Source organism: Candidatus Thiothrix putei (genome assembly GCA_029972225.1).
Taxonomy (GTDB): Bacteria; Pseudomonadota; Gammaproteobacteria; order Thiotrichales; family Thiotrichaceae; genus Thiothrix; species Thiothrix putei.
Map to the genome: position 1 here is coordinate 2,741,646 of CP124756.1, position 229,155 is coordinate 2,970,800.

Sequence of the window (229,155 nt, forward strand, 5' to 3'; positions counted from 1 at the left end):
CCAGCAAACGTAACGACTGGTGACGGGCAGGCATCACGCCCAATAAGGCTTGGTCAATCGTGCCAATACCCACATCAGCCAACAATGCTTTTTTACGGTTGTCTGCTAACCAGCGATTACACTGAGCCGTAATATTTTCTTCATCGGCATAGTTCTGTTCTGCCCGCTGTGCAGCCAACAGTGATTCCTGAAACTTTTCCGATAAGTGCCGTGCGCTATGGCTAAGGATTAAACTGGGCTGACTACCTTCTGCATAAAAGCGCAGGTAAGCATCAGTCATACGCTCATACATCGCGTTCGCCGTTGCCATCGTCGGCAACCCTACATAGACACCTTCAGCTTGCCCAGCCTCCATCAAACGCTGTGCCAACATCAGGGCAGCTTCTGTTTTACCTGCGCCCGTCACATCTTCGAGGATGAACAGTTGTGACTCAGCACTGATCGGTACGGTCGAGCAGTATGCTTGCAAGGGAGTCGGGTCTTGGATAAAGGGGAATAGGCTTTGCAAGTTTTGATGATCAACCCTTGGTTTGGGCAACAAACCCGCTGCTCTGATGGCCGTCTCTGCCGCTGGCAATGCCACATTTTGCCAATACCGAGGCAAATCCATGTGTTCATCGTGGTAAGTAAACAAAGCATAGTTAGAACCCAACCAGTCACACAACACCGCAAGACCTGCCAGTATCCAACTCACTTTGGCTTGCTGCTTTACCCAGTCAGAGTCAGCACCAGCATTGACTACGCATTCAATATCCGGGCTTATCAGTTGTTGCCAATCATTGAAATACGCTAACGCTGCGGCTTGATCAAAGTCAGTGAAGTGATTTTTGAGGGGTTCGTGTTTATCAGGAGGCCAACCGTGATGACCGAACACAGGCTGCAACCAATATTTGATGGCATCTGCAAGGAAATCTTCACATTCAGAGGCTTGTTCTAGCCATTCATCTTTCAAAAATCGCTGCCAAAGCATTTCGCCCAAACTATCATGACGAACACTGTAGTTTTTCTTTTTGATGATGGTATCAGGCCAAAATTGCTGGCGCAAATCCGGGCGCAACTGCTGGAAACTTTCGGCAAATTTCCCAAGGTCATGAATACCCAATAAAAATACGCACCATGACATGGCATCTGCTTCGGGCAATTGCATCAACTCTGCTAAGCGTTTACGCAAGAAAGCATGTTGTTGTAGCAAAACCTGCCCCACCGCCGCCACATCCAGAGAATGATACGGCAACAAATGCCATTGCGCCCCCGCCTCATCCAGCCCCGGCCTCGCCTTGCCCCAATACTTAAAATACGGCAATCCAGCACCCCTTCACAGCCCCAATTAATAATAGAAATATGTCCAATGAATGGATTATTCACCTTAAATACCGCACATTCAATAAAAATTAACCATGTGTCACCGTATAGCCAAAAATCTGTAACCCTCCCTGCCAACCCTGTATACACTCACTCCCAATACAACAGGAAGCCGCCATGCAAACCGATGCCACGTCAGTCACCAAACCCCGCAAACCGCTATTAGCCGTGCTCATGTCCGCCCTCCTGCCGGGTTTAGGGCAACTTTATAACGGCGAATTCCACAAAGCCGTCTGGTTGTTCCTAGGGTTCGCGTTGCTAACCGTACCGGCGATTGCCGTCGTTGCTTTGTACTTGCCAGTGAGTTGGACATCACCCACCCTGTTTATTGGTCTGGTTTTACTGATTGCTCTCTGGATTTATGGCGTAATAAATGCGTGGCGTCGCGCTCGCCAACAACCCGATTACGTACCGAAAAACTGGCAAAGTGGTGGTATTTATCTCTTGGTATTTTTGGTGTGCAGTGTCATTGCACTGCCGCTATTGAGTGCGCAAATTCGGCAACACGCCGTAGAGAGCATGTTAGTCCCCTCCTCCAGCATGGAACCGAATGTGCTGAAACTTGATATGATTTTCGTCGACAAGCGTTATAACCGTATCGGTGCAACGCAAGGGATCAAGCGTGGTGACATTGCCGTATTCATTTACCCTAACGCCCGCAACACCTATTACATCAAGCGCATCATCGGTTTGCCGGGGGAAAAGGTCAGCATCAAAGGCGCGGAAGTCTTTATCAATGGTAAACCGTTGCGTTTACGCACCCAACCCACCACCGATGGTTTATTGGTAACAGAAACCGATGGAACAACAAGCTGGCAGGTCTTCTGGAACAATAAGAAACAGCAATTACCGCAGACAGAATTGCACATCCCACCGGGGCAAGTATTTGTATTGGGAGATAACCGTACCGATAGCAACGATTCACGCTTTTTTGGTACAGTCCCCTTGCAAGATGTGGTCGGTAAAGCCCGCCAAGTCTGGTTCTCTGCGCAAGGCAATCAAGTACGTTGGGAACGCCTCGGCAAACTGTTACATTAGAATGGCATGAATGACTTAAACATTTTCATGAAGGGGCTAACCGTTGAAGCGGCCTCCCCCATAGGAGCAGCGGCCTGAGCCAACGTACCAACTTTTTGATTCATTTGTGCCACATTGCCACTCATGTACGCGACGTTATTATTCATGTAATACATCGACTGATTCATCGCCTGAGTGCTTTGCGCCATCGCTTGGGTATCGGTTGCCATCGTGCCAATGTGCCCGTTCATGGTGTTGATATTACCCGACATGGTGATCATGGAAGCTTGCATACTGCTCATGATGTACATCATGTAACCACCTGCCGCTCCCGCCAACACGATCACCGGAAACAACCACAAACGTTGCTTGAGTTTCGCCACTGCCAGCGTTTGCTGCACCTGTTGCAACTCATTCATCTTCGCTTCAAGTTTTTGCTCGCGCTCATTGAATTCCTGATGCAAACGCTTGAATGCATGTTCCAGCCGTTCACTCACGCCGTCCACTGTTGGCTGATGTTCTACCGATTTGTTAGCCGCTTGCACCCACCATGGAATCAAACGCTCCAACAAATTCGGTGTCACCGTGACTAAGGCTTGGGAAGTGGACTTTTTTACCCGCGTTGCTGCACGCACGCGTTTAGGACTAGGCTTCAGCACCATGTCATGACGTTTGACAATACGCATGGCGATGGCTTTGCCCGTTCCCTCCACCTGTGCGGATTTTATTTCAGGGATGGCATTGCCGAAGACATCCAGCCCAACATTCACTTGGTGAGCTTGTTTGCTCTTGGTGTTAGTATGTTTCATATCGCCAGTATATAAGCGGATTCTGATACACACAAGCAACAGAGCGGGCAAATTTAGCCCACTCTGTCGGCCCGTTGGTTAATCCAACAAGTAAGAAACCACACCATCCGCCAGTTTCGGCTCAAACCAGGTGGATTTCGGTGGCATCACATCGTTGTTATCCGCCACCGCCATCAGGTCTTGCATACTGGTCGCAAACAGCGAAAAAGCCACTGCCATTTCACCGCTATCCACCCGTTTTTCCAAACCCGCCAAACCACGAATCCCACCCACAAAATCAATCCTGTCATCACGGCGCGGGTCGCTAATCCCCAAGATGGGTTCAATCAAATAACGCGCCAAACGGCTGACATCCAAACGTGCTACTGGGTCATCATTGGGCATCAATTCAGGATTTAGCGTCAGTTTAAACCACTGCTTATCCATGTACATGCCAAAGACACCGGGGGCGTCTGGTTTCACCGGCATAGCGGAAGGTTCCAGCGCAAAATGTTCTTCAATAGCAGCAAGGAACTGGGTGGGGTCTAAACCATTTAAATCCTTAATCACGCGGTTGTAGTCAAAGATTTTCATCTCGTGTGCAGGGAATATTACCGATAAGAAATAATCCGACCCTTGCTGATTATTACGCATCTTCGCAATCCGCGAAGCTGCTGCCGAACGGTGATGCCCATCAGCAATGTACAGCGCGTGCATGGCATTAAAGGCAGCCGTCAGTTGCGTAATACTGTCAGCTTCATCAATGACCCACAGGGTATGTTGAATACCGTCATCTGCGGTGACATCCAATGCAGGCTCAGCTTGCGCAGCCGCTGCAAGAATCGCATCGACCGCTGGTGCATTCGGGTAAACCAGCAACACCGGACCGGTTTGCGCATTCACCGCATCAATCTGGCACACCCGATCGTCTTCCTTCACCGGGCGGGTGAATTCGTGCTTGCGAATCCGGTTGGTGTCGTAATCAGCCACCGATGCACCCGCCACCAAACCGGTTTGCGTATGCCCATTCATAATCAGGCGATAGGCGTAATAACACGGCTGCTCATCCCGCACCAGCAATCCCGCCTCAACAGTACGCGCTAAGTTTTCCGCTGCTTTGGCATACACAGCAGCGCTGTACGGGTCAGTATCCTCAGGCAGATCAATCTCTGGCTTGGAAATATGCAAAAAGCTCCACGGCTTACCGGCGGCTTGCTGCCGTGCTTCAGCGGAGTTCAATACATCATACGGTGGCGCAATAACTTCGGCAGCCCGACCCGGAGCAGGGCGTAAACCTTTGAATGGCGAAATCAGATTCATGCTGGAAATCTTCCCACAACGCTAAAAATCGCTGCATTATAACTGCCATTGGCAACGACGGCTATGCAATCGCACCGTTACCGTCGGGCAAAACCGTTAACCATTCAGCTCATGAACAAGGCTTGTACCGTTTTCTGCCCGTAAACGTTTATAATCCCCAATATGAATAGATATATCACCCTACCCCTGTTGCTTGCGATTCTGCTATCCGCCTCCGCGCTGGCAGCACCGCAGGATGTCCGCACCATCCCCATGACCAACGCCCAACAACCCTTCGAGCTTGCCGCCAAGTTGCAATGGAACCCGCACGACAAAGCGTGGGACAAAGTGCTGGTACTCTACAACGGCAACCCCAGCCCCCCACCCACCCACCCGGTGTGGACGTATCTCGACAGTATGCAAATCCCCGCCCACGCCGCGACCAAAGCCGGGGAAAACCTTTACTACAAAGCCTTCCACAGCAACGCCTTTTGCGACGGCAACACCCCGCTCACCTCCGGCAAACCGCTACGCATCACTTTCGACCAGAACACCCCCGGCAATTACACCGAAAAGGACTACTTCCGCGACTGGAACTGCCCCGGCTGGAGCATGGGCTTAAACAACGTCAGCATCGTCGGCAAACAAGAAGCCCGCAACGCCCAAGGCCAAGCCTTACGCCTCCACATTCCCAAAGGCACATCCGGCTGCATCAACGAAAAAGACTGCGCCAACTGGAAACCGCACATCGGTGCACAACTCGACAGCCTGTATTACTCGTACTGGGTAAAATTTCCCGACAATTTCGACTTCGTGCGCGGCGGAAAACTCCCCGGCATTGGCAGTTTTGAACCCCGCGTCGGCGGCGTAAAACCCAATGGCAACGACGGTTGGAGCGTGCGCGTGATGTGGGATAAAGACGGCAAACTAGGGCAATACGTCTACCACCCCGACCAACCCAAAAATTTCGGCGACTTCTTCGTGTGGGATATGCCGCCCGTGGAAAAAGGCAAGTGGTATCAAATCAAAACCCTGGTGCGCCTCAACACCCCCGGCAAACGCGACGGCATTATCACGACTTGGCTGAATGGCAAACAGGTGCTGGATAAACGCGACCTACACTTCCGTAACAGCAACAACCTTCAGATCGAACGCTTCCTCTTCGCCGTCTTCTTCGGCGGCACAGGGGCAGAATGGGCACCGCAGCGTGATATGCTGCTCTACCTTGATGATTTCACGCTCTCAACCACGCCACACTGATCATGAACAACTTGCTTATTATGTTTGCACACCTCTGGCGTTATTTGCTCCTGCTAACCCTGCTGGCCTTACCGCTACCGGCTAACGCTGATGAGTTTGCTGCTGAACGTTTAGATGCACTCAGCGCCCAACTGAGTGTCGCTGAAACCGCGTTTCGGCAACAAACCCGCCAAGACATCAGCAAACTCGACAACCTGACCACCACCGCCGCCAATTTGGAACAAAGCGCCAAAACCTGCATCACCCAACAGGAACAACAGCAAACCCAAACCCAACAAGCGATGGATAGCTTGGGTGAAGCCACCACCGACGAAGATGCCGACGTTAAACGCAAACGCAAAGAACTGACCGAGCAAAAGCAGCAAATTGAAAAAACCTTATCCCAATGCCGCTTGATCAGCCTCCGCGCCACTACCTTATTAATCGAAACACGCCAAGCCCGACAAACATTGCTCAAACAACAACTGTTTGCGCACAGTGCTTCGGTGTTTGACTATGCACAGGTCATTCTGCTGGAGCCGGGAATCTGGAAAACAGAAATTAATGGCATGTTGCACACTTTCGGTAATCTGCCCCTACACCGCAATAATGTGTGGATGGCACTGCTGTATGGTGTAGCAGGGCTGGTTGCTGGCATGTTCTGGAGTATTCAGAAACGACGGCAATACCGCGAAACCTTACCCCCGATTCATGCTACTAGCCCTACCCTAGCAGCAGTGTGGATTAGCTTGTTACGCTTTCTGCCGTATACCTTGTTTACGGGATTAACCTCGCTATCGTTATACTTTTCGCCACCAGGTGTGCCGATTATTTTGCAGTTGATGCAAATGTTACTGTTATTTAGTTTGAGCTACGGTGTCATGCATTCGTTACTACGCCGTGCCGTACAGGTCGAAGGAGTGGTTCCCCCCAACCAACGCACCGGACACAAACTGTACTTTTGGGCGCGTCTGCTGATTATCACAACGCTAATTGGGACTATTTTTCATTCACCCTTACTCGACTCTGCCACACAAGCCAGTACCGACCCCAGTCATTTAGTCGGGTTGATACGCATCGCCATTGGCACGGTTGTTGGATTTTCACTGGCTCGCCTGATTTGGCTGATGTCTGATCATTTTTTGTTTATCCAGCGTATCCGCTTGCATTGGCTGGCAGCCGGAACATTGGTCATTGCCGTGCTTAGCCTGTACGCGGGTTATCGCAATTTTGCGGTGTTCTTGTTTAGCGGGGTGTTTGGCACGTTGTTTTTGTTATTAGCCGCCTGGTTATTGCTCAAAATTCCCACCGAAATATTTGACGGTTTGGATGCAGGCGCAACACCTTGGCAACAACGCTTACGCCAACAACTAGGGCTAAGAAACAACCAGCTTGTACCGGGGTTATTATGGGTACGGCTGACCAATACCTTAGTGGTTTCCGGGGTCGCCTTGATTCTGTCACTGCGCCTGTGGGGGATGCCGGAACAAAACTTCACACTGTTGCTCACGCAACTGGCTAACGGCATCCAGCTAGGTGGTTTCACCTTAGAACCGCTACGCATTGTGAGTGGTTTGCTGATCTTAGCCTTGTTAGTCAGCCTCACCCATGTATTCAAAAAGAATCTGGCAGAAAGCTGGCTGCGGCGCACTACCCTGAGCCGGGGAGCGCGGGAAGCCATTACGACGGTTTCGGGTTACGCGGGTATTTTATTCGCCATTTTGATTGGCTTGTCGGTAGCAGGCATCCAGTTTGAAAATCTGGCGATTATTGCGGGAGCATTATCGGTCGGTATCGGTTTTGGCTTGCAAAACATCGTCAATAATTTCGTATCTGGGTTGATTTTGCTGTTTGAACGCCCGATCCGGCGCGGTGATTGGATCAGCGTAGGCACAGCGGAAGGCTATGTGCGGGATATTAGCATTCGCTCCACCACCATCCAAACCTTTGATCGTTCTGACATTATTGTACCAAACTCGCAAATCATTTCCGGGCAAGTCACCAATATGATGCTGAATGATAATTTCGGCAGGGTGATTATTCCCGTCAATGTGGCTTACGGTGCTGACACCGAACGTGTCATGGCGGTATTGCAAGAAGCGGCTAATGCACACCCGTTGGTATTGAAAGATCGTAGTGATATGAAAATCAACGTATTCTTTCGGTCATTTGGCGATCATGCGCTACAGTTTCAATTACGCTGCTTTATTCGTGACATTGAAACCAAAGCCAGAGTCACCAGCGACTTGAACTTAACGATTGATAAAGCGCTACGTCAACAAGAAATACCCATGCCATTTACCCGCAGCGAACCGTATACATGGTCAGGAAAAACTGTCAAATCGCAGGATTTAAGCTAGAATACGCGCTTCTCGCCGTTTGGCCCCATAGTTTAATGGATAAAACGGCCCCCTCCTAAGGGGCAGCTACAGGTTCGATTCCTGTTGGGGCCGCCAATAGATTGTTTCAGCATGTTTCAGACCGTCTCAAAAACCCTTACAGGCCGCATTCTGTAAGGGTTTTTACGTCTCAGGGTGTTGCATACCGTGTCAGGTTATCTCACGTCATTGGCTGCATTATTGTCTGCATACTCCACAATCGTCATAAAGGATGCAGCCAAAATGGAAAGAAAGCTAAGAGATTCAAAGGTTAAGAACGCAAAAACCAAATCAGATGGACAACCTAACATTCTTACTGATGGGGGAGGGCTTTACTTGTACGTCACGCCAAAAGGTAAACACTGGCGTTTCTCGTACCGTTACGATAACAAACGCCAAACCCTATCCATCGGCAGTTATCCTGAAATCAGCTTAGAACAAGCCCGCGAACTGCACCGGCAAGCACGGGCGCAACTGGCTAGGGGAATCAAACCTAACAACCACAGGCATACCTCAAGCAAGGTAAACACTTTCCAAGCCATCACCGCAGAATGGTTAAACCGTGGTAAATCAGGCTGGTCAGATGGTTATGTTGAACGCATGGAAAGCTGGTTTAGACGTGATGTTTTCCCAGCCATAGGCGCAATGGACATCAGCGAGGTTAACCCAAGCGACATTATTAGAATTCTCCAAAAGATAGAAGCAAGGGGAGCTGGCGATAGCGCCCGACGGGTGAAACAGTCCATTAACCAAGTATTTCGGTACGCCGTCACATTGGGACTTAGCAACCGTAACCCGGCTACTGACATAGATACCCGCATAATCCTAAAACCACTGGTTAGCAAACACTTTGCTGCGATCACGGAGCCGCTCAAGGTCGGGCAACTGTTGCGGGATATGGCGAATTATCAAGGCTCGTTTGTGGTGCGGTGTGCTTTGCAACTTTCAGCCCTGGTGATGTTAAGACCGGGGGAATTACGGGCGGCGGAATGGGAGGAAATCGACCTTGAAGCTGCTATATGGACAATCGAAGTTAGGCGCATGAAAGCCCCCACCCACATTAAGCAGGCTAACCAGTCAAAGCACGTTATCCCGCTATCCATGCAGGCGGTAGCGATCTTGCAAGAATTGCAACCACTGACAGGGCGGTTTAAATACGTGTTCCCCAGTGCCAGAGGTGCAAGCCGCTGTATGAGTGAAAACGCAGTACGAGCAGCCTTACGAACCATGGGATACGACAACGACACCATGACCGCGCACGGATTCAGGGGCATGGCATCCAGCTTGCTAAACGAACTAGGGTTTAACCCTGATGCGATTGAACGCCAACTGGCACACAAGGAAACCAACAAAATCAGGGCGGCATACAACCGGGCGCAATACATGGAAGAACGAACCAGAATGATGCAGGCGTGGGCAGACTACCTAGATCAACTGAGGACGGGTGGGCAGGTGATACCCTTTAAAACCAAGGTAAAATAGGCTGATACCGTCACAGTAACGTAACCAAGCCGGGTAAGTTCCCGGCTTTTTTGTGCCTGTTCTTAGAAAAAGAAAAATATCCCAACTTTCCCAACTTTTAAAAAATGTATATATAAGTATATGTATTATATAGATATTCAGAGTTGGGATTTATCCCAACTTTTCCCAACTTATCCCAACTCATTGAAAATAAAGCGCTTTATCTCATGGTTTTCTATTCCGGTGCTTGCCCCGTCAACCCCGAAGTGAAAAGCGCAGCGCAAAAGCGTAGCTTTTTTTCACGTAGCCCGCAGGGTTGGGTTGTTACCACCCCACGTTCCCCGCAACCAACGGGCGCGGCGGTAGCACCTCAATACGGCTGATGAAAGAAACAAGCTATTGGCAGGGGTGCAGACGTATTCCGGCTGCACCCCTTGCCCCATGGCGAATGTGGGGTTTGGGGCAAAGCCCCAAGGGTCTTACTCCTTTAGTTGACGGTTGTTTTCTTTATGGAAAACTTCACTATAATGGAAGCGACCAACACGGAAAGGAGAAACCCGAATGACCACCGCCACACTACGCACCGTCGGTAATTCCGTCGCTGTGGTAATCCCCAAACAATGGTTAACCCTGCTAGGGCTGGAAGCAGGTGCAAAAGTAGAACTGAGTCTCGACGACGGCAAGCTCACGCTACAGCCAAAAACGGCGGCTAGACGTAAAAAGTACAAACTAGCGGACTTGTTAGCCAAGTGTGACCCATCCGCGCCTATCCCAACAGCCGTAACCGAATGGGACAACATGCCAGCGGTAGGGAATGAAGTATGGTAAAGCGTAGCGGATTTGAGCGCGGTGACATTGTGAGGGTAAGTTTTAACCCGACAGTGGGGCGGGAAATGCAGGGCGATATGCGACCCGCGTTAGTGCTTTCAACCCGTGAGTTCAATAACACCGTTGGTACTGCTTTGGTAGCGCCGATCACCCAAGGCGGCAATCTTGCACGGGTAGCGGGTTTCGCTGTGCCATTGATGGGCAGTGGAACGGAAACACAGGGCGTTATTTTGGTTAGTGCGGTGCGTACCCTTGACCTCGTGGGCAGAGGGGCAAGGTGCATAGAAACGGCACCTGATAGCATTGTTGATGAAGTGCTTGAAATACTCGCTGGCATTATTGAGTAACGTAAGGTGTAGACATCCCCATGACGCTTGATTTACTGGTTCTGCGGTGCAGAGATATTGAAAAAACCAGAGCCTTCTATGCTCAGCTTGGCTTGATATTTGAGCGTGAGCAGCATGGCAATAGCCCTGTTCACTACTCTGCTCATATTGGCAGTATGTTACTGGAACTTTATCCGGCAACCGGTGAGCCGGATAACGTGCGCTTAGGTTTTGTCGTTTCGTCAACGATATTGGCGCATTTTGGCGTGAGCCATCATGGCGTTATTCGTGACCCTGATGGCAGAGGTGTCGAGCTTTCCATGGCTGGTTAGTGCTTTTTCTGGCGGTTGGTGAGTTTTGGCGGTCGCCCACCTAAACCTCTGGTAGGGTGGTGATTCCAGTCACCGCGCAAATGCGGCTCCCAGTCGGGCCATTTGCCCAACGCATCCGCTACTGCCCGACAAGTACGCCAGTAGTCGTAACGGGTAGCGTTGGCTAAGCTGCTGGTTTGGGTTTCCAGATACCATCTTAGGTGCTTAGCTTGCCACTGGTAGGGCGTTTTGCAAGGGTAGTGTGCATGGATAGCCTGTGCTAACTGCGTCGCTCGCTTGAGGTGAGCATTTAGTGTGGATTTCGCACCGGGCACTGAGCGTTCCAGCAAACTTTTTATGTTCATGATCTACCGCCAATGTAGGCGGATACCACATCAATCCGCCCATGCCCCAATTCTTCGGTGAGTATTTCCCGTGCCTCTCTGTCGCTTTCCCTAGAGGCGCTCATTCCATCACCCAGCACGGGTGCAAGATGCCCGGTCAATTGTTCGTAGCGCTCGCAAGCGTAAGCGGCGCGTAACTCATGGTATTTTCCTATTCCCGCTTCCTTGAGGTGTTCCCGCGCTTTATTCAGCTCCCCATGGACAAAGCTGATGTAGATTTCATGGGTTGCCAGCAAGTTGCGGGAACCTTCCGGGCTGGCGGCGATTGCCCGTTCAAGTGTTTGCAAACCAGTTTGGCTAACCGGAACCCAGCGATCCACCTCATGACCACGACCGCCTTTTGTGCCTTCCGTTACGTTGATTGCGCCTTTTTCTTTTGCTTCTTGGTGCCAGCGCTCCAAATTGCCAAGAATCGCCTCCCGCTCTCTCAAACCAAATTCCCTTGCGAGTTCAGTGACGGCAGCGGCGCGTTCTAGCCCTGCATGTCTCATGTTTTCGCTGGCAGTCCGTACCTCTGTCCGATCAAGGCCATCGGGTGCGACCGTGCGGACATGGGAGCGTTCGCCGACCATCCCGGAAGGGCTGACGCTAATGGACTCGTCCCCACGCAGGCAAGCCAGTGTGGTATTGACACTGGAAAGCAAATTTTGAGCGTAGGAAACCGCCATTTCGCCAGCAGCAACCTTTTCGTTTAATTGTTGCCCGTACCGTTCCACGGCGTCTTGGGTGATGTCTTTCGCATCGCGTATGCCTTCCTCTGTTTTTAAGTAATCCGCGAATTGGCTAAAACGTGACTGATGCGCCGCAACAGCGTTGAAGTGCCCCTCACCGTAATGCTCTTTGAGTGCTTGGCTGGCAGCGTAGGACATGCTTTTACCGTAGCCAAAATTTCTACCTGACGTGAATTTACCCATTATTTACCCCACAGAAAACCTTAAATCTTATTGCTTGTATTAAGTTGACCAGTGAGCAGACCACAATAACTACCCTTTATTTTTTGGTGAGTGAAAAAGAGGATTAAGCGCCTCCCGCGCCTGTGGTTTGCCCATCCGGGTCGGTTACATGCTTGTTTTTACCGGCGGCATGTTGCCGGTGCTTTGCTTGTGTATTGTCTGATTCCCCCCCATCGCGTCTCCGGTTATCCGGCGGTAGTGGATGGTTGCCGCGTTGCCTGCGGCAGGGAAGCTCAGCTAAATCCTGTGGCTGATGGTCGAGACAAGGCAAGGTGGAGTTGCTGACAAGTGGTTAAAATCTTGTCGCCCCGTCATCATCCAATAGGTTTTAGTGCAGGTATTTGCGCTGCGGCAGATACCTTATTGCTGTTGTAGATCAATTGGTTGTAGCAGGTTTCCGGCGTCTGTCTCTTTTGACAAAGAGACAGACGCAGACCGTGCCACCCCATCCGCTTGGCTGTGCTCCCGTTGGTCGCCTGTAGCGGACGGGTGGCACAGCAGCCTGCTCCCGCTGATCGCGGGTAGCAGGCTATGCCGTGCCAGAAAGCTTGGCGGGTAGCTATCGCTACTTGCCAAGGCATTTCCGGCACGCTGGCTTGAGGCGCACTTCGGGTGCGCTCAAGCGTGAGTCCAGACTGATGCAGGTATTTGCCCCTTGCTGGTAAGCCCTGTACGGGACAGTAGTCCATGACGAACGCAGACCTCACAATCCCAACGGTTAAATGGTTGGTCTTGGTAAGTTACCCAATTTTTCCCGTCTTTTTCGGTCGGTGTCAGGGTAATGCGCTTGCCGTTTTCCAGCAGCATCAAAAACTGACTGTAACGTAAGCCGTCATCAGGGTGATGGCAGACCGTAGAGTTAAGCCACTGAACACGGATGCTCGTCTGATGCTGGATTTCACCATCAGCAGAATCACGGAACAGATGGACAATGACCGCTTTCTCCCCAAAGAGGAGGGTCTTGGTACGTTTGTACAAACTTAAAGACGCAGGCTCAGGTTTTAACTTTGCCCGTTTTGGTGGTGTTGCGGTGAGCCGCACAGTTTTGACTTTGCCAGTTTTCCTGACAGCTTTGATAGCAACAAAGATCAGGATCGCAAACAAAAGGATAGTTGTCATGATGAGTCTCCGGGGTGATAACCGAGTAGACGCATCTTTCCCGTGGGAGTGTGTCTCCCAGTAGGGTGGATTGAAAATAGCCTAGTGCTTAGGCGAGGTGAAATACAAAAAAGTAGAATATAGCCACCAGATCACCCGAAGGTGAGCCGCATCCAGCAATGGCATAGGATGCTTTAAGGGGTTGTACATTTAGTCCTGTTACGGACGGCTCCCGCCAAAATGGCTGTACAGGGAGCGAAGGGCGTGTTGAGAATGCAACACCACACAAGAAAACTTCATCTTGCTTTTTTTAGTCTGGGCAAGACACTTCATGGAAATTATAAATCATTTATCTTACTGTTCAAGAATAACTATTATTGATGGGCAAGAATAAGTGCCTGCTAATTTGATACGGGCGATGATGAAACAGGAATCCGGCGGTGATCCCAATGCCACCAGCAACAAAGGTGCGGGCGGCTTAATGCAGCTTATGCCGGACACCGCAGCAGGCGTGGCAAAGCAACTGGGAATGAGCAACTTCGACCGATATGACCCACGTGACAACATTATGTTGGGAACTGCCTACATCAAGGAGCAACTGGACAGGTACGACGGGAATATCAGCCTAGCATTGGCTGCCTATAATGCCGGTCCCGGCAGAGTTGACCAAGCTAACGGGATTCCTAACATCAAAGAAACTCAGAACTATGTGGCAAAGATCAGTAAAACCTACCGGAAATTAGAGGGGTAAGACCCTTGGGGCTTTGCCCCAAACCCCACATTCGCCATGGGGCAAGGGGTGCAGCCGGAATACGTCTGCACCCCTGCCAATAGCTTGTTTCTTTCATCAGCCGTATTGAGGTGCTACCGCCGCGCCCGTTGGTTGCGGGGAACGTGGGGTGGTAACAACCCAACCCTGCGGGCTACGTGAAAAAAAGCTACGCTTTTGCGCTGCGCTTTTCACTTCGGGGTTGACGGGGCAAGCACCGGAATCATTCCATGTGCCAGTCTGTTTTGCCATTGTGTGGGTTATGGCCATGCGTCCATTCGTAATCATCCTGCTTGATTCCTGCCCGATTCATTGCCCAACGGAGCAGCAGGATTACCCCAAAAACAAAAAACATTTCCATGATGCTATTCCCTTCTTCTCTCTGGTTACTATTTGCCCGCTGATTCCAGTGGAATCAGTGGTTTCTTTTTAGTCACTGATTCCTAGGGAATCACCGGCTGGTTTTTAGTCACGCAATTCTTATACAGTGCGTCAGTGCTTAATAACTCTGCGTTTTGGGTGCATTCAGACGGTAGCGGCTGAATAATCGCCTTGATCGTGCCGGATATATCCTATGGTGCTGGTCTGAGCCACGCATAAAGGAAAGCACTTGCCCAAATGCCCAAGACGAGTAATGCCACTACTGTAACCCTGTGTTCCCAGAAGCTATTGATGGATGGATTGAACATGGATAACCCCGTGTTATTGTTGATTTTGCAAGGTTCCATTCTGGCAGACATCGGCTGGTCTGCAAAGTGTTGGACTAGCCCAGTACCTTCATTCGACTGATTCAGGCCAGAAATTTACATCCATCACTTGCTCAAATGTCCACGGGCTTTCTTGGGGGAAGTGAGAAGCACTGATGCCCGTTTCGGATTCAGCATCATCTATTGCGAAGTTATAGGCGCGTTCCATTGATGCAGGAACTTCAGGCTTCAAGCTGGGGTTGTCCTTCATCAGGTAAAAGATTTCCTTACGCTGCACCTTGATGGTACGTTCCCAACTTGAACGGCCTGCATAATTGGGCTGGTACTGCCATTTCAGCAGGTGCATGAGGAGGACGCGGAGGCGGTTTACCAGTTCCTTGCGTTCGCGTAACCCCATGCTTTCCACTTCCTCTATCAGGTGTTCCCAATCAATCTCGTTTACTTTACGCGCCTTCATCAAATTGCTTTGTTCTTGCGTCCAGCCGTAGTAATCCTGTTCGTAAGCTATAGCACCCATTGTCAGTGCCTCCTGTGTTTCGATAGTTTGAGTGTAGTAATACAGCCCTTTCTTTTCACCCTTTGCCAACCCTTTGGGTTAGCTTGCTCCCTTAATCGCCCTTTATTTCGCTCTATTGGTTATCGTCAGGGATGGTAATACCGGCTTTAGCAAATTGTTCTTTTACAATCTCAATAGCGATAGTTCTCACTAAATTATTCAAAGAGTTCTCATATTTAACTTCGGTAGCTCTCGGTTTTTTAAGATTTTTTTTACATGGATTTTCTAATAGCACGGGGTAATAAGCTTCATCATCTGGAAGGTCTAGTTGTTCATACTCGAATATGGCTTCGTTTTCTTCTTGTTCTCTGTCCGCTTCAAGAGATTTTTCCAGTCGCCATGCGATTTCCTTGCCTATTGTCCATCCATGGGTATCTGCATTGGCTTTTAATCTTATGCGCATATCAGGACTAAGGTTTGTGAAGGAGTCTTGAATAGCGATGCCAAGGGCTTCTTTCAAACTCTCCCCCAACCTCATCAAAATTTCCGCATGTAAGGAACGTCCAACCATGCGGGCGGAGTCTTCTAGTTTTTGGCGCATTTCAGGGGGAAGACGCACTGAATATGGCTGTGGCTGCTGGTGTGTATTGCTCATGTATTCATTTTGAATCACATGCGGGCTGTCACGCAATTCTTTTTAAAGTATTTTTATTGACTACTAAGTAATTATATAGAATACTATGAGTTCAGGTAGTTATTATGAATACAGCAGGCAAAGATGACATGAAGGAAAAAAAATTACCCCGTTCGATTCGGTTGGATCCGGAAATGGAGAAGTGGGTGATAGATAAAGCGAAAGCTGAAGATCGTAGCTTTAATGCCCAAATAAATCGGTTTGTTAAAAAGATGAAGGAGTTGGAAGAGCAACAGAAACAAGGATTCGCCTAGAAATCGCCCTACCACACGGATTAGGCCCCGTGAGGCAGGACTTCACAACACAATTAAACAGGAATTGAGTTATGCAACGCGAAAGCATACACGATGCGCGTGTTTCCGTGCGCGAAAAAACGGATGAAATCACCTATCCAGCAACCTTTGAGGCATTGTTAGAGTATTACCAAGCCGAGCGGGAACCCTCCCCCGACACGTTGCGGGATTATCGCGCAGTGGTACGTCAGTTTGTGGGTTATACGCAATCCAACCGGCTGGAATCCATCACCCGCGATCAAATTGCCGCATGGCGCACCTATCTACGGGACACGCGCCAGCTTGCACCGGCTTCCATTAACTCTTACTTGCGTCATCTTCGCGCCTTATTGCGGTTTGCCGATTTGTACGGTTATCACTCGGACATCGTGCTTAATGGCATTAAAACTGTGCAAACAGTCAAGCCGACCAAGAAAACACTAGAGCGGGTAGCCATCCGTGAGGTGCTGCAATGGTTACAAGACCCGGCTCAGAGCAACCTACCCGGCTGGTTTTGGGAGGCCGTAGTTAAAACGTTTTACTACACCGGTATGCGGCGTAGGCAGCTTGTTGGCCTGACTTGGGGCGACATTGACACCAAGCAGCAGACCATCCTGCTACGAGGCGAACACAGCAAAACCAAAAGGGAATGGAAAATCCCCCTGCCCTCGCAACTCATTCCGGTACTGGCAGATTTGCGAAAACTCGCGGAAAACAAGTTGGAGCGCTCATGTCGTCGTGCTGATCAAGTTTTTAATGCGACTTTGTTCCGTGCTGCATACAAAGGCAACCGGATGACCGTTGAGCAGCTCTCAGAGGCGCTCAAGCGCATTAGTCGTGGGTCAGGGGTTTTGATTAGCTCCCACCGGTTCCGGCACACCTTTGCAACACAGCTTGCAAAAGAAGGCAATTTGCGTGACCTGCAAAAGATGCTATACCTTACAGCGTCAAGACCTGAACATTTTTAAAGGTTTGAAAATTTGTTGTCATCAACTGGGTCAGTTCTTTCTTGTGATCGGTATCCAGCTTGTCGAGACAGTTGGTGATGGCCGCCTTGAAAGCGGGAAACTTATCATAGTATTTCGAGTACAAGCATTTTTTCTTGACGAACTTCCACAACCGTTCAATCAGATTGAGGTTGGGTGAATAGGTCGGTAAAAATAATAGTTCAATATTGAGCCTTTTCGCACAGGCAAACACGGCTTCACAGCGTTGATACTTGGCATTATCCAAGACCAAAGTGATCGGTATTTTGAGTGCTAACGCTGCAATTTTTTCCAATAATTCACACACGCTGTTAGCGTTGATATAGGAGTCGTTAGTGATCGTGATGAGTTGTAGCGTTATCGCATTGAGTGCGCCCAATACGTTGTAGCGTTGTCGACCACAGGGGGCTTTGATGAATACGCGGGAAAATGACCACAAAAACCCCAGAAACGGTGCTAACACGAAGTGGGCGGCATCGACAAAAAAAGGGCGCGTTTGCCCTCCTTAGCCTCCTGAATGCGCGGTTTTAGTTCATTTTCCAGGAACTTTTCTTGTGCTTCCACATCAGCTTTGGCGGGTATCATCCCCACTTTATGGATGTCCATCCCTATTTTCTTCATAAAGACACGTACCCTGTCCTCACTGCGTTTGATGCCTGTCAGCTCCTCAATCTTAGCGGCTGCCGCCTTGCTGGTTGCGGGGGGATATTCACGAAAATAGGCTTCAATCTTGTCTTTATATGCCATCAAATCACTCTGTGGTTTATTGAATCGTATTTCTTTAAGAGCTTCTAAACCGTTAGGTTGTAGGTAGGCGTTTAGGTAGGCAAGCAGCGTGGCTTCTGTAATCCTTTCCAATCGTTTGATTTCCTTATGCGTCAACTGTTGGGATTTCAGGTACAGCACGGACATTTTCTTACGGACTCTGGGATGAGGATGGCGCTCCTTCCAGTAGAACAGCTCCGCTATCTCATCCTCAGTGAAAGTGATTTTTAATGTCATACATTACTCATGGCTGCTTTTGTTACCAGTCATCTAACCATATTTCCCTGATCAAAAAAACTATTTTATGGCACGGACTGGTATAGGTCACACCAATCTCAGCACCACCATGGAGTATGTTGAGCCATCTGTTAACCAAATGCGCACCATGCTGGGGGCAATCCATGAACTCTAATAACCACGACCTAAACACCCTACTTCGTGAAATCTATGCCCGTGCCGACAGTCTGGCGATATTCGCGCAAGCGGCTAATGAAACCCTGTTACCCAGTGACAGAGAGCAGCAGCCAGTAATGCTTGAAAACGTCCTGTACAGCTTAGCAGTACTGGAACAACTCCATGCAGAACTTAAGCAGGCAATGGAGGTGCAACCGTGAGCAAATACGCACCTCTCATCCTTCGCACCATTGCAGCAATCACAAGTGCCACCAGTGCAGCAGCAGCGTACCCAGCGGCAGCTAACCTGTTCGGCATGTTCCCCGGTGGTGTGATGGTTGCCAGCAGTGCAGCGGCAATTTATGCAGGCTGGCACATCGTCGCCACCTCAGAGAATACCGATTACCGCATTGTATCCGGTGTTACAGCGGCGCTATTCGCTGGCGTTATGACCGTGGGCATTCATAGCAGCGGTCAACTGAAAACCGCAACACAAGCCACTAGCGCGGCGGAACAAGCCGACATCCTGTATGCAAATCAGGAATCAACCCGTATGGCGACACTGGCAACCGTAGCGGCTGAATTGCGGGCGACACAGAAAAGCAAATACCCGGCGGAATATGCCGCGTTACAAGCGCAAGTCGATAAGCTATCAAGACCTACCCCACGGGTAGAAACCGCTACCCAAGCAGCAACCCCAACAACTAACGGCCTCTACCCGTGGGTAGTGGCGGGATTGCTCGAAGTGGTTAGCCCTGCTTTGTTGCTCTTGGCTGGCATGTTCACCCGGCGTGAAACATTGGACACGCCACGGACACGCGCAGGACACGCTACCGAAAAGCCGGACACGCTACCGGACACGAAAACCCTGAAAGCAAGCTGCGAAGCCGTGGACACGCTACCGGACACGCTGGACACGGGCGAAAATGGCAGTGAAACGTACCGCTATGCAGAACCCTACGAAACTGCTTTAACAGGTATCCGTAATCGTAGCGTGTCCACTACAGACGCGGGCAATGTTACGCGGCAAGCGGTACAGGATTACGCCAAATGCACAAAGCAAGACGCAATGTATGCAATGGGGCTGGCTGTACAGGAAGGCTATTTAGAGAAATCAGGCGATGGCGCTAACACCCGCTACCGCTACGCAAAACAAACACTGAGGGCTGTGAAATGAGCTTAATTCGTGCAACAAACAGCAGTATGCCCAATCTCGTTGGGTTGAGCTTATTGGTCGGTGGCGGCGCGTCTGCTTTGTCGGTCATGGTCGGCGGCGCTCCCATCCTGAACTTTCCGGGTAGAGAAGTGGCTGACTTTGCCTTCGGTGCAGCCGCCTCTGTTACCGGCTTTTTTGTATTGAAGGAAGGTTCAGCGGTGGCGGCATGGCTGGCGGGTATTTTGGTAGTGGGTGCAATGGTCTATGCAGGACTGAGCATTGACGCGGATCAGGCGGGGCGGATGACTAAAGCCGCCATCAATGCCGCCAAAACCGGCGCAACCACGGCTGCCGACGGCGTGGCTAATGACACTCCCATCAGCCAATACCGTGCAATTCGCCAACTACACCCGGCGGAAAACGCGGAATGTGAAGAAGTGGCAGTGCTTGAGGCAAGCGTGGCGGATACCGGCAAAGGCGTAACCCTGCCCAAACGCCTTGAATGGACACAATCCAAACAAGGAAAACTCAACTGCTCGATTGCTTCAGACGGTAAACGTTGGGTGTGGAGCGCGAACTAATGAGCCTAGCCACTTACTTTAGCCCTGTTGCAACGTGGTCGGTTTCCATCGCCTTGGGCGTGGTAATCCTGCCACCACTGTATCAGGGCTTTGTGTTTGGTGGCGGCGCTAACCTGATGGAACAGGCCAGCCAAGAGCTTGCCACCATTTTTTCATGGACTGCACCCCGCTCGATCCGCAAACCCTTAGACGGTGATGCGGTAGTGACATCAGGGTACGGGATGCGCAAACACCCAAAAACAGGACTGCAAGCCATGCACTACGGCAAGGATTACCGTTGCACCATCGGGCAACCCGTGGGCGCTATTGCTGGCGGCGTGGTGAGTCATGCAGGCACGGCGGGCAATGCGGGCTTGCTGGTAGCCATCGACCATGCAGAGGGTATGCAATCGCTCTACATGCACTTATCCGCAACAACCATGCAACCGGGCAATCAGGTAAACGCGGGCGATGTTATAGGCGCGTGTGGCAATACCGGGCGATCCACTGCATCACACCTGCACTTAGGCATAAAACAAAACTGGCAATTCATCGACCCGACCACCAAGGGATTATGAACATGGAAACTGAAGTAGCACTTGAACGCATTGATGCACGTCTTGAACGTATCGAAAAACTCACCCGCAAGACCTACCGCCAAACCCTGCCAGAAATGCCGTGGCTATTCGCGGCAATCGCAGGCGTAGCAGTGGTTAGCCTAGGCTATGTGGCTTACCCGCAACTGCCTGCTGAAATCAAAGACGTAATCGAACCGCGTGTCGACGTGGCACAAAACAAGCTTTTCACCATTGGGCAAGCGTTCGCGGACTACACCGGCAACGTTGACCGTTCATACACCTTACCCAGTGGGACATTAACGCTCGTTGGTTTGTCGCCCTTGCAGTCATGCCGGTGGCGTTCAGCCATGCTTATGCGCGAATCCAGCGGCAACTATCAACACCCCGGCAACCAGTATGGCTATTTTTCAGGTTACGCGATGGGCGCGGAATCACTGGCAATCGTCGGCTTAGTGAAACAAGAGGCGTTTGATGATGCACCCCGGCATGTTCGTAACGGCACGGATCAAACGTAAGCGACCATTTCAGCACGTCTAGCCCTCGCGATTTCCACGTCCTAAACTGGTTTCCAACCTGAACAACCGAAGGAAACCTCAATGAAACGCCCTCACCGCCGCGCCAGCGAATGGCAAACCCTCATTAGCCAATGGCAAGCCAGCGGCTTATCCGCCCCGGCATTTTGTGAACAGCACAGTATCGGTTACGCCAGTTTTTGCCAATGGCGGCAGCGTCTACGCTCCGCAGATGGCGTGGAGGAACCAGCCGTTCCCGCCAATACCTTCATCGACTTGGGAGCATTATCGGCGGGTCATGCCGCGCTGGGGCAAGGCTGGCACATTGTGCTGAGTTTGGGGAATGGTGTTGAACTACGCCTGAGCCAACGCTGATGTTTGCCCCCGCAGCCACCGCCCGCATCTGGCTATGCACCCAAGCCACCGACATGCGCAAAAGCTTTACGGGGCTGACCGCTTTGGTGAAAAACCAGTTAGGGCAAAATCCCCTGAGTGGGCATTATTTCGTGTTTGTGAACCTACGTAAAACCCAGATGAAGATCCTCTATTTTGAACCCAGCGGCTATTGCTTATGGAGCCAACGCCTGGAGCAGGGCCAATACCGGGTGCAGCCGACAACCAGCGGGCAGCGCGAACTGACCCGGACGGATTTGCAGTTGATTTTGGCGGGCATTGAGGTGCAAAAATCCAGACAATTCAAGCGTTACCAGTATCCTGTGCAGCCACATTCTGGTACAATAAGCCCATGATTTTAAAGCCATCCACCCCGTCTGACACCAGCGTTCCCATGCCGCCGATTGTGGCGGAAATGCTGGCGTTGCGTGAGGAAAATGCTGCCCTGAAACAGGATATAGCTGAATTGAAACGCCAATTGGCGTGGTTCAGGCAACATGTCTTTGGCAGCAAATCGGAAAAGCGTCCGGTTGAGATACCGGTGGCGCAGTTGCCGTTGTTTGCCCCCGCCGCCGCCCCGGTTGCCGCACCCGAGGGTGAAAGCATTACCGTCACCTACCAACGCGGTAAAGCCCCCAAGCTGCGCCCGGATGACTGCGTGAATGACAGCGGGTTACGCTTTACCGCCGATGTCCCGGTCAAGGTGATTCACCTCACCCCGCCGGAACTTCAGGGGGAAGAGGCTGACCAGTATGAGGTGATCGGCACCCAGGTGACCCATCGGGTGGCGCAACGCCCTGCCAGCTACCTCATCCTGCAATACGAGCGCCCGGTCATCAAACGTAAGGGCAGTGCTTCGGCTTCGCTCAGCAACCCACCACTTCCCAGCCCTGCACCCGCCAACGTGCTGGAACGTAGTGTCACCGATGTCAGCTTTTTGGTGGGGATGTTGGTGGACAAGTTCCAGTACCACCTGCCGTTGTACCGCCAGCACCAACGCCTGACCCAAGCGGGGATCACCCTCAGCCGCACGACGCTGACCAATGCGGTGAAACGTGCCATCGACCTGCTCAAACCCATTGCCGAAGCGCAACTCGCCAGTGTACTGCAAAGCAAGCTGCTGGCGATGGACGAAACCCCCATCAAAGCCAGCCCCGCAGGCAACGGCAAGATGAAGCAAGGCTACTTCTGGCCGCTGTACGGGGATCAGGACGAAATCGTCTTCACCTTCTCCGCCAGCCGTGGGCGGCAACACATTGAAAAGACTCTTCGCCAACAGTTCAGCGGCACACTGCTCAGCGACGGTTACCGTGCTTATGCCAGTTACGTCAACGCCAATGACAAGATTACCCATGCCCAATGCTGGGTACACAGCCGTCGCACCTTCATTGCCGCCGAAACCGCTGAACCACAAGCAGTACGCCAAGCCCTTGACACTATCGCGGCACTCTATCAGCACGAAGCCCAGATTAACGAGAAAAAACTCGACGGGGAAGCCAAACGTACCTACCGCCTCACCCACAGCAAGCCGTTGGTCGACCAGTTCTTTGAATGGTGCCAAACCCAATTACAACGTACCGATTTAATCCCCTCCAACCCGCTGACCAAAGCCCTTGGTTATGTCATCCGCCGCGAACACGAACTGCGCGTGTTTCTGGAAGATCCCGACGTGCCAATGGATACCAACCACATCGAACGCGCCCTGCGGCCCATCCCCATGGGCAGGAAAAACTGGTTGTTCTGCTGGACAGAACTCGGCGCGGAACACGTGGGCATCATCCAAAGCCTGATCACCACCTGCCGCCTGCATGACATTAACCCGTATGTCTATCTGATGGATGTTCTGTTGCGCGTTAGTGAGCATCCCGCTTCTCAGGTGCAAGACCTTACGCCAAGATGTTGGAAACAACGGTTTGCGGATAAGCCATTGCGCTCGGATTTGTTTGCGGATATCAACGACGGGCTAGAATGACCGTTTACGGATCAAACCGCATTCCTCAACAACCCGAATAACTGGCGCTTGAACGGCGGCAAACAAGCCTTCTTGCATGACAACCTCCTCCAAGACCGTGCCGTAACCGTCTTGGCAAACGCCAACATTGCCGATGGATTCAAGAGCCGCGTCCTCCTCGAATCGCAACAAGAGAAGATTGCAGGATTCGCAGCAGCGGCGCATCTGAAGGGCTTAACAGCGGCAATTAGCTGGTACGCAAGGGGGAAAGATTCCCATGATGCATTCGGTACAAACACCTCAGACTATGCCGCGATGGGTGAAGCATCCATTAATAAGCGCTCGAATTTATGCGCAGAAAATACCAGAGAAGTGCCTTCATGGCTGAAGTGGCTCGAAGTGAAGAATTGACGGGCGTCCCCCCCGCTTTTCCCGTAATTTTCTAACGGACAGCTAAAGGACACCTAACGGACAGCGAAAAAGGTTAAAAAATGAACACTGAAACACTTGACGATATGCAATCAGAATTACTTGAAGCACTCAGTAAAGACGAAATGCTTAACAAAAAAGGTCTATCCGCAATAGCCAAGCTGATTAAAACCGATGATGCGCGGGCGGTAATTCGCCATGCTATCAAGTCCAGCAATAGCGACAAGGCGCAATACGTTGAAGGGATGAAGCGCATCCTTTGCCAATACAACACAAGCGCGGCTATCTCCATGCGTAGCTTGTGCGACGAAGCCGCTACCAGCGATATGTCGGGAAAGTCTATTGAGAGAAACATCATCCCGTTATTGATTGAGCTGGGCATCATCATCAGGACTGGTGAACGGTCAAGTTACTGGCAGGCATACGACAAGATCGGACACAGGCCCGGTTTGCTGGATACGGTGCTATCCAGCTTTGCAGCAACACCCGAAAAGCTGGCAGCAAAAGCGGAATCAGAACGCGCCTACGCTGAAAAGTGCAAGCTCGATACTGCAAAGAAGGCTGAAGCATTCGCCCAACGTCGCAAGGAATCGTTAATGCGTACCGTAAATGCCACCCAAGAGGCGGAAAAGCTCACGGCAAGCCTACCGGCGCAACCCGCTACCCTTGGGGATAAGGTCAAAGCAAATCCAGCGGCGGCGCTCTTGGCTGGATTGCTGGCGGTGGGCGTTATCGCCTCAGTGTTGACCGCAGAACCACAGCCACAACTGAATACCCCGTTGCTTGCCGATGTAAACGGCTCACCCACACTCGACCCGCGCATTCTGGAAGGAGAATAAGCCATGAGAATCGGAACATTTGACTTAGATCAATTTTACCCTGAAACCAACTTACAGACAGTGACAGCCGCAACCCTGTTGACCGTGCCGACATTGGCGACGGGTAGCTTTGTGGCTGGCGTTAGTGCGTTAGGGCTGGCATGGGTAGCACGGCAAGCACTGAGCGCGTGGAAGCGCGATAACTGCTTATTAGGTAGCGACCTTGATGCAGTGGATACCCACGAAGTGGTAAACAGCGAGATTACCGACACGCTGGCAGATTACGGCTTACCTGATGCGCGGCTGTATCAATCCCTGAACGGTCACGTCCTAACCCGGCATCTGGTGCGTATCCCGCGTGGCACGAAGTTGGGGAAATTACCAGAGGATGACATTGCGCGGGATTTGGGCGTACCGGCTGTGACCATCGGCGCGAATGCAGGGCGTGGGCTTATCTCTGTTGACGTACCGCGTGACGACCGTCAAACCGTAGTGTTCGCTGATTTGCTGCAATCACCACAATGGGCGGATCGTACCGGCGCGTTACCCTGCATGACAGGCGTTGATGTTGTTGGTAATCCGGTTATTTTCGACTTGGAGCAAGCACCTCACCTTATTGTCGGTGGCACAACCGGACAAGGTAAAAGTGTGTGGATGAATGCCTTGATTCTGAGTCTGATGCAGTCAGGGGCAGACTTTCGCTTAATGATAGGCGACGGCAAGGGCGAAGATTTAGCGCCTTTCTACGGCAATTCTAAGCACCTGTTAAAGCATACCGAAGTAACCGCGATTGAAACCGAAGTAGAAGGAATTGCGCATCAAGTCAAATGGCTTGCTGGCGAAATGGATAGACGTTTTAAAGAATCGGACAAGCCTTATTCCATCGTGCTAGTAATTGATGAATTAGCGGATTTGGTTATGCAGGACGATAAAGAGCAAACCATCGTTAAATCACTGGCGCGAATTGCTCAAAAGGGACGTAGCGCGAAAATCCATTTAGGAACTGTCCCGAAATAACTTCCCGAAATCAGGGGGACTGAGGGGTAGCGGTGTAGTTCCATTTTGGCAGGAAATCATCGAACTGGATGGTCATGTTATCCTTAAACGCTTGGGTATACTTGCGCCCGGTTTCAAAAACTTTACTGATGATGCGGACAGCGACCTTCAAGCCAGTGGTGGTTTCCGTTTTTGCCATGTAGACAAGCTGGATACCGATCACAAGAAAGAACTGACCCAGTTGATGACAACAAATTTTCAAACCTTTAAAAATGTTCAGGTCTTGACGCTGTAAGGTATAGCAGAAAAGAGGGAAGTTATTTCGGGACAGTTCCTTAGTAATCGGCACTCAATACCCAAGTTCAAACATTCTGCCCGACCTGTTGCGTATGAATATTCCAAGCCGTGCCGGGTTAACCGTAGCGAAGGATTATGAATCGAAGGTGGTATTAGGTGAAACCGGCTGTGAAAAATTACTGAGTAAAGGCGATTGCCTGTTAAAGCTGATCGGTACGCAACCCCAACGGATGCACGGCGCATTGATCGAAGAGGCTGACATTCAGCGGTTAAACGCGAATTAGCAGAAAAACAGCCTCAAATGTGAACCCGATACGAAATGAGTGCCTTGATCGAATGGCAGCGGAGGGAATTCTGAAGCCTAACACTGATTATATTGAAGGTAGCACTTACCCACGTTACAAAAGAGCCTATTAATTAACCCAACAGGGCAGGGGATTAATAACCCTCTGCTCACTTTTAACACTCACTGGAATATTTAACATGCAAAGACCTGCCAACATAATGAACTTTGACTTTAACCAAATGAAACGCAAGATCAAAGAAAGACTCGCAGCAGCGGAGTTTACAGACAGACTAATAAGCCGTGCCGATCTTTGTAACAAGTTGGGCGTAGACCGATCAACAACCTACCGGTGGGAGTCAGCTAACTTTTTACCCAAACCAGTATTAAAGCGTGGTAAAACTATTCGCTGGTCAGAAAACGAAATTGATGTATGGTTAGCAACCACAAAAAAGAATGATTTATGAGCATCAAACAAAAAGGGTAATTTATGGAAAGCGCACAAAGAAAAGCCCCTAGCGCTACCAACACTAGAGGCCATACAAATATCAACGATTCGAGAGCTGATTATAAAACATCAGGCGCAAAACCGCTATTAAGTCATCTCCTTATACACAAATCAGTCCATTCCCAACTCACTAGCCATCTGAATGCCATAAATGCAGTCCAGCACGCGTGAGTAGCCTAACCAGATACTTTTAGCCCCCGGTTCGCCGTCGGATTTTCTGCCCAGAAAGCCCCCCAGTTCTGCGAGATTGCGGATCACTTGATTGAGGGTAGGTATGCCATCGGGTAGTGCTTTTTTGCCGAGTCGGAAGGAGACTTTCCATTCCAAGGGGTCAAACACCAGATCAGCAGGAAGTTCTGGACAGGTACGCCCCAACCGCATCAGAAACATAATCCGCCAGGCCACCATGATGTAGAGCGCGAGGGCTTTTTCGATGCGCTCTTTGGTGTCCAGTTGCAGTTTTTCGACGCGACAACCGACTTTCAGAACATCAAAAAACATCTCGATTTCCCAACGCGCCCGATACCAGTCGATGAGTTCACAGGCGGCATCGGCGGTCTCTACACAACGGTTGGTGACTAAACGCCAAATGAGGGGCGATTTTCCGGCGGGTGGGTTGATTTCTTTGGCTTGCACCAAGGTCAATAGCATCGGATGCTTACTCTTGGGACGCAAGGTATAACGTAACACCTTGATTTCTTGTACCACTTTACGGGGCTTTTCACCCTGCTTGCGCGGTTTGGTAAAAGTGATACGAGTCAACGCTTTTTGTTGATCAATGGCATCCCACAGTTTGAGGTCATCCCCCAAAGCCCGGTTATGTTGCGCCCGTATCAGCAGGTCAGCCGGGTAATCCAAGGCTTGCGCCCGTTTGAGTAAGTCATAAAAGTCGCTTTCACGGTCGCCAGTATAGATGAGGCGGTGTTCAGGGCAGCGTGCCGCCAGTTCAGCTACCCGTTCATACCCTTCAATCCAGCGGCGGCTTTCTTTGATGCTGGGGTTGGCTTGGTCGGCAGCTTTGCTCAATCCCCGTGACCACATCCACGTATCGGTGATGCCCAACGGCAAACGTTCTGGGGTAATACACAAGGTCGGATGCAGGTACATCCCGCGTTGCTTGTCGTAGGATAACCGCCCTAAACCCTCGGTTTCTTGTCCATTGAAGTCCAGTTCGGTCGTATCTTGAATACACAGGATAATCCGCGAATCTTGTTGACGAATTCGGCACTCTGTCGCTTCAAAGTGGGATGCCATCAAAGCATCATGGCTCACCGCTTCATTCCAGAAGAAACGGTACGTCGCCAAGGTGCTTGACCAACTTTGGCAAGCCTTAGGGATGCTGGACTGGGGGGCTTTCAGCATGGCTTTGAGGATATGGGCGGCTCGTGTTTCGAGACGCTTGTCTCCCAAATCAAGATCGGTGAGTTCGGTAGATGACCAGTTCATGAGTGAAAATTGCTTATCTTACATCAGCTTGGGAACTTGTCTATAAGGAGATGCTATTAAGTACCGCTGATATTCTTGATAATTTCAGGCAAGCGCTAATAGAGAATATTGGTCATGCCCCTAATACGATTGAATGCAGCGGCAAATTAGAACGCTTTTCTAGCAATGGCAAAAGTGACGATAAAGCGGGCTGGTATGTGTGTCATGAACACACCCTGATGATTGATCAAGCCTATCAGTGGGGCATTGTTTGCATTTTCGGCAACTGGCGTGAAGGTTCTACCCACACGTGGAACAGCTTTAGCACGTTTTTTCGGTTGAGCCGTGAAGCCAAGCAACAACTTGAACGCAAACAACAAGAGCAAGTCGCCCAACAACAAGCGGAACGTGCCGCCAAAGCGGAACAAGCCCGCCGTCAAGGCGTAGCAATGTGGGAATCTGCCCAACCTGCCAACCCCTCACACCCTTACCTGATGCGCAAGCGGGTAGGGACATACAACATCCGGCAAGCGGGCAACCTGTTGCTGATTCCCCTCTGTGACCTTGACGGCACGTTACACGGCTTGCAAACCATTGCCCCCACAGGTGAGAAACGCTTTTTGACCGGTACACCCAAGCGCGGCAAGTTCCACCTCATAGGCGACAATCTCACGCACTCCCAAGGTGTGTACGTCTGCGAAGGCTACGCGACCGGCGCAAGCCTGTATGAAACCTATGGCTTACCGGTACTGGTAGCCTTTGACGCGGGCAACCTGCTACCTGTTACCCAAAACTACCACAACCGCTTTCCGCACATTCCCCTGACTGTATGCGCGGATAACGACCGCAAAACCCCCGACAACCCCGGCTTAAGCAAAGCGCGTGCCGTGGTTGCCTGCTTACCCAAGGTCGGTTTGATCGTGCCGGAATTCCCCGACACTACCCCCTTGCACCTTTCCGATTTCAACGATTTAACGGCATTGCTGAGAAGCAACGCCCACAAGGACACTACCCCATGACTAACACGACACCCCACAACGCTACCAGCGGCAAACCTAACCTGTCAGTAGTGACTAATTTTGTACGCACGGAAAAGCCCACCCACAAACCAACCGAACCGGAACAGGCGAAACCGCACACGCTTGACCTGTTGAAGCACCTCCCTGACGGTGATTTTAAGCGGTACGTGGGCGACGTAGCGCGGATGTGCAACATCTATCCGTCAACTAGCTTACTGGTAGCGCTAGGCATTGTTTCATCTGTAGCGTGTCGTTCTGTTGCGGTCGCTTATCAGGATGGAAGTTTGTTACCCGTTGGGGAATACATCATCTGTGGCGGTATTCCGGGTGATGCGAAAAGCCGAATGCTAAAAGCCTTCCAGCGCCCAATATTTGAGGCACAAAAGGAAGCTGATAAAGCGTGGAAGCAACGTAAAGAAGCACACGAAGATTCGGGAACCGAAGGCAAATTTGATGAACCCAGACCGCCCCGTATTTTTATTACTGACTCAACAGTAGAGGCACTTGAATCAGTATTGGCAGAATCAGGTGGTTATTTTGCCCTTGCAAGCGCGGAACAAGCCGTGGTGAACACCTTAACCGGCGCAGCCTACGGCGGCAAAGACAAAAAGAACAATGGAGACTTACCCCTAAAGGGCTTTAACGCTGAATATCATGCAGGTGCGCGGGCGGCAAAAGAACGAACCACTTACACCGGAATTGTAGTAGGGGCTATTACTTGCTTTGCGCAACCAGCAGCGATTGAAACCATATTGGCAAAATCTGAAGGTTCTGGGATGGCGGAACGCTTCATGCTGGCACGAGAGCCTACACAACAAGGCACACGCGACCACACGCGCCAATATTACCCGCACGAGTATAGCCAGAATGTTTACAACCGCATTGTGAAAGATATAGCGGCGCAAGCGCTAACACTGGCGCAGGATTTTGACGACTTGCCAGCGTACCGAATCAACAAGGAAGACTGGTATAAAATCCAACTGTTTAGAAATGAGATGGAGCCACATCTAATAGAGGGCGGGAAGTACAGCACCGCTACCATGTGCGGCATTGTCTCAAAAGTAGACATGCACATCATGAAAATTGCCACTCTATTAGCAATCTTGGATGAAAAGCCAGTGGGTGAAGTAGGGCGGGAATACGTGGAAGCAAGCATAAACATCATGCGCGATATGCTGGAATACATACTAAGCCTGTTGATCGACTTAGAGGTTATCGGCTTCAACGCTTTTGAAAATTCGATCATTGCCTACCTTGGCAAACAGCAGAACGCCACCCGCAAGCTGATACGCACCAACAAATGCGAAGGCAAACCATGGTCGGAAATCCCGCGTAGCAGCCTAACCAACAAGATCAACGAAACCGTTGACGAACTTATCAGAAAGGGCGTGGTTGTGGAGGAGGAAACCTTCTACCCCAACGGCTGGAGCCAAGGCAAATACCTAAGACTGATTGCTTGATTATCTTGTAAATTTGCCACCATCAAGCCGCGTCTATCGCGGCTTTTTATTGTAAAAAATAAATATAAATCTAAAAACAGCAATAAATATTTCATCGGCACTTGTGATTAATTTTTAATCAAACCTCAAATTTACCCAAAAAACTCCAACTTTACCCCCAAAAAGTTGGGATAAGTTGGGAAAAGTTGGGATTTTTCCCAATCTCACAAACCTTTTATATACAATAACTTATAGGCTTTTTAAAAAAGCCATCCCAACTGACTTTTTCGTTTAAATACAATAACTTACGTGAAAAGTTGGGAAAAGTTGGGATTTTTGGGAAAACCCACCCCCACACCCCACCCATACCGCCCCAAAACCCACCAAGATGAAAAACCAATATTATTCATTTTATTATTCATAATTTATTCTTTATGCTATTTATTATTTACGTGCTTACCACGCAACAACCACACAAGGAAAAACCATGTTTAATGATGACTTCATTACCGTTAACGGCCTGTATGCATGGGCGCGTTTCATGCTGGCTTGTATCAGCCTGTTCTACATGCTGGAACACGCGATCAGGGGGGAATGGTTCCCGGCGGGTTTGCTACTAGTAGCGGCGGGCTTGTTCATCCAATGGCACGGGCTAGGCAAACCACAACCACGGAAAGGGCAGGTAATCGCGGGCGGGCTGGTGTTGTTGGTGGTGGGTGTTTTTGCTTAAGTAAAGATGGTTGGCTGCATATTTGGCTGTATAGCCAGCAAAGTAATTTCGGGAAATTGTTCTATATTAACGGCTTGCAGATGTTTTGCAGTTGTTGTTGGGGCCGCCATTAACGGCAGTCTACCGTAGGGTAAACCACCGTTAAACTCGGAGTGGCTTATTTCTTCTCAGCCACAGGTGCTGCGGCTTCCCCAATAGCTGGGGTTGCTTCGATTTTCACTTTCTCAGCAGCACCGTCACAATAGCTCCACGTCGCTTCCCAGCGTGAAGGGAAACTCTTGTCGATAAATTTGATCTGGTAACGCCCCCAATAACGGGTCATTTCACCAAAAATACCGGGGCGTTCGGTAGTGCATTCCACCTTAGCTTTCTTTTTTGCCCAATAACCATCATACGTCCCACGGTTTTGGTAAACCTTTGCTAAGCCCAAAATGTATACCACACCCGGATCTTCCGCAGGCCCATAAGCAAATACGGCGGTCGGCCCGATTTCATCAGCGTACACAATACGCCCGACGTTGCTGTTCCACACTTCATCTGCCAGCGCATTGCTGCCCGTGGTAATCAGTGCAGCTAACCCTAGTGCTTTCAATACCTTCAATTTCATTCCATGCCCTCTCTATCATTGATGAATGGTCGCCACATCATACCAGACTCTTGCTTACGATTTCATACACATCCCCCGACAAACCCGCATGTGCCTGAATACGCTCTAACTGCGTTTTCATTAAGCCACTACGGGTCGCTTCGTAATGCCGCCAGTTCATCAATGGACGCACCATACGTGACGCAATTTGCGGGTTCATCGCATCCAGCTCCAACACGCAATCCGTGAGGAAGGTATAACCACGACCATCCTGCGCGTGGAAATGCAGTGGGTTGCGCATTGCAAAGCTACCCACCAACGCACGGACTTTATTGGGGTTGCGCATATCGAATAACGGATGCTGCATTAAAGCCTGCACTTGTTGCAGCGTTTCCGGCAATGAGGACGTGGCTTGCAAAGCAAACCATTTATCCATCACCAAGGAATCGTATTGCCAACGGTCATGGAAATGCTGCAACGCTGCTTCACGTTGCGGGCATTCAATCCGGCTCAATACCGACAATGCCGCCAGCGCATCCGTCATATTGCCTGCCGTGAGGTATTGTTGCAGGCAAGTTTCATGGATACCCGCATCCTGAATCCGCCCCAAATACGCCAAGCAAACGTTTTTCAGACTGCGCCGCCCAATGCTGGCTGCATCGGGGGAATATGCTCCCTGCCCCTGCGCGAGCAATTCGGTGTACAGCGCTTCCAAATCCAAACGTAAGGCTTTTGCCAAGGTCGCGTGAATAAATTCGCGTACCGTGTGAATCGCCTCAGGGTCAGAAGGCCGCGCCCGTTCTGCAATATCTGCCTCAGACGGCAGAGTCAAAGCTTCGGCACGTAAGGCGTGATCCAAGCCACTATCCGTCAGAATCGCTTGGTAAGCACTGATGAAATCGTGTTCCAACCCGAACGCTTCTTGCCGTTGCTGTGCTTCCAACAACGAGAGGATAGTACGCATTGCTAAACGTTGCCCCGCATCCCAACGGTTAAACGCATCGCTGTCGTGCTTCATCAGAAACACCAAATCGGCTTCGCTGTACGGGTAGCCAAGTTTTACTGGCGATGAAAAACCGCGCAACAACGACGGTATCGGTTGTTCAACCACATTGCTAAAGCTGAATGATTGCGTGGCTTCCGTCAGACGCAACACTTGCGTACCGAGCATGTCTTGTCCACGGCTATCCAGCAAACCGATTTCGACCGGAATCAAAAACGGCAGTTTTACCGCTGCTTCTGGCGTAGCGGGACACGATTGGGTGAAATGCAGCGTACAGGTTTGCGCCGCTGCGTCATAATCCATGCTGACCGCTACTTCCGGCGTACCGGCCTGATCATACCAACGCTGAAACTGGCTTAAATCAACTTCATTGGCATCCGCCATCGCCGCAAGGAAATTTTCAGTGGAAACGGCTTGCCCATCGTGGCGGTGGAAATACAGATCAATACCCTTGCGGAACCCTTCACGCCCCAGCAACGTTTGGTACATACGCACCACTTCCGCACCCTTCTCGTAAACCGTTACCGTGTAGAAGTTATTGATTTCCATATAGGAAGATGGGCGAATCGGGTGTGCCATCGGGCTGGCATCTTCCGCAAACTGATGGGTGCGCAACATCCGCACGTCTTCAATGCGTTTCACCGCACGTGAATGTAAGTCAGAGGTGAATTCCTGATCACGAAATACCGTCAAGCCCTCTTTCAGTGATAACTGAAACCAATCGCGGCAGGTCACGCGATTGCCCGTCCAGTTATGGAAGTACTCGTGCCCAATCACGGCTTCAATGCTGACATAATCCATATCCGTTGCCGTTTCAGGGCTGGCAAACACTAACTTGGAGTTGAATACGTTCAAGCCCTTGTTTTCCATCGCCCCCATGTTGAAATCATCGACCGCGACGATCATGTAAATGTCAAGATCGTATTCCAAACCGAAACGCTGCTCATCCCACCGCATCGCCCGTTTCAGTGACTGCATCGCGTGATCACATTTGTCGATATTGTGTGCTTCGGTATAAATGCGTAACGTTACCTCACGCCCCGAACGTGTGGTGAAATGGTCTTCCACATGCTGCAAATCGCCTGCCACCAATGCGAATAAATACGCAGGCTTGTGGAACGGGTCTTCCCAACGCGCCCAATGCCTGCCATCTGGCAAATCACCGCTGCCCGTAAGATTGCCATTGGACAGCAATACCGGATATTTTTGTTTATCTGCCAAAATTTGCGTCGTGAACACCGTCATCACATCGGGGCGGTCGGGATAATAAGTAATTTTGCGAAACCCTTGCGCCTCGCATTGCGTGCAAAAATTGCCGCTGGACTGGTACAAACCTTCCAGCGAGGTATTTTTCTGCGGGTAGATTCGGGTGACGATTTCCAGCGTACACAATGCCGACACATTGGGGATACTCATGCCTGTACTGGTAAGCTGATAATCACCCGTTTGGAGCGGTAAACCATTCAAACGTATTTCCAGTAACTCCAGCTCTTCACCGTACAATTCCAGAGGCGTATTCGCTGCAACCCCAGCCTCACGCCGGTAATTCGCCACACTGGTCACACGCGTCGCGTCTTCACCCAATTCAAAAACTAACGACAATGCATCCACCCGGTAACTGGGTGCTACATAATCTTGTAAATAAACCGTTTTAGGTTGGCCTTCTTTCATTTTTTTGTCTCTTTTACATTACCAGCAATATACAGACTGTTGAGGATAGCTGCATGTTCAGGATGTTGCGGTGAAATCATTCCCATGCGCAATAAAAGATCAATATTCACCAGATTACAATTGTCTTTGAAGGCTTCGGTGGTTTCCGTCAACCGGGCAATTTCCGCTAATGGCATCCGCTCAAACGCAATCACTTCACCATCGGTATTTTCGGGCACAAAATCTTCCGGCAACCACAAGTCATACACATAAATCGTGGAATTATCCAAACCGCGCCAGCCTTCTTGCCGGTATGGAATCGTGCCGATAGCCTGCGCTTGTTGGGCTAACTCGGCGGGAATATTGGCTTCTTCCTGCGACTCTTTGATGACATTTTCCAGCAAACCTAAGCCCACGGGCTGACCACCTGCGACCATTTGATCAAGCTTACCCGGCCAGAACGGTTTATCCAGCGAACGTGTACCCACCCACACTTCAATACCCTTAGCGGTTTTAACCAAACCGTTAACGTGAATACCAAACGTTTTCACCCCGAAAAAATTGGTAGCAGCACGTTCAATTTCCAATTCGGCATGACCACCAAAGCGATGCGTGACGGGGTAAGCCTCAGCTACCCACGTATCAATTACCCCCTGCTCATGCAAAGCACGTAACACCGGCGCCACGCTTTCAGTGCGGCTGGCATAATCGGGCAAGTGCGGATTTAAGGCAACGTGCGTAGCCGTTACCGCAAATACCTCTCCCCAGTTTGCCAAATGTTCAGCAAAAGCAGGTTGTACCTGCCCATACACCTGATCAGCGATCAGCAATTCACGGTAATGGGTAGACTCAAAATTGTTGCAAGCACGAATGCGGTCAAGGTAACTCATGTTTATGTATCAGCGGTTGTTGTTGGGCGAATTTCGTCATACTGGTGTTTAACATCCAGCCTAGCCAGAGTACAACCAGCATGGTTAATACCGCAACTATACCTTACAGCGTCAAGACCTGAACATTTTTAAAGGTTTGAAAATTTGTTGTCATCAACTGGGTCAGTTCTTTCTTGTGATCGGTATCCAGCTTGTCGAGACAGTTGGTGATGGCCGCCTTGAAAGCGGGAAACTTATCATAGTATTTCGAGTACAAGCATTTTTTCTTGACGAACTTCCACAACCGTTCAATCAGATTGAGGTTGGGTGAATAGGTCGGTAAAAATAATAGTTCAATATTGAGCCTTTTCGCACAGGCAAACACGGCTTCACAGCGTTGATACTTGGCATTATCCAAGACCAAAGTGATCGGTATTTTGAGTGCTAACGCTGCAATTTTTTCCAATAATTCACACACGCTGTTAGCGTTGATATAGGAGTCGTTAGTGATCGTGATGAGTTGTAGCGTTATCGCATTGAGTGCGCCCAATACGTTGTAGCGTTGTCGACCACAGGGGGCTTTGATGAATACGCGGGAAAATGACCACAAAAACCCCAGAAACGGTGCTAACACGAAGTGGGCGGCATCGACAAAAAAAGGGCGCGTTTGCCCTCCTTAGCCTCCTGAATGCGCGGTTTTAGTTCATTTTCCAGGAACTTTTCTTGTGCTTCCACATCAGCTTTGGCGGGTATCATCCCCACTTTATGGATGTCCATCCCTATTTTCTTCATAAAGACACGTACCCTGTCCTCACTGCGTTTGATGCCTGTCAGCTCCTCAATCTTAGCGGCTGCCGCCTTGCTGGTTGCGGGGGGATATTCACGAAAATAGGCTTCAATCTTGTCTTTATATGCCATCAAATCACTCTGTGGTTTATTGAATCGTATTTCTTTAAGAGCTTCTAAACCGTTAGGTTGTAGGTAGGCGTTTAGGTAGGCAAGCAGCGTGGCTTCTGTAATCCTTTCCAATCGTTTGATTTCCTTATGCGTCAACTGTTGGGATTTCAGGTACAGCACGGACATTTTCTTACGGACTCTGGGATGAGGATGGCGCTCCTTCCAGTAGAACAGCTCCGCTATCTCATCCTCAGTGAAAGTGATTTTTAATGTCATACATTACTCATGGCTGCTTTTGTTACCAGTCATCTAACCATATTTCCCTGATCAAAAAAACTATTTTATGGCACGGACTGGTATATCCGCCATGTTCGACGCGACAAACCGGACATACGTTCACAGTACTGCATATCAAGGTACATTTCGCGTTCAACGTACCCCTGTAACTGGTTGAATTCGCTAAAGTCGATAGTGAATGTATCCCCTTCATGATGCAGCAACAGTTCATTCACCAACGGAATTTCCCGCGCATAGATGGAACGTACTGACTCAATCGCCCCTGATTTATCGAGCGTAGTTACACCATTCACTTTACGCAAACGCCCATCGGCAGCATCTAACAATTGCCAAACGATTGAGCCTTTTTCAGGGGAAACAGCGTTGCGACTAACGGATTGGATGGTATACGTTTTTTTCATTATTATGCGCCAACTAGCGAGTTAATTGACGCAAGTTTACCACACTGATAATCGGCTTAGCTTAGATCAGATAATCGGCTTAGCTTAGATCACGATGAGCTGCATCACAGAACGGTGCATTTTTAGTGTGTTTGCAAGCGCATAACCCGTACTTCTTGCTTTCCGGCACGGTAAATTCCATTGGGGTGAAATCCGTCCCCTTGTGTGAACCGTCGCAAAACGGCTGATTGGCGGAACGTCCGCAGCTACACCACCAATAGCTTTCGTCAGCTTCCAGCTCCACTACACACGGTTTTTTCTGCGCAATAACGGGGTCACTCATGGCTTACTCCTCATGATCGGAATGAATTTTTCGGGCAATTTGCTGGGCAACAGGGTTGGTGCCCAGGCGTGACCATACACCACTTCGTAGGTGGCGGGATAAAGCCCATCTTCCTGACGAAAGTATTCGTAAGCCTGCAAAAAAGCCTGTAGATGTGCTTTGCCGGTCAAGCCGTGATTGCGCCCGTGCGTGGCATTGTTTGCGCCAATGCCTTTCAGATCCCGCAATAAACCACGCACATCGGCGTAGGTCAGCGTGATGGTTTCCATATCCACCACCGGATCGCGGAAACCGGCTTGTAACAGTGCATCGCCCACGTCGTGCATATCCACAAATTGGCTGGCGTGGGTGAAGCCATCCACCCTGCCCCAACTGGCGCGTAATTCTTTCAAGGTATCCGGGCCGAAGGTGGCAAACATCAGCAAACCATTCGGCTTCAGCACTTGCACCCATTCGCCAAATACGGCGGGCAAGTCGTTGCACCATTGCAGCATCAGGTTAGACAGCAACATATCCGCGCATTGCGGCTGGAATGGCAGGTGATTGGCATCGGCACACACGCCTTGTGGCTTGCGAAACCAACCGCCGCGTTGCCGGGTTTTTTGCACCATATTGACGGCAAGATCGACCCCGATAATGCGGGCTTTTTTGTAACGCTTCAGCAAGTGTTCGCTGATCATGCCCGTGCCGCAACCGAGGTCGAGGACGATTTCCGGCTGCATTTTGATGAAATCCAAACGTTCCAACAGACGCTCGCCGATTTCACGCTGCAACACCGCGTTAGCATCGTAAGTGTGCGCGGCGCGTTCAAAGCCTTGGCGGGTTTTACGTTTATCCAGCAAGTAGGGGTTGGCAGTGTCAGAGCGCATTCAGAAATGCCCCGCAATGTTCCATGAAAAGCTCCGGGTGGGTAACGAAGGGTACATGTGCCGCTTGTTCCAGCACCGCAATGTGCTTATACCCCATTTCCGGCAGCGCGTCAGCCAGAGACGCGGGAATCAGCTTGTCGAGCTTACCCAGCATCCACAGCGTCGGCTGTTTCACTGGCGCTTGGGAGAAATCGGCGGTTTGCAAGATGTTCAGCCCATCTTCCAGCGCAGGGACACTTGCTGGGTGTTCCATAATACGGTCACGCAAGGCATTCACCACGCGGGTATCAGTTTTGGTGCTGAGGAATTGCAGCGCGAAAAAGCGTTTTACCGTGCCAAGGTAATCAGTTTGCAAACTTCTGCCAAACAGGGCGAGCAAGTCGGGGGAAACACCGTGTGACCAGTCACCTTCCGCGACGAATTTGGGGGTGCTGGCAATCAGGATCAGCGCGGCAATCCGGTCAGGTAACGCGTGCGCCAGACCTTGCGCAATCAGACCGCCGAGTGACCAGCCCATAATAATGGCATCTTGCGGAATGTGCGGGGCAAGTTGTTCCACCGCTTCCGCCAATGTTCCCAGCGGCAAATGGCTGTTTGCGCCATGCCCCGGCAGGTCGATGCAAATAACTTGGGCATGTTGTGCCAAGCTCGGCAACAAGGGTTGCCAGACGTGGCTGTTCATGCCCCAGCCGTGGAGCAGGACTAACGGTTTGCCCTGCCCCGAATACTTAATTTGCTGAATGTGCTCAAAAGTCGCCTCAATGTCCCCCGATAACTGCTGCATCACAAGCTGCTGCTGTGCCGCTTGCTGGCGGGTCTCTTCCTGAATCTGTTCCAACGTCATATCCAAAGCGTTTTCAGCCTTGTTAGGCATATCGGTTGTGGGGCTATCCGCTATTTTCTGTTGATCACTCATTTCTCTTTCCCCCTGCGCAAATCGTCTGGTATTAAAAGTTGGCTACTTTAGCATAAGCATAGATAGGCAACGAGACAATCAGGAGGAAACACGGCGGATGCTGACTGTATGCCCCCCTGCTTATCTGATAGCATTGCGACTTTACATAACAACGTTACACGGGTCTTCACCATGGTCTATCTGCTGATTGCACTGGCTTACCTGCTCGGTTCCATTTCTGCCGCCATCATCACTTGCAAGCTGATGGGGCTACCCGACCCGCGCACGGTGGGTTCCAATAACCCCGGCGCAACCAATGTGTTACGCCACGGCGGTAAAAAAGCCGCTGCGATTACCTTGCTCGGCGATGGTTTAAAAGGCTTGATTCCGGTCTTAATCGGCAAAGCCTTGGGCGTGGAGGAGACGGGGTTAATCTTGATCGGTATCGCCGCGTTTCTGGGGCATTTATACCCGGTATTCTATGGTTTCAAAGGCGGCAAAGGGGTTGCCACCGCTATCGGCGTATTCCTTGGTGTGAATCTGTGGGGCGGCATCGCCTTCGTCGCCACTTGGCTAGTCATGGCGAAAGGTTTCAAAATTTCATCACTCGCCGCGCTGATTGCCACCGCACTATCGCCGGTTTACTTTTGGGTATTGAGTGATGGCAATGGCTGGCTAACCTTGGGTGTGTTGTTCATGGCTATCATGATTTTCTGGCGGCACGAATCCAATATCCGCAACCTGCTATCGGGCAAAGAAGACAAGATTCAGTCCAAAGAAGGCGCAGAATCGGTGACAGACGAGGAGTAAATATTACATCTCTTCCATAAAGAATTTTTCGTCAAACATCTCAATAAAACGCTTTGCCTGCGGGGTGAAAAACTTGCCCCGCCGTACAATCAAGCCATAGCTGCGTGCAGGAAAGTAATCACTGAGCGGAATTGCCACGATTTTCTCATGCCCAGTCAAACAGACTTCGGTAACAATCGAAACACCCAAGCCCATTTCCACATACTTTTTGACAATTTCCCACCCACCGGCTTCCATTGCCACCGAATAGGGCACTTCATTTTGGCGGAATACGGTATCCACCATGCGCCAGGTACTCATATTACGCGGCGGTAAAATTAAGCCATACGGCCCAATATCTTCCAACGTAATCTTGCGTTTTAATCCGGCTAACGGGTGATCTTCAGGCGTGATCAGAATAGATCCAAATGAGGCAAACGGTTTATACACGATCGTATCAGGAATCTGTAATAACGGCCCAACCGCCAAATCCACTTGGTCTTCAAGCAGCTTTTTCATGCCGCTCTGACCTTCAACATTATGCAAATTGATGCGAATACCGGGATAAGCGGCACAAAAATGTTCTAAGTATCTAGGCAATACATACAACGCGGTAGACTGCCCTACCGCAATATTTAGCTCCCCCTGTTCCATTTTACCGAGGCTCGCCGCAAAGGTTTCCTTGAGAGAATCAATCCCCGCAGCAATCGGCTGCACCAATTGGTAGAGAATGCGGCCTTCTGGGGTTAAACGTACACTAGGCCCACGACGCTCCAGCAACTTTTCGCCCATTTCACGCTCAAGTGCCTGAATTTGTAAGGAAACTGTCGGCTGGCTGATATGCAACTGATCGGCTGCATGGGTGATGTTTTCCTTTTGCGCCACCACGCAAAAAGTTCGCAATAATTTGTAGCGCGTCTGCTTGTAGTAGTGCATTGCCAAGGTTATTTACCCTCCTCAATTATCTCATTATTGTGCAATACAATGGTAATAATTGAAACAATTGATTTTTTACAATGCATTATTTTCGGTATCTTACGCGGCAGCTAAGCACCCATTACGAGTGCTTATCTATGCTAACAGTGGTGCTTGCGGCGTTCGCTGAAGAACGCCGCTCTTTTTATCCCCCACCCCTTATGAAACAATAACCTAAACTACACCCAAATAAAGATCCAGAAATTCCAAACTCGACTGACGGAGATCGCGCAATGGCAGATTACATTCTTTGGTTCGACCAATTGGGGATGCACGATGTTAACATCGTCGGCGGCAAAAACGCCTCCCTTGGGGAAATGATCAGCAACTTGGCAAACGTGGGCGTTAGCGTCCCCAACGGTTTTGCCACCACCACACACGCTTACCAAGATTTTATCCGCGCTGACGGTCTGGCTGACCGCATCAACGCGCTCCTGAACTCCCTTGACGTAGACGACATCCACGCTCTCACCGATGCCGGTAAAACCATCCGTGGCTGGGTGATGGATACGCCATTGCCCGAAAAATTGCTGGAAACCGTGCGCGAAGCCTATGACACACTGGCGGCTGGTTCAGGCGACACCGCTTCTTTCGCAGTGCGTTCTTCCGCCACGGCTGAAGACTTACCGGATGCGTCTTTCGCCGGTCAGCAAGAGACCTTTCTCAACGTGCGTGGGCTAGATAATGTTATCGCCGCCATCAAGGAAGTGTTTGCTTCGTTGTACAATGACCGGGCGATTGCCTACCGCGTCCACCAGCATTTTGAACATGACAAAGTGTTCCTGTCCGCTGGTGTGCAAAAAATGGTACGCAGCGACATCGGTGCAAGCGGCGTATTGTTCACCCTCGATACCGAATCCGGTTTCCGCGATGCGGTATTTGTCACAGGCGCGTATGGCTTGGGCGAAACTGTGGTGCAAGGCGCGGTCAACCCCGACGAATTCTACGTCTACAAACCCAATATCGAAGCGGGTCGCCCTGCAATCCTGTCACGCCGTTTAGGTACAAAAGCGATTGAAATGGTCTACGCTGCCACCGTAGGTGACGCACACAACAAAGCAACCCTGACCCGCGAAGTGGACGCTGCTCGCCGTGAACGTTTCTGCCTGAGCGAAGCGCAAGTCGAATCCCTCGCCCGCCAAGCCATGATCATCGAAAAGCACTACCAGCGTCCGATGGACATTGAATGGGCACTCGATGGCGGCGATGGCAAGCTTTACATTGTGCAAGCCCGCCCTGAAACCGTCGAAAGCCGCGCTTCTGCCACCATTATCGAACGCTACCAGCTCAAAGAAAAAGGCACGGTGGTTGCCGAAGGTCGCGCCATCGGTCAAAAAATCGGTCAAGGCCCTGCTCGCATCATTATGAGCATCAGCCAGATGAACGAGGTAAAAGAAGGCGACGTACTCGTTACCGACATGACCGATCCCGACTGGGAACCGATCATGAAACGCGCTTCCGCCATCGTCACCAATCGCGGCGGACGTACCTGCCACGCGGCAATCATTGCGCGTGAAATGGGCATTCCCGCCGTCGTCGGCTGTGGCGATGCGACCCAACGCATCAATGCTGGCGACGAAATCACCGTGTCTTGCGCAGAAGGCGACACCGGTTTCATCTACAGCGGCTTGCTGCCGTTTGAAGTACGCACTGCTGACACCGGCAACCTGCCCGACCTTTCCGTGAAAATCATGATGAACGTGGGTAATCCATCCCGCGCCTTCGCCTTCTCACGCCTGCCGAATGCCGGTGTGGGCTTGGCACGCTTGGAATTCATCATCAACAACACCATCGGCATCCACCCGAAAGCCTTGCTAGAATTCGATAACCTGCCTGCGGATCTGAAAGCCAAAATCGGCGCGAAGATTGCCGGATACGCCAGCCCGGTCGATTTCTACGTGGAAAAACTGGTCGAAGGCATCGCCACCCTCGCGGCTGCTTACGCGCCTAACAAGGTCATCGTGCGCATGTCCGACTTTAAGTCGAACGAATACGCCAATCTGATGGCAGGCGACCGTTACGAACCGCACGAAGAAAACCCGATGATCGGCTACCGTGGCGTTTCGCGCTATTTGTCTGCCAATTTCCGCGATTGCTTTGAGTTAGAATGCCGTGCGTTGCGCAAAGTCCGCAATGACATGGGCTTAACCAACGTCGAAATCATGATTCCGTTCTGCCGTACCTTGGAAGAAGCGCAACAAGTCACCGAATTGCTGGCAACCCAAGGCATCCAACGTGGCGAAAACGGTTTGCGCCTGATCATGATGTGCGAAATTCCTTCCAACGCGGTGCTGGCGGAAGAATTCCTCGAATACTTCGACGGTTTCTCCATCGGCTCTAACGACATGACGCAGTTGACGCTGGGTCTGGATCGCGATTCCGGCTTGATTGCGCACCTGTTTGATGAGCGTAATCCTGCGGTGAAAAAGCTGCTGAAAATGGCGATTGACGCTTGCCACAAGCAAGGTAAATACATCGGCATTTGCGGGCAAGGGCCTTCCGATTACCCTGATTTCGCGGTGTGGTTGCATGAGCAAGGCATTAGCAGCTTGTCATTGAACCCGGATACCGTGGTGGATACTTGGCTGCACTTGGCTAGTTTAGATGGAAAATAACCCCACCAGACAGCGGCGGACAGTGTTTTATCTGTCTGACCGCACGGGGATTACCGTCGAAACGCTGGGTCACAGTTTGCTGACCCAGTTCGACGGCATCCAATGGCGTAAAGTTAGCATCCCGTTTCTCGATTCCGAGGCAAAAGCACGGGAAACCGCTGAACAAATCAACCTGATGGCGCAATTGGATGGTTGTCGCCCGCTGGTGTTTAGCACCCTGATCAACCCTGATATGCGTCAGCATATCGAAACCGCCGATTGCGCGATTTACGACTTTTTTGACAACTTTATCGGCTCGATGGAAAAAGAACTGGGGCAATCCTCTTCCCATGCGATCGGGCGTTCGCACGGCTTGCACAACAATGCGTCGTATTCCAAACGCATTTCCGCGATTAATTTTGCGCAAGCCAATGACGATGGCATCAGTGCCAAAAGCTTTGCCGAAGCTGACATTATTCTGATCGGGGTATCGCGCTCCGGCAAAACCCCGACGTGCTTATATCTGGCGATGCAATACGGCATTTACGCGGCGAACTACCCGCTCACCGAAGAAGATATGGATGTGTCGGGCTTGCCTAAAATCCTGCATCCTTTCCGCAATAAGCTGTTTGGCCTGACGATTACCGCGCAGCAATTGCAACGTATTCGCCAAGAGCGCAAACCCAACAGCCGTTACGCATCCTTGAGCCAATGCCAGCAGGAACTGCAATGGCAGGAAAGTTTGTATCGGCGGGAGAAAATCCCCTTCATTGAGACAACGGCAACTTCGATTGAGGAAATTGCCACGACTATCCTGAATCGCAGTGGCTTGAAACGGCAGTTGTACGGGGAGTGAGTCCAATGCGACAATACGCGCTTTTCCCAGCCTCGCAGGAATGCCATGACAGCCCAGATCATTGATGGAAAGAAAATCGCCGCCGAAGTCCGCACCGAAGTCAAACAAGGTGTGGATGCCCGCCTGCAACACGGCAAACGTCGTCCCGGTTTGGCGGTCATTCTGATTGGTTCTGACCCTGCGTCGCAAGTGTACGTCAGCCACAAACGCAAAGCCTGCGATGAAGTGGGCATTATGTCACGTTCTTACGACCTGCCCCCACAAACTACCCAGCACGAATTGGTCGAGTTAATTAACGAGCTGAACCACGACCCGTTGATTGACGGTATTCTGGTACAACTGCCATTACCTGCGCATTTGGATGCCTCGCTGATCATTGAGCAAATCAACCCCAGTAAAGACGTGGATGGTTTCCACCCTACCAACGTCGGCAGATTAACCTTACGCATTCCCAGCCTGCGCCCTTGCACCCCGTATGGCGTAATGCGTTTGCTGGATAGCACGGGCGAAGTCTACAAAGGACGTCATGCCGTGATCGTCGGCGCATCCAACATCGTTGGTCGCCCAATGGCGCTGGAATTATTGTTGGCGGGTGCTACCGTCACCGTTACTCACCGTTTCAGTGGTGGTATGACGCCTGAACTGGTGCGCCAAGCCGACATCGTGGTGGCAGCCGCAGGCAAACCGGGGCTGGTTAAAGGTGATTGGATCAAACCGGGCGCAACCGTGATTGATGTGGGCATTAACCGGCTGGAAAATGGCAAACTAGCAGGCGATGTGGAATTTGCAGCAGCGGCTGAACGTGCAGCGTGGATTACGCCTGTGCCGGGTGGCGTGGGGCCAATGACGGTTGCCATGCTGATGAAAAACACGCTGGAAGCTTGCGAAAAGCATTCGTTTTAAGATCCCCCCATCCCCACCCCTTCCCCCGCAAGGGGTGAAGGGAGTAAGAAGCACAACGTTATTTTTTGTCGGCTTGTTCTAGGAGCTTTTTGACGGTTTCGGCATCCAATGCACCGGATTCTTGCAAGCGACGAATCACAGGGGCTGGCAAGCAAACCACTTCAGACTCTTTGAAATCCACACCACCGGATACACCGCCGCATTTCTGGCGTTTTGCATCACCAGCTTTAGTACGTGCTTCGTCGTAGGTCATTTTAGCTGCATCAATCCAACCGTTTTGGCCTGCCCAACGTACCCGCTCCAGCGCAAATGCACCGGCTTCTGCCCGTTGCCCCAGCTTCACGATATTGGTAGCGTTATGGGGAAGCTCCACCGCAATGGCATTATCACCGTGATCCACATACATCATCAGGCTTTCACCCGCTGACAAATCCTGCACCGCATAAACCGGAATGGATTTGAACAAACCACCCTTTGCCGCTTCTGGGTAACCACAACATTCTTTATCTTGTACAGCGGGATCAACCAAGCACTGGCGACGGGCATTCGCAGCTTCGGTCGCTTTAGGGTCTTCCTCTAGCGCATCGGATAATACCCAGCCGGTTTGATCATCCCAGCTCACCTTTTCCCACACCTTATCGCCGATGGTCATTTGCGCATTACGCCGCGCAATCCAAGTCGCATTGTGAGGCAAATTCACGACAACCTCTTTGCCCGGTTCTTTGTACATTTTCAACACATTACCCGCATCCAAACCTTGCACACGGTAAACCAACGAAGTATCCGCTGGCATGGGCAGTGCTGCCATACCCACTAGCGGCACGGCTAAAAGTATGAAGCCTCCCAGCAATGGCACGGACGTTTTTTTAAAGACACTCTTTTTGTTCATAATCACTCTCCGACACATCCCGACTGACAACGGGGCGTCATCTCACAAGTTAAATAGCCCAGCAGAGGTTGGGGATAAAACAAACTGCCAGCCTGATCTAAAATCAATCAAAAATAGATTTGATTAATCCTTGATAAACATAGATTTAGCTTAGGTGATTATGATCTTACAGTTACCGACAAGTCACAACCTTGATGGACGAAATAGCTATTTATTCTGTCTATAGGTTATAAACATGGCGTCGCCGTAACTAAAGAAGCGATATTCCCGATGAACGGCATATTGGTAGGCTTGCTTGATGTTTTCATACCCAGCAAACGCTGAAACCAACATCAACAACGTAGATTCGGGCAGGTGGAAATTGGTAATCATGACATCCACTACACGGAATTCATAACCCGGTGTAATGAACAAACGTGTATCACCCTGAAACGGTTTTAATGTGCCATCACGGGCAGCACTTTCAAGGCTGCGCACCGACGTTGTGCCGACTGCCACCACACGCCCACCACGTTCACGGCAAGCCGCTACCGCGTCACACACGTCATGGGAAACATCGGCGTATTCAGCATGCATGACGTGCTGTGATAAATCCTGCACCCGCACCGGCTGGAACGTACCCGCCCCCACGTGCAACGTAACCGCAGCAGTTTGCACCCCTTTTTGCCGCAATGCCTCCAATAACGGCTGATCAAAATGCAAACCAGCGGTCGGTGCTGCCACCGCTCCCGGTTGTTGCGCAAATACCGTTTGATAACGTTCCCGGTCGTCTGGCGTATCCGCACGCTCGATGTAAGGCGGCAAAGGAATATGCCCGTACTGCTCCAGCAAACTCAACGCCGAATCCGTGTGCAAGAACTGCACCTCAAACAAATCGTCTTGCCGCCCGGTTACTTGCGCATCAATCACCTGTTCCAAACGCAAGCGCGTACCGGGTTTGGGCGCTTTGCTGGCACGAATGTGAGCCAATGCGGTATGTTCGCCGGTAATGCGTTCCACCAGCACTTCAACCTTGCCGCCCGTGGCTTTTTCGCCATGCAAGCGGGCAGGAATCACGCGCGTATTGTTGAATACCAGCAAGTCTTCAGGCTGGATCAAATCGAGCACATCGGTAAACTGACCGTCACGGCATTCACCGCTGTCACCGTTCAAAATCAGTAGCCGACTGGCTGTCCGTTCCGTTAAAGGTTCGGAAGCAATCAGCGCTGGAGGAAGGTCATAATGGAAGTCACTTAATTTCATGGCTGCGGAGTCTAACATTTTGTAAAAAATGTTTCGACAAATCGAAAAGCTTATGTATAATCACCGCCTTCACACTCTTAGCCGGGATGGCGGAATCGGTAGACGCAGCGGATTCAAAATCCGCCGATGGTGACATTGTGCGAGTTCGAGTCTCGCTCCCGGCACCACTTGTTGTGAACCAATCACCAAGTGAAAATATCTAACCCGCCAGTAGCGGGTTTTTTTGTGCCCGTCTCCCGCACATTCCACAAGGGGCTAACAATATGTCACACCACGCTAAAGACCTGCTTACCCTTGCCAAAGCGGTCATCGATACTGAAATCGCCGCCCTCGCCGCCCTGCCCTCGCGTTTAGACGCTGACTTCCTCCACGCTTGCGAAGCCATTCTCGCTTGCAAAGGGCGCGTTATTGTTACGGGTATGGGCAAATCCGGGCATATCGGTAACAAAATTGCCGCCACCCTCGCCAGCACCGGCACACCCGCATTTTTCCTGCATCCCGGCGAAGCCAGCCATGGCGACCTCGGCATGATCGTCAGCGGCGATGTCATCATTGCGCTTTCTAATTCCGGTACCAGCGCCGAAATTCTTGCAATTCTGCCGGTCATCCGTCGTCTTGACGTGCGCATTATCGCCATGACCGGCAACCCGCAGTCGCCAATGGCAGAGGCCGCCGATTTCCACATCCATATCGGGGTCGACAAAGAAGCTTGTCCTTTGGGTCTTGCGCCCACCTCCAGCACCACCGCCACCTTGGTCATGGGCGATGCGCTCGCGGTAGCCTTACTGGAAGCACGTGGATTTACTGCCAATGATTTCGCCCGTTCCCACCCCGGCGGACGTTTAGGCAAGCGCTTGCTGGTGCATGTGCGTGACATTATGCATACTGGCGCGGACATTCCCCAAGTCCGCCCCGATGCGAGCTTGCAACAAGCAATTCTGGAAATGACGCGCAAAAAACTCGGCATGACCGCCATCACCACTGAGACGGGAAAATTACAGGGTATTTTTACTGACGGCGATTTACGCCGCTCTTTCGAGAAAGGGCAAAGCTTACACGAACAACCCATCTCCGCTTTGATGACCATCTCATTTCGCAGTATCGACGCACACAGTCTTGCTGTTGAGGCTCTCAATCTGATGCAGGAATACGCCATCACGGTACTACCCGTTATTCAGGATGGCAGTGTTATCGGTATTATTCATATGCATGATCTATTACGCGCTGGTATTGCCTAAGGAACTGTCCCGAAATAACTTCCCGAAATCAGGGGGACTGAGGGGTAGCGGTGTAGTTCCATTTTGGCAGGAAATCATCGAACTGGATGGTCATGTTATCCTTAAACGCTTGGGTATACTTGCGCCCGGTTTCAAAAACTTTACTGATGATGCGGACAGCGACCTTCAAGCCAGTGGTGGTTTCCGTTTTTGCCATGTAGTGTTTGGCGGTTTCGACCGTTTCCAACGGCACACCCCGGCAGGCACGGGTCACATGGGGGAACAGTCGGTGTTCAATCGGGTTGTATTTGGAGCAATAGGGCGGGTAGTGGGCGATGCGTATTGTCAGGTTCAGGCTGTCCGCCAATGCCTGCAAGTCTTGCTTGAACAGGTACGCAGAGGAACTGTTGCTGCCACCACCGTCACATAAGACCAACAGCTCGTCAGCTTCGGGGTAGTTGGGTTTCCCTTGCTCACGCCACCATAAGCCAAGGCTTTCGCAGGCAAACTCGGTGGTGTCGTGGCTGGTGTTCAGGTGCAGTGCCGCTTCGTTGCGGGCAAGGTCGTAGATGCCGTGGGGGATCACCTGACCATTGCCATAGCTGGGGAAGTCATGGTCATTGACCTCCGTGGGTTCGACGGCATCCGTTACCCCTTCACGGTAAAAGTTGCCCAGCAGTTCCTTCTTTTTGGTGTCAATGCTGATCACGGGTTTGCCTGCTTGCAGGTAGGTTTGTTTGAGTTGGGCAATCTTTTCAAACTGGGCATTACGGTCAGCGTGTTGCCCCATGGTGCGTTTCTTCTGGGGCTTGCGGCGGCGGTAGCCGTGCTCCCGTAATAGGCGCGACACCACGTTTTTCCCAGCCGATGTCCCCAATGCCTGCATCCGCCGGGCAATCTGCCGACGTGACAGGTTCGTCCATTTCACCGCCTCCCGCATGGGGTCGCCTGCCGTATGATCCTTTAAAACTTGGCGAAAATGCTCATCCAATTGCAGGTGCGTAGCGTTCAGCCGTTTGCGCCCGCCCCTTTTTTTCGCTGCCTTACGGTGGGCAAGCCATCTTCCGATTCCAACTCCGTCAACCCGTGGCGGATGGTTTTGGGGTCACAGTCCAATAACCGGGAAATGTAGTCCTGCCCCCCGTGCCCAAGCCGGACGGCTTCCACGGCGGCGTAGCGGCGGCGGTCACGCTCATTGAGCGATTGGTAGAACCGCTGCATTTGTTTTTCTATGGCTGATGGGTAAACATCCATTGGCTCATCCTCGGTGTTGATTGGCATTACAAGGGGCTATCTTCCCCCTTTCGCTGTTAGCAGAAAAGAGGGAAGTTATTTCGGGACAGTTCCTAAGGAAAAAGGTTTGACCTGAGTCAAGGCCGCTCACCTATCCATTCCTCTACCCTCCTAGCAGTAACACTATTACGGAGGGATTCACACCATGCAGGAAGTTTTCACCAAAAGCATGGCGAGAAATATTTACTATGGCGGCTCAGCGTTTTTCCTGCTGCTCTTTCTTGCCCTGACATTCGACACGCATCAGGCTTGGCCTGCGCGTGACAACCATCAAAACCTCACCGAACAGGTTGCCGCAGGCAAACGCTTGTGGGAACGCAATAACTGCATCGGCTGCCACACCTTGCTGGGCGAAGGCGCGTATTTCGCCCCCGAACTCGGCAATGTCTACAAGCGTTTCGGCGAAAACTAAGGACGCGATCAAAGCCTTCATCAAGAGCCGACCCGTGGATGGCATCCCCGGTCGCCGCAGTATGCCGCAATTCAATTTTACCGATGCGGAACTGGACGAGATTGTTGAATTCCTGAAATACACCAGTGAAATCAATACCGAAAACTGGCCACCTAACATTCAGGGTTAAGGAGGACATATCATGCAATATCAATCTCAGTCAGTTGCAAAACTGTATTTTATGGCTGCCATCGCACTGTTTGTCGCGCAAGTCCTGTTTGGCTTGATTATGGGCTTACAGTACGTGATGGGTGATTTTCTGTTCCCGGAAATTCCGTTTAACGTAGCGCGGATGGTGCACACCAACTCGCTGATCGTGTGGCTGTTGATGGGTTTCATGGGCGCGGCTTACTACCTCGTGCCGGAAGAATCGCAACGTGAACTCTATTCCCCGAAACTCGCGGTGCTGATGTTTTGGGTGTTTCTGGTAGCTGCGGCGTTAACCGTGGTCGGCTACTTGTCTGTGCCTTACGCAACCTTGGCGCAAATTACCGGCAATGATTTGCTGCCGACGATGGGGCGCGAGTTCCTCGAACAGCCGACCATTACCAAAATCGGCATTGTCGTGGTCGCGCTGGCGTTCCTCTTCAATATCGGCATGACGGTGCTGACCGGGCGTAAAACCGTGGTCACGATCGTGTTGCTGACCGGCTTGCTCGGCTTGGCGGTGTTCTTCCTGTTCTCGTTCTATAACCCTGACAATCTGGTGAAGGACAAATACTACTGGTGGTTTGTGGTGCATCTGTGGGTTGAGGGCGTGTGGGAACTGATTTTGGCCTCTATCCTCGCGTTCGTGCTGATCAAGATTACCGGCGTTGACCGCGAAGTGATTGAAAAATGGTTGTATGTGATCATTGCGATGGCGTTGGTTGTGGGCAATGGGGACGGCGGTATTGGCATTCCTAGGTGCAGGCGTTTGGGGTTTCATGCACACACTTGCACCCGTCAACTATTACACCCACGGCTCGCAAATCACCGCCGCACATGGGCATCTGGCATTCTTCGGCGCGTATGTGTTGGTGGTACTGACGATTATTTCGTTCGCATGGCCGCTCATGCACGGGCAGCAAGCCAAAAGCAATGGCAAGCAAGTGATGGAAATGTGGTCGTTCTGGCTCATGTCGGTGTCAATGGTATTCATCACCCTGTTCCTGACGGGCGCAGGCATTTTGCAAACTTACCTTCAACGTTACACCGATGCGCCGCAAGCGTTTATGGTGGTGCAAGAGAAGGTTAACCTGTTCTACTGGATGCGCGAAGTGTCTGGCGTGGTGTTTCTGGTCGGGGTAATCCTGTTTTTCTGTTGATGGTACAAGCCCATTTGCCTATGCCGCGCTTACCAGAAAGCATGACTAAAGCAATGGTTGATGTGCTGAACACTTTGCCGCTAGGTGCCGCGCATGGTCGATAATCCGGTTATCTTGCTGGCGGATGCGGGGCCGTTGATCACGTTGGCGTATGCCGATGCGCTAGATGTGTTGCTGTTACCCGGCTGGACGGTGCAAATGGTCGATAGGGTGTTGCACGAAGTGACCCGCAATCAAACGCCTACCAGCCAGAAAATTACCGCTTGGGTAGCGAAACACCAATTGCAGATTCGCGAAACCACGCTCCTGCGGCGTTACACACAAGCTTTAGCAAGCGGTGAAACACCCCGCAAAGCCAATTTGGGTGAACTGGCGGTGCAAGAAGTGATGACTGACTTTGCGCTGTTGACTGAACCGCCTACGGGTGTTTTTCTGTTTGAAGATCACAAGGTTGCGCGTGCCAGTTTTTTGCTGCCCGAACATTGCCACAAAATCAGTACCCGCGCTTTCCTGCAATTTCTGGAGCAACAAGGTTTGCTGGCTTCAGCCGCTGACATTGAGCGTAACGCTGTGCAAGCGGGGCGGGCGTTTTCGCAACTACGTTTTCCGCCCGCCTAATCTCCGCAATCTACTTGACCTGAATCAATGTCCCCTACGCCCCTATGCCCTACCCTTGCGCCATGCTTGACTTCAATGGGTATAACAATGGCTTACACTGAACCTTACGCTGCGAATTGGGAGGCGTTGCCGAATGTGGCAATGCCGTTTATGAACACCGTGCATGACGATGAATTGGCGCTGGTTTCACGCTTGCTGGCAGATCTTGAAAACGCCGCCGAACCTGCCAGCATTGACGCGCAAATTGCCGCCTGGGTGGAACACACTAGGGCGCATTTTTCCCGCGAAGAACGTTTGATGCACGAATACGATTTCTTCGCCACGCCCTGCCATCAGGGTGAACACGAGACGGCCTTGCTGCAATTGCTGGGTGTACAACAGCAATGGTTACGCGAGCGCGATATCGCGATGTTGCAGGATTACATCCAGTATTGGCGCGAATGGCTGCAACAACACATCGGCACGATGGATTTTGTGACGGCGCAATTCCTCAGCCAGTTGAATGTGCAGGTCGAGCTGTAAGCAAGGCGGCGGATTGGCGCATACCGTGAAGCGGGACATCTGCGTATAATGGCGCGTTTGCTACCCAGCCTTCACACCATAAAGATACCCGAATGAGCCAAACCGCCAATAACCTCGCCGCCTACTGCTGGTCAATCGCTGACCTGCTGCGCGGTGATTTCAAATAGTCCCAATACGGGCGCATTATCCTGCCGTTCACCGTTATTTCAAACCTACCCAAATCTACTTATAGCTAACTAAAAGTAGTCATGGTGTTGAATTCCTGCTTCACGGGGGCTGGTTTCGTCTTCGGCTTGCGCCCAAGACCAGAGCCTTCCCCTCCACAGGCAGACACCGTGTAACTCACGGCGTATTCTTCTAAATTCTTGGCGGCATTTACGTCACGGTCATGGACTGCACCGCAAACGGGGCAAGTCCATTCACGTACCGACAGTGGCAGCTTCTCCACTTTATGCTCACAGCCAGCAGCAGAACACGTCTTGCTCGAAGCAAAAAACCGATCAGCCACCACGACCACCGCACCCCGCATTTCCGCCTTGTATTCCAGTTGCCGCCGGAACTCGAAGAATCCCATGTCACTGATGGCACGGGATAAATGACGGTTTTTCACCATGCCCGATACGTTCAAATCTTCAATGCCGATGGTGTGGAATCGGCGGGTCAAATCCGTGGTGAGTTGGTGCAAACTGTCTTGGCGAATGTTGGCAATACGTGCGTGAAGTTTTGCCAGCTTCTGCTTCGCCTTGTGGCGGTTGGCACTGCTTTTGACCTTGCGGGACAGGCTGCGCGAGAGCCGTTTTAGGCGGGAAAGCAAGGCTTTATGCGGCTTTGCCCCAACCACTTTTTCCCCCGTTGATAGGGTTGCCAGTGCAGATACGCCCAAATCCACCCCTACCGTGCCTTGGTTTTTGGCAGGCGGGAGGTGGTTTGAGGTGGTGTCCACGGTGATGCTGGCGAACCACTGGTCAGCGGTGCGGGAAATCGTGGCAGAGAGGATTTTGCCGGAAAAGCGTAACGTTTCCCGCATCCGCACTAACCCAAGGTTGGGAATGCGGATGCGGCAACCGTCAAGGCTGAACTGGTCGTTGGTGAGGGTGAAACTGTCGCGGCTTTTGCCTTTCTTTTTGAATTGCGGGTACTGGGTGCGTCCCGCAAAGAAGTTTTTGAAGGCTGCACCGAGTTGGATAATCGCCATTTGCGGGGCGTTTTTGGTGACTTCCAGCATCCAGGGGAATTGTTCGCGTTTGATGGCGTTCAATTGGCGGCGCAAGCCCATTTGGTTGGGTTTTGGCTGGGTGTTGTCGTCTTTCCATGCTGCGTATTGGGTTTGCCATTCTGCCAACGCCCAGTTGTAGGCGAACCGTGCTGTACCAGCGGCTTTCGCCAAGTACGTCGCTTGCTTATGGTTGGGGTCAAGGCGGATTTTGTGGCTGATGATCATGGCAAACAGAATGCAGCACGGTGTGATAGTTGTCTAGTCATCCGTGCTTTTGCTGCTATCTTTTACGGATAAACGGCACTACGCTTTTATAAACCTAACCAAAATGATAAAGTTTGAATAGATTTATATAGATTTTATGGTAACTGTTTCAAACCCCTCACAGCCGGTCGATGTGCTGGTTGATGTCTATTTCCGGCGCGAAGTGTTGCCGCACGTTGTGGATGCGTGGATTGATGGCAGCAAGCGCGATCCCAAGGATAACGAAGTTGGTTTGGTTGGTTATGAAATTCCGTTTAACCGGCATTTCTACGTCTATCAGCCGCCGCGTGACCTTGCTGAGATTGACGCTGATTTGGATGCGGTTTCGGCAGAGATTATGGCGTTGTTGCGGGAGGTGCATTCATGAGGTTGATGCATGAAGACCCTCACCCCAACCCCTCTCCCAGAGGTAGAGGGGCTAAAAAAACTGATTTCCGCCGAGGTTCATTTACAAGAATTCGAGTTATGGCTATTCTATAGCTATAGAGTGAACCAAGGGGATAATGATGGAACTGACTACGATTGCTGAGGCAAAAAATAACTTGCCGCGTCTGATCCATGCGGCTGAAGCAGGGGATGACATTCATATTAGCCGTTTCGGTAAACCTGTTGCGGTGCTGATTTCTGAGGAACGTTACCAACAATTGTTCAATATGGGCAAAACGGTGTTTCAGGCGATGTTGCAATGGCGGGAACAGTATGGCGATCTTGATCTTGCGGATGAAGAAGTGGCTAGTTGGCGTGACCGCACCCCTGCACGGGAGTTTTCATGGGACTGAAATACTTGTTGGATGCCAATATTCTGTCCGAACCTACTAAAAAACAACCTAATGCCAATGTCATGCACAAACTGGGTATACATGCGGGTGAATACGGCACGGCAGTCACTGTTTGGCATGAAATGCACTATGGCGTGGAGCGGTTGGAGGATTCGCGGCGCAAAGCCAGCCTTGTGGCATATTTGGAAGCCTTGGGGCGGAGCGGATTGCCGGTGTTGCCTTACGAAAAAAACGCAGGATTATGGTTAGCGCAAGAGCGTGGCAGGCTTGCCCGACGTGGGATTACTATCCCGTTCGCTGATGGGGAAATCGCTGCTATTGCTTGTGCCAATCAGCTTATTCTCGTGACGCGCAACGTAGACGACTTCAACATGTACGAATCGCTACCAATCGAAAACTGGTTTGCACCAGAAAATCAGGAGTGATTTGGGTGACAACAACCTACAAACCCTACCCCGAATACAAAGACTCCGGCACTATTGGTCTAGGATTAATACCTATTGGATGGGAACCAAAAAAGATTAAATTTTTATTTTAGACATTATCTATAAAAAACTGAAATATATAAATAATAATTATCAATGGCAAGATACACAGCCAGAGTGTAAATTCCTGACAGTAATAATAGCCTAGAGTAGGGACTAACGGCATGGCGGAGTACAGTTTTAACGCATTGAAATCCAATGAAAAGGCATTTGTTGCCATGACCAGTCTCAATGTTAAGGAGTTTTTGGGTTTGCTCGAACGGTTCAGTGCAGCTTACCAAACTGACCTACACGCACGGGGCAAACGTGTTGATGAGACGCGGGGTCGTTCTGATGGGAAACTGGCATTAATAGAAGACAAACTGTTTTTCATTCTGTTTTACCTGAAGACCTATCCTTTACAAGAAGTGCTGGCGTATTCATTTGAGCGACTTGCAAAATCCGACAAACTGAGTTGCTCAATTTTCAGCATTGACCGAACGCCGCATATTCAGCCGATTTTTTACTCAATTTGACCAACGAAACCTGGGCTTTTTCAGTTTTACCGTAACTTTTGCTAAATTTCACCCATACCAATGCGACTGCTCCTGTTTTTCAGTCAGTCTTCCCGTGTTTTTTCAAAACCAGTCGCCTTATAACAAGACACGCATCAGTTGATCAGCACTCAACACCAAAATCCCAAACATCAGGTGGCTGTAAACTTTTTGTGCGCCTTGCACCCACACATTCCGACCACCAAATTCATCCTTCAGGCGGGCATTGGTTCGTTCTACGGTGCTGCGAATTTTGTAACGCTCGGCATCAGCAGGTTCAAACGCTTCTTTCTGTCCGCCGCGAGGATTGTGATCAATCAGAGGGACATGCCCCAGATGACGGCTGTATTCGTGCAAATCAGCACTGCAATAGGCTGCATCCATCAGGTCGTAGAGACTGGTGACACGTTGGGCACTGATTTGAGAGAGTGGGATGGCTGCCCCGCTGTCGTGAAAGGAGGCGGAAGACAGAATGGCTGCTATCGGGACACCACAATCGGCGGTATCGATATGCAGTTTGTAGCCGTTCCAACTGTGCTTGTTGCCTTGGGCATTCTTCTTCGTCCCCCGGTTACACTGAACCGGTATCTCATCGAGTGCTTGCTGAAGTGACTGTTCCCGTTGGCGCTGAATCCGTGTTTGCCCTTGTTTTTTCTTTGGCTTTTCCTCGGCAACAGGCCGTTCACGTGCCTCAATGGCTGTTGAATCCCGACACAGGTGGCCGATCAGCGCATCGCCCAAATACGTTTTCACCAACGTTTCATGCACACGTTCCGCTAAACGCTGTTCAGCAAATTCAGCGAAGGCACGTGAAAAGGTGGATTCGGAAGGCAGTTTCTTGGTCAGGGGAAACCCGCAGATGCGTCGCAGGGAGCGATCGTTTTGCAGCCGGTCAATGAGTGCTCGCGTATTGACAATATTGAGCACGCTTTTGGCGACAAAAGCATCGGCAAACCAAGATCGCTCCGTCGCTGGCCGTCCAGACCCATCACGAAAAGAGCGCACAAAATCTTCAATGCGCGTCAGCTCCAGTACGTGAATGAGTTTTTCAAGCTTGGGGGTCAATGTGCCAAAGGCATCATTGAAGCAAGGTAGTATTTCAATTTGCAGCAAACTCCAGCGTTGTGCAATCAGGGCGCGTTCGGTAGAATTCATAGCGTGGGCTTAATGGTTGTTTTGACGCTTCTATTATCGCCGAAAACGGCAGCCCACACTTCTTTTTTCCTTCAGATGAAGGAAGGTTCACGCTGAAAATGTAATTTTGCAAGTGGCTCATTTGATCTTCCCCAAAGTGTGGCAAACCACTGGATACACCGCTTGTGTCCCGTATTACAAAGTGCATTGGATAACATGGGACATAAGCCCATTCGACTATCCTCAGAATTAATGGAACGGCTAGCAGAAGAAGGGCAACAGGAATTGATTATTGACGGAACAGAGCGGAGAATCCAGCGCCCTGTGGATAATGATGTTCAGCGTGAATACTATAGTGGGGCGAATTCGTATCATAAGTGCATAGCCTGTTAATCAAGACGGGATGCGATTTTCCTTATCAGGTCAGAGGCAAAATGTGGTAAAAAGCATCCCGAAAAACCACTGACAGGAGAGCTTCATGGCTTACACACACCTTACCTCTGAGGAGAGGCATTATATCGAAACCCGGCACAAGATGAAGGAATCGACGGCAACAATCGCGTTAACCTTGGGGCGCAGTCAATCGACGATCAGTCGTGAACTGACCCGCAACCGAGGGCAACGCGGCTATCGGCACAAGCAAGCGCACACCAAAGCGCAACAACGCCATGCGGACAAGCCCAAAGCGGTCAAGTTGACCCCGGAACTGGCGGTCAGCATTGATACGCTGCTGGAACAACAATGGAGTCCTGAGCAGATCAGCGGTCGACTGAAAGCGGAAGGCAAAACGACTATTTGCCATGAAGCCATCTACCAGCATGTACTCAGGGACAAGCGTGCGGGCGGCAAGCTGTACCTGAACCTGCGCCGCCATACGAAGAAATACCGCCAGCGTTACGGCAGTAAAACGGGCAGCGTCAAAGGCATCCCCAACCGAGTGGACATTGACGAACGCCCAGCGGTAGCCAACCAGCGTGAACGGCTCGGTGACTGGGAAGCCGACACCATGATCGGCAAGGGACACCAAGGCGCACTGGTGACACTGGATGAACGCAAATCCAAGCTACGCCTAGCTTTTCCAGTGGCAAACAAGACCGCAGAAGCCGTAACCAGCAGCATTATCACCTTGCTGGACAGCTTCAAGGATTGGGTGCACACGCTCACCTTCGACAACGGCAAAGAGTTTGCCAAACATGAGCAAGTTGCCCAAGCCATTGGGTGCGAAACGTATTTCGCCAAGCCCTACCATTCGTGGGAGCGTGGGCAAAATGAGAACGCCAATGGGCTGTTACGCCAATACTTCCCTAAAGCAATGGGGCTATTGGACGTGACCACCCGACAGGTACTGGAGGCTGTACATAAACTCAACAACAGACCAAGGAAGTGTCTGGGGTTCAAGACACCTTACGAGGTGTTCCGAGAACTATCCGGCATAGAGGCCGAAAAGTTGGTGGGTTATGCACTTATTACTTGAATTCACCTAAATTCCTGACAGTAATAATAGCCTAGAGTAGGGACTAACGGCATGGCGGAGTACAGCTTTAACGCATTGAAATCCAATGAAAAGGCATTTGTTGCCATGACCAGTCTCAACGTTAAGGAGTTTTTGGGTTTGCTCGAACGGTTCAGTGCAGCTTACCAAACTGACCTACACGCACGGGGCAAACGTGTTGATGAGACGCGGGGTCGTTCTGATGGGAAACTGGCATTAATAGAAGACAAACTGTTTTTCATTCTGTTTTACCTGAAGACCTATCCTTTACAAGAAGTGCTGGCGTATTCATTTGATCTTCCCCAAAGTGTGGCAAACCACTGGATACACCGCTTGTGTCCCGTATTACAAAGTGCATTGGATAACATGGGACATAAGCCCATTCGACTATCCTCAGAATTAATGGAACGGCTAGCAGAAGAAGGGCAACAGGAATTGATTATTGACGGAACAGAGCGGAGAATCCAGCGCCCCGTGGATAATGATGTCCAGCGCGAATACTATAGTGGTAAAAAAAAAGCCCATACGGTTAAAAACAATGTCATCGTTGGCTGTGCTGACAGACATATCAAATACTTAGGGGAGCCACTTGCAAAATTACATTTTCAGCGTGAACCTTCCTTCATCTGAAGGAAAAAAGAAGTGTGGGCTGCCGTTTTCGGCGATAATAGAAGCATCAAAACAACCATTAAGCCCACGCTATGAATTCTACCGAACGCGCCCTGATTGCACAACGCTGGAGTTTGCTGCAAATTGAAATACTGCCTTGCTTCAATGATGCCTTTGGCACATTGACCCCCAAGCTTGAAAAGCTCATTCACGTACTGGAGCTGACGCGCATTGAAGATTTTGTGCGCTCTTTTCGTGATGGGTCTGGACGGCCAGCGACGGAGCGATCTTGGTTTGCCAATGCTTTTGTCGCCAAAAGCGTGCTCAATATTGTCAATACGCGAGCACTCATTGACCGGCTGCAAAACGATCGCTCCCTGCGACGCATCTGCGGGTTTCCCCTGACCAAGAAACTGCCTTCCGAATCCACCTTTTCACGTGCCTTCGCTGAATTTGCTGAACAGCGTTTAGCGGAACGTGTGCATGAAACGTTGGTGAAAACGTATTTGGGCGATGCGCTGATCGGCCACCTGTGTCGGGATTCAACAGCCATTGAGGCACGTGAACGGCCTGTTGCCGAGGAAAAGCCAAAGAAAAAACAAGGGCAAACACGGATTCAGCGCCAACGGGAACAGTCACTTCAGCAAGCACTCGATGAGATACCGGTTCAGTGTAACCGGGGGACGAAGAAGAATGCCCAAGGCTACAAGCACAGTTGGAACGGCTACAAACTGCATATCGATACCGCCGATTGTGGTGTCCCGATAGCAGCCATTCTGTCTTCCGCCTCCTTTCACGACAGCGGGGCAGCCATCCCACTCTCTCAAATCAGTGCCCAACGTGTCACCAGTCTCTACGACCTGATGGATGCGGCCTATTGCAGTGCTGATTTGCACGAATACAGCCGTCATCTGGGGCATGTCCCTCTGATTGATCACAATCCTCGCGGCGGACAGAAAGAAGCGTTTGAACCTGCTGATGCCGAGCGTTACAAAATTCGCAGCACCGTAGAACGAACCAATGCCCGCCTGAAGGATGAATTTGGTGGTCGGAATGTGTGGGTGCAAGGTGCGCAAAAAGTTTACAGCCACTTGATGTTTGGGATTTTGGTGTTGAGTGCTGATCAACTGATGCGTGTCTTGTTATAAAGCGACTGGGTTTGAAAAAACACGGGAAGACTGACTGAAAAACAGGAGCAGTCGCATCGGTATGGGTGAAATTTAGCAAAAGTTACGGTAAAACTGAAAAAGCTCAGGTTTCGTTGGTCAAATTGAGTAAAAAATCGGCTGAATATGCGGCGTTCGGTCAATGCTGAAAATTGAGCAACTCAGTTTGTCGGATTTTGCAAGTCGCTCAGGGGATACTCACTCAGGCAAGAAGCATGACAAGAAAATTGCCGATGAGGAGCAGACCCAATTACCGGAGGGTTCTGTGATTTTACGTGATTTAGGCTTCAAGGGGGCTGACATGGGAAAAGGTGTCACCGTCATTGAGCCAAAAAAGAAGCCACGGAATAAATGTCTGACCCCACAAGAAAAAGAAGAAAACCGTCAAATTTCTGCCCGCAGGGTAGTCGTTGAACATATCATCAGTGGTATTAAACGCTGCCGATGCCTGAAAGATGTGTACCGTAATTTAAAAGATGACTTTGATGACCAGATTATGGAAATTGCTTGCGGACTACACAACCTGAGAAACTCCATGCGAAATCCAATCTATTGAAAGTTTTAAAAACTTTTCGATAATTATTATTTATAGATAATGTCTATTATTATACTTCAACCGCCCATAATTGCAGATTCCTCAAAGGTCTGAAAGTTGAGAGTCAGCAAGGAGTCCAAGGCTTTTTTATGCGTAGTGTGGGTTTGTGCCAAACAGGCATCAATGGCCTGCGCAAACGCGGTAAAGTTTTCATGGTAACGTGAATACAGGCATTCCTTCTTCACAAACTTCCAGAGGCGCTCAATCAGGTTCAGGTTGGGGGAATAAGCGGGTAGGAACAACAGTTCGATCCCGAGTGTTTGGGCGAATGTTTGTACCAGGCTACAGCGCTGGTAACGGGCATTGTCCATCACCAAGGTCACCGGGACATCCAGGGCCAATGCCTTGATTTGCCGAAGCAACTGACAAACACTTTGGGAGTTGATGTAACTGTCATTGGTCACGGTGACCAGTTCATGGGTGACTGCATTCAACGCACCGAGGACATTGTAGCGCTGGCGTCCGGCAGGGGCGCGGATGAACAGCCGGGTGAAACACCACAGGAACCCCAGAAACGGGGCCAGGACAAAATGGGCGGCGTCGACAAAGAAAACGGCGCGTTTTCCGGCCTTGGCCTCCTCAAGACGCGGCTCCAGCTCTTTTTTTAAAAGTCTCCTGGGCAGCAGGGTCGGCTTTCGCCGGTATCATCCCCACCTTCCTGACGGACAAACCCAAGTCATGCAGGAATAGCCGCACGGCTTCCCGCTTGAGTTCAAGGCCGGTTAAGCGCTGTATATCAGCGATCGCCTGACTGATCCGGGTCGGTGGATGCTTCTCAAAATGTTTCTTCAGGGGCTCACGGAAAGGTTCCAACCGGCGGGTTGGGCGACGGAAATCCAGTTGTTCCAAGGCAGCGATCCCACCTTGTTGGTAACGTTTCAAATAACGGGTGACCGTCGTTGAACTCACCTGTGCCAGCCGTTCAATGTCCCCATGCGCCATTCCCTGGCTTTTTAGCCACAACACTTCCATCCGTTGGCGGACGCGAGGGTGGGCATGGCGGTAACGCCCCTCATTCAAGGCGGTTTGATCGGATTCGCTGAAGTCTATCTGGATCATGGAAAGGACGACCGGTTGCCAATAACAGCCGTACTTTGCTTGAGGGCTTCTCATTATTCAACAGCTATTCACGGGCAAAGTATAGTACACTTGTCAAATGACTGAACCTTGCACCCCCGACTTTCTACAGCAACCTGTCACCGCCCTGCGTGGGGTCGGTGATGCGGTTGCGGAAAAACTGGTGCGGCTGGGTATCTTGCGCGTGGCCGATTTGCTGTTTCACCTGCCGCTACGCTATCAGGATCGCACCCGTATTTACCCCATCGCCAGCCTCAAAGTTGGGCAAGAAGTGCTGGTCGAAGGCGAAATCGAGTACACCGAAGTGGTGCAACGCGGGCGCACCATGTTGCTGTGCTACCTCAACGACGGCAGCGGCACCTTGATCTTACGCTTTTTCCACTTCACCTCCGCCCAGAAATACAGCTTACGCAAAGGCGTGTTGCTGCGCTGTTTTGGCGAAGTGCGCCAATCTGGGATGAAGCTGGAAATGGCGCATCCCGAATGCCATTACCTCAAAGCCGATGACCCCGAACCGATTGCCAACACGCTCACGCCGACATATCCAACGACCGAAGGTTTGCAGCAACGTAGCTTGCGCCGCCTGATTGATTTAGCGCTGGAGCATGTGGAGGAATTGCCGGATTTGTTGCCGGAAAGCGTGGTCAGGCAACACCATTTTCCGCCACTGGCAAACGAATTACGCAAGCTGCATACACCGCCGTCGGGTTCAACGGTGGAAGGAATGCGTCCGTACCGGCTGATTTTCGAGGAATTGCTGGCGCATCAACTTGGCGTGCAGCAAGCGCGGCACGAACTCAAGCAAGTGCAAGCGCACGTCATGCCAGAAACCAATCACTATTGGCGGCAATTGTTGCGCACCCTGCCCTTTGCCCCCACGGGCGCACAAAATCGCGTGATTGCGGAAATTACCACCGATTTGCAACAAACCGTGCCGATGAATCGCTTGGTGCAAGGCGATGTCGGTTCAGGCAAAACCTTGGTCGCCGTTGCCGCAGCGTTACACGCCATTGCCAACGGTTTCCAAGTCGCCATGATGGCTCCGACCGAATTGCTGGCGGAACAGCATTACCAGAATCTGGTACGCTGGCTGGAACCGCTGGGTATCGAGACAGTGTACATTTCCGGCAATCAAACCCCACGCCAACGCCGCCGCAAGGTGGAAAATTTGTTGCTGGGCATCGGGCATATCGCGGTGGGGACACACGCCCTGTTCCAACGCACGGTGGAATTCCTGCAACTGGGGCTGATCATTATCGACGAACAGCACCGCTTCGGCGTGTATCAGCGCATGGCCTTGCGCGAAAAAGGCAAGCAGGGCGACCATTACCCGCACCAGTTGGTGATGACGGCGACGCCGATTCCGCGCACCTTGGCAATGACCGCTTACGGCGATCTGGATTATTCGGTGATTGATGAATTACCGCCGGGGCGCACGCCGATCACTACCGTTGCCCTGAATAATGAGCGGCGTGATGAGGTGATTGAGCGCATTTCAGCCGCGTGTCGCGAAGGTCGGCAGGTGTACTGGGTTTGCACCCTGATCGAAGAATCGGAAGCCTTGCAATGTGAAGCGGCAGAAGTGACCGCTGCGATGTTGCACGAACGTTTGCCACACGTTGCGGTGGGGCTGGTACATGGGCGGCTGCACGGTTCGGAAAAGGAAAGCATTATGCGCCAGTTTAAGCTGGGGGAAATTCAGCTTTTGGTGGCAACAACGGTGATTGAAGTCGGGGTGGATGTGCCGAATGCGTCCTTGATGGTGATCGAAAATGCTGAACGCATGGGTTTGTCGCAATTGCACCAGTTGCGTGGACGGGTTGGGCGCGGCAGTGTGGCGAGTAGTTGCGTGCTGCTTTACCAGCATCCACTGGGCAAAACGGCGCGGAAACGGCTGGATGCGATGCGCACCACCACGGATGGTTTCATGATTGCGGATATTGATCTGGAATTGCGCGGCCCCGGCGAGGTACTGGGAACGCGCCAGACAGGGGATGTGCGGCTGCGGATTGCGAGTTTGCTGCGCGATCAACATTTGCTGCCAGCGGTACAAATGGCGGCGCGGGAAGTGGTGGCGCATTACCCAGAGCGGGTGGAAACGTTGACGCAACGTTGGTTGCAGCAGCCGGATGGCGAAACGGCTACGCAGTTTTTCCAGAGTTGAGACATCCTCACTTTCTGCTGTGCTAACATCAGCATGATATAAGCGGGTTAAGCACAAAGAAGGAGCATGACAATGGGTGCAGCAAAAAAATTACAGGGACACTTTACCTACGCCGATTACGCCAAATGGCCGGAAGATGAACGTTGGGAACTGATTGATGGGGTCGCGTATGCAATGGCTGCTCCGTCACGCATACATCAAAAATACATCTTGGAGATGAGTGTGCAAATTGCCACTTATTTACGGGGTAAACCCTGCGAAGTTTATCCCGCCCCGTTTGATATACGTCTGCCTAACCACAACGAAGCCGACAACGATGTAGACACCACTGTGCAGCCCGATCTTGCCGTGATCTGCGACAAAAATAAGCTGGATGACAAAGGCTGCCGGGGTGCGCCGGACTGGATTATCGAAGTGTTATCTCCCTCCACCGCGCTCAAGGATATGGATAAAAAACGCTGGTTATATGAACGGCATGGGGTGCAAGAATATTGGATTATCCACCCCGTTGACCGTTGGGTGATGGTGTATACGCTGAAAGATGACGGGCAATACGGCTTGCCGCTGATGTTTGGGATGGATGAGCCGACTGCGGTGGAGTTGTTTCCTGAATTGCTGATTGATTGGGCGTTTATGCAGGAAACAGCCCTCTAACATGCCCACCAACCTCCCCCGCTTCGGCGAATTCGTCGCCCTCATCGCCATGCTCAGCTCGCTAACCGCGCTGGCGATTGATGCCATGCTGCCCGCACTCGTCACCATTGGGCGCGAGCTGGGTACACAACACGACAACGACGCGCAATTAATCCTCACCACCTTGTTTCTGGGTTTGGCGTTGGGGCAAGTATTTTTCGGCCCCTTATCCGATGCAACCGGGCGCAAACCGCTGATGTACGTGGGCTTGGGTATCTTTATGCTTGGCAGTTCGCTCTCAATGTTGGCGCAAGACTTTTCACACATGCTGATCGGGCGATTTTTGCAAGGGGTCGGCGCATCAGCCCCGCGTGTATTAACGATGGCACTGGTGCGCGATTGCTATTCCGGGCGGGCAATGGCACGGGTTATGTCATTCACCATGAGTATTTTTATCCTTGTGCCGATGATTGCGCCATCATTAGGGCAAGGTATTTTGCTGGTGTCCGGCTGGCGCAGTATTTTCACGCTGTTTTGTGTGCTGGCGCTCAGTGTGGCGGTATGGTTTTGGTGGCGAATGCCGGAAACCCTCCCCACCACCAAACGCCGCACTTTCCGTTTCGGTGAGTTTTGGGAGGGGCTGAAAGAAGTCGTCAGCAACCGTACCAGCATGACCTACACCCTCACGACGGGGATTGTGTTTGGTGCATTTCTCGGTTATTTGAGTTCAGCACAACAAATCCTGCAAATCCAATACGACTTGGGGGAACGGTTCCCGCTGTATTTCGCATTGCTGGCGCTGGCGATTGGCGGCGCTTCGTTACTGAATGCCAAGCTGGTAATGCACTACGGAATGCATTGGATCTCAAGACGGGCATTGCTGCTGTTCACACTGCTATCGGGTGCTTTTTGGCTCGTCACTTATAGCAGTGCCGGACACCCCGCATTGCCAGTGTTGATGGCGTATTTCATGCTGGCATTTTTGGCATTAGGCATGTTATTTGGCAATCTGAATGCGCTGGCGATGGAACCGCTGGGACATATTGCCGGAATCGGTGCATCGGTCATTGGCTCACTCTCAACCTTACTCGCAGTACCGCTAGGGACATTTGTTGGACAAGCCTACGACGGCACGGTATTGCCCCTGATCAGCAGCTTCTTTATTTTCGGCTTAGCCGCCACCGTAGCCTTATTTTCACAGCGAAAACCCGCATGACAACTACCCTGACATTTCTACGCCACGCCACTGCGGAAGATCACAACCTGCTCATTCCTGATGAAGCACGTCGCCTCACGCCCAAAGGTCACAAGCAAGTGCAACGGGTTGCCGACTTTTGCCAGCGTCACGCCTTACTGCCCACCCACCTGCTATGCAGCCCACTGGTCAGGGCGTTAGAAACCGCGCAAGGTTTACGTAAACACTTAGCCAATTGCCCCAAAGCCGTCATTGTGCCGTGGTTAGCACATGGCACAGATACCCAAACCACGCTGCAAGCACTGGCAGCCTTAGCCGCAAACGGTGACAACAATATTTGGCTGGTGGGTCATGAGCCGGAATTTTCAACCTTAATCGCCCACTTGCTAGGCAGCCCTAACAGCCGTATTAAAGTCAAAAAAGCCGGGTTGATACGCCTAGAGGTCGATATGACGAGCGGCGTTGGGGAACTCCAATGGAACATCCCCAACGCGCTGATGAAGTAGTAGCGGGGAATCCCTTACACGTTAAACAAGAAATTCAACACATCGCCATCCTTCACGATGTACTCCTTGCCTTCCGCCCGCATTTTCCCGGCTTCTTTCGCGCCCTGCTCACCCTTGTAAGCAATGAAATCTTCAAAAGCGATGGTTTGTGCACGAATAAAGCCGCGCTCAAAGTCGGTATGAATCACGCCAGCCGCTTGTGGCGCAGTCGCATTTTTGGGGATCGTCCATGCACGAACTTCTTTCACACCTGCGGTGAAATAGGTCTGCAAGCCCAGCAAATCGTAACCCGCTCGAATCACGCGATTCAAACCCGGTTCGTCCAGCCCCATACCGGCTAAAAACTCGTCGCGTTCTGCATCATCCAACTGGGAAAGTTCCGACTCCATTTCTGCACACACCGGCACTACCACCGCATTTTCACGCTTGGCAATCTCGCGCACTTGCTCCAAATACGGGTTATTCTCAAAACCGTCTTCGTTAACATTGGCGATAAACATCAAAGGTTTGATGCTAATCAGGTGAAACTCACGAATAGCCAACGCGCGTTCTTCGGGGGTCATAGCCATTGAACGTGCCGAATGCCCTTCAGACAAATGCGCAAACAAACGCTCTGCCAACACTTTTTGCGCCACCAAATCCTTACTACCGGATTTAGCCGAACGGGTCAAACGGTTCACTGCTTTTTCCGCCGTATCCAGATCCGCCAGTGCCAACTCGGTATTGATGGTTTCAATGTCAGAGGCGGGGTCAATCTTGCCCGCAACGTGAATGATGTCGTCGTTGTCGAAACAGCGCACCACCTGCGCAATCGCATCGGTTTCGCGGATGTGCGCGAGGAATTTGTTGCCCAAACCTTCGCCCTGTGACGCACCTGCAACCAAACCTGCAATGTCGACGAATTCCATCGTCGTGGGTAAAATCTTGATTGGTTTAACGATTGCCGCTAGTGCATCCAGACGTGGATCTGGCATGGGCACGATCCCCACATTCGGCTCAATCGTACAGAAAGGGTAATTCGCTGCCTGAATGCCCGCCTTGGTCAACGCATTAAACAGGGTGGATTTACCCACGTTTGGCAAACCAACAATTCCGCACTTGAATCCCATGATGTCTTACCTTTATTTGGTGTGCAGCGCGTTCATCGCTTTCTGCATATCACCGGCTAAAATCAATTCAATTTGGTCGGCTGCTTTGTCAATCGCCCGTGAGATGACGATTTCATCATCCAGTGAGGGGCGTGATAAAACATAATCGACCACTTTGTTACGGTCGCCGGGGTGTCCGACACCCAAACGCAACCGCCAATAATCCGCGCCCAAATGGGCATGGCAATCACGCAAACCGTTATGCCCACCGTGACCACCCGCTTGTTTCAAACGCACGTCACCGGGTGCAATGTCCAGCTCATCGTGCGCCACTAAAATTTGTTCCACCGGAATTTGGTAGAAACTGGCTAACTGCTTGACTGCTAGCCCGCTACGGTTCATGAAGGTCATGGGCTTGAGTAGCCATACCACCGCACTGCCGACTTGCAGTTTACAGACTTCGCCGGAAAAACGCTTCTCGATGGCAAACTTGCCGGAGTAACGCCTTGCCAGTTCGTCAACAAACCAAAACCCGGCATTGTGCCGGGTTTTGTCGTACTGGCTACCGGGGTTGCCCAAGCCTGCAATGAGGCGGATAGGGTTTCCCATCGGTATAGACCTTAGTGAATCGCCGCGATGGCGTTGTCGTGGTCTTCGCCCAGAGCCAAAGCTGGCAGGCTGACACCTTCTGGCAATTTCAGGTCAGACAAGTGCACAATCTGGCCTTTTTCGACGTTGATCATGTCAACCTCGATGAATTCAGGCAGGTTCTTAGGCAAGCAAGAAACTTCAACTTCAGAAATCATGTGGCTAACAGTACCACCTTGCTCTTTTACGCCTTTTGCCACGTCATCATTGAGGAAGTGCAGCGCCACGTGGACGTTGATTTCTTCGTCATCACGGATGCGCTGTAAGTCAGCGTGCATAATGATTGGCTTGGCTGGGTGACGTTGCAGGTCACGCAGGATCACTTGCTCTTTACGATCGCCGAAATCCACCGTAATGATTTGCGAGTAGAAACCTTCTTCCTGCAAGTTACGCAGCATTTCATTGTGACGCAAGGAAATGGATTGTGCTTCACCGCCTGCACCGTAAATAACGGCAGGAACCATACCGGTGTTACGCAGGCGGCGGCTCGCACCCTTACCCTGCAATTCACGTGCCTGCGCTTGCAGAACGTATTGTTTTGACATGTTACTTCTCCAACAGAATCGTTACCGAACGCGACCGGACGGCAACTAAAAAACCCGCGAACGGGGACTAAAACTTATATACCATCAAACAGGGAACTCACTGAGTCATCCTGATTAATGCGTAAAATGGTTTTCGCTAACACACCGGCTACCGAAAGCTGGCGAATCTTAGCACAGTTTTTAGCGGCGTCGCTTAATGGAATGGTATCGGTGATAACCACTTCATCAAGTTGAGAATTCTCGATATTGCTCACGGCTTTGCCGGAAAACACCGCATGAGTTGCATACGCCCGCACACTTAATGCACCATGCTGCTTTAACGCAGTAGCGGCATTGCACAACGTACCGCCAGTATCGATCAAATCGTCGATCAAAATGCAGTTACGCCCTTCCACATTCCCGATGATATTCATGATCTCGGATTTATTCGGCTCAGGGCGGCGCTTGTCGATAATCGCCAGCTCGACATCACCCAAACCTTTAGCCAAAGCACGGGCACGGACTACACCGCCAACATCCGGTGAAACCACCATGATATTATCCAGCCCACACGCCAACACATCCTTAATCAACACACCCGATGCGTAAACATTGTCTACTGGTAAGTCGAAAAAGCCTTGTACTTGGTCTGAATGCAAATCAATAGTCAGCACACGGTCAACATGACCTGTCGCGATCATATCTGCCACCAATTTGGCAGAAATCGGTACGCGCCGTGAACGCACCCGGCGATCTTGCCGCGCATAACCGTAATACGGAATAACAGCCGTGATTCGCCCTGCGGAAGCACGATACAACGCATCAGCGATAATCAGCAATTCCATCAGGTTATCGTTAGTGGGCGCACAGGTAGATTGTACGATGAAAACATCACGACCACGCACGTTTTCCAAAATCTCGACGTGCACTTCACCATCGCTGAAGCGTTCTGCTTTGATTTTACCGGAGGGAATTCCGAGGTGATCGACGATTTTGTCGGTGAGTTCAGGATTAGCGTTACCTGTAAACACCATCATTTTATCGTCAGCCATGACATATCCGCATAGATTGGGGGAAGAAAATGGCAGGGCCGCCAGGATTCGAACCTGGGAATGCTGGAATCAAAATCCAGTGCCTTACCGCTTGGCGACGGCCCTTCTGAAACTAATTGTAAAGCGTTGACAATGTTACTAGCTTTTGCTGCAAAGGCGAAATAGTCATGCCTTTTGCGACAAATCCGAACCATTCAGCAGGTAGGTTTTGTAGGATTATTTCACCTTCTTGCCTACTGTTTACTGATCCGAACAGACAACTGCCTGAACCTGTTAACGTTGCATTTGAGTATCCAGAGAGCCAGTTTATCGCTTTAGCTACTTCAGGATAACGCTTTTCTACGACTGGCTGGAAGACGTTGATGCCTGCCCCGTCGTGGAAGGTCGCTAATGTAATCGCAGGGCAGTTGCGTGTCAAGTCTGACGCTGAAAAAAGTTCTGCCGTCGGAACATGAACCTGCGGGTGGATCACTACATACCAAGACTCAGGCAAATCAACCGGTGTTAATTGCTCACCGACCCCTTCCGCCCATGCTGCATGACCCTGTACAAACACCGGTACATCCGCGCCTAAACGTAGCCCTAACGCAGCCAACTCATCATTACTCAAACCGCATTGCCACAGGTAATTTAACCCGTGTAACACCGTCGCTGCATCCGAACTGCCGCCCCCCAAACCGCCGCCCATCGGGATACGTTTTAACACCTGAATATCCGCACCGAGACGCCCCCTCGTTGCCTGTTGCAGCAATCGCGCTGCCCGCACCGTTAAATCAGCGTCTGCGGGTACGTTCTCGGCCCCCTGCGGTCGACAAATTTCACCATCACCGCGCACGGTCAGCGTAATCTCATCCACAAAATCAAGGAATACAAACAGGGTTTGCAACAAATGGTAGCCATCTGCCCGCCTGCCCGTAATGTGCAGAAACAGATTGAGTTTAGCGGGCGCTGGAAGTGTTAACGTTTGCATGGAAACTTAGTAACGGGTTTGCCAGTCTTTCGCGATTACCTTGACCTTGGTGTTATCAGGCACACGGCTCAAATTAATCTTTTCAGGCAATGCTTTCCAATCGTTGCCTTGCCAACCCGCATATTCGATCAACCAGCCGGATTGTTGTAACGATTCGGGGCGGCCTTGCGCATCCAATTTAACTTGCTGTACGGATGAGTCAGGTGAAGGTATGCCACGCACCCAATATTTCATTCCATCCAATGGCAATGACACGCCTAATTGTCCTTGCAACAAACGCTCAGCATTCGCATCCTTGTAAGTCTTGCCGTTGGCTTGCAACGTCACTTCGGAACGGTCGCCCTTGAGGTAAGCCATAACCGAACCCGTCAGCGGATTCTTAATGTTCATTTCATACTGGTCTTTTCCCGTCTGGAGCCAGGATAGATTAAACGAAGCACTTTGCTCCTGAAACTGCATTCCCACCTTACCTTGTAAGCGCCAGCTACTCATGCGGGCAAAATTAGCCTGCCGTTGTTGCCATGCACTTTGAGCGTTTACCGGTTTAGTTGATGCATCTGCATCTTGGGAAGGGCTTTTTGTCTGCGTCGCACACCCACCAAGCGTCAACGCGCAACAAGCCACCACCAGCATCCATTGTTTCATAATTCGTTATCCTTAAGTAATGAAAAGGTTACAAGCCAACTAGCTTTTCCTTAACCTTCAGCAACAAATTGTCATCAGGGAATTTGCTGAGCATGGTATCGAGAATGGCCTGAGCCTCCGCCTTATTGCCACGTACTGCTAACACTTCAATCAAGTGACTGGCCACTTCGGGGTCTTGTAATTGAGTATAGGCTTTGCGTAACCAAGTTTCTGCATCTTCCGGTTTGCCCGTGAGATATAACACCCAGCCCATGCTATCCATAATCGCGGGGTCATCTGGGCGGCCAGCCAAGGCTTTCGTAATGAGTCCGCTGGCTTCCGAATAACGTTGCGTATTCACCGCCAGCATATACCCCAATGCATTTAATACCGTCGTATTATCAGGCTGTGACTTAAGCACTTCTTGTAAATCAGCCTCAGCCTTGCTGAAATCACCCAGCTTTTCAGCACTCAGGGCACGAGAATACAACACATCAGGGTCATTTGCTTTTACATCCAGCGCCTTGCCAAAGCTGTTGATAGCCTCAGCGTATTGTCCCTGATCATGCAACAGTTGCCCGTCTAATTGTAGCAATAGCCCCTTACGTTCATTATCAGCGGCTATCTTAACTTGTTCTGCCACCCATTCACGCGCGCTGGCTAAATTGCTTGTTTCCACTAACAAACGTGCCACACGCACCGTCGCTTCACGGTCGTATTTCCCCCCAACAGCCTTTTTATAAACCTCGATGGCTGGTTTGGGACGCTGCAATCCTTCATGAATTTGCCCCATGAAATAATTAGCCTCCGCAGCACGGTCTGGCACTGTCAGCAACTTACTGATTAACGGCTCTGCCGCTGTGAAAGATTTTTGTTCCAGATGCAATAAACCCAAGGTATAGAGAATATCAGGGTTATCGGGGAAGCTGGTGTAAAGCTGTTGGTAAATCGGTGTCGCTTCCGTGCGGCGATCTGCCAAAATTAGCAAACGTCCATAATCCAGCTTTAGTTCGGTATCCTTAGTGTTTTTATTGACAGCTTCTAACGCCGTAATCGCGTCAGGTAATTTATCCAACCCCACTAATGCCTTAGCAGCCCAGCGAGCAGCTTGCACTTTTTCAGCCGCATTACCCTTTTGTTGCGCCACTTGACTCGCCTGTAACGCTGCCTCAAATTGATCCGCATTCAATGCCAGTGAAGCCAGCGCTAATTGTGCACGGGGTGAACTATCCACGCTATTCACATAACGTTTGAAGGTTTCGTAGGATTTAGTAGCATCAGGCTCTAAAGCCAACAACGACACAATGAAAGCAAAACCGTGTTCATTTTCTTTATCCGCTCTATCACGGATTTTCACCAAATCTTTCACCGCCTCATCGTACTTTTCGGTGCGTAAATTTGCCAATGCCTGATATTGAACGGCTTCGGAAGAATCCGGTGATAAAGTAATCCAACGCTCCAAAGCCCGCCCTGCTAAAGACGTATCTTCAGCGCTCATTGCCAACTCTACTGCACGCTGTGCAATCGCAGGATCATTAGTTTGCTGAGCAGCGGCGACATAATGCAAGGCAGCCTGAGACACATTACCCTGTTTAACAAACATTTCCCCCGCGAGGATATTGTAAACCTGATAACTCAAGGGACTGCTAAAAGTCGCTACATTACTGACCGACTGATCCGCCAACGGGGTATTCCCCAAAGTGCAACCACCAATCAATAAAGCCAAGGAAAGGCTCACAAAACGGCGCGGCAAACGAGTGCTGGGCATGACTTTCTCCGGTCTACCACAATCCCCGATTGTGATTGATCGCGTTATGTTGCAAGAGGATTTAAGGATATATTCAACGAATTACCTTGTAATAAGCCATAACGTATCAGAAAATTCGCGGTTCCGAAAGTTAACTACCTCGTTCTGAAAAGGTGCAAAGGCTGAAATGTATCCGTTGGTGAAATACTGAATGTCCATCCTGATCGTTGGAGTCAATCATAAAACCGCCCCAGTCTCCATCCGGGAAAAGGTTTCGTTCTCACCTGACAGCCTGCCATTGGCATTGCACGCTGCCCATCAGGTTGTGCCTGAAAACCTGATACTCTCGACCTGCAACCGTACCGAAATTTACGCTGCGGCTCATCCGCAGCAATCCGTGGAAGCCTTGGTCGAGTGGCTGGCAAGCTGGCATAAAATGCCCGCAACACAATTACAACCCTACTTGTATATCTACCAACAAGACGAAGCAGTGCGTCACGCCTTGCGCGTAGCCTGTGGGTTAGACTCACTGGTACTCGGTGAACCCCAAATCCTTGGGCAACTGAAAACTGCCCTACAAGCTGCCAGCGACCAGGCCACCACCGGCAATCAATTAAACCGCCTGATGCAACATGCGTTTTCCACCGCTAAAAAAGTCCGTACCCAAACCAGCATTGGTGCCAATCCCGTCTCTGTTGCTTTTGCTGCGGTGAGTCTCGCCAAACAAATTTTCAGCAAACTCGAAAAACAAACCGCACTGCTGATTGGTGCAGGTGAAACCATCGAACTCGTCGGCAAACACCTTGCCACCAACCACATTGGTAAAATCATAGTCGCCAACCGCAGCATCGACAAAGCCCAAAAACTCGCCGCAGAATACGGCGGCAAGGGCATCGGCTTGCCAGACTTAGCCGATCATTTACCCCAGGCGGACATCATTATTTCTTCCACTGCCTCTCCCGTTCCCATTCTCGGTAAAGGCGCGGTAGAACGTGCCCTAAAAATTCGTAAACACCGCCCCATGTTCATGGTAGACATTGCCGTGCCACGAGATATTGAACAAGAAGTTGCCAACCTAGATGATGTCTACCTCTACACTGTTGACGACCTACACTCAGTGATTGAAGAAAACCTCCAATCACGGCGGGCTGCTGCCGAGCAAGCTGAAGGCATGGTGCTAGAAGAAGTCACTAACTTCATGGCATGGCTACGTGCACAAGACCACATGAATACCATTCGTGCCTACCGTGCACGCACCGACACTATTCGTCAGGAAGTCTTCGATAAAGCCAGTGCCTTATTACAAAATGGCAAAAGCCCCGCAGAAGCCCTACAATTTCTGGCACACACGCTGGCGAACAAACTGTCTCACGACGCCACCCAAGCCATGCACCACGCTGCACGCAACGGCGACCATCAATTGCTGGAACACGCCCGGACCCTGTTTAACCTTTCCACTGACGATAACGGCTAAAAATCTGTGAAAGCATCTATCCTACAAAAACTCGAAGCCCTGAGCGAACGTTACGCCGAAATTGCAGCACTGTTAGGTGAGGCTGACGTGATCAGCGACCAACAACAATTTCGCAAACTCTCGATCGAATACAGCCAACTTGAACCCGTGTCGCAAGGCTTTCACGCCTACCAACAAACCGCCGCCGATATAGAAGCTGCCCAAGAAATGTTGTCAGACCCCGAAATGCGTGACATGGCCCAAGAGGAAATCGAAGCCGCCAAAGCTCGCCGCGCTACGCTCGAACTCGACCTGCAAAAACTGTTGTTACCGCAAGACCCGCACGATAACAGCAACGTGTTCCTCGAAATCCGGGCAGGCACGGGCGGGGATGAAGCCGCGATTTTTGCGGGGGATTTATTCCGCATGTACGCCCGTTACGCCGAAAGCCGCCGCTGGCAGATTGAAATCATCAGCCAAAACGAAGGTGAACACGGCGGTTTCAAAGAAATCATTTCCCGCGTGATTGGGCAAGGCGCGTATTCACGGCTCAAGTTTGAATCCGGTGCTCACCGGGTACAGCGCGTTCCTGCCACCGAATCCCAAGGGCGCATTCACACCTCCGCCGCCACCGTTGCGGTCATGCCGGAATTGGATGAGGTCGAAGCAGTTGATATTAATCCAGCCGACTTAAAGATCGACACCTATCGCTCCTCTGGTGCGGGTGGGCAGCACATCAACAAAACCGAATCCGCGATTCGCATTACCCACCTGCCCACCGGCATTGTAGTGGAGTGTCAGGAAGAACGCTCGCAGCACAAAAACCGCGCCAAAGCGATGGGGCTATTGCAATCACGCATCTTTGAGGGTGAACGCCAAAAACAAGCCGCCGAGCAAGCTGAAACCCGCAAAAACCTCGTTGGCTCTGGCGACCGCTCGGAACGCATCCGTACTTACAACTTCCCGCAAGGGCGCGTCACCGATCACCGCATCAATCTGACGTTGTATAAACTGGACGAAATCATGGCGGGTAGCGTTGATCAAGTAATCGAACCACTCATCAACGAATACCAAGCGGATCAGTTGGCGGCATTGGCGGGTGAATAACCAAAACTTACTGGCTGAGGCGATTCAACAACTGCAATCCCATTCAGATTCAGCACAGGCAGATGCCGAAATATTGCTAACACATTGCCTTCAAAAGTCCCGAACGTATTTATACACCTGGCCTGAAAAAACCGTAGACAGTGTGACAGAAGCCACCTTCCGGCAGTTGTTGGCAGAACGCTTGCGCGGTGTGCCGATTGCCTATCTAACTGGCCAACGCGAATTCTGGACACTCAATCTGAAAGTCACTCCCGACACCCTAATCCCCCGTCCTGAAACCGAACTCTTGGTGGAAACTGCCCTCTCTTTACTACCAACATACCCAGCAAACATCCTTGATCTTGGCACTGGCACTGGCGCAATTGCTTTGAGCCTCGCCAGCGAACGCCCTGACATTAGCATCACCGCTTGCGACTTTTCTACCGCAGCTTTAGCCGTTGCGATCGAAAACGCCCACAACCATCAGATACGGAATGTAAACTTCCTCCACTCAGACTGGTTTGCTGCCCTGCCCTCCCAACGGTTTGATGTGATTGTTTCCAACCCACCTTACATCGAAACCAATGACCCACACCTGACCCAAGGCGATGTACGCTTTGAACCCATCACCGCCCTCACTGCCGGTCACGATGGGCTGGATGACATTCGCCACATCGTACAAAACGCACCGCCTTGGCTAGTCAACGGTGGCTGGTTATTACTCGAACACGGTTATAACCAAGGTACTGCGGTCATGGCTTTGCTGCAAACGGCGGGGTTCCAACAAGTACGTTGCCTACCGGATTTGGCAGGCAACGACCGTGTTACCCTAGGGCAATGGCAGGCGACTTAGTCCGTCACATTGTGATCTAACCAGAACATGCGCGGTAACACATCGGTCAAATCGACACTGCCGGTTACACCACCCACACCTGTACCCTGCTCATCATTACTCGCATCCAGAATCGGCATTTCCAACTTGCCAACCCGAATTTCCACGGTTTGCTGACAATCACCTTCCACACACGCACCACCATCCGCTGCGCTGGGCAAACGGAAGATGATCTTGGCGGCATCCAAAATTTCATTGAACCCCGCGACCACAAAATCATCTTTGCCGCTTGTCCCAGTACCCGCATCGCGGTCAAGATTGGCGACTGCTTTACCGGTGAACAGATCCAGCACATACGCACGTGCACTGTTTGGTGGCACTTCGCACGGGTCAGGCGATGGCCCTTGTCCATCTTTATCCACCGGTGCGAACGTGGTGAACACCACTTTATTGAGGAACGTCACCGCAGGTGCAAGTACCTTTTCCCCGCTATGGCTAAAGTCGTAATACCAACCTTTGTAGGTGGTATCGGCAGGAGGGGTGAGTAGATTGTCATTCACACCAGTGAAGCCGGTTTTAGCATTCACCAAATCCGCATTGTTGAGTGCCACAAAACCCGCTGGCGGCTCATTGTAAACATTCGGATCCATCAAGACATAGAAACGGTCTTCCGTATTCGTATTCAAGGGGTGAGTGCGGTAGCCGCTGCCCAAGGAAATGGTCATGTGAACCTTGCCATTATTTTGAATCAAGGCAATATCCGGTTCATAGAAGAACTTGCGCGTATCCGTTCCATTGTCACCATTGGTTCCCAAATCGGCTATTTTGGTGAGAATCGCCTCATCGTAGTTGTACATATCCAGGTCACTGTCACGCAGATCGTGATCCATATCGACCCGCCACACATTCCCCCCCGTATCAGAAAAATACAGACGGTCGAGTGCGCCGTTACGATCCATATCCATGACACGAATATCACCCGGAATGCTGTGTTTGACTGGGTTATCAGCCGCGACGTTATTATACAAATCGCGCTGTAATGACCAGTGAATTTCGCCGCTGAGTGCATCCACAATCATGACATCCCGCCCTAAAGTATCGGCTAAGCGATCGCTCACCGTTTCCACGTCTTTGTTGGGGTCGTACCCTGCCCCAAAGACGACAACATCACGCAATGTATTGGAGGTTCTGCTACCAACACGCATCTTGGCAAGCGTGGGTTTTGACCAAGTTTCACCCAAGGAATCTAATACGCCGTCATCAACGTCGGGAGCGTTTTCTTTTTTCCACAAAATAACGGGGCTATCGGGTTCGGTAATATCCAGCGCGTAATAGGCGTTGCCACCACGGCGCAAACCAAAAAACAATATGCGCTTATCTTGATCGGCTGTTTCAATGTCACCGTCCAGATTTTTGTCGTAATTCCACAAGGTTAACGGGCCATCAATCCCGTAAACATGGTCTTTAGTCGGTAAGTTTTCCATGAACGTTTTGATATTGGGTAACAAGCCTTTCGGCATGAATGCCCATTGCTCCTCACCGTTACCCGTATCAATCGAATGCAGGAAACCTTCGTTAGTCGCCGCGAAGATACGTTCCTCACCATCACCGTAGTCCACCACTAAAGGCTTGCTATTCAGTATATCCCCCATTTGTTTGCGCACAGTTCCGTCAGGATTTTTACCTCTGATAAAATCAATCAATTGATTTTTCAGTGTGGTGCACTCGCTTCTGCTGTTAGCATCAGGGTTATCGGGATCGCAACCGTTAGGGTTATCGCCATGACCACTATTACCGTCATTATCTTGGTAAACACTTGCAATCGGTAAATTAGCATTAGAGCCTTTTAGTGCATTCTCTGCTGCGGTCAGATCACTATTAGCACTCACATCGGTGTAAAGATTGCGGCTGTCAGGTACTGGCAATTGGCTGGCAGCTCCCCCACTGGTGACATCTGCACCACTGATCGGCCCCCACAAATCATCAGCCGTTTCCAGAAACTCACCCTTGTCATTCACCACAGCTTTTCCACTGATCACTTTATTAGTCACTGGATCACGTACCAGCGGCTCACCGACAATTTTACCGTCGACCGTGCGGGCAAATTTTTTCACATTACCCGACCACATGGCGGTGGTACTGCGGTCAAACATCGGGATGTAAACTTCATCGCTGTGTGCCAGCATATTGTTGGTGTCGATGGCATAGGTAGGAGAACTGAACGAAGAAGAAGCCTTACTGATGGAATTCAGAATGGCCTTGAAAGCTCCTGCTAACTGTTCCGCATTATCCGCAGTAAATGCACCGTCTTCTTTCGTCGCCAAATCTTTCAAATAAGCCGTGCCGGTTGGCTCATCACCCAAGGCAAACGCGACGGTATACGTATCAATCCCCTGTTTGCCTTTCAACGCATCGTTATGGTCGGTATCTGCCAACCAGCGAGTAAGTTCAGGGCCACAACGACCACTGTTGTAACCGCGCGGTGCGGCAGCAGTCGTGCCACAATTGTTGGCGGCAGCCCCCAGGTAATCCTGCAATGGCGGCGCTACTTTGATTTGGCTGTTATTGGTGGCAATCAGGCCGGTGAAGTAAGCCGTCCAATCAGGCGCGGGCATGGGGTTGAAATCGCTCATCGCTAGATTTTTCACGGAAGGCGGGTAATAGCGCGTGCCGTCCGTATCCCCCAAGCCGGGAAAATAGGGGTATTCGGGCTTGCCATCCGACATTAGTACTAGGTAATTGGCTTGGCAACTGTATTGAATCGGGGACTTGTAGGTGGGATCCCCCTCTACCTCATCGCAAATCGTATGTTGGCACTTCTCAATGACCGTCGAACAGGTGTAATCATCATTTTTGCAAGAGCCAGAGCCATCGCCCCCGGTCGGAATCCATACACAACACTGGTTGTGACTGGTTGAAGCACAACTGCCCGGTACAATATTGGTGTTGCATTGCCCCCAACTCTTCACGCAGGGTTCAGGATGAGAAGTCTTACAGGTCGGTGCATTGTCATACGTCAGGGGATGCGCGGCCCAACCAATCGTGGGTACATCCATACCCCATTCAACCGTGTCACCGCGAAAATAACGTGCCGCTTCATACAGTGAGTCCACAATCGGTGTGTAACCATTGGCTTCCCAATCGTGCACAATGTCAGCGAGAAATTTGCGCACCACCGTGCCAACAGCAGGATTCGGTAAATTATCATCACCTAGCGGCGGCACTTCTGCATCAATCGGGGAGATTGGGAAGTTCGTTCCTTTAATAGAACTCCACCAATAGTCATTACCCAAGCCATGGTTAGCATAATGCATCAATCCCACATTCAAGTTGCTCGGCGCTGTGTTCATCACTTCCTGAAAGGAATCTTTCAAAACCTGCATTCGCGTGCGTTTGGGATTTTGGGTATCCGTTGTCACCACTTGCTTCATGCTGCCTGAGGCATCAATAACAAACAAGACGTTGGGCGCAACAGTGCCGCTTTTGTCTGCAAAATAGATTTCGGTTTCATCCGCCATGACGACTGAAACAAGCGATAACGCTACTGTCAGCAGTAACCAACCCATCAAGTGATGCTTATTTTTCATGCTTATTACATCGCTAGTAAAATTATTTTATTAACCATTCGCCAATACTAATACGAAAGACCATCCTCGCGCCAGAAAGTCCGAGGCAGAATATCGGTCAAATCTACACTCCCTGCCACGCCCGCACCCACTGCATTATTCTTATCCATCACCGGCAGCAGCATCTTACCCACCCGGATTTCCACGGTTTGCTGGCAATCACCTTCCGTACACGCATCCACCCCATTGCCACCCACAGGGTCAAGGAACACAATCTGCGCACCACCGAGGATTTCATTCACACCCGCCACGACCGACTTATCCTTAGTGGCATCGACCGTACCATCGCGATCCAAGTCTGCAACTGCCTGCCCGTTAAACAAGTCGAGCACGTAAGCACGCGCGATATTCGCAGGCGCATTACAAGGGTCATCGCTAGTGCCATCGCCAACCGCAAACGTGGTGAACAGCACTTTATTGAGGAAAGATACCGCTGGGGCGAGCACTTTCTCAGCGTTATTCGGCAGGTCGTAATACCAACCCGCATAACCCGCATCCAATATAGACTTGCCTGTAGCCGCCAACGCATCCGCTTCGGTCAAATCAGCATCCGTCAAGGCCGTGAACGTTTCAGGTGCAGGCGCATACACATGCTCATCTTTCAATACGTAAAAACGGTCTTGAATAGCAGCACTCTGCGGATGCGAGCGATAGCCGCTGCCAATCGTCAATGTCATGACCGTTTGACCTTGATGCTGCATCAGCGCTATATCCGGCTCGTAATAGAACTTGCGCTTATCTGTTCCACTACCGCCCAGATTGGCTAAGTTGGTTAAACGGGCATCAGCATAATCGTACATACTGGCATCGGCATCACGTAAATCCATGTCCATATCCACGCGCCACACCTTGCCCCCCGTATCGGCGAAGTACAGGCGATCGAGTGCGCCGTTACGATCCATATCCAGCACCCGAATATCGCCGGGAATACTGTGTGTCAGCAACGCATCAGCACCCAGCACATCCGCACGTAATGACCACAGCTTGTTACCCGATAAAGCATCGACGATGAACACATCACGCCCCATCGCATCCGCTACCCGACTTGCTGGGTTCTCTTCCTCTAACGCAGGGTCGAAGCCCCCCCCAAACACCAGCACATCTTTCAATTCCACCGGGTCAGCGACGGCTTCCTGTACACGCATTTTAGCCAAAGCTGGTTTTGACCAACTTTCGCCCAATTCGGCAAAATCCGTCTGGCTGCTGCTGAGCGTCCACGCCACGCTTGGGGCGGAAATGTCGGTCACATCCAGCGCGTAATACGCCTGCCCACCGCGCCGCAGCCCAAAGAACAAGTAGGCTTTTTCACCTTTGCTGGCATCAACTTTGCCATCACCATTCTTATCCAGCAGCCACGGCACCAATTGCCCATCGACACCGTAGAAATGGGTTTTGGGTTGGTTGTTGTCGTAAAAATGACGGATGTTTTTCAACAAGGATTGGGGCATGAATGCCCATTTTTCTGCGCCAGCATCGGTATCAAAGGCGTGCAGAAACCCTTCATTAGTCCCCACCAGCACATAACTTTTGCCATCAATGTAATCCAGTACGGCGGGTTTACTGTTCATGATGTCGCCCATGTGGTGACGTGGCGTCGTGCCATCTTTGTCATAGCCGCGTGCAAAAGCCAACAGGCTGGCGTGCAAGGCATCGTCCATCCCCGCATCACCCAGCAATGTTTTGGTAATGGCCGTATTGGCGACACCAAGATTACCCATCGCGCCACCCGCATCGGTGTACAACGTGCGGCTGGCAGGGTTCAGCAATGCCGCAGCCCCACCTGCCTGTACTTGATTGCCATCCGCAGCGGCTGAAGTTGACCATTCATCCCAAGCATCATTGGCAAACTGCCCCTTGTCATCCACCGCAGGCTTGTTATTTTTAGTGCTGTAAATCTGGCCTTTTTGAATATCAACGACCCCATCACTATCGCTATCAATGGGCGATTTCGCCACCTTGAATTTTTTCAGATTACCTGACCACAACGGCAACAGGCTGCGCTCAAACACCGGGATATACACATTGTCACCGTGCGCCAACAGATTGCTCTTGTCGATACTGTAAGCCGGAGCGCTGAACGAGGCAGATGCCGCATCAATTTTATCCAGAATACTGTTGAAACTCTTGGTCAGGTCATCCAAGTTACTGGCAGTAAACGCACCACTCCCCACCGCCGCCAGATTTCCCCAGTAACGCAGCGGATTCAACAGCTCCCGCAAACCAGAACGGACGTCTGCCATCGCCACGCCAGCACCCAGTACCCCAAAGACTTGCTGATACACATTCCGGGGTTGTTGCGCTAAGGCCAGCGGCTTGGTAACGGTATAATCCTGCGCTTGATACGCCACACTGGCAGCGGCGATTTGCCCGCCCTCGATGCGGTTAACCTTGCGGATCACTTGATCAAAGGCCAGTTTCAAGCTGGCACTGTCGTTGGCGGCCAATGCCCCATCGGTCATATTGGCAAGGCTGGCAAGGTAGTCAGTGCCCGCCTTATCTTCCACGCCAAACGCGACGGTGAACGTACCAATCGCTTGTTTGCCGTCAATACTGCTGGCTTGATCGCTATTCGCCTGAAAATGGGTTAACTCAGGGCCACAGGTTCCGCTTTTATAACCATTTGGCGCGTCATTGCCACAATTCTCACCCTTGCCTGTCAGGGTTTGCACGTCATTTTTGCGTAACGGGTATTGGTTAATCCCGCCGCCGCTGCTGGCACTGCCTGCGTATTCGGGGCGACCATCCGACATCAGCACCACGTAATTGGCTTGGCATTCGTGTTCAATCGGTGAAATATAGCGCTTTGCACCACCACAAACGGTTTGCTGCTGCTGACAAATTTCTTCCTCAATCACCTCTTCTTCTGCACAAACCGTCTGGGTATTGGTGGTCGGGGTAGAACAAGAGAAACCACCGATACACTTCTGCACATCTTTGGTACAAGCCACATCGGTACATTGCTGCACATCTTTCATGCAAGCGACATCGGTACATTGCTGCACATCCTTCATGCACGCAACATCTTTGCAACTGTTGATCGGCTTACCGGACTCATCGTAACCACTGACCGTGCATACTTGGCAGGTACTCGCTTGTTGTACTGTTTTGCAATCCTGGCACATGCCCGGTTGTTTGACGGTTTTGCAATCTTGGCAGGTACTGGCTTCCTTAACGGTTTCCCAGCCGCAACATTGATTCGTTAACGAAGAAGTCACTGTCTCGGTTTTGTAGGTTTTACAGACTGTGTGCGTTTGGGGTTTGCAATCCGTGATCGGCAACTCGGCATTGCATTGTTTTGCCGTGTTATTGCACGACCATTGATTGGTTTGGCAGTTTAAGGTCGTATCGTTGACGTAAGTGGCAGGGTGCGCGGCGCGTACTTGATCCGGTGCGAGATTTCCGAAATCGACCGCATCACCACGGTAGTAACGGCTGGCTTCGTATAACGCATCAACGATGGGCGTATTCCCGCCCGCTTGCCAACTGTTAGCAACGTCTTGCAAGAACGTCCGCACCGGCTGCTTAGCACCCGTAGGATTGGGTAAATTGTCTTGCCCCAACGGAATGCTGGCTTCGATAATGGCTTTAGCACTGCCGTTGCCATCCTTATCCAAATCAATGGGTTTGACAGGAAAGCTCACGCCGTTGGCTTGATTTTCGCCGTGCCCGCCGTAGCGCATCAACCCGATATTCAGATTGCTGGGTGCAGAGGTTAATACCGCGCTGACCGCTTCCTGCATCACCTGCATCCGCGTTTTGCCGCCGCTATCGGGTACGGTGTTTTTATTGACGCACGTTGTGTCTGGTTTGTCGTACAGCCCGTTGCTATCTGCTTGGCATTCCATACTGAGTGAGGTATCCAACACAAATAAGATGTTGGGGTTCACACTCACACCTTGCGAGTAGTAGATTTCCGCATCATCCGCCATCAACACAGCAGAAAATAGCAGCGGAATCGCGGGCAATAAGCGACTAAACAGACGTTTCATATTGTACCTTCTTATTCTTGATTACCAACAGACCGTGGAGGCAGCATCGCTGCTATCTTTGGCTGCTTTAACGCCACGATTATTCAGCGTTAATACTTTGCAAGGGGCATCGTGCGCCTGCGGTTTACCCGTGGCTGCGGTCGCGGTCGCAGTAAAAGCGGTAGCGCTAGCAGTGATGGATAGTGTGTAATGACCATCCGGGCTGCTAGTGCCGTAGCCCAACGCAGTCGTGTCGCCATAACTGCGGTTACGCAAGAAATAGCTCTCTTCACGCTGGGCGATTTCCATCAAAGCTACTTTAGCATCTGCCCGGCGGCTCTTCTGCACGCTCGCGGTATAGATTGGGTAAGCAATCGCTGCCAGAATGCCGACAATCGCCACGGTGATCATAAGTTCAATCAGGGTGAAGCCTTGGTTGCGGTCTTTTATTGTTATCATTGTTGGTATCTCTTGGCTAACTTAGTTGATTTTAGGAACAGGTTTCAGCACACCTTCAGAATGTTTACTCTTTGCCCCTGTGCCTGTCAGGGAAGCATTGGCGTTCGTCGTAAAGATACGGCAGGCAATTCCTCCGGCATCCGGTGTCATTTCAGTGGTCATCGCGATCCCTTTGAGGGGTGGGCAGCCTTCTTCCTCGCTCATCGCCGCCTCCCCTGTTACCGTCACGTTGCTGGCGGCATCATTGAATATCCCCGTCCCCACCCCTGACTCACTCAAAGAACTGTTCGTCGTACCCACGTTTTTCAACTCACGGGTTTTAACCTTATTTTTATCGTAAGCACCCACTGTAGGTGTCGTACCCGTGGAGGCTGTCATCATGATCTGGTACAAGTTGGTGGATTTATTCAGCATCGAATCCGCCCCTTGGAACGTCAGCATGTACATCATCTGGTTGCCCGCAATGCGGCTATCCACCGTTGCCATCCGCGTGGCAGCAATACCAATCACGGTCATGGTCATCAAAATAACCAACCCCCACACCAATACTGCACCGCGTTGCTGTTTGCCTGCTGTTCTCATGCTAATTCTCCCTTAGCCATCAACCACATTACGTAAATGGATCACGGCGGAATACACCGCCCGCTGGTAACGGTCATTACGAGTCAACGACACCCCCAACACATTGTAAGTTTTCGATTCTGCGGTGGGTAACACGGGTTCCAGTGACCTGACCAGTATGCCCGCCTTGATGCTGATGACCTGTTGCCAACCTCCGGCGGCGGTAACGTCATTTGCATCCATATACTGATCCACCGCCCCATTAGCATCCGCATCCACACCGTAGAGAAATTGGATATTTTCAATCCCATTCACAATCGGCTTTTTGGACTGATTCGCATTAGAACCCGCTCCATACAGGATCGGGATCAATACACCCAACGAATCTTTGGTGGAACCATCAGTAGCCACGTGAAAAGCGTTATAAACTAACGAGCTTTCTAGGTTGGGCGTGCCACCAAAGCAAGCTGCATTAAGATTGCTTGATAGCACATCTGAAGACAATGTTGCGTCACCAATAAAGCGAATGCTAACGGAGTCACCATAAACAGTACTGAATCCTTCTTGCGTCGCACTACCCTTGATTGCATTGGATAACGTAGTGCTACATCCCACCTTCGGATCGGTAGCACCACTCACATAGAAATACCCCCCCACGCTATCCATCGGTAATTTATTCGCGGTTGCATATCCCGCGTGTTCCAGATGTTTGGTCAACGTAGTCAAGGCCACACGGGCACTTTCATCCATCAGCGATAGCTGATCACGCGCTTGGTAATTGCGCTTACTGCTCATGTAAACCGTGCTTATCCCCGCCACCAACACCAAGCTGACCAGCATGGCAATCATCAACTCGATGAGGGAAAGCCCCCTCTGCCTATTATTTTTCATCGTTTTCCCCTACAGAATGGCATTCAGGTTGATAGTGAAAGATTCCACGCCATCCGTGCCGCCATCAAAATCAGCCTGACGGGTAGCATTGCGCTCATCCCATTGCAGGCTAACGCTCAAACCTTGATTGCAATCGGCGGGCGGATCAACAGAGGGGCTACCCGCAGGAGGTGGGTCAAAACACGCCACGGTCAGTGCACCATTGATCAAGGTATTGCTGATACTGGTGTTCGTCGCACACAGGTCATAAGCCGCCAAGTTAGCAGGCGTACAGACTCCACTCCCACAAGCAAGCAGAGCCGCCGCCGCCGGGCAAACAGTCGTAGGCGTAACATTGTAGTTTCCGGCCAAAGCAGCCGCGCGGTTAGCACGCATGTGTTCCAATAAATCATGCACGATCCAAGTGGCTTGCTGCATCTGGTAAGAATTGTGCGTGGTTTTCATACCAGCAATTTGTAAGCCAGCCAGACCCAGTAATCCGGTCGATAGCACAACGGTTGCGACCAGCACTTCTATCAAGCTCAAACCGGCTTGTTGACGAGGAAACGATGAACGTATCGGCATAGAGCCACCTATTACTATTATGATTGGGGCGTATTAAGTGAAGCTATTATACTGCAAACCGAACTCTATGCATGAAAAATACAACTTATACCGACAAGCTGTACTATTCAGGGAATCAATGGTAATTGCACATTGATTAAACAGCCCATAAAAAAACCCCAGTTACCTAGGGCTATAAACTCTCAACTCATGACTCTGACACTGTTGTGCTATTCTAGCAGTCGCTACATCTGTCTCATCGGTTCATGTGTTTGTCTCATGTTTTTAGTGAAGTCTTAGTGAAAAAGTAGGATCTAAACTTGACCTAACTCCACCTTCACGTAGCAAGCGCTCTAATTGCTTCCCTAAATCACCCAAATCCTGGCGATAAAGAACTAAACCATCTAACAAAAGCTGAGCGGTACTCCGCTGCCTTACACTATCCCTAGCCAAAAGTCTTCTATTCATCTACCAGCTCCCCGGCTTTGACCACTAGTACTAACCCTCAGCTTAACTATAGTGCAAAAATAATTTGGCTCAATATGCGTTTCAGGGTCTTATCCCAACAGCAGCGAAAGCAAGGACTGTAAGGCAGCTTGCCCCCGTTTCCTGATGTTGTGAAGAGACTCGAAGAATGCAAGGTAACACGGTAGCTTTTCTTGTGAGATCCCCCGATGAGGTCGTAACCATGAGCGTAACAGTGACCAAAAACCTTCCATCGTATTGACGTGGACTTCATGGAAACCGTCACCATCTTCGTCACGGGCATATTCGCCTGCGCCATGGTTGACGGTTTTGTGGGCATAGCCCCATTCTTCCAATCGGCTGTAAATGTTGTACTCATCGGTGTAGACCAGCGTGCCTGCTGCCACCGTTTCCACAATCAACGGCTTGATCGTCGTCTGTTTCACATTCGCCAGCATACGGATCACGACCTCCCCGGAACGCTGGATCATGCCGAAAATGGGTGGTTTGTCCTTTTCCAGTGTCCCACGCCCCGGCGCACCTTTCAGGGCGCGGCGGCGACCTTCACGCCCAGCATCCGCGACGGCTTCGGGGTTTCCCTTGTGTCCAGCCTTGACATAAACCTCATCAAATTCAACATTCCCAAACAGGTTTACTGGCGTTTTTTTCTCGACACCACGCCGTAACTGTTCCGTCATCGCCTGAACATCATCCTTGTTCAACCCCAATTCGCGGGCGATTTGTTGGTTGGACAGGTTCAACGACATCAGGTACAGGCACAACACCCACACCTTCAGCGGCTGGTGGTGGCCTTCAAACACCGTGCCCGTCAGGTCATCAAAACGCTTTTGGCAATCCTTACACTGGTAACGCTGGCGTTCCTGCTGGGTGTCATCCTTGCCTCGACGGATAGTGTCCTGTGAACCGCAGTGCGGACAAATCACCCCATTAGGCCAACGCACGGAACGGACTTGCTCGAAACAGGCGGCATCACTGGTCAGGCTGGAAATACTGATGAGCGAGGTCATAAAGCCTCTCCTTGGCTATCGGAAATGACTAACTTTACCGCTATCCATCACGTTTGCAATGCCGGGGAAAACAAGACCCTGAAACGCATATTGAGCCATAATTTTTTGGTGTTGTCTTTCCACTAAGTTTGGGGATAATACAAGAAATTTAGTATATTACCTGTTACTGATTGAGCATAATGATGACCGAAACGCTTACCTATGAATCACGCACCGTATTCGTTGACGAACTAAGCCCTCAACAAATTAAACAGTTACAATTAGAAACAGCCAAGGCTCATGGCTTGTCAGCGCATTTCCACGATACCTTGCAAGCCGGTATCAATGGCCCTGAATTAGCGGTCATCCCCACCGGGCGCTTTGAAATGGGTTCAGAACCTAGTGAATTAGGTCATCAGCGCGATGAAGCCCCACGCCACCTCACCATGATCCGAAAACCATTCGCTATCGGCATCTACCCGATTACCGGCGAAGAATTCCGGCTGTTTCGCCAAGAAACCGAATGGTTTTTACGTCCAGAACTCATCTGGCACGAAGGCCGTTACCCCGCTATTAATATCCGTATGGAAGATGTCAAATTGTTTCTGGCATGGCTGAGTATGCAAACCGGTCAAACTTATCGACTCCCGACTGAAGCAGAATGGGAATACGCCGCACGTGCTGGCACCACTACTCCGTTTCATCATGGCGAAGACGTGAGTTGCCGGGAAGTGCATTTCAACCCCTTCTTTCCTTACCGAGAACAACCTGAAAAGCGCTCATGGTTCATACCACGTTGCTTCCCTAGCCCTAAAGCCAGTGAGGTTGGCTTGCAAGCTCCAAATGCATGGGGGTTGCATGACATGCATGGTAATGTTTGGGAATTTACACAAGATCATTGGACAAGCTCACACCTTAATGCTAATCGTGATGGCAGCTCATCAGTAGCCGCCAACCCCTACTGGTATGTCACCAAAGGTGGGTCATGGTTCGATCCCGCCGCACGTGCCAGAAGTGCAGCCCGCAAGAAACGCTACATGGATGAAATGGATACGAACCTCGGCTTTCGGGTAGTACGCGAACTTTAGCGATCAAATTCCAGCGCCATACCTGTTGGCACGACATCCAGCAACTTGCTGTCCTTCCAGACCAACTGTCCGTTCACAAGGGTAGCGGCAATGCTTGAGCGGAATTCATAACCATCAAACGGTGTCCACCCGCACTTCGACAAGCTGTTAGCGTGCGTCGAGGTGAATGGCTGTTCCAAATCAACCAACACCAAATCTGCCCAATAACCTTCACGGATATACCCACGTTCTTTGATATTGAACATCTCAGCAACCGCATGACTGGTTTTCTCGACAATGAATTCCAATGTAAAAATGCCATCCTGATAATGCTCTAACACCAGAGGAAGTGCGTGTTGCACCAAGGGCAAACCTGAAGGAGCTTTGAAATAGCTAGGGTTGTGTTTTTCTTCCCAGGTATGCGGCGCATGGTCAGTGCCGATCACATCCAATCGCCCATCCAGCAATGCCTGAATAATACCCGCCCGATCTTCAGCGGTTTTAATCGCAGGGTTGCACTTGATTAACGCGCCTTTGCTGGCGTAATCTTCATCCGCAAAATGCAGGAAATGCACACAAGCCTCTGCGGTAATACGTTTATCTTTCAAGTCAATATCAGCAAACATCTCCGCTTCTTTCGCGGTCGAAATATGCAGAATATGCAAGCGTGTGCCACAACGTTTTGCCAGTTCCATCGCCATTGACGACGATTTATAACAAGCCGCCTCACTGCGAATAATAGGATGCAAACTAAACGGAATATTGTCACCGTAGATACTGCGGTAACTTTCCTCGTTTTCCATAATCGTCGGCGTATCTTCGCAATGTGCCGCAATCAGTGTAGGAGCATGTGTAAAGATTTGCTCCAATACATCAGGGTCATCAACCAACATATTGCCGGTTGACGCCCCCATGAATACTTTTATCCCACAAGCATCCTTAGGGTTTAAGGCTTTAATCGCCTCAAGGTTATCGTTGGAAGCGCCAAGGTAGAAAGCATAATTCCCCACCGACCGACCAGAAGCCAACTGCTTTTTCTCATTGAGAATCGCAGAAGTCAGGGTGTTAGGCACAGTATTCGGCATATCCATAAAACTGGTAATGCCCCCCGCTACCGCTGCACGGCTTTCTGTTGCCATATCGGCTTTGTGAGTCATGCCCGGTTCACGGAAGTGTACCTGATCATCAATCATGCCCGGCAACAAATGGCGTCCAGCAGCATCCAGCACTTCAATCCCAGGTGCTGACAATTGCTGACCGATAGCCTCGATACGCCCATTACGGACTAATACATCGGCTTCAAGAATCTGCCCTTCATTAACCACATTAGCATTGACAATCAACAGTGAACTCATGGGGAAGAGTCTCCTTGGGATCAGGATTCCCGTTCAAGAATCAGGAAAGAATAAGGATAAGGGTTTTTAGCGTCGGCAGAATGATTAACCTGCTCTACGGTACGCCATTGGTGATGATTATAGTCGGGAAAAAAAGTATCACCTGCAAAATCAGCATCAATCAGAGTTAAATACAGACGATCGGCATGCGCCAGAAAGTGCTGGTAGATTTGCGCCCCACCCACAATCATCACTTCGGGGGCAGCCCCGACAGCCTCCCAAGCCGCATCCGGTGAAGCAAAGCGCTCTGCACCACAGGGCTGGAAGGTTACATCACGTGAAATCACCAGATTACGTCGCCCCGGCAAAGCACGCCCTATCGAGTCCCAAGTTTTGCGCCCCATAATAACGGGCTTACCCACGGTATTTTGTTTGAACCAAGCAAGATCAGCGGGTAAGTGCCAAGGCATATTACCGTCACACCCAATCACCCGCTGGTGTGCCATCACTGCAATTAAAGACAGCATGGGGTTTACTTCACCACTCGTAAGAAGGAAGGGCGTGAGGTTGGTTTCTGTGGCGGTGGCGGTTCATCGTCATCATCCACTGCATCTGACACATCCGTTTCACCACTCGTATCACTGTCACTCGTCGTTGCATCCGGCACGCTCGCCAACGTAGGGCGTGGTGTCGCTGTCTCTGCTGTTGCTAACGCCATGCTTTCGGCGTATTCCTCCAGCGGAAAATTCAAACCATCGTGTGTTTCACGCGAATAAATTGCCATGATTGACCACATGGGCAGCCAAATCGACATGGCTTTACCACTGAAACGCGCACTGAAAGTGACTTGATCGTTATCCATCAGCAGATTATTAGCTGCGGTCATGCTGATATTAAGCACGATGTTGCCATCTTTGACGAATTGACGCGGCACTTTCACTTTAGGCGAACGTGCATCGACCATAATGTGTGGCGTCATGCCGTTATCCACGATCCATTCATAAAACGCCCGTAATAGATAAGGGCGCTTCGGCGTGGCAATAAATTCAGGAGGATTCGGCTGACTCATGGGCGGATCGACTTTTCAACCTTGCTTAATGATTGCTGGAACGCATCCCGTGAAAAGACCCGCTCCATGTACTTCAAAATAGGCTTGCCCTGTTTCTCTGGCACATCAATGCCGTATTTCGGTAAACGCCATAAAACCGGCGCAATCGTGCAATCCACCAAGGAAAAATCGTCACTGAGGAAATACGGTTTAACCGCAAAGACTTCAGCGGCTGACAACACACTTTCACGCAAGATTTTGCGTGCTTGTGATGCCGTTGCTTCATCGCCGTGTTCAATATCATGCACCAGTGAGAACCAGTCTTTTTCGATGCGGAACAAGGCCAAACGGGAATGCGCACGCGTCACAGGGTCAACCGGCATCAGTGGTGGATGCGGGAAACGCTCATCCAAGTATTCCATGATAATACGGGCGTCATACAACACTAAATCACGATCCAACAAGGTCGGTGTAGTGTTATAAGGATTCAACTCCGCGAGATCTTCGGGTTTGTTATCGGGGTTGATGTTGAGAATATCGACGGTAATATCTTTTTCCGCCAGCACAATACGCACCCGATGACTGTCTGCGCAGTCGGGGGCGGAAAATAATGTCATCACAGATCTTCGGCTGGAAAGCGAAGCCATATAAGCGGGACTCCCTGTACTGAAAACAAAAAAGCCACTCTATAGTACACTAGAGTGGCTTCAAGGTGTTATACCGATGAAAGATTAATGAACATCCTTCCAATATTCCTTCTTAAGGAAATACGCAACCACAGCGAACAATACCAAGAACAGCAACGTAAAGATGCCGTAAGTAGTACGGTGCAGCTTGGCTGGCTCACCCACATACGTTAGAAAGTTAGTAATATCACGCACGGTTTGATCATACTCAACCGGGGTCATACTACCTGCCTTAGTGAGTTTTAACTCACAATGTTCGGTCGCGTGTTCACCTTCACCCTTGGTGCAATGCTTCTCCTGCCAACCTTGCAATTCCCACAAAACGTGAGGCATACCGGCATTGGGGAAAACCACGTTGTTCGCACCGAGCGGACGGGTCGGATCAACATAGAACGCTTTCAGGTAACTGTAAATCCAGTCAGAACCGCGTGAACGCCCCACCAGAGACAAATCCGGTGGTGGTGCGCCGAACCATTCAGCAGACTGTTTCTGGGACATGCCGTTTTTCATCAACGCGCCCGGTTTTTCCAACTCACCATCGGCATCACGGGTAAAGATCAGGTTTTTAGCCACCTGCTCTTCGGTCAGACCCAAGTCAGCAGCTACACGGTTGTAACGGCTGAAATTCAAGGAGTGACAACCCATACAATAGTTAACGTAATACTTAGCACCACGTTGCAAGCTAGGCTGGTTGTGAATATCGACTTTCGCATCTTCCAGTTCAACACCACCACTCGCCATCGCAGTAGTGGTCATCAAGGACGCGGACAGTGCGAACATTACACTGACAATAAATTTTTTCATGTTGCTACACCTCAACCTGTCACACGGTCTGGAACGGGCTTTTCCGCATTGCAACTTGCTTTGAAAGCAGGTAACAACAACGTCAACGCCAAGTAAGCCACGGGCCAAATGAACTGGATCAGCATTTGGTTAGTTGCTTCTGCATCACCGGGGATATAGCGGAACATAATGTCATATGCCACAACTGCTGCCAGCAAAATCCCAAACCACATCACATACTTCGCTTTCGCCGGAGTGCTGTGAATCCACAGAACCACAAAGAAGATGAAGTAGATTTGTGTCATCCGTGTACCCAGTTCTTTGAACGCTGGCGTAACGGCTTCAACACCCATCCAGCCCAACACAATGAATACCGCTGCGAATAAGAGCAAGTTGATCTTGTGAGCGCTGTTACGATAACGCCAAGATTTAACCGGGTTACGGTCAATCCACGGCAGCACGAACAGTACCGCAATCGCACCAAACATCGCCAAGGTTCCCAAGAACGGGTCAGGAATTGCCCGCAATACGGTGTAGAACGGTGTGAAATACCAAACCGGTGCAATGTGCTCAGGTGTTTTCAAGGCATTTGCAGGCTCAAAGTTAGGCGCCTCAATGAAGTAGCCGCCGCCTTCTGGTGCGAAGAACAAAATGGCAAAGAAACCAATCAGGAATACCACCACACCCAAGATGTCTTTCACCGAGTAGTAAGGGTGGAACGGAATACCATCAGCCGGAGCCGTTTCGCTCCAACGGTTGCCTTTAGGGCCTTGCTTGATTTCAACGCCATCAGGGTTGTTAGAACCCACTGCGTGCAATGCCACAATGTGAACAAACACCAAAGCAGGCAAAATCAGTGAGGGCAGGAAGAAGTGCAGCGCAAAGAAGCGGTTCAAGGTTGCATCGCCTAATACGAAGTCACCACGAATCCACGTAGACAAACCTTCGCCGATGTACGGGATGGTGTTAAACAAGTTAATGATAACCTGCGCACCCCAGTATGACATCTGACCCCAAGGCAGCAAGTACCCCATGAACGCGGTTGCCATCAATACCAGATAAATCGCCATACCGATCAACCAAATCAGCTCACGCTTACCTTTGTAAGACCCGTAAATCAGGGCGCGGAACATGTGCAAATACACCACGATAAAGAATGCTGACGCGCCTGTGGAGTGCATGTAGCGGATAAACCAACCACCTGGCACATCCCGCATAATGTATTCAACCGACGCAAACGCCAGCGCCGCATCCGGCTTGTAATGTAATGCCAAGAACAGGCCAGAGAAAATCTGGATAACCAGCACCAGCATCGCCAGTGAACCGAAGAAATACCAGAAATTGAAGTTTTTAGGCGCATAGTAACCAGCCAAATGCGCTTGCCACGTTTCCATTAGCGGGAAGCGGTCTTCGACCCACCCCAAGAAACCGGTATAATTATGTGCAGGACGTTCAGCCATTATGCAGTGCCTCCGTTTTCACCAATGACGATGGTGTTATCATCTTTGAAATAGTAAGGGGGAACTTCAAGGTTTGATCCGGCTGGAACATTCTTGTAAACCCGACCTGCCAAGTCAAAACGTGAACCGTGGCATGGGCAATACCAACCACCTTTCCAGTCCGCACCCAAATCTGCCGGAGCCACTTCCGGGCGATAAGTCGGTGAACAACCCAAATGGGTACAAATCCCCACCAACACCAGATACTGCTCTTTGCCTTCACGGGTACGTGCCAAGTTTTTGGCATATTCCGGCTGCTGCTTCACATTCTCAGAATTCGGGTCTTTCAATGCCTCAGCCAACCCTTCCAAGGTAGCGAGCATTTCTGCGGTGCGGTTTACCAGCCAAACCGGTTTACCGCGCCAAATGACACGAATTTGTTGTCCTGGCTCGGCCTTAGTCACCGAAATCTCCACCGGTGCACCAGCGGCAAGCGCCCGCGCACTAGGATTCCAGGAATTAAGGAACGGAGCCGCAACCGCTGCCACACCTGCTGCCCCAACCACGGATGTGGCGGCAATCAGGACGCGGCGGCGGCCTTTATCTACTCCAGAATTTGCCATCGTTAGCACTCTCCCAAATGTTCAAAACGTAATCTGTTGCACACCTGCAAACACACCGTCATGATGTTTGCAGTCGCACTAAATATCTGAGCCATTAACTTAGGTATAGCTATATTAGCATATACTAAAAGACTACGTAGGATGTCCGAACTCACACGTAAAATCAAGCGGAAATCCGTGTCTTAATGGGTAAAACGCAAAGGTTTTGATTTAGATCATTTACGGCTGACCCATCAGCAAGGCGCGGCAATAGTAGCATAAAAACAAACAAAATAACCTGACTTATGCCGGGTTATTGATGTCCAGAAAATAATGTTCCAGCCCGAATTGGGCTGCCAAATGGTTTCCTAGCGCCTGAATGCCGTAACGCTCGGTCGCGTGATGCCCTGCTGCAAGATAATGAATGCCGTTTTCTCGCGCAAAATGCACCGTGTGTTCGGAAATTTCACCGCTCAAATACGCATCCGCCCCCAGCTCAAAAGCTTGCTGGATATAACCTTGCGCCCCGCCAGTACACCAAGCAATGCGTTGGATGGGATGCTCACCGCCTGTAATCAGCAAGGGTTCGCGCCCTAACACTGCCGCAACGTGTTGCCCAAATGCATCCAAACTCACGGGTTCAGCCAGCGAACCGACATTGCCCACGCCTTGCAGTTCACGTTCATCCATTACGCCTTCGGTGCGAATGCCCAGCCGTGCCGCCAGTTGTGCGTTATTGCCTAACGTCGGATGCGCGTCCAAGGGCAAGTGATAACCCAACAAACTGATGTCATGCTGAAGCAAAGTCGCAATCCGGCGTTTTTTCATGCCGCGAATCACCTGAGATTCACCTTTCCAGAAATAACCGTGATGCACCAAAATCGCATCAGCATTGCATTCCACCGCAGCATCCAGCAACGCTTGCGAAGCGGTTACGCCCGTGACAATGCGTTTCACTTCCGCCCTGCCCTCGACTTGTAAGCCATTCGGCGCGTAATCGCGGAATTTGCCGACATTCAGCAAGGTATTAATGTGAGTTTCGAGTGCGTAGAGGTTCATAGCTCTGCCAATACGCTCAGGAAGGTTGCCATTTCCTCATCCGTACCGATGGTAATCCGCAAATACTCGTTAATGCGCGGCTTATTGAAGTAACGCACCAACACACCGCGCTGCTTCAAAGCCAAATACAAGCTTTCTGCATTACCCGCCGGTGGACGCGCAAACACGAAATTCGCCGCTGACGGCAATACGCTGAAACCCATCTCCGTCAAGCTTTGCACAGTCATCTCACGGGTAGTGATGATTTTCTGGCAAGTATCCTCGAAATACACCTTATCACGCATCGCCGCCGCTGCTCCCGCAATCGCCATGCGCCCCAAGGGGTAAGAGTTGAAGGAATTTTTCACCCGCTCCAGCGCATTGATCAAATCAGGATGCCCCACCGCAAACCCAACCCGCAAACCCGCCAGCGAACGCGACTTGGAGAACGTTTGCACCACCAACAAATTTGGGTACTTGTCGATCAGCGGAATCGCGGTTTGTGCCCCAAAATCGACGTAAGCTTCATCCACAACCACCACGGATTCCGCATGAGTTTGCAATAAGGCTTCGATAGCATCCAACCCCAATGCCATGCTGGTGGGCGCATTCGGATTGGGGAAAATAATTCCACCGTTATCCACCGCATAATCGCCCAAGCACACCCGAAAATCCTCACGTAACGGGATTTGTTGCGCATTAATCTGATAAAGATTGGCGTAAACGGGGTAAAAACTGTAGCTAATATCGGGGTATAACAACGGCGCGTCGTGCTTGAGCAAGCCTTGGAAAACGTGCGCCAACACCTCATCCGAACCGTTACCGACGAAAATATTGGCGCGTTGCACGTCGTAATAGTCGGCAATCGCATCCTTCAGCTCGTCCGCATTCGGGTCGGGGTACAGCCGCAACCGCTCATCCGCCGCCGCGTGAATCGCCGCGAGTGCATTCGGCGAGGGCGGGTACGGGCATTCGTTGGTATTCAGCTTGATGTAACGCTGGTCTTTCGGCTGTTCACCCGGTACATACGGGTCGAGATTGTGTACCAGTTTACTCCAGTATTGGCTCATGCGTGCTTCCGGTGGCGAATAGAAACGTGTGATGATATAGGGATGAAACGAATCCAGCAATCGACCTTTCGCCCCGCATGGTGGTTACGCTCACCCCACCTGCAAACCCTCTGGCCAGTATTCTTACGCCGCCGCGTACAACTGCCCCTGCAAGCCGAACGGGTGGAACTCAGCGACGGTGATTTCATCGACCTTGCTTGGTATCCGCGCCCAGATACGCCGCTGGTGTTGGTGATTCACGGGCTGGAAGGTTCGTTGCAATCGCACTACGCGCAAACGCTGATGAAAGCGTTGCATCAAGCAGGTTTTGCTAGTATTTTCATGCATTTGCGCGACTGTAGCGGCACACACAATCGCTTGCCGAGCAGTTACCATTCCGGGCGCACGGCTGACATTGCGGAAGTGCTGGTGTATTTGCAGCAAACCCAACGAATGCCCAACGCCGCCATCGGTTTCTCACTCGGTGGCAACCTGATTTTGAAACACCTCGGCGAAATGGGTGCGAACCGCTGGTTTGCAAGCGGCAATTGCGGTTTCCGTGCCATTCCAATTGCAGGAATGCGCTTGCAAGCTGGAACGGGGTTTCTCTGTCGTCTACGGACGTTATCTGGTCAACAAACTCAAGGCATCCTATCGTAGAAAATTCAGCCAAATGACCAGTCCGTTAGCGGTCGATTTGAATACACTCAAGACGCTGTTTGCTTTCGACGATCAAATGGTAAATTCACATCGGGTAGAAATTTTGGTTACGGTAAAAGCATGTCCTACGCTGCGAGCCAAGCACTCAAGGAACATTACGGTGAGGGGCATTTCAATGCTGTTGCGGCGCATCAGTCACGCTTTAGGAACTGTCCCGAAATAACTTCCCTCTTTTCTGCTAACAGCGAAAGGGGGAAGATAGCCCCTTGTAATGCCAATCAACACCGAGGATGAGCCAATGGATGTTTACCCATCAGCCATAGAAAAACAAATGCAGCGGTTCTACCAATCGCTCAATGAGCGTGACCGCCGCCGCTACGCCGCCGTGGAAGCCGTCCGGCTTGGGCACGGGGGGCAGGACTACATTTCCCGGTTATTGGACTGTGACCCCAAAACCATCCGCCACGGGTTGACGGAGTTGGAATCGGAAGATGGCTTGCCCACCGTAAGGCAGCGAAAAAAAGGGGCGGGCGCAAACGGCTGAACGCTACGCACCTGCAATTGGATGAGCATTTTCGCCAAGTTTTAAAGGATCATACGGCAGGCGACCCCATGCGGGAGGCGGTGAAATGGACGAACCTGTCACGTCGGCAGATTGCCCGGCGGATGCAGGCATTGGGGACATCGGCTGGGAAAAACGTGGTGTCGCGCCTATTACGGGAGCACGGCTACCGCCGCCGCAAGCCCCAGAAGAAACGCACCATGGGGCAACACGCTGACCGTAATGCCCAGTTTGAAAAGATTGCCCAACTCAAACAAACCTACCTGCAAGCAGGCAAACCCGTGATCAGCATTGACACCAAAAAGAAGGAACTGCTGGGCAACTTTTACCGTGAAGGGGTAACGGATGCCGTCGAACCCACGGAGGTCAATGACCATGACTTCCCCAGCTATGGCAATGGTCAGGTGATCCCCCACGGCATCTACGACCTTGCCCGCAACGAAGCGGCACTGCACCTGAACACCAGCCACGACACCACCGAGTTTGCCTGCGAAAGCCTTGGCTTATGGTGGCGTGAGCAAGGGAAACCCAACTACCCCGAAGCTGACGAGCTGTTGGTCTTATGTGACGGTGGTGGCAGCAACAGTTCCTCTGCGTACCTGTTCAAGCAAGACTTGCAGGCATTGGCGGACAGCCTGAACCTGACAATACGCATCGCCCACTACCCGCCCTATTGCTCCAAATACAACCCGATTGAACACCGACTGTTCCCCCATGTGACCCGTGCCTGCCGGGGTGTGCCGTTGGAAACGGTCGAAACCGCCAAACACTACATGGCAAAAACGGAAACCACCACTGGCTTGAAGGTCGCTGTCCGCATCATCAGTAAAGTTTTTGAAACCGGGCGCAAGTATACCCAAGCGTTCAAGGATAACATGACCATCCAGTTCGATGACTTCCTGCCAAAATGGAACTACTCCGCTGTCCCTCAGTCCCCCTGATTTCGGGAAGTTATTTCGGGACAGTTCCTTAGCCAGTTCGTTGACCACCTAAAAACGGAAGAAGGCATACGCGATGCAAAGGAGATTACCCAAGACACGGTAGAACGGTACGGGCAACAATTAAACGAAAAGGTTGCTGCTGGCGAAATGGCAGTTTCTTACGCTCAAAATTTGCTTTCCAGTGTCAATACCACACTGGCTTGCCTGCGTGGGGACGAGTCCCCTTCCGGGATGGTCGGCGAACGCTCCCATGTCCGCACGGTCGCACCCGATGGCCTTGACCGGACAGAGGTACGGAATGCCAGCGAAAACATGAGACATGCAGGGCTAGAACGCGCCGCTGCCGTCACTGAACTCGCGAGAGAATTTGGTTTGAGAGAGCGGGAGGCGATTCTTGGCAATTTAGAGCGCTGACACCAAGAGGCAAAAGAAAAAGGCGCAATCAACGTGACAGAAGGCATAAAAGGCGGTCGTGGTCATGAGGTGGATCGCTGGGTTCCGGTTAGCCAAACTGGGGTGCAAACACTTGAACGGGCAATCGCCGCCAGCCCGGAAGGTTCCCGCAACTTGTTGGCAGCCCATGAAATCTACATCAGCTTTGTCCATGGTATTGCCATGCTGCTCACGCTCAAATATCAAGCCAAGCTGAGTATAGAAGGCTCTGGTTTTTTCAATATCTCTGCACCGCAGAACCAGTAAATCAAGCGTCATGGGGATGTCTACACCTTACGTTACTCAATAATGCCAGCGAGTATCTCAAGCACTTCATCAACAATGCTATCAGGTGCCATTTCTATGCACCTTGCCCCTCTGCCCACGAGGTCAAGGGTACGCACCGCACTAACCAAAATAACGCCCTGTGTTTCCGTTCCACTGCCCATCAATGGCACGGCGAAACCCGCCACCCGTGCAAGATTGCCGCCTTGGGTGATCGGCGCTACCAAAGCAGTACCAACGGTGTTATTGAACTCACGGGTTGAAAGCACTAATGCGGGTCGCATATCGCCCTGCATTTCCCGCCCCACTGTCGGGTTAAAACTTACCCTCACAATGTCACCACGCTCAAATCCGCTACGCTTTACCATACTTCATTCCCTACTGCTGGCATGTTGTCCCATTCGGTTACGGCTGTTGGGATGGGTGCGGATGGGTCACACTTGGCTAACAAGTCCGCTAGTTTGTACTTTTTACGTCTAGCCGCCGTTTTTGGCTGTAGCGTGAGCTTGCCGTCGTCGAGACTCAGTTCTACTTTTGCGCCTGCTTCCAGCCCTAGCAGGGTTAACCATTGTTTAGGGATTACCACAGCGACGGAATTACCGACGGTGCGTAGTGTGGCGGTGGTCATTCGGGTTTCTCCTTTCCGTGTTGGTCGCTTCCATTATAGTGCAATTTTCCATAAAGAAAATAACCCCACGCAAACCCCGCGCCGCTTATGTTTCAGGGGTAAATCAACTGCATCAGACTGCACCAGATTTGCACTAGAAAATTGCAGTGGCTTAAAAAAAGGCGGTCGGCTTGCGTTCAGGTTAGTTCTCAGGAATCGCAGGCATAAAAAAGCCGGGAACTTGCCCGGCTCTTTGGTGGTGGCGTTGCGGTTATACGGGTGTTGCCGTGCTGATAGCGTTGCGCACGAAGTCGTTTAGGCTGATGCCAAGTTCTTTAGCCTTCACCGCCGCTGCTAGGTGAAGATCGTGACCGACACGCACATTGAAACTACCTTTACAGGGTAATTCAGGTGCATAGCCTTTGGCTTCGCAAGTGGCTAGGTAGTCATCAACGGCTTCTTCAAACGCTGCTTTGAGTGCTTGCACGGTTTCGCCTTCGTAGTTAACCAGTGCAGCAATGAATTCGAGCTTGCCGTACAGAACGCCGTCTTCAACTGAGGCTTCAATGCTGCCGTAATAGCCTTTGTGTTCTAACAGTTTCATAACATCCCTCCCGTTGTTAATTTTTCACGAACTTGCCGAATAACATAAGCCTTCACCTCATTGCCGGGGTGTGGCTTGTGCAGGTTAATCAAGTCGGTGGCGTTGCCGTTGTCGAACTTGACCCGCGAACCGTCGCCCTCTTCTTGGGTATAGCCAAGCTTTACCAGCAGTGAGCAAAGTTCTTGCCATGTCCATGTGGCTTTGTGGTTGCCCATCTTTTCTAGGAGTTTTTCCAACTTACTCATGGTGGTTCCCTTGGTTACTTGGGTTTAGTTTAGGGCGTTGGGGTGTATGGTGCAACTGTATCTAGTCGCATTATTCAAGGCACAAAAAAGCCGGGAACTTGCCCGGCTCTTTGGTGGTGGTTTTCTTGATCGGGTTTTGATTGTTGTTACAGATTTCAAGCAGCCGCCGTGATCGGTTGCCACCATGCCTCCCGTTAGCCGCTGCTACTTGCCACCCTGCCCGCCTGCCCTTCGTTCTGTTACACCTTGCTACACCTTGTTATACCAGTCCGTGCCATAAAATAGTTTTTTTGATCAGGGAAATATGGTTAGATGACTGGTAACAAAAGCAGCCATGAGTAATGTATGACATTAAAAATCACTTTCACTGAGGATGAGATAGCGGAGCTGTTCTACTGGAAGGAGCGCCATCCTCATCCCAGAGTCCGTAAGAAAATGTCCGTGCTGTACCTGAAATCCCAACAGTTGACGCATAAGGAAATCAAACGATTGGAAAGGATTACAGAAGCCACGCTGCTTGCCTACCTAAACGCCTACCTACAACCTAACGGTTTAGAAGCTCTTAAAGAAATACGATTCAATAAACCACAGAGTGATTTGATGGCATATAAAGACAAGATTGAAGCCTATTTTCGTGAATATCCCCCCGCAACCAGCAAGGCGGCAGCCGCTAAGATTGAGGAGCTGACAGGCATCAAACGCAGTGAGGACAGGGTACGTGTCTTTATGAAGAAAATAGGGATGGACATCCATAAAGTGGGGATGATACCCGCCAAAGCTGATGTGGAAGCACAAGAAAAGTTCCTGGAAAATGAACTAAAACCGCGCATTCAGGAGGCTAAGGAGGGCAAACGCGCCCTTTTTTTGTCGATGCCGCCCACTTCGTGTTAGCACCGTTTCTGGGGTTTTTGTGGTCATTTTCCCGCGTATTCATCAAAGCCCCCTGTGGTCGACAACGCTACAACGTATTGGGCGCACTCAATGCGATAACGCTACAACTCATCACGATCACTAACGACTCCTATATCAACGCTAACAGCGTGTGTGAATTATTGGAAAAAATTGCAGCGTTAGCACTCAAAATACCGATCACTTTGGTCTTGGATAATGCCAAGTATCAACGCTGTGAAGCCGTGTTTGCCTGTGCGAAAAGGCTCAATATTGAACTATTATTTTTACCGACCTATTCACCCAACCTCAATCTGATTGAACGGTTGTGGAAGTTCGTCAAGAAAAAATGCTTGTACTCGAAATACTATGATAAGTTTCCCGCTTTCAAGGCGGCCATCACCAACTGTCTCGACAAGCTGGATACCGATCACAAGAAAGAACTGACCCAGTTGATGACAACAAATTTTCAAACCTTTAAAAATGTTCAGGTCTTGACGCTGTAAGGTATACACCTAAAAATGCCCTAAGGTGTAACAGAGGCGTATCAGCATAAATTCATGAAAATAAAAGAAAATAAATATGTATTCACATTCTTTTTCTTTCTGTTACACCTGTTACACCCTAATTTCATTCTTTCCAACAGAAAAAAAATATTTTTTGTGTGCCTGCCCTTCCGATTTCAGCTAACCCTCTGAAATACAGACATAAAAAAACCGCAACGTGTGCGGCTCTCTGTGGTGTTGTGCAGTAGCTTGGCTAACTGGTTGCCCGTCGTATCGGTATGACTTGCGCCCCATCCCGCAAGCTGTCGAGGTAGTCCGCCCATTGCTGCATCATGGCGGTACGTTGGTCTAGGTGCTGTGATCGGTCGTAAGCCCTGCGAACCTCATTCCCTACCGTGTGGGCTAACTGCCGTTCAATCAGTTCTGAGTGAAAGCCCATCTCATACAGCCGGGTACTGGCAAGCGCCCTAAATCCGTGTGCGGTCATGGTGTCGCTTTCATAGCCTAGCCGTACCAGTGCCGACCTTACAGTATTTGCGCTCATTGGCTTGCTGGTATCCGTGCGGGACGGGAACACATAGCGCCGTTTACCTGTTAGCGGTCGCATTTCTTCCAGCAAAGCTAATGCCTGTTTGCACAATGGCACTACATGCACACGCCCTGCCTTCATCTTTTCCGCTGGGATTGTCCACACATCCCCTTCTATTTCCGCCCATTCCATTTGTCTGAGTTCGCCCGGTCGTGTGAACAGGTAAGCCGACAATTGCAAAGCTATACAGGTTTCAATAGCCCCACGGTAGCCAGCCATAGCCCGCAACAATGCCCCTATTTCCTTCGGGTCTGTGATCGCTGCAAAGTGGTTGCCTTTTGCGGGTGGCAGTGCGCCTTTTAGGTCTGCGGTTTGGTCACGTACCGCCCGACCTGTCGCCACGGCATAGCGGAATACTTGCCCGATGATGGTTTTCACCCTGTGGGCAGTTTCCAGCGTTCCAGCCGCTTCGATGCGCCGTAGCACGGCTAAAATATCCGGTGGCTCAATTTCCCCAATGATGCGCCCGCCTATCCACGGGAAAACGTGACGTTCTAGCCGCCGTTTCTGCCTGTCGGTGTGTTCTGGTGCTTGGTCTGCGGTGAACTTCACAAGCCATTCTGTCGCGATTGCCTGAAAGGTATTAGCCGACTCTGCCCGCTTTGCGCCCTTGGTGGCTTGCTTGTGTTGTGATGGGTCAACACCACGCGCCCACAATGCCCGCGCCTCTTCATGCAGTAACCGTGCATCCTTCAAGCTGATTTCTTGATAACTGCCAAGTGCTAGAACTTTCTCTTTTTCTAACTTGTACTTGTAACGCCACAACTTAGAACCGTTGGGCTTAACCAGTAAGTACAACCCTCCCCCGTCGCTCAATTTGTATTCTTTGTCTTTGGGCTTGGCGTTCTTAACTGCGGTGTCGTTCAAGCTGCGTTTCATAAAAGGGGTATCGCTTTTCTGAGTTTGGAAGATACCCCCCAAGATACCCCCAAAAGTGTGCGATGTCATGACACGGGATAAGACGCCATGCAACAAAAAACCCCTTACAGATTGCCGCCTGTAAGGGGTTTTAATACTTCATGAGACTGCATGAAACAGTAAATTGGTGGAGGCGGCGGGAATTGAACCCGCGTCCGCAAACCCTCCATCTGAAGGCTACTACATGTTTAGTCAGTCGTTTATTTAACCCGATTGCCGCCAACTGACAGGCTGCTCACAGGCTGTCCCAATACTGTTTAGTGGTTTGGCCTTGGGCGAGCCTCCCGCACGATCTTATGATTGGATGATGCCTGAATATTCGTACTGCATAAGCACAGTAGCGATCAGACAGCTAACTACCGGTTATTAAGCGGCGAGAGCGTAAGAGTCGTCGTTTGCGACTATTGTTTGTGACTAGGATTTAAGTGGTCACCACACCCACTACATGCTCCCCAGACTTTGTGATCCACGTCGAAGCCAAGTCGCCCCCGTAGTTCCGCAAAAGTTGCTGGATTCACGATTATACGGCTTGATACAGCAAGTGTCATGCAGTTCCGTAAGATCGCACCGATTTAGCTGATCAACGGTGAAAAAGAGAGGGGAAGATACACCTAACGTGACCATAAAACAGGCAATTATTAAGCGTTTATTAATTAAGCTGGTGCTAAACTATTCCGCACTAATGGAGAGAAGTGATTCACCTATCACTGCACGGGCACAGGGAAATTAATCAATAAAAACAATCGGAGGTATCGTTATGGATATTGAATATAAATTTATCTTGATGCTAATCTCAGTGGCAATGATCAATCTAATGACGGCATACCACCTCATTTAGGCATCACGCCACCTACAAAAAAAGCCCCGTAATGGGGCTTTTTTTATGGCAAAGCAAATAAGCGCTTACTTTGCTTGGGCAACCATCCAATCAACGGCTGCTTTCACTTCAGCATCAGACAGTGCCGGGTTGCCACCTTTTGCTGGCATTGCGCCTTTACCATTCAAAGATGTTGTATAAAGTGCATCCATACCCGTAGCGATACGTGGTCCCCATGCCGCTTTATCCCCTAACTTAGGTGAACCAGCAACACCCATGTCGTGACAACTGAAGCACAGACCTTTGTAAACCTTTTCGCCGTCAACAGTACCCGCTGCTGCCACTGCATCAGTCGCTGCTTTAGCGGTTGCATCGGTTGCTTGTGTTGCCGCATCACCAGCAGCTTTGGCAGCGTCACCAACCGCTTGAGTCGTTGCATCTGCTGCTTGCGTTGCCGCATCACCAGCAGCTTTGGCAGCGTCACCAACCGCTTGAGTCGTTGCATCTGCCGCCTGAGAAACAGCGTCACCGGCTGCTTTAGCGGCATCAGTCATTGCCGTCATTGGATTATTGCTCGCGGCTGGTTCAGCGGCAGGTGCTGGAGCAGCAGCTTGAGCTGGCTCTGCCACTGGTGCTGTTTGCGCGGCTTGTTCAACAGTTTTTTGTTCCGCAGCAGGTGCTTCCGCTTTTGGCGCTTCTTCTTTTTTCTCGCCACAACCACTCAGAACACCCAGCGCGAGGAACAAAGCAGAAATACTGATGGTGATTTTTTTCATGACTAACTTCTCCTGAATTTGTAATATGGAATGCTAAATACATTATTGTGAAAGGAATATCAATGGGCGCTCATCCTAATGGAGGCATTATAGTGATGTCAATTAAGTGTATTCAAAAACACACCAGACTTGAGAATCCAGTGACTGCGAATTATGCTGACACCTTTTTCCATCGAATCAAGCCAATATGAGCGAAATACACCCTTTTCTACAAGCCTTTCGAGGCAACTTTTTCGGCGTACTCCGCTGGCATCAATTGGATGAACTCTGGCAACGCGTACTTATCGGCAAACAAGTAGGCTGGTATATTTACGCAGTAGGAGAAGAACCACCTACCACCCCTCACACCGGCGAATCGCTGGAAAACATTATCCGTGAACTCAACACCTTGTTACACCGCGAACACCAAGAAGATTACTGCGGCATTGTGTACGTCGATAATATGCAACAACCCACTTACATAAAAGTATTCGACCCACATAACTTAGGTTCCGCCTGTGGCTCAAGTGCCATCCCCCCCTTACCGGGCTGGATACTCTCCCAAATGCAACCAATCAATTTACCTGCCGCCCTCCCACAACCCAACAACCGCCGCCGCTGGTGGCAAAAGCTGTTTAACCATGCCCACTAAAGACCCCATTACTGTCGTAAGCGTACTCGCCAGCATCTTATTGATTACAGGCGGTGTCATGCTGTACCTAATGCCTGCCCTGCAAGCCCCGCCTGAAGCTGCCGTGATCCTCAGCAGCCCGTTCAAAGAACCAGCACCCCCTAAAACAGCCGCCGAACCCGTTTTACCACCCACCAACAGCACTCCACCACCACTGCTCACCATTCCCGAACTCACACTGGATGATTTGAAAAAGTTGAGCGCAGACGAACGCAACAACTACGACAAGATGCGCGAATCCCTAAAACAAGCCCTGCAACAACTGCAAGCCATCGAACAAGAAAATCAGCACCTGCAACAAAAATTGGAACAAGGCGAAATCACCCTTCAAACATTGGATGCTGAAATCAGTAAAATACGTGCCGCAGAACAAACTGCCACAGCGTCCCAGCCCTAACCACGCTTAAGCTGACGAATCAGAAAACGCGCCGGATGCAGGTTGCCATACAAGGTTGCCTGTAACGGCAGCGGCTCTCCCATCAGCAGCGCCGCCAGTAATTCCGCGCCTAAACCACTGGTCGTCAAACCACGCGAACCGAAACCAGCCAACACCCACACCCCCGGCTGATAACGTGCGGGAGGAAACGCTTGGTTCACTCTGCCATGCCGCAAATCCGCATACGCTCCTTGAAAAAACTCCCGATCCGGCAATGCTCCCACCACAGGGTAACGGTCGGGTGTCGTCATCCGAATCGCTGCATGACTCGCTGTCACTGTACCAAGTGAGGCGGCAAAATCAGGTAAATAATCCGCCAGTTGCTGTGTATTCACTGCATTAGCCGCCGCCGTTAACACCGGCTCGCGCACATTGCGCACAAACGTTGCCCCGAAAATATGTTGCCCCGCCACTGCTGGGGTCAAATAGCCTTCATGCCCCAAGGTTGTTTTCAGACGGCTACTATCCGGCGTTGCTGCGGCGACACTGGTTTGCCCCATCACTGGCATAAACGGCAAACCAGCGCTGGCTGCGAACTGATCCACCTCCCGCCCACCGGCAATAATCGTCACGCCATTAGCGGGTAATGCTTGCATCGCACTCAGGGTACGCACCTCAATACCTTCATGAGCAACCAAAGCCGCGCATAAACTGGCGGGGTTCAACCACCCGGCTTGCGGGAAATAACTCGCCCCCGTTGGCAACGCAATACCCGCCACCGCCGAAGCCGCTGCTTGGTTCAGTATTTGAATAAAGTCGACTGGCAATTCACGCGCCAGAAGCGCTTGCTGCCGTGCTGCTTCACGCGGCTCATGTGCCAATTGCAATGCGCCGCATTGCGCCCAGTCGATGTGTTGTCCCATTGCTTCCAGTTGGCGAATGTGGCGAATAGCAGACAAAAAGGCTTGGCGATAAAAGGTTTCACCCCAGCTTGCCTCAGCCGTCATCTTGGGGGTCAATACCCCCGCACGATTGCCTGAAGCTTCCGTCGCAAGGCGAGCATGGCGCTCCCATAACGTTACCTGCCAACCCCGTTGCGCCAGCGCGTATGCCATTTGGCAACCCGCGATTCCACCACCAATAACCGTAGCATGAGCAGGCTGGGGCTGGGTAGGTGATGGAAGAGCAAACCACGGTTCCACACGTTGGCATACACAACTTTCCGGTAGTGTAGCGGTGAGCATTTCACGCTTTTTACCAAAGCCTTTGCGTTTGGCGACATGGAAACCCGCCGCTTGCAAGGTACGACGCACCTCGCTGGCGGCAGTAAAAGTGGCCAAGGTCGTGTTGACATGGCTGAGTTGGGCAATGCCTTGCATCACAGGCAAACTCCACATAGCGGGGTTGCGAGCGGGAGCAAAACCATCCAGATACCAAGCATCGACACGGGCGACAAGTTCGGCAAGGGCTGCTTGCACATCCATAAAGCACAGGGTGAGGGTGACACGCCCGTTAGCGAGATTCAAGCGGTGGAATCCGGCGAGTAATGGCGGGTAGTTTGCCAACAGTTCAGTGCTGAAGGGTTGCAATTCCGGCTGATTGGCCAACAGTTCGCGCAAAGTATCGAGGCGAATCGGGTGCTTTTCGATGGAAATAAAATGCAAACGTTCGCAACGCAGTGAATCAGCTTGCCATGCCTGCCAAGTGGCGAGAAAGTTTAACCCAATACCGAAGCCGGTCTCAGCAATGGTAAATTGATGCCAGCCCTGCCAACGTTGCGGCAGTTGATTGCCTTGTAAGAAAACGTGGCGTGTTTCTGCCAAAGCGTCTTGCTGGGAACAGTAGCAGTCCGCAAAAGCAGGCGCATAGGGCGTACCCGTGGGGTCGCGTTCGATGTGAGCGGGCGTTAATTCTTGCATGGGAAGGAGTATAATGCTCATTTTTACCAAAGAGCCACCCCATGCCTGCTTCTTTTGCTAATCTGAATCTTCCTACCCAACAACTCGCCAACCTTGGTAACTTGGGCTATAAACTCATGACCGGCATCCAAGCCAAAGCCCTGCCCCCTGCCCTACAAGGCGCTGATCTTATTGCACAAGCAAAAACTGGTAGTGGTAAAACCGCCGTCTTTGCCATTACCTTGTTGGCAAAACTTGACCCGCAAAACTTTGCCGCGCAAGCATTAGTACTCTGCCCTACACGTGAACTCAGCACTCAAGTCGCCACCGAAATCCGTCGTATAGCGCGTTATCAACCCAACATTAAAGTAGTAACGCTAACCGGTGGGCAACCACTCGCCCCGCAAGCAGCCTCCTTAGAACATGGCGCACACGTCATTGTCGGCACACCGGGGCGTATCAACGACCACATCGGCAAACGCACCATCGACCTCAACCAAATTCACACCTTGGTACTCGACGAAGCCGACCGCATGTTGGAAATGGGCTTTATGGAAGACATTGCCAAGATTATCAGCCTCACCCCGAAACACCGCCAAACGCTGCTGTTTTCCGCTACCTACCCCGACGACATCAAACGCTTGAGTGCACAACTTCAACGTAATCCCGTTGAAGTCAAAGCCGAAGCCTTACACACTGCTGGCGTGATCAACCAATACTCCTACCTCTGCAACAAGACCGAACGACTACCCGCACTGGAAACTTTACTAGCACATTTCAAACCACGCTCTGCCGTGATTTTCTGCAATATGAAAGTCGGAGTACGTGAAATCACTGAGCATTTGAGCCAACTGGGTTTCAGTGTCAAAGCGCTACACGGGGAAATGGAACAACGCGATCGTGACGAAGTACTCGTGCAGTTCAAACACAACAGCCTCAATTTTTTGGTGGCAACTGACGTCGCAGCACGCGGCTTAGACATCGAAGATTTGCCCTGCGTCATCAATTACGAGTTGCCTCATGACGCTGACATTTACATCCACCGTATCGGGCGCACCGGACGGGCAGGTAAAGAAGGCATGGCACTCAACCTGCTCACCGATGCGGAGCGCCATAAACTCGCTGACATCGGCATTGCACAAAAAACTGAGCTGGATTACGACGTGATTTCTGTTCTGCCTAAGGCTCCCCTAAACCCACAGCCAGCTACCAACGTCACGCTCTGCATTGCGGCGGGACGTAAGGACAAAATTCGCCCTGGTGACATCCTCGGTGCTTTGACGGGCGAAGGCGGCATTAGCGGCAAATCGGTTGGCAAAATTGATATATTGGATTACGCCGCCTATGTCGCGATCGAACGTGGTGCCGCCAAACCAGCACTCAATTGCTTACTCAATGGCAAAATCAAAGGGCGTAAATTCAAGGCAAAACAATTGTAAGGGATGTTTCATACTTCCCAAAACCCGCTACTATATGCCCCTACCCCGTCTTTATAGAGCATTAACCAACCTATGAATAGTCTGGAATGGCGTGTCACCGCCTCGCTTGCAGCCATTTATGCCGTGCGAATGTTAGGTCTGTTTATGATCCTGCCTGTGTTTGCACTGTATGCGGAAACCTTGCCGGATTCGACCCCGTTTCTGGCTGGCTTAGCCATTGGCATTTACGGCCTGTCACAAGCGGTGTTTCAGATTCCACTGGGAATCCTCTCGGATAAAGTAGGCCGCAAACCAGTGATTATTGGCGGGTTACTGATTTTTGCCGCAGGCAGTGTGATTGCAGCCCTCGCCCAATCCATGTGGCTCATCATCATTGGGCGCATGATTCAAGGCATGGGAGCCGTTGCAGCACCAACCATGGCACTTGCGGCTGATTTGATCCGTGAAGAACACCGTATCCGCACCATGGGGGTTATCGGTCTAACCATTGGCGTATCTTTTATGCTAGGGATGATTCTAGGGCCAATTGTCAGTCAAGTCGGTGGTGTACCTAGCATTTTCTGGCTCACCATGCTATTAGCATTACTGGGCATTGTGTTGGTCATGTTTGTTATTCCCACACCAGCCCGTACCCTCCAACACCGCGACGCAGGCATTATCAAAGGCTATTTGGGTACTGCTCTCGGCAATACGGCACTGTTACGCATGAATGCTGGCGTATTTATCCTGCATTTGGTGATGACAGCCAACTTTTTGGTATTACCGACGCTATTTACGCATGAGCTAGGGCTACCTACCGCAGAACATTGGAAAATTTATTTACCCGTATTCATCGGCTCATTTTTACTCTCTATTCCGTTGATTATTTTGGCAGAGAAACAACACAAGATTCGCCCTCTACTGCTAGGCTCCACGGTGGCATTAATTGCCGCAGAACTGCTCATGGCGGTGGGTCACGCTCAGATTAGTGGGTTATTACTTGCTTTTGGGCTATTTTTTATTGGCTTCAATTTTTTAGAAGCAGTGCAACCCTCCTTGGTCGCTAAATATTCCGACGTCAATACCAAGGGAACGGCGATGGGCATTTTCAGCAGCTCACAATTTCTCGGCATTTTTGCGGGTGGCTCATTGGGAGGCATGGTCAATCATACCTGGGGTGCAACCGGTGTCTTTTTATTTAGTGCCGTTATTGTCGGCTTATGGCTGTTAGTTGCCCTGCAATTGCCCCAACCCACCTTCTATACGAGCAAGTTGCTGAGGCTTGACCCCTTACTGTTTTCAGATCCGCAACGCTTACACGCTGAGCTGTTAGCCGTATCCGGGGTCAAAGAAGTCGCTCTCGCCGCCGATGAGTGCATTGCTTACCTAAAAGTTGAGAAAGCCATACTGGATCAAACAGCCTTGGATGCATTCTCCCCCCCTTCAGCGTAGAATCTCACAGAAATATTTACATAAATAAGGAACGAACATGGCACGAGGTATCAACAAAGTCATTTTAGTCGGCACACTGGGCAAAGACCCTGAAGTCAAATACATGCCCAGCGGTGGTGCCATTACCAATGTCAGCGTCGCCACCAGCGAACAATGGAAAGACAAGCAAAGTGGTGAGAAAAAAGAAATCACCGAATGGCATCGCGTAGTCTTTTTCAACCGGTTAGCAGAAATTGCCGGTGAATATTTGCGTAAAGGCCAACAAGTTTACATCGAAGGCAGATTGCGTACCCGTAAATGGCAGGGTCAAGACGGTCAGGATCGTTACACCACAGAAATCGTCGCCGATGACATGCAAATGCTGGGTGGACGCCCCGGTGGTGGCATGGGCGCAGGCAACTACGAAGACTCACCACGTAGCAGTAGCAACCCTAGTCGTCCCCCGGCATCTGCACCCGCCGCTGACAGTCACTCAAACCGTGGCTTTGAATACTTCGACGACGACATCCCATTCTAAGTATTCATCTAGGGCATACCCTTGCACAAGCTGGCCTTGTTGCCAGTAGGCAAGTATTCCTCCTCTACCTATAATCTCCCCCAGTGCTTGTACTGGAGAAGCGCATAGACGCCAGCTAGGAGGAATACAAGCACTCATTGATGTTGTGACAACCTATTAATACACAGACACAACACTAAAATTAGAAAAGCCACTCAAAGCCACCTACTAATAGGTGGCTTTTTTCTTTACTCAATTCTCAAAGCCTTGACCAATCCATGCAGTAAGTGTTTCGTGGAACATCACATCAGTCAGTTCCTCGGCAATCGCCGCTTCAATGTCTTCAGCCTCATGTTCTTGCACTTCTGTTTGCGCTGTTTCCAGCATTTCAGCACGCACTTGCTCCAGATAAGCCAAAATCTCTTCGGCTTCGGTGCGCTCAATCGGCAGCATCCCGAAACTAAAAATATTCTGGTCATTCGGCAGCGTCAACAAACGCGAGGCAATACAAATATTAGTGGGAATATTGGTGGCATCCAATTGCGCCAGCACACTTGGCTCGTCCGAACCTAAACGCCGCACTTTCACTTTTTTGCCCACTTTACCCATCACTTCCCATAAAGCGAGTTCGGAATGCGCAAACGCTTCCAGATATTGGCAAGCGAAAGACTTTTCCTCCTGTTGCACACGGGCGCGGATGAACTCCTGTAACACACTTTCGCCATCTTCATTGGTTTCTGTCGTCACAAAATGTTCAAACACATGCGAATGCACCATTTGCCCTAAGGGTTCTTCGTCAAGATAATCGAGCACTTCATCGCCGGATAATTCCAGCATTTCAGCGGCATAAGCAATCGCATCCGAGAAGACTTCAACCATCCACTCTTCCCACGGCGGGTTAGCAATATAAGCGCTCAGCAGCTCCATTGCGCCGCTGACTTGTTGTTCCTGTTCGGCTGTAATCATGGGATAAATCCTTTTTTAATGGTGGTAAACGGTTATTCTACAACAACCCACGCTCAGCAAACGAGACTACTTGATCGCCAATCACAAAATGATCCAACACCCTGACATCAATTAAATGCAAGGCATCTTTGAGCTTTTGGGTAATGCGCTCATCCGCCTGACTGGGTTCGGCAACGCCGGAAGGATGATTATGCGCGAAAATAATGGCCGCTGCATTGTGATGCAACGCACGGCGCACGACCTCACGCGGGTGTACACTTGCCCCATCAATCGTACCGCGAAACAGCTCTTCGTACTGAATCACCCGGTGGCGATTATCGAGAAATAAACAGGCGAATACCTCAAAACGGTAATCGCGCAATTTGGAGGTCAGGTAAAAACGCACGGCATCAGGGTCGCTCAACGCATCACCGCGCCGCATTTTTTCACTGAGGTAACGTTTGGACATTTCCAATACGGCTTGCAGTTGCACGTATTTGGCTTCGCCCATACCGTGCGTTGCACAAAAATTTTGTGCGTCTGCATCAAATAATTGCCGTAAACTGCCAAAGGTTTGCAGCAGTTCGCGCGAGAGGTCAACCGCCGTTTTGCCCTTGACCCCGACACGCAGAAAAATTGCCAGTAATTCGGCATCGGACAAGGCTGGTGCGCCGCGTAACATCAATTTCTCACGCGGGCGTTCATCAAGAGGCCAGTCAGTAATTGCCATGGGTTTCGCTTTTATTGTTGAGTATAATTCAAGGGTTTAGAACACAAATTTTATGGCATTCCTTCCTGGTAAGAACATCCTTTTAGGGATAAGTGGCGGTATCGCTGCCTACAAATCCGCTGAACTGACACGTTTGTTAGTGAAAAGCGGCGCAAATGTGCGCGTGTGTATGACCGCCTCCGCCCAAGCCTTCATTACCCCGCTGACGCTACAAGCCTTGTCCGGCAACCCGGTGCATACCGAACTGCTCGACCCGCAAGCCGAAATGGGCATGGGGCATATCGAATTGGCACGTTGGGCAGATGTGATTCTGATTGCGCCCGCCACCGCCAATACCTTGGCACGCTTAACCTGGGGCATGGCGGATAATTTGCTGAGTACCGTTTGCCTTGCCTCCACTGCCCGCCTCATCGTTGCCCCGGCGATGAATCAGCAAATGTGGAAACACGCCGCCACCCAGCACAATCTGCAAACCCTGCAAACACGCGGCGTGACGGTGTTTGGTCCGGCGGAAGGCGTGCAAGCCTGTGGCGATACCGGCTTGGGGCGAATGCTCGAACCCGCCGACATTGTGCGCGAATTAGAAGCATGTTGTGCCACCAGTCAATTGCTGCAAGGAGTGCGCGTCTTAATCACCGCAGGCCCCACCCGCGAAGCGATTGATCCGGTGCGTTTTCTCACCAATCGCAGTTCCGGCAAAATGGGTTACGCCGTTGCATCAGCAGCAGTCAGCATGGGCGCAGAAGTCATGTTGGTTTCCGGGCATGTGGCGTTGGATTACCCCGCTGGGGTTAGCCGCGTTATCACCGAATCGGCAGCCGATATGCTCAACGCCACCCTTGACGCCGCCAAACAAGCCGATGTATTCATTGCCACCGCCGCCGTTGCCGATTACACCCCCGTTAACGTAGCAGACCGCAAAATCAAAAAGAACGCGGCAACCCTTCATCTGGAAATGCAGCGCACCACCGATATTTTGGCTACCATCAAACAAACCTACCCGCACCTGTTTACCGTAGGCTTTGCCGCCGAAACCCACGATTTAATGACCTACGCCCGCAGCAAACTGGAACGCAAAAACCTCGACATGATCGCCGCGAATTCGGTGGCGGATGGCAAAGCCTTCGACCAACCCACCAATGCGCTCGAAGTGGTGTGGAAAGATGGGCATACTTCCCTGCCTGAAATGGATAAACACGCGCTTGCCACCGCCTTGATGCAATTAGTGGCGGCTCAATACCTGCAACGGAAACAACCGACACATGACCACGATTGAATACAAAATCCTCGACCCACGCATTGGCACTGAATTTCCGCTACCCGCATACGCCACCACTGGCTCAGCGGGAATGGACTTACGTGCCTGTTTAGATGTGCCGCTGGTATTGAATGCAGGGAACACGGAACTCATTCCCACCGGTATTGCGATTCACATCGGCGACCCGACGCTTGCTGCCGTCATCTTGCCGCGTTCAGGCTTGGGACATAAACACGGCATTGTTTTGGGAAATCTGGTCGGTCTGATTGATTCGGACTACCAAGGGCAATTGTTTATTTCCTGCTGGAATCGGGGCAGTAGCAACTTCACCATTCAACCGGGCGAACGCATTGCGCAACTGGTGTTTGTGCCGGTGGTGCAAGTCACGCTGCAAGCGGTTGAGGATTTCGACCAGTCCCACCGTGGCGAAGGCGGTTTTGGGCATTCTGGTAGGCACTAAACCATGAGTCTTCCACAACCGCTCATTTCACATTCCTTATTCCGTGCTTATGACGTGCGTGGTGTGTATGCTGATAACCTCACCGAACACAGTGTGCGCTTGATCGGGCAAGCCATCGGCTCAGAATTGCGTGAGCGGGGTGAGCAAGCGGTGGTGGTTGGGCGCGATGGGCGACTTTCCAGCCCAGCATTAGCGCAAGCAGCGATTGAAGGCTTAATGGCGGCGGGTTGTCGTGTCACCGATGTGGGTTTAGTGCCAACGCCAGTATTGTATTTCGCCGTGCAGTCGGGGCTTGCGCCGCACGGGGTGATGATTACCGGCAGCCACAACCCTCCCGACCAAAACGGCATTAAAATCGTGATCAACGGTGAATGCCTGTACAACGAGCGCATTCAACGCCTGTACGAACGCATTATTCGCGGGGAACTCTGGCATCAACCCACAGCGGGAAGTGTGCGAACCGCCAGTATTCTGAGCGCGTACCAACACACGGTATGCCAGCAAGTCCACCTGCAACGCCGCTTGCGGATTGGGCTGGATTGCGGCAATGGCGCTACCGCATTGTTAGCAGAACGTTTTTTTCGGGATTTGGGTTGCGAGGTTCACCCGCTATTTTGTGAAGTCGATGGCAATTTTCCCAATCATTCCCCCGACCCGACCCAACCTGCGAATCTGCAAGCGCTGCAAACCTTGATACGCGCACAAGGGCTGGATATTGGCATTGCCTTTGATGGCGATGGCGACCGCTTGATTGCCGTCGATGGTAATGGGCATATTCTCTGGCCGGATCGTATCCTCATCCTGCTGGCGCAAGCGGTATTGCCACAACAGCCGGGGCGCACCGTTGCCTATGACGTGAAATGCACCTATCGGCTCGATCAGGCTATCCGTGATGCAGGCGGCATTCCCGGCATGTGCATTAGCGGGCATTCCCTGCTGAAAAAATACATCCGTGAACACAACGCGGTATTAGGTGGGGAATTCAGTGGACATATTGTGCTACGCGATCGCGGCATGGAATACGACGATGGCATGTACATTGCCGCGCGTTTGCTGGAAGTGTTATCGCAGGAAACCGCTACTCCGGCGCAAGTGTTCGCCCGCATCCCCGAAGGTTTCAGCACCCCAGAACACAAGGTGTATTTTGCCTCCTATGAAGCAGCGACAGCAGCCATGCAATGTTGGATACAAGATCAGCAACTGCAAGCGCAACGCCTGCTCACACTCGATGGAATGCGTGCCGAATACGCCGACGGCTGGGGTTTGGCGCGTGCCTCCAATACCAGCCCCACCATTACTTTGCGCTTTGAAGCCGATACGCCGCAACGCTTAGAAGCCATCCGCGCCCTGTTCCGCGCCGATATTCAACGCCTGCAATTGACCCCGGAGGCATTGCCGTTTTAATCTTGCTCCCCTTACCCTCAAGGATTCTCACCACATGAGCAAGAAACAAAGCAGTTCGCAAGACAATGACCCGGAATTCTGGGACTTGGCAGAGAAATTTATTGAGTTGGCGAATACTTCGGTCGATACCAGCGATTTAGGCAAAGTTGGCGCTGCCATGCTGTATGCAGCGGCACGCTTCAACACTTTCGTGGTTGCTGCCTCTTCGCTTGACCGCAAAGAATTCATCGAAGACGCTGACGACACGATGGATTACCTCAGCAAACAATTCCGCCACATGCTCGGCGACAACCTGCGTGATTTCAAAGACAACTACAAGGTCTATATCAAACATGACGACGAACAGCCCGAATAATACCGCTGCTATTCTGATGGAGGCGTTGCCTTACATCCAAAAATATTCTGGCAAAACCATTGTGGTCAAATACGGCGGCAATGCCATGACTGACCCCGCATTGCAACAAAGTTTTGCCCGTGACATCGTGCTGCTGAAACAAGTCGGCATTAATCCCGTCGTCATTCACGGTGGCGGCCCGCAAATCGGCAACCTGCTCAAACAAATCGGCAAGGAAAGCCATTTCGTGGATGGAATGCGTGTCACTGATGCTGAAACCATGGACGTGGTGCAAATGGTGCTAGGTGGTTTGGTTAATAAGCAAATCGTCAATATGATCAACCAAGCAGGCGGACGCGCGATTGGTTTGACCGGTAAAGACGGCAATATGATCATTGCCCGCAAGCTGGTACTGGAACGCAAAGCTGCCGAAAACCAACCCTCTGAAATCATTGACCTTGGTCATGTTGGCGAAGTCATTGAGATTGATGCCAGTGTGGTGCGGATGCTGGAAGAGGATCGCTTCATCCCCGTAATTGCCCCCATTGGCGTAGGGCGCGACGGCACGAGTTACAATATCAATGCCGACATTGTGGCGGGCAAAATGGCGGAAGTCTTAAATGCTGAACGTTTGCTACTCCTAACCAATACTCCCGGTGTACTCGATAAACAAGGCACTTTAATCGAAACCCTGAGTCAGGCTGGCATTCAAGACTTGATCGCCGACGGCACGATTCAGGGCGGTATGTTACCGAAATTGGCTTGCGCTACCGATGCCATTTCAGCGGGCGCGAAAAGTGCCAGTATTATTGATGGTCGAGTGCCGCACGCAGTGTTGCTGGAGCTGTTGACGGATCAGGGCGTGGGAACGATGGTGACTCCTTAAGCAACTTGCTCAAGCGTTCCCGGTCTTTTTCATAACGCTGGCGCAGACGGTCTTGCTCGGTTTGGTTTTCCTGCAAGGCCTGATCGTAAACTGCCAGCGTTTTTTCAGCATCGTCGACATAACCTTGGAGTTTTTCACGCTTGGTGAAGTCGTCTATTTTACTCACCTGTGCTTTCACAGAAGCTAATTTAGCCTCCAAAGAGGCGCGGCGCTCATTGATAGACTCGGTATTTTTAGCCAGCACCGCTAACTTACTATGAAAAACAGCTTCAAGCTCACTGGTATCGGCATAATTAGCCAGCAGGTGATTGTCTTGTTCTTGTTGTTTATTTTCCATAGCATCGCGTAGTTTTGCTAAGGTCTCACGGCGTTTAAGTGCGGCAATGTCTTCCTCACTCGGTGCTGCGGGGAAGGTTTCAATCGTCATGCCTTGCTTATTGAGCTGACTATGCCCTTGCTTTTCGATAGTGGGGGGTACAACATCTGAATAATGCACTGCACCAGCAGCATCTACCCAGCGGTATAAGCCAGCTTGCACTCCATTAGCGCAGAGCAACATGGCAGCTACAACGATACGCGATAATGTGATAAATGGGCTCATAATCTATAAAAATATCAAATGATTTATATACCCAGATTTTTATCACTTACTCACTCATAAATCGCTGTACAGGCAGAAGAGCGGGGGAATTAGCGTTACGAAATGCACAATGCCCCAAAGCAAGGGGCATTGCAGCACTTAAATGTTAGCGAACGGTGTAGAAGGCATCCGGCACGCTAGAGCGGATACGCCCCAAGTTGGCTTTAGCTTCACTTTCGCTACTGAATGGGACGCGCACTTTATAGTAGCCACCGACTTGATCAACCACCGCATTGAAGCCCATGGATTGCATCTGACTACGCATCGCTTCTGCCGTGCCGCTATTAGGGCTAGCAACGACCTGAACTGCATAAGAACCACCAGCAGTGTTGCTATAAGAGCCTGAATAACTACCGCTGGTACTACTGCTCGGTGCAGAATAATCGTAATAGCTGCCGCTGGTAGAACCAGTCGTTGTGCTGCCATAAGCAGAACTACCGGTTGAACTGCCTGCACCGTAGTCATAATAAGAGCTATTATTAGGCGTTGTGCCAGTGTTATAACCGTAATCAGTGGAAGCCGTAGTTGTCGTGCCATAACTATTAGCACCGTAATCACCGCCAGTCGTTGCCCCTGCTTGCGGAGCTGTTCCAGGTACAGGTGCGCAACCAGCCATTAATGCTGCCAAAGCCAGCGCAACCGCGCTCATTTTCATTTGATTGTTCATAAGTCTAAGCCCCAAGTGCTAATGGATTGTTGTTTTGATAGACAATGCTATGTTTACGAAGGTTCCCAAACAAGCTGTCATTCTTAAGAAAAATGTTCGTAGCCCTGTCGGTTATCAGCAAAGGTGTAATCAATGACCAAACCGTCCTGATTCGCATCCACTTCCCCGATAACCGTGACCTGAACCTGTTGCCTACCTGCTGCTTGCTGCACCTCGCATAAATTTTGCTTGGGCATGGTAAACAATAATTCGTAATCATCGCCTCCCCTGAGTGCAAAGTCCAGTCTTTGTGCTAATGCAATGTGTTGTAATGCCGCAGAAAAGGGGATCAAAGTATGTTGCAACCGCGCCCCCACCCCCGATGCACGTAACAAATGCCCCAAATCAGCCAATAAGCCGTCGGAAATATCCATGCAAGCATTGGCTCTTCCTAACAAGCTATTCGCGAATGCCAAACGTGGCGAAGGGTAATTCAAACGTTGAATGCAAAACGCTGCTGCCTCCGTCGGTAATATCAAACGTTGTTGCAAGACGGCCAAGCCTGCCGCTGCATCCCCTAAAGTACCAGACACGCAAATAAGATCACCGTGTTGCGCTCCGCTACGCAATAATGCTTTACCCGACTCTACGAAACCCATGACCTGAATGGTGATACTCAAAGCACCCCGCGTCGTGTCACCTCCAATCAAAAAGATCCCATGCTGTTCCGCCAACTCCCGCATTCCCCGCGTGAACTCCCTGACCCAGCCCTCATCAGCCATAGGCATCGATAAAGCCAAGGTAAACCAGACCGGTTCCGCCCCCATCGCCGCAAGATCACTCAAATTCACCGCCAAGGCTTTATAGCCGATAGCATGTGGCGCAGTTTCCAGCGGAAAATGTACTCCCGCATTTGAGGTATCAACCGACACCACCAACTGTTTCGCTGCCGGAACCTGTAAAACAGCCGCATCATCACCCACACTAACGCACACATTGTCAGGCTTAGGTTGCCAGAAAAAATATTCGCGGATTAGATTAAATTCCGACATACTACCGCCCGTTAATCGCAAAATAATAAACTCTGGCAGATTTTCACAACCTCAGCCAGATGTTTTATGCTAAATGCTAACAATGGAACAGCCAACGCGGGCTGTACGTTTTCTTGCTGGAGCATAAATGGATACAAGCTCAGAAACAAAAATTGGATGCTTACACGTCGTTGGCGTGATTTTATTAACAGTATTTATCTCTGTAAGCGTCACGCTGTGGGTTATTCAATACTTTTTATTTCCCAAACCGTTTCAACCTGTCACCCTTGATGAGCATGAAACGACGGTATTGGAACAAAAGCTCCAACGAATCGGTTTACCCACACCTGCGGACGATCTCACACCCGAACCGTATACCGAAGTTGGTGCAAGCCGTGAAATTTCGCTCACGGAAAAAGAGCTGAATGCTTTGCTTGCCAAAAACACTGACATGGCAGAAAAAGCGGTCATCGACCTTGCTGACAACCTTGCCAGCGCCAAAATCTTGCTGCCACTTGACCCCGACTTCCCGTTTATTGGCGGCAAAACGCTCAAAGTGAATGCGGGCATGGAATTGGCTTACGCCAACAATAACCCGATTATCAAGCTCAAAGGCGTAAGCGTCTGGGGCGTACCCGTGCCCAATGCTTGGCTGGGCAACCTGAAAAACGTGGATTTGGTCAACGAATTTGGCGGCGATGCAGGTTTCTGGCAGTCCTTCGCCGCCGGTGTCGACAACATCCATGTTGCAGAGGGGCATTTGCTCATCAAGCTCAAGGAATAACGCCTACAGCACCGTACCACCGCGTGTGGTCGGGTCATACGCCAAGGTCATGCCAGATGCGCTATCCGCCGCGAACTGCGCCAATACCGCCTCCGCTTCCGCCCAAGTCGGCTGTTGTTTTACCTGCTCAAGCGGCGTGAAATGACGGCTGTATAAGCGTGCCAACCGCGCTTGTGCCGCCGTGTCGCGATAATCCGCCAAGGCTTCCACCACCGCAATGGCGGCTGCACGGTTATTACACATCAACAACTGATCGCAACCCGCTGCCAACGCTGCTTTTGCCCGCCCCACAAAATCGCCTGCGGCTGCCGCTGCTGCCATATCCAAGGCATCGCTGAAGATTGCGCCCTGAAAACCCATTTGCCCGCGCAAAATGTCTCGCAACCACCGCGTTGAAAACCCGGCTGGCGCAGCGTCCACGCACGGATACACCACGTGTGACGGCATCACCGCCTCCAGTCCTTGAGCAATCAAATGCTCGAACGGCGCAATGTCTTCCGCCCACAACGTTTCCCAGCCACGCTCGTCACACGGCAAGGCTTCGTGCGAATCCGCGCTCACACCGCCATGACCGGGGAAATGCTTGCCGACCGACACCATGCCCGCCAAACGTGCGCCCTGCATCCACGCGCAGGTCAATGTCATCACTGTTTGCGTGTCTTGCCCAAAGGCACGATCACCAATCACCCGACTTAACCCACGATCAATATCCAACACGGGCGCAAAGCTGAAATCCACGCCCACCGCTTGCAACTCGGATGCCATCAACCAGCCCATGCGTTGCACCGCGTGCTTGGCAACGTCTGGTGAGTGTTGATACAACGCCGCGTAATACCCCGCTGGCGGCAAACGGTGGAAACCATCCCGAAACCGTTGCACACGCCCGCCTTCCTGATCGACCGCCACCAGCAAATGCGGTTCGCGCACTGCCCGAATCGCCGCTGTCAACGCCGCCAATTGCGCCGGATTTTGGTAATTACGCGCAAACAAAATCACGCCCCCAACGGCGGGATGTTGCAATAATTCACGGTCTTCGGCACTCAACTCCGTACCGGCTACATCCAGCATGACTGGCCCCAATGACATTTGCTTACTCCTTTTGCTCACACAGTTGTGATACGTTTACGCCATGATACAAACCTTACACCACAGCGACGATGAATTCGGCTCAATCACGGTACTCGATGATGGCGAATGCCGCATTCTAGCCTTTGCCCCCAATGATGAGCAAAGCCGCTGTTTAAAAGCCGCCCCGCACGTCTTGCAATACGAATACACCCAAGCGATGTTGCTGGTACTGCTGTTTTGTCAACCGAAGCGCGTGCTGATTCTGGGCTTAGGAGGCGGCAGCTTAGTCACCGCTTTGCATCGCCACATTCCCGGCATTCACATCACCGCCGTGGAGTTACGCGCCACCGTCATCGACATCGCCCACCGTTTTTTCCAAATGCCGCGCAGCAAACGCCTGCAAATTATCCAGCAAGATGCCGACGATTTTCTGAGTAATGCAGAATTACGCAAGGTTGACGTAGTATTCGCCGACCTCTACCACGGCGATGGTGTCGATCAAGTGCAATTACGTGCCGATTTCGTCGCCCGCTGTGCTGCTAATCTCAAGGAAGACGGCTGGCTGGTGCTGAATTGCTGGACAGAACACCGCGAAGACCCGCTGTTACGCGATGCTTTACGCGCACACTTTACCGACATTCGCACCGTGCTGACGGGCAGCAAAAACTGGGTGATCCTCGCGGGCAAAGTGCCTGACTTTCAAACGACCCGCGCTTTGAAAGACACCGCCGAACACCTCAGTGCGTCCCTAGGGTTTCCGCTCATGCGTGCTTTGATGCGCTCGCGGGCATTAGGCGAATAGCCTGTGTTATCATGCTTTCTACCCACTTAATCGGAAAAAACCATGCGCAAACTGCCACGCTTGTTCCTCGTTCTCTGTTTAACCTACGCCCCGTTTGCCTTCGCCGAAACCGTGTTGAAGCGCGGCAATGGCACTGAACCGGAAACGCTGGATATTCACCAATCCTCCGGCGTGTCTGAGGCGAATATTCAGCGCGATATGTTTGAAGGGCTGGTCACAGAAGATGCGTTTGGCAAGCTGCAACCCGGTGTGGCAGAAAAATGGGACATCAGCGCCGACGGTAAGCGCTACACCTTCCATTTGCGCAAAGACAGCCAATGGTCAGATGGCACAGCGTTGACGGCTGACGATTTTGTGTACGCCTACCAGCGGGCGCTTGCCCCGGAAACCGCTTCGGACTATGCCTTCATCCTCTGGCCGATTGCAGGCGCGGAAGCCTTCAACAAAGGTGAGCAAAAAGACCCTGCCAGCATTGGCGTGAAAGCCCTAGACCCGCAAACCCTAGAAATCAACCTCAAAGCACCCACCTCCTATTTTCTTGGCATGTTAATGCACCCAATGGCATTCCCCATCCCGAAACAAGCGGTTGAAAAAGCGGGTAAAGACTGGCTCAAGCCTGACAATATCCGCTGCAACGGCGCATATTGCCTGAGCGAATGGACACCGCAAGCCCACGTCAAATTGGTGAAAAACCCGCATTACCGCCGCGCCGCTGAGGTGAAAATCGACAGCGTGTACTACATCCCCACCGAAGATCAGAACAGCGAACTCAAACGCTACCGTGCCGGGGAAATCGACATTACTTACGATGTACCTTCTGATCAGATTAAAACCGTCGCGCAAGATTTCGCCGCAGAATTCCACAGTACGCCGTACATTGGCACGTACTACTACGCGCTCAATCTGGAAAATCCCGCCTTCAAGGAAAACCCCAAGTTGCGTCGCGCCCTCTCTCTGGCGTTAGATCGCGACATTCTCACCGAAAAAATTACCCAAGCCGGTGAAATACCCGCGTGGGGTTGGGTTCCGCCCGTCAATAATTACACCCAGCAAAACATGGAAGAAAAAGCGCTGGATAAAGCCGCTCGCACCAAACTTGCCCAAGAGCTGTATGCCGAAAGCGGCTATGGCGCTGACAAACTGCTGGAACTCGAAATCCTCTACAACACCAGCGACAACAATAAAAAACTCGCGATTGCGGTCGCTGCGATGTGGAAACAAACCTTAGGTGTAAAAACCAACCTACGTAATGAAGAGTGGAAAGTCTACCTCAACTCACGCAAGCAAAAGCAGTTCCAAGTAGTACGCTCCAGTTGGATTGGCGATTACAACGATGCACACACGTTCCTCAGCCTGTTCAAGTCAGATGTGGGTGAAATGAACACCTCTGGCTACAAGAACCCCGAATTCGACCGTTTAATGGCAGAAGCCGAAACCCAAACCGACGCCAAAAAGCGCCAAGAAGCGATGGAACAAGCCGAACGGATCCTACTGGCGGATACGCCGATCATCCCGATTTACTACAACACCACTCAACACTTGGTCAGCCCGAAAATCACCGGATGGGAAGACAATGTGATGGATGTGCATCCAACCCAATATCTGGGGCTGAAATAACCCTTGGCAACCGACCATGCACAGTCTGTGCTCTTATAGCCATGGCTGTGCATGGTTAACATTCCAGCGCCTAAACATAATCCAATAAAATAGAGCGGCTACCACCACAAAACTGATTAAGCTGATCAATGGGTCAACCTGACTGGCGGTGAATAATGCAGGTGACGGCAACGCTGAATTAGCATAATTCATAATCAATACGGTAAACAGATTATTAGCGGCATGAACACCAATCGCTAACTCCAGTGAGTTGCTCTTCACGGTAATAATGGCTAGGAACAATCCCATTAACAAATACAACAGAGGAATTAAATATTTATCCTCACCCATTTCTGGGTTTGCCAAGTGCGCTGCCATGAATAGCAAGGAAGACCCAAGGACAGGAATAATCGCTCTGCGGCTCAACAAACCCAAACCCTGCATAAAGTACCCGCGAAATAAAAACTCTTCCGCTGCCGCCTGAAGCGGGGTCACAAATAATGCGATGGGTAAAAATATCAAGAATTGCCTTGGGTCAAATGTCACTTGATAAGTATGGGGATGCCATAATGAGCGACTTGCAAAATCCGACAAACTGAGTTGCTCAATTTTCAGCATTGACCGAACGCCGCATATTCAGCCGATTTTTTACTCAATTTGACCAACGAAACCTGAGCTTTTTCAGTTTTACCGTAACTTTTGCTAAATTTCACCCATACCGATGCGACTGCTCCTGTTTTTCAGTCAGTCTTCCCGTGTTTTTTCAAACCCAGTCGCTTTATAACAAGACACGCATCAGTTGATCAGCACTCAACACCAAAATCCCAAACATCAAGTGGCTGTAAACTTTTTGCGCACCTTGCACCCACACATTCCGACCACCAAATTCATCCTTCAGGCGGGCATTGGTTCGTTCTACGGTGCTGCGAATTTTGTAACGCTCGGCATCAGCAGGTTCAAACGCTTCTTTCTGTCCGCCGCGAGGATTGTGATCAATCAGAGGGACATGCCCCAGATGACGGCTGTATTCGTGCAAATCAGCACTGCAATAGGCCGCATCCATCAGGTCGTAGAGACTGGTGACACGTTGGGCACTGATTTGAGAGAGTGGGATGGCTGCCCCGCTGTCGTGAAAGGAGGCGGAAGACAGAATGGCTGCTATCGGGACACCACAATCGGCGGTATCGATATGCAGTTTGTAGCCGTTCCAACTGTGCTTGTAGCCTTGGGCATTCTTCTTCGTCCCCCGGTTACACTGAACCGGTATCTCATCGAGTGCTTGCTGAAGTGACTGTTCCCGTTGGCGCTGAATCCGTGTTTGCCCTTGTTTTTTCTTTGGCTTTTCCTCGGCAACAGGCCGTTCACGTGCCTCAATGGCTGTTGAATCCCGACACAGGTGGCCGATCAGCGCATCGCCCAAATACGTTTTCACCAACGTTTCATGCACACGTTCCGCTAAACGCTGTTCAGCAAATTCAGCGAAGGCACGTGAAAAGGTGGATTCGGAAGGCAGTTTCTTGGTCAGGGGAAACCCGCAGATGCGTCGCAGGGAGCGATCGTTTTGCAGCCGGTCAATGAGTGCTCGCGTATTGACAATATTGAGCACGCTTTTGGCGACAAAAGCATTGGCAAACCAAGATCGCTCCGTCGCTGGCCGTCCAGACCCATCACGAAAAGAGCGCACAAAATCTTCAATGCGCGTCAGCTCCAGTACGTGAATGAGCTTTTCAAGCTTGGGGGTCAATGTGCCAAAGGCATCATTGAAGCCATCTCCTTATACACAAGTCCCCAAGCTGATGTAAGATAAGCAATTTTCACCCATGAACTGGTCATCTACCGAACTCACCGATCTTGATTTGGGAGACAAGCGTCTCGAAACACGAGCCGCCCATATCCTCAAAGCCATGCTGAAAGCCCCCCAGTCCAGCATCCCTAAGGCTTGCCAAAGTTGGTCAAGCACCTTGGCGACGTACCGTTTCTTCTGGAATGAAGCGGTGAGCCATGATGCTTTGATGGCATCCCACTTTGAAGCGACAGAGTGCCGAATTCGTCAACAAGATTCGCGGATTATCCTGTGTATTCAAGATACGACCGAACTGGACTTCAATGGACAAGAAACCGAGGGTTTAGGGCGGTTATCCTACGACAAGCAACGCGGGATGTACCTGCATCCGACCTTGTGTATTACCCCAGAACGTTTGCCGTTGGGCATCACCGATACGTGGATGTGGTCACGGGGATTGAGCAAAGCTGCCGACCAAGCCAACCCCAGCATCAAAGAAAGCCGCCGCTGGATTGAAGGGTATGAACGGGTAGCCGAACTGGCGGCACGCTGCCCTGAACACCGCCTCATTTATACTGGCGACCGTGAAAGCGACTTTTATGACTTACTCAAACGGGCGCAAGCCTTGGATTACCCGGCTGACCTGCTGATACGGGCGCAACATAACCGGGCTTTGGGGGATGACCTCAAACTGTGGGATGCCATTGATCAACAAAAAGCGTTGACTCGTATCACCTTTACCAAACCGCGCAAGCAGGGTGAAAAGCCCCGCAAAGTGGTACAAGAAATCAAGGTGTTACGTTATACCTTGCGTCCCAAGAGTAAGCATCCGATGCTATTGACCTTGGTGCAAGCCAAAGAAATCAACCCACCCGCCGGAAAATCGCCCTTCATTTGGCGTTTAGTCACCAACCGCTGTGTGGAGACCGCCGATGCTGCCTGTGAACTCATCGACTGGTATCGGGCACGTTGGGAGATCGAGATGTTTTTTGATGTCCTCAAAGTCGGTTGTCGCGTCGAAAAACTGCAACTGGACACCAAAGAGCGCATCGAAAAAGCCCTCGCGCTCTACATCATGGTGGCTTGGCGGATTATGTTTCTGATGCGGTTGGGGCGTACCTGCCCAGAACTTCCGGCTGATCTGGTGTTTGACCCCTTGGAATGGAAAGTATCCTTCCGGCTCGGCAAAAAAGCACTACCCGATGGCATACCTACCCTCAATCAAGTGATCCGCAATCTGGCAGAACTGGGCGGCTTTCTGGGCAGAAAATCCGACGGCGAACCGGGGTCTAAAAGTATCTGGCTTGGCTACTCAAGGGTGCTTGACTGCATTTATGGCATTCAGATGGCTAGTGAGTTGGGGGAGGACTGATTTGTGTATAAGGAGATGCATTGAAGCAAGGCAGTATTTCAATTTGCAGCAAACTCCAGCGTTGTGCAATCAGGGCGCGTTCGGTAGAATTCATAGCGTGGGCTTAATGGTTGTTTTGATGCTTCTATTATCGCCGAAAACGGCAGCCCACACTTCTTTTTTCCTTCAGATGAAGGAAGGTTCACGCTGAAAATGTAATTTTGCAAGTGGCTCCTTTACAAGAAGTGCTGGCGTATTCATTTGATCTTCCCCAAAGTGTGGCAAACCACTGGATACACCGCTTGTGTCCCGTATTACAAAGTGCATTGGATAACATGGGACATAAGCCCATTCGACTATCCTCAGAATTAATGGAACGGCTAGCAGAAGAAGGGCAACAGGAATTGATTATTGACGGAACAGAGCGGAGAATCCAGCGCCCCGTGGATAATGATGTCCAGCGCGAATACTATAGTGGTAAAAAAAAAGCCCATACGGTTAAAAACAATGTCATCGTTGGCTGTGCTGACAGACATATCAAATACTTAGGGGATACTCACTCAGGCAAGAAGCATGACAAGAAAATTGCCGATGAGGAGCAGACCCAATTACCGGAGGGTTCTGTGATTTTACGTGATTTAGGCTTCAAGGGGGCTGACATGGGAAAAGGTGTCACCGTCATTGAGCCAAAAAAGAAGCCACGGAATAAATGCCTGACCCCACAAGAAAAAGAAGAAAACCGTCAAATTTCTGCCCGCAGGGTAGTCGTTGAACATATCATCAGTGGTATTAAACGCTGCCGATGCCTGAAAGATGTGTACCGTAATTTAAAAGATGACTTTGATGACCAGATTATGGAAATTGCTTGCGGACTACACAACCTGAGAAACTCCATGCGAAATCCAATCTATTGAAAGTTTTAAAAACTTTTCGATAATTATTATTTATAGATAATGTCTGAGCCACTTGCAAAATTACATTTTCAGCGTGAACCTTCCTTCATCTGAAGGAAAAAAGAAGTGTGGGCTGCCGTTTTCGGCGATAATAGAAGCATCAAAACAACCATTAAGCCCACGCTATGAATTCTACCGAACGCGCCCTGATTGCACAACGCTGGAGTTTGCTGCAAATTGAAATACTGCCTTGCTTCAATGATGCCTTTGGCACATTGACCCCCAAGCTTGAAAAGCTCATTCACGTACTGGAGCTGACGCGCATTGAAGATTTTGTGCGCTCTTTTCGTGATGGGTCTGGACGGCCAGCGACGGAGCGATCTTGGTTTGCCAATGCTTTTGTCGCCAAAAGCGTGCTCAATATTGTCAATACGCGAGCACTCATTGACCGGCTGCAAAACGATCGCTCCCTGCGACGCATCTGCGGGTTTCCCCTGACCAAGAAACTGCCTTCCGAATCCACCTTTTCACGTGCCTTCGCTGAATTTGCTGAACAGCGTTTAGCGGAACGTGTGCATGAAACGTTGGTGAAAACGTATTTGGGCGATGCGCTGATCGGCCACCTGTGTCGGGATTCAACAGCCATTGAGGCACGTGAACGGCCTGTTGCCGAGGAAAAGCCAAAGAAAAAACAAGGGCAAACACGGATTCAGCGCCAACGGGAACAGTCACTTCAGCAAGCACTCGATGAGATACCGGTTCAGTGTAACCGGGGGACGAAGAAGAATGCCCAAGGCTACAAGCACAGTTGGAACGGCTACAAACTGCATATCGATACCGCCGATTGTGGTGTCCCGATAGCAGCCATTCTGTCTTCCGCCTCCTTTCACGACAGCGGGGCAGCCATCCCACTCTCTCAAATCAGTGCCCAACGTGTCACCAGTCTCTACGACCTGATGGATGCGGCCTATTGCAGTGCTGATTTGCACGAATACAGCCGTCATCTGGGGCATGTCCCTCTGATTGATCACAATCCTCGCGGCGGACAGAAAGAAGCGTTTGAACCTGCTGATGCCGAGCGTTACAAAATTCGCAGCACCGTAGAACGAACCAATGCCCGCCTGAAGGATGAATTTGGTGGTCGGAATGTGTGGGTGCAAGGTGCGCAAAAAGTTTACAGCCACTTGATGTTTGGGATTTTGGTGTTGAGTGCTGATCAACTGATGCGTGTCTTGTTATAAAGCGACTGGGTTTGAAAAAACACGGGAAGACTGACTGAAAAACAGGAGCAGTCGCATCGGTATGGGTGAAATTTAGCAAAAGTTACGGTAAAACTGAAAAAGCTCAGGTTTCGTTGGTCAAATTGAGTAAAAAATCGGCTGAATATGCGGCGTTCGGTCAATGCTGAAAATTGAGCAACTCAGTTTGTCGGATTTTGCAAGTCGCTCGTCTATTATTTCCATACCACTTACGAAAATCCCCTCCTTTTTGACAAGGAAACCATCTATCAGTTTTAAACTTATTTTCATGCCAGAATCTTAGAAAATAATCATTGTTTCCAGTATCAAGACCCTTGCCAACATCAGAAAAATCTGACACTAATTGACTGTTAAATACTTCTCTCATTTTCTTTGTAACCCAATAAGCAATCGGGCTACTAGGAATTTTCTGAAAGTCGGCAGCAGATGCGCGAAAAACATTGCCTTTTACTTTATTATTACGATCATTATTAGGGGGAAAAGCAATCGGTTTATCATTGCAAATATCTTCGTATTCGATATAGCAAAAAGCTCCACTACTTTTTACACTTCCACTTAACTTCCAAACGGTTGCTGCTGTACCGAAAGCAATACCCATAACCATGTTCGCCATGTGAGCCATTGATTCCATAGATGTTGTTCTCATCAATTTAGCACGCAGCTTTTCATAGGATGATAGGAACATCCAGCTTTGCATAGTTACCATTGCACTGTAACCATACTTTGGAATCAGTTCCAAACCGCGTTCGATGAAGGCGGCGAACAGGTCGGATTTGGAGTCGGGATAGTGGTCTTTTAGCCAAGTGGCGAGGCGGGGGTTCATGCCTTTGCTGCCCATGTAGGGTGGGTTGGCGATGACGACGTGGTATTGGGGGCTGAGGTACGCCGCTTGCCGCAATACCTTGAGGACGCTGGCGTGCGTACCCGTCAAAAACAATTGCCCCGCCACGTCTTTGGCCTCCAGCGTCGCCAGTGCATCCGCCGCATTCCGCAACGCCGGGCGAATCAACGACCCGACATTATCCGCCTCCTCAAACTGCTTCAAAGTCTGGCGCAAATCCGCCGTAAACAAATCACGCCCCACAAACCCCACATAATCATCCACCGCCTGCGCACTCACCACCACCTTTTCCAAGCGGCAAATATTCGGCTTCAACGGCTTGCGGAAAAACCGCCGCCGATTATTCCCCGCCCCCAACGGATCACCCTTTAACGCCTTCATCGCCAACGCAAACGCCGCCAATTCCGCCGCCCGCTCATCAATCTCAATCCCATACAGATTATGCGTCAGAATCTTTTCGGGAATCTCCGCCGCGTCATACCCCGCATCCACATAAATCGCAAACAACAAATCATACGCATACGTCAATATATGCCCCGACCCACACGCCGGATCGCAAATCTTCAACTCCTCCGGCGTGCGGATTTTCAGAAAATCGCGCTCCGGCGTTTCCGGCTCAATATAATAAGCCATCTGCGCCCGAATTCCCGACTGCGGGCGATTCAATAACCACAAACGTCCCAGCGAATTCTCCACCAGATAACGCACAATCCAGTGCGGGGTAAATAACTGCGTCGCCGCCGGAATATTTTCCGCCGTAATCTTCTTATTGTTTTTCAGCCCCTCAAACACCTCATCTTTCTTTTCCGAGATGTAAAACTGATACAACCAGCCGATCACCTCCACACTCTCGCAAGCCTCCGGGGTCATCGCCTCGCGGGTATACGCCAGAATCGAATTTTCCGACAGCAAATCATCCGGCATCAGCAATTCGCTGTAATCATCAATCCTGGCAAACAAATACGGCATCAGCCGGTGATAATCATTGCACACCGCCACCACCAGCAAACGGTACGCCTCGCCCTGCGGGTCACGGCTGGGTGCTGCCCCACTCAATAATGCCAGCACCTGTTCACGCAACTTGCCGTGCAATAACCCCTCATCAATATGCCCCGCCTTGGCTTCCGCCAGAATTTCCGGCTGAAACTGCCCATCGGCAGGCGACACCACGCGGATGCGGTTGTAAGCGTTGGCATCCATAAACCGCAGCGCACACAAGCGGTTAAACCACAGGTAAGCAACCTGTTCCACCACCTGCTTGTCGCTGCTGGCGGCAAGCTGCTGCTCCAGTTCGGCGACCGCCAGCGGGTTTTCACGCCGCGCCGCACTGTCATGAGCCAGCACCAGCTTCAGCTTGCTGCCGACTTGGGTGAGCAGGGTGCGGCGGGCGGATTGGGCAAATTTTTTGAGTTTGGTGGTTTCCATGCGAGCTTTTTCTACTAAAGAACTAGAGGGGAAGGATAACAGGAAATAGCACTCCGAACATTCCCCCCCCCATCCCCAACCCTTCCCCCGCAAGGGGTGAAGGGAGCAAGAGGGGGCAGTCTGTCGGTGAATATTGCTTAGCCGGGTGAGGTTACTGACACTGGTTGGATGGAAAAACAAAATAACAAGATTCATCGTGATCTTGCCCGCAACCTGCGCAAGAACATGACAACACCCGAACAACAATTGTGGGAAGCTTTGAGGAAACGCCAACTCGACGGCTACCGTTTTCGCCGTCAAACACCATTGGGGCGTTACATCGCTGATTTTGTTTGCCTGGAAGCCCGGTTAGTGATTGAACTCGATGGCAATCATCATAACGACCAACAAGATTATGACCGTGAACGCGACAACTGGATGCAGCAACAAAATTTCCAAGTATTACGCTTTTGGAATCACGAAATCCTGAATGATCAGCAAGCCGTTTTACAACAAATTCGGCACGCCTTACACCGATAGGTGAAACCCCTCTTGCCCCCTTCACCCCTTGCGGGGGAAGGGCGGGGGATGGGGGGAACGTTCGGAGTGGGAAGGTAAATTCAATTACAACTGGTTAGGCTAATTTTATATGATAGCCATCTTGCAACAGGAAATACCGAATGAACGCTACTACACACATCAACATCGAAGTGGATAAGCAGACAGATGATGAACTGCAATTAGCCAAACGCCAGAAACAAATCTGGCGGGATAGTGGCTTTATCGGTGGTTTTAGCGGCCCAGAAGATTTGTCTGCCCGCTACAAACAATATCACTCCGAACGTTCCCCCCATCCCCAACCCCTTCCCCCGCAAGGGGTGAAGGGGCTAAGAAGTTAAGAAGTGCATTATACCGATAGGTGAAACCCCTCTTGCCCCCTTCACCCCTTGCGGGGGAAGGGCGGGGGATGGGGGGGGAACGTTCGGAGTGGTGCAGATTCAGTTACAACTGAACACGCTTCCCCGCCCGAACCAGCTTCAGCAATTCCCGCCGATAATGTTCAAGATAATCGTCGACCTCAGCCTCTGTCGACAACCAAGGCTGCGGGTAAGGCACACGGATGCTGCGGACAGCGACGGATTCGATGGCCGGTTCAGGTTCATTAACCACGGGTTTGGCAGGCGTAACACCTGATTTACCTGTCGGTTCCAGTTTGGGGCGCGACCACAACATCAGCTTCTGGATCAGCCCCGCATAAGTTTCATCCTCAAAGCGGCGTTGAATATCACGGATTACGGCAATCAACACTTGCTGCCCAATGTGCTGGCGGACTGTCTCGAAAGGCTGTAACAGCTCCTGCCGCCGCCCGCTATCCAGCGCATTGAATTGTTCAAACCCAAGCAGTTTTTGCTGCAAGGCTTCAATACCCGCCAACGCCTGTTGTTCCTCGTGCTGCCGCGCCTGAGCCAATTGTTGCTGCAACTCAGCCAGTTGCGCCTTGATACCCTGAATTTTATTGCTCTTGTAAACTTCAGGGTCAAGCAGGGCGGAATCCAGCAGTTCCGGCAAGTTACTTCCGGCATAGCTCAGGTTGGCTTTTTGCTCATCCAGAAATTGCCGTGCTTCCAGATAACTCGCTTTGTGCGCCCCCTTCATGAAACCCGTCAGCGGGTCGATGAGCTTTTCCTTGCGCTCAAACCAGATCGCTTCCTGATTCACCAGCTCACCAATGAACCAGGTATAGGGCTTGTCTTGCAGCGCCTTGAGTTCCTTGACCACTGATTCCAGCATCCGCAGGAACGGGAAACGGTTGCTCTGTGCCTGCAATTCCCGTAACGTTTCCAGCAATTCCCCGAAAGCACGTTGCACGTCCTGCGCCAGTGCCTTGGCTTCTGCCGCCGAGGTCATGCGCTCAAAAAAGTCGTTGTAGAATTCCTTCACGGCGCGTAATTGCGACTGGCTGAATTCCACCTGCGGGTCGAGGATCAGTTTGTCATGGGTAGCGGTATTGCGTAACGCCCGCGCCAGTTCCGCCTCATCCAGCAGATTGGTCGATTCGCGTACTTCCACCTTGCCACGGGCGCACAAGTAGGCCAGCGTACACAGCACCGCTGCAAACGACCAGCCGTAGGGCTTGCGTTCGAATCTGTCCAGCAGGGACTTGGCAGTGGTGCGCACTCCGCCCCGATGGTTGCCCTGAATAAACGACAGTACTTCCTGCTGGGCTTCCGGCAACGCGGCCTCATCACCCAACAAACCCTGCCCGCTACCTTGGCGGAGAATATCGGCAAGGTTGTTCTCGCTGTACTGCACCCCACGCAACATCCTGAGATTGGGGTAAGTGCGTTTGACCAACGCCTGAAAAGCGCGGATGGTTTTGTTCTGACCGTCTTCGCCGCTTAACTCGATTTCATGCCCTGCCACGAAAAACTTGGCGCTGCCCATCAGCTTGTTCACCAGCACCTTAAGCTGGTTGAGACGCTCCCCGTTCTGGCGGTTTTTCTCATCCAGAATGCGCTTGATGCTGTCCTGCTGGGTGGCGCGGGTTTCGTGGGCGACGTATTTTTCGGTTTGCTTGTACATCAGCAAATCACGCACCAGCCGCTCGCTGGCAGGCAACAGGATCACCAGCTCGTCCTTGTAGATACTGTCAACCCGGTGTTTTTCTTCTGCGCCAGCGTATTCGTGAAACGAGGTAATGACATTGATGGCGAGTTCATATTCACGCCCAGCCGCGTTGTCATCCAGCCGCCGGGTAAAGGCATAATCGCGCAGGTCTTCATCGGAACGGATTTTGCGCTGCTTCAATACGCCGTCATACACCAGCTTTTCCAGTTCGGCAGCCACCACCGCCTGGTCAATCGTGGTGTTTTTGATTTCCTGCTCTATGTCCTGCTCTTCATCGGTAAGGTAGGCGTATAACTCGCCATTACGCTGGATATAGGTTTCCTTTTCCAGCAGGTTGAGGGCTTCTTCCACCTGTGTTTTGAGGCTGGGCACATCGCGCTCAAAATGGTCATGCATCAACACGCACAGGTTGCGCACCGTCGGCTTGAAGTCCTTGACGTATTTGACCAGAAACAGGGCTTTCAACAAACGGATGGCAAACGGGTTATCCAGATGCCGCTCGGCTTTGAGAATGGATTGCTGGATGGCGGTTTTTAGGGCAGTACGGATACCTTCAAACATCAGGTCAAAGGTCGCCAGTTCCCCCAGTTCATGCGCCTTGATCGAAATGGCAACCTGCTGGAACACCCCCAACATGGAACGCTCACCCACAGAACTGTGTTTGCCTTCAAACGCACTGTGCAGGGAAAGGTTCTGGATCGCATCCTGAAACAGGGCAAACTGGTAGGGCACAAACGGGTAGCTATCGACAAAATGTTCCTGATCGCGGAAGTTGGGGCGGCTTTGTGTGCCATCAGCAAAATCAAACAGGGTTTTGAAGTTATTGGCGTGTTGCTGATACAAGGCTTCCAAGGATGGCGCAGCCCCAGCCTTTTTTTGCAACAGACGCCGCTGGATGACTTCCGCCACATTCTGACTGGTCAGTTTCATGCGGTTTTTGAAACGCGCCTGAATTTTGCTGAAGTCATTGCCCTGCTGCTTGCTGGTATCACCAATCACATTTTGCATGTCTTCCTGCGCCGTCACGATCACCCATGCCTGACCGTTGCATTTGGTCGCAAGGCTTTCTGCCACGGTTTGCAGGTTGGTCATCAGCTTGGTGTTGTCGGCGACGTATTGCCCGACTTCATCGACGAAGAAATTCAGCCGAAAGTTTGCGCCCTTGCTGTCAATATACTGTTTTACCTGTTCCGCAAAATCCTCGATGGAAAGGCGGTAGTCGCTGCGATACTTGTCGAGTATGTTGGTCGTCGCCTGCCCTGTGACCTGTTGGTAAGCCGCATCTATCTGCCGTGACACCCGCTTGGCACGCACCCGCCCCCATTCCCAGCTCTCCCCGGCCTTATCCTGAAAAGCCGCCTTGAAGGGTTCAAACAGCTTATCCATATCCAGCTCACGCTCAAACTGGGCAAGGTAAGGCTGTTTACCGAAATAACCGCAATGTTCATCAAACACTTTCACAAAAACAGCGATCAGCGCATTCAGTTCGGTTTTGCTGATGACATCGGCTTTCTGCTCGATATTGAACAGGATACTTTCGGAAGGGATGGTGACTGCCCGCTTCAAATTGCCGGAAAAGATACCGTCAGCGCGGCATCTGGGTTTATCCAGAAAGATGTCCAGCGCACTCCAGCCATCAACCGCCCGGTTTTCCAGCAACAACGCCAGCATTTTTAACAGATGGGATTTACCCGAACCGAAAAACCCGGAAATCCACACCCCGTTGGCTCCAGCATAATTCAGGTAAGCATCCAGAAACGCATCCAGTTGTTTGCCGACTTCATCGGTAATGACGTATTCATCCAGTTCCAGCAGCAGGCTGGCATCATCGTCCGCCTTGATGACACCCTCTATCGGGCGGGCTACATCCCGTTCAAACAGTTGTTGCAGTTGCATGAAAAATCCTTGTCAGATAGCGCGGTCGAGAATATTGAAAGCGCGGTAATATTTGTCGTCGGTGATACGCCCAAACAAATTCAGTGACGCGCCTTTTTCCAGCGAGTGCTGATAAATGCCGGGGAAAAACATCAGGGTAGGTTTTTCTTTGGCGTAGCGCTGCAAATTATTCAGGATATTGTGCGAACGGATATACGGGAATACTTCGCCCACGCCGGTAATGAACAACACATCGAAGTTTGCCGCCGCCATCTGTTTGGCAATAGCAGGGGTTATCACGGTTTCAACATCCAGAATAGCCTGTAAATCTTCCTTAAGGTTTGCCCGGCTCAGTTCAAACTCGCTTTCCTGCAACCACTCCCAATCCCCTTCCGCCTGTAAAATCTCCACCACCAAATCGTACAGGTTGATTTCCAGCACCCGCTTACCGGCAGCGTGCAGGTAATTGACCAGTTGGCGGATCAGTTGTACCACGTCATTGCGTAGTTCCGGCTGAAACGGGCAGATATGGAACGGAATGTCGTTGTTCAAGCCTTGATTCGTCAAAAATGCTTCGCTGGCAAGCACATCCGTCAGGTGGGCGTAAGCAGCATCCCGGTTGTGGCGGGATATACAGCCCTGAAGTTTTCGCTCAATCATGCGTGGTTCCCAACCCCCGGAAAAATCCTGCTTTTTACGTCAACGTCCCGCCCCATCGCCAGTATGAGTGAACGACTTAAGGACTGGGGAAGAATCAGGTTATCAGCATTCAGCAAGCCACACTCCTTCAACATTCTGAATACAACCCGTCGGGCTTTCTTGAGGGTCACGGATGCCAAATTTTCCAGCTCAACATGGCATTCCGCCTTGCGATGGTAAAATGCCTCAAACGCTTCTTCGGCAAGATGGAGACGTGACTGGTGGTGGTTTTCAACCAGCACTTCCAGGGCAAAGTCATGGATGGGTGCGTAACGCTGACAAATAGCCAACCATACCAGTTGCCGTTGTTCAGCTATATTCCCCGTCGCCAGCAAGTGAACCTCTGCATCGTTAAGTGTCTGCAAACGGCTGGCGATTTCCCGGAACAGCCGCTCTGCATAGCTGACGGTACGTGCCTGAAAAATATTTTCCCGCAACACTTGCTCACGTACCAAACCCCAATTTTCTAGGCGAGTAAACATAGCCGCTAATGCTACCGATGCCTCAACAGCGGCAGCAGCAGAAGTGAAGGAAAAATGGTAGGGGTAGGATTTCAAGGTAATGTGATTAATCCGCAGGCCGCCACACCGTGACGGTAAACAAACAACCCTCACGATCATCCTTGAAATCAATCTGAGGCCACGCTTCCAACGCTCGCAGAATCCCTGAACCTAAGCCACGGTAAGGCAATAGTTTCTTGGCAATGAACGATGCCAAGATAGGATTGCGCAAATTCGAGTTACCCGCTTTAACTTTTTCAACAGTAAGATTATTGGGCAAGTGACCGGGGCTGATAATTTCAATGCGGTTAGCGTAAACCAGTACCCGAATCGGCGCACTGATAAAATAATCCCTATGAATCAATGCATTAACTAGCAACTCTTCAAATACCAAACGCGGTACTTCAGGCTCACCCACCGAATTGAAACTTTGCTGCCCTTGCCGCTTATGCAGGTTACGCATAATAAAACGCAAGGTATCATCAAACACGTCGCGTAGCCTGCCACCAATGTCTTCGCTATCCACGTAGCTGCTGGATTCAATCACATTGCCGGGAAATGCCACCGCTTTGACGATGAAAGCAGGCTTCACCCATTCAGGGTGTTTGCCAAACAACAATACCCCCGCGAGGTTTAAGAAACCCTCACCTGTCGCAAGGTTCATATTTTGCAACAAACGTAATAAATCAGCACCTTTTTCGGGAATATCCAAGCCGTAAGTTGCCTGCAAGAAATCCGCCAAACTGCGACTATCAATCGCCTCAATACCCACTCTGCACGGCACTTCATCAGCGTGTAACAAATCCACGCTCTGGAACAGACGGCGTAATTCTTCCTTGGAATTGACCCGGCGTTTATCCGCCCCACTTTTTAGCCAAATCACCCCATTACGATCAAAATAAGGTTTATCCAAACCTTTGGGAGTCGTCAGGGCTATCAATAAACGTCCGTCACCCAGCGCAATATTTTCAGTCTGTACCGCCAGCGGGCTACGGATATGCTGGGAAGCCGCATTGCTAATCATCTGGTTTAAACGCGCCACGTCCGCCAAGGTCAAACCCGGCAATGTGCCGTCATCCGCAACACCCAAGAAAATCACGCCCCCGTCAGTATTGGCAAACGCTGCCATTTCAGCCGCTAACGCATCGGTATTATTGATGTCTTGCTTAAACTGACGGCGACTGTCTTCACCGAGGGCAATCTGGGTGTTGAGTTCCTCAAGCGTCATACCGCCGCAACCCTATCGCGGTAAGTAGGAATACCGGCAAATTCGACCTGACGCACGGGGTACTCAGTGAACGGTTGTTCGGTACTAATGGATTGCATCATTATCATTTCCTCCTTAAAGGCTTTCATCATACGAATTAGCCACCCCCTATTCAACGCGATTCCACTAAGGTTGGCGTGTACGCTCCACCTGCTTCACCCGCAAATGCAACGCCGCCTTCGCCATCATGTGCGCACTCACCGGTGCTGTCATGAACAAAAACAGCGTCACCAGCACTTCATGCAAGCTCACCCCATCGGTATTGAACGAAAAGTACAAGGCCGAAGCCACCAACACCGCTCCCACGCCAATGGTCGTCGCCTTAGTCGGCCCGTGCAGGCGCATGAAAAAGTCCGGCATTTTCGCCAGTCCCCACGACCCCACCAGCGTAAAAAACGCCCCCACCAACACCAAAATCGCTAACACTGCATCCAACATCGCCCTACTCCATAATATCGCCGCGCAGCAAATACTTGCTCAGCGCAATCGTACCCACAAAGCCCATGACCGCAATCAGCAAGGCCGCCTCGAAATACAACGCACTGCCTTGCAGCAAGCCGAACAACACCAGTAACGCAATCGTGTTCAGGTACAGCGTATCCAGTGCCAAAATCCGATCCGGCACATCTGGCCCCACCAACAAGCGGTACAAACTCAATAACAACGCCAACGACACCATACCGAATGCCCAAGGCAACACCATACTCAACATTCGCGTAACACCTCTATCAATGGTTGCTCGTAACGCTGCTTCATTTCTCGAATGCTGGCTTCCACATCCGTCACATGCAGCGCGTGAATCATCAGGTGCTGTCTATCAGCCGACACCTCACACGAAACCGTCCCCGGTGTCAGCGAAATCGTATTCGCCAGCAAACTCACACCCAAAGGCGAACGAATATCCAAATCCAGCCGCATAAACGCAGGCTGGAGCTTGTGCGTCGAACCCAGAATCAACACCGCCACATTCAGATTCGCGACCACAATATCCCACAACACCACCGCCACAAACTTCAGCAATACCCACGGGCGGCGTACACACACCCGTTCCGGCCAAAATCCCACCGTCAAAAACGGAATCAGCAACGCCAGACCCGCCCCCAACACCACATGCCCCATTGCCAGGGTATTGTTCAGCAACAACCAGATCAGCAACAAAAACACGCTCAATAGCGGATGCGGCAAGAATCGTTTCAACATGCTCATTTACCTCCCACCGCAGAGTCAAACACTGCCGCCCGATACCCCGCCGTATCCAAAGTTTGCGCAACAATTTGCTGCATCACGTCAGAAACCGGCTGCGCCAACACCACCAGCAACGGCACTGCCACCAGTAGCCACACCACCGCCACCAGACTCATCCCAAATGCCGGAATCTCTGTAGGCAATACCGGATCTGCCGCATCAGCATGATCTTTCACTTTGTAAAACAACACCGAACCGCTACGCGCCAAGGCAATCAACAACAAGGCACTGCTCAGCAAAACTATTGCCAACACAGCCCAACGCCAGGGATGCTCCAACGCCACCTGCAAAATCCACAACTTGCCAAAAAATCCCGACAACGGCGGCAAACCCAAAGCCGCCACCGCCGCAAACATAAACAAACCACCCAATAAACGATGGTGTGGCAAGCGCATACCGGGGTCAAAACGGTCGGCATACGTCCCACGCCCGCGCACAATCACATCCGCCAACAGGAATAAACCGCCCGCCAGCAAGGTAGAATGCACCAAATAGTACAACGCCGCCGCCAACCCCGTTTCAGAATGCAGCCCCACCGCAATCAGCAACATCGCCACCGAAGCCAGCACCAGATACGCCACCTGAAAGCGCAAGCGAAACGCCGCCAGCACGCCCAACGCCGCCAGCACCAAGGTAATCAGCCCCAGCCCCAGCAACCAAGGCGCGTAGAAATACGCCAGATTTCCGGCATCCGCCCCAAACACCGTGCCATGCACCCGGATAATCGCGTACACCCCAACCTTGGTCATAATCGCAAACAAGGCCGCCACCGGCGCAGAAGTCCTTGCATACGCCGCAGGCAACCACAAATACAGCGGAAACATCGCCGCCTTCAGCCCGAACACCAGCAATAGCAACAAACCCGCCGCCATCACCAACCCTTCACGCTCTGCCGGTAATGCCGCCACTTTCGCCGCCATATCCGCGATATTCAGCGTCCCCAACGCGCCATACAACGCCCCCAACGCAAACAGGAATACCGTCGAACCGACCAGATTCACCACCACATAATGCAGCCCCGCCACGGTGCGTTCCTTACCACCGCCATGCAGCAGCAAACTGTAAGAAGCCAGCAACAACACCTCAAAGAACACAAACAGGTTAAACGCATCCCCGGTCAGGAACGCCCCATTCAAGCCAAACAATTGCATCTGGAACAACACATGGAAATGGCTGCCTTGCGCATCAATCTCGGTGACAATCGCATACCACAACGCCCCGACCGCCAGCACTGCCGTTACCAGCAGCATCAAGACCGCAAGCTGGTCAAACACCAAGGTAATGCCGAATGGCGCAGGCCAGTTGCCCAACGCATACACCTGCCGCTGCCCAGCCAGTGCGCCATCAAACAACCACACCACCAACATCAGCAAGGCAAACGCGGCGGCAAAACCCACCATGCGTTGCACCTGCAAACCCAGCGGACGCAGTAACAGCAAGAGGATTCCCGCCAACAACGGCAATAGGATCGGAAGAATCGGCAAGTGCATCATCACACCTCACCCCCTTTCCCATCCACATGATCACTGCCCGTTTCGCCCCGCGCTTTCAACGCCAGTACGATGGCAAACGCGGTCATCCCGAAGGCAATCACAATCGCCGTCAACACCAATGCCTGCGGCAACGGGTCGGCATATCCCGCTGCATCCGGGCGCACAATCGCAGGCACACCAATGGCCAGCCGCCCCATCGCAAACAAAAACAGATTGGTCGCATACGACAATAACGTCAGCCCCATCACCACCGGAAAGGTACTGGCACGCAACACCAGATACACCCCGCAAGCCACCAGCACCCCGATACTCAAGGCAATCAAACCTTCCATTACACCTCTCCTTGCAGCACAGGTGCGGGCGCATCCACTCGGTTAAGCTTGCCCAGTTCCACCAGAATCATCACCGTTGCCCCAACCACTACCAAAAATACCCCAGTATCAAAGAACATCGCACTTGCCAGCTCAAAATCACCCACGACAGGCCAATGCACATGCGTATAAGCCGACGTGAGGAACGGATACCCCAACGCCATCGCCACCATCCCCGTGCCTGCTGCCACCAGCAAACCCGCCGCCAGCCACGAATGCATGTCAGTGCGAATCCGTTGCGCCGTCCAGCCAATCCCATTCGCCAAGTTCTGCAACACAATCGCTAGGGCCGCAATCAACCCCGCAATAAATCCGCCACCCGGCAAGTTATGCCCACGCAGGAACACAAACACCGCCACCATCAACATCAGCGGGAACAACACCCGACTAAACGTTTGCAAAATAAACGGATTCGCCTCCAACGCCCAAGCGCGTCCACTGCTATCTTCCGCAGGCGCATACAATTTAATTTGCTGCAACAAAGCAAAAATCCCTAAGCCCGCCAGTGCCAGCACCGCGATTTCACCCATGGTGTCAAAACCCCGGAAATCCACCAGAATCACATTCACCACATTCGCACCACCACCGCCCGGCACGCTTTGCGTCACAAAATAATCCGCCAACGTCGCTGTCTCACGGGTCATCACCGCCAACGCCAACGCCGCTGATCCCAACCCCAACAATCCCGCCAAAATACCGTCACGCCACTTACGCCACACCGCACTGACACGCGGGGTATATTGCGGCAAGAAATACAAGGCCAGCATCAGCAGCACAATCGTAACGATTTCCACCGACAATTGCGTCAAGGCCAAATCCGGTGCGGAAAATTTCACGAAAGCCAGCGACACCACCAAACCAACCGCGCCCAAGATTACCAGTGCAATCAAGCGTTCGCGGTGCAATACCACACTCAATAAGCTGGCCAGAATCAAGGTTGCCCCCACTGCCAAACTCACCGCATCCAACGGCAACAATGCCCGCTCACCCAACAAGGGCGCAGCACTCAACAAGAAACCCGCCGCGCCCATCAACAAGGTAAAACCTAATACCCAGAACAATTTATCCTGCAACGCCCCCCGGTCAAACCCACGGGTCACGCCACGCGCCACCTGCAACAGCTTGTCGATTTTCCAGTCATACAAATGCCGCAATTGCTGACCACGCACCCGTGATTCATACCAGGCAAACAAAGGCTTGCGCACCGCATACACCGTAATTCCGCCCACCAGCGCAATAAAACTCATCAGCAACGGCTCATTAAACCCGTGCCAAATCGCCAGACTGTATTCAGGCGGAACGCCCTGCAATGTTCCCTGCACAGCCACCGCCAGCAACGGCGCGACCGTAAACATCGGCAACATCCCCACTGCGATGCACAACACCACCAGCACATCGACCGGAATCCGCATAAACGGCGGCGGTTCGTGCGGCGTTTTCGGTAAATTCACCGGCTCACCGTTGAAAAACACGTCATGGATAAAGCGCAGCGAATACGCCACCGAAAACACCCCAGCAAGCGTTGCCATCACCGGAATCGTCTGCCCCCACAACGATTCCCCGGAAGCCACCACCGCCTGATCGAAGAACATTTCCTTACTCAAAAAACCATTCAGCAACGGCACACCCGCCATTGCCGCTGCCGCAATCATTGCCAACACCGCCGTGTGCGGCATGTATTTCAGCAAACCGTTGATGCGGCGCATGTCGCGCGTGCCGGTTTCATGGTCAATAATTCCCGCCACCATGAATAACGAAGCCTTGAAGGTGGCGTGATTGATAATGTGGAACAAGGCCGCCACCGCCGCCAGTTCCGTTCCCAACCCAAACAGCAAGGTGATCAGCCCCAGATGGCTAATGGTCGAATACGCCAGCAAGCCTTTTAAATCGTGCTGGAACAACGCCACGAATGCGCCCAGCAGCAAGGTAATCATCCCCACCGTGCCAATCAGCCAGGACCATTCCGGCGTACCCGCCAACACCGGAAAAAATCGCGCCAACAGGAAAATCCCCGCTTTCACCATCGTGGCGGAGTGCAAATACGCGGAAACAGGGGTCGGTGCTGCCATCGCATTCGGCAGCCAGAAATGGAACGGAAATTGCGCCGATTTGGTAAACACCCCAATCGCAATCAACACCAAAGTCGGCAAATACAGCGCATGGGCACGGATTTGCTCACCCGCCAGCAACACATCCGACAGGTTGTAACTGCCCGCCATCTTCCCCAGCAGCAAAATCCCTGCCAGCAAAGCCAGCCCGCCGCCACCCGTGATTGCCAATGCCATCCGCGCCCCTTGCCGCGCATCTTTACGGTGTTGCCAGTAACTGATCAGCAGGAAAGAACTCAGTGAAGTCATTTCCCAGAACACCATTAATTGCAGCAGGTTTTCCGACAACACCACGCCCAGCATCGACCCCATAAAGGTAAGCATGTAGGCAAAAAATCGCCCCATTGAATCTTTGGCAGACAGGTAATAACGCGCATAGAGGATAACCAACAGGCCAATGACGAGAATCATCAGGGCAAACAATGCACCCAGACCATCTAAGCGGAAGGCGAAATCCAGCCCGATAGCAGGCATCCACGCCCAAGATTGAACCACCGTCTCACCGTCAAACACGGCAATCAATGCAGGGTACAACACCCCCAACGCCAGTAATGTCGTGACTCCCGCCAGCCATGCCGCCGCCACCCGATGAAAATGCGCAGCCCACGCCACCGCCACCGCCCCCACAAAAGGCAGCAACACCGCTAACGGCAGATTAATCGTTGAAACATCCATTCAGCACCATTGCAACAAAGCCGGGTCATTTCCGGCGGTGTCCCGATTCTACCCTAACAAAAGCATGAAGTGCTGATTTCGTCACGCTATACCAGTCCGTGCCATAAAATAGTTTTTTTGATCAAGGAAATATGGTTAGATGACTGGTAACAAAAGCAGCCATGAGTAATGTATGACATTAAAAATCACTTTCACTGAGGATGAGATAGCGGAGCTGTTCTACTGGAAGGAGCGCCATCCTCATCCCAGAGTCCGTAAGAAAATGTCCGTGCTGTACCTGAAATCCCAACAGTTGACGCATAAGGAAATCAAACGATTGGAAAGGATTACAGAAGCCACGCTGCTTGCCTACCTAAACGCCTACCTACAACCTAACGGTTTAGAAGCTCTTAAAGAAATACGATTCAATAAACCACAGAGTGATTTGATGGCATATAAAGACAAGATTGAAGCCTATTTTCGTGAATATCCCCCCGCAACCAGCAAGGCGGCAGCCGCTAAGATTGAGGAGCTGACAGGCATCAAACGCAGTGAGGACAGGGTACGTGTCTTTATGAAGAAAATAGGGATGGACATCCATAAAGTGGGGATGATACCCGCCAAAGCTGATGTGGAAGCACAAGAAAAGTTCCTGGAAAATGAACTAAAACCGCGCATTCAGGAGGCTAAGGAGGGCAAACGCGCCCTTTTTTTGTCGATGCCGCCCACTTCGTGTTAGCACCGTTTCTGGGGTTTTTGTGGTCATTTTCCCGCGTATTCATCAAAGCCCCCTGTGGTCGACAACGCTACAACGTATTGGGCGCACTCAATGCGATAACGCTACAACTCATCACGATCACTAACGACTCCTATATCAACGCTAACAGCGTGTGTGAATTATTGGAAAAAATTGCAGCGTTAGCACTCAAAATACCGATCACTTTGGTCTTGGATAATGCCAAGTATCAACGCTGTGAAGCCGTGTTTGCCTGTGCGAAAAGGCTCAATATTGAACTATTATTTTTACCGACCTATTCACCCAACCTCAATCTGATTGAACGGTTGTGGAAGTTCGTCAAGAAAAAATGCTTGTACTCGAAATACTATGATAAGTTTCCCGCTTTCAAGGCGGCCATCACCAACTGTCTCGACAAGCTGGATACCGATCACAAGAAAGAACTGACCCAGTTGATGACAACAAATTTTCAAACCTTTAAAAATGTTCAGGTCTTGACGCTGTAAGGTATAGCAGGGTTAATACCATATGTCTGTTTTCCCGCTTAAACGCGCCATTTTTTAAAACAACTTACTCAGCTTCTTGCTCGTCAACCACAACAATAATGGCTGATCGGGCAAACTCTCAAACCGTTATTTCAAACCTACCCAAATCTACCTATAGCTAACTAAAAGTAGTCATGGTGTTGAATTCCTGCTTCACGGGGGCTGGTTTCGTCTTCGGCTTGCGCCCAAGACCAGAGCCTTCCCCTCCACAGGCAGACACCGTGTAACTCACGGCGTATTCTTCTAAATTCTTGGCGGCATTTACGTCACGGTCATGGACTGCACCGCAAACGGGGCAAGTCCATTCACGTACCGACAGTGGCAGCTTGTCCACTTTATGCCCACAGCCAGCAGCAGAACAGGTTTTGCTGGAGGCAAAAAACCGATCAGCCACCACGACCACCGCACCCCGCATTCCCGCCTTGTATTCCAGTTGACGGCGAAACTCGAAAAACCCCATATCACTGATGGCACGGGATAAATGGCGATTTTTCACCATACCCGACACGTTCAAATCTTCAATGCCGATGGTGTGAAAACGGCGGGTCAAATCCGTGGTGAGCTGGTGCAAACTGTCTTGGCGGATATTGGCGATACGTGCGTGAAGTTTTGCCAGTTTTTGTTTTGCCTTGTGGCGGTTGGCACTGCTTTTGACCTTGCGGGACAGGCTGCGCGAGAGCCGTTTTAGGCGGGAAAGCAAGGCTTTATGCGGCTTCGCCCCGACCACTTTTTCCCCCGTTGACAGCGTTGCCAGTGCGGATACACCCAAATCTACCCCCACTGCGCCTTGGTTTTCGGCAGGCAGGAGGTGGTTTGAGATGGTGTCCACGGTGATGCTGGCGAACCACTGGTCAGCGGTGCGGGAAACCGTGGCAGAGAGAATTTTACCGGAAAAGCGTAACGTTTCCCGCATCCGCACTAACCCAAGGTTGGGAATGCGGATGCGGCAAGCGTCGATGGCAAACTGGTCGTTAGTGAGGGTGAAACTGTCGCGGCTTTTGCCTTTCTTTTTGAATTGCGGGTACTTGGCTCGCCCCGCAAAGAAGTTCTTGAAAGCTGCACCGAGTTGGATAATCGCCATTTGCGGGGCGTTTTTGGTGACTTCCAGCATCCAGGGAAATTGTTCGCGCTTGATGGCGTTCAATTGGCGGCGCAAGCGCATTTGGTTGGGTTTTGGCTGGGTGTTGTCTTCCTTCCATGCCGTGTATTGGGTTTGCCATTCCGCTAATGCCCAATTGTAGGCAAACCGCGCTGTGCCTGCGGCTTTCGCCAAGTACGTCGCTTGCTTATGGTTGGGGTCAAGGCGGATTTTGTGGCTGATGATCATGGCAAACAGAATGCAGCGCGGTGTGATATACTTCAACCGCCCATAATTGCAGATTCCTCAAAGGTCTGAAAGTTGAGAGTCAGCAAGGAGTCCAAGGCTTTTTTATGCGTAGTGTGGGTTTGTGCCAAACAGGCATCAATGGCCTGCGCAAACGCGGTAAAGTTTTCATGGTAACGTGAATACAGGCATTCCTTCTTCACAAACTTCCAGAGGCGCTCAATCAGGTTCAGGTTGGGGGAATAAGCGGGTAGGAACAACAGTTCGATCCCGAGTGTTTGGGCGAATGTTTGTACCAGGCTACAGCGCTGGTAACGGGCATTGTCCATCACCAAGGTCACCGGGACATCCAGGGCCAATGCCTTGATTTGCCGAAGCAACTGACAAACACTTTGGGAGTTGATGTAACTGTCATTGGTCACGGTGACCAGTTCATGGGTGACTGCATTCAACGCACCGAGGACATTGTAGCGCTGGCGTCCGGCAGGGGCGCGGATGAACAGCCGGGTGAAACACCACAGGAACCCCAGAAACGGGGCCAGGACAAAATGGGCGGCGTCGACAAAGAAAACGGCGCGTTTTCCGGCCTTGGCCTCCTCAAGACGCGGCTCCAGCTCTTTTTTTAAAAGTCTCCTGGGCAGCAGGGTCGGCTTTCGCCGGTATCATCCCCACCTTCCTGACGGACAAACCCAAGTCATGCAGGAATAGCCGCACGGCTTCCCGCTTGAGTTCAAGGCCGGTTAAGCGCTGTATATCAGCGATCGCCTGACTGATCCGGGTCGGTGGATGCTTCTCAAAATGTTTCTTCAGGGGCTCACGGAAAGGTTCCAACCGGCGGGTTGGGCGACGGAAATCCAGTTGTTCCAAGGCAGCGATCCCACCTTGTTGGTAACGTTTCAAATAACGGGTGACCGTCGTTGAACTCACCTGTGCCAGCCGTTCAATGTCCCCATGCGCCATTCCCTGGCTTTTTAGCCACAACACTTCCATCCGTTGGCGGACGCGAGGGTGGGCATGGCGGTAACGCCCCTCATTCAAGGCGGTTTGATCGGATTCGCTGAAGTCTATCTGGATCATGGAAAGGACGACCGGTTGCCAATAACAGCCGTACTTTGCTTGAGGGCTTCTCATTATTCAACAGCTATTCACGGGCAAAGTATAGTTGTCTAGTCATCCGTGCTTTTGCTGCTATACCTTACAGCGTCAAGACCTGAACATTTTTAAAGGTTTGAAAATTTGTTGTCATCAACTGGGTCAGTTCTTTCTTGTGATCGGTATCCAGCTTGTCGAGACAGTTGGTGATGGCCGCCTTGAAAGCGGGAAACTTATCATAGTATTTCGAGTACAAGCATTTTTTCTTGACGAACTTCCACAACCGTTCAATCAGATTGAGGTTGGGTGAATAGGTCGGTAAAAATAATAGTTCAATATTGAGCCTTTTCGCACAGGCAAACACGGCTTCACAGCGTTGATACTTGGCATTATCCAAGACCAAAGTGATCGGTATTTTGAGTGCTAACGCTGCAATTTTTTCCAATAATTCACACACGCTGTTAGCGTTGATATAGGAGTCGTTAGTGATCGTGATGAGTTGTAGCGTTATCGCATTGAGTGCGCCCAATACGTTGTAGCGTTGTCGACCACAGGGGGCTTTGATGAATACGCGGGAAAATGACCACAAAAACCCCAGAAACGGTGCTAACACGAAGTGGGCGGCATCGACAAAAAAAGGCGCGTTTGCCCTCCTTAGCCTCCTGAATGCGCGGTTTTAGTTCATTTTCCAGGAACTTTTCTTGTGCTTCCACATCAGCTTTGGCGGGTATCATCCCCACTTTACGGATGTCCATCCCTATTTTCTTCATAAAGACACGTACCCTGTCCTCACTGCGTTTGATGCCTGTCAGCTCCTCAATCTTAGCGGCTGCCGCCTTGCTGGTTGCGGGGGGATATTCACGAAAATAGGCTTCAATCTTGTCTTTATATGCCATCAAATCACTCTGTGGTTTATTGAATCGTATTTCTTTAAGAGCTTCTAAACCGTTAGGTTGTAGGTAGGCGTTTAGGTAGGCAAGCAGCGTGGCTTCTGTAATCCTTTCCAATCGTTTGATTTCCTTATGCGTCAACTGTTGGGATTTCAGGTACAGCACGGACATTTTCTTACGGACTCTGGGATGAGGATGGCGCTCCTTCCAGTAGAACAGCTCCGCTATCTCATCCTCAGTGAAAGTGATTTTTAATGTCATACATTACTCATGGCTGCTTTTGTTACCAGTCATCTAACCATATTTCCCTGATCAAAAAAACTATTTTATGGCACGGACTGGTATATCTTTTACGGATAAACGGCACTACGCTTTTATAAACCTAACCAAAATGATAAAGCTTGAATAGATTTAAATAGATTTTATGGTAACTGTTTCAAACCCCTCCCTGCCTTCTTCCAAGACATTTAACCTTCCTGCAAAATAACCGTCATCCCAGTGTCACACACCTTTCATAAGCTGGCGCGATATTATGAAAGGAGTGCAACCATGACCGCCGCTATTCACCACGAGACACATCAAAACTTACGCCCGCATCTGCCGCAATTGCGCGTAGAACTCGCTGCCACCCCCGCCGATGTGTACGCATCCCAACGCCTACGCTACGAAATCTTCGCCAAAGAACAAGGCGCACAATTAGAAAGTGCGGCGGAAGGCATCGACCGTGACCATTACGACGACTACTGCCATCACCTACTGGTGCGTCGCACGGATAATAATGAAGTGGTTGGTTCCACTCGCATTCTTACCACCGAAAATGCGCGGAAAGCAGGCAGTTTTTACTCCCAAAACGAATTCGACCTGCGCGGTCTGTTCCCGCAATTAAAAGGCAATGCGATTGAAATCGGGCGCACCTGCATTCACCCCGACTTCCGCAATGGCGCAGGCATCGGCATGTTGTGGTTAGGTTTGGCGCAATTCATGGAAATGCACCGCGTGGATTTTATGTTCGGTTGCGCCAGCATCAGCATGAACGATGGCGGCGCACAAGCCTCGGCGATTATGCAGGAAGCGCGTGCCAATAACCTCGCCCCCGTGGAAATGCGCGTTAAACCCTTGATGCACTTACTCCCCGCGCAACCCGCAGCCAAAGTAAATATGCCGCCACTGCTGAAAGCCTACCTGAAACTGGGCGCGTGGGTAGCGGGCGAACCGTGCCTCGACCCTGATTTCAACGTCGCTGATATTTTCATCCTGCTGGACGTGAACAACCTCAATACCCGTTACCACCGCCATTTTGTACAGGGCAGTTTGCAACGTCGCCCTGTCAGTGACGTGGGTTTATTGCAGGCTGCATAAAACCATTAACTACCTGTAACATTACTGTCATATTGCACGCCTACAATTCGGGGCGCGATCTTTCAACCTGACCGAACAGTCCCCATCAGGAGTTTTCATGAGTACCTTGGGTATCTTGCTGACGCTAACGGTGTTAGCCGCATTCAGCTATTACATCGGCCGCAAACGCTCTCTTGCACTCGCCACCCCCGTAAAACGCGGTGGTAATGACCTGCACTCCTTGCCCAGCTATTACGGGTATCTGGTAGTGGTATGGGCGGTTATTCCTGCCCTGCTGGTGTTTACCTTGTGGTCAACGCTGGAAACACCGCTGTTAACCTCCAATGTTATGTCGCACTTGCCAGCGGAATACCAGAACAAATCGGCGGATGAGCTGAGCCTTACTACCAACCGCATCCTCAATTTAGCCAAGGATCCGGCACAACTGGCAAAGGCTGACCCAACACTCAAAACAGCGGCAGAAGAATACCAGCAACTGCAATCCATGAGCCAAAACATCAAAACCATCTTGGTGCTAGCGCTCGCGATTGCAGGCGTATTCATTGGCTTGCGCCATGTGAAACCCAAAACCCGCGCCCGTAACCAGGTGGAACGGGTGGTGCAGTTCATTATGATTGGCTGCGCCTCCATCGCGATTTTGACCACCGTGGGAATTGTGTTCTCGGTATTGATTGAATCCTACCGCTTCTTTGAGCAAGTGCCAGCGACTGACTTCCTGTTCGGCACACACTGGAGTCCTCAAACGGCACTGCGAGCGGATCAGGCAGGCAGTTCAGGTTCATTCGGGGCGATTCCACTGTTTGTGGGTACACTCTTGATTTCCGCGATTGCCTTGCTGATTGCCGTGCCATTAGGTTTGATGTCTGCCATTTACTTATCTGAATATGCCGGGCCTAAATTGCGAGCTTACGCCAAACCCGCAATGGAAATTCTGGCGGGTATCCCGACCGTGGTTTACGGCTTCTTCGCGGCACTCACGGTTGCGCCGTTTATTCGTGAACTGGGCGAGTCCCTTGGCTTAAGCGTGGCATCCGAAAGTGCGCTGGCGGCTGGGGTGGTCATGGGCATTATGATTATTCCGTTTATGTCATCGTTATCTGATGACGTTATCAATGCGGTTCCACAAGCCATGCGTGACGGCTCCTACGGCATGGGTGCTACCAAATCGGAAACCATTAAACAAGTTATCCTGCCTGCGGCATTGCCGGGGATTGTGGGCGCATTCTTGTTAGCCGCTTCACGGGCTATCGGTGAAACCATGATTGTGGTCATGGCAGCAGGTCTAGCAGCTAATCTAACCATTAACCCCTTGGAAGCCGTCACCACCGTTACCGTGCAAATCGTCACCTTGCTGACAGGCGACCAGGAATTTGACAGCGCCAAAACCTTGGCGGCATTCGCGCTGGGCTTGAGTCTGTTTATTGTTACTTTGATTCTGAACGTGGTGGCGTTGCATATCGTGCGCAAATACCGCGAACAATACGATTAACCGGGAGCAACTGTCATGAGTACCACGACTGAACGGGTTAAAGCGACCTTAGGAAAACGCTACGCACGCGAAAAACGCTTTCGCTTCTATGGCCTGGCTTCGATTGCCTTGAGTATTTTGTTCCTGGTGATTTTGCTGGCGGATATTATTGGCAAAGGCTACCCCGCGTTCACCAGCACTTACATTAAGTTGGATGTGCAATTGGATGCGCAAACCTTGGGTGTTAGCGCCGACTCCACCCCAGAACAATTACGCACCGCCAATTACAATGCGGTGATACAAAACAGCCTGAATACGCTGATCCCCGGTGTCACCGAGCGTAAAGAGAAAAAAGCCCTGAAGGATTTAGTCAGTGGCGATGCGCAATATGAGCTGCAACGCCGTGTTATGGATGACCCTGCATTGATTGGCACGAATCAATCGGTTTGGGTGTTAGCCGATGACGACATTGACACTTACTATAAGGGCAATATCGACCGTACCCTGCCAGAAGATGATCGCCGCATCAAAGATTTCCAGTTAACTTGGCTGGATAAATTGGAAGCGGATGGGCGTATCGACAGCAAATTCAACACCATCTTCTTCACCCGTGGCGATTCGCGTGAACCGGAAGAGGCAGGGATTATGAGTGCCTTGATCGGCTCGTTCTACACCTTGCTGGTCACGCTGGCACTGTCCTTCCCGATTGGGGTAGCGGCGGCGTTGTATCTGGAAGAGTTTGCGCCGAAAAACAATTTCTGGGTGGATTTGATTGAGGTCAACATTAATAACCTTGCCGCTGTGCCTTCCATCGTGTTTGGTTTGCTGGGTCTGGCGGTGTTTATCCAGTTGTTTGGTGTGCCACGTTCCGCGCCGTTGGTGGGTGGTTTGGTGCTGACACTCATGACCTTGCCGACGATTATTATTGCAGCGCGGGCAGCATTGCGGGCAGTACCACCCTCCATTCGTGAGGGTGCGTTAGGCATTGGTGCATCCAAAACCCAGACCGTGTTCCAGAACGTGTTGCCACTGGCAATGCCCGGTATCCTCACCGGCACCATCATTGGTATGGCGCAAGCCTTGGGTGAAACCGCCCCTTTGCTCATGATCGGCATGATTGCTTTTATTATGGATATACCGAGCAGCGTGACCTCACCTTCCACGGTATTGCCCGTGCAAATTTACCTGTGGTCGGACAGCCCGGAACGCGCCTTTACCGAACGTACTTCAGCCGCGATTATGGTGCTGCTGGCCTTCCTGGTAACGATGAATCTGCTCGCCGTCATACTGCGTAAACGCTTTGAGCGTCGCTGGTGATTCCTGATCATCACATTGTGTATGACTATTAACCTGAATTCCCTTACCCTTTAGAATGTGAAGGTGAACCCGATGACTGAAGCGACAATTGATATGACAACGACAGCCTTACCCAAAGCCAATACCGCCACCAGTGGTGGACGTGAAGAATTTGCCCACACCATCAGCGGCACGATTGGCAAGCCGTATCTGGATGGCAAAGACGCGAAATTTTTCTGCCGTGGCGTGAACGTGTTCTACGCAGGCGAAAAGCAAGCGATTTTCGATGTCAATATGGACATCGGCAAAAACGAAGTGATTGCCATGATCGGGCCTTCCGGTTGCGGTAAATCCACGTTTCTGCGCTGCTTAAACCGCATGAATGACACCATCGCAGGCTGCCGCGTCACCGGCGACATCAAGCTCGACGGCGAAGACATTCACGACAAGGAACAAGACCCTGTGTTGCTCCGCGCTCGTGTGGGCATGGTATTCCAGAAACCGAACCCGTTCCCCAAATCCATCTACGACAACGTGGCGTATGGCCCGCGCCTGCACGGTCTGGCTAACAACCGCGCGGAACTGGATGAGATCGTCGAAAGCAGCCTGACCAAAGCCGGTTTATTCAAGGAAGTCAAAGACCGTCTGCAAGCACCCGGCACAGGGCTTTCCGGTGGTCAGCAGCAACGCTTGTGCATTGCGCGTACCATCGCCGTCAGCCCGGAAGTCATCCTGATGGATGAACCGACTTCTGCACTTGATCCGATTGCGACCGCGACTATCGAGGAATTGATTGACGAATTACGCGCAAGCTTTACTATTTGCATCGTGACCCACTCAATGCAACAAGCCGCACGGATTTCCCAACGTACCGCTTACTTCCACATGGGTTATCTGGTTGAATTGAACGACACCAAAACAGTCTTCACCAACCCACAACACCAATTAACTGAAAACTACATCACAGGCCGCTTCGGCTAAGGCGGCAACGGGGTATGAATGACATGAACACTACACAACACACGTCCCAGCAGTACAACCACGAGCTGGAAGAAGCCCGCAGCAAACTGATGACAATGGGCGGCTTGGTTGAAAGCCAAGTCACTAACGCCATCAAAGCGTTATTGGAACGCGACAGTGCCTTGGGCGAAAAGGTTGCGTATTCCGACCATGAAATCAACGCAATGGAAATCACCCTCGACGAACATTGCGCGGAAATCATTGCGCGTCGCCAGCCAGCAGCCAGCGATTTGCGTTTGCTGATCACCATTATCAAAGTTATTACCGATCTGGAACGCATTGGTGACGAAGCCGAAAAAGTCGGGCGTTACGCGGTGGAAATGGCGGAAACCCCGACTTACTGTGACTTGCACAATTCCCTGCGTCACTTGGGCGAACACGTCAAAGCCATGTTGAGCGACACGTTGGACGCGCTGGCACGTTTGGACGTTGCCCAAGCTATGCAAGTAGTGAAAAACGACCAGCAAGTGGATGACGAATTTGATTCCATTACCCGCCAGCTCTACACCCGTATGCTGGAAGACCCGCGCAATATCAAAGACAGCCTGAATGTCACCTGGTGTGCGCGGTCATTGGAACGGGTCGGCGATCACTGCAAAAACATTTGCGAATACGTGATTTATTTGGTGAAAGGCAAGGATGTGCGCCACACCAATTTAGAAAGCATCCGCGAGACGCTGTTGGGTGAGTAAAAAGCGCATTCTGTGCATTGAGGATGAAGCGGCGATTCGTTCCATGATTCGTTTTTCATTGGAACGCGAAGGCTATCAGGTGATGGAAGCCGCTGATGCACGGGCGGCGCGGGATGTGGCAGCAGACCAGTTACCCGACTTAATGTTGGTGGACTGGATGCTGCCGGATCTTTCCGGCCCCGAACTCATCCGGCGGTTTCGCAGCGACCCGCTGACCCGCGATATTCCAATTATCATGCTCACTGCCAAAAGCGAAGAGGATGACATGATTCACGGGCTGGATGCGGGTGCGGATGATTACCTGATCAAACCTGTGTCGCTGAAAGCCCTGAGTGCACGGATCAAAGCCCTGTTGCGCCGTACTGATGGTTTCGACGAACAGCGCATCATCAACGCCGGACGCTTGCAACTTAACCAAGATGCGCATCAATTGCGCATTGACGGCGCACCTGTGCATCTCGGCACGACCGAATACCGCCTGCTGGAATTTTTCATGCAGCACCCCGAAAAAGTCTATTCCCGCGCTCAATTGCTGGATTTTGTGTGGGGTCAAAATACCTATATCGAAGAACGCACCGTTGATGTGCATGTGCTACGCTTGCGCAAAACATTGAAGACCTACGCTGCTGATCAGGTGATTCAAACCATTCGGGGCGCAGGCTATTTGTTTAGTGCTACCGAAACAACAGGTGAATAATGGTCGTGGATTATTGGAGTGTCGAGCGTTACCGCTTTGGCCTGGTGATTGGCTGTGGTGCGTTAGTGGCGTGGTTTACCCCTTACCCTTTAGTCATTATGTTGCTGGTATTGCTGGGCTATATCGGCTGGATGTTGCACAAACTGTATCAACTGCAACGTTGGCTTACCAATGGGCAAAAGCCTGAGGAAATGCCCGATAGCGATGGCGCGTGGGAACAAATTGCTTACCTGTTCCAAAAATCGCAGCAAAAAAGTGCCGACCGTAAACGCAAACAACAGGAATTGCTTACCCGTTTTGATAATGTGCTGTCAGCATTGCCGGATGCCGCCGTATTGCTGGATACCGACAATCACATTCAGTGGGCGAACAAATCCGCTGCCAAATTATTAGGTGTGAAAGATGCTACCGACCGGGGCAAACGCATTGACACGCTATTACGCAACCCCGACCTGCACAAATTGCTGGAAGAAAACAGCGAACGCAAAGTCACGTTTCCCTCGCCACGCAATAGCAACCTGACCTTACGGGCGCGGTTATTGCCGTTGCAAGGCGGCTCGCGTGTATTGAGTGTGCGCGACATCAGCGAAGGCGTGCAATTGCAAAAAACCCGTAAAGCCTTCATTGCCAACGCTTCCCACGAATTGCGCACGCCATTAACCGTGTTGACCGGCTACATTGAGCTGTTTGAACAAGACCCGGAATTGCCGGAGTATTTACTCGGCCCCTTGCAGCAATCCCGCGAACAAGCTGCCCGAATGCAGCAAATCATCAGCGATATGCTAGCCTTGTCACGGCTGGAAAGTCAGGAAACCACCCCGCTGATGGGCAACCGGATTGATGTACCGACGATGCTGGAAAGCAGCATTCAAGCCATCCGCGATACGTTGGCCAGCGATACGCACCATTTGGAAACCCAAATCGAACCCGATTTATGCGTGTGCGGCTCGGAAAAAGACATTAACAGCGTCATTACCAACTTGCTGGCGAATGCGGTGAAACATACACCCGTTGGTACAACCATCCGTATTCATTGGGAAAGCACTGACGATGGGCAGGCGTGTTTGAGCATTATCGACAACGGCCCCGGCATTCCTGAAAAGCACTTGCCGCATTTGACCGAACGCTTTTACCGCGTGGATGAAGGGCGTTCGCGTGCCAGTGGTGGTACGGGCTTGGGGTTAGCGATTGTGAAACATGTGATGCAATGGCATAACGGTAAGCTGACGATTACCAGCAAACCGGGGAATACCGAGTTTAAGGCGTGTTTTCCGGCGAAGCGGGTGTTGGATTAAACGACTGGCAGAGTGGTAGCAAGAGTGATACCATTTTGAAATGAACATAGTATTGGATACCAACATTTTCCTTGGTGCTTGTCTCGGTCAAGGGGCGGCAAACAAGCTGGTGGTGAATTGCTTGCAGGGGCTGTTCACGCCATTGATGGGTGTTGCTTTGCTGGCTGAATATGAAGATATATTGAGTCGGGATGATTTGTTCACCAAGTCGCGCCTGAACCAGCAGGAACGCGAGGAATTGTTGGATATTTTTCTCAGCTACTGCCAATGGACACCGATTTATTATGCGTGGCGACCTAACCTGCGTGATGAAGGCGATAATCATCTGATTGAATTGGCTGTTGCTGGTAATGCTCGCTATCTCATTACTTATAATCTACGTGATTTCAAACAGATGGAGTTAAAATTCCCTGAGCTTCATATCCGTCCACCCGAACAGTTTTTTGCGGAGGTATTCTCATGACAGCCATCACCTTACGCCTACCCGATGACAAACACCAACGCCTGAGCGTGTTGGCAAAGCAACGCGGCATGAGCGTCAACCAACTCATGAACGAAATGACAACCCTACTGCTGGCAAGTTTCGACGCTGAAACCCGCTTCAGGGCAAGGGCAGAACGTGGGCGTGGCAAAACCGAACGCGGGATTGAGCTATTGCGGAAGGCAATGGGGGAGACAGGATCATGAAACAGACCGTAGAAATCAATTGCCCGCCTGAGCTGCTCATCAGCTTACACCTGAATGCAGAAGGCTTCGCCGACTATTTGAAACGCCAAGCTGCCATCAGCTTGTGTAAGGAAGGCCGTATCAGTTCCGGCTAGGCATCCCGCGTGCCGATTGGGACGCAGGTGCAGTGTTACTGGAAAACTCCAGCGATGACCTACAGCGCGAAACCAGCCTGTTATGAGCAATCCTGATAGTTAGATCCCCAAGAAAGAAATCCCTCCTAACCTCCCCTTATCAGGGGAGGAACAAGAAGGTGCAGCCTCTTTCTTGCCCCCTTCCCTGATAAGAGGAGGGCTGGGGAGGGGTTTCTTCAAGACGGCAGAGTGGAACTGAACAATTATGTTTTCTCCGCCAACCACAGCAGCAACACCGCCCGCAATTGCGCCACATCAAACGGTTTCGCCAGATAATCGCTCATTCCACTGGCGAGGCAATGTTCGCGAATTGTGGTCGAAGCATGAGCACTCATTGCAATAATCGGCAACGTTTGCCAACGCGGATCGGTACGCAATTCACGGGTCAAGGCATCGCCCGTCATCCCCGGCATCTCAATATCCATCAACACCAGATCGAAGGTATTCGCCATCAATGCTGCCCGCACTTGCGTGGCATTTTCCGCTTGCTCGGTGATGCAACCGAAAATTCGCAACAGCTCAATGCTGATCATCAGGCTCAACGCATCATCATCCACCACCAAAATCCGTGCCCCCGTCAGCAACGCCTGCGCGTCATCAGCGGCGGGCGTTGGTGGCGCATCGGGCAACAGCGTAGACGTGGCTTCACCCCCAAAATCCGCACAGAACGTAAACTCGCTCCCCACGCCGGGAATGCTTTCCACGCTAATCGCACCGCCCATCAACTCCACCAACTGGCGGCTAATGGATAAACCCAAACCCGCGCCTTTCACTGCTTCATGTTCGCCCGAATCAATCCGCACGAAGGGTTCAAACAAACTCTCGCGCTGATTCGCCGGAATCCCGATCCCCGTATCGCGCACACTGAATTGCAACCGAACGTTAGCCGTCGTGTGCGCTTGCAAACTCACATGCAGGGAAACGCTGCCCTTATTGGTAAATTTAACCGCATTGATCAGCAAATTATTCAGCACTTGGCTCAAGCGCAACGGGTCGCCCACCAGCACCCCCGGAATGTCGTCCTGCACTTCCAAACAAAACGCCAAACCCTTGCTCGCAATAGGTTCTTGCACAATGTGCTGAACACTTTGCAGAATTCCCCGTACATTGAACGGCACAGGGCGCAACACTACCTCCCCCGCTTCGATGCAGGAAAAATCCATTACATCTTCCACAATTCCCAGCAATAAGCGTGAGGAGCTATGCAGTTTTTCCGCGTAATCCCGCTGTTTACCCTGCAAACTTTCCTGTTGCAGCAATTGCGCCAAACCCGTGACTGCATTCAACGGCGTGCGGATTTCATGACTGATATTCGCGAGGAAAATGGATTTGGCGCGAGTCGCCGCATCCGCTTGTTCCTTGGCTTGCTGCAATTTCTGCTGAACATCCACCTGTGGGGTAATGTCCATAATCAAGCCTTCCAACATCAGCGGTTCACCCGCTGCATCGTAAGTCACGCAATGCCCCTGCTCCCACATCCAACACCATTCACCCGAACGGTGCTGTATCCGATAACTCAACTGGAACGGATGCCGCGCAGTGCTGGCTTTAACCACCGTCGCCGCCACCTCAGCACGATCATCGGGATGAATCAAGCTCGCCCACGTCAACCGCTGCGACGCAATCAGCCATTCAGCGGGATACCCCGTCAGGGCTTCGCAGCCTTCACTAACAAATTCCATCGTCCAATCGGCATCGTTATGGCAACGGTAAGCCATCCCCGGTAAATTGCCGATCAAACTCTGCAAGGAACGCTGGCTTTCCTGCAACAACTGCTCACTGGCTTGCTGGGCGTTGACCGATTGTTGCAATAAGGTATTTTTTTCCTGCAAACGCCCATTAACCCACGCCACCACTCCACTGCCGACAAAACCCAACAGCGCCACCACGCCAAACCCGCCGAGTACCCACCACACCCAGCGGTAATCAGGTTTCTGGTCGGGATCATATAAAAAGCCATCCAGCTTGCTGGTGTCGTTGACCATGGGTGTGAACAAAAGTGCGGTGTCCTGTAGACTAAGATGGCAGGGTGTGAACAAAAGTGCGGTGTCCTGTAGACTAAGATGGCATCCCCTAAAACCAGAGAAAAAGGACTTTCCCATGTTGACAGTTAGCTCCCGCGACCAAAAACTTTTAGAAGCCTTGAACCGCAACCCCGCATTAAAAGCTCGGATGGAAGGGCTAATCGAGGTGGTTGAAAATGCCGGTGATGACATTATCAAAGCAGCAGACGCCGAACAGCGGGTGATAGAAGAACTGCGCCAAATGGGAAATGATGCGATCACTGCATGGGCAAACAAACGTGTAGAAAAATGCACAGCCCCAGCCTGTGAAGAAGGCATTGGGAAGTATGTAAAGAGTGGAAAAAAAACTGTCATTGGCACACGACCTACGGAAAAATCCACATAAGCGAACCGGTCTACCGGATTCCCGGCAAGCGTGTCCGCCCCTTTAGCCAGAGTGCCGAGGTTGTTTGCCGAGGCTGTTCGCTCCCGCTGCAACGGGCGGTGACGGACTTTGGGGCGGACTGTTCATTTGCTCAAGTGCCTGATAAATTAGAAGAACATTACGGGATACGGCTGGCATCCAGCAGCATCCGACACATCACCGAAGGTCACGCCAAACGCATCCATGAATCCCAAGTGTTGATAAAAGACTATCCAAGCACGTTGGGAAAAGCCTATGTCATTGCCGAAATGGACGGCAGCATGATCCCCATCGTCGAGATTGACGAAACAGCCCCCGACAAGCGCAAAGGCAAAAAGGAAAGCTGGAAAGAAGCCCGCCTGTGTCTTGCCCACGCCAAAGGCAGTGCTACGCCAACGTTTGGCGCAATATTCGGTGGCACGGTAGAAGATGCTGGAAAAATCTTATTCGACACCGCCTGCCGTGCTGGATTTGGAAAAAGCACGTTCCTCCATGCGGTGGGTGATGGGGCAAGCTGGATCAACCGTCAAGTGGATGAACAATTTGGCACACAAGGACATTACCTGATTGATTTTTATCATGTTTGTGAATACCTATCAGCAGCATCCGCAAGCTGTTCATGCCTCAAGGACAAGGATAAATGGTTTGCCAAACAGAAAAAAGCCCTACAGGATGGTCAAGCTCAAGCGGTCATCGACACACTGAAACCTTTCCTCGAAGCAGAAACGGTAGAAGACAGTAACGCCCCAGTACGAGCTTGTCACCGTTACCTGAGCAACCGCATTGAGCAACTGGATTACCCGACAGCAAAATCCCTCGGATTGCCCGTGGGGTCGGGCGAAATAGAAAGTGCACACCGTTACATCATCCAGCAACGCTTAAAAAAATCGGGGGCATGGTGGAAAAGTGATAATGCGGCGGATATGTTGGCGTTGAGGGTCATGCGGGGAAACCAGCAATGGAAGCATTATTGGCGAAACACCGCTGAGGCGGCATGAGGTTTACCGCACTTTTGTTCACACCCGTTGACCATGCCCAACTTGACGAAGGTATCCGCCATGCGCCGCCAGCGTTCTGAATTCATGTGACCGATTTTAACAATATCCGGCTTCACCAAATCGTGGATACGCGCCGCCTCAAACTGCAACGCCTCACGGTTCAATTGCGGGTAACGTTTCAGCAAGACGTTGATCATGTCATCGGGGTTTTCCAGCGCGTATTGCCAACCGCGCACCACCGCACGGCGTAACGCTGCCACTTGCGCAGGGTGTTCCTGCAAGTGCCGTTCGCTGGTAAACAGCGTATCGCCGTAAAAATCCACCCCGTAATTGACCGGCTGGATGTAGTGGATGTCGCGCCCCGCCTGCGTATTAAAGAACGGCTCACTGGTCATGTAACCGTATTCCGCATCCACCTGCCCCGACAGCAACGCCGTCATGCCCGGTCGATTCGGTTGCAACGCCAAGGCATCCAACGTCACGCCCTCGTTAACAAACATCGCGGCGATTTCCACCATCGGCTGCCCACCGACCTGCATTCCAATGCGTTTGTGGGCTAAATCGTGTGGGGTGCGTAAACCTGCTTTACCCTCGGTCATTAACATCGCGGGCGAATGCTGGAAAATACTCGCCAACGCCACCACCGGCTTGCCTTGCAAACGGTAGTACACCAATTCCCCCGCTTCAATCGCGTAGTCCGCACGACCTTCCAACACCTCAGTCAGTGGCGCAATGTCCGAACCACCCGGCAATAAGGTGACATCCAGCCCTTCCTCACGGAAAAAGCCGTATTCCAGCGCAGCGTAATACCCCGCAAACTGGAACTGCGGTCGCCACTTCAATTGCACGGTCACGGATTCTAACGGCGGTGCGGAAGCACCTACAGGCGGGGGAAATAATACACAGAGGCAGACCAGCAAAACCCAGCGCAACACGGCTGGGTTTGCTTGCTTGAACGATGAAATGTGCTTAGACAAATATACCGCGCAATAAATAGAAGAACATCACCGATAGTAACGCACCCGCAGGCAACGTGACGACCCACGACATAAAGATACCGCCAACTACGCGCAAATCAATCGCCGCAATGCCACGCGCAAAGCCTACGCCCAAAATTGCGCCCACCAAAGTATGCGTGGTCGATACCGGAATCCCCGTGTAAGACGCCATAACGACCGTCATTGCCGTGGAAATTTCTGCCGAAAATCCCCGGCTGGGTGTCAATTCCGTAATATCATGCCCTACGGTAGCAATGACTTTGTAACCGTAAGTCGCCAAACCCACCACGATACCGATAGCGCCCATCAGCAATACCCACGGCGGCACATTCGCTTTGGCTGCCATTGCACCACTTTGTGCCACATCAATCACCGCCGCCATTGGCCCTACTGCGTTGGCTACGTCGTTTGAGCCGTGCGCAAATGCCATTGCCGAAGCGGTAAACACCATCAATACCGCAAAGATTTTTTCCACATTGGTATAATGGAAACGCTTTTCCGCCTGTTGGTCGAATTTCACGCGACTAATCAAGAAACGCCCAACCAGCGCAATCATCACCCCGATCACCACTGACAATAACAAATCCATGCCATCATCCAAATGCAAGCCGACGTGCTTTAAACCCTTCTTAATGGTCAGCAACGACAACACGAAACCCACCATAAACAGGTAAAATGGGCCGTATTTAATCGCATTTTGCAACGGCGTTTTGGTATCCATCACCAATTTCTGGATACTCATGAAAATCAAAAAGGCAACCACGCCCGCAATCACTGGCGAGAAGACCCAACTGGTAGCCGTTGTACCCACCGTATCCCAGTTAACCGCATCCGTACCCACGCCCACAGCAGCAAAACCGACCACCGCACCGACGATACTGTGCGTAGTCGAAACCGGCCAACCGCGCATGGAGGCAATCAGCAACCACGTTCCCGCCGCCAACAACGACGCCAACATTCCCCACACCAACAACGCCGGGTTGGCACTGAAGGCATCCATATCCACCAAGCCTTTACGGATGGTTTCTGTCACTTGCCCACCGGCAAGGTATGCCCCCGCAAATTCAAAAATCGCGGCAAGGATCAATGCCTGCTTAATGGTGATGGCTTTAGAACCCACCGACGTTGCCATCGCATTCGCAACGTCATTCGCACCAATGCCCCACGCCATAAACAGACCAAAAATAGCCGCGAGGGCGATATAAATCGTCGTCGTATCGCTAAAAAATTCCATGAGATCCCCTTAACGTGCCAGCATCAGTTGTAAACGGCTGCCCACACGCTGGGCATCATCAGCGACACGCCCCATCCACTCAATCAAGCGGTAGGTAAACATCACATCGGTGGGGCGCAAGCTGTCCTCCAAGGTAAACAGGATTTTGCGCAGTTCCACTTGGCATTCATCGGTTTGGCGCTCAATCCGGCTGAGTTCTTTGAGCATTTCCTCAACACGTTCGACTTCCAAGCCTCTAAAGCCGGTTTCCACTAATTCATCCAGCTCATTAATGACTTCCAGCGCCTGTTTGACCGAAGCAACACAACGCTGGGTGTATTGCAAAAACAGCTCCTGCATGTTTTCCGGCAGACGCATTTTGCGTCCTACCACCATGCCTGCAATGTCTTTGGCTTGGTTGATGATTTGGTCTTGCATCCACAACACGTCCAGCAAATCACGACGGTCTACCGGCATGAAAAAGCCGCGAGGCAAGTTATGGCGTAAATCTTTTTTCATGTCGTCGGCGAGGTGTTCGCTTTCCACGATAGCTTGATGCGCAGCGGTAATTTGCTGCTCATCGTCGCTATTCATTCCCTCGACCAACATGTTTAGGTGCTTGATCCCCTTGTAAACACAATACATGTGTTCCTGGAGTGGGCGTATCGGCGATTTGCCAAACAAGCCTGCGATATGGTTTTTAGGCATGGCACTTACCTTCTCGAAGCTAAAAAACTCGGATAGTATGAACATGCCGTGAATCAAGTCAAAGGCAAATCATCAAGTTGACACAATCTTTTGGTACGTAGCCACTCTTGCCGTGACAAACCCCACACATCATTGCACAATGTCATCCGACTAAAAATTCAGTCTGGTAGATAAATAAACGAAATGCACTTAAAAACCAAACATCTCGACCTGCTTGCTGACAATAATCTTCCCCAATCAGTCTTATTTAATGTCTTCGACACCGTGACCCTAGAACGCGGCATCGAGTATTACGATAGCGGTAAAGTCAGCAGTTTCCGGGCCGAAAAAAGTGGTAACGGCAATGTGTCGATCACTGCAAAGGTTCAAGGTAGCGGTCAAGCACCCTATGTTACTGTCGTTAATTACAACGAACACTCCCCGCGCTGGATTACCGGTGTCTGCACCTGTGCCGTTACCATGGCGTGCAAACATGCCGTGGCTGCTTTGTTTGAATACCTCGAACATGCCCGTAAGCAAAAGGTCAGAGAACCCCAGCGTAAAACCGTGCCTGCTTTTATGGCAGCCACCATGCCGACAGCTAAAAATACAACCCGTTCCCCTGTCGATTTGTGGTTACAGGCACTCAGCAATGTCCACAAGCCTGTGGAATCCTCATTGTTTGAAGGTGAAACAGAATTATCCAACGCCCACTTGCTGTATTTTCTGGATACGGATACCTACGATCACCCCACACTGAGCCTATACAAAGCCAATCTGTTGAAAAAAGGCGGGTATGGCAAACCCGCCCATGTCCAGCTTGAAGCCCTACTCACCCCGTACCGGGCGCGTAATTTCAGTTACGAACCCCATGACCTAATGATTGCCCAATTACTTGCCATGCCCGGAATGCGCTTTTTACATCACTGGAATAAAGGCAATCTCAGCGGCAAAACCGGTGAACAGGCACTTTTAGAAGTCCTCAAAACCGGACGAGCATTTTGGGCTACCGTAGACACCTGGCAACGCGAGGCACAACCGCTGCATCTTGGCAGCCCACGACACTTACAATTCACCTGGCAACAGAATGACCAGCACGAATTCACCGTCGACATGCACACCACTCCCCCTATTGCCCAGCATTTCTGGCTCAATGCTAAACTGTGGTACATCGACACTGCCACACTCACCTGCGGTTTGCTGCAACACCCTGACCTTAACCCACAGCAGGTAGAGAAATTCCTCAATGCACCGCCTATCCCTGCTGCACAAGTCGATAGTGTCAGCGAGCGCCTGCTGGATGTGTTACCGGATGCTGACATTCCCGCCCCTTCCCCCAACGTTAACCACCCCATCGAAGACCAATACGCCCCCCCTATTCCCGACCTTTACCTACGCAGTACCACGTTGCCCGAAACCGGTCTGAACACGCATATTGCCAGCTTGCGCTTCAACTACGCGGGCAAACTGTTGCAACCCCAACAGCACAAACCCAGCACCTTGCTCAAAGAAGGCAAGCAACGCTACCGCATCCACCGCGACTTATCCGCCGAACAACAAGCCTTGGATACCTTAGCCGATTATGGCTTTGAAAGTGCCAGCAACCGCTTTGCAGATTTACACCGTCTCGAACTCTTGATGCACCCCGACACCCCGGCACTGACCGCATTACGCTGGAATGACTTTCTGGATCACGGTGTCGACGCACTGCGCCAAGATGGCTGGAATGTGACGCTGGACGCCAACTTTGACCTGCATTTCGACATCGTGGGGGATTTGGATGCAGCATGGGAAGCAAGTGCCAACGGCAATGACTGGTTTGAAATCAGCCTAGGCTTTGAGGTAGAAGGCCAACGTATCAACCTGTTACCGATTTTGGTCGACATGCTGGGGCAAATGGAAAGCCCGCAAGCCTTACGTGAGCTATTGGAACGCCAGCCTTACGTATTCGTGCCACTGTCCGGCAATCGCTGGGCAAAACTCGAATCACAACGCCTCGCGGGGATTCTGGAAACACTGGTCGAACTGTACGACCACCAGCCCCTCAATGCGGATGGCAACCTAGAGTTCAGCAAATACCAAGGCACCAGCCTTGGCGCATTGCTCAATGCGCCCGGCATGAAATGGAAAGGCGCGGAAGAACTGCTACTATTAACCCAAAAACTACGCGATTTCCAAGGTATCCAAACGGTGGAATTGCCCGACAGTTTGCAGGCAGACTTACGCCACTATCAACACGAAGGCTTAAACTGGTTGCAGTTTCTGCGCGAATACCAGTTTAACGGCATTCTCGCGGACGATATGGGCTTAGGCAAAACCTTGCAAACCCTCACGCATGTACTGCTGGAAAAGCAAGCGGGACGCTTGGAGCAACCGGCACTCGTCATTGCCCCCACCAGCTTGATGGGTAACTGGCGGCGTGAAGCAGCGCGTTTCACCCCGGATTTACGGGTACAAGTGATTCACGGCAATGATCGCCATAAACATTTCGAGCATCTCAACCACTATGACCTCATCCTCACCACTTACCCCTTGATTGTGCGCGATGAAGAGCAATACCTGCGCCACACCTTCCACTACCTGATTTTGGATGAGGCGCAAGCCATTAAGAATGCTGCATCCCGCACCACCCAAGTGATTTACACACTCAAAGCACACCACCGTCTGTGCCTGACAGGCACACCGCTGGAGAATCACCTTGGGGAACTGTGGTCGATGTACCATTTCCTGATGCCCGGTTTTTTAGGCACGCACGACAAATTCACCCGCCTGTTCCGCACCCCAATTGAAAAACAGGGGGATGTCGGCAGGCAACAGCAATTGCGCCACCGCGTGCTGCCTTTCATGCTACGCCGTACCAAAGAACTGGTTGCCAGCGAATTACCCCTTAAAACCGAGATCATTCGTAGCGTTGCCTTAGACGGCAAACAACGCGACCTCTATGAAACTGTGCGCTTGGCGATGGATACCAAATTACAGGAGGAAATCAGTAAAAATGGTTTTGCCCGCAGCCATATCATGATCCTTGATGCTTTACTGAAACTGCGCCAAGTGTGTTGCGACCCGCGCTTGGTCAAACTCGATAAAGCAAAAAAAGTTGAACAATCTGCCAAGCTTGAGTTGTTAATGACACTCTTGCCGGAAATGTTAGAAGAAGGCCGCAAAGTACTGCTGTTCTCACAATTCACCTCAATGTTGGCGTTGATCGAACAAGAGTTGTTCACTGCCAACATCACCTACACCAAATTGACCGGGCAAACCAAAAACCGTGATGAAGCCATTGCGCACTTTCAAGAAGGTGACGCGCAAGTTTTCCTGATTAGCCTCAAAGCAGGCGGCACGGGGTTGAACCTCACCGCTGCCGATACCGTGATTCACTACGACCCTTGGTGGAATCCAGCCGTCGAACAACAAGCCACGGATCGCGCTTACCGTATCGGGCAAGACAAACCCGTCTTCGTCTACAAACTCATCACCGAAGACACGGTAGAGGAAAAAATCCTGAAGTTGCAGGAAAAAAAGCAGATGCTCGCCAATGGCTTGTATTCAGAAACTGGCGCACAAGAAGGGGTGCGCTTCAGCTCCGAGGATTTGATGGATTTATTGAAGCCCTTGGAGCAGTGAACTGCTAAACAACACTTTACCGACGTATTTGGCTCCGGCGGGAGTCAAATGCCCGCCATCATACGACATCAGCTCCAACTCATCGGTGAACAAGCGGCACGTTTCCCCTTCTCCGCAAATCAAACGTTGTTGATCAATAAACACCGCATCCCCCAAACTCGCACGTAATAACTGATTCGCTGCCAGAGGCTTAGGATCAACCTTATTACGCAACTCACGTAATTCCGTATCAGATAACTTCAAATAATTTCTCACCGACACTTTACCAAAATCTTTTGCACCCACGACCACCAATTGCTGATCAGGGCGCAGCTTCAGGTTCTGAAGCGTGGCAGGCAACAGTTTTGCCGCCCACTCTTGCCAACGCGCCACTAAAATTATTACATCAGCCTCAGCAATTTGGGCAGCGGCTTGTGCAAGACTATCGGATTCAGCGCACAAAGCCACGTCTTTCGGCTGGATGAATGCAGCGCCCTCATCCCCCCAAAACAGTTGGCAACGGGTCGGAATGTAGCGAGTACGAAGCTGATACTTCGACAAATAACCATTTTCCAGCACCCCATTGAAAAAGTCCTGTGCATGGCTATCTCCGATAATCAGCGCTTTTTTACGGGAATCGCTCAGATCAAAGGGTGTTTTTTGCACCGCTAGAAAACGCTGGCGGGTATATTCACCGCTGACGTTGGTGTCAGCCGCTTGCAGCAAAGCTTCGCGACTGTCAGCAGCCACTGGCAATGCCATGTTTAACAACCCTGTCAATATCAGTGAAGTGCACCACAAGCGCATGATATTCCCCTTACCCTTAAACATTAACTGATCGCTTAATCTGCAAAACGGCTGGCCAAACCTTCTGTCCACACTAAGCCAGCGCCAAGCGCTATGAATAGCGCACTACCGATGACAGCCCCGCTAAAAATCTGAGTACGGGTAAAACGATGCCGATCACGGAATGGCTGTTCCACAAAACGCCAACTAAACCACGCCAATCCCAACGTGATAACGCACAAACCTGCCATTAAGCCGACACTGGGTTCTTCCAGTGCTTGTAAACGCGCAAACACGAACACCGGCTGATGCCATAAATATGCACTATAGGAAATCAGCCCAACCCACACCAAGGGGCGGGTCGCCAACAACTGACCGACCCACGTTGCAGGCGTTGCAAACACGATCAGCAACACCGCCCCTAAGGTCGGCACCAGCGCATACACACTCGGAAACGGCATCCCCTCATCAAAGAAAAATACCGCGTAACCCAGTAGCACAAGCCCGGATACACTGGCTATTTGCGCCATGATACCGTTTGTTACCAACGCCTTGATCTGAAGGTAAAACGCCGCCAAAGCCCCCACCATCAATTCCCACGCACGGCTGGGAATCAGGTAGAAATTGGCTTCCACCGCGCTACGCCATAACCATTCCGACCAAGCTAAACTCAATAGCGCCACCAAAGCCAACACCGCCACCAGCCAACGTTTCCCCAAGCCCCATGCCAGTACCATGATTAGCGGAAACACGAGGTAATACTGCTCTTCGACGGCGAGGCTCCACGTATGCAGCAACGGTATTTGTTCCGCTGTCGCCGCAAAATAATCGGTTTGCAACCAAAATAATACATTGGAAGCAAACACTGCCACCGCCATCACACTCTTACCAAAATCCACCAATTCAGCAGGCAACAACAGCCACCAAGCAAACGGCAAACAGGCGAATAACACAAAAAACAGAGCAGGCAAAATACGCCGCGCACGACGTTCATAAAAACCGGCAAGCGTGAATTTTCCCACTGCCAGTTCTTCCGCAATAATCGAGGTAATCAAAAAACCACTGATGACAAAAAAGACATCAACTCCGACAAAACCACCACTAAAGGTAGAAAATCCGGCATGGAACAGGATAACGGGCAGTACCGCCAAAGCACGCAGCCCGTCAATTTCGCGTCTGTAAATCACGTTGCGTTATTCCACCAAACCCAACACACCTGCACCACGATCTTCCGGCACATCCGTAATGCCACGCAACTGGCGACTGGTGTCGATCAGGTCATGAATAATCGGCATTAACACCAATTCAATCGCCATTAACATCTTGCTGCTCGGTACAACCAAGGTGTTACGCCGTGACATAAAAGCACCCGGAATATCAGACAATAATGGCGGGAAATCCGGTAAAAACTTAGGGGAGAAACGGATCACCAAATAGCATTCATCAGGGGTCGGCAACACCTCTGCGCCAAAGGGGTCAGAGGTATCCACCAATGGAATCAATTGGAAATTGATGTGGGTACGCATGAATTGCGGGGTGATGTGATGCACATAATCATGCAAACGCTTCAGCAACCCCGTTTTAGCTTCTTCCAACGCCACTCCCCGGTTCTTAACTTCATGCTGAATTTTAGCCATCCATTCCAAATTTGCATTCGGTGCAATACCAATCGACAAATCAGGGTATTGGGAAATGTCAATGTCATCTGCTACCGCTGCACCGTGTAACCCACGATACAATAACAAATCACTGTCAGGATCCATCGGTTCCCAAGGCGTAAACGTACCAACGTCTTGTCCGTACTTAGCCGCTTGCCCCGGTGTGTGCAAATAGTGACGGTATGAACCTTTACCCACCGCAGCATACTCGAAAAATAAACTTTCCAGCTTTTCCAGATGATTACCTTCGGGGCCGAAATGCCCTAACACTCGCCCTGCCTCCTTCGCTTTACACACTTCCTCTCGCATGGCAACGCGGTCATAACGGCGAAATGCGCTGCCATCGATATAAACCGCCTTGACCCGTTCACGGTAAAAAATCCGTTCTAACGCTTGAATAACAGACACAGAACCGGATTCCATCGCACCGGTAATCGCAACAATAGGGTGTTTTGCTGACATGAAACCTCCTCCTGAAAAAACGTTATGGCGTAGAGCATAACATCACCCCATTCTGTTGGGATAGCTACCCAAAGTGAGCGTGGTGACTTCACCTCATTGCAGCAAACTAACCCACAGCATAGAATACAGGGTTTTTCGCCCCCAGGATTCACACACGATGACAACCGCTTCCAATCTGCCCGTCACCCGCGCCCTGCTAAGCGTTTCTGACAAATCGGGCGTGCTCGAATTTGCTCGTTTCTTACACAGTCAAGGCGTACACCTGTTGTCCACAGGGGGCACTGCTAAATTGCTGGCAGACAATGGCGTACCCGTCACCGAAGTTTCTGACCACACGGGTTTCCCTGAAATGATGGACGGGCGTGTTAAAACCCTGCATCCCAAAATCCACGGGGGTATTTTAGGGCGTCGCGGTGTCGATGATGCCATCATGACCGAACACAATATCGGGCGCATCGACCTGATCGTGGTTAATCTCTACCCGTTTGAAGCGACTGTTTCCAAACTGGGCTGTACCTTTGAAGATGCGGTCGAAAACATCGACATCGGTGGCCCTACCATGGTACGTGCCAGTGCCAAAAACCACGCACACGTCACCATCGTGACCGAACCCGGCGATTACGCCCGCATTCAGGCGGAAATGGAAGCCAGTGCAGGCTGCATCAGCCCCGCAACCCGTTTCGACCTTGCGATTAAAGCCTTTGAACACACGGCACGTTACGATGGCATGATTGCCAACTACTTCGGTGCGCGGGTCGGTGAAGCCAGCCACGCACAACCCGCCACCTTCCCGCGCACTTTCAGCCTGCAAGTCGCCAAAAAACAAGATTGCCGTTACGGTGAAAACAGCCATCAAGCAGGTGCATTCTATGCCGAATACAACGCTCCGGCTGGCAGCATTGCCACGACCACTCAGATTCAAGGCAAAGAACTGTCTTACAACAATATTGCTGACACCGATGCAGCATTGGAATGCGTCAAGCAATTTGACGGTGCACCGGCTTGCGTCATCGTCAAACACGCGAATCCTTGTGGGGTTGCGGTCGGTGCGAACCTGCTGGAAGCGTACAACCGCGCTTATAGCACTGACCCTGAATCTGCTTTTGGTGGCATTATCGCCTTCAACCAACCACTGGATGGTGAAACAGCCAAGGTGATCGTCGAGCGTCAGTTTGTCGAAGTCATTATCGCACCGGGGGTTTCCCCTGAAGCGGTTGCCGTGGTTGCTGCCAAGAAAAACGTGCGCTTGTTGACCGTCGATCAGTGGGGTTCTGAAGTTGCTGCTCGCTTGGACTTCAAACGTGTCAACGGTGGCTTGCTGGTGCAAACGGCTGACCTTGCATTACTTGATGAGCTGAAAGTCGTGTCGACGCGCCAACCGACCGAAGCGGAATTACTGGATCTGCAATTTGCTTGGAAGGTTGCCAAATTCGTTAAATCCAACGCGATTGTGTACGCGAAAGGCAATATGACGATCGGCGTGGGTGCGGGTCAGATGAGCCGCATCAATTCCGCACGGATTGCAGGCATTAAAGCGGAACATGCCGGGCTGGTTGTACCGGGTTCGGTCATGGCATCGGATGCGTTCTTCCCATTCCGCGATGGTATCGACAGCGCAGCAGCGGCGGGCATCAAAGCGGTCATTCAACCGGGCGGTTCAATGCGTGATGAAGAGGTGATTGCGGCAGCGAATGAGCATGGCATGGCGATGGTCTTTACTGGGATGCGCCACTTTAGGCACTAATAGAATAGACTTAGCAGCAAGGGCGAGAAATGTTTCGCCCTTGCCTTACTTGCAGTGAAAGCATTAGAAATTAGAAGGGGACGTGAAAGAGCTGGCGAATGCCTTTTTTCATACGATTACTGGCACTTTCCGATTGTTCTTGAGTAGCAGCAAACACTTCACGCGGTGTATAGCCAAAGGTTTCATTGAATATACCAAAATCAATGCGGAAACTTTCACCTTCTACATAATAAGAAAGCAATTCCACCAATGGCATTTCACGATCGTGATGGGGTTTAACTGTTTTAATAAAGCCTTGACGACTCAGTTCAGTCGTTGCTTTTACGATTCTTTTACGGTTATTTTCATCAATTACATGCCATGCGATTAAACCACTTTCAGGCGTTGCTTGGTCATGGTCAATGGCTCTCAGGGTAAATGTCTTAATCATCGTTATATTTCCGTCATCCACCAATGGCATTCAAGTTATCATAAAAAACATGAATGATATACACAGCTCAATGAATCAACGATGAACGGCATGATTGATTATTAAACAACTCTAGACCAACCGCCATTGAGCAGTCCTTCTATCGGCTGAAAATGAATTTTATAACGCATCTTTTGTGATTCAGCGATCCAATAACCGGGATATACAAACGGCAAACCGCGTTGACGTGCCCATTCAATTTGCCATAACACGGCGAACGTACCTAAACCTCGCACTTCACCTTCTTGCGGGTCAAAAAAGGTATACACGGAAGACAAGCCATTTTTCAACTCATCAACCGCCGCGACGGCTAATAAGCGCTCTTGCCCCCAAAACTCGACTAACAGCGTATTGCACCAACGTGCCAACAAAAACCCCGCAAAGGTATCACTGCTGTCCGTATCCATACCCCCGCCACTATGACGCTGCTCAATGTAACGCCGATATAATGCCTCGTATTCTCGCTTAAAACCGCCACGATTCATCACGACCTGTAAATCTTGGTTACGCTTCAGATTACGACGCTGAGAACGGCTGGGTTTGAAATCATTCACCGGAATACGTGTAGAAACACAGGCACTGCAATGCCGACAATGGGGCCGATAAACATCACCACCACTACGCCGGAAACCACTATCCAATAAACGTCCGTACAATTCAGTGGTCATTTTATAGCAGGGGTCAACCAGCAGATTCATGGCCTGACGTTCCGGTAGATAAGGGCAAGGGTGTACAGCAGTGATATACAGATTCAGACTGGCTTCTGCTGACATCCTATTCATGCCTTAGCAACTCCCGTTGGAACAAGCCGCTTTACGCAAGCCTTCGACATTTTCTAGCTGGATGCTACCGCGTTGTTCATTCAGAAAGCCCTGCCGTTTCCAGTCAGACAGAAAGCGGCTGACGGTTTCAATCGTCAATCCCAATAGCTCCCCGATTTCTGCACGCGACAGTGACAATGCCACCCAACCACCCTTGCTGTTTTCACACCAACGAATCAAGAAGGAAGCCAAGCGTTCGGCTGCTTTTTTCGCACCTAACTCCAACATCATGTCTTCAGCTTCACGTAGGTGCTGAATCCAACGTTTCATCATGGTGTTTTCAATTTCAGGATTTTGTTTTTTTAATTCGGCTAAATCCATTAAGGGCAAGCGGCAAACTTCGATCTCATTGAGAGGGATAGCTGTGTGATTATAAGCCTCCCCAGCAAAACCGTCGAAACCAAATAAATCACCGGTACGCAAAACACGCACAATCTGAGTACGCCCATTGGGTAGTGTTTTAATCAGTTTTACCAAGCCTTTACGCAACGTAAAAGCATTCAGGGAGTTATCACCCTGATGATAAATCGTTTCATCGGCAGCATAGGTGACAACAGACGGTTGAAACGCCTGTATTTCAATCAACCGATTCATTGGCAACTGAGCAAAAATACTCAAATGCCGAATCTGGCACGATTGGCAGTGTCCCCTGCCTTTGATGTTTGACATACCCTCTCCTTAATTACACCGCTTAAGCAACGGTATCTTACCAATATACTCTAAGTGTATGGAGAGGGTATGGCAAGAAGCCAGCGTTACTGAGTGAGATTTTTCACAACAACGAATGCCCCACGCAAGTCGCCTTCTTGGTAACCGGTCGCTTTATCGTTAGGGTACAATTCAGTCAGCTTGGCACTGACCGCTGGGCTAAGTTCAGTACCATGGCATTTTAAACACACGGCGGCGGTTGGAATCGCTTTCATGAAACGGAATTCGTTATCCACCACTTCCGCGTAAGCAAGCGTTGCCGGGTCTTCACCCGCTGCTTTTTTGGTTTCAAAGTCGTTCAATACGGCGGTTTGCCATTCATTTGCCTGCCCCATCACTGGGTTACGGTTTTTCAGGCTGACGCGGCTAACTTCCATGCCTTTTTCAGCAGAAACCGCTTTAGCAATTTCAGGTGCTTTGGTGTGGCAAATACCCATTGCGTCAACCGGGCCACCCGCTTTCATAGCAGCTTCGAGTTCGCCCTTGAGTGTGCCACCGAGTGCTTGCACGGCTGCTTTGGCTTCTTCTGCCAATGCTGCTTTATCAACCGCAGGTGCTGCTGCTTCAGCAGTAGGAGCTGCTTGTTGGGCTTGTACTGCGGCTTTTGGTGCTTCTGCTGGCGCAGCCGCTTGCTCAACTTTTTCTCCACAGGCTGTCAATAAAGCCGCCAAACTTACCATGACTACATACTTATTCATCTCGATACCTCAAATACGCTAAACATTATCTAAAACAGGGGCGGAAATTGCCTAAAACCAGCGACTACCGCATTGATACAAATCAAAAATTGTCCACTAACGTGGCTTCATCCTTGATGAACAGAATTTTATCGACTTTGCCCGCCTTCACTTTCACCAGCGTGACATGATCTTTTTGGCGTGGCATGAATTCCGCCTCTTTCGCATCGTGCGCCAACAGGATCGAATAAGGGCGTTCACGCATGTTGGGCAGCGCAAACATTTTGGTAATCATGCTCGGCATCCCGCTAATATCTGCCAGAAAATACGCCTTTTTCGTGGTCAGGAAATCTTTATCCTGCTTCATCAAGTAAGTATTCAGCAGCTCGGAAGGCGGTTTTTCAATCGCAAACAGCAGGGTTTGCACATCCGCCGCCACCGTGATGGCTTTATCGTGCTGATCTTTCAGGCTGATAGTGGGCAAGGTATCGCCGACTTTCAGTTCAGCCGCGAATGCCGTGGCACTCAAGCCAATACACAATAGTGTAAGGAACAACAGTTTTTTCAACATAAAAACCTCTCAGGTTTGGGGTTAGTGGTCATGGTGTTTGTGGTCATGCCCGCCATCCAGACTCCACTGGTATTGCAGCATGAACTGGTCAAAGGTTTTGTTGACGGCTTCGCTGCGCCCATCGCCGTTGGTGTCTTCGCCGACATCGAAGTTGTTGTGGGCAGTTTCTAGTCGTAATTGGTGTTGCTTGGCGGGCTGCCAAGTGACTGCAACTGTATTGCGCTTCATGTCATTGAAATAGCTAGTCTGGGTTGGAAACGGCGGCGCACTGGGGCGACGCGCTTCATGTGTACCACCGACTCTTTCATGACGCAAACCAACCTGCCATTTTGGGGCTATTTGGTAGCTACCTTGCACCGAATAACCATCAACGTGCAAATCGCGTGGCTGCCCGACCAAGTTAGGTTTATCTTCGTGGAAATTCAGTGTCAAATCCTTGTTCTGGTAAAGGTATTCCGCTGCCACTTTGAAATTGCCTACATCTCCACTTTTTCCCGCATCGTGCGCATACGCTGCATTAGCACTCCACATCGACGCTTCACCATTTAAACCGTGGTCAGCTTCGTTGATGCCGGGGTGGTATTGGTGCAATTCCTGATGCTGGCGCGATTTGAGGTAAGACACGCCGCCGCTGATGGCGTGTTTTTCGCCCAATTCTTTTTCGGCTTTGAGGTAAACATGGCTGACTTGCGGGAAATCGGGGTGTTCGGGGTAGCTAATATTGGCGGTTTTACCCTTGCTGGTTTGATACCCCGTGACACTTTCCTCTTGCGCGGCAATGCCACGATTGCCACCATCCAACAGTTCCACGCCGGTTTTTAGGTGCGCTCCGGCGATTTCCGGCTGCCATTCGAGTTGCACACCTTTTTCGATCAAACCACCGTCCAGCAACATTTGCACTGGCAAGTTTTGCTGCACGAAGTCGGACTCGTGCGGGTGAATATTATTCGCGCCGAAAGCACTCAAGAGCTTGCCCGCTTTGACGCTGGTATGGGCAGGCAGGTGGTAACGCGCCCACGCTTCTTCCAGTTCTGCTTCACCGGCTTCGGGCAAAATCACGCCTTTGATGCGCCCGTCGAGCTTGTCGCTGGCTTGCCAATCCAGCCCTGCTTCGATGCTGCGGAGGTGTGCGCCCTGCTCCAAGCCGCCGTGCGAATGACCTTCATGCCCACCAGCGCCATCTTCGTGAACGTTGTAAACACCGAGGGCTTGCCCCGCATAACTGCCTGCATCACCGCCTTCCGAATCGCCGTAAATCACGGAATCGACATACAACAGCGGTTCAACGTCCACCGCCAGCACCTGACCCGACATCAGCAACACACTGAGTGCGATATTTCTTTTCATTTTCTCATCCTCAACTTGCAACAAAGTTGCAAGTTATAGCACAAGAAAACCAAACTGCCGATTGAAATTCCGCAATCCACATTAGAGTTTGCGCGGTTTTAATATTTTATGTTCAAACACAAAACTGCCGAAGGGGATAAATGCGGCAAACAAACCCATCCCTAGTTGCTGCAAATTCAAATGTTTACCGGCAAAAAAAGCGATTAAAGCCACCACATAAGCGATAAATGCCGCGCCGTGAATTGACCCCACGAGTGTGACCGCTTCGGGGTAGCCAAACAGACGTTTAGCAGGGACGGCTAAAAATAGCAGCAGCAACAAAGTGCTGCCTTCGAGGATGGCAATTTTACTCAGCATGGGAATTCTCGGTAGCCTTGGTTAAGGGGCTAGGATGGGGATTTTCCGAGTATTTTACTTTGATATTTCTAAATTTAATAAAAGTTTAATCAAAAATCAGGTACAACTTTGCGATTTCACAAAACAATCTAAATTAGAAATTAATAATATAGTTACATATTAACTTTTAGATGGAGAACATCGCTATGTTCAACTTACGTCACAAACTAGGGGATGCTTATTCCCCTTTGTATTTTCTATCTGCATTGGGGGCAGGTGGCGCGGTTGTCACCTTTTTTATGTACCTGATGTTCATGACTCCGCATAAAAGCACTCCGATACCCACGTGGGAATCGCTGCAAGCCGTGCTGCAAGGCGACAATATTATGATGCAACTGCTGGTAGGTATCGCACTGCTGGGAATTATCGTGTTTGCGGTGCTGCATGTGCGCATGTTGGTATGGAATGTGAATGAATTCCGTCACTTCCGCCAATCTGCTGCCTTCCAGAAATTGCGCCAAAGCAATGCCGAAGTGCAATTGATGGCGATCCCGCTGACCTTTGCGATGAGCATTAACGTCGGTTTCATTTTAAGTGCGTTATTTGTACCGGGACTGTGGAATGTGGTGGAATATTTGTTCCCGCTGGCAATTGCCGCATTTGCCATTACCGGCTGGTTTGCAGCCCGCATTTTCATTGGCTTTATGAGTCGGATACTGGTCACTGGGCATTTTGATTGCAGCCGCAATAATAACCTGAGCCAAATGCTGGCAATCTTTGCGTTTGGCATGGTTGGGGTCGGTTTTTCAGCCGCTGCTGCCATGAGTAAAGTACCGCTAACCTCTGGCATTGGCTTGGTGTTGTCACTGCTGTTCATTAGCACGGCAGGTTTGTTGGCTGTGACCAAGTTGATACTGGGTTTCCGCTCGATGTTGGAACACGGCATTGACCGTGAATCCTCAGTATCGTTGTGGATCATTATCCCCATCATTACCGTGAGTGGGATTGCGCTGTACCGCCTCTCAATGGCGATGCACCACAACTTTGGGCTGCATATTGAGCCGATTGAAAGCCTTGTGCTGCTGACCGTGCTGATCAGTGTGCAAATTCTGTTTGCGGTACTCGGCTATGCGGTGATGAAAAAGCTCGGCTACTTTGATGCTTATGTGTATGGCAAGGAAAAAAGCGCCGGTTCATTCGCACTGATTTGCCCCGGTGTGGCAGGCTATGTACTGGGATTTTTCTTTATCCATATCGGGCTGGTGGGTACTGGCTTGCTGGAAAAGAATTCGCTGGCGTATTTCTTCCTGCTCGTGCCACTGGTCGTGCTGCAAATCCAAACGTTGTGGGGTTTGTTCCACCTGAACAACAAGCTGTTAACAAAACAGCCAGAGCCTGTGTTAGTAGCGGCGTAATTACAGGGTAATCCCCGCCGCTTGACGTAATCCGGCAGCATCCAACATCTGGATGTTGCCGCGAGGCTCACCGATAAAGCCTTGGCGCTTCCAGTCCGCAAAAAAGCGACTAACCGTTTCAATCGTCACGCCCAGCAATTCACCGATCTCAGCACGGTTCAGTGGCAACGCCACCCAGGTATCCGGCGCATTGCCCGCACACCAGCTCAATAAAAACGAAGCCAGCCGTTCAGCCGCTTTTTTCGCGCCTAATTCCACCAACATGCTTTCCGCACGGTGCAAACGCTCCAACCAACGTTTGGTCATTTCCGTTTCAATTTTGGGGTGAGTTTGTTTGAGTTTGAGCAAATCCGCCAAGGGCAAACGGCAGACTTCCACCGTGTTTAAGGCAATCGCCGAGTGCTTGTAATTCATCCCGGACAGCCCGCCGAAACCAAAAAAATCCCCATCCCGCAGCAGTTGCACGATATGGGAACGCCCATCCGCTAAGGTATTGACGACCTTGATAAAACCTTGGCGCAACGTGAATGCATAGCAAGCTTCCCCCCCCTGATGGTAGATAATCTCATTCGGCGCATACTGAATGATATTGGGTTGGAAGGCTTGAATTTGCTCCACTTCCTGAGCATCCAATGCCGAAAAAATGGTGATAGGTCGAATACTACAGGTCATGCAGTGACCTTTGGCTTGGTGGTGTGGCACGCTCGTTACCTTTAGGAAATCATTATTAGTGAATAATAATATACCCATACTTCACATAGGTGCAAAAGGTAAGGTTAATCGCGCAACTGAGCTATAGTTAATGGTAAAGCGGATTTTTATGCCGCTTTACATCAGCGAGGGCAATACCATGAAACGCTTATTCACCAGCATCCTGTTGTACGCAGCAATGACGGGGGCAAACGCCACAGTTTCCGAATACACCGAATTTTTCATCCCTTACGAACGGGCGCAAAGCGGTTACGTGTGTTTAGACAAGCAGCTTATGGAAGCCGAATTCGGCATCCCCCTAGCCAGCTTAATGGAAGGCATTTTTTCCGAAACCAAAACCTTGCACCAAGTCTTGGGCGGCACCAGCACTTATAAAAATATTAACCTCTTGGTCAATGGCACAACCACAATTCCCTACACCTACCACTTTGACCGTTACACCAGCAGTGGGGTATACGAATATTCCTTCACCTTGGATATGGCGGGTTTTAATGCCTTAAATGGCGCAACCGTTGCCGGGCGGCAAAAAACCAAAAATACCGCAAAATTGGCGTTGATTGCGATGCTCAAAACCGCCGAAGCAATACACGGGGCAGGCAATTTTCGCGTGTGGGTTAAGTTCACCAACTTGCCCTTGCAAACCGGTTTAAGCGGGAGTCTGGTGCATGGTGGTGGTGTGGACTGGCCGACATGGCCTTACACCGCCTCCAGCAGCGTTTACAACACCTACAAAGCAGAAATGCTTGCCTCAGGGTGCTAAGCAAAAAAATCCCCGACCGAAGCCGGGGAGACGTGCTAGGAGGAGGAAGCACTAACGAAACTTATAATCCTTGGTAATACGCCGCCAACTGCCGAATTTCTTCATCGGTCAACTTACCGGCAAACTGTGCCATCGACTTGTTCACATCATTATCGCGCTTGCCATTTTTATACAGCGTCATGGTGCGGATAAACGCTTTTTCCGACTGCCCCGCCAATGCCGGAGCCGCCTCCTTGCCGCCCTGCCCCTTCACCCCGTGGCACGACGCACATGGCGTAATCAGACGGGTCGGATCGCCCTTACGCACCAGCCGTTCCGCATCCGCGTGCGCTGGGGCTTTCACCTTGGCTTCATGGGCAGGCAAACTCGCGTAATACGCCGCCACATCCGCCATATCCTGCTGGCTCATTGGCTCGACTGCCACCGTCATCAGCTTGCTGCGCTCATCTTCGCTACGCAAACCCGACTTATAATCCAGCAACATTTTATAGGTGTAATCGGTTTTTTGCCCCGCAACGTTTGGCCAATTGCTGGTCGGAGCAACACCGTTTTCACCGTGGCACGACGCGCACATCAGTTGCGAATTGAGGTTTTTACCACGGGAAATATCACCCGTAGGCATATCCGCCAACGCCACGCGCAAGGTTGAGGGCTTCCATTTAACCGCATCCGCTGCTTCATGCGCGGCATCATTTGCCCATACCCAACCGGACACCAACAGCGTCGCGGCTACGCCAATCAAGGAAAGTTGTAAAGTTTTCATGCAAAACAGTCCTCCGTGAAGGATTTCAGCCAAGCCTGCTGATACACCGCGCCCATGCGAATTTGCGCCGGAGTCGCATCCAGCTTCAAATAGCGGCTGAACTTGCCCACGCGCTTGATCTTGTTTTCGGCTTCCCCCAGCTCGAATACGTCGGCAACATAAAGCCCGTAATCCGAACCCGCCAGCGCGTAACAGGTGTTTTCCCAGCTAGGCGTAGGAATTTCACGCCCTGCCAACGCTTCGACAATGGCACGCGCCACACCCTTCGCCTGCGTATTCGCCGAAAAACCGGATTTCGGCATCACGTCGGCATGGCAGGCATCGCCAATCACATGCACATGCGGGTGCAGGCTGGACTCGAAGGTTTTGCGGTTATTCGGACACCAGCCTTTTTCGTCGGTCAGCCCCATCGCGGTGGCAATCTTGCCCGCCCGCATCGGCGGTACGATATTGATCACATCCGCCTTGATGTCGCCACCGTCGGTTTTTACGGTCATTTTTTCAACGTCCAGCGACACGGGTGTGCCGCCATCCGCTTTCGGAATCCAGCTCAGGATACCGGGGTTGCTATGCTGCTTGATCTCCACACTCGCGGGCATATCCTTGCGGAATTTTTCCGGGATATTAAAACCGTACAAGCGGTTCCAGCCCAGCATCATGGTTTGGTCGGTGACGAATTCGTCTTTCGGGTCAACGATAATGACTTTGGCTGTCGGGTTGTGTTTTTGGCACCATTCCGCCACCAATGCCGGACGCTCGTAAGGCCCCGGCGGGCAACGATACGGCGCGGGCGGAGCGACCATCAGGAACGTACCGCCTTGCGGCATGGCTTTGAGCTGTTCGCCCAGCAAGGCGGTTTGCTTGCCCGGAATCCAGCCCGAAGTAATTTTGCTTTCCGCCACCTCGAAGGAATAGCCCGGAATCTTGTCGTACAGCAATTCAATCCCCGGCGACACCACCAGCTTGTCGTAGCTGACTTTACGCCCACCTTTCAGACTCACGCTGCGCTTGTCGGGGTCGAAACCGACCACTTCGTCGATAATGACATTCACGCCGTATCTGGATTTGAGCGCGTCATACGTCACGTTCAAATCGTCCATTGTAATGTGTCCGGTCACGACTTCGGACGAACCGTAAGGGCGGATGTAGACCGGATTTTTTTCAATCACCGTCACTTTCAGATTGGCATCCAACAGCCGCAGGTATTTGGCAGCGGTTGCCCCGCCTACCCCGCCGCCGATAATAACAACGTGCGGTTGCTCCCCCGCAAACGCGCTACGCAGGGGGAATGCGCCCGCCAGCACAGTTGCGCCGAGCAGCCCCAAAAATTCACGTCGATTCAAACTCATGGGGAAACCTCCATAAAATAACGTGCCATGTCGCGGATTTGCTGTTCGCTCAAGCCGTTGGCAACCGTGCCCATCAGGGTCGATTGGCGTGCGCCATCGCGGAAATCCAGCATGGTTTTAACGAATTCCTGCTCCGGCATCCCTGCCAGTGGCATGAACGCTTCGTTTTCCAATACGCCGTTCGTGCCGTGACATCCCGCGCAGGTATGGGCAAGGATTTCACCGGGTTTAGCTGCGGCAGCAGGCGCAACCGGTTTGCTTTCCGTGTTGCTGGTCGGTTGCAGATTCGCCATTTCTTCCTGAATCAATTCGCGGATCATCTCGCGCAATTCGTCTTTGGAAACGCTGTCGGCAGCAGGTGCTTTGGTTTCTGCTTTGGCTTCAACCGCTTTCGCGACTTTTTCAACCGCTTTTTTCTCGTCTGCCTGTACTGTGCCAATGCAGGACACCAGCAACAGCGGCAATAGGATTGTGTTCAGTTTCATCATTGCCCCCTTAGCGCAGCCACACCCACAACCCCAGCACAAAGAAGTGGATAATCCACAACGTGATGAGGAGGATGGAAAGATTACCCAAACGTGTCACCGCAGGCGAAGGCGTATACACCCCGTCGGTTTGCCCCGCTTGCCAGGCCACCGTGAGGAAATAGCTCAACACCAAGCCACCAATAATCACAAACGTACCAAAGAACAGCAGCGTGCTGTACCAGTCCATATTCACCGGATAATCCAGCGCGTTGTAGCCAAATTCACCAAACAATATATTCCAGCGCAACACTTCCCGCGCAATCGCCACCACAATCACCGTGATGGCTGCCAGCCCAAACAGACCGTAACCAAACAGCGGCGCATTCACCCGACTACCAATGAGTTTTGGCATGACAGCGGTAAGGGAGATAAGCACCGCTGCCAGCCCAACCCAAGGTGAGAACCCAAAACCGGCTTGACTGTCTGGCAGTGTTGCCATCCAGCCAATGCCGAAGGCCAGTGCAACGATGCCACCGGCGAGACTCAAGACCGTTGCCAGCCCTTTCAACCATTGCAGATAACCGTTATCCACATCGGTGCGGTGGCTAATATAATGGCGGTAAGCAAACAACCAGCCGCTGATCACCAGCACCGACAAGCTGATGAAAAACCCAAAACGCCACAAGTTGTAATCGTGCAATTTGCGCCCGGACGCATCAATTTCACCATTCGGCGCATACCACTGCATCCACTGATCCGGCGACAGCATCTGATAAGTCAGGACGTGCATAATGAAACCGACCACTAGCATCAACGCCAGTGACAAGATCATGGAGCCGGGGCAAACGGTTTTCTGCGTTGCCAGATGATGGTTTTTCGCGTAGAAAAAATACATCAGCAAATACGCCACGGTGAGGATCACAATAAACCCAATTACCCACCAGGCCGACAGCACGTTCGAGGTGTACCAAAACGGGTCATAAATCACCTGCACAAACAGCAAGGGCGCAACCCCTAACACCACCGCGACCGACACGGCAATTTTCGCCACACCCAACATCGCCTGTGCCAGTTGGCGTTGATAAGCCGCTTTCGACAACGCGCCCCAAATCACCAGACCGGACGCGCCCAACATCACCTGCACCGCGAGGATGTGCAACGCAAACGTCAACACCCCCAAAACCAGGAACAACACCGGGTGCGAAGGCACACCCGCCACATCACGCAAGGCGTATAACATTTCAGCATTCATGGTTTATTTCTCCCCTGCTTGTGCCAATGGCTTGCGGGTAGCGGCATAGTTTTCTGCCACGGTGTCATCTTTCAACGCGCCAATGTAGACCGCCAGTGCTTCGGCTTCGCTATCAGTCAGCGGAATTTTCGGCATGTACAAGGTATTGCCCGTCGCCAATGCGCCCAGCAAATAATCCTTGATGTCACCCACATCGGTATTGCCACCGAAATATTTTGCCAGCGGACGCATCCCCGTATCGGTCAAGGAATGGCAGTTAGAACACGCCGACATTGCCAGCGCATGACCCACTGCCCGCGCGTTATCCGGCGTGACGGTACGCAAGTTTTCCGGCAAAAATACATGGCTTTGCAGAAACCCTTTTTCCTCCAGCAACGGAATTTCCGATTTAATTCCCATCCCCGGCACATCCCGCGCAATTACTTGGTTGGAATACACGTATTGCCCCGCCACAAAAGGCTTACGGATGGATTCACGCGCCACTTCCTCAGGCCACAAGCCGAACACCAGAATCGCCACCGTCATCACGCTCGCAATCGCGGGCACAATCAAACGCGGCATCACCAAGGTAAACAGGAAATACGCCAAAATACCGCTCAACACCATCATCAGCGCAGGCTGGAAATAATCCGGCAAGCGATTTTCCAACACGATATGCGCCTGTTCCGGCAGGGTATGCAAATACCACTGGAACAGCAGCGAACCCGCCAAGGTGGAGACAATCCCCAGCACTGCCAAACGGCGCAACATGGCTTTCTTGAACGCCAATTCCTTAATACCCGACGCGACAATGCCACCAACCACTGCCGTCATGGTGAACATGAACGCGGTACGCATCGCCAGTTGCGCAAAGGTATTCGCGCCGTAGAAACCGTTGAGGTAGCCGCCTTCGGTGAACCATACTTCCTTGCCCGGCCACATCATGAACGACAAAATTCCGATAATAATCAGCATGGTGGTGTAAGAAGCCAGCCCGAAAATGACCGCAATGCGCATGTGCGTTTTCTGGTCAACCTTACCGACCAGATACACCACTAAATACACCCCGACCACTTCGATGACGAAGAACACCCATTCGGTTGCCCACTTCCATACAAAGCTGTGGATCAGTGCCGAAATCCCACGCGGGCTGGCAACGGTGGTCGAAAACCAGATACCGGGGCCAGTGATCGAGCCAATCACATAAGAAAATACCAGCAAAAACATGCCATACTTTTTGATGTAATCGAGCAATTCCGGCTTGTCTTGCCGATAAGCCACCACCGCGAGGTAAGCGAATACCATTGCCGCGCCCACCGAGGTGTGGGATGCCAAAACGTGGATGGTCGAAATGACAGCGACAACCCAACCGCTCCCCAACATTGGCTCTAGCCAAGTGGGGTATAATCCGAGCATTTCCATGGAAATCTCCTTGTTATTTACCTAGCAACAACCCTGAAGTCATTGCACCCTAAAGCAGGATGTGGAGATTCCTCCTTTTCCGAGTAATCAGCTTTGACATTTTTAAAAGATCGAAAAAATCAATGAAAAAACCGTGAAATTTCACGTTTTTTGACAAATATCAATAGAAAAAATCATCGACTGAATGCAACTGGTTTGCAGTTTCGCAATGCAATCAGGTGCTTAACCCAGTAGTTTACTCAGTCATCGCGGGTTTAATACCGGCATTCATTTTCAGGAGTCACTGTTGCATGACACACACAGACATTAATCAAGGCCGCCGTCGCCTGCTCGTTGCTGCCACGTCGGTCGTCGGCGCGGCGGGTGTGGCGGCGGTTGCCGTCCCGTTTCTCAATTCATGGTCGCCGAGTGCGCGGGCATTAGCGGCAGGTGCGCCGGTTGAAATCAACATCAGCAATGTCGAGCCGGGACAATTGATCCGGGTCGTTTGGCGCGGCAAGCCGGTGTGGGTAGTGAACCGCACCGACGAAATGCTGGCGAATTTGCCCGCGAACGATGGCAGCTTACGTGACCCTGCCTCCGCAGTGGTTGAGCAGCAACCGACCTACGCACAAAACGCACACCGTTCCCGTGACCCGAAATACTTGGTACTGATCGGGATTTGTACCCATCTGGGTTGTTCACCGACTTACCGCCCGGAAGTTGCGCCAGAAGATTTGGGCGCAGACTGGAAAGGCGGCTGGTATTGCCCCTGCCACGGTTCACGCTTTGACTTGGCGGGGCGCGTGTACAAAAACGTACCCGCAGCCACTAATTTGGTCGTCCCGCCGTATTACTTCAAGGATGACAACACCATCCTGATCGGCGAAGACGGTAATGTCGCTTAGGAACTGTCCCGAAATAACTTCCCGAAATCAGGGGGACTGAGGGGTAGCGGTGTAGTTCCATTTTGGCAGGAAATCATCGAACTGGATGGTCATGTTATCCTTAAACGCTTGGGTATACTTGCGCCCGGTTTCAAAAACTTTACTGATGATGCGGACAGCGACCTTCAAGCCAGTGGTGGTTTCCGTTTTTGCCATGTAGTGTTTGGCGGTTTCGACCGTTTCCAACGGCACACCCCGGCAGGCACGGGTCACATGGGGGAACAGTCGGTGTTCAATCGGGTTGTATTTGGAGCAATAGGGCGGGTAGTGGGCGATGCGTATTGTCAGGTTCAGGCTGTCCGCCAATGCCTGCAAGTCTTGCTTGAACAGGTACGCAGAGGAACTGTTGCTGCCACCACCGTCACATAAGACCAACAGCTCGTCAGCTTCGGGGTAGTTGGGTTTCCCTTGCTCACGCCACCATAAGCCAAGGCTTTCGCAGGCAAACTCGGTGGTGTCGTGGCTGGTGTTCAGGTGCAGTGCCGCTTCGTTGCGGGCAAGGTCGTAGATGCCGTGGGGGATCACCTGACCATTGCCATAGCTGGGGAAGTCATGGTCATTGACCTCCGTGGGTTCGACGGCATCCGTTACCCCTTCACGGTAAAAGTTGCCCAGCAGTTCCTTCTTTTTGGTGTCAATGCTGATCACGGGTTTGCCTGCTTGCAGGTAGGTTTGTTTGAGTTGGGCAATCTTTTCAAACTGGGCATTACGGTCAGCGTGTTGCCCCATGGTGCGTTTCTTCTGGGGCTTGCGGCGGCGGTAGCCGTGCTCCCGTAATAGGCGCGACACCACGTTTTTCCCAGCCGATGTCCCCAATGCCTGCATCCGCCGGGCAATCTGCCGACGTGACAGGTTCGTCCATTTCACCGCCTCCCGCATGGGGTCGCCTGCCGTATGATCCTTTAAAACTTGGCGAAAATGCTCATCCAATTGCAGGTGCGTAGCGTTCAGCCGTTTGCGCCCGCCCCTTTTTTTCGCTGCCTTACGGTGGGCAAGCCATCTTCCGATTCCAACTCCGTCAACCCGTGGCGGATGGTTTTGGGGTCACAGTCCAATAACCGGGAAATGTAGTCCTGCCCCCCGTGCCCAAGCCGGACGGCTTCCACGGCGGCGTAGCGGCGGCGGTCACGCTCATTGAGCGATTGGTAGAACCGCTGCATTTGTTTTTCTATGGCTGATGGGTAAACATCCATTGGCTCATCCTCGGTGTTGATTGGCATTACAAGGGGCTATCTTCCCCCTTTCGCTGTTAGCAGAAAAGAGGGAAGTTATTTCGGGACAGTTCCTTAAACAAGGAAAATGCACATGAAAGTTGGTTCTTTAAAAATTGGCGTCAGCAGCCAAAATTTCCGCACCATTACCGGACATGCCGGTAAAGGGCGGCGTTTTATGGTGTACGAAACTTATGACGGTAGTGAAATACAGGAACTTGAGCGGCTGGACTTGCCCAAGGAAATGGCTTTGCACGAATGGAATGGTCAGGGCGAACACCCCTTGTTTGAACTGGACTATTTAATTACCGGCGGCTGTGGCGAAGGTTTCGTGCGTAAGATGAGCAGCCGGGGCGTGATGGTGCGGGCAACGGCGGAAACCGATCCGATGACGGCGGTGAAGGCGTTGTTATCGAATACCCTGCCACCGGCAGCGCCGCATGAACACGATCATGAGCATGATCACGAGCATCACCACCACTAATTCACATCCCCCACACCCCAATATCCCGCTCTTGCCAGCTTTCTTGGCGTTGCCAGATTTTGGCATCCCACGGGGTGTTGGGGTTACGGTCGAAAATGATCAGGTACATTTCCTGCGCACCGCATTGGTCAGCATAACCGGCGGTTTGTTCCAAGCCTTCAACAAGGGTAGCAGCTAAACCTTTGTGCAAAAGCTTGAGTTCCAACACAATACGCTGGACTTCACCGTGGAAACCTTGCTGCTCATCAACAGGCCATTCGATGTACAGGTCGGTGCGTTTGCGCCCTAAGCCGTATTCGCGGTTGATGCGCCCACCACCGTTGATAATCCGCTGCAAAAAGGCTTGTAACAACAATTGTGGCCCGGCTTCCTTGTAGTCAAAGCGTTCCAGCCAGCTTTCGGCATGTTCGCGGAAAAATTGCTGGAATGCATTTAACAACTTGGGCATATCGACCCGCCGCTGTGGAGTCAGATACCAGGCTTGGCTTTGGGTAATCGCCATCTGGCTGCCCCACGACAATTCACGCGGAATCACTTCCTGATAAATTCGGTTGCTGATGCGGATAGCACCGTTACTGGCGCGTTCGATCAAGCCCAAATCACGCACGTATTCTACTGCGTCTGGGTTAAGCGACTGGTCACTGTCTGCGCCTTTGAGGATTGGCTCGATGACCGAACGTACCCGTGCTTCCTTGAGTTTGTCAGCCAGTTGTTCGAGATGCGTGGCACGGGATTGAATCAAGCGTTCGCGGGCGGTGCGGTAACGTTCCAGCGTAATGGGGGTGCTGCGGTCACGGGCGGTTTTGTCTTCCCAAATTAATTCATGCCCCAATGCATTGACCAGCCAAGGTTGCCCGTGGGTATCTTCCCAAAGCTCCGGGAAAATTTCTGGGGAAAACACCTGCCCGGTTTCGGCGGTATGTTGTGCGTACAAGGTTTCGACTTCGGCACGGCTAAAGCTGCCCATTACCAAGGATTTAGCCTTGACGTTGAAAGCACTGCCGCCGGTAATGATTTCATGGTGCGAGGTATGGATGCGGTAATCACGCACATCCCGCACCCCGCAGAGGATGACGCTTTGCACAAACGGTACGCCGGGGCGACCGATGTAGCCTTCGCGCAATTGGCGTAACAGGGAAATCAGCGTGTCACCGACGAGGGCATCCACTTCGTCGATCATGAGCACAATCGGCAAGGCGGATGCTTGCGCCCAGCGGTTGAGGATGGCTTTGAGCGCCCCGGTTGCGCCGTGTTTTTGCCATATTGCTTCCAGCCATTGATTCAGGCGGTCGTCTTGCAGGCGGTAATACGCGCCATCGGCGAGTGTGCCGAGAATCGTCTTCATCCCCAGAGCCACATCATTACGCGCAGCTTGGGCGGCTTCCACATTGATGTAGAGCGCGGTGTATTCACCGGATTGGTTGAGGGTATCCATCATCGCCAGCAAGGTGCTGGTTTTGCCGGTTTGGCGCGGGGCGTGCAGGACAAAGAACTTTTTGGCGGCAATGAGGGTGTGAATTTCAGCCCAATCCATACGTTGCATGGGGTCGATGCAGTAATGCTCACTGGGAATGACCGGGCCGGTGGTGTTGAAATGTTTGGGCATGAGGTGGTGTCGGTGGCTGTTGGTTGGGGTTAGTGTAGCAGAAGCGCCGCAGGCTGGCTGCCATCACGGTCTGGCGCTGCTCCGCAACGCGCCTGCCCGTGCTTGCTGCCAGCCTGCTCTACCGGTTGGGCGGCTCCGCCGCGCTTGAGCTCGGATGACCTAGGGCAAGCCGAAAACCAAGGGTGTGGAGACGGCGGTCGGGCGCGTACCCGGGGCGGTAGGCGGATCGGCAGCACCTGCCTTCGCGGTCCCACGAGCCGCCGCGCACCACGCGCCGCCCTGTGTCGCCTCCGGCTCCATCCGGGTCTGTTACCGGCTCCGCCGGTAATGTTGCCTGCCATGCATCCTGACACCACTCGAAGACATTGCCGTGCATTTCGTATAAACCCCACGCATTGGGCGAATAGCTTTTCACGGGTTTGGTTTCTCCATCAGAATTATAGTTATTCCACTTGCCAGAATAATTGACCTTTTTGGTGTTCAAATCATCTTTGCCACCGAATGAAAACGCGCTGGTTGTTCCGGCACGGCAAGCGCATTCCCATTCCGCTTCCAGTGGTAAACGCACGTCGAGCAACTGCCAATGTTGTTGCAGTTTTTGGATAAAGGTTTGGGTATCGTCCCAACTGACTGTTTCGACTGGGCGTTGTGCGCCTTTGAAATAGCTGGGGTTTGCGCCCATCACGGTTTCCCAAAAGGCTTGGGTTACAGTCGTATCAGCCAGCCAGTAGCCTTGGGTGAGAGTAACGTTATGTTGGGTTTCACGGTCGTAATGCCCCGGTTCATCTTCTGGGGAACCCATCAGGAAGGTTTGTGGGGGGATGTAGCGGAAGCGTTGGGTGAGGTGTTCCCTTCGGCTTCGCTCAGGGAACGGTTGGGATGCAGGCAACACTAAATCAAAATACACGCCATATTTGTCTTCGCCAGTGGGTTGAATCGCCGGTTTTTCCCAGCCATTTGCACTGCAACTGAAGCCCCCCGCCCATTCAGGTCGGGTGAGTGCTTCAACCACCAACCGCTGCCCCCCAATGTGCAGAATCCGTGATTTGCCCGTGACCGCCCATTGCAGATAGCCGTCATTGCTTAGGTAATGATCGGTTGTTTCACCTTCATATTCGGCAATCACCAAATCCTGATCAGCCTCGACTTCCGCCAATACATAAGGCTGGAAAGCGAAACCGGGTACTTGCAGGCTTTGCAGGGCTTTGGGTGTCCCCAGATAAAAACGCTCGCCATACTGGATCAGTTGCACCCGCTTACGGTCAGTGGGGTGCGTCAGAAACGCATTCGCTGCCCCGTGATTGAGCCAGTCAGGGCGCGGCGCGTTGCTGCCAAGCCGCTGTTGGGTGATTGCCCACAGCGATGAAAAATAATCGTTGTGCCGACGGCTACGGTTTCCCTGCCGCTCCAGCAGCAATTGACCATTGAACAACAGCCCCCGGTGCTGTGCCTGCTGATGGGTAGCGAGGATATATTGCTTCAGGTAACGCTCGGCTTCTTCCAGCCGCTCGTCACCATTGATACCCGCCAACGCCCCCAGAAAACACAGCGCATCGGCGTAATCCAGCGTAAAGGTATGCGCCAATTGCTGCCGGACGTGCCAATACAAAGGCTCTGCCAGTTCCGGTTGCCGGGTCAGCAGCGTTGCCAAGTGATCGCGGTAATGCTGTTGTGCCTCTGCATCCAACACCACCGCGTTACTGCCATATTCAACAGCGGCATGATTCCAAACCAGCAATTCATGCCCAATATCCCACGGTTTGCCGACGCTGAACTGATAGCGCAGGCTTCGCAGGAATGCCGGTTCTATTTCCGTGGCAGCAATCGCCAGCGCCAGCAGTTCCCCTGCGTGGTGCTGATCTTCCGCCATGCGCTGTTGCACCGTGTCAGGCGTGGTGGCAGTCGGGCTAACCGGTATCAGCTTGCTGTAACGATCCCAACTGATGCACTGAAAACACTGGGTCAGTTCCTCCGATAAATAGCGCACGGGTGCAGGGACTAGCGCAAATGCCTGACAACCCGCCTGCCGCAAACTCTGCCCAAAGCGTAACCATTGGCGGGTGATTTGCCCGCTACGCTCATAAATCCCCAAATCACTAAGAATCAGGATGGGCGTTTCTGGCGTGGGCGGATGCCAGGTTTTCCGCTCATCCCCCAACAACATACTCCGGGTCGGCAAATCCAGCACAAACCAGCTTTCTACCCCAACCTCGCCGCGCTGCTTGCCCAATTGCGCTTGCAGCATCACGTAATCCCGGTTCAAACCATCCAGCCGGGGCGGGCGGTCTACCAAGATCACGACTTTAGCCGTCCAGTTCAGCCGCTGCTGTTGGGGAATACGGCGCAGTTGCTCGGCTTTGGCAACCTGTTTCACCAGCTTGGGAATATCCGGGTGTTTGTGGGTTTGTTGCTGACTGAGCAACTTGCGCAACAAAGGCCACAAGGTTGTCCAAGCCACCAATGGCTGATGGGGCTGCGGTTGGTTGGCGTAACGGCGTTTGCCTGCTTCCAAATCCAGTGCTTCGTGCTGGATGCTGGCTACCCAGTCGGGGACATCCGGCTGACCGGGTTGTTTGGGTGCGGGTAACAGGCTGCTGACTTCCTGCCCTTGCACAACATAAAACACTTCGGGCGGGAGTGCCGAGGGAACTAAACCACTGTCACGCTCAAGCAATGGCTTGCGCCGTTCCGGTGCGGAGGACACCTCTTGAGCATCACCGCCAAGGTTCAACGGACGTTGCGCTGGCACATGCTGGTAGCCAAAGCAATCCAGAATGCTATCCAATTCCCCGCTATCCTGCTGCTCCAAAAACAGCAACAGGTCGGCGCGGCTCACCCGTGAACTCACGCGGCATCCTCGCCTGCATCTCCCGCGTCGGTATCCATGCGCTGCTTCATGCCGGGGTGTTTTTTCAGGGCAAAATCCTGAATCTGTTCCAACTTTTTCAGTTGCTTTGCCTCATTCAGTTCCAACCGCGCTAACACCCGCAATATATCCAGAAACTCTGCCTGACCGGGCGGTTTGAAACCAAGGGTTGCGGCTTCAAGCCTGTCCTGATGCAATTGTTTAGCAGCGGTTTCCATCACTTTGCGGCTGAACAATGGCTGATTCTGTGCGTCACTGAAATGTTCGCCACCACGCTTCACCAAATGTTCCACCAAGGCGGATTCTTTCTCTGGTAACTCAAGGTTCAGCACCAGACAACGGCGCACAAACGCGGCGGGTAATTGGCGGTCTTCATTGGTGGTGATAACAACCAGCGGTCGGATGGCGTTTGCATCATCAGCACGGTAGCCAATGCTTTCATTCACCCACGGAATGCGGAAACGCGCATTATCCAGCGTTTCCAGCAGGCTATTGGGCAAATCGGCATCCGCCTTGTCGATTTCATCAATCAGTAAGACAACGCCCTTGGGTAAGGTTTTGTCTTCCTCATTGGCAGGATTGGGGTGGTACAACCTGAAATCACTGGCGGTGTAATAATCCTGCGCCGTTTGCCAGTCATACGCCCACCATAATGCCCCCGGACTCAGGAACTTGCGCGGATCAAGCTCGGTTTTCAAGGTTTCCGGGGTAAACCTGCTGCCAACCGCACTCAATAATTGCGCCTGCCCTAAACGGCTAACCGCATCAAAGCGATACCACAAATCCTGAATTTCCATGTGTGCGCTGACCACTTCCGACACCAGTTGCCAACCCAAAGCGACGGCGACGGCACGCGCTAACTGGCTTTTGCCTGTGCCGGGGTCGCCGCGTACCAGTAGCGGGCGTTCCGAAAGCCATGCCGCTGTCAGCGCATTGGTGGTACGCTCGTCGAAGACGTGGACGCTGGGCTTCCATGTGCCGTAGGCGGGCAAGGTGTATTTTTTATGTGGAGTGATGGGGAGGGTCATGCTTTATTACCTAATTTCCCGTTAATTTCTTCGTAGAACAAGTCAATGGTATACCTTACAGCGTCAAGACCTGAACATTTTTAAAGGTTTGAAAATTTGTTGTCATCAACTGGGTCAGTTCTTTCTTGTGATCGGTATCCAGCTTGTCGAGACAGTTGGTGATGGCCGCCTTGAAAGCGGGAAACTTATCATAGTATTTCGAGTACAAGCATTTTTTCTTGACGAACTTCCACAACCGTTCAATCAGATTGAGGTTGGGTGAATAGGTCGGTAAAAATAATAGTTCAATATTGAGCCTTTTCGCACAGGCAAACACGGCTTCACAGCGTTGATACTTGGCATTATCCAAGACCAAAGTGATCGGTATTTTGAGTGCTAACGCTGCAATTTTTTCCAATAATTCACACACGCTGTTAGCGTTGATATAGGAGTCGTTAGTGATCGTGATGAGTTGTAGCGTTATCGCATTGAGTGCGCCCAATACGTTGTAGCGTTGTCGACCACAGGGGGCTTTGATGAATACGCGGGAAAATGACCACAAAAACCCCAGAAACGGTGCTAACACGAAGTGGGCGGCATCGACAAAAAAAGGGCGCGTTTGCCCTCCTTAGCCTCCTGAATGCGCGGTTTTAGTTCATTTTCCAGGAACTTTTCTTGTGCTTCCACATCAGCTTTGGCGGGTATCATCCCCACTTTATGGATGTCCATCCCTATTTTCTTCATAAAGACACGTACCCTGTCCTCACTGCGTTTGATGCCTGTCAGCTCCTCAATCTTAGCGGCTGCCGCCTTGCTGGTTGCGGGGGGATATTCACGAAAATAGGCTTCAATCTTGTCTTTATATGCCATCAAATCACTCTGTGGTTTATTGAATCGTATTTCTTTAAGAGCTTCTAAACCGTTAGGTTGTAGGTAGGCGTTTAGGTAGGCAAGCAGCGTGGCTTCTGTAATCCTTTCCAATCGTTTGATTTCCTTATGCGTCAACTGTTGGGATTTCAGGTACAGCACGGACATTTTCTTACGGACTCTGGGATGAGGATGGCGCTCCTTCCAGTAGAACAGCTCCGCTATCTCATCCTCAGTGAAAGTGATTTTTAATGTCATACATTACTCATGGCTGCTTTTGTTACCAGTCATCTAACCATATTTCCTTGATCAAAAAAACTATTTTATGGCACGGACTGGTATAGTACGGATGTCTTCTTCGGGTATCACAAACAAAACGCTTTGCTCGTCACCGCCACCGTATTCAATCACGGTCATTTCATGCAGCTTACTCAACAAATCCTGATAAATACCTGCGATGAAATCAACACAACCTTGATAATCTGACTCGGTAAATGAGAGGTAAAAATGCTCAGGATGCCGCCGATGTTCGCGACGTTTGGCCAATTGTCGGTTTAGATAGCGGATGTCGTCAGGCGTATAGTGGCTATGCAATTCTTTGTGTTTTGAGGGAATCTGTATCACGCGATTCCATATTTTAATGAACACACGCCGTACACTTTCCTCGCCATCCCATTTGAACAACCCTTTCGGCAAGGTTATCCGATACCGGCTTTCATGCTCAGAATCGTATTGGCTGTTAAAATTTGGCTTACGGTTAAACCGACGAGCCATAGCAATTTCAATACCCGCCAATGACTGCACACTTTTCAACTTGAAAAACAGACTGCTGCGATGGGTACACACTGGCAAGATCGTCTGCAATTGGGCTTCATCAATCGCACGTAACACCAACCAGCCCAACACACCTTCAACCGCCGAACGAACTTGTTCCAACGGCAATTGCGCTGAATATTTGCGTCCACCCTCAAGCAAACAATCGCTGGCAGCCGCCGCCAACACATCAACCGCGCTTTCAAATTCATATTCTGTCAGTAAGATTTGGGCAATCTGGCTACTGGCATCTGCACTAGTCACTTCCAGCTTGCCACTCAGCCCAAGCTCCTTGATCAACTGTTCATGGAGTACAAGAGTTCTGGCTTTCAGAGCCTGTAATTCTTCTGACAATTCATCAACCAACCACTGCTCAAAATCAACGGACAATTTAGGTGCAGGTAACAACGCTTCTGCTAGTTTTTGCTGACTGACTGCTTCCAGAAAACCAGCGCATTTTCCTGCCCGTAACAGATACGGGATAGATACAGCTACCAAACGGTTTTCAAACACTGCTTCAACCGTCGTTGTCTTCTGTCCATCCGCATACTTGATTACTTTGTCATATTGGTTCGGGGTGCGAATCAGAACGCCCAATAACTTACCCGTTTGACAGCTAAACACCGGAGCACCGGACATACCTTTCCAGAGTGTACCGACATCGGCATCACCTTCGGATACCAACTGTTGAATGTAGTAGTCTTCGTCAGGCGTGAAACAAGTACCACCGGCTGGTGTTTTCTTTCGTTGCGTCGCTTCTACCCCCGCTCTGGGGTAGCCCATTGCCGTCCAAGATTCCTTTGGTTTCGGGAAAACATCGCTCAACACCGATAACGGCAGCTTCAATTTTGAAGTATCGCACCTGACCACTGCCACATCGAAGTTTTCGTCTTCAAACACAATGTCAGTCTGCGTCACTACTACTTGATGATAAGGCGCGTCTTCATCCGAACGTCGCCAACTGAAAATGCGTTGTTGCTCAGCATTGATGCTGTCGTGGTACAACACATGCCGCGCTGTCAGCACCAACCCATCCCGTATTGGATAAACTGTGCCAACCGCTTTTTTAAGCTGCCCGCCTTCCCCCCGAATGGTGGTTGGCACTTCAACCAGTGCCACCAGCTCAGACTTCAGCATGGCTCATGCCCCTTAATCGAGGTCAGACATAACGACACCCGTTACCGTGCCATCTGCGGTGTGGAGTTTGGGCTTCAACTTCAAACGGATGGTATGCGTATCTTCCTTGCTATAGCTCCCAGTCCCTTCAACGCCTGCACTGCCCACTTCAAACCCCAGAACCTTGAACTCAACCCCACCGTTAATTGTCAAATCGCCGGTTTTGGTAATCTGGGTGTGCAGCTCGACCTCAATTTCATCAAGGTCAAACTTGACGCTTTTGTTCATACCTTCTGCAATCGCCGCTTCAATGTCGCTGCGTAATGCTGCGACGATTTCAACCAATTGCCGTTTACCTACACTCATAGAAAGCCCCTTTATTCAGTTCAAAAAAACAGCGCAACAGTGGCTGTGCCTGCCCTTGCGTCGATCATACAGATGTTCAAATTATTGGACAAATTAAGAACAGCGTTTGCATCTCTCAAAGCGTACTTTGTGATTTTTCAATGTTATCGTTGCCATGACCGACTAATCTGCTGGGAAAACAACATCATCACCACTAATTCAGGATTTATTTACATGGATGTATTGACCCGATCGGCAGCCCTTGCCTGCTTAACCCTCGCCAGCATCGCCCCCGCCCACGCCTTGGAATTGCGCTACGGCAGCGGCGATTTCGACATGGGCGCAGCCGCCAAGCCGTTTGTCAGCATGGATACCTCTCTGGAAGTGGATACCTGGACGCTGGCAGAACCCCACCGCAATATCAACGGTTCGCCGCTGTACTACCAATTCCGCGCCGATTATTTCGACTCAGCGACCGTGAATAAAATGACCGATCTTGCCAGCTTGCCGCTGACCAGCAGCCTACCCGTGATTGGCAGCAGCGTCACGGATTTGATTGCGGACAATACCGCGATTCCTGTCCCCGCCGATTACCGCATTCATGGCGTAAACCTTGACGTCGGCGTGGGTTACGATGTGCTGAAAACTGCGCGTGGGCATGTGGGCGTGGGGGTCAATACCGGCATCAGCACCCCGTTCATGAAAGTGCGCAATGCCCTGCCCGCCGCCAATCTCGCGCTGAAAATGCTTGATACCTTTGATACCGAAATCACCACTTACAAAGCCGGTGTCGCGGTGCAAGGCAGCTATCAGGCAACCCCTTGGCTGGAAGTGGCGGGCAATGCCTCCCTCAATCACCAAACGGGCGAGATGGATAACGGCTGGGTCGGCTCCGGCATCGACATGGACGGCACCTACCGCACGCTGGAAGTCGAGGCCAAAATCAAACCCGCCAAACTGCTGAATCAACCGCAACTGAAAAATGCCTTCGTCAGCATCGGGCATAACCGCAGCGACTGGAATTACGACAGTGCCGACATCAACACCCCTATCGGCGGCATCAAGGTTTCCGGCATGTTTGATGCCGATTTCGCCCATGACAGTACGTGGGTCGGGGCAGGCTACGATTTTTGACGCTGGTAATATTCACCACCTAGGACAGCGACAAAGCGGTTACTTGTACCCAAGCCCAAAAAAATTAAAACTATAACTTAATAATCAATAACTTAAATAACTGGCACGATTCCTGCTTGAGAGCAAGCAGGCTTCCTTGAGAAGTCATACTCAATAAACCTGACTTACAAGGAGTAACATTATGTCAGAGACAAGAAATCCCATCATCGCCATCAATATGGCGAGCGTAGCCAACCGCCCCGAAAGCTACACCACCATGATGAAGGTCGGCCCAAAGGTATGCATCACCACCGCATCACACCCCGGTTTTCTCGGCTTTGAGCAATTGCTGCAAATCGGCATCCACCCGATGGCTGGACGCTACGGCGGTGGCGCGATGGATATGCGCAACAGCGAACCGCCGCTCAATCCGATGGGCATGTACCAGTACACCGTGTGGAAAGACGTACATTCGCACGAAGAAATGCATCACGACAATTTCAACACCATTTATGAGCTGTGCGGTCACTGCCTCGACATGGTAGTGGAAGGCCCGTGGGAACCGTATTTTGAAAGACCAAGTGCATTCCACCCCGCCGATTCCAGCCCAAACACCGGCGCAATACCTCGTACACATGGAATGGGAAAGCCCTGACCACGCCCACATGGGCTTGGGTCATGTCATGGTCGATCACGAACTGCGCAAAATCCACAATGACGGCGTATTGCAGCATCTGGATCGCGGCCCTTACTACAAAGTGTTTGTCCCCATGATGGAACAAGGCTTATGGCGTCGTCACCTCAAACAGTAATCGCATACAAGGAGATTTATCATGACAATTGAAACTACAACCAACAATACCCTTGAGCCACCCAGCTTCCGGCAACTCTTCCGGCGCAATACCCTAGCCATTGGCATCCTGCTGCTGGCGCTGGGCATGGTTGGCTTGTTGCTGCCCACCATCGCCTCCATCGCCACCGACATCATGATCGCCAGCCTGCTGCTGGTCGGCGGGGTGTTCTGGGGAGCACACAGCATCAGCAGCAACCCAAAAAACGTCTTCAACTGGCTGAAACCGCTGATCCTGATCGTTAGCGGCGTCATCATGCTGCTGTTCCCCGCTGCCAGCATCGAAGCTCTGGCTCTGTGGCTGGCGGTTTACCTGCTGCTGGACATGAGCGGCAGCATGATCCTCGCCATCCGTCAGCGTCCCGCACCCGGCTGGGGCTGGATGCTGTTCAACGGGCTGGTGTCGCTGCTGCTGGCAGTGATGATCCTTGCCAACTGGCCAACCATTTCCGCTTGGTTCGTCGGTGTCTACGTCAGCATCAGCCTGTTGATGGATGGCGTGGCCTTACTGGCGCTGCGTTCAACCGTAAAACAGGCTGGATCACCGCAAACAAACCCTGATCCACAACACTGAACAAACTATTTATTACACAAGGAGATTGACATGAAAACCCCAACTACCCGTAAATCCGCCTTGGCACTGGCTGTACTGCTGGCAACCACACTGGTTTCCGGCACACCTTACGCCGACACCGCCGCCCCTGCCCCGGCCCCGGTGGCGGTCGAAGCCGGTACGGCTGTCCAGAACGAAGTAGCGGTGGAAGCTCTGAAAGCCATCCAGCAAGCCAGCACTGCCGTCAGCAACAAGGACATCAAAGCCGCTCAAACCGCACTGGATCAGGCTGCCACCCACCTCAAAGCCATTGAGGACAGCCTGCCCACCGCCAAAATCAAGCAGGCACTGGCAGCCGCCAAAAGCAACCCTGACAGCGCCGACTGGACCAGCATTTATCAGGAACTGGACAAACTGACCGTGTTCCTGCCCGCGCATAGCACCAAAGCCGCCGCCGACAGCAAACCTGCCGACCCTAAAGCCACCGACACCAAGACAGACACTGCCAAACCCGGTGCGGAAACACTGGATGCCGCCCTAGTCGCCCTGCAATACACCGAAATCGACATGCCGGTAGCCAACACCCTCAAAAACGTGGAACAAGCCCAAGCCGACCTGCACAAGGAAAAACTGGAAGCCGCAGGCAAGGCACTCAAACAGGCTGAAAACAGTGTCGTGGTACTGCAAAACATCACCGCAGAGCCATTGTACCAAGCACATTATTCCCTGTGGCAAGCACTCGCCACCCTCAAAAATGGCACGGAAGCCGACGCCAAACGCTACCTGGATGATGCCATCGGCTTCCTCGAAAAAGCCGCCAGTTCCACCGACAAGGCCAGCAAGGAAGCCGCCGACAAATTGCTGGTGGAAGGCAAGGCACTCAAGGCTGATCTGGAAAAAGGCGGCAAGGACACCGCCAGCAGTCTGGAACGTTTCGGCCTGCATACTGAAGCATGGGCGGAACGCGCCATCAACTACGCCGCCAGCAAGGCCGCAGAAATGAATGGTGACGCATTGCACACCGACCTGATCGAAGCCCGCTTCCACCTCACCAATGCCGCCATTGACCTCGGCAATGGCTCTGACCAGACAGCCGCCAAAGCCGAAATGGAACTGGCGCAAACCAACCTCAATGCAGCGCTGCAACAGGCAGACAACCTATGGTCAGACGCCGCCTACAAGCAGAAAGTGACGGATGTGCAAGCACAAGTCGCCAAACTCTTGCAGGAACAACCGGAAACACTGGCTGGCAGCAGCAACCAGTTACACCAGTTCCGGCAGGAACTGCAAACCATTATCCATAGCCTATAATTCCAGACGACACCCGCCGGTACGCCTACTGGCGGGTGTTAGCGCAATCAATGCCATTATCCTTGCAGGCATCAACATGGACAAAACCTTCACTGCCAACCACGCCCCCGGATCACCCGGCATCTTGCCCAACTGGTGCAATGGCGCGAAACAGATGGTGGGAACCAGCCTCGGTCACGCACGGGTCTGGTTCACCATCGGTCAAGGCATCCTCAACGAAATCTACTACCCGCGTGTGGACATCCCGCAAGTGCGCGACCTCGGTTTCATCATCAGCGACGGACAAGGCTTCTGGCAGGAACTCAAACGGCTGGAGGATTACACGGTAGAATGCGCCGAAGCGGGTGTCCCCGCCGTCACCATCACCCACCGCCACCCGCATTTCACCTTCACCCAGCGCATTACCCTGGAACCCAACCGCGACGTGCTGCTGGTGGAAATTGACCTACAAGGCGACCACAATCTACGCCCCTATGTCTTGCTCGCCCCGCGTCTGGGCGGCACAGGCCACGACAACCATGCCGAAGCCAGCCACGTTAACGCCCGGCGGGTATTGTGGGCATGGCAAGGCCCATTCGGGCTGGCACTGGCGGCGGTGGATGCGCAACAACAGGAAGCCTTGGGACAATGCAGCGCCGGGTATTCAGGCGCTTCCGACGGCTGGCAAATCTTCAACCGCCACGGCTGCCTCGACGAATGCTACCGGGAGGCTGGCCCCGGCACGGTGGCACTCACCGGCGAATTGCCACGTTATGCGGTGCTGGCACTGGGTTTCGGCAGCAGTCAGGAAGCCGCCGCCACGCTAGCCGTTTCCGCCCTGTTACAACCGTTTGCTAGCGTCTGGTGGCAGCAAATCGGGCAATGGCTGGAATGGCAGCAACAATGCCGCTTACCCACCCCGACAGGTGCGGCACACATCCCTGAACCACTGCTGGATCTGGTCAAAACCAGCGCGATGGTTTTGCGCACCCACCATGACCAAACCTTCCGGGGGGCATTGGTTGCCAGCTTGAGCATCCCTTGGGGCGAAACGCTGGAAGAACGCCCCGGCTACCATCTGGTGTGGCCGCGTGATCTGGTGGAATGTGCCGGGGCGTTGCTGGCGCTGGGTTGCGAGGGCGAAGCCCGCGACATCCTGCGCTACCTGATGGCAACCCAGCGGGAAGACGGCAGTTGGTTCCAGAACCAGTGGCTGGGCGGCAAGCCCTACTGGACGGGCGTGCAGTTAGATCAGGTGGCGTTCCCGGTATTGCTGGCAGGCACGCTGGCTGAGCGCAATGCGCTGGATGGCATCGAAGTGGGGGTAATGGCGCAGCGGGCTATGGGTTTCATCGCCGCCCACGGCCCGGTCAGCCCGCAAGACCGCTGGGAAGAGGACAGCGGTGTCAACACCTTCACTTTGGCGGTGTGCATTGCCGCACTGGTATCCGGCGCACGTTTCCTACCGGTAGCCGACGAAGGCTTCGCGCTGGAACTGGCGGATTACTGGAATGCGCAACTGGATAACTGGGCGGCGGTGCGCAACACCGACTTTGCGCGGCGCTATGGCGTTGATGCCTACTACCCGCGCATCATGCCCGCCGCCGTATTGACGGATGATGCCGCGCTGAGGCGGGCGATGCCGATCAAGAACCATTTGACCGACCCCGGCCTGCCGCCGACCGAACAGATCGGGGGGGATTTCCTGCAACTGGTGCGTTATGGCCTGCGTGACCCCCACGACCCGCTGATCCGCAACACCCTCAAGCTGGTGGACGAACTGCTGGAAGTTGACCTGCCGCAGGGCCCCTGCTGGTATCGCTACACCAGTGACGGTTATGGCGAACATGCTGACGGACAAGCCTACGACGGCAACGGCATAGGCCGCTTGTGGCCTTTATTGAGCGAGGAACGCGGGCATTACGAACTGGTGCGGGGCACGGATGCGCTGCCTTTCCTGTACGCGATGGCGGGAATGAGCGACGGCTGCGGCATGTTGCCGGAACAAGTGTGGGATACCGAAAGCATCCCGGAACGTGGCCTGACATTCGGCAAAGCCACCGGCTCCGCCATGCCGCTGGCGTGGGCGCACGCTGAATACATCAAGCTGGCCTGCTCCATCCTGCTGGGGCGTCCGGTAGACAGGCCGGAAGCCGTATGGGCGCGTTACCACGGCATCCGCCCCGACCCCGAAGTCTGGTTCTGGACGCCGCAAGCACCGCTGCGGACATTGCCTGCGGGCAAGCGGCTGGGTATCTGCCTGCCATCTGCCGCGAGCATCCACTGGCGCGAGGATAGCGGGGAAGAACAAACGCTGGCTACCCGCCCGCTGGCAATGGGAGTGCATATCGCCCGCTTGCCGAAAATGGATTTGAGAGTACAGAAAATCACCTTCCGTCTGGAAAGTGCAAATTATCCGGCATCCAGTTCTGCGGTAGTAGTGACGGTTGCCAATGGAAGTTAGTGCATATTATGCTATGATGCTTACATCACACTTAAATGCACACCAAAGGTGTTAACCATGCAAACCCTGTTGACCCGCAAAACCATTTCCATGACCGAGTTGCGCGAACCTGCCAAGGTGTTCAGTCAGGCGGGGGATAGCCCTGTTGCCATTCTGAACCGCAATCAGGTAATCGGGTACTTTGTCCCGGTGGCAGCGGTGGAAAATATCCAGGCCCGTCCGGCTGGACTGGATGCAACTAAACGCGCTTTTGCTGCGCAAAAGGAACGGCTTGCCCCGGCGCTCGCTTATTTGCGGGATAAATGATGGAGTTCGTGCTGCTGACGGTGGAGGATGTGGAATACCTGCACGAACAAGTGCTGTATCCGGGCGAACTGGTAGGTTTTGCTGGTGACAAATCACTGGCTGGTGTGCTGGCACGGGTGGAAAACCGTCTGGCTTATGGCTTGCTCAGCGATGTGTTTGAACTGGCGGCAACTTACGCTGTTGTGCTGGCGGTTGGGCATGTGTTCAACGATGGCAATAAACGTACTGCCTTTGCTGCCATGAATATCAGTCTGGTGCTGAATGGCATCGAACCTACCTTTGATGTGATGGAAGCCGCCGACCTGATGGTCAAAGCCGCCCAAGGCCATATGGACGAGCCTGCATTGGCTGAATGGCTCAGGCAACAAGTTTACCCCACAGCCTGAACCCACCGGTGAACGCGGCGAGGTCATCCCCCAGCCGCGTCCCTTCCGGCAATTCCTCCAGCAACTTGGCATTGCCGCCGCCTAGCACCACCTCTTCCGGCTCCAGCGCAGCACGCAAACGTTCCACCACATCGGCGACGGACTTGCGCCATTTATGCTTGCCGCGCTGTTCCAACCCGCGCACCCCGACGTAATCCTCGAAAGTTTTGCCCCTTTTGTAGGGCAGGTGCGCCAGTTCCAAGGGTTCGATTGCACCATCCACGATCAGCGCCGACCCCAGCCCGGTTCCCAGCCCCAGAAACAGCAGCTTGCCGCCCTGATAGTTGCCCAGCGCCTGCATTGCGGCATCGTTGACCAGCTTGAGCGGGCAACCGAATGCGCCTGCGAAGTCGAAACCGACCCAGCCTGCCGCCAGATTGTGCGGATCGTGTACCGGCTTGCCGCCCAGCACTGCGCCGGGGTAGCCGATGCTGACTGCCTCATAAGGCCAGTCTTCGGTCAGCGGTTTGAGGTTCGCCAGCATGGTCTGTGGCGTCATCGCCAGCCCGGAACCGAATTTGCGCCTTGCGCCGGGGTGGGCAGAATGGCTGAGTTTGATGTGCGTACCGCCAATGTCGATAACCAGAATATTCATGAGTGTCCTCCCTGCAACGCAAACGCCGGTTCCAGCCAGCTACGCCCGTCCTGCGCGATCAGCATTTCGGCAGCTTCCGGCCCCCAACTTCCCGCCGCGTAATTGGGGAAATCGGTCGGGGCGGATTGCCACGCTTCCAGTATCGGTTGCACCACCGCCCACGCAACTTCCACCTGATCGGCTCGCATGAACAGGGTAGCATCGCCTTCCAGCGCATCCAGCAGCAGGGTTTCGTAGGCTTCCGGCGGTTCGGTCTGGAAGGCTTCGGCGTAACAGAAACGCATTTCCTGGGTACTCAGGCGCATCGACACCCCCGGCAACTTGACCTGAAACCGCAACACGATGCCTTCGTCGGGCTGGATGTCGATTTCGATGCGGTTAGGTCGCCAGTCGGGGTTGGCAGCAGTCGGGAATGAATGGTGCGGAACCGGGCGGAACTGGATCACCGCCTGCGATGCCTTCTGTGGCAGGCGCTTGCCGGTGCGCAGGTAGAACGGCACATCCTGCCAGCGCCAGTTGTCCACAAACAGCTTGAGCGCGGCAAAGGTTTCGGTGCCGGAATCACGCGCAACATCCGGCTCAGCGCGGTAGCCAGCGTATTGCCCGCGCACGGCAAAGCGGTGCAACTTATCCAGCGGCAGCGGGCGGATGGCGCGTAACACATCCACCTTGCGGGCGCGGATTTCATCGGCCTCGAATGCCACTGGCGGTTCCATCGCAATCAGCGACAGCACCTGCAACAGGTGGTTCTGGAGCATGTCACGCAAGGCACCGGAATGCTCGTAATAGCTGCCCCGGTGTTCCACCCCCACCTGTTCGGCAACCGTGATCTGCACATGGTCGATGTAGCGGCGGTTCCACACCGGCTCGAACAGCGCATTGGCGAAACGGAAGGCGAGGATGTTCTGCACCGTTTCCTTGCCCAGATAATGGTCGATGCGGTAAATCTGGCTTTCGTCCAGCACGCTGAGCAATGCCTGATTGAGGCTGCGGGCGGAAGCGAGGTCGTGGCCGAACGGTTTTTCCACCACCACCCGGCTGCGTTGCGGGTCGCTGACCAGCCCCGCCTGCCCCAGATGCTGCACAATGCTGCCCACGATGACAGGCGGGGTGGCCAGATAGAACAGGCGACTGGCGGGTTGTTCCCAAGCAGTCTCCTGTTCGCTGAGGGTTTGCGCCAGTGCCGCATAAGTCGCCGGGTCGTTGAAATCGCCGGACTGGTAAGCCGTCAGGTGGGCGGCGAAGGTTTGCCATTGCGCATCCTCCGCTTTGCCGCGCCGCGAGAACTGGTCTACGCCATCACGCAAGCGGCTGCGCCAGTCGTCCAGTCCGGCGGGTTTGCCGTCCACGCCAATGATGGCGAACTGTTCCGGCAAGAACCCGCCCAGCGACAGGTTGTAAAGGGCTGGCAGCAGTTTGCGCCAGCTCAGGTCACCACCCGCGCCGAAAATCACCAGCGCGGTGGGCGGAAGTTTGCTGCTGGAAGTCATACGCCCTGCCCTCCCTTGCTTGCCAACGTCGCCAGCAACCCATGCCAGGATTTGACAAACGCCGCTGCGCCATCGCGTTGCAGGGTTTCCGCCAGTTGGTGGTAGTTGACCCCAGCCTGTGCGTGCGCCGCAATCAGCGCATCCGCGTCACCCCTCGCCACTGCCAGCGGCTCCCCGATCTGCCCGTTTTCCGCGCAAGCCAGCAGGGTTTTTTCCGGCAAGGTGTTGATGGTGTAAGGGGCAACCAGCGCGTCGGCGTAGAAAGTGGCGGGCAGCGCCGGGTCTTTGCTGCCGGTACTGGCCCACAGCAGGCGTTGCGGTTGCGCCCCAAAATTCATCACCCGCTGCAAACGGCTGGAGGCAAGGAATTCGCGGTAGGCCTGGTAAGTGCGTTTGCCCACTGCCACACCCAGATGGTTGCGCAGTGTTGCAGGCACGTTGGCAGCGGCAGCGGTATCCCAGCGGCTAATGAACAAGGAGGCAACCGACCGCACGTCCGGATTCAAGCCCGCTGCGATGCGCCGTTCGATGCCGCGCAGCCACGCATCGGCAGCAGCGCGGTATTGTTCGGCAGAAAACAGCAGGGTCACATTGACCGGCACTCCGGCGAAGGTGGCTGCCTCAATCGCGGGCAAGCCTTGCGGTGTACCGGGAATCTTGATCAGCAGGTTGGGGCGCTCAGCCAGCGCGTGCAGGCGTGTGGCTTCCGCCAGCGTGCTGTCGGGGTCGTAAGCCAGCAGCGGCGAGACTTCCAGCGATACCCAGCCGTCCAGCCCGTTGCTGTACTGGTGGACAGGGCGGAACAGGTCGGCGGCACGGCGCAGGTCTTCCAGCGCCAGCTCGAAGAACAGTGCCTCGCCGCTGCTGCCTGCCTGCACCTTTTCACGGATGGCGGTGTCATACGCACCGCTGCCGATGGCCTGATCGAAAATGGTTGGGTTGGACGTCAGGCCGGTGATGTGCAATGTGTCGATATAGCGTTGCAGCGTGCCGTCATCCAGCAGGCGGCGGGTGATATTGTCCAGCCACAGGCTGATGCCTGCCTGACGCAGTTGGTGGGTATGGGGTGTCATGGTTTGCCTCCTTTCTTTTCGTGATGGCCGCCAAAGCCGTAGCGCATGGCGGAAAGCAGTTTGTCAGCAAATGCGTTGTCGCCACGTGAACTGAAGCGGGCGAACAGCGCGGCGCTGATGACTGGCGCGGGTACGCCCTCGTCGATTGCCGCCTGCACCGTCCAGCGACCCTCGCCGGAGTCGGACACGCGCCCGGCGAAGCCAGCCAGTTGCGGGTCGTCCTGCAAGGCTGTCGCCGTCAGATCCAGCAACCACGAGCCGACCACGCTGCCGCGCCGCCACACTTCAGCGATGTCGCGGATGTCGAGGCCGTACTGGTAGAAACCGGGGTGGCGCATCGGTGCAGTTTCGGCATCGGCGGCGTGGTCGCGCTGGCCTGCGTTGGCGGCGTGCAGAATGTTCAGCCCTTCGGCCAGCGCCGCCATCAGGCCGTATTCGATGCCGTTGTGTACCATTTTCACGAAATGCCCTGCCCCGTGTTGCCCGCAGTGCAGGTAGCCTTGTTCGGCGGGGGATGGCTGCCCCTGCTTGCCCGGTGTGCGCGGGGCAGCATCCACACCGGGGGCAAGCGCGGCGAAGATGGGGTCGAGTTGCAACACGGGGCCGGTTTCACCGCCGATCATCAGGCAGTAGCCACGTTCCAGCCCCCACACGCCGCCGCTGACGCCGACATCGACGTAATGCAGGTGGCGGGTTTTGAGTTCGCGGGCGCGGCGGATGTCGTCCTGATAAAAGCTGTTGCCGCCGTCGATCACGCTGTCGCCTGCTTGCAGCAGGGGTTTGAGGTCTTCCAGCACCCGGTCAGTGACGGCGACTGGCAGCATCAGCCACAGGGCGCGGGGTGGTTCGAGTGCTGCCACCAGTGCCTGCAAGGATGCCGTGCCGATGGCACCTGCCGCTTGCAGGGCTGCGACGGCTTCCGGGTTGTGGTCATGGACGACGCAAGTGTGACCAGCGTGTAGCAGGCGTTGGGTCATGTTCGCGCCCATGCGTCCGAGTCCGATTATTCCGATTTGCATGTTTTGTCTCCTTGGTGTCCGGGTGGGGTGTCCGCCGCGTGATGAAAGGGTTACAGCAAGAATTGTTCCAGATATTTGTTACAGTTAAATCAAGGAGTTATTTTTGATGATTTTCGTTATGGTGGAAAGCAACCAGTGGGTGGGGAATATTCCCCGTATCAGCCTGACATTGTTACCGTTAGCGTATTTAGCAAAAAAATTCACTATTATTCAATCTATTACAATTTTGGCATAAACCATGCATCTATCCCTGTACACCGTCAAAGATGATTCCCGACAGAGACACAGGAGATAAATGACATGGAGCAATCCACCGACAACACCGCCACCCTGCTTACCATCGGTGTTGACCCGGCCAGTCAGCAGCGTAACTGGCAATGCACCACCCGCTGGCTGCACGGCTTCATCGCCGTCGGCATCAGTGGTCAGTTATTGCTGTCGCTGGTGATGGCTAACCCGCACCGCTTGCAACAGGCCAGCGGGTTTGGTCGCTTTGCCCTGGAGGTGCATGAAATGCTTGGGCTTGCCACCCTGCTGTTCATGGTTGCCCACTGGGTTTGGGTGATGCTGCCGCGCAGCGACATCAGCTTTGCCCACCTGTTCCCGTATACCCCTGCCGGGTTGCGGCGCGTGCTGGCGGATATGCGCCACCTGTGGCACGAACGCAAGCTACCGCCGATTAGTGAGATAGGTGGCCTATCCGGTTTCATCCACGGACTGGGCTTCCTGACTGCCAGCGTGATGGTGTCCAGCGGCTTCGGGCTGTATCTGGCGCTGGAACTGGGTGGCGGCGTCAAAAGTTCCGCGTTCCATACGCTGGGTAACATCCATGGCTTCTTCGGCAACCTGATGTGGGCATATCTGACCGGACATGTGTTGGCGGCAGCATGGCATCAGTACCGGGGTGAGCCAATCATTACCAACATGTTCCGCCGGAACCCTGTGCAATGAGTGGGAAAGGAGCCTGAACATGGACGTTATCCCGGTTTCACTGTACGTACTGCTGGCCTACTGGGGATTTCACCAGTTGGGTATTTTCCCGGCAGATCTGGATCAGGCCGTGTTCGCGGTGCAACTGCCTTCTGGGGCTATCTGGCAACCAACCTATGGCGACCTGATGCTGGTGCTGGGTCTGGTTGCGCTGTTCATTGAGATCTTCAAATCCACCCGCACCACAGACACCTCCATCATAGACCATGTACTGTCCACCTTCGTGCTGACTGGCTATCTGGTGATGTGGCTGATCGACCCGTGGGCAGGCAATTCCTATTTCCTGCTGCTGTCCTTGATGGCGCTGATCGACGTGATTGCCGGTTTTACCGTTACCATTGCGGCTGCACGGCGGGATATTGAAGTGGAGAAATAGGTGTGTGCAGACACACACATTCCCGGCATGGCACGTATCGGAGAATTTCATGGATAACAACCCACACACCCACGGCAAGGTTGGTCTGTTCAGCGCCTTGGGCATCGGTATCGGCGGCATGGTCGGCGGCGGTATCTTCGCAGTACAGGGGGAGGCGATCCTGCTGGCAAAACAGGCGACCCCGCTGGCATTCATGCTGGGCGGCATCCTGGCGTTGATTACCTTTGCCGGTGTGGCTGTCGCCAGCGGTTTTATCTTTATTGCGTTTCAGGGATTTGAACTGATAGCCAACGCCATCCGTGACATCCAATACCGTTATTCTGAACCTATACAAACCTACTCATGATAGATTTATTGTCAGATTTCTGCTTCATCGAGGCTGCCCAGAGGAACGGCTTGGTTATTGCCATTAAAACTCCCACAGTGGGGGGCTTTACGCTGATGAGGCGACCGCTTGCTCCCCCAGGTCTCACGACCTCTCCACAGACTTTACATCCGGCGTAACTCGCCGTAGGTGATTGTGCCAAAGCAACCGGACTTACCTCTCAAAACAGGTTCGAGAAAACCGTCAATCACCCCAATAATCTAGTAGATAGTGCGCTATTTCTCCACATTGATAACGACAAAGTTACCCATTTTGATGATATTTGGATAATTAGGTGCAACTTTTATAATAACTGTTATTAACCCTACCCACACATTACCACGTGCCTTTTACGGCTCCATCATCCTGACCAGCCTGCTGTACCTGTTCATCACTGTGACCGTGATCAGTGTGGAACCCCTGCAACATATCGCCGACATCAAGGAAACCGTGCTGGCGGAAGCCGCCCGCCCATTGCTGGGCGATACCGGCTACCGGCTGATCGCCATCGCTGCCATGTTTTCTACCCTGGCAGCCATTACCGTCACGCTTTATGGCATCAACCGGCTTGGGCATGAACTCGCCCGTGAACGGGAATTGCCCGCTTTCATGCTGGCAACCAGCGGCTGGAAACCCTTACTGTTACGCCTGTTACTGTTCAGCAGTGTTGCCATCGTGCTGGCTAACACCCTGGACATAAACACAACCGCCATTCTGGCCAGTGGCTTGTTCCTGCTGGTGTTTGGCGTGGTCAATGCCGCTGCACTGGAGCTTGCTGAACCGATCGGAGCTAACCGCTGGCTACCTTTATTGGGTGCACTGTCTGCCTTCTTTGCCCTGACCGCCCTGCTGCTGTTTGCCATGCATAGCCTGCCCAATGCTGCACTGGTGTTGCTGGATACCCTACTGGCGGCATTGATGTACCGAACCCTGTACCGGATTTACGCCAGCAAAACCTCCCGCTGAACCTGCATAACACCGCCGGTAATATCCACCAGGTCGAGGACACCGGTTGCGGCATACCGGAAGCGGAACTGGACGCAGTGTCCAAACCGTTTTACCGCGCGGGCAACAGCACCGAACCCGGCAGCGGGCTGGGCTTGGCGATCAGCCAGGAAATCGCCAAGCGGCTGGGGGGAACATCCGTCTGATAAACTGGGCGGGCGGTGGCTTGGCATTCATCTATCGACAAGCGCTTACCGGGTGAATCCAAGACATACTACAGTTCACTGATCCTGTTACTGGGAGCCTGCTTTACGTATATGTTTGCGCAGCACAAGAGCCGATAAAAGCCAACCTGCTGTCGGTATCCCTACTGGCGCAGCTTCCAGACCACGAACACCAGCACCAGCGCAATCATCACCACTGCCACCAGCACGATTATCCACAAAAATTCTTCCACATAGGTTGCCAGCAACAGAGTGAGCAGCAGCAACGTCCCCACCACGTACAGCTTCCACGACACCAGCATCCCGTCAACGAAAGTGGCAAATGCCAGCACCAGCAGAATCAACAGACCGGTGGTTTCGTAGTTAAGCCGCCCCGTACCCAACAACAGGTAAATCACCGCCATGGCGACCAACGCAGCCCCCCATAACACCATCTGCTGGAACAACAACTTGCCACTGCCCACCAACCCCAAACGCCGCGCACGCCACATCCCCCATAAGGTACTCGCCAACGCTATCAGGATCAGTATGTAGCGCCAGTAACCGTGAGCACTTTCGCCTCGGTAATCGGTCATCCCCACCCCCAACAGCGCCAGAAACATAATGCCGACGAACAACATGGCGTCAATTTTTAGGACATGCCGGAAAGCTGCCATCCGCTCCGTCAAGGGCAGGTCAGTATCAACCTTGCCAACCCCATCCTTTGGTTTGTTCATAACGTTTTCTCCCGTGAATATTTGCCAATAAATAAGTACCAGACCAAAGCAGCCAGTGCTATTAACACCAGGCCAACCACGTAAGGCTCGACACTGTGCAACACGTGTTTCACCTGCACAAAATGCTTGCCCAGCAAGAAGATGCCGCCGCCCCAGAAGCCGACCCACAAGGCCGCCCCCAGCGCGTTATAGGTAAAGAAACGCCACCAGGGCATCCCCATGCTTCCCGCGACTATACCGTTGATCTGGCGCAGGATTTCAAAAAACCGCGCCGTGACCACCATGCCGCCGCCGTAACGGGTGAAAAACCGTTCTACATGCGCCAGATGGGTAGGCTTGACCCCAACCTTCAGCAACAGGGAACGCCCGCCCCAGCGCCCGATGGCATAACCAAGGTTGTCGCCCAACACTGCCGCCAGCCACGCCGTCAACAGCAGGACGGGAAGCTGCATTTCCCCGCGCTCCGCCAACAATGCCGCAGCAATGATCAGGGTTTCGCCGGGTGCGGGGAGGCCGAAGCCTTCCACGAACACCCCGCCGAACACGGCGAAGTAACCGTACTGGTCGAGCCAAGGTTTGGCGAGGGTGAGGTAGTGTTCCAACATGAGGTGGGTCTCCTGAGTGCAATGGGCGTGATGCAAGGGATACTGCAAATCCCGTTCCAACAACATTAATCGCTGTTAAATGAATGGGTTGGATTTACCGGCAGCAGCGGAATACAGGGGGTGGGGAATATTACCCAGCGGGCTTGCCTGTTTCCCCCAGAAACCCGCCCACCAGCGCCGCCACCGCGTCAGCATGGGTCACAGGCGCGGCATGGCCTGCCCCCGGAATGACCACCAGCCGCCCATCCCCCAACCACCACGCCAATTGCGCCGAATGTTCCAGCGTGATCACATCACGCTCCCCCACCACCACCAACACTGGGGCGTGGATCGCCTGCAAATCCGCCCGCAACAAGCGCGGGCCGTGATGCCACAAACGGTGGATTTGCCGTTTGAGTGGGTCGCGCTGCGTGTCCGGCTGCAACTCCGCCAATGCCTCTTGGGTCAGGCCGGAAGCATCGAAATTGGCACTGACCGCCACGATCCTGCCCACCCGTTGCGGTGCATCCCGCCCCAGCAGCAGGGCAATAATGCCGCCATCACTCCAGCCCAGCAGGTCGGTGTGGGCAATCTGCAAACGCTCCAGCACTTGCAGCACATCCTGCGCAAACAGCTCATAGCTCAGCAAAGCATCACCGAGGGTGGACTTGCCATGCCCGCGTGTATCCACCAACACCACCCGCCAACCTGCTGCCACCAGCCCCGGCACTTGCGCAAACCAGCTCAAGCGGTTGCTCAGACCACCGTGCAGCAGCACCAGCGGCTTGCCCTCGCCGTAAACCGTGTAATGGATACGCGCCCCGTGCCAGTCAACATGCCCTGCTTCAAACGCGGCGGATGAGGTCAGCAACCACCACAGGTAACGCCAGAAATACCCTACTATTTGCCAGTAATGCCTCATTTCATCAGCACCTGCCGGTAGCCGCCCGCCACCAGCGCCGCCACATCCAGCAGGATCGATGCCAGCGATGCCCGACGCGGATAGGCCAGATACAAACTGCGCCACTGCGGGTTGAACTTGTTTTTATAATCGCGCAAACCCTTGAAATTGTAGAAATGGTTGCCGTACTGGTACACCAGCCGGATCAACCGTTCCTCACGCCGTGACCAAGCACTTTCCCCTACCCCCGCCAGCGGCGCTACCCCCAGATCAAACCACGCATAGCCCGCCGCCGCCGCGTGCTGCATCAGGCTGACGAACAGGAAATCCATCGTCCCACCCGGTGCATCCGCCAGATGGCGCATCAAATCAATGCGGTATTCGCTATGCTCAGCGAAATCCGGCGTCACGCTGGCAAACGCCACCAGCCGTTCGCCCTGCCACACCAGCGCAAACCCGGCACATTGTTCCAGAAAACCACGCTCAAACCGCCCCAGCGAAAAGCCTTTTTCCGCCGCCTGCTTTTCCTCCATCCACGCTGCCGACACCGCTGCCAGCTTGTCCCACAAGCCCTCCGGCAAGGGCTGTTGCACCACCTCAAAACGCAAGCCGTCACGAGTACCGTGGTTCAAGGCTGTGCGGTATTTCTGCGCCTTCTTGCCGACCAAGGTGAAATCCTGCAACGTCACCCGCGCCTTTTCCCCCAGTTTCAACAGCGCGAAACCGGCATTCAGGTAGTGGTGCAAATTGGCCTCATCCACCTGATAGAACACCGCCACCCGGTTGTAATCCTCCGCCATGCGCCGGAAGGCATTGATCCCCGCCACTACCCCGCTGGCGTCTGCCGCCGCCGGGTCGCCCATCACGATCAGGTGGTTGCGCTTTTCCCCGTACTGGAGCAGCGCGGTGTTCCCCTCGCTAAAAAACAGGTACTTGTCGCCCAAAAAGCTCAGGTAGGAATAGCCGGTATTGCCAACACGCTCATAAAACTGCCGCGCCCGTGCCAGCAGTGCCGCATCCGGCAACACCATCCCCTCCGGCAGGGGCATGGAAAACCACGTCCACCTCAGCCACGCCAAAAAGGTCAGCAACATCACCACCAGCGCCCGCGCATAACGGGCCGCGTCGGCATCGTGGGCAAACGTCCCCAGCCGCACGGTAAACGCCTGCGAGCCGTACAGGGCTTCCCCCAGCATTGCCGCCACTGCCAGCGCCAGCAACCCTGCCGCCAGCCAGCGCAGGCTACGGCGGCTGGTAAGCGGATAACCGCGCCGCCGGAACGCCGCCCGATTGACCCACAACAACCCCGACACCGCCAGCAACAGCAAGGCTTCCTCTAGCGCCAGCCCTTTCAGCAAGCTCAAGCCTATCCCCAGCCACAACACCACTTGGGTAGCCGGATAAGCCGCCCGCATCCCGGCGCTGATCCCCCGCGCCAGCCCCAGCAGCAACACCCCCACCACCACGCTGGACAGGTGAAAACCTTCCCGCAGCAACAACGGCATCCACGCCGCCAACACCTCCAGCCGCCCCGCCAGCGCCGGGAATGCCGCCGACACCAGCAGCAACACCCCGGCGACAAAGGTCAGGTAGGCCAGCATCTGGGTTCCCAGATGCCCAGCCCCGTGCAACAAGGCATGTAACAATTTATGCAGCAGGGTTTTCATGACAGGTACTCACGGTTGGCAACAAGGTGCAGGGGGAACAAGCAAGATTTGTTCCAGCCCCGCATAGTGCCAATTTGGGGAATATTCCCCAATCCTGTCCTGCCCCTTGGCAAATATCCCCAAACAGTCTGCCCCAGCGATAGAGAACCCATTCAACATACTGATTTACAAGTAACTAAAACAGATGGCATGGAATATGCTGGAACACCGGCAAGCCTTATCCATTAGCCAAGGAAGCCATGCCATGACAACACACACCCCACCCAAACGCTTCGCCACCCTGATGGTGGTCGGATTAAGCGCCAGCCTGCTGTTCGGCCTGACCGCCTGCGGGGCGGATACCGGCAACCCGCCACCCGCCAACGAAGCAAGCCCCCACGGCACTACCGCCCCAGCCCTTGGCATCAAACCCAATGCGCTGGAAAGCACAATGGCTGATACCTCGGAAGCCTTGCTGACGCACGCCCAAGCGGTTTACGGCAACTTGCAGCTTGCCCGCGAAGCCGCCCTCAACCAGGACAAAACCGGCTTCATCAAAGCCTTGGGCGATGCCCGTGCAGCCCTCAACCAGTTGCCGGACACCCCAACCGCCATGGCAGAAGTAGTGGAAAACCCCGATGACTGGGCGTTGTTTCCGGTGCAGGCTGTCAAGGAAGACCTCGACGCTGCTGCCAGTGCTGCCGACAACGACAGCCCTTACTGGTCGGGTGCGTTGGAAGCCGCCGAGGATGCGCTCGCCACCTTCCACTGGTACGGGCAAGCCCCCAGCGCACCGTTGCTGGCGGCCTACAACGACGTGCTGAACGCTTACGCCATCGCATCCGCCCCCGATTTCCGCCCTGACCAGAACCAGACTGTCATTGACCAATTGGGCAAGGCCGCAGACAACCTGCAAACCCTTCCCGCCGCCGCCGATTTGCAGGCCGCCACCCGCGCCCTGATCGACAAGGTGACGCCGGAAAGCGGTGCCATCAAGCAACTGGCACACGACATCCACCTGCTGATCAGCCAGCAGCGCCAACAGGCTGCTACGGCGGCACAGCAACCCACCCCGTAACGCCAGCGGAGCTTCGCTATGGACTTCCTGCACGACCCAATTTTACTCTCGCGCTTCCAGTTCGCCTTCACCGCTATGTTCCACATCCTGTGGCCGGTGCTGACCGTGGGGTTAGGGGTGTTCCTACTGGTGCTGGAAGTGCTGTGGCTGAAAACCGGCGATGACGATTACTACCGCCACGCCCGTTTCTGGGCAACCCTGTTCACCCTCAATTTCACCATCGGAGTAGTGACGGGTTTGCCACTGGAGTTTGAGTTCGGCAGCAACTGGGCAAACTTTTCCGCTGCTGCCGGGGATTTCTTCGGCAATATCCTCGGCTTTGAGGGCGCGATGGCCTTCATGCTGGAAGCCGGTTTCCTCGGCATCATGTTGCTGGGCTGGCAGCGAGTCCCGGCAGGGATGCACTTGTTCGCCACCCTGATGGTGGTGTTCGGCGCGTCGCTGTCGGTGTTCTGGATTCTGGTGGCGAATACTTGGTTGCAAAACCCGGCGGGCGGTGTGTTCCAGCACGGCATTTTTGTGATCAAAGATTATTGGGAGGCGATCTTCAACCCGATGCTGCTGGCGAGCGTGGCGCACATGTGGCTGGCAGCACTGGAAACCGGTCTGTTTGTGATCCTCGGCATCACCGCATGGTATTTGCTGCAAGGGCGGGAAACGGCTTTTTTCCTCAAGGCATTCCGTCTCGCCCTGTTGCTGGCAGTGATCGTCGCGCCGTTGCAAATCTGGATGGGCGATACCAGCGGACGCGGGGTATTTGAACACCAGCCTGCCAAAGGGGCGGCAATTGAAGGGCATTGGCACACTAACCCGGCGGGCGAAGGTGCGTCATGGGCATTGGTTGCATGGCCGAATGCCACCACCCAAAGCAACGATTGGGCAGTTACTATCCCAGATGTACTTAGCCTGCTGGCAACCCATACCCTGGACGGCAAGGTGGTGGGCTTGAAAGACATCCCGGTGGCTGACCAGCCGCCTGCATTGCCACTGCTGTTTTACAGCTTCCGTATCATGGTGGCGGTGGGAGTGTGGTTCTGGCTACTGGGATTGTGGTCGGTGTGGGTGTATTGGCGTGGTGGCTTGCGGCCTGCAACGGTGGGGCAACAACGCTGGTTGCTGCGGGCATGGCTGTATTCCTTGCCGCTGGGTTATGTGGCGGTGGAATGCGGCTGGATCGTGCGCGAAGTCGGGCGGCAACCGTGGATCATCTACGGGGTGATGCGCACCACAGAAGGCGCGTCCACGCTGCCTGCCCCACTGGTGGCGGCCTCGCTGGGGCTGTACCTGTTGCTTTACGCCGGTCTGTTGCTGGCATTCTGGGTATTCGCCCGCCGCTGGTTGCGGCAAGGGCCAAAACCACTGGAGGCATTGTCATGAATGAACTGCACGCTTTTCTGGTGACCGCTTGGTTTGTGCTGCTGGGGCTGATCATTGTGCTGTATGTGGTGCTGGACGGCTTTGACCTCGGCATCGGGATGCTCAGCCTGCTGGAGCCGCAACTGGAGTTGCGCCGCCGCATGTTACTGCCCATTAGCGGGGTGTGGGATGCCAACGAAACTTGGCTAGTGCTGGCGGGCGGAGTGCTGTTTGGCGCGTTCCCGCTGGGCTATGCGCTGATCCTCAGCCAGTTGTATGTCCCGGTGCTGTTGTTGCTGGTGGGGCTGATCCTGCGCGGGGTGGGGCTGGAATACAGCCACCATGCCGAACACCCGCGCTGGTGGCTACGTCTGTTCGGGGTGGGCAGCGTGTTAGCGACGCTGGCACAGGGGTTGCTGCTGGGCGGTATCCTCAATGGCTTGCCCGCAACCGGGGCAAGCACTGCGGGTTTCATTGCCAACTGGCTGAATCCGTTCACCTTGCTGGTGACAGTGGGGGTGGTGCTGGGTTATGCCCTGCTGGGGGCAACGTTCCTGCTGCAACGCTGTAGCGATGGGCGGGTGCAAGCTCAGGCGCGGCGCTGGGGCAGGCTGGCGGCAAGCGGCATGTTGCTGGCACTGGCGGCGGTGGCGGTATGGACACCGCTGTTACACCCTCCGATGGCGCAACGTTGGGCAACCCCGCCTACCCTGATGGTCATGACCGGGGTCTTGCTGTCCGGCAGCATTGCCGGGGTTGGGTTATTCCAGAGCCTGCGGGTGCGGGATTACGGCTCGCCGTTCCTGTGGGGCTTGCTGGTGTTCGTGCTGGCATTCATCGGTCTGGCGGTGAGCCTGTACCCGGAACTGGTTCCCGGACGCTTGAGTCTGGAACAGGCGGCAGCGTCCAACCAGACCCTGTTGTTCATGATTGTGGGGATAGGCACGCTCATGCCGCTGATGCTCGCCTATAATGGTTTCCAGTATCTGGTTTTCAGCAAAACCGACCAAACACAGGAGTGACCATGCCCAGCCCCCACCAAACAGCCCGCCGCCTGCAACCGCTGTGGATTCCGCTGGCAATCCTTGGCGGTTTGCTGCTGCTCTCCCTGCTGGCGCAACTGGCACTGGCGTGGCGTTCCTATGAACGCATCCTGCCCACCGACCAGCATGTGGCACATCTGGAACAGTTGCAGCAAACCCTGAGTACCGTGGAAACCAGCCTAACGCAGCAACTGCCTGCCGACCGCCCCCTTGTCCCCGGCTGACCAGCAAACCCTGCATCAGGCGCTGGAAGATCTGCTCACCCAAGCCGGACACATGGTGGACACCACCCCCGCCAACCTGAAACAGGCGCAAGCCCTGCTGGCAAACCCAGATACCCCCGCCCGCACCATCCTGCTGGATACCCTCACGCTGCTGCGCCAGATATTCCGTGCCGAATCCGTAGCCCACCAGCAACTGACCGGCGACATGCTGGCTGCCGCACGCACCGAACTGGAAATCGGTGTGCTGGTGCTGCTGCTGTTACCGCTGGGTGTCATTACCCTGCTGGTGCTAATGCGGCGGCGGATTTTTTCCCCGCTCAACCTGATGGGCGAACTGATGGAACAGCTTGGCGAACGCCGTTACCAGCGCATCCCTCCCGACCACATCGACCCGCTGTTCCAGCCGCTGGCTGACAATTACAACCAGATGGTGGTGCGCCTGTCGGAACTGGAGGCCGAACACCTGCAATACCAACAGCGCCTGGAACAGCAGGTGCAGGATGCCACCCGTACCCTGATCGGGCAGCAGCGCAATCTGGCGGACAGCGAACGGTTGGCGGTACTGGGCGAAGTGATGGCGCGGATTGCCCACGAATTACGCAACCCGCTGGCAGGCATCAAAATGGCCTGCCGCAACCTGCACGAAGACATGACCGACCAGCTTGACGCCGACAGCTATCCTGAACGCCTCGCCCTGATCAGCACCGAAATCACCCGCATGGGCAAACTGCTCGACAGCTTGCTGGATCAAGCCCGCCACCAGCCCGAAACGGCCCAGAACGTGGCGGTGGACAAGGCGGTGAGCGAACTGCTGGCACTGGCGCGTTACCAGATGCCCGTTCATATTTGCCTGCAACAACAAATACCTTCCGGCATCGTCTGTCACCTGCCCGGCATCCGCTTACGGCAAGTGCTGCTCAACCTGATTCTGAATGCGCAACAAGCGATGGGGGAACAACCCGGCACGATTCTACTGACAGCCGACGTGCAGGCGGGTATCCTGCACCTCAGCGTGTGCGATCAAGGCCCCGGTTTCCCCAGCAACATGCTCGGCAACAGCGTGCAGGCGTTCCACAGCCAGCGCGACGGCGGCAACGGGCTGGGGTTGTCGATGGTGCAACGATTTGTACGCAACCTCGGCGGCAAACTGGAATTGCGCAACCGCGAACCCCACGGCGCGTGCGTCACCCTCCAACTCAACTGTCCGGTAGTCACACCCCATGTCTGAAACCCTGCTCATCATCGAAGACGAACCCCTACTTGGCAGCGAACTGCAACGCCATTACCGCAAGCTCGGCTATGAAGCCATCTGGGCGCAAACTTGCGCCGATGCCCGCCGCAAGCTGCACAGCCGCAGCCTTGACCCGCTGGTGGTGCTATCCGACCTCAACCTGCCAGATGGCAATGGACTTGACTTGCTGGAAGAACAGGTAAGCCCGCGCACTGGTTGCGAATGGATTTTTCTCACTGGCTACGGCGACGTGCCGGACTCGGTACGCGCCTTGCGGCTGGGCGCGTTCGACTTCCTCACCAAGCCTTGCCCGCAGGAATTGCTCGACCTCACGGTGCAAAGTGCCGTCCGCAGTGCGCAGGCGCAACGCCGGTTGCAGGCCGGGGCGCAGGATGCCAGCCAGCGTTACGGGGTGGCGGCTTTCCTCGGCAGCAGCACGGCGGCGGCGCAAACCCGGCAGATGTTGCAGCAGCTTGCCCAAGTACCGTTCAGTTCGCTGATCCTCACCGGCGAAACTGGCACCGGCAAGGGGCTGGCGGCTCGCATCCTGCATTACAACAGCTCCCGTACCCAGCAGCCACTGGTGGAACTCAACTGTGCTGCCCTGCCCAAGGAACTGATGGAATCGGAACTGTTCGGGCATGAGGCAGGCGCATTCACCGGCGCTAAGGCCCGCCATCGCGGGCTGGTGGAACAGGCCGACGGTGGCACACTGTTCCTCGATGAAATCGGCGAAATGCCGCTGGACTTGCAAGCCAAACTCTTGAAAGTGCTGGAAGACCGCAAACTGCGCCGTTTGGGTGGGGAACGTGAACTGGCGGTGGACATTCAGGTGATTGCCGCCACCAACCGCAACCTGCCCGCCGAAATCAGCGCGGGCAATTTCCGCGCCGACCTCTACCACCGCCTGAGCGTGTTTGAAATCCGCCTGCCCGCCCTGCACGAACGCCGGGGCGACCTGCGCGAACTGGTGCCGGTGTTCATTGCCGAATTCAATGCCAAATCCGGGCGCAAGGTCAGCCAGGTTGCACCCCGCATTTGGGCGCTGCTCGAACAGCACGCCTGGCCTGGCAATGTGCGCGAGTTGCGCAATGTGCTGGAACGCTGCGTACTGCTGGCTACCTCCCAGCAGTTGCCGGAACAGTGGTTGCAATTGCAGCCAGCACCCCTGCCGGAAACAGTGGCAGATGCAGTTCCGGCAACGCCTGCCCCCATTGCGCCAGCCAGCCCGCCGCTTGCCCCGCCTGCCCCGGTGGCCATATCTGCCAGTGACGGGGCTGCTGACGGCGAACGGCTGTGCTTCCCGCTGGATGGTTCAATGGGGCTGGACGACATGGTGGGGGAAATCATCAGCAAAATGCTGGACAAGCATAGCGGCAATGTGATGGAAGTGGCGCGGGTATTGAACACCACCCGCGAGAAAATCCGCTACCGGATCGAGAAGTTCCAGTTGCGTTAGGTCAGTTTTTTTGCCATCAAGCCGCCCGCAAACACGCTACAATCCCCACGTCTTCCCTGTCTGGATTGCTTGCAACCAATGATCAAACGCTACACCGACCATTCCGCCAACGAACGCACCTACCTGGCCTGGATACGCACCGCGATTGCGGTGATGACGTTTGGCTTCCTGATTGAAAAGTTTGACCTGTTCCTCTCCTACCTCAGCAAGGTGATGGGCGCAACCGAAACCCTGCATTCCTCGCGCACGGTGGAACTGGTAGGCATCGGGCTGTTCCTGATCGGTATCCTGATCATCGTTACCGCAACGGCACGCTTTTTCCAGTACAAGTGCATGATCGAAGCCGAAGAACCTTACACTTACGGGGTCAAGCGCACCAACCTGTTGCTGTCGGCACTGATGATCGTGGTGGCGGGCTTCTTGCTGGTTTATATCGCGCACAGCCTGTTTGCCAGCCCTGCCCCCAAACCGCAGGCCACGCCCGTTGCAGCCCCTGCCCCGGTTGCTCCGCCACCCGCGCCACAGCAGACGGCGGAACCCGCAGCAGCCGAAGGCAAGCCTGCCAGCAAAGCGCACGACAAAACCAACAACAAACACCATGATCAAAAACAATGATTAACAACTTTGTGTCGCATGTCGCCAATGAACGTACCTTCCTGTCATGGGTGCGCACCGCCATCGGGGTGATGGCGTTTGGCTTCCTGATCGAAAAACTGGATCTGACCTTCCAGCAACTCAACCACGCAGGCAAGCTGGCGTTCCCCTACCCCTCCTCTGGCAACGTCAAGGTGGTCAGCCTTGGTCTGCTGCTGGCTGGAGCTGTCATCATCAGTGCCGCCACTTGGCGCTTTTTCCGCAACAAGTGGCTATTGGATGCGGATGCGCTTTACCCGGTTTCGCTCAAACGCCACAACCTGTGGCTGGCGCTGCTGATGGTGGTGGGCGGCGGCATGGCACTGGGGTATATTGCCCTGCATTTCGGCTGATACCACGCAACCGTGGGGAATAATCCCCATCTTCAAATTAATTCTAATAAAAACAAAGCACTACAATAGTGGCACAGATAGTGCATTGGCTCCTGTACTTTTCATCATACCAGGAGACCGTCATGAACAAGCCCCACGTCATCATCCTCGGCGGCAACTTTGCCGGATTGGGCAGCGCCCAGAAAATCCGCGAATACGCTGATGACACCGTTGACATTACTGTCATCGACCGTAAGAACTACCTGCTGTATGTCCCCAACATCCCTGCCGAAGTGTTTGAAAACCGCGACCCGGAAGAGTCGTTGCGGATGGATTTGCCCTCCACCCTCAAGCACGACAACATCGGTTTTATTCAGGGCGAAGTGACTGCGCTGGATGTGGATAGCAAAACCGTCACTTACGTCCCCAGTGAACGCCCCGGAGCAGAAACCCAGCACATCCGCTACGACTATCTGGTGATAGCCGTCGGCTCACGGCTGGCCTTTGACAAGATTGAAGGGTTCAGCGAATTCGGCGACAGCGTGACCGATTTCTACCACGGCAATAAATTGCGCCGCAAACTGCACGACGGCACATACCAAGGCGGCCCGGTGGTGGTGGCATCCGCCCGTTTCAACCAAGGGGATGGTGCATGGGGGCTGGAGCCTTACCCCGGCGGACACATCCCCAACGCGATGGCGGCTTGTGAAGGTCCGCCAGTGGAAGTTGCCCTCGCCATGGCGACCTGGCTGCAACAGCACAAGCTGGGCGATGCCAGCAAGATTACCCTCACCACCCCTGCCGACATGATCGCCGAAGATGCCGGGGAACAGGTGGTTGGGCAATTGCTGCAAGCCGCCAGCGCAATGGGTTTCCACTACCTCAACAATACCCGTGACATTGTGCGCCTGACCGCCGACAGCATCGAGTTTGCCAATGGTCAGACCGTACCCGCTGAACTCAAACTGGTATTCCCGGACTGGGAGGCGCACCCGTTCCTCAAAGGGTTGCCGATCAGCGACAGCTCCGGCTATGTCATCACCGACCTGCTGATGCGCAACCCGCGTTACCCGGAAGTGTTTGCAGCGGGCGACTGCGCCGCCGTGACCGTTCCCAAGCTGGGCGCTATCGGTCATCAGGAATGTGACATTGTGGGCAGGCAGATTGCTTACGACCGTGGCTTGCTGAGTGCGGAAGAGGCTAACCGCCCGTTGCAGCCTGTGGTGTTCTGCATCGGTGACATGGGCGCAGGCAAAGGCTTCTACATCCGCTCCAATAGCTGGTTTGGCGGAGACACCCAAATCCTGAAAATGGGGCGCATCCCTTACCTGTTGAAAATGCAGTACAAGACCCTGTTCATGAACAGCAAGGGCAAGACCCCGGTCTGGGGCAACGATGTCGCCGAATTCCTTGCTGAAAAACTGTAAACCAACTGTCAACTGCGACCAACGGGCAAGCCTCCGGCTGCCCGCCGGAGAATGCCATCATGAAAGCCCTGAAAATCAGTCTGTTGCTCATTGCCGTGCTGGCTCTGGTGGGTGGAGCGTGGTTCTGGTCGGATTACAGCAGCCAGCACCCCAGCACCGACGATGCCTACGTCGCTGCCAACACCGTCAACATCAGCCCGCAAACGGCTGGGCAAGTCGCCGAGGTGCTGGTCAAATCTTTCCAACCGGTGAAAAAAGGCGACGTGCTGCTGCGGCTGGATGACAGCAATGTCCGGCTGGCGGTGCAACAGGCGCAAGCCGCCGTCACCCTTGCGCAGGAACAAGCCCAATCCACCCAAGCACAATCCCGCGCCAGCAAAGCACAAGCGGATGCCAGCCGTCAGGAACAGGCCAACGCCGCCCTCGACAACCAACGCAACCAAATGCTGGGCGACAAGGGACTGGTTCCCCGTGAAGATGCCGACAATGCCCGCTTCAAGCTGAAGGAAGCACAAGCTGCCTTCGCCGCCGCCAATGCCACCATTGACTCGGTGCAGGCCAGCAGTGCACAGGCTTCCACCCAAATCCTGACAGCACGCCTGAAACTGGCACAGGCACAACTGGACTTGTCCCACACCGTGATTACCGCGCCTGCTGATGGTGTGCTGGGCGAAGTCAGCATTCAGCCCGGCGATTTCGTCAGCATCGGCGAAGACCTGTTCCCGATGGTGGACAGCAGCAGCGTCTGGGTAGCCGCCAATTTCAAGGAAACCGATCTGGAACGCATCCACCCCGGCCAGCCAGTCAGTGTTGAGTTGGACATGTACCCCAAACAACGCTATCAGGGTGAAGTGGAATCGGTCAGCCCCGCCAGTGGCTCGTCTTTCTCGCTGATTCCGGCGCAAAACGCCACCGGCAACTGGGTTAAAGTCACACAGCGTTTCCCGGTGCACATCCGCATCCTCAACCCGGACGGCAACCTGCCATTACGGTTAGGCGCAAGTGCCAGCGCCACCATTGACGCCACCTCCCCTCCACCCGCCAAGGATTAAGCCAATGGACACCGCCAGCAGTACAACCAGTATCGCCAAACCCGGTGTCTCGCGTGGCCTGATTAGTATCACGGTCATGTTGACCACCATCATGGTGATCCTCGACATGACCATTATCAACGTGGCACTGCCGGACATGATGGGCGCACTGGGCGCGACTTCCGACCAGATTACCTGGGTGCTGACCAGCTATATCGTGGTGGAAGCGGTCATGATACCGCTGACCGGCTTTCTGGTGACGCGGGTCGGGCGCAAGCGGCTGATGCTGGTGAGCGTGGCGGGGTTTGTCATCGCCTCCGCGCTGTGCGGGCAAGCCGGTAGCTTGCAGGAAATGATTGCCTTCCGCCTGTTGCAGGGGTTGTTTGGCGCGTCGGTCGTGCCGTTGTCGCAGTCGGTGATGGTGGATGCTTTCCCCAAGGAAGAACGCGGGCAGGCAATGGCGCTGTGGGGCATCGGTATTATGCTGGGGCCGATACTGGGGCCAACGCTGGGCGGTTATATCACCGAACATCTGGGCTGGCGCTGGGTGTTTTACATCAACTTGCCGGTCGGCATCCTCAATCTGTTGATGGTGTGGACGCTGCTGCAAGCGGAAGCGGGGCGCAAGGTCAGCGGCGACTGGCTGGGGGCTGCGTTCATGGTGGTCGGCATCGGTAGCCTGCAACTGCTGCTGGATCAGGGCAACCAGAAAAACTGGTTCGATTCCGGCCTGATTCAGGCACTGGCACTGATCAGCGTGTTGGCACTAGGGTATTTCGTGCTGCGTTCGTGGAATCGCCCTGACAGCATCGTCAAACTGCAATTGTTGAAAGACCGCAATCTGGCGACGGCCTGTTTCATGATGTTTGTGTTCGGTCTGGGGATGTTCGGCACGATTGCGCTGCAACCGATCATGCTGGAAAACCTGTTCGGTTATAACGCTGAAACTGCCGGACTGGTGATGGCTCCACGCGGGTTGGCCTCGATGGCGGGCATGTTTCTTGTCTCTCGCCTGATCAATCGGGTGGATTTGCGCCTGATTATCCTGACCGGTTTTGCGTTTTCCGCTACCGGCACTTGGATGTTGACCCAATTAAGTCTGGAAGCGGCGCAAGCGAATTTTATCTGGAATAGTATCGTGCAAGGTTTCGGGCTGGGGATGATCTTCGTGCCACTCTCCACCCTCGCCTACGAAACCCTCAGCAAGGCGCAAACCAGCCAAGCGGCGGGCATTTACAACCTGTCGCGCACCATCGGCAGTTCGGTGGGAATTTCGGTGGCAACCGCCCTGCTCAGCCATGCCGATAAAATGAGCATAAGCGGGCTGAGCGCCCACATTACTGCCAGCAATCCGGCGGTGACGCAATGGCTGGCGACCCAGCACCTGAGCTTGCACAGCCCGCAAGCCATCAGTACGCTGGCGAATGAAGTGCAGCAGCAGGCGATGATGTTGGCGTTCAACGATACTTTCTGGGTGGTGATGCTCAGTTTCCTGATACTGGCTCCGCTGCTGTTGTTAATCCGGCGACCCAAAGCCAGCACCCATGACGCAAGCCTGCCGCCGATGGAATAAAGGGAGCATATACCAGTCCGTGCCATAAAATAGTTTTTTTGATCAGGGAAATATGGTTAGATGACTGGTAACAAAAGCAGCCATGAGTAATGTATGACATTAAAAATCACTTTCACTGAGGATGAGATAGCGGAGCTGTTCTACTGGAAGGAGCGCCATCCTCATCCCAGAGTCCGTAAGAAAATGTCCGTGCTGTACCTGAAATCCCAACAGTTGACGCATAAGGAAATCAAACGATTGGAAAGGATTACAGAAGCCACGCTGCTTGCCTACCTAAACGCCTACCTACAACCTAACGGTTTAGAAGCTCTTAAAGAAATACGATTCAATAAACCACAGAGTGATTTGATGGCATATAAAGACAAGATTGAAGCCTATTTTCGTGAATATCCCCCCGCAACCAGCAAGGCGGCAGCCGCTAAGATTGAGGAGCTGACAGGCATCAAACGCAGTGAGGACAGGGTACGTGTCTTTATGAAGAAAATAGGGATGGACATCCATAAAGTGGGGATGATACCCGCCAAAGCTGATGTGGAAGCACAAGAAAAGTTCCTGGAAAATGAACTAAAACCGCGCATTCAGGAGGCTAAGGAGGGCAAACGCGCCCTTTTTTTGTCGATGCCGCCCACTTCGTGTTAGCACCGTTTCTGGGGTTTTTGTGGTCATTTTCCCGCGTATTCATCAAAGCCCCCTGTGGTCGACAACGCTACAACGTATTGGGCGCACTCAATGCGATAACGCTACAACTCATCACGATCACTAACGACTCCTATATCAACGCTAACAGCGTGTGTGAATTATTGGAAAAAATTGCAGCGTTAGCACTCAAAATACCGATCACTTTGGTCTTGGATAATGCCAAGTATCAACGCTGTGAAGCCGTGTTTGCCTGTGCGAAAAGGCTCAATATTGAACTATTATTTTTACCGACCTATTCACCCAACCTCAATCTGATTGAACGGTTGTGGAAGTTCGTCAAGAAAAAATGCTTGTACTCGAAATACTATGATAAGTTTCCCGCTTTCAAGGCGGCCATCACCAACTGTCTCGACAAGCTGGATACCGATCACAAGAAAGAACTGACCCAGTTGATGACAACAAATTTTCAAACCTTTAAAAATGTTCAGGTCTTGACGCTGTAAGGTATATGAAAAAGCCCGGTATCACTACCGGGCTAAAAGCTGATCAAATCTCAACTTATTATTGATTTCCCTTAAACAGCAACTTTGCCGCCATCATTACGAGTAATCACCACGGTAGCCGATTGCGGACGTGCAGTGCCACCTTTCGGCCAGTGGCTGGTGAATTTAGCTGGGTCAGTGACCGATTCGCTATTTTCGCCCGGATGCTGGATATTGACGAAAATTGCCTTGCCGTCTGGAGTTTCCGCAATTCCGGTGATTTCGCAATCTTTGGGGCCAACGAGGAAGCGGCGTAATGCGGTGGTACTGGCTTTTTTACCTGCACGAGTTTTCACGGCGGTTTGACCAGAAGGCACACCCTGATTGGTAACAGTCGTTTCTGCCCCGTCACCCACCGTACCCGGAACGGCTGCCAACATCATGCAGTTGGTGGTATCGGTGTAGTAACCATCATCGGTTTGCACCCACAATAAACCCGGTGTGGCGTAGCTGAACCATAAACCATCAGGGCTAGAGAAATCGTTTTCAGCCGTCAAACCCGACAGATTAACGTCTGCGGCAGCATCCGCTTGCGCCCCGAACAGGTAAATATCCCAGTTGAAAGCCGTCGCCGCATGATCACTACCCGCTTCTTTCCAACGGATAATGTGACCGTTGACATTGCCTTTGCTGGTGGTCGCACCTTTCGCATCAGAATAGTAACGTGGGTTAGCCGCATCCAACGGTACAGCCGTCGAACCGCGCCCGCTGCTGGAAACGTTGTTGGTCAGGGTCATGTACACTTCGCCGTTGAGCGGATTAACCGCGCCCCATTCCGGGCGATCCATTTTGGTTGCCCCCACAGCATCGGCAGCAATTCGAGCATTCGTGACCACATCAGCCTCATCCGCAAACGCATAAGTGGCGTAAGTGGCAACTTTGGTGTTGCTCAGGCTCAGCAACTCCC

At 52.2% G+C, this 229,155-nt stretch carries 225 protein-coding genes, 3 tRNA genes, 1 other RNA gene and 12 pseudogenes (2 of these 241 running past the window's edge); 121 read left to right on the top strand and 120 right to left on the bottom strand.

The genetic code is table 11. The features are described from left to right. A protein-coding gene (cas3, locus tag QJT81_14065; GenBank protein ID WGZ92948.1) for a CRISPR-associated helicase Cas3' crosses the window boundary here: on the bottom strand, positions 1 to 1,303 show its 5' portion. Its footprint begins 1,421 nt before the window's first position; only the first 1,303 of its 2,724 coding nucleotides appear in the window; it begins with the start codon at positions 1,301 to 1,303; its stop codon lies off the left edge, out of view. Between the two features lie 176 nt (positions 1,304 to 1,479). Here cas3 and lepB point away from each other — a divergent pair, with 176 nt between their 5' ends. After that, positions 1,480 to 2,400 carry a signal peptidase I gene (gene lepB, locus QJT81_14070; protein ID WGZ92949.1) on the top strand — a complete coding sequence of 307 codons (921 nt, stop codon included), beginning with the start codon at positions 1,480 to 1,482 and terminating at the stop codon, positions 2,398 to 2,400. On the opposite strand, the gene QJT81_14075 is transcribed toward lepB, so the two are convergent. Together QJT81_14075 and QJT81_14080 are read right to left on the bottom strand one after the other, a co-directional pair. Then, positions 2,397 to 3,188 (bottom strand): hypothetical protein, encoded by a 792-nt coding sequence (locus QJT81_14075; protein ID WGZ92950.1) that lies wholly within the window; start codon positions 3,186 to 3,188, stop codon positions 2,397 to 2,399. The two genes, lepB and QJT81_14075, sit on opposite strands and share 4 nt — an antisense overlap. A 78-nt stretch (positions 3,189 to 3,266) precedes the next feature. Next, positions 3,267 to 4,487, bottom strand: coding sequence for a DUF1015 domain-containing protein (locus QJT81_14080; GenBank protein ID WGZ92951.1), 1,221 nt, complete (start codon positions 4,485 to 4,487; stop codon positions 3,267 to 3,269). A gap of 162 nt (positions 4,488 to 4,649) precedes the next feature. Here QJT81_14080 and QJT81_14085 point away from each other — a divergent pair, with 162 nt between their 5' ends. The 8 genes from QJT81_14085 (at position 4,650) to QJT81_14120 (ending at position 11,030) form a co-directional block, all read left to right on the top strand. After that, entirely contained in the window at positions 4,650 to 5,726 is a 1,077-nt protein-coding gene (locus QJT81_14085; GenBank protein WGZ92952.1) for a hypothetical protein, read from the top strand. Positions 5,727 to 5,728: 2 nt separating this feature from the next. Next, complete coding sequence (locus QJT81_14090) at positions 5,729 to 8,065, top strand: mechanosensitive ion channel (GenBank protein WGZ92953.1); 2,337 nt, start codon at positions 5,729 to 5,731, stop codon at positions 8,063 to 8,065. A 21-nt stretch (positions 8,066 to 8,086) separates the two neighbouring features. After that, positions 8,087 to 8,161 (top strand) — tRNA-Arg (locus QJT81_14095). Between the two features lie 165 nt (positions 8,162 to 8,326). Then, on the top strand, positions 8,327 to 9,565 hold the full coding sequence (locus tag QJT81_14100) for an integrase arm-type DNA-binding domain-containing protein (GenBank protein ID WGZ92954.1): 1,239 nt from the start codon (positions 8,327 to 8,329) through the stop codon (positions 9,563 to 9,565). Between the two features lie 206 nt (positions 9,566 to 9,771). Then, positions 9,772 to 9,927: a hypothetical protein gene (locus QJT81_14105; GenBank protein ID WGZ92955.1), complete on the top strand. Its 156-nt coding sequence runs from the start codon at positions 9,772 to 9,774 to the stop codon at positions 9,925 to 9,927. Between the two features lie 178 nt (positions 9,928 to 10,105). Beyond that, entirely contained in the window at positions 10,106 to 10,372 is a 267-nt protein-coding gene (locus tag QJT81_14110; protein WGZ92956.1) for an AbrB/MazE/SpoVT family DNA-binding domain-containing protein, read from the top strand. After that, complete coding sequence (locus tag QJT81_14115; protein WGZ92957.1) at positions 10,366 to 10,719, top strand: type II toxin-antitoxin system ChpB family toxin; 354 nt, start codon at positions 10,366 to 10,368, stop codon at positions 10,717 to 10,719. Before QJT81_14110 ends, QJT81_14115 begins: the two co-directional genes overlap by 7 nt. 20 nt (positions 10,720 to 10,739) lie before the next feature. Then, positions 10,740 to 11,030, top strand: coding sequence for a hypothetical protein (locus QJT81_14120; protein WGZ92958.1), 291 nt, complete (start codon positions 10,740 to 10,742; stop codon positions 11,028 to 11,030). On the opposite strand, the gene QJT81_14125 is transcribed toward QJT81_14120, so the two are convergent. From QJT81_14125 to QJT81_14135, 3 genes are all read right to left on the bottom strand, one after another. Beyond that, positions 11,027 to 11,374: a hypothetical protein gene (locus QJT81_14125; protein ID WGZ92959.1), complete on the bottom strand. Its 348-nt coding sequence runs from the start codon at positions 11,372 to 11,374 to the stop codon at positions 11,027 to 11,029. The genes QJT81_14120 and QJT81_14125 overlap by 4 nt on opposite strands. Next, entirely contained in the window at positions 11,371 to 12,327 is a 957-nt protein-coding gene (locus QJT81_14130) for an integrase domain-containing protein (GenBank protein ID WGZ92960.1), read from the bottom strand. Before QJT81_14130 ends, QJT81_14125 begins: the two co-directional genes overlap by 4 nt. Before the next feature lie 657 nt (positions 12,328 to 12,984). Next, the gene (locus tag QJT81_14135; protein WGZ92961.1) at positions 12,985 to 13,485 is read right to left on the bottom strand and encodes a hypothetical protein; all 501 of its coding nucleotides are present in this window, start codon (positions 13,483 to 13,485) and stop codon (positions 12,985 to 12,987) included. A gap of 373 nt (positions 13,486 to 13,858) precedes the next feature. Between QJT81_14135 and QJT81_14140 the strand changes: the two genes are divergently transcribed. After that, entirely contained in the window at positions 13,859 to 14,215 is a 357-nt protein-coding gene (locus QJT81_14140; protein ID WGZ92962.1) for a lytic transglycosylase domain-containing protein, read from the top strand. Between the two features lie 96 nt (positions 14,216 to 14,311). Here the strand turns inward: QJT81_14140 and QJT81_14145 are convergent, their stop codons facing one another. The 3 genes from QJT81_14145 to QJT81_14155 form a co-directional block, all read right to left on the bottom strand. Beyond that, entirely contained in the window at positions 14,312 to 14,503 is a 192-nt protein-coding gene (locus QJT81_14145; GenBank protein WGZ92963.1) for a hypothetical protein, read from the bottom strand. Positions 14,504 to 15,010: 507 nt separating this feature from the next. After that, positions 15,011 to 15,457, bottom strand: a complete 447-nt coding sequence (locus QJT81_14150; GenBank protein WGZ92964.1) for a DUF29 domain-containing protein — start codon at positions 15,455 to 15,457, stop codon at positions 15,011 to 15,013. A 112-nt stretch (positions 15,458 to 15,569) separates the two neighbouring features. Continuing rightward, positions 15,570 to 16,091, bottom strand: coding sequence for an Arc family DNA-binding protein (locus QJT81_14155; protein WGZ92965.1), 522 nt, complete (start codon positions 16,089 to 16,091; stop codon positions 15,570 to 15,572). Positions 16,092 to 16,195: 104 nt separating this feature from the next. On the opposite strand from QJT81_14155, the gene QJT81_14160 reads away from it, so the two are divergent. Both QJT81_14160 and QJT81_14165 read left to right on the top strand, forming a co-directional pair. Further along, positions 16,196 to 16,384, top strand: coding sequence for a hypothetical protein (locus QJT81_14160; GenBank protein WGZ92966.1), 189 nt, complete (start codon positions 16,196 to 16,198; stop codon positions 16,382 to 16,384). 71 nt (positions 16,385 to 16,455) lie between these two features. Beyond that, positions 16,456 to 17,370 carry a tyrosine-type recombinase/integrase gene (locus QJT81_14165; protein ID WGZ92967.1) on the top strand — a complete coding sequence of 305 codons (915 nt, stop codon included), beginning with the start codon at positions 16,456 to 16,458 and terminating at the stop codon, positions 17,368 to 17,370. On the opposite strand, the pseudogene QJT81_14170 reads toward QJT81_14165, so the two are convergent. After that, positions 17,342 to 18,390, bottom strand: a pseudogene (locus QJT81_14170) (IS630 family transposase). The gene QJT81_14165 and the pseudogene QJT81_14170 overlap by 29 nt on opposite strands. A gap of 164 nt (positions 18,391 to 18,554) precedes the next feature. Between QJT81_14170 and QJT81_14175 the strand changes: the two are divergent. From QJT81_14175 to QJT81_14225, 11 genes and pseudogenes are all read left to right on the top strand, one after another. Then, the gene (locus QJT81_14175) at positions 18,555 to 18,767 is read left to right on the top strand and encodes a hypothetical protein (GenBank protein WGZ92968.1); all 213 of its coding nucleotides are present in this window, start codon (positions 18,555 to 18,557) and stop codon (positions 18,765 to 18,767) included. Beyond that, positions 18,764 to 19,723 carry a hypothetical protein gene (locus tag QJT81_14180; protein ID WGZ92969.1) on the top strand — a complete coding sequence of 320 codons (960 nt, stop codon included), beginning with the start codon at positions 18,764 to 18,766 and terminating at the stop codon, positions 19,721 to 19,723. Before QJT81_14175 ends, QJT81_14180 begins: the two co-directional genes overlap by 4 nt. After that, positions 19,720 to 20,283 carry a hypothetical protein gene (locus QJT81_14185; GenBank protein WGZ92970.1) on the top strand — a complete coding sequence of 188 codons (564 nt, stop codon included), beginning with the start codon at positions 19,720 to 19,722 and terminating at the stop codon, positions 20,281 to 20,283. Before QJT81_14180 ends, QJT81_14185 begins: the two co-directional genes overlap by 4 nt. After that, positions 20,283 to 20,840, top strand: coding sequence for a M23 family metallopeptidase (locus QJT81_14190; protein WGZ92971.1), 558 nt, complete (start codon positions 20,283 to 20,285; stop codon positions 20,838 to 20,840). The genes QJT81_14185 and QJT81_14190 overlap by 1 nt, the downstream gene beginning before the upstream one ends. A gap of 2 nt (positions 20,841 to 20,842) precedes the next feature. Next, complete coding sequence (locus tag QJT81_14195) at positions 20,843 to 21,355, top strand: hypothetical protein (GenBank protein WGZ92972.1); 513 nt, start codon at positions 20,843 to 20,845, stop codon at positions 21,353 to 21,355. Between the two features lie 81 nt (positions 21,356 to 21,436). Next, on the top strand, positions 21,437 to 21,727 hold the full coding sequence (locus QJT81_14200) for an IS66 family insertion sequence element accessory protein TnpB (protein WGZ92973.1): 291 nt from the start codon (positions 21,437 to 21,439) through the stop codon (positions 21,725 to 21,727). Then, positions 21,727 to 22,101, top strand: coding sequence for an IS66 family insertion sequence element accessory protein TnpB (tnpB, locus tag QJT81_14205; GenBank protein ID WGZ92974.1), 375 nt, complete (start codon positions 21,727 to 21,729; stop codon positions 22,099 to 22,101). Before QJT81_14200 ends, tnpB begins: the two co-directional genes overlap by 1 nt. Positions 22,102 to 22,178: 77 nt before the next feature. Continuing rightward, positions 22,179 to 23,717, top strand: a pseudogene (locus tag QJT81_14210) (IS66 family transposase). 48 nt (positions 23,718 to 23,765) lie between these two features. Continuing rightward, a complete protein-coding gene (locus tag QJT81_14215) occupies positions 23,766 to 24,107 on the top strand; it encodes a hypothetical protein (GenBank protein ID WGZ92975.1) in 342 nt (113 codons plus the stop codon). A gap of 80 nt (positions 24,108 to 24,187) precedes the next feature. Beyond that, positions 24,188 to 24,964: a hypothetical protein gene (locus QJT81_14220; protein ID WGZ92976.1), complete on the top strand. Its 777-nt coding sequence runs from the start codon at positions 24,188 to 24,190 to the stop codon at positions 24,962 to 24,964. 3 nt (positions 24,965 to 24,967) lie between these two features. Further along, positions 24,968 to 25,960: an FtsK/SpoIIIE domain-containing protein gene (locus QJT81_14225; GenBank protein ID WGZ92977.1), complete on the top strand. Its 993-nt coding sequence runs from the start codon at positions 24,968 to 24,970 to the stop codon at positions 25,958 to 25,960. A gap of 10 nt (positions 25,961 to 25,970) precedes the next feature. Here QJT81_14225 and QJT81_14230 read toward each other — a convergent pair whose 3' ends face one another. Next, the gene (locus QJT81_14230; protein WGZ92978.1) at positions 25,971 to 26,138 is read right to left on the bottom strand and encodes a hypothetical protein; all 168 of its coding nucleotides are present in this window, start codon (positions 26,136 to 26,138) and stop codon (positions 25,971 to 25,973) included. A 190-nt stretch (positions 26,139 to 26,328) separates the two neighbouring features. Between QJT81_14230 and QJT81_14235 the strand changes: the two genes are divergently transcribed. Both QJT81_14235 and QJT81_14240 read left to right on the top strand, forming a co-directional pair. Then, entirely contained in the window at positions 26,329 to 26,520 is a 192-nt protein-coding gene (locus QJT81_14235) for a hypothetical protein (GenBank protein WGZ92979.1), read from the top strand. Between the two features lie 199 nt (positions 26,521 to 26,719). After that, on the top strand, positions 26,720 to 26,986 hold the full coding sequence (locus QJT81_14240; protein ID WGZ92980.1) for a helix-turn-helix domain-containing protein: 267 nt from the start codon (positions 26,720 to 26,722) through the stop codon (positions 26,984 to 26,986). A gap of 152 nt (positions 26,987 to 27,138) precedes the next feature. On the opposite strand, the gene QJT81_14245 is transcribed toward QJT81_14240, so the two are convergent. After that, entirely contained in the window at positions 27,139 to 28,473 is a 1,335-nt protein-coding gene (locus QJT81_14245) for an IS4 family transposase (GenBank protein ID WGZ92981.1), read from the bottom strand. Positions 28,474 to 28,523: 50 nt separating this feature from the next. On the opposite strand from QJT81_14245, the gene QJT81_14250 reads away from it, so the two are divergent. The 3 genes from QJT81_14250 to QJT81_14260 all read left to right on the top strand — a co-directional run bounded on the left by QJT81_14250 (position 28,524) and on the right by QJT81_14260 (position 31,640). After that, positions 28,524 to 29,471, top strand: a complete 948-nt coding sequence (locus QJT81_14250) for a toprim domain-containing protein (GenBank protein ID WGZ92982.1) — start codon at positions 28,524 to 28,526, stop codon at positions 29,469 to 29,471. Then, positions 29,468 to 30,931, top strand: coding sequence for a DUF3987 domain-containing protein (locus QJT81_14255; protein WGZ92983.1), 1,464 nt, complete (start codon positions 29,468 to 29,470; stop codon positions 30,929 to 30,931). The genes QJT81_14250 and QJT81_14255 overlap by 4 nt, the downstream gene beginning before the upstream one ends. Before the next feature lie 466 nt (positions 30,932 to 31,397). After that, positions 31,398 to 31,640, top strand: coding sequence for a hypothetical protein (locus tag QJT81_14260; protein WGZ92984.1), 243 nt, complete (start codon positions 31,398 to 31,400; stop codon positions 31,638 to 31,640). 157 nt (positions 31,641 to 31,797) lie between these two features. On the opposite strand, the gene QJT81_14265 is transcribed toward QJT81_14260, so the two are convergent. The 8 genes and pseudogenes from QJT81_14265 to bioH form a co-directional block, all read right to left on the bottom strand. Next, on the bottom strand, positions 31,798 to 32,247 hold the full coding sequence (locus QJT81_14265) for a hypothetical protein (protein WGZ92985.1): 450 nt from the start codon (positions 32,245 to 32,247) through the stop codon (positions 31,798 to 31,800). A 37-nt stretch (positions 32,248 to 32,284) separates the two neighbouring features. Beyond that, positions 32,285 to 34,900: an aminopeptidase N gene (pepN, locus tag QJT81_14270; protein WGZ92986.1), complete on the bottom strand. Its 2,616-nt coding sequence runs from the start codon at positions 34,898 to 34,900 to the stop codon at positions 32,285 to 32,287. Further along, positions 34,897 to 35,769 (bottom strand): DUF4743 domain-containing protein, encoded by an 873-nt coding sequence (locus QJT81_14275; GenBank protein WGZ92987.1) that lies wholly within the window; start codon positions 35,767 to 35,769, stop codon positions 34,897 to 34,899. Before QJT81_14275 ends, pepN begins: the two co-directional genes overlap by 4 nt. A gap of 103 nt (positions 35,770 to 35,872) precedes the next feature. Then, positions 35,873 to 36,921, bottom strand: a pseudogene (locus QJT81_14280) (IS630 family transposase). Between the two features lie 65 nt (positions 36,922 to 36,986). After that, positions 36,987 to 37,343, bottom strand: a complete 357-nt coding sequence (locus QJT81_14285) for a hypothetical protein (GenBank protein ID WGZ92988.1) — start codon at positions 37,341 to 37,343, stop codon at positions 36,987 to 36,989. 79 nt (positions 37,344 to 37,422) lie between these two features. Continuing rightward, positions 37,423 to 37,665, bottom strand: coding sequence for a CDGSH iron-sulfur domain-containing protein (locus tag QJT81_14290; GenBank protein ID WGZ92989.1), 243 nt, complete (start codon positions 37,663 to 37,665; stop codon positions 37,423 to 37,425). Next, entirely contained in the window at positions 37,662 to 38,534 is an 873-nt protein-coding gene (gene bioC, locus QJT81_14295; protein ID WGZ92990.1) for a malonyl-ACP O-methyltransferase BioC, read from the bottom strand. Before bioC ends, QJT81_14290 begins: the two co-directional genes overlap by 4 nt. Beyond that, a complete protein-coding gene (bioH, locus tag QJT81_14300) occupies positions 38,524 to 39,450 on the bottom strand; it encodes a pimeloyl-ACP methyl ester esterase BioH (GenBank protein WGZ92991.1) in 927 nt (308 codons plus the stop codon). Before bioH ends, bioC begins: the two co-directional genes overlap by 11 nt. A 171-nt stretch (positions 39,451 to 39,621) precedes the next feature. Here bioH and plsY point away from each other — a divergent pair, with 171 nt between their 5' ends. Continuing rightward, positions 39,622 to 40,239: a glycerol-3-phosphate 1-O-acyltransferase PlsY gene (gene plsY / locus QJT81_14305; protein ID WGZ96494.1), complete on the top strand. Its 618-nt coding sequence runs from the start codon at positions 39,622 to 39,624 to the stop codon at positions 40,237 to 40,239. A gap of 3 nt (positions 40,240 to 40,242) precedes the next feature. On the opposite strand, the gene QJT81_14310 is transcribed toward plsY, so the two are convergent. After that, positions 40,243 to 41,154, bottom strand: coding sequence for a LysR family transcriptional regulator (locus QJT81_14310; GenBank protein ID WGZ96495.1), 912 nt, complete (start codon positions 41,152 to 41,154; stop codon positions 40,243 to 40,245). 272 nt (positions 41,155 to 41,426) lie between these two features. Between QJT81_14310 and ppsA the strand changes: the two genes are divergently transcribed. From ppsA to folD, 3 genes are read left to right on the top strand one after another with little or no spacing between them, the layout of a single operon-like run. Then, positions 41,427 to 43,808 carry a phosphoenolpyruvate synthase gene (ppsA, locus tag QJT81_14315; protein ID WGZ92992.1) on the top strand — a complete coding sequence of 794 codons (2,382 nt, stop codon included), beginning with the start codon at positions 41,427 to 41,429 and terminating at the stop codon, positions 43,806 to 43,808. Beyond that, entirely contained in the window at positions 43,798 to 44,643 is an 846-nt protein-coding gene (locus QJT81_14320) for a pyruvate, water dikinase regulatory protein (protein ID WGZ92993.1), read from the top strand. Before ppsA ends, QJT81_14320 begins: the two co-directional genes overlap by 11 nt. A gap of 45 nt (positions 44,644 to 44,688) precedes the next feature. After that, positions 44,689 to 45,546 (top strand): bifunctional methylenetetrahydrofolate dehydrogenase/methenyltetrahydrofolate cyclohydrolase FolD, encoded by an 858-nt coding sequence (folD, locus tag QJT81_14325; protein WGZ92994.1) that lies wholly within the window; start codon positions 44,689 to 44,691, stop codon positions 45,544 to 45,546. Between the two features lie 58 nt (positions 45,547 to 45,604). On the opposite strand, the gene QJT81_14330 is transcribed toward folD, so the two are convergent. Further along, on the bottom strand, positions 45,605 to 46,435 hold the full coding sequence (locus QJT81_14330) for a hypothetical protein (GenBank protein WGZ92995.1): 831 nt from the start codon (positions 46,433 to 46,435) through the stop codon (positions 45,605 to 45,607). Between the two features lie 207 nt (positions 46,436 to 46,642). Further along, positions 46,643 to 47,677: a tRNA preQ1(34) S-adenosylmethionine ribosyltransferase-isomerase QueA gene (gene queA / locus QJT81_14335; GenBank protein WGZ92996.1), complete on the bottom strand. Its 1,035-nt coding sequence runs from the start codon at positions 47,675 to 47,677 to the stop codon at positions 46,643 to 46,645. 80 nt (positions 47,678 to 47,757) lie between these two features. On the opposite strand from queA, the gene QJT81_14340 reads away from it, so the two are divergent. Together QJT81_14340 and QJT81_14345 are read left to right on the top strand one after the other, a co-directional pair. After that, positions 47,758 to 47,844: transfer RNA gene (locus tag QJT81_14340), tRNA-Leu, on the top strand. A 96-nt stretch (positions 47,845 to 47,940) separates the two neighbouring features. Then, positions 47,941 to 48,915 carry a KpsF/GutQ family sugar-phosphate isomerase gene (locus tag QJT81_14345; protein ID WGZ92997.1) on the top strand — a complete coding sequence of 325 codons (975 nt, stop codon included), beginning with the start codon at positions 47,941 to 47,943 and terminating at the stop codon, positions 48,913 to 48,915. Positions 48,916 to 48,943: 28 nt separating this feature from the next. Here the strand turns inward: QJT81_14345 and QJT81_14350 are convergent, their stop codons facing one another. Together QJT81_14350 and QJT81_14355 are read right to left on the bottom strand one after the other, a co-directional pair. Continuing rightward, complete coding sequence (locus tag QJT81_14350) at positions 48,944 to 49,885, bottom strand: ISAzo13 family transposase (protein ID WGZ92998.1); 942 nt, start codon at positions 49,883 to 49,885, stop codon at positions 48,944 to 48,946. Positions 49,886 to 49,902: 17 nt separating this feature from the next. Next, a complete protein-coding gene (locus tag QJT81_14355; GenBank protein ID WGZ92999.1) occupies positions 49,903 to 50,175 on the bottom strand; it encodes a hypothetical protein in 273 nt (90 codons plus the stop codon). A 157-nt stretch (positions 50,176 to 50,332) separates the two neighbouring features. Between QJT81_14355 and QJT81_14360 the strand changes: the two genes are divergently transcribed. The 5 genes from QJT81_14360 to QJT81_14380 all read left to right on the top strand — a co-directional run bounded on the left by QJT81_14360 (position 50,333) and on the right by QJT81_14380 (position 53,085). Next, on the top strand, positions 50,333 to 50,599 hold the full coding sequence (locus tag QJT81_14360) for a c-type cytochrome (GenBank protein WGZ93000.1): 267 nt from the start codon (positions 50,333 to 50,335) through the stop codon (positions 50,597 to 50,599). Continuing rightward, the gene (locus tag QJT81_14365; GenBank protein ID WGZ93001.1) at positions 50,571 to 50,768 is read left to right on the top strand and encodes a cytochrome c; all 198 of its coding nucleotides are present in this window, start codon (positions 50,571 to 50,573) and stop codon (positions 50,766 to 50,768) included. The genes QJT81_14360 and QJT81_14365 overlap by 29 nt, the downstream gene beginning before the upstream one ends. Positions 50,769 to 50,780: 12 nt before the next feature. Further along, a complete protein-coding gene (locus QJT81_14370; protein ID WGZ93002.1) occupies positions 50,781 to 51,875 on the top strand; it encodes a cbb3-type cytochrome c oxidase subunit I in 1,095 nt (364 codons plus the stop codon). Positions 51,876 to 52,038: 163 nt separating this feature from the next. After that, the gene (locus QJT81_14375; GenBank protein ID WGZ93003.1) at positions 52,039 to 52,563 is read left to right on the top strand and encodes a hypothetical protein; all 525 of its coding nucleotides are present in this window, start codon (positions 52,039 to 52,041) and stop codon (positions 52,561 to 52,563) included. A gap of 87 nt (positions 52,564 to 52,650) precedes the next feature. After that, positions 52,651 to 53,085, top strand: coding sequence for a hemerythrin family protein (locus QJT81_14380; protein WGZ93004.1), 435 nt, complete (start codon positions 52,651 to 52,653; stop codon positions 53,083 to 53,085). Positions 53,086 to 53,317: 232 nt separating this feature from the next. Here QJT81_14380 and QJT81_14385 read toward each other — a convergent pair whose 3' ends face one another. Next, positions 53,318 to 54,526, bottom strand: coding sequence for an RNA-guided endonuclease TnpB family protein (locus QJT81_14385; GenBank protein ID WGZ93005.1), 1,209 nt, complete (start codon positions 54,524 to 54,526; stop codon positions 53,318 to 53,320). Positions 54,527 to 54,662: 136 nt separating this feature from the next. Here QJT81_14385 and QJT81_14390 point away from each other — a divergent pair, with 136 nt between their 5' ends. The 4 genes from QJT81_14390 (at position 54,663) to QJT81_14405 (ending at position 56,344) form a co-directional block, all read left to right on the top strand. Next, positions 54,663 to 54,932, top strand: coding sequence for a hypothetical protein (locus QJT81_14390; GenBank protein ID WGZ93006.1), 270 nt, complete (start codon positions 54,663 to 54,665; stop codon positions 54,930 to 54,932). Between the two features lie 139 nt (positions 54,933 to 55,071). After that, the gene (locus QJT81_14395; GenBank protein ID WGZ93007.1) at positions 55,072 to 55,344 is read left to right on the top strand and encodes a type II toxin-antitoxin system Phd/YefM family antitoxin; all 273 of its coding nucleotides are present in this window, start codon (positions 55,072 to 55,074) and stop codon (positions 55,342 to 55,344) included. Beyond that, the gene (locus tag QJT81_14400) at positions 55,335 to 55,769 is read left to right on the top strand and encodes a type II toxin-antitoxin system VapC family toxin (GenBank protein WGZ93008.1); all 435 of its coding nucleotides are present in this window, start codon (positions 55,335 to 55,337) and stop codon (positions 55,767 to 55,769) included. The genes QJT81_14395 and QJT81_14400 overlap by 10 nt, the downstream gene beginning before the upstream one ends. A 224-nt stretch (positions 55,770 to 55,993) precedes the next feature. Beyond that, entirely contained in the window at positions 55,994 to 56,344 is a 351-nt protein-coding gene (locus QJT81_14405; protein ID WGZ93009.1) for a transposase family protein, read from the top strand. A 117-nt stretch (positions 56,345 to 56,461) separates the two neighbouring features. Here QJT81_14405 and QJT81_14410 read toward each other — a convergent pair whose 3' ends face one another. Then, complete coding sequence (locus tag QJT81_14410) at positions 56,462 to 57,517, bottom strand: transposase (protein ID WGZ93010.1); 1,056 nt, start codon at positions 57,515 to 57,517, stop codon at positions 56,462 to 56,464. A gap of 457 nt (positions 57,518 to 57,974) precedes the next feature. Here QJT81_14410 and QJT81_14415 point away from each other — a divergent pair, with 457 nt between their 5' ends. The 4 genes from QJT81_14415 (at position 57,975) to QJT81_14430 (ending at position 61,319) form a co-directional block, all read left to right on the top strand. Beyond that, a complete protein-coding gene (locus QJT81_14415) occupies positions 57,975 to 58,970 on the top strand; it encodes an IS30 family transposase (GenBank protein ID WGZ93011.1) in 996 nt (331 codons plus the stop codon). A 51-nt stretch (positions 58,971 to 59,021) separates the two neighbouring features. Next, positions 59,022 to 59,618, top strand: coding sequence for a transposase (locus tag QJT81_14420; protein WGZ93012.1), 597 nt, complete (start codon positions 59,022 to 59,024; stop codon positions 59,616 to 59,618). 71 nt (positions 59,619 to 59,689) lie between these two features. Then, the gene (locus tag QJT81_14425) at positions 59,690 to 60,745 is read left to right on the top strand and encodes a transposase (protein ID WGZ93013.1); all 1,056 of its coding nucleotides are present in this window, start codon (positions 59,690 to 59,692) and stop codon (positions 60,743 to 60,745) included. Positions 60,746 to 60,905: 160 nt separating this feature from the next. Beyond that, a complete protein-coding gene (locus QJT81_14430; GenBank protein ID WGZ93014.1) occupies positions 60,906 to 61,319 on the top strand; it encodes a transposase family protein in 414 nt (137 codons plus the stop codon). 56 nt (positions 61,320 to 61,375) lie between these two features. Here the strand turns inward: QJT81_14430 and QJT81_14435 are convergent. Then, a pseudogene (locus tag QJT81_14435) lies at positions 61,376 to 62,417 on the bottom strand (IS630 family transposase). 97 nt (positions 62,418 to 62,514) lie between these two features. Between QJT81_14435 and recG the strand changes: the two are divergent. From recG to sixA, 4 genes are all read left to right on the top strand, one after another. Then, complete coding sequence (gene recG / locus QJT81_14440; protein WGZ93015.1) at positions 62,515 to 64,599, top strand: ATP-dependent DNA helicase RecG; 2,085 nt, start codon at positions 62,515 to 62,517, stop codon at positions 64,597 to 64,599. Between the two features lie 72 nt (positions 64,600 to 64,671). Continuing rightward, positions 64,672 to 65,253, top strand: coding sequence for a Uma2 family endonuclease (locus tag QJT81_14445; protein ID WGZ93016.1), 582 nt, complete (start codon positions 64,672 to 64,674; stop codon positions 65,251 to 65,253). 1 nt (position 65,254) lies between these two features. Next, on the top strand, positions 65,255 to 66,448 hold the full coding sequence (locus QJT81_14450; protein ID WGZ93017.1) for a multidrug effflux MFS transporter: 1,194 nt from the start codon (positions 65,255 to 65,257) through the stop codon (positions 66,446 to 66,448). Further along, positions 66,445 to 66,933, top strand: a complete 489-nt coding sequence (gene sixA, locus QJT81_14455; GenBank protein ID WGZ93018.1) for a phosphohistidine phosphatase SixA — start codon at positions 66,445 to 66,447, stop codon at positions 66,931 to 66,933. Before QJT81_14450 ends, sixA begins: the two co-directional genes overlap by 4 nt. A gap of 14 nt (positions 66,934 to 66,947) precedes the next feature. Here the strand turns inward: sixA and ychF are convergent, their stop codons facing one another. The 8 genes from ychF to QJT81_14495 form a co-directional block, all read right to left on the bottom strand. After that, a complete protein-coding gene (gene ychF / locus QJT81_14460; GenBank protein ID WGZ93019.1) occupies positions 66,948 to 68,042 on the bottom strand; it encodes a redox-regulated ATPase YchF in 1,095 nt (364 codons plus the stop codon). A 12-nt stretch (positions 68,043 to 68,054) separates the two neighbouring features. Continuing rightward, a complete protein-coding gene (gene pth, locus QJT81_14465; protein WGZ93020.1) occupies positions 68,055 to 68,630 on the bottom strand; it encodes an aminoacyl-tRNA hydrolase in 576 nt (191 codons plus the stop codon). An 11-nt stretch (positions 68,631 to 68,641) separates the two neighbouring features. Next, positions 68,642 to 69,214, bottom strand: a complete 573-nt coding sequence (locus QJT81_14470; protein ID WGZ93021.1) for a 50S ribosomal protein L25/general stress protein Ctc — start codon at positions 69,212 to 69,214, stop codon at positions 68,642 to 68,644. Positions 69,215 to 69,288: 74 nt separating this feature from the next. Next, complete coding sequence (locus QJT81_14475) at positions 69,289 to 70,230, bottom strand: ribose-phosphate pyrophosphokinase (protein WGZ96496.1); 942 nt, start codon at positions 70,228 to 70,230, stop codon at positions 69,289 to 69,291. A gap of 45 nt (positions 70,231 to 70,275) precedes the next feature. Next, positions 70,276 to 70,350: transfer RNA gene (locus QJT81_14480), tRNA-Gln, on the bottom strand. Between the two features lie 7 nt (positions 70,351 to 70,357). Next, the gene (gene ispE / locus QJT81_14485) at positions 70,358 to 71,215 is read right to left on the bottom strand and encodes a 4-(cytidine 5'-diphospho)-2-C-methyl-D-erythritol kinase (protein ID WGZ93022.1); all 858 of its coding nucleotides are present in this window, start codon (positions 71,213 to 71,215) and stop codon (positions 70,358 to 70,360) included. Between the two features lie 6 nt (positions 71,216 to 71,221). Continuing rightward, entirely contained in the window at positions 71,222 to 71,860 is a 639-nt protein-coding gene (lolB, locus tag QJT81_14490; protein ID WGZ93023.1) for a lipoprotein insertase outer membrane protein LolB, read from the bottom strand. A 28-nt stretch (positions 71,861 to 71,888) separates the two neighbouring features. After that, positions 71,889 to 73,607 (bottom strand): tetratricopeptide repeat protein, encoded by a 1,719-nt coding sequence (locus QJT81_14495; GenBank protein ID WGZ93024.1) that lies wholly within the window; start codon positions 73,605 to 73,607, stop codon positions 71,889 to 71,891. A 190-nt stretch (positions 73,608 to 73,797) separates the two neighbouring features. Here QJT81_14495 and hemA point away from each other — a divergent pair, with 190 nt between their 5' ends. From hemA to prmC, 3 genes are read left to right on the top strand one after another with little or no spacing between them, the layout of a single operon-like run. Further along, on the top strand, positions 73,798 to 75,060 hold the full coding sequence (gene hemA, locus QJT81_14500) for a glutamyl-tRNA reductase (protein ID WGZ93025.1): 1,263 nt from the start codon (positions 73,798 to 73,800) through the stop codon (positions 75,058 to 75,060). Positions 75,061 to 75,066: 6 nt separating this feature from the next. Next, positions 75,067 to 76,146 carry a peptide chain release factor 1 gene (prfA, locus tag QJT81_14505; GenBank protein WGZ93026.1) on the top strand — a complete coding sequence of 360 codons (1,080 nt, stop codon included), beginning with the start codon at positions 75,067 to 75,069 and terminating at the stop codon, positions 76,144 to 76,146. Beyond that, a complete protein-coding gene (gene prmC / locus QJT81_14510; GenBank protein WGZ93027.1) occupies positions 76,139 to 76,978 on the top strand; it encodes a peptide chain release factor N(5)-glutamine methyltransferase in 840 nt (279 codons plus the stop codon). The genes prfA and prmC overlap by 8 nt, the downstream gene beginning before the upstream one ends. Here prmC and QJT81_14515 read toward each other — a convergent pair. From QJT81_14515 to QJT81_14545, 7 genes are all read right to left on the bottom strand, one after another. Then, the gene (locus QJT81_14515; GenBank protein ID WGZ93028.1) at positions 76,975 to 80,544 is read right to left on the bottom strand and encodes a PilC/PilY family type IV pilus protein; all 3,570 of its coding nucleotides are present in this window, start codon (positions 80,542 to 80,544) and stop codon (positions 76,975 to 76,977) included. The genes prmC and QJT81_14515 overlap by 4 nt on opposite strands. Positions 80,545 to 80,591: 47 nt before the next feature. Next, the gene (locus QJT81_14520) at positions 80,592 to 84,572 is read right to left on the bottom strand and encodes a PilC/PilY family type IV pilus protein (protein WGZ93029.1); all 3,981 of its coding nucleotides are present in this window, start codon (positions 84,570 to 84,572) and stop codon (positions 80,592 to 80,594) included. Positions 84,573 to 84,593: 21 nt separating this feature from the next. Further along, entirely contained in the window at positions 84,594 to 85,010 is a 417-nt protein-coding gene (locus tag QJT81_14525; protein ID WGZ93030.1) for a type IV pilin protein, read from the bottom strand. A gap of 21 nt (positions 85,011 to 85,031) precedes the next feature. Further along, on the bottom strand, positions 85,032 to 85,592 hold the full coding sequence (locus QJT81_14530) for a PilX N-terminal domain-containing pilus assembly protein (protein ID WGZ93031.1): 561 nt from the start codon (positions 85,590 to 85,592) through the stop codon (positions 85,032 to 85,034). Between the two features lie 12 nt (positions 85,593 to 85,604). Then, complete coding sequence (locus QJT81_14535) at positions 85,605 to 86,462, bottom strand: PilW family protein (GenBank protein WGZ93032.1); 858 nt, start codon at positions 86,460 to 86,462, stop codon at positions 85,605 to 85,607. A 9-nt stretch (positions 86,463 to 86,471) separates the two neighbouring features. Continuing rightward, on the bottom strand, positions 86,472 to 87,026 hold the full coding sequence (gene pilV / locus QJT81_14540) for a type IV pilus modification protein PilV (GenBank protein WGZ93033.1): 555 nt from the start codon (positions 87,024 to 87,026) through the stop codon (positions 86,472 to 86,474). Positions 87,027 to 87,562: 536 nt separating this feature from the next. Further along, positions 87,563 to 88,498 carry an IS1595 family transposase gene (locus QJT81_14545; GenBank protein ID WGZ93034.1) on the bottom strand — a complete coding sequence of 312 codons (936 nt, stop codon included), beginning with the start codon at positions 88,496 to 88,498 and terminating at the stop codon, positions 87,563 to 87,565. Between the two features lie 179 nt (positions 88,499 to 88,677). On the opposite strand from QJT81_14545, the gene QJT81_14550 reads away from it, so the two are divergent. Further along, positions 88,678 to 89,565 (top strand): formylglycine-generating enzyme family protein, encoded by an 888-nt coding sequence (locus tag QJT81_14550; GenBank protein WGZ93035.1) that lies wholly within the window; start codon positions 88,678 to 88,680, stop codon positions 89,563 to 89,565. Here the strand turns inward: QJT81_14550 and QJT81_14555 are convergent. From QJT81_14555 to hisC, 9 genes are all read right to left on the bottom strand, one after another. Next, complete coding sequence (locus tag QJT81_14555; GenBank protein ID WGZ93036.1) at positions 89,562 to 90,899, bottom strand: dihydroorotase; 1,338 nt, start codon at positions 90,897 to 90,899, stop codon at positions 89,562 to 89,564. The genes QJT81_14550 and QJT81_14555 overlap by 4 nt on opposite strands. A gap of 20 nt (positions 90,900 to 90,919) precedes the next feature. Next, complete coding sequence (gene folA / locus QJT81_14560) at positions 90,920 to 91,405, bottom strand: type 3 dihydrofolate reductase (protein ID WGZ93037.1); 486 nt, start codon at positions 91,403 to 91,405, stop codon at positions 90,920 to 90,922. Positions 91,406 to 91,410: 5 nt separating this feature from the next. Next, positions 91,411 to 91,947 (bottom strand): ClpXP protease specificity-enhancing factor, encoded by a 537-nt coding sequence (locus tag QJT81_14565; protein ID WGZ93038.1) that lies wholly within the window; start codon positions 91,945 to 91,947, stop codon positions 91,411 to 91,413. Then, positions 91,944 to 92,573, bottom strand: a complete 630-nt coding sequence (locus QJT81_14570; GenBank protein ID WGZ93039.1) for a glutathione S-transferase N-terminal domain-containing protein — start codon at positions 92,571 to 92,573, stop codon at positions 91,944 to 91,946. The genes QJT81_14565 and QJT81_14570 overlap by 4 nt, the downstream gene beginning before the upstream one ends. Before the next feature lie 84 nt (positions 92,574 to 92,657). Continuing rightward, positions 92,658 to 93,416, bottom strand: coding sequence for a cytochrome c1 (locus QJT81_14575; GenBank protein ID WGZ93040.1), 759 nt, complete (start codon positions 93,414 to 93,416; stop codon positions 92,658 to 92,660). Positions 93,417 to 93,427: 11 nt separating this feature from the next. Then, entirely contained in the window at positions 93,428 to 94,855 is a 1,428-nt protein-coding gene (locus QJT81_14580) for a cytochrome b N-terminal domain-containing protein (protein WGZ93041.1), read from the bottom strand. Beyond that, positions 94,855 to 95,457: a ubiquinol-cytochrome c reductase iron-sulfur subunit gene (gene petA / locus QJT81_14585; GenBank protein ID WGZ93042.1), complete on the bottom strand. Its 603-nt coding sequence runs from the start codon at positions 95,455 to 95,457 to the stop codon at positions 94,855 to 94,857. Before petA (QJT81_14585) ends, QJT81_14580 begins: the two co-directional genes overlap by 1 nt. Positions 95,458 to 95,739: 282 nt before the next feature. Beyond that, positions 95,740 to 96,495, bottom strand: coding sequence for a Nif3-like dinuclear metal center hexameric protein (locus QJT81_14590; protein ID WGZ93043.1), 756 nt, complete (start codon positions 96,493 to 96,495; stop codon positions 95,740 to 95,742). After that, positions 96,492 to 97,544, bottom strand: coding sequence for a histidinol-phosphate transaminase (hisC, locus tag QJT81_14595; GenBank protein ID WGZ93044.1), 1,053 nt, complete (start codon positions 97,542 to 97,544; stop codon positions 96,492 to 96,494). Before hisC ends, QJT81_14590 begins: the two co-directional genes overlap by 4 nt. Positions 97,545 to 97,586: 42 nt before the next feature. Here hisC and QJT81_14600 point away from each other — a divergent pair, with 42 nt between their 5' ends. The 5 genes from QJT81_14600 to QJT81_14620 all read left to right on the top strand — a co-directional run bounded on the left by QJT81_14600 (position 97,587) and on the right by QJT81_14620 (position 100,385). After that, complete coding sequence (locus QJT81_14600; protein WGZ93045.1) at positions 97,587 to 98,183, top strand: alpha/beta fold hydrolase; 597 nt, start codon at positions 97,587 to 97,589, stop codon at positions 98,181 to 98,183. Positions 98,184 to 98,454: 271 nt separating this feature from the next. Further along, positions 98,455 to 98,727: a hypothetical protein gene (locus QJT81_14605; GenBank protein WGZ93046.1), complete on the top strand. Its 273-nt coding sequence runs from the start codon at positions 98,455 to 98,457 to the stop codon at positions 98,725 to 98,727. A 17-nt stretch (positions 98,728 to 98,744) separates the two neighbouring features. Beyond that, on the top strand, positions 98,745 to 99,686 hold the full coding sequence (locus QJT81_14610; protein WGZ93047.1) for an ISAzo13 family transposase: 942 nt from the start codon (positions 98,745 to 98,747) through the stop codon (positions 99,684 to 99,686). Positions 99,687 to 99,833: 147 nt separating this feature from the next. Continuing rightward, positions 99,834 to 100,100: a hypothetical protein gene (locus tag QJT81_14615; GenBank protein WGZ93048.1), complete on the top strand. Its 267-nt coding sequence runs from the start codon at positions 99,834 to 99,836 to the stop codon at positions 100,098 to 100,100. A gap of 33 nt (positions 100,101 to 100,133) precedes the next feature. After that, positions 100,134 to 100,385 carry a hypothetical protein gene (locus QJT81_14620; protein WGZ93049.1) on the top strand — a complete coding sequence of 84 codons (252 nt, stop codon included), beginning with the start codon at positions 100,134 to 100,136 and terminating at the stop codon, positions 100,383 to 100,385. A 32-nt stretch (positions 100,386 to 100,417) separates the two neighbouring features. Here QJT81_14620 and QJT81_14625 read toward each other — a convergent pair whose 3' ends face one another. The 4 genes from QJT81_14625 to QJT81_14640 all read right to left on the bottom strand — a co-directional run bounded on the left by QJT81_14625 (position 100,418) and on the right by QJT81_14640 (position 101,859). Further along, positions 100,418 to 100,771, bottom strand: coding sequence for a type II toxin-antitoxin system ChpB family toxin (locus QJT81_14625; GenBank protein WGZ93050.1), 354 nt, complete (start codon positions 100,769 to 100,771; stop codon positions 100,418 to 100,420). Then, positions 100,765 to 101,031 (bottom strand): AbrB/MazE/SpoVT family DNA-binding domain-containing protein, encoded by a 267-nt coding sequence (locus QJT81_14630; protein WGZ93051.1) that lies wholly within the window; start codon positions 101,029 to 101,031, stop codon positions 100,765 to 100,767. The genes QJT81_14625 and QJT81_14630 overlap by 7 nt, the downstream gene beginning before the upstream one ends. A 250-nt stretch (positions 101,032 to 101,281) precedes the next feature. Beyond that, the gene (locus tag QJT81_14635) at positions 101,282 to 101,614 is read right to left on the bottom strand and encodes a type II toxin-antitoxin system HicB family antitoxin (protein ID WGZ93052.1); all 333 of its coding nucleotides are present in this window, start codon (positions 101,612 to 101,614) and stop codon (positions 101,282 to 101,284) included. After that, entirely contained in the window at positions 101,611 to 101,859 is a 249-nt protein-coding gene (locus QJT81_14640) for a type II toxin-antitoxin system HicA family toxin (GenBank protein WGZ93053.1), read from the bottom strand. Before QJT81_14640 ends, QJT81_14635 begins: the two co-directional genes overlap by 4 nt. Positions 101,860 to 102,204: 345 nt before the next feature. On the opposite strand from QJT81_14640, the pseudogene QJT81_14645 reads away from it, so the two are divergent. Next, a pseudogene (locus QJT81_14645) lies at positions 102,205 to 103,253 on the top strand (IS630 family transposase). A 253-nt stretch (positions 103,254 to 103,506) separates the two neighbouring features. Here the strand turns inward: QJT81_14645 and QJT81_14650 are convergent. The 3 genes from QJT81_14650 to QJT81_14660 all read right to left on the bottom strand — a co-directional run bounded on the left by QJT81_14650 (position 103,507) and on the right by QJT81_14660 (position 106,353). Continuing rightward, on the bottom strand, positions 103,507 to 104,709 hold the full coding sequence (locus tag QJT81_14650; protein ID WGZ93054.1) for an integrase arm-type DNA-binding domain-containing protein: 1,203 nt from the start codon (positions 104,707 to 104,709) through the stop codon (positions 103,507 to 103,509). Positions 104,710 to 104,885: 176 nt separating this feature from the next. Next, positions 104,886 to 105,250, bottom strand: a transfer-messenger RNA (tmRNA) gene (ssrA, locus tag QJT81_14655). Positions 105,251 to 105,663: 413 nt separating this feature from the next. Beyond that, the gene (locus tag QJT81_14660; protein ID WGZ93055.1) at positions 105,664 to 106,353 is read right to left on the bottom strand and encodes a c-type cytochrome; all 690 of its coding nucleotides are present in this window, start codon (positions 106,351 to 106,353) and stop codon (positions 105,664 to 105,666) included. A gap of 187 nt (positions 106,354 to 106,540) precedes the next feature. Between QJT81_14660 and QJT81_14665 the strand changes: the two genes are divergently transcribed. Both QJT81_14665 and QJT81_14670 read left to right on the top strand, forming a co-directional pair. Beyond that, a complete protein-coding gene (locus tag QJT81_14665) occupies positions 106,541 to 106,984 on the top strand; it encodes a hypothetical protein (protein ID WGZ93056.1) in 444 nt (147 codons plus the stop codon). After that, positions 106,974 to 107,420: a hypothetical protein gene (locus QJT81_14670; protein WGZ93057.1), complete on the top strand. Its 447-nt coding sequence runs from the start codon at positions 106,974 to 106,976 to the stop codon at positions 107,418 to 107,420. The genes QJT81_14665 and QJT81_14670 overlap by 11 nt, the downstream gene beginning before the upstream one ends. Here QJT81_14670 and mnmC read toward each other — a convergent pair. Beyond that, positions 107,417 to 109,318 carry a bifunctional tRNA (5-methylaminomethyl-2-thiouridine)(34)-methyltransferase MnmD/FAD-dependent 5-carboxymethylaminomethyl-2-thiouridine(34) oxidoreductase MnmC gene (gene mnmC / locus QJT81_14675; protein ID WGZ93058.1) on the bottom strand — a complete coding sequence of 634 codons (1,902 nt, stop codon included), beginning with the start codon at positions 109,316 to 109,318 and terminating at the stop codon, positions 107,417 to 107,419. The two genes, QJT81_14670 and mnmC, sit on opposite strands and share 4 nt — an antisense overlap. A 41-nt stretch (positions 109,319 to 109,359) precedes the next feature. Here mnmC and dbpA point away from each other — a divergent pair, with 41 nt between their 5' ends. From dbpA to ssb, 3 genes are all read left to right on the top strand, one after another. After that, positions 109,360 to 110,736: an ATP-dependent RNA helicase DbpA gene (dbpA, locus tag QJT81_14680; GenBank protein WGZ93059.1), complete on the top strand. Its 1,377-nt coding sequence runs from the start codon at positions 109,360 to 109,362 to the stop codon at positions 110,734 to 110,736. Positions 110,737 to 110,808: 72 nt separating this feature from the next. Next, positions 110,809 to 112,167, top strand: coding sequence for an MFS transporter (locus QJT81_14685; protein ID WGZ93060.1), 1,359 nt, complete (start codon positions 110,809 to 110,811; stop codon positions 112,165 to 112,167). Between the two features lie 37 nt (positions 112,168 to 112,204). Beyond that, positions 112,205 to 112,684 (top strand): single-stranded DNA-binding protein, encoded by a 480-nt coding sequence (gene ssb / locus QJT81_14690; GenBank protein ID WGZ93061.1) that lies wholly within the window; start codon positions 112,205 to 112,207, stop codon positions 112,682 to 112,684. Positions 112,685 to 112,915: 231 nt separating this feature from the next. Here ssb and QJT81_14695 read toward each other — a convergent pair whose 3' ends face one another. Both QJT81_14695 and radC read right to left on the bottom strand, forming a co-directional pair. Then, the gene (locus QJT81_14695; GenBank protein ID WGZ93062.1) at positions 112,916 to 113,629 is read right to left on the bottom strand and encodes a hypothetical protein; all 714 of its coding nucleotides are present in this window, start codon (positions 113,627 to 113,629) and stop codon (positions 112,916 to 112,918) included. 37 nt (positions 113,630 to 113,666) lie between these two features. After that, on the bottom strand, positions 113,667 to 114,338 hold the full coding sequence (gene radC / locus QJT81_14700) for a DNA repair protein RadC (protein ID WGZ93063.1): 672 nt from the start codon (positions 114,336 to 114,338) through the stop codon (positions 113,667 to 113,669). A gap of 52 nt (positions 114,339 to 114,390) precedes the next feature. Between radC and coaBC the strand changes: the two genes are divergently transcribed. The 5 genes from coaBC to argB are packed head-to-tail and all read left to right on the top strand — an operon-like array spanning position 114,391 to position 118,680. Then, positions 114,391 to 115,614 carry a bifunctional phosphopantothenoylcysteine decarboxylase/phosphopantothenate--cysteine ligase CoaBC gene (gene coaBC / locus QJT81_14705; GenBank protein WGZ93064.1) on the top strand — a complete coding sequence of 408 codons (1,224 nt, stop codon included), beginning with the start codon at positions 114,391 to 114,393 and terminating at the stop codon, positions 115,612 to 115,614. Then, on the top strand, positions 115,601 to 116,056 hold the full coding sequence (gene dut, locus QJT81_14710) for a dUTP diphosphatase (protein WGZ93065.1): 456 nt from the start codon (positions 115,601 to 115,603) through the stop codon (positions 116,054 to 116,056). Before coaBC ends, dut begins: the two co-directional genes overlap by 14 nt. A 3-nt stretch (positions 116,057 to 116,059) precedes the next feature. Further along, entirely contained in the window at positions 116,060 to 117,460 is a 1,401-nt protein-coding gene (locus tag QJT81_14715; GenBank protein WGZ93066.1) for a phosphomannomutase/phosphoglucomutase, read from the top strand. Between the two features lie 34 nt (positions 117,461 to 117,494). Continuing rightward, positions 117,495 to 117,815, top strand: a complete 321-nt coding sequence (locus QJT81_14720; GenBank protein WGZ93067.1) for a DUF3144 domain-containing protein — start codon at positions 117,495 to 117,497, stop codon at positions 117,813 to 117,815. Further along, on the top strand, positions 117,793 to 118,680 hold the full coding sequence (argB, locus tag QJT81_14725) for an acetylglutamate kinase (protein WGZ93068.1): 888 nt from the start codon (positions 117,793 to 117,795) through the stop codon (positions 118,678 to 118,680). Before QJT81_14720 ends, argB begins: the two co-directional genes overlap by 23 nt. Here argB and QJT81_14730 read toward each other — a convergent pair. From QJT81_14730 to thiL, 3 genes are all read right to left on the bottom strand, one after another. Next, on the bottom strand, positions 118,601 to 119,281 hold the full coding sequence (locus QJT81_14730) for a DUF4124 domain-containing protein (protein WGZ93069.1): 681 nt from the start codon (positions 119,279 to 119,281) through the stop codon (positions 118,601 to 118,603). The genes argB and QJT81_14730 overlap by 80 nt on opposite strands. A 145-nt stretch (positions 119,282 to 119,426) precedes the next feature. After that, positions 119,427 to 119,975 carry an SPOR domain-containing protein gene (locus QJT81_14735; GenBank protein WGZ93070.1) on the bottom strand — a complete coding sequence of 183 codons (549 nt, stop codon included), beginning with the start codon at positions 119,973 to 119,975 and terminating at the stop codon, positions 119,427 to 119,429. Positions 119,976 to 120,070: 95 nt separating this feature from the next. Then, positions 120,071 to 121,018 carry a thiamine-phosphate kinase gene (gene thiL, locus QJT81_14740; protein ID WGZ93071.1) on the bottom strand — a complete coding sequence of 316 codons (948 nt, stop codon included), beginning with the start codon at positions 121,016 to 121,018 and terminating at the stop codon, positions 120,071 to 120,073. A 175-nt stretch (positions 121,019 to 121,193) separates the two neighbouring features. On the opposite strand from thiL, the gene QJT81_14745 reads away from it, so the two are divergent. Beyond that, positions 121,194 to 121,781, top strand: coding sequence for an arginine N-succinyltransferase (locus QJT81_14745; protein WGZ93072.1), 588 nt, complete (start codon positions 121,194 to 121,196; stop codon positions 121,779 to 121,781). A 3-nt stretch (positions 121,782 to 121,784) separates the two neighbouring features. Here QJT81_14745 and nagZ read toward each other — a convergent pair whose 3' ends face one another. After that, the gene (gene nagZ, locus QJT81_14750) at positions 121,785 to 122,867 is read right to left on the bottom strand and encodes a beta-N-acetylhexosaminidase (GenBank protein WGZ93073.1); all 1,083 of its coding nucleotides are present in this window, start codon (positions 122,865 to 122,867) and stop codon (positions 121,785 to 121,787) included. Positions 122,868 to 122,910: 43 nt separating this feature from the next. Between nagZ and QJT81_14755 the strand changes: the two genes are divergently transcribed. Next, positions 122,911 to 123,651, top strand: a complete 741-nt coding sequence (locus tag QJT81_14755) for a fused MFS/spermidine synthase (GenBank protein ID WGZ93074.1) — start codon at positions 122,911 to 122,913, stop codon at positions 123,649 to 123,651. Positions 123,652 to 123,693: 42 nt separating this feature from the next. Then, entirely contained in the window at positions 123,694 to 125,268 is a 1,575-nt protein-coding gene (locus QJT81_14760) for a peptide ABC transporter substrate-binding protein (GenBank protein WGZ93075.1), read from the top strand. 33 nt (positions 125,269 to 125,301) lie between these two features. On the opposite strand, the gene QJT81_14765 is transcribed toward QJT81_14760, so the two are convergent. Together QJT81_14765 and QJT81_14770 are read right to left on the bottom strand one after the other, a co-directional pair. Next, positions 125,302 to 125,865: a CPBP family intramembrane metalloprotease gene (locus QJT81_14765; GenBank protein ID WGZ93076.1), complete on the bottom strand. Its 564-nt coding sequence runs from the start codon at positions 125,863 to 125,865 to the stop codon at positions 125,302 to 125,304. 160 nt (positions 125,866 to 126,025) lie between these two features. Continuing rightward, a pseudogene (locus tag QJT81_14770) lies at positions 126,026 to 126,997 on the bottom strand (transposase). A 70-nt stretch (positions 126,998 to 127,067) separates the two neighbouring features. On the opposite strand from QJT81_14770, the gene QJT81_14775 reads away from it, so the two are divergent. From QJT81_14775 to QJT81_14785, 3 genes are all read left to right on the top strand, one after another. Next, the gene (locus QJT81_14775) at positions 127,068 to 128,402 is read left to right on the top strand and encodes an IS4 family transposase (GenBank protein WGZ93077.1); all 1,335 of its coding nucleotides are present in this window, start codon (positions 127,068 to 127,070) and stop codon (positions 128,400 to 128,402) included. Between the two features lie 206 nt (positions 128,403 to 128,608). Continuing rightward, positions 128,609 to 129,295: a transposase family protein gene (locus QJT81_14780; GenBank protein WGZ96497.1), complete on the top strand. Its 687-nt coding sequence runs from the start codon at positions 128,609 to 128,611 to the stop codon at positions 129,293 to 129,295. Between the two features lie 164 nt (positions 129,296 to 129,459). After that, positions 129,460 to 130,515: a transposase gene (locus QJT81_14785; protein ID WGZ93078.1), complete on the top strand. Its 1,056-nt coding sequence runs from the start codon at positions 129,460 to 129,462 to the stop codon at positions 130,513 to 130,515. A 157-nt stretch (positions 130,516 to 130,672) separates the two neighbouring features. Here QJT81_14785 and pglX read toward each other — a convergent pair whose 3' ends face one another. Next, entirely contained in the window at positions 130,673 to 132,799 is a 2,127-nt protein-coding gene (gene pglX / locus QJT81_14790; GenBank protein ID WGZ93079.1) for a BREX-1 system adenine-specific DNA-methyltransferase PglX, read from the bottom strand. Positions 132,800 to 132,967: 168 nt separating this feature from the next. On the opposite strand from pglX, the gene QJT81_14795 reads away from it, so the two are divergent. Both QJT81_14795 and QJT81_14800 read left to right on the top strand, forming a co-directional pair. Next, complete coding sequence (locus QJT81_14795) at positions 132,968 to 133,318, top strand: endonuclease domain-containing protein (GenBank protein WGZ93080.1); 351 nt, start codon at positions 132,968 to 132,970, stop codon at positions 133,316 to 133,318. Positions 133,319 to 133,458: 140 nt separating this feature from the next. Beyond that, positions 133,459 to 133,677, top strand: a complete 219-nt coding sequence (locus QJT81_14800; protein ID WGZ93081.1) for a hypothetical protein — start codon at positions 133,459 to 133,461, stop codon at positions 133,675 to 133,677. A gap of 103 nt (positions 133,678 to 133,780) precedes the next feature. On the opposite strand, the gene brxC is transcribed toward QJT81_14800, so the two are convergent. The 10 genes from brxC to QJT81_14850 all read right to left on the bottom strand — a co-directional run bounded on the left by brxC (position 133,781) and on the right by QJT81_14850 (position 145,639). Further along, positions 133,781 to 137,302, bottom strand: coding sequence for a BREX system P-loop protein BrxC (gene brxC / locus QJT81_14805; protein WGZ93082.1), 3,522 nt, complete (start codon positions 137,300 to 137,302; stop codon positions 133,781 to 133,783). 12 nt (positions 137,303 to 137,314) lie between these two features. Beyond that, positions 137,315 to 137,941, bottom strand: coding sequence for a DUF1788 domain-containing protein (locus tag QJT81_14810; GenBank protein WGZ93083.1), 627 nt, complete (start codon positions 137,939 to 137,941; stop codon positions 137,315 to 137,317). Further along, positions 137,938 to 138,537, bottom strand: a complete 600-nt coding sequence (locus QJT81_14815) for a DUF1819 family protein (GenBank protein ID WGZ93084.1) — start codon at positions 138,535 to 138,537, stop codon at positions 137,938 to 137,940. Before QJT81_14815 ends, QJT81_14810 begins: the two co-directional genes overlap by 4 nt. A gap of 10 nt (positions 138,538 to 138,547) precedes the next feature. Next, positions 138,548 to 139,708: a putative DNA binding domain-containing protein gene (locus tag QJT81_14820; protein WGZ93085.1), complete on the bottom strand. Its 1,161-nt coding sequence runs from the start codon at positions 139,706 to 139,708 to the stop codon at positions 138,548 to 138,550. A gap of 165 nt (positions 139,709 to 139,873) precedes the next feature. After that, positions 139,874 to 140,185 carry a Na+/H+ antiporter subunit G gene (locus QJT81_14825; protein ID WGZ93086.1) on the bottom strand — a complete coding sequence of 104 codons (312 nt, stop codon included), beginning with the start codon at positions 140,183 to 140,185 and terminating at the stop codon, positions 139,874 to 139,876. Between the two features lie 4 nt (positions 140,186 to 140,189). Next, positions 140,190 to 140,459, bottom strand: coding sequence for a K+/H+ antiporter subunit F (locus tag QJT81_14830; protein WGZ93087.1), 270 nt, complete (start codon positions 140,457 to 140,459; stop codon positions 140,190 to 140,192). After that, positions 140,453 to 140,947 (bottom strand): Na+/H+ antiporter subunit E, encoded by a 495-nt coding sequence (locus QJT81_14835; protein ID WGZ93088.1) that lies wholly within the window; start codon positions 140,945 to 140,947, stop codon positions 140,453 to 140,455. Before QJT81_14835 ends, QJT81_14830 begins: the two co-directional genes overlap by 7 nt. A 2-nt stretch (positions 140,948 to 140,949) precedes the next feature. Further along, entirely contained in the window at positions 140,950 to 142,485 is a 1,536-nt protein-coding gene (locus QJT81_14840; GenBank protein WGZ93089.1) for a monovalent cation/H+ antiporter subunit D, read from the bottom strand. After that, a complete protein-coding gene (locus QJT81_14845) occupies positions 142,485 to 142,817 on the bottom strand; it encodes a Na+/H+ antiporter subunit C (protein ID WGZ93090.1) in 333 nt (110 codons plus the stop codon). Before QJT81_14845 ends, QJT81_14840 begins: the two co-directional genes overlap by 1 nt. Beyond that, a complete protein-coding gene (locus tag QJT81_14850; protein ID WGZ93091.1) occupies positions 142,817 to 145,639 on the bottom strand; it encodes a monovalent cation/H+ antiporter subunit A in 2,823 nt (940 codons plus the stop codon). The genes QJT81_14845 and QJT81_14850 overlap by 1 nt, the downstream gene beginning before the upstream one ends. Positions 145,640 to 145,811: 172 nt before the next feature. Between QJT81_14850 and QJT81_14855 the strand changes: the two are divergent. Next, a pseudogene (locus QJT81_14855) lies at positions 145,812 to 146,860 on the top strand (IS630 family transposase). A 157-nt stretch (positions 146,861 to 147,017) separates the two neighbouring features. Here QJT81_14855 and QJT81_14860 read toward each other — a convergent pair. The 3 genes and pseudogenes from QJT81_14860 to QJT81_14870 all read right to left on the bottom strand — a co-directional run bounded on the left by QJT81_14860 (position 147,018) and on the right by QJT81_14870 (position 150,466). Next, the gene (locus QJT81_14860) at positions 147,018 to 148,226 is read right to left on the bottom strand and encodes an RNA-guided endonuclease TnpB family protein (protein ID WGZ93092.1); all 1,209 of its coding nucleotides are present in this window, start codon (positions 148,224 to 148,226) and stop codon (positions 147,018 to 147,020) included. 32 nt (positions 148,227 to 148,258) lie between these two features. Then, positions 148,259 to 149,300 (bottom strand): annotated as a pseudogene (locus tag QJT81_14865) (IS630 family transposase). Positions 149,301 to 149,418: 118 nt separating this feature from the next. Beyond that, positions 149,419 to 150,466, bottom strand: a pseudogene (locus QJT81_14870) (IS630 family transposase). Between the two features lie 288 nt (positions 150,467 to 150,754). Here QJT81_14870 and QJT81_14875 point away from each other — a divergent pair. The 10 genes from QJT81_14875 (at position 150,755) to QJT81_14920 (ending at position 158,853) form a co-directional block, all read left to right on the top strand. Then, positions 150,755 to 151,564 carry a GNAT family N-acyltransferase gene (locus QJT81_14875; GenBank protein ID WGZ93093.1) on the top strand — a complete coding sequence of 270 codons (810 nt, stop codon included), beginning with the start codon at positions 150,755 to 150,757 and terminating at the stop codon, positions 151,562 to 151,564. Between the two features lie 97 nt (positions 151,565 to 151,661). Next, the gene (gene pstC, locus QJT81_14880; protein WGZ93094.1) at positions 151,662 to 153,053 is read left to right on the top strand and encodes a phosphate ABC transporter permease subunit PstC; all 1,392 of its coding nucleotides are present in this window, start codon (positions 151,662 to 151,664) and stop codon (positions 153,051 to 153,053) included. A 15-nt stretch (positions 153,054 to 153,068) separates the two neighbouring features. Next, complete coding sequence (gene pstA / locus QJT81_14885; protein WGZ93095.1) at positions 153,069 to 154,349, top strand: phosphate ABC transporter permease PstA; 1,281 nt, start codon at positions 153,069 to 153,071, stop codon at positions 154,347 to 154,349. 72 nt (positions 154,350 to 154,421) lie between these two features. Then, positions 154,422 to 155,309, top strand: a complete 888-nt coding sequence (gene pstB / locus QJT81_14890; protein ID WGZ93096.1) for a phosphate ABC transporter ATP-binding protein PstB — start codon at positions 154,422 to 154,424, stop codon at positions 155,307 to 155,309. 23 nt (positions 155,310 to 155,332) lie between these two features. After that, a complete protein-coding gene (phoU, locus tag QJT81_14895) occupies positions 155,333 to 156,040 on the top strand; it encodes a phosphate signaling complex protein PhoU (protein WGZ93097.1) in 708 nt (235 codons plus the stop codon). Further along, complete coding sequence (phoB, locus tag QJT81_14900) at positions 156,033 to 156,737, top strand: phosphate regulon transcriptional regulator PhoB (GenBank protein WGZ93098.1); 705 nt, start codon at positions 156,033 to 156,035, stop codon at positions 156,735 to 156,737. The genes phoU and phoB overlap by 8 nt, the downstream gene beginning before the upstream one ends. Next, entirely contained in the window at positions 156,737 to 158,032 is a 1,296-nt protein-coding gene (gene phoR / locus QJT81_14905; protein ID WGZ93099.1) for a phosphate regulon sensor histidine kinase PhoR, read from the top strand. Before phoB ends, phoR begins: the two co-directional genes overlap by 1 nt. A gap of 40 nt (positions 158,033 to 158,072) precedes the next feature. Beyond that, the gene (locus QJT81_14910; GenBank protein WGZ93100.1) at positions 158,073 to 158,495 is read left to right on the top strand and encodes a putative toxin-antitoxin system toxin component, PIN family; all 423 of its coding nucleotides are present in this window, start codon (positions 158,073 to 158,075) and stop codon (positions 158,493 to 158,495) included. Beyond that, entirely contained in the window at positions 158,492 to 158,719 is a 228-nt protein-coding gene (locus QJT81_14915; protein ID WGZ93101.1) for a toxin-antitoxin system HicB family antitoxin, read from the top strand. Before QJT81_14910 ends, QJT81_14915 begins: the two co-directional genes overlap by 4 nt. Continuing rightward, complete coding sequence (locus QJT81_14920) at positions 158,716 to 158,853, top strand: hypothetical protein (GenBank protein ID WGZ93102.1); 138 nt, start codon at positions 158,716 to 158,718, stop codon at positions 158,851 to 158,853. Before QJT81_14915 ends, QJT81_14920 begins: the two co-directional genes overlap by 4 nt. A 242-nt stretch (positions 158,854 to 159,095) precedes the next feature. Here QJT81_14920 and QJT81_14925 read toward each other — a convergent pair whose 3' ends face one another. After that, entirely contained in the window at positions 159,096 to 160,889 is a 1,794-nt protein-coding gene (locus tag QJT81_14925) for an ATP-binding protein (protein WGZ93103.1), read from the bottom strand. A gap of 103 nt (positions 160,890 to 160,992) precedes the next feature. On the opposite strand from QJT81_14925, the pseudogene QJT81_14930 reads away from it, so the two are divergent. Next, positions 160,993 to 162,317 (top strand): annotated as a pseudogene (locus QJT81_14930) (UPF0236 family protein). Here QJT81_14930 and QJT81_14935 read toward each other — a convergent pair. Genes QJT81_14935 through QJT81_14945 form a run of 3 tightly spaced genes read right to left on the bottom strand, consistent with a single transcriptional unit; the run spans position 162,287 to position 165,236 of the window. Further along, the gene (locus tag QJT81_14935) at positions 162,287 to 163,252 is read right to left on the bottom strand and encodes an ABC transporter substrate-binding protein (protein WGZ93104.1); all 966 of its coding nucleotides are present in this window, start codon (positions 163,250 to 163,252) and stop codon (positions 162,287 to 162,289) included. The pseudogene QJT81_14930 and the gene QJT81_14935 sit on opposite strands and share 31 nt — an antisense overlap. Before the next feature lie 34 nt (positions 163,253 to 163,286). Continuing rightward, positions 163,287 to 164,549: an inorganic phosphate transporter gene (locus tag QJT81_14940; GenBank protein ID WGZ93105.1), complete on the bottom strand. Its 1,263-nt coding sequence runs from the start codon at positions 164,547 to 164,549 to the stop codon at positions 163,287 to 163,289. A gap of 9 nt (positions 164,550 to 164,558) precedes the next feature. Next, complete coding sequence (locus tag QJT81_14945) at positions 164,559 to 165,236, bottom strand: TIGR00153 family protein (protein ID WGZ93106.1); 678 nt, start codon at positions 165,234 to 165,236, stop codon at positions 164,559 to 164,561. A gap of 183 nt (positions 165,237 to 165,419) precedes the next feature. On the opposite strand from QJT81_14945, the gene QJT81_14950 reads away from it, so the two are divergent. Further along, the gene (locus QJT81_14950) at positions 165,420 to 168,839 is read left to right on the top strand and encodes a DEAD/DEAH box helicase (GenBank protein ID WGZ93107.1); all 3,420 of its coding nucleotides are present in this window, start codon (positions 165,420 to 165,422) and stop codon (positions 168,837 to 168,839) included. Here QJT81_14950 and QJT81_14955 read toward each other — a convergent pair. The 3 genes from QJT81_14955 to QJT81_14965 form a co-directional block, all read right to left on the bottom strand. Then, positions 168,816 to 169,580: an SGNH hydrolase domain-containing protein gene (locus QJT81_14955; protein WGZ93108.1), complete on the bottom strand. Its 765-nt coding sequence runs from the start codon at positions 169,578 to 169,580 to the stop codon at positions 168,816 to 168,818. The two genes, QJT81_14950 and QJT81_14955, sit on opposite strands and share 24 nt — an antisense overlap. 80 nt (positions 169,581 to 169,660) lie before the next feature. Continuing rightward, positions 169,661 to 170,791, bottom strand: coding sequence for an acyltransferase (locus QJT81_14960; protein ID WGZ93109.1), 1,131 nt, complete (start codon positions 170,789 to 170,791; stop codon positions 169,661 to 169,663). Positions 170,792 to 170,797: 6 nt separating this feature from the next. After that, positions 170,798 to 171,724 carry a phosphoribulokinase gene (locus QJT81_14965; protein ID WGZ93110.1) on the bottom strand — a complete coding sequence of 309 codons (927 nt, stop codon included), beginning with the start codon at positions 171,722 to 171,724 and terminating at the stop codon, positions 170,798 to 170,800. 157 nt (positions 171,725 to 171,881) lie between these two features. On the opposite strand from QJT81_14965, the gene purH reads away from it, so the two are divergent. After that, positions 171,882 to 173,468 (top strand): bifunctional phosphoribosylaminoimidazolecarboxamide formyltransferase/IMP cyclohydrolase, encoded by a 1,587-nt coding sequence (gene purH / locus QJT81_14970; GenBank protein ID WGZ93111.1) that lies wholly within the window; start codon positions 171,882 to 171,884, stop codon positions 173,466 to 173,468. Between the two features lie 70 nt (positions 173,469 to 173,538). Here the strand turns inward: purH and QJT81_14975 are convergent, their stop codons facing one another. From QJT81_14975 to QJT81_15005, 7 genes are all read right to left on the bottom strand, one after another. Continuing rightward, the gene (locus QJT81_14975; protein WGZ93112.1) at positions 173,539 to 173,928 is read right to left on the bottom strand and encodes a hypothetical protein; all 390 of its coding nucleotides are present in this window, start codon (positions 173,926 to 173,928) and stop codon (positions 173,539 to 173,541) included. A 71-nt stretch (positions 173,929 to 173,999) separates the two neighbouring features. Next, the gene (locus QJT81_14980; GenBank protein WGZ93113.1) at positions 174,000 to 174,719 is read right to left on the bottom strand and encodes an arginyltransferase; all 720 of its coding nucleotides are present in this window, start codon (positions 174,717 to 174,719) and stop codon (positions 174,000 to 174,002) included. Between the two features lie 3 nt (positions 174,720 to 174,722). After that, a complete protein-coding gene (locus QJT81_14985; protein WGZ93114.1) occupies positions 174,723 to 175,427 on the bottom strand; it encodes a Crp/Fnr family transcriptional regulator in 705 nt (234 codons plus the stop codon). A gap of 86 nt (positions 175,428 to 175,513) precedes the next feature. After that, positions 175,514 to 176,164: a DUF3365 domain-containing protein gene (locus QJT81_14990; protein WGZ93115.1), complete on the bottom strand. Its 651-nt coding sequence runs from the start codon at positions 176,162 to 176,164 to the stop codon at positions 175,514 to 175,516. An 82-nt stretch (positions 176,165 to 176,246) separates the two neighbouring features. Beyond that, positions 176,247 to 176,714 (bottom strand): hypothetical protein, encoded by a 468-nt coding sequence (locus QJT81_14995; protein WGZ93116.1) that lies wholly within the window; start codon positions 176,712 to 176,714, stop codon positions 176,247 to 176,249. Between the two features lie 21 nt (positions 176,715 to 176,735). Beyond that, a complete protein-coding gene (locus QJT81_15000; protein ID WGZ93117.1) occupies positions 176,736 to 178,061 on the bottom strand; it encodes a hypothetical protein in 1,326 nt (441 codons plus the stop codon). A gap of 81 nt (positions 178,062 to 178,142) precedes the next feature. After that, positions 178,143 to 178,418, bottom strand: a complete 276-nt coding sequence (locus tag QJT81_15005; GenBank protein ID WGZ93118.1) for a DUF3817 domain-containing protein — start codon at positions 178,416 to 178,418, stop codon at positions 178,143 to 178,145. Positions 178,419 to 178,603: 185 nt separating this feature from the next. On the opposite strand from QJT81_15005, the gene QJT81_15010 reads away from it, so the two are divergent. Next, positions 178,604 to 179,812, top strand: coding sequence for a hypothetical protein (locus QJT81_15010; protein WGZ93119.1), 1,209 nt, complete (start codon positions 178,604 to 178,606; stop codon positions 179,810 to 179,812). Here QJT81_15010 and QJT81_15015 read toward each other — a convergent pair whose 3' ends face one another. Beyond that, entirely contained in the window at positions 179,813 to 180,484 is a 672-nt protein-coding gene (locus tag QJT81_15015; GenBank protein ID WGZ93120.1) for a Crp/Fnr family transcriptional regulator, read from the bottom strand. 148 nt (positions 180,485 to 180,632) lie between these two features. Between QJT81_15015 and QJT81_15020 the strand changes: the two genes are divergently transcribed. After that, the gene (locus tag QJT81_15020) at positions 180,633 to 181,283 is read left to right on the top strand and encodes a hypothetical protein (GenBank protein WGZ93121.1); all 651 of its coding nucleotides are present in this window, start codon (positions 180,633 to 180,635) and stop codon (positions 181,281 to 181,283) included. 61 nt (positions 181,284 to 181,344) lie between these two features. On the opposite strand, the gene QJT81_15025 is transcribed toward QJT81_15020, so the two are convergent. From QJT81_15025 to QJT81_15045, 5 genes are read right to left on the bottom strand one after another with little or no spacing between them, the layout of a single operon-like run. Then, positions 181,345 to 182,046 (bottom strand): c-type cytochrome, encoded by a 702-nt coding sequence (locus tag QJT81_15025; GenBank protein ID WGZ93122.1) that lies wholly within the window; start codon positions 182,044 to 182,046, stop codon positions 181,345 to 181,347. Then, positions 182,043 to 183,395 carry an NAD(P)/FAD-dependent oxidoreductase gene (locus QJT81_15030; protein ID WGZ93123.1) on the bottom strand — a complete coding sequence of 451 codons (1,353 nt, stop codon included), beginning with the start codon at positions 183,393 to 183,395 and terminating at the stop codon, positions 182,043 to 182,045. The genes QJT81_15025 and QJT81_15030 overlap by 4 nt, the downstream gene beginning before the upstream one ends. After that, entirely contained in the window at positions 183,392 to 183,880 is a 489-nt protein-coding gene (locus tag QJT81_15035) for a hypothetical protein (protein WGZ93124.1), read from the bottom strand. The genes QJT81_15030 and QJT81_15035 overlap by 4 nt, the downstream gene beginning before the upstream one ends. A gap of 10 nt (positions 183,881 to 183,890) precedes the next feature. Further along, positions 183,891 to 185,114, bottom strand: coding sequence for a hypothetical protein (locus tag QJT81_15040; GenBank protein WGZ93125.1), 1,224 nt, complete (start codon positions 185,112 to 185,114; stop codon positions 183,891 to 183,893). Between the two features lie 3 nt (positions 185,115 to 185,117). Then, positions 185,118 to 186,515 carry a cytochrome c gene (locus QJT81_15045; protein ID WGZ93126.1) on the bottom strand — a complete coding sequence of 466 codons (1,398 nt, stop codon included), beginning with the start codon at positions 186,513 to 186,515 and terminating at the stop codon, positions 185,118 to 185,120. A 290-nt stretch (positions 186,516 to 186,805) separates the two neighbouring features. Here QJT81_15045 and petA (QJT81_15050) point away from each other — a divergent pair, with 290 nt between their 5' ends. Next, the gene (petA, locus tag QJT81_15050; GenBank protein WGZ93127.1) at positions 186,806 to 187,402 is read left to right on the top strand and encodes a ubiquinol-cytochrome c reductase iron-sulfur subunit; all 597 of its coding nucleotides are present in this window, start codon (positions 186,806 to 186,808) and stop codon (positions 187,400 to 187,402) included. 27 nt (positions 187,403 to 187,429) lie between these two features. On the opposite strand, the gene QJT81_15055 is transcribed toward petA (QJT81_15050), so the two are convergent. Then, on the bottom strand, positions 187,430 to 188,371 hold the full coding sequence (locus QJT81_15055; protein ID WGZ93128.1) for an ISAzo13 family transposase: 942 nt from the start codon (positions 188,369 to 188,371) through the stop codon (positions 187,430 to 187,432). A gap of 17 nt (positions 188,372 to 188,388) precedes the next feature. Beyond that, positions 188,389 to 188,661, bottom strand: coding sequence for a hypothetical protein (locus tag QJT81_15060; protein WGZ93129.1), 273 nt, complete (start codon positions 188,659 to 188,661; stop codon positions 188,389 to 188,391). An 85-nt stretch (positions 188,662 to 188,746) separates the two neighbouring features. Between QJT81_15060 and QJT81_15065 the strand changes: the two genes are divergently transcribed. Beyond that, positions 188,747 to 189,136, top strand: a complete 390-nt coding sequence (locus tag QJT81_15065; GenBank protein WGZ93130.1) for a NifB/NifX family molybdenum-iron cluster-binding protein — start codon at positions 188,747 to 188,749, stop codon at positions 189,134 to 189,136. A 1-nt stretch (position 189,137) separates the two neighbouring features. On the opposite strand, the gene QJT81_15070 is transcribed toward QJT81_15065, so the two are convergent. The 6 genes and pseudogenes from QJT81_15070 to QJT81_15095 form a co-directional block, all read right to left on the bottom strand. Then, the gene (locus tag QJT81_15070) at positions 189,138 to 190,742 is read right to left on the bottom strand and encodes an ATP-binding protein (protein ID WGZ93131.1); all 1,605 of its coding nucleotides are present in this window, start codon (positions 190,740 to 190,742) and stop codon (positions 189,138 to 189,140) included. 118 nt (positions 190,743 to 190,860) lie between these two features. Then, entirely contained in the window at positions 190,861 to 193,590 is a 2,730-nt protein-coding gene (locus tag QJT81_15075; GenBank protein WGZ93132.1) for a formylglycine-generating enzyme family protein, read from the bottom strand. Next, positions 193,587 to 194,636, bottom strand: a complete 1,050-nt coding sequence (locus tag QJT81_15080; protein ID WGZ93133.1) for a MoxR family ATPase — start codon at positions 194,634 to 194,636, stop codon at positions 193,587 to 193,589. Before QJT81_15080 ends, QJT81_15075 begins: the two co-directional genes overlap by 4 nt. Before the next feature lie 55 nt (positions 194,637 to 194,691). Then, positions 194,692 to 195,740 (bottom strand): annotated as a pseudogene (locus QJT81_15085) (IS630 family transposase). A gap of 60 nt (positions 195,741 to 195,800) precedes the next feature. Further along, positions 195,801 to 197,432 (bottom strand): serine protease, encoded by a 1,632-nt coding sequence (locus QJT81_15090; protein WGZ93134.1) that lies wholly within the window; start codon positions 197,430 to 197,432, stop codon positions 195,801 to 195,803. Positions 197,433 to 197,444: 12 nt separating this feature from the next. Next, on the bottom strand, positions 197,445 to 197,777 hold the full coding sequence (locus QJT81_15095; protein ID WGZ93135.1) for a hypothetical protein: 333 nt from the start codon (positions 197,775 to 197,777) through the stop codon (positions 197,445 to 197,447). A gap of 213 nt (positions 197,778 to 197,990) precedes the next feature. Between QJT81_15095 and QJT81_15100 the strand changes: the two genes are divergently transcribed. The 8 genes from QJT81_15100 to QJT81_15135 all read left to right on the top strand — a co-directional run bounded on the left by QJT81_15100 (position 197,991) and on the right by QJT81_15135 (position 204,718). Beyond that, positions 197,991 to 198,890: a hypothetical protein gene (locus QJT81_15100; protein ID WGZ93136.1), complete on the top strand. Its 900-nt coding sequence runs from the start codon at positions 197,991 to 197,993 to the stop codon at positions 198,888 to 198,890. Between the two features lie 181 nt (positions 198,891 to 199,071). Beyond that, the gene (locus tag QJT81_15105; protein ID WGZ93137.1) at positions 199,072 to 199,524 is read left to right on the top strand and encodes a sulfur oxygenase reductase family protein; all 453 of its coding nucleotides are present in this window, start codon (positions 199,072 to 199,074) and stop codon (positions 199,522 to 199,524) included. Continuing rightward, positions 199,505 to 199,681 (top strand): sulfur oxygenase reductase family protein, encoded by a 177-nt coding sequence (locus tag QJT81_15110; protein WGZ93138.1) that lies wholly within the window; start codon positions 199,505 to 199,507, stop codon positions 199,679 to 199,681. Before QJT81_15105 ends, QJT81_15110 begins: the two co-directional genes overlap by 20 nt. 21 nt (positions 199,682 to 199,702) lie before the next feature. Further along, entirely contained in the window at positions 199,703 to 200,293 is a 591-nt protein-coding gene (locus tag QJT81_15115; protein WGZ93139.1) for a DUF308 domain-containing protein, read from the top strand. A gap of 30 nt (positions 200,294 to 200,323) precedes the next feature. Beyond that, the gene (locus tag QJT81_15120) at positions 200,324 to 201,583 is read left to right on the top strand and encodes a YfdX family protein (protein WGZ93140.1); all 1,260 of its coding nucleotides are present in this window, start codon (positions 200,324 to 200,326) and stop codon (positions 201,581 to 201,583) included. 76 nt (positions 201,584 to 201,659) lie between these two features. Then, the gene (locus tag QJT81_15125) at positions 201,660 to 204,026 is read left to right on the top strand and encodes a glycoside hydrolase family 15 protein (GenBank protein WGZ93141.1); all 2,367 of its coding nucleotides are present in this window, start codon (positions 201,660 to 201,662) and stop codon (positions 204,024 to 204,026) included. 57 nt (positions 204,027 to 204,083) lie between these two features. After that, positions 204,084 to 204,332 carry a prevent-host-death family protein gene (locus tag QJT81_15130; protein ID WGZ93142.1) on the top strand — a complete coding sequence of 83 codons (249 nt, stop codon included), beginning with the start codon at positions 204,084 to 204,086 and terminating at the stop codon, positions 204,330 to 204,332. Beyond that, complete coding sequence (locus QJT81_15135) at positions 204,329 to 204,718, top strand: type II toxin-antitoxin system death-on-curing family toxin (GenBank protein WGZ93143.1); 390 nt, start codon at positions 204,329 to 204,331, stop codon at positions 204,716 to 204,718. The genes QJT81_15130 and QJT81_15135 overlap by 4 nt, the downstream gene beginning before the upstream one ends. On the opposite strand, the gene QJT81_15140 is transcribed toward QJT81_15135, so the two are convergent. Genes QJT81_15140 through gnd form a run of 4 tightly spaced genes read right to left on the bottom strand, consistent with a single transcriptional unit; the run spans position 204,690 to position 208,934 of the window. Continuing rightward, on the bottom strand, positions 204,690 to 205,352 hold the full coding sequence (locus QJT81_15140) for an ROK family protein (GenBank protein WGZ93144.1): 663 nt from the start codon (positions 205,350 to 205,352) through the stop codon (positions 204,690 to 204,692). The genes QJT81_15135 and QJT81_15140 overlap by 29 nt on opposite strands. After that, complete coding sequence (gene zwf / locus QJT81_15145; GenBank protein ID WGZ93145.1) at positions 205,349 to 206,842, bottom strand: glucose-6-phosphate dehydrogenase; 1,494 nt, start codon at positions 206,840 to 206,842, stop codon at positions 205,349 to 205,351. Before zwf ends, QJT81_15140 begins: the two co-directional genes overlap by 4 nt. Beyond that, on the bottom strand, positions 206,839 to 207,915 hold the full coding sequence (tal, locus tag QJT81_15150; protein WGZ93146.1) for a transaldolase: 1,077 nt from the start codon (positions 207,913 to 207,915) through the stop codon (positions 206,839 to 206,841). The genes zwf and tal overlap by 4 nt, the downstream gene beginning before the upstream one ends. Beyond that, positions 207,912 to 208,934, bottom strand: coding sequence for a decarboxylating 6-phosphogluconate dehydrogenase (gene gnd, locus QJT81_15155; GenBank protein ID WGZ93147.1), 1,023 nt, complete (start codon positions 208,932 to 208,934; stop codon positions 207,912 to 207,914). Before gnd ends, tal begins: the two co-directional genes overlap by 4 nt. A gap of 300 nt (positions 208,935 to 209,234) precedes the next feature. Between gnd and QJT81_15160 the strand changes: the two genes are divergently transcribed. The 4 genes from QJT81_15160 to QJT81_15175 all read left to right on the top strand — a co-directional run bounded on the left by QJT81_15160 (position 209,235) and on the right by QJT81_15175 (position 211,630). Next, on the top strand, positions 209,235 to 209,885 hold the full coding sequence (locus QJT81_15160; GenBank protein WGZ93148.1) for a cytochrome b/b6 domain-containing protein: 651 nt from the start codon (positions 209,235 to 209,237) through the stop codon (positions 209,883 to 209,885). A gap of 19 nt (positions 209,886 to 209,904) precedes the next feature. Then, the gene (locus QJT81_15165) at positions 209,905 to 210,300 is read left to right on the top strand and encodes a hypothetical protein (protein WGZ93149.1); all 396 of its coding nucleotides are present in this window, start codon (positions 209,905 to 209,907) and stop codon (positions 210,298 to 210,300) included. A 49-nt stretch (positions 210,301 to 210,349) separates the two neighbouring features. After that, a complete protein-coding gene (locus QJT81_15170; protein ID WGZ93150.1) occupies positions 210,350 to 210,646 on the top strand; it encodes a hypothetical protein in 297 nt (98 codons plus the stop codon). A 336-nt stretch (positions 210,647 to 210,982) separates the two neighbouring features. Then, positions 210,983 to 211,630: an amino acid permease gene (locus tag QJT81_15175; GenBank protein WGZ96498.1), complete on the top strand. Its 648-nt coding sequence runs from the start codon at positions 210,983 to 210,985 to the stop codon at positions 211,628 to 211,630. 91 nt (positions 211,631 to 211,721) lie between these two features. On the opposite strand, the gene QJT81_15180 is transcribed toward QJT81_15175, so the two are convergent. The 5 genes from QJT81_15180 to QJT81_15200 all read right to left on the bottom strand — a co-directional run bounded on the left by QJT81_15180 (position 211,722) and on the right by QJT81_15200 (position 215,701). Further along, a complete protein-coding gene (locus QJT81_15180; protein ID WGZ93151.1) occupies positions 211,722 to 211,877 on the bottom strand; it encodes a hypothetical protein in 156 nt (51 codons plus the stop codon). 99 nt (positions 211,878 to 211,976) lie between these two features. Beyond that, positions 211,977 to 212,549: a hypothetical protein gene (locus QJT81_15185; protein ID WGZ93152.1), complete on the bottom strand. Its 573-nt coding sequence runs from the start codon at positions 212,547 to 212,549 to the stop codon at positions 211,977 to 211,979. Next, entirely contained in the window at positions 212,546 to 213,154 is a 609-nt protein-coding gene (locus QJT81_15190) for a DedA family protein (GenBank protein WGZ93153.1), read from the bottom strand. The genes QJT81_15185 and QJT81_15190 overlap by 4 nt, the downstream gene beginning before the upstream one ends. Positions 213,155 to 213,284: 130 nt before the next feature. Next, positions 213,285 to 214,055: an alpha/beta hydrolase gene (locus tag QJT81_15195; GenBank protein WGZ93154.1), complete on the bottom strand. Its 771-nt coding sequence runs from the start codon at positions 214,053 to 214,055 to the stop codon at positions 213,285 to 213,287. Then, positions 214,052 to 215,701, bottom strand: a complete 1,650-nt coding sequence (locus QJT81_15200; GenBank protein ID WGZ93155.1) for a phosphatidylglycerol lysyltransferase domain-containing protein — start codon at positions 215,699 to 215,701, stop codon at positions 214,052 to 214,054. The genes QJT81_15195 and QJT81_15200 overlap by 4 nt, the downstream gene beginning before the upstream one ends. 244 nt (positions 215,702 to 215,945) lie before the next feature. Here QJT81_15200 and QJT81_15205 point away from each other — a divergent pair, with 244 nt between their 5' ends. The 12 genes and pseudogenes from QJT81_15205 (at position 215,946) to QJT81_15260 (ending at position 228,209) form a co-directional block, all read left to right on the top strand. Beyond that, entirely contained in the window at positions 215,946 to 216,758 is an 813-nt protein-coding gene (locus tag QJT81_15205) for a hypothetical protein (protein ID WGZ93156.1), read from the top strand. A gap of 18 nt (positions 216,759 to 216,776) precedes the next feature. Further along, a complete protein-coding gene (locus QJT81_15210) occupies positions 216,777 to 218,135 on the top strand; it encodes a cytochrome ubiquinol oxidase subunit I (GenBank protein ID WGZ93157.1) in 1,359 nt (452 codons plus the stop codon). Beyond that, complete coding sequence (cydB, locus tag QJT81_15215) at positions 218,132 to 219,136, top strand: cytochrome d ubiquinol oxidase subunit II (protein ID WGZ93158.1); 1,005 nt, start codon at positions 218,132 to 218,134, stop codon at positions 219,134 to 219,136. Before QJT81_15210 ends, cydB begins: the two co-directional genes overlap by 4 nt. A gap of 2 nt (positions 219,137 to 219,138) precedes the next feature. Continuing rightward, positions 219,139 to 219,381: a hypothetical protein gene (locus QJT81_15220; protein WGZ93159.1), complete on the top strand. Its 243-nt coding sequence runs from the start codon at positions 219,139 to 219,141 to the stop codon at positions 219,379 to 219,381. Continuing rightward, positions 219,368 to 220,609 carry an ATP-binding protein gene (locus QJT81_15225; protein WGZ93160.1) on the top strand — a complete coding sequence of 414 codons (1,242 nt, stop codon included), beginning with the start codon at positions 219,368 to 219,370 and terminating at the stop codon, positions 220,607 to 220,609. The genes QJT81_15220 and QJT81_15225 overlap by 14 nt, the downstream gene beginning before the upstream one ends. Then, positions 220,602 to 222,071: a sigma-54 dependent transcriptional regulator gene (locus QJT81_15230; GenBank protein WGZ93161.1), complete on the top strand. Its 1,470-nt coding sequence runs from the start codon at positions 220,602 to 220,604 to the stop codon at positions 222,069 to 222,071. Before QJT81_15225 ends, QJT81_15230 begins: the two co-directional genes overlap by 8 nt. 78 nt (positions 222,072 to 222,149) lie before the next feature. Then, entirely contained in the window at positions 222,150 to 222,686 is a 537-nt protein-coding gene (locus tag QJT81_15235; GenBank protein WGZ93162.1) for a DUF202 domain-containing protein, read from the top strand. Then, positions 222,683 to 223,057 (top strand): DUF202 domain-containing protein, encoded by a 375-nt coding sequence (locus tag QJT81_15240; GenBank protein ID WGZ93163.1) that lies wholly within the window; start codon positions 222,683 to 222,685, stop codon positions 223,055 to 223,057. Before QJT81_15235 ends, QJT81_15240 begins: the two co-directional genes overlap by 4 nt. Positions 223,058 to 223,179: 122 nt before the next feature. Further along, complete coding sequence (locus tag QJT81_15245) at positions 223,180 to 224,463, top strand: FAD-dependent oxidoreductase (protein ID WGZ93164.1); 1,284 nt, start codon at positions 223,180 to 223,182, stop codon at positions 224,461 to 224,463. Positions 224,464 to 224,522: 59 nt separating this feature from the next. Beyond that, positions 224,523 to 225,515, top strand: a complete 993-nt coding sequence (locus QJT81_15250; GenBank protein WGZ93165.1) for an HlyD family secretion protein — start codon at positions 224,523 to 224,525, stop codon at positions 225,513 to 225,515. Positions 225,516 to 225,519: 4 nt separating this feature from the next. After that, on the top strand, positions 225,520 to 227,067 hold the full coding sequence (locus QJT81_15255) for a DHA2 family efflux MFS transporter permease subunit (protein ID WGZ93166.1): 1,548 nt from the start codon (positions 225,520 to 225,522) through the stop codon (positions 227,065 to 227,067). A 93-nt stretch (positions 227,068 to 227,160) separates the two neighbouring features. After that, positions 227,161 to 228,209 (top strand): annotated as a pseudogene (locus QJT81_15260) (IS630 family transposase). Positions 228,210 to 228,280: 71 nt separating this feature from the next. Here the strand turns inward: QJT81_15260 and QJT81_15265 are convergent. Beyond that, on the bottom strand, positions 228,281 to 229,155 hold the final stretch of the coding sequence (locus QJT81_15265) for a PhoX family phosphatase (protein ID WGZ93167.1). 1,321 nt of this gene lie beyond the right edge of the window; 875 of the gene's 2,196 nt are visible here — the last part of the coding sequence; its start codon lies beyond the right edge, outside the window — the gene reads right to left on this strand; its stop codon occupies positions 228,281 to 228,283.

What these genes read in the sequence shown, in the direction of transcription:
- lepB (WGZ92949.1), top strand. Translation starts at nt 1,480, where the DNA reads ATGCAAACCGATGCCACGTCAGTCACCAAACCCCGCAAACCGCTATTA.
- QJT81_14075 (WGZ92950.1), bottom strand. Translation starts at nt 3,188, where the DNA reads ATGAAACATACTAACACCAAGAGCAAACAAGCTCACCAAGTGAATGTT.
- QJT81_14080 (WGZ92951.1), bottom strand. Translation starts at nt 4,487, where the DNA reads ATGAATCTGATTTCGCCATTCAAAGGTTTACGCCCTGCTCCGGGTCGG.
- QJT81_14085 (WGZ92952.1), top strand. Translation starts at nt 4,650, where the DNA reads ATGAATAGATATATCACCCTACCCCTGTTGCTTGCGATTCTGCTATCC.
- QJT81_14090 (WGZ92953.1), top strand. Translation starts at nt 5,729, where the DNA reads ATGAACAACTTGCTTATTATGTTTGCACACCTCTGGCGTTATTTGCTC.
- QJT81_14100 (WGZ92954.1), top strand. Translation starts at nt 8,327, where the DNA reads ATGGAAAGAAAGCTAAGAGATTCAAAGGTTAAGAACGCAAAAACCAAA.
- QJT81_14105 (WGZ92955.1), top strand. Translation starts at nt 9,772, where the DNA reads ATGGTTTTCTATTCCGGTGCTTGCCCCGTCAACCCCGAAGTGAAAAGC.
- QJT81_14110 (WGZ92956.1), top strand. Translation starts at nt 10,106, where the DNA reads ATGACCACCGCCACACTACGCACCGTCGGTAATTCCGTCGCTGTGGTA.
- QJT81_14115 (WGZ92957.1), top strand. Translation starts at nt 10,366, where the DNA reads ATGGTAAAGCGTAGCGGATTTGAGCGCGGTGACATTGTGAGGGTAAGT.
- QJT81_14120 (WGZ92958.1), top strand. Translation starts at nt 10,740, where the DNA reads ATGACGCTTGATTTACTGGTTCTGCGGTGCAGAGATATTGAAAAAACC.
- QJT81_14125 (WGZ92959.1), bottom strand. Translation starts at nt 11,374, where the DNA reads ATGAACATAAAAAGTTTGCTGGAACGCTCAGTGCCCGGTGCGAAATCC.
- QJT81_14130 (WGZ92960.1), bottom strand. Translation starts at nt 12,327, where the DNA reads ATGGGTAAATTCACGTCAGGTAGAAATTTTGGCTACGGTAAAAGCATG.
- QJT81_14135 (WGZ92961.1), bottom strand. Translation starts at nt 13,485, where the DNA reads ATGACAACTATCCTTTTGTTTGCGATCCTGATCTTTGTTGCTATCAAA.
- QJT81_14145 (WGZ92963.1), bottom strand. Translation starts at nt 14,503, where the DNA reads ATGGCCATAACCCACACAATGGCAAAACAGACTGGCACATGGAATGAT.
- QJT81_14150 (WGZ92964.1), bottom strand. Translation starts at nt 15,457, where the DNA reads ATGGGTGCTATAGCTTACGAACAGGATTACTACGGCTGGACGCAAGAA.
- QJT81_14155 (WGZ92965.1), bottom strand. Translation starts at nt 16,091, where the DNA reads ATGAGCAATACACACCAGCAGCCACAGCCATATTCAGTGCGTCTTCCC.
- QJT81_14160 (WGZ92966.1), top strand. Translation starts at nt 16,196, where the DNA reads ATGAATACAGCAGGCAAAGATGACATGAAGGAAAAAAAATTACCCCGT.
- QJT81_14165 (WGZ92967.1), top strand. Translation starts at nt 16,456, where the DNA reads ATGCAACGCGAAAGCATACACGATGCGCGTGTTTCCGTGCGCGAAAAA.
- QJT81_14175 (WGZ92968.1), top strand. Translation starts at nt 18,555, where the DNA reads ATGAACTCTAATAACCACGACCTAAACACCCTACTTCGTGAAATCTAT.
- QJT81_14185 (WGZ92970.1), top strand. Translation starts at nt 19,720, where the DNA reads ATGAGCTTAATTCGTGCAACAAACAGCAGTATGCCCAATCTCGTTGGG.
- QJT81_14190 (WGZ92971.1), top strand. Translation starts at nt 20,283, where the DNA reads ATGAGCCTAGCCACTTACTTTAGCCCTGTTGCAACGTGGTCGGTTTCC.
- QJT81_14195 (WGZ92972.1), top strand. Translation starts at nt 20,843, where the DNA reads ATGGAAACTGAAGTAGCACTTGAACGCATTGATGCACGTCTTGAACGT.
- QJT81_14200 (WGZ92973.1), top strand. Translation starts at nt 21,437, where the DNA reads ATGAAACGCCCTCACCGCCGCGCCAGCGAATGGCAAACCCTCATTAGC.
- tnpB (WGZ92974.1), top strand. Translation starts at nt 21,727, where the DNA reads ATGTTTGCCCCCGCAGCCACCGCCCGCATCTGGCTATGCACCCAAGCC.
- QJT81_14220 (WGZ92976.1), top strand. Translation starts at nt 24,188, where the DNA reads ATGAACACTGAAACACTTGACGATATGCAATCAGAATTACTTGAAGCA.
- QJT81_14225 (WGZ92977.1), top strand. Translation starts at nt 24,968, where the DNA reads ATGAGAATCGGAACATTTGACTTAGATCAATTTTACCCTGAAACCAAC.
- QJT81_14230 (WGZ92978.1), bottom strand. Translation starts at nt 26,138, where the DNA reads ATGGCAAAAACGGAAACCACCACTGGCTTGAAGGTCGCTGTCCGCATC.
- QJT81_14235 (WGZ92979.1), top strand. Translation starts at nt 26,329, where the DNA reads ATGAATATTCCAAGCCGTGCCGGGTTAACCGTAGCGAAGGATTATGAA.
- QJT81_14240 (WGZ92980.1), top strand. Translation starts at nt 26,720, where the DNA reads ATGCAAAGACCTGCCAACATAATGAACTTTGACTTTAACCAAATGAAA.
- QJT81_14245 (WGZ92981.1), bottom strand. Translation starts at nt 28,473, where the DNA reads ATGAACTGGTCATCTACCGAACTCACCGATCTTGATTTGGGAGACAAG.
- QJT81_14250 (WGZ92982.1), top strand. Translation starts at nt 28,524, where the DNA reads ATGCTATTAAGTACCGCTGATATTCTTGATAATTTCAGGCAAGCGCTA.
- QJT81_14255 (WGZ92983.1), top strand. Translation starts at nt 29,468, where the DNA reads ATGACTAACACGACACCCCACAACGCTACCAGCGGCAAACCTAACCTG.
- QJT81_14260 (WGZ92984.1), top strand. Translation starts at nt 31,398, where the DNA reads ATGTTTAATGATGACTTCATTACCGTTAACGGCCTGTATGCATGGGCG.
- QJT81_14265 (WGZ92985.1), bottom strand. Translation starts at nt 32,247, where the DNA reads ATGAAATTGAAGGTATTGAAAGCACTAGGGTTAGCTGCACTGATTACC.
- pepN (WGZ92986.1), bottom strand. Translation starts at nt 34,900, where the DNA reads ATGAAAGAAGGCCAACCTAAAACGGTTTATTTACAAGATTATGTAGCA.
- QJT81_14275 (WGZ92987.1), bottom strand. Translation starts at nt 35,769, where the DNA reads ATGAGTTACCTTGACCGCATTCGTGCTTGCAACAATTTTGAGTCTACC.
- QJT81_14285 (WGZ92988.1), bottom strand. Translation starts at nt 37,343, where the DNA reads ATGAAAAAAACGTATACCATCCAATCCGTTAGTCGCAACGCTGTTTCC.
- QJT81_14290 (WGZ92989.1), bottom strand. Translation starts at nt 37,665, where the DNA reads ATGAGTGACCCCGTTATTGCGCAGAAAAAACCGTGTGTAGTGGAGCTG.
- bioC (WGZ92990.1), bottom strand. Translation starts at nt 38,534, where the DNA reads ATGCGCTCTGACACTGCCAACCCCTACTTGCTGGATAAACGTAAAACC.
- bioH (WGZ92991.1), bottom strand. Translation starts at nt 39,450, where the DNA reads ATGAGTGATCAACAGAAAATAGCGGATAGCCCCACAACCGATATGCCT.
- plsY (WGZ96494.1), top strand. Translation starts at nt 39,622, where the DNA reads ATGGTCTATCTGCTGATTGCACTGGCTTACCTGCTCGGTTCCATTTCT.
- QJT81_14310 (WGZ96495.1), bottom strand. Translation starts at nt 41,154, where the DNA reads ATGCACTACTACAAGCAGACGCGCTACAAATTATTGCGAACTTTTTGC.
- ppsA (WGZ92992.1), top strand. Translation starts at nt 41,427, where the DNA reads ATGGCAGATTACATTCTTTGGTTCGACCAATTGGGGATGCACGATGTT.
- QJT81_14320 (WGZ92993.1), top strand. Translation starts at nt 43,798, where the DNA reads ATGGAAAATAACCCCACCAGACAGCGGCGGACAGTGTTTTATCTGTCT.
- folD (WGZ92994.1), top strand. Translation starts at nt 44,689, where the DNA reads ATGACAGCCCAGATCATTGATGGAAAGAAAATCGCCGCCGAAGTCCGC.
- QJT81_14330 (WGZ92995.1), bottom strand. Translation starts at nt 46,435, where the DNA reads ATGAACAAAAAGAGTGTCTTTAAAAAAACGTCCGTGCCATTGCTGGGA.
- queA (WGZ92996.1), bottom strand. Translation starts at nt 47,677, where the DNA reads ATGAAATTAAGTGACTTCCATTATGACCTTCCTCCAGCGCTGATTGCT.
- QJT81_14345 (WGZ92997.1), top strand. Translation starts at nt 47,941, where the DNA reads ATGTCACACCACGCTAAAGACCTGCTTACCCTTGCCAAAGCGGTCATC.
- QJT81_14355 (WGZ92999.1), bottom strand. Translation starts at nt 50,175, where the DNA reads ATGCCAATCAACACCGAGGATGAGCCAATGGATGTTTACCCATCAGCC.
- QJT81_14360 (WGZ93000.1), top strand. Translation starts at nt 50,333, where the DNA reads ATGCAGGAAGTTTTCACCAAAAGCATGGCGAGAAATATTTACTATGGC.
- QJT81_14365 (WGZ93001.1), top strand. Translation starts at nt 50,571, where the DNA reads ATGTCTACAAGCGTTTCGGCGAAAACTAAGGACGCGATCAAAGCCTTC.
- QJT81_14370 (WGZ93002.1), top strand. Translation starts at nt 50,781, where the DNA reads ATGCAATATCAATCTCAGTCAGTTGCAAAACTGTATTTTATGGCTGCC.
- QJT81_14375 (WGZ93003.1), top strand. Translation starts at nt 52,039, where the DNA reads ATGGTCGATAATCCGGTTATCTTGCTGGCGGATGCGGGGCCGTTGATC.
- QJT81_14380 (WGZ93004.1), top strand. Translation starts at nt 52,651, where the DNA reads ATGGCTTACACTGAACCTTACGCTGCGAATTGGGAGGCGTTGCCGAAT.
- QJT81_14385 (WGZ93005.1), bottom strand. Translation starts at nt 54,526, where the DNA reads ATGATCATCAGCCACAAAATCCGCCTTGACCCCAACCATAAGCAAGCG.
- QJT81_14390 (WGZ93006.1), top strand. Translation starts at nt 54,663, where the DNA reads ATGGTAACTGTTTCAAACCCCTCACAGCCGGTCGATGTGCTGGTTGAT.
- QJT81_14395 (WGZ93007.1), top strand. Translation starts at nt 55,072, where the DNA reads ATGGAACTGACTACGATTGCTGAGGCAAAAAATAACTTGCCGCGTCTG.
- QJT81_14400 (WGZ93008.1), top strand. Translation starts at nt 55,335, where the DNA reads ATGGGACTGAAATACTTGTTGGATGCCAATATTCTGTCCGAACCTACT.
- QJT81_14405 (WGZ93009.1), top strand. Translation starts at nt 55,994, where the DNA reads ATGGCGGAGTACAGTTTTAACGCATTGAAATCCAATGAAAAGGCATTT.
- QJT81_14410 (WGZ93010.1), bottom strand. Translation starts at nt 57,517, where the DNA reads ATGAATTCTACCGAACGCGCCCTGATTGCACAACGCTGGAGTTTGCTG.
- QJT81_14415 (WGZ93011.1), top strand. Translation starts at nt 57,975, where the DNA reads ATGGCTTACACACACCTTACCTCTGAGGAGAGGCATTATATCGAAACC.
- QJT81_14420 (WGZ93012.1), top strand. Translation starts at nt 59,022, where the DNA reads ATGGCGGAGTACAGCTTTAACGCATTGAAATCCAATGAAAAGGCATTT.
- QJT81_14425 (WGZ93013.1), top strand. Translation starts at nt 59,690, where the DNA reads ATGAATTCTACCGAACGCGCCCTGATTGCACAACGCTGGAGTTTGCTG.
- QJT81_14430 (WGZ93014.1), top strand. Translation starts at nt 60,906, where the DNA reads ATGCTGAAAATTGAGCAACTCAGTTTGTCGGATTTTGCAAGTCGCTCA.
- recG (WGZ93015.1), top strand. Translation starts at nt 62,515, where the DNA reads ATGACTGAACCTTGCACCCCCGACTTTCTACAGCAACCTGTCACCGCC.
- QJT81_14445 (WGZ93016.1), top strand. Translation starts at nt 64,672, where the DNA reads ATGGGTGCAGCAAAAAAATTACAGGGACACTTTACCTACGCCGATTAC.
- QJT81_14450 (WGZ93017.1), top strand. Translation starts at nt 65,255, where the DNA reads ATGCCCACCAACCTCCCCCGCTTCGGCGAATTCGTCGCCCTCATCGCC.
- sixA (WGZ93018.1), top strand. Translation starts at nt 66,445, where the DNA reads ATGACAACTACCCTGACATTTCTACGCCACGCCACTGCGGAAGATCAC.
- ychF (WGZ93019.1), bottom strand. Translation starts at nt 68,042, where the DNA reads ATGGGATTCAAGTGCGGAATTGTTGGTTTGCCAAACGTGGGTAAATCC.
- pth (WGZ93020.1), bottom strand. Translation starts at nt 68,630, where the DNA reads ATGGGAAACCCTATCCGCCTCATTGCAGGCTTGGGCAACCCCGGTAGC.
- QJT81_14470 (WGZ93021.1), bottom strand. Translation starts at nt 69,214, where the DNA reads ATGTCAAAACAATACGTTCTGCAAGCGCAGGCACGTGAATTGCAGGGT.
- QJT81_14475 (WGZ96496.1), bottom strand. Translation starts at nt 70,230, where the DNA reads ATGATGGTGTTTACAGGTAACGCTAATCCTGAACTCACCGACAAAATC.
- ispE (WGZ93022.1), bottom strand. Translation starts at nt 71,215, where the DNA reads ATGCAAACGTTAACACTTCCAGCGCCCGCTAAACTCAATCTGTTTCTG.
- lolB (WGZ93023.1), bottom strand. Translation starts at nt 71,860, where the DNA reads ATGAAACAATGGATGCTGGTGGTGGCTTGTTGCGCGTTGACGCTTGGT.
- QJT81_14495 (WGZ93024.1), bottom strand. Translation starts at nt 73,607, where the DNA reads ATGCCCAGCACTCGTTTGCCGCGCCGTTTTGTGAGCCTTTCCTTGGCT.
- hemA (WGZ93025.1), top strand. Translation starts at nt 73,798, where the DNA reads ATGTCCATCCTGATCGTTGGAGTCAATCATAAAACCGCCCCAGTCTCC.
- QJT81_14515 (WGZ93028.1), bottom strand. Translation starts at nt 80,544, where the DNA reads ATGAAAAATAAGCATCACTTGATGGGTTGGTTACTGCTGACAGTAGCG.
- QJT81_14520 (WGZ93029.1), bottom strand. Translation starts at nt 84,572, where the DNA reads ATGAAACGTCTGTTTAGTCGCTTATTGCCCGCGATTCCGCTGCTATTT.
- QJT81_14525 (WGZ93030.1), bottom strand. Translation starts at nt 85,010, where the DNA reads ATGATAACAATAAAAGACCGCAACCAAGGCTTCACCCTGATTGAACTT.
- QJT81_14530 (WGZ93031.1), bottom strand. Translation starts at nt 85,592, where the DNA reads ATGAGAACAGCAGGCAAACAGCAACGCGGTGCAGTATTGGTGTGGGGG.
- QJT81_14535 (WGZ93032.1), bottom strand. Translation starts at nt 86,462, where the DNA reads ATGAAAAATAATAGGCAGAGGGGGCTTTCCCTCATCGAGTTGATGATT.
- pilV (WGZ93033.1), bottom strand. Translation starts at nt 87,026, where the DNA reads ATGCCGATACGTTCATCGTTTCCTCGTCAACAAGCCGGTTTGAGCTTG.
- QJT81_14545 (WGZ93034.1), bottom strand. Translation starts at nt 88,498, where the DNA reads ATGACCTCGCTCATCAGTATTTCCAGCCTGACCAGTGATGCCGCCTGT.
- QJT81_14550 (WGZ93035.1), top strand. Translation starts at nt 88,678, where the DNA reads ATGATGACCGAAACGCTTACCTATGAATCACGCACCGTATTCGTTGAC.
- QJT81_14555 (WGZ93036.1), bottom strand. Translation starts at nt 90,899, where the DNA reads ATGAGTTCACTGTTGATTGTCAATGCTAATGTGGTTAATGAAGGGCAG.
- folA (WGZ93037.1), bottom strand. Translation starts at nt 91,405, where the DNA reads ATGCTGTCTTTAATTGCAGTGATGGCACACCAGCGGGTGATTGGGTGT.
- QJT81_14565 (WGZ93038.1), bottom strand. Translation starts at nt 91,947, where the DNA reads ATGAGTCAGCCGAATCCTCCTGAATTTATTGCCACGCCGAAGCGCCCT.
- QJT81_14570 (WGZ93039.1), bottom strand. Translation starts at nt 92,573, where the DNA reads ATGGCTTCGCTTTCCAGCCGAAGATCTGTGATGACATTATTTTCCGCC.
- QJT81_14575 (WGZ93040.1), bottom strand. Translation starts at nt 93,416, where the DNA reads ATGAAAAAATTTATTGTCAGTGTAATGTTCGCACTGTCCGCGTCCTTG.
- QJT81_14580 (WGZ93041.1), bottom strand. Translation starts at nt 94,855, where the DNA reads ATGGCTGAACGTCCTGCACATAATTATACCGGTTTCTTGGGGTGGGTC.
- petA (WGZ93042.1), bottom strand. Translation starts at nt 95,457, where the DNA reads ATGGCAAATTCTGGAGTAGATAAAGGCCGCCGCCGCGTCCTGATTGCC.
- QJT81_14590 (WGZ93043.1), bottom strand. Translation starts at nt 96,495, where the DNA reads ATGAACCTCTACGCACTCGAAACTCACATTAATACCTTGCTGAATGTC.
- hisC (WGZ93044.1), bottom strand. Translation starts at nt 97,544, where the DNA reads ATGAGCCAATACTGGAGTAAACTGGTACACAATCTCGACCCGTATGTA.
- QJT81_14600 (WGZ93045.1), top strand. Translation starts at nt 97,587, where the DNA reads ATGAAACGAATCCAGCAATCGACCTTTCGCCCCGCATGGTGGTTACGC.
- QJT81_14605 (WGZ93046.1), top strand. Translation starts at nt 98,455, where the DNA reads ATGCCAATCAACACCGAGGATGAGCCAATGGATGTTTACCCATCAGCC.
- QJT81_14615 (WGZ93048.1), top strand. Translation starts at nt 99,834, where the DNA reads ATGGCAGTTTCTTACGCTCAAAATTTGCTTTCCAGTGTCAATACCACA.
- QJT81_14625 (WGZ93050.1), bottom strand. Translation starts at nt 100,771, where the DNA reads ATGGTAAAGCGTAGCGGATTTGAGCGTGGTGACATTGTGAGGGTAAGT.
- QJT81_14630 (WGZ93051.1), bottom strand. Translation starts at nt 101,031, where the DNA reads ATGACCACCGCCACACTACGCACCGTCGGTAATTCCGTCGCTGTGGTA.
- QJT81_14635 (WGZ93052.1), bottom strand. Translation starts at nt 101,614, where the DNA reads ATGAAACTGTTAGAACACAAAGGCTATTACGGCAGCATTGAAGCCTCA.
- QJT81_14640 (WGZ93053.1), bottom strand. Translation starts at nt 101,859, where the DNA reads ATGAGTAAGTTGGAAAAACTCCTAGAAAAGATGGGCAACCACAAAGCC.
- QJT81_14660 (WGZ93055.1), bottom strand. Translation starts at nt 106,353, where the DNA reads ATGAAAAAAATCACCATCAGTATTTCTGCTTTGTTCCTCGCGCTGGGT.
- QJT81_14665 (WGZ93056.1), top strand. Translation starts at nt 106,541, where the DNA reads ATGAGCGAAATACACCCTTTTCTACAAGCCTTTCGAGGCAACTTTTTC.
- QJT81_14670 (WGZ93057.1), top strand. Translation starts at nt 106,974, where the DNA reads ATGCCCACTAAAGACCCCATTACTGTCGTAAGCGTACTCGCCAGCATC.
- mnmC (WGZ93058.1), bottom strand. Translation starts at nt 109,318, where the DNA reads ATGCAAGAATTAACGCCCGCTCACATCGAACGCGACCCCACGGGTACG.
- dbpA (WGZ93059.1), top strand. Translation starts at nt 109,360, where the DNA reads ATGCCTGCTTCTTTTGCTAATCTGAATCTTCCTACCCAACAACTCGCC.
- QJT81_14685 (WGZ93060.1), top strand. Translation starts at nt 110,809, where the DNA reads ATGAATAGTCTGGAATGGCGTGTCACCGCCTCGCTTGCAGCCATTTAT.
- ssb (WGZ93061.1), top strand. Translation starts at nt 112,205, where the DNA reads ATGGCACGAGGTATCAACAAAGTCATTTTAGTCGGCACACTGGGCAAA.
- QJT81_14695 (WGZ93062.1), bottom strand. Translation starts at nt 113,629, where the DNA reads ATGATTACAGCCGAACAGGAACAACAAGTCAGCGGCGCAATGGAGCTG.
- radC (WGZ93063.1), bottom strand. Translation starts at nt 114,338, where the DNA reads ATGGCAATTACTGACTGGCCTCTTGATGAACGCCCGCGTGAGAAATTG.
- coaBC (WGZ93064.1), top strand. Translation starts at nt 114,391, where the DNA reads ATGGCATTCCTTCCTGGTAAGAACATCCTTTTAGGGATAAGTGGCGGT.
- dut (WGZ93065.1), top strand. Translation starts at nt 115,601, where the DNA reads ATGACCACGATTGAATACAAAATCCTCGACCCACGCATTGGCACTGAA.
- QJT81_14715 (WGZ93066.1), top strand. Translation starts at nt 116,060, where the DNA reads ATGAGTCTTCCACAACCGCTCATTTCACATTCCTTATTCCGTGCTTAT.
- QJT81_14720 (WGZ93067.1), top strand. Translation starts at nt 117,495, where the DNA reads ATGAGCAAGAAACAAAGCAGTTCGCAAGACAATGACCCGGAATTCTGG.
- argB (WGZ93068.1), top strand. Translation starts at nt 117,793, where the DNA reads ATGACGACGAACAGCCCGAATAATACCGCTGCTATTCTGATGGAGGCG.
- QJT81_14730 (WGZ93069.1), bottom strand. Translation starts at nt 119,281, where the DNA reads ATGAGCCCATTTATCACATTATCGCGTATCGTTGTAGCTGCCATGTTG.
- QJT81_14735 (WGZ93070.1), bottom strand. Translation starts at nt 119,975, where the DNA reads ATGAAAATGAGCGCGGTTGCGCTGGCTTTGGCAGCATTAATGGCTGGT.
- thiL (WGZ93071.1), bottom strand. Translation starts at nt 121,018, where the DNA reads ATGTCGGAATTTAATCTAATCCGCGAATATTTTTTCTGGCAACCTAAG.
- nagZ (WGZ93073.1), bottom strand. Translation starts at nt 122,867, where the DNA reads ATGTCATTGGGGCCAGTCATGCTGGATGTAGCCGGTACGGAGTTGAGT.
- QJT81_14755 (WGZ93074.1), top strand. Translation starts at nt 122,911, where the DNA reads ATGATACAAACCTTACACCACAGCGACGATGAATTCGGCTCAATCACG.
- QJT81_14760 (WGZ93075.1), top strand. Translation starts at nt 123,694, where the DNA reads ATGCGCAAACTGCCACGCTTGTTCCTCGTTCTCTGTTTAACCTACGCC.
- QJT81_14765 (WGZ93076.1), bottom strand. Translation starts at nt 125,865, where the DNA reads ATGCTGAAAATTGAGCAACTCAGTTTGTCGGATTTTGCAAGTCGCTCA.
- QJT81_14775 (WGZ93077.1), top strand. Translation starts at nt 127,068, where the DNA reads ATGAACTGGTCATCTACCGAACTCACCGATCTTGATTTGGGAGACAAG.
- QJT81_14785 (WGZ93078.1), top strand. Translation starts at nt 129,460, where the DNA reads ATGAATTCTACCGAACGCGCCCTGATTGCACAACGCTGGAGTTTGCTG.
- pglX (WGZ93079.1), bottom strand. Translation starts at nt 132,799, where the DNA reads ATGGAAACCACCAAACTCAAAAAATTTGCCCAATCCGCCCGCCGCACC.
- QJT81_14795 (WGZ93080.1), top strand. Translation starts at nt 132,968, where the DNA reads ATGGAAAAACAAAATAACAAGATTCATCGTGATCTTGCCCGCAACCTG.
- QJT81_14800 (WGZ93081.1), top strand. Translation starts at nt 133,459, where the DNA reads ATGAACGCTACTACACACATCAACATCGAAGTGGATAAGCAGACAGAT.
- brxC (WGZ93082.1), bottom strand. Translation starts at nt 137,302, where the DNA reads ATGCAACTGCAACAACTGTTTGAACGGGATGTAGCCCGCCCGATAGAG.
- QJT81_14810 (WGZ93083.1), bottom strand. Translation starts at nt 137,941, where the DNA reads ATGATTGAGCGAAAACTTCAGGGCTGTATATCCCGCCACAACCGGGAT.
- QJT81_14820 (WGZ93085.1), bottom strand. Translation starts at nt 139,708, where the DNA reads ATGACGCTTGAGGAACTCAACACCCAGATTGCCCTCGGTGAAGACAGT.
- QJT81_14825 (WGZ93086.1), bottom strand. Translation starts at nt 140,185, where the DNA reads ATGTTGGATGCAGTGTTAGCGATTTTGGTGTTGGTGGGGGCGTTTTTT.
- QJT81_14830 (WGZ93087.1), bottom strand. Translation starts at nt 140,459, where the DNA reads ATGTTGAGTATGGTGTTGCCTTGGGCATTCGGTATGGTGTCGTTGGCG.
- QJT81_14835 (WGZ93088.1), bottom strand. Translation starts at nt 140,947, where the DNA reads ATGTTGAAACGATTCTTGCCGCATCCGCTATTGAGCGTGTTTTTGTTG.
- QJT81_14840 (WGZ93089.1), bottom strand. Translation starts at nt 142,485, where the DNA reads ATGATGCACTTGCCGATTCTTCCGATCCTATTGCCGTTGTTGGCGGGA.
- QJT81_14845 (WGZ93090.1), bottom strand. Translation starts at nt 142,817, where the DNA reads ATGGAAGGTTTGATTGCCTTGAGTATCGGGGTGCTGGTGGCTTGCGGG.
- QJT81_14850 (WGZ93091.1), bottom strand. Translation starts at nt 145,639, where the DNA reads ATGGATGTTTCAACGATTAATCTGCCGTTAGCGGTGTTGCTGCCTTTT.
- QJT81_14860 (WGZ93092.1), bottom strand. Translation starts at nt 148,226, where the DNA reads ATGATCATCAGCCACAAAATCCGCCTTGACCCCAACCATAAGCAAGCG.
- QJT81_14875 (WGZ93093.1), top strand. Translation starts at nt 150,755, where the DNA reads ATGACCGCCGCTATTCACCACGAGACACATCAAAACTTACGCCCGCAT.
- pstC (WGZ93094.1), top strand. Translation starts at nt 151,662, where the DNA reads ATGAGTACCTTGGGTATCTTGCTGACGCTAACGGTGTTAGCCGCATTC.
- pstA (WGZ93095.1), top strand. Translation starts at nt 153,069, where the DNA reads ATGAGTACCACGACTGAACGGGTTAAAGCGACCTTAGGAAAACGCTAC.
- pstB (WGZ93096.1), top strand. Translation starts at nt 154,422, where the DNA reads ATGACTGAAGCGACAATTGATATGACAACGACAGCCTTACCCAAAGCC.
- phoU (WGZ93097.1), top strand. Translation starts at nt 155,333, where the DNA reads ATGAACACTACACAACACACGTCCCAGCAGTACAACCACGAGCTGGAA.
- phoR (WGZ93099.1), top strand. Translation starts at nt 156,737, where the DNA reads ATGGTCGTGGATTATTGGAGTGTCGAGCGTTACCGCTTTGGCCTGGTG.
- QJT81_14910 (WGZ93100.1), top strand. Translation starts at nt 158,073, where the DNA reads ATGAACATAGTATTGGATACCAACATTTTCCTTGGTGCTTGTCTCGGT.
- QJT81_14915 (WGZ93101.1), top strand. Translation starts at nt 158,492, where the DNA reads ATGACAGCCATCACCTTACGCCTACCCGATGACAAACACCAACGCCTG.
- QJT81_14920 (WGZ93102.1), top strand. Translation starts at nt 158,716, where the DNA reads ATGAAACAGACCGTAGAAATCAATTGCCCGCCTGAGCTGCTCATCAGC.
- QJT81_14940 (WGZ93105.1), bottom strand. Translation starts at nt 164,549, where the DNA reads ATGGAATTTTTTAGCGATACGACGACGATTTATATCGCCCTCGCGGCT.
- QJT81_14945 (WGZ93106.1), bottom strand. Translation starts at nt 165,236, where the DNA reads ATGCCTAAAAACCATATCGCAGGCTTGTTTGGCAAATCGCCGATACGC.
- QJT81_14950 (WGZ93107.1), top strand. Translation starts at nt 165,420, where the DNA reads ATGCACTTAAAAACCAAACATCTCGACCTGCTTGCTGACAATAATCTT.
- QJT81_14955 (WGZ93108.1), bottom strand. Translation starts at nt 169,580, where the DNA reads ATGGCATTGCCAGTGGCTGCTGACAGTCGCGAAGCTTTGCTGCAAGCG.
- QJT81_14965 (WGZ93110.1), bottom strand. Translation starts at nt 171,724, where the DNA reads ATGTCAGCAAAACACCCTATTGTTGCGATTACCGGTGCGATGGAATCC.
- purH (WGZ93111.1), top strand. Translation starts at nt 171,882, where the DNA reads ATGACAACCGCTTCCAATCTGCCCGTCACCCGCGCCCTGCTAAGCGTT.
- QJT81_14975 (WGZ93112.1), bottom strand. Translation starts at nt 173,928, where the DNA reads ATGCCATTGGTGGATGACGGAAATATAACGATGATTAAGACATTTACC.
- QJT81_14980 (WGZ93113.1), bottom strand. Translation starts at nt 174,719, where the DNA reads ATGAATAGGATGTCAGCAGAAGCCAGTCTGAATCTGTATATCACTGCT.
- QJT81_14985 (WGZ93114.1), bottom strand. Translation starts at nt 175,427, where the DNA reads ATGTCAAACATCAAAGGCAGGGGACACTGCCAATCGTGCCAGATTCGG.
- QJT81_14990 (WGZ93115.1), bottom strand. Translation starts at nt 176,164, where the DNA reads ATGAATAAGTATGTAGTCATGGTAAGTTTGGCGGCTTTATTGACAGCC.
- QJT81_14995 (WGZ93116.1), bottom strand. Translation starts at nt 176,714, where the DNA reads ATGTTGAAAAAACTGTTGTTCCTTACACTATTGTGTATTGGCTTGAGT.
- QJT81_15000 (WGZ93117.1), bottom strand. Translation starts at nt 178,061, where the DNA reads ATGAAAAGAAATATCGCACTCAGTGTGTTGCTGATGTCGGGTCAGGTG.
- QJT81_15005 (WGZ93118.1), bottom strand. Translation starts at nt 178,418, where the DNA reads ATGCTGAGTAAAATTGCCATCCTCGAAGGCAGCACTTTGTTGCTGCTG.
- QJT81_15010 (WGZ93119.1), top strand. Translation starts at nt 178,604, where the DNA reads ATGTTCAACTTACGTCACAAACTAGGGGATGCTTATTCCCCTTTGTAT.
- QJT81_15015 (WGZ93120.1), bottom strand. Translation starts at nt 180,484, where the DNA reads ATGACCTGTAGTATTCGACCTATCACCATTTTTTCGGCATTGGATGCT.
- QJT81_15020 (WGZ93121.1), top strand. Translation starts at nt 180,633, where the DNA reads ATGCCGCTTTACATCAGCGAGGGCAATACCATGAAACGCTTATTCACC.
- QJT81_15025 (WGZ93122.1), bottom strand. Translation starts at nt 182,046, where the DNA reads ATGAAAACTTTACAACTTTCCTTGATTGGCGTAGCCGCGACGCTGTTG.
- QJT81_15030 (WGZ93123.1), bottom strand. Translation starts at nt 183,395, where the DNA reads ATGAGTTTGAATCGACGTGAATTTTTGGGGCTGCTCGGCGCAACTGTG.
- QJT81_15035 (WGZ93124.1), bottom strand. Translation starts at nt 183,880, where the DNA reads ATGAAACTGAACACAATCCTATTGCCGCTGTTGCTGGTGTCCTGCATT.
- QJT81_15040 (WGZ93125.1), bottom strand. Translation starts at nt 185,114, where the DNA reads ATGAATGCTGAAATGTTATACGCCTTGCGTGATGTGGCGGGTGTGCCT.
- QJT81_15045 (WGZ93126.1), bottom strand. Translation starts at nt 186,515, where the DNA reads ATGGAAATGCTCGGATTATACCCCACTTGGCTAGAGCCAATGTTGGGG.
- petA (WGZ93127.1), top strand. Translation starts at nt 186,806, where the DNA reads ATGACACACACAGACATTAATCAAGGCCGCCGTCGCCTGCTCGTTGCT.
- QJT81_15060 (WGZ93129.1), bottom strand. Translation starts at nt 188,661, where the DNA reads ATGCCAATCAACACCGAGGATGAGCCAATGGATGTTTACCCATCAGCC.
- QJT81_15065 (WGZ93130.1), top strand. Translation starts at nt 188,747, where the DNA reads ATGAAAGTTGGTTCTTTAAAAATTGGCGTCAGCAGCCAAAATTTCCGC.
- QJT81_15070 (WGZ93131.1), bottom strand. Translation starts at nt 190,742, where the DNA reads ATGCCCAAACATTTCAACACCACCGGCCCGGTCATTCCCAGTGAGCAT.
- QJT81_15080 (WGZ93133.1), bottom strand. Translation starts at nt 194,636, where the DNA reads ATGACCCTCCCCATCACTCCACATAAAAAATACACCTTGCCCGCCTAC.
- QJT81_15090 (WGZ93134.1), bottom strand. Translation starts at nt 197,432, where the DNA reads ATGCTGAAGTCTGAGCTGGTGGCACTGGTTGAAGTGCCAACCACCATT.
- QJT81_15095 (WGZ93135.1), bottom strand. Translation starts at nt 197,777, where the DNA reads ATGAGTGTAGGTAAACGGCAATTGGTTGAAATCGTCGCAGCATTACGC.
- QJT81_15100 (WGZ93136.1), top strand. Translation starts at nt 197,991, where the DNA reads ATGGATGTATTGACCCGATCGGCAGCCCTTGCCTGCTTAACCCTCGCC.
- QJT81_15105 (WGZ93137.1), top strand. Translation starts at nt 199,072, where the DNA reads ATGTCAGAGACAAGAAATCCCATCATCGCCATCAATATGGCGAGCGTA.
- QJT81_15110 (WGZ93138.1), top strand. Translation starts at nt 199,505, where the DNA reads ATGGAATGGGAAAGCCCTGACCACGCCCACATGGGCTTGGGTCATGTC.
- QJT81_15115 (WGZ93139.1), top strand. Translation starts at nt 199,703, where the DNA reads ATGACAATTGAAACTACAACCAACAATACCCTTGAGCCACCCAGCTTC.
- QJT81_15120 (WGZ93140.1), top strand. Translation starts at nt 200,324, where the DNA reads ATGAAAACCCCAACTACCCGTAAATCCGCCTTGGCACTGGCTGTACTG.
- QJT81_15125 (WGZ93141.1), top strand. Translation starts at nt 201,660, where the DNA reads ATGGACAAAACCTTCACTGCCAACCACGCCCCCGGATCACCCGGCATC.
- QJT81_15130 (WGZ93142.1), top strand. Translation starts at nt 204,084, where the DNA reads ATGCAAACCCTGTTGACCCGCAAAACCATTTCCATGACCGAGTTGCGC.
- QJT81_15135 (WGZ93143.1), top strand. Translation starts at nt 204,329, where the DNA reads ATGATGGAGTTCGTGCTGCTGACGGTGGAGGATGTGGAATACCTGCAC.
- QJT81_15140 (WGZ93144.1), bottom strand. Translation starts at nt 205,352, where the DNA reads ATGAATATTCTGGTTATCGACATTGGCGGTACGCACATCAAACTCAGC.
- zwf (WGZ93145.1), bottom strand. Translation starts at nt 206,842, where the DNA reads ATGACTTCCAGCAGCAAACTTCCGCCCACCGCGCTGGTGATTTTCGGC.
- tal (WGZ93146.1), bottom strand. Translation starts at nt 207,915, where the DNA reads ATGACACCCCATACCCACCAACTGCGTCAGGCAGGCATCAGCCTGTGG.
- gnd (WGZ93147.1), bottom strand. Translation starts at nt 208,934, where the DNA reads ATGCAAATCGGAATAATCGGACTCGGACGCATGGGCGCGAACATGACC.
- QJT81_15160 (WGZ93148.1), top strand. Translation starts at nt 209,235, where the DNA reads ATGGAGCAATCCACCGACAACACCGCCACCCTGCTTACCATCGGTGTT.
- QJT81_15165 (WGZ93149.1), top strand. Translation starts at nt 209,905, where the DNA reads ATGGACGTTATCCCGGTTTCACTGTACGTACTGCTGGCCTACTGGGGA.
- QJT81_15170 (WGZ93150.1), top strand. Translation starts at nt 210,350, where the DNA reads ATGGATAACAACCCACACACCCACGGCAAGGTTGGTCTGTTCAGCGCC.
- QJT81_15185 (WGZ93152.1), bottom strand. Translation starts at nt 212,549, where the DNA reads ATGAACAAACCAAAGGATGGGGTTGGCAAGGTTGATACTGACCTGCCC.
- QJT81_15190 (WGZ93153.1), bottom strand. Translation starts at nt 213,154, where the DNA reads ATGTTGGAACACTACCTCACCCTCGCCAAACCTTGGCTCGACCAGTAC.
- QJT81_15195 (WGZ93154.1), bottom strand. Translation starts at nt 214,055, where the DNA reads ATGAGGCATTACTGGCAAATAGTAGGGTATTTCTGGCGTTACCTGTGG.
- QJT81_15200 (WGZ93155.1), bottom strand. Translation starts at nt 215,701, where the DNA reads ATGAAAACCCTGCTGCATAAATTGTTACATGCCTTGTTGCACGGGGCT.
- QJT81_15205 (WGZ93156.1), top strand. Translation starts at nt 215,946, where the DNA reads ATGACAACACACACCCCACCCAAACGCTTCGCCACCCTGATGGTGGTC.
- QJT81_15210 (WGZ93157.1), top strand. Translation starts at nt 216,777, where the DNA reads ATGGACTTCCTGCACGACCCAATTTTACTCTCGCGCTTCCAGTTCGCC.
- cydB (WGZ93158.1), top strand. Translation starts at nt 218,132, where the DNA reads ATGAATGAACTGCACGCTTTTCTGGTGACCGCTTGGTTTGTGCTGCTG.
- QJT81_15220 (WGZ93159.1), top strand. Translation starts at nt 219,139, where the DNA reads ATGCCCAGCCCCCACCAAACAGCCCGCCGCCTGCAACCGCTGTGGATT.
- QJT81_15230 (WGZ93161.1), top strand. Translation starts at nt 220,602, where the DNA reads ATGTCTGAAACCCTGCTCATCATCGAAGACGAACCCCTACTTGGCAGC.
- QJT81_15235 (WGZ93162.1), top strand. Translation starts at nt 222,150, where the DNA reads ATGATCAAACGCTACACCGACCATTCCGCCAACGAACGCACCTACCTG.
- QJT81_15240 (WGZ93163.1), top strand. Translation starts at nt 222,683, where the DNA reads ATGATTAACAACTTTGTGTCGCATGTCGCCAATGAACGTACCTTCCTG.
- QJT81_15245 (WGZ93164.1), top strand. Translation starts at nt 223,180, where the DNA reads ATGAACAAGCCCCACGTCATCATCCTCGGCGGCAACTTTGCCGGATTG.
- QJT81_15250 (WGZ93165.1), top strand. Translation starts at nt 224,523, where the DNA reads ATGAAAGCCCTGAAAATCAGTCTGTTGCTCATTGCCGTGCTGGCTCTG.
- QJT81_15255 (WGZ93166.1), top strand. Translation starts at nt 225,520, where the DNA reads ATGGACACCGCCAGCAGTACAACCAGTATCGCCAAACCCGGTGTCTCG.